The organism is Micromonospora sp. NPDC005291, from assembly GCF_040607415.1.
Taxonomy (GTDB): domain Bacteria; phylum Actinomycetota; class Actinomycetes; order Mycobacteriales; family Micromonosporaceae; genus Micromonospora.
In genome coordinates this window covers 1-227,891 of record NZ_JBEXGR010000003.1, presented here as the reverse complement: position 1 = coordinate 227,891, position 227,891 = coordinate 1, and the positions used below count along the sequence as shown (strand labels likewise).

207 protein-coding genes, 3 tRNA genes and 1 pseudogene (1 of these 211 running past the window's edge) are annotated in these 227,891 nt (G+C 71.5%); 133 read left to right on the top strand and 78 right to left on the bottom strand.

Annotated features, from left to right (window positions below):
- Positions 1-641, top strand: partial view of an ABC transporter substrate-binding protein gene (locus ABZT18_RS05475; RefSeq protein ID WP_355250534.1) — the end only. It extends 1,102 nt beyond the left edge of the window; the window shows 641 of its 1,743 coding nt (coding positions 1,103-1,743); its start codon lies beyond the left edge, outside the window; its stop codon occupies positions 639-641.
- A gap of 316 nt (positions 642-957) precedes the next feature.
- Here ABZT18_RS05475 and ABZT18_RS05470 read toward each other — a convergent pair whose 3' ends face one another.
- Positions 958-1,707 carry an alcohol dehydrogenase catalytic domain-containing protein gene (locus tag ABZT18_RS05470; protein ID WP_355250531.1) on the bottom strand — a complete coding sequence of 250 codons (750 nt, stop codon included), beginning with the start codon at positions 1,705-1,707 and terminating at the stop codon, positions 958-960.
- Positions 1,708-1,888: 181 nt separating this feature from the next.
- Positions 1,889-4,033 (bottom strand): prolyl oligopeptidase family serine peptidase, encoded by a 2,145-nt coding sequence (locus ABZT18_RS05465; RefSeq protein ID WP_354995188.1) that lies wholly within the window; start codon positions 4,031-4,033, stop codon positions 1,889-1,891.
- 86 nt (positions 4,034-4,119) lie between these two features.
- Here ABZT18_RS05465 and mshB point away from each other — a divergent pair, with 86 nt between their 5' ends.
- From mshB to ABZT18_RS05450, 3 genes are all read left to right on the top strand, one after another.
- On the top strand, positions 4,120-5,046 hold the full coding sequence (gene mshB, locus ABZT18_RS05460; protein ID WP_354995189.1) for an N-acetyl-1-D-myo-inositol-2-amino-2-deoxy-alpha-D-glucopyranoside deacetylase: 927 nt from the start codon (positions 4,120-4,122) through the stop codon (positions 5,044-5,046).
- Positions 5,047-5,063: 17 nt separating this feature from the next.
- Positions 5,064-5,498: a hypothetical protein gene (locus tag ABZT18_RS05455; RefSeq protein WP_354995190.1), complete on the top strand. Its 435-nt coding sequence runs from the start codon at positions 5,064-5,066 to the stop codon at positions 5,496-5,498.
- An 81-nt stretch (positions 5,499-5,579) separates the two neighbouring features.
- Positions 5,580-6,044, top strand: a complete 465-nt coding sequence (locus tag ABZT18_RS05450) for a hypothetical protein (RefSeq protein ID WP_354995191.1) — start codon at positions 5,580-5,582, stop codon at positions 6,042-6,044.
- 169 nt (positions 6,045-6,213) lie between these two features.
- On the opposite strand, the gene ABZT18_RS05445 is transcribed toward ABZT18_RS05450, so the two are convergent.
- Complete coding sequence (locus ABZT18_RS05445) at positions 6,214-7,329, bottom strand: GNAT family N-acetyltransferase (RefSeq protein ID WP_354995192.1); 1,116 nt, start codon at positions 7,327-7,329, stop codon at positions 6,214-6,216.
- Between the two features lie 79 nt (positions 7,330-7,408).
- Here ABZT18_RS05445 and fdxA point away from each other — a divergent pair, with 79 nt between their 5' ends.
- From fdxA to ABZT18_RS05410, 7 genes are all read left to right on the top strand, one after another.
- Positions 7,409-7,735: a ferredoxin gene (fdxA, locus tag ABZT18_RS05440; RefSeq protein ID WP_327034080.1), complete on the top strand. Its 327-nt coding sequence runs from the start codon at positions 7,409-7,411 to the stop codon at positions 7,733-7,735.
- The gene (gene dapC, locus ABZT18_RS05435; protein WP_354995214.1) at positions 7,732-8,838 is read left to right on the top strand and encodes a succinyldiaminopimelate transaminase; all 1,107 of its coding nucleotides are present in this window, start codon (positions 7,732-7,734) and stop codon (positions 8,836-8,838) included. The genes fdxA and dapC overlap by 4 nt, the downstream gene beginning before the upstream one ends.
- A gap of 160 nt (positions 8,839-8,998) precedes the next feature.
- Positions 8,999-9,979, top strand: coding sequence for a prephenate dehydratase domain-containing protein (locus tag ABZT18_RS05430; protein WP_354995193.1), 981 nt, complete (start codon positions 8,999-9,001; stop codon positions 9,977-9,979).
- A 1-nt stretch (position 9,980) separates the two neighbouring features.
- Positions 9,981-10,592 (top strand): hypothetical protein, encoded by a 612-nt coding sequence (locus ABZT18_RS05425; RefSeq protein ID WP_354995194.1) that lies wholly within the window; start codon positions 9,981-9,983, stop codon positions 10,590-10,592.
- Positions 10,592-11,653: a prephenate dehydrogenase/arogenate dehydrogenase family protein gene (locus ABZT18_RS05420; protein ID WP_355250528.1), complete on the top strand. Its 1,062-nt coding sequence runs from the start codon at positions 10,592-10,594 to the stop codon at positions 11,651-11,653. Before ABZT18_RS05425 ends, ABZT18_RS05420 begins: the two co-directional genes overlap by 1 nt.
- Positions 11,654-11,662: 9 nt before the next feature.
- Positions 11,663-12,313, top strand: coding sequence for an SIMPL domain-containing protein (locus ABZT18_RS05415; RefSeq protein ID WP_355250525.1), 651 nt, complete (start codon positions 11,663-11,665; stop codon positions 12,311-12,313).
- On the top strand, positions 12,313-12,960 hold the full coding sequence (locus tag ABZT18_RS05410; RefSeq protein ID WP_355250522.1) for a nucleoside/nucleotide kinase family protein: 648 nt from the start codon (positions 12,313-12,315) through the stop codon (positions 12,958-12,960). The genes ABZT18_RS05415 and ABZT18_RS05410 overlap by 1 nt, the downstream gene beginning before the upstream one ends.
- Before the next feature lie 23 nt (positions 12,961-12,983).
- Here the strand turns inward: ABZT18_RS05410 and ABZT18_RS05405 are convergent, their stop codons facing one another.
- Positions 12,984-13,541 carry a sugar O-acetyltransferase gene (locus ABZT18_RS05405; protein WP_355250519.1) on the bottom strand — a complete coding sequence of 186 codons (558 nt, stop codon included), beginning with the start codon at positions 13,539-13,541 and terminating at the stop codon, positions 12,984-12,986.
- Positions 13,542-13,680: 139 nt separating this feature from the next.
- Between ABZT18_RS05405 and ABZT18_RS05400 the strand changes: the two genes are divergently transcribed.
- The gene (locus ABZT18_RS05400; RefSeq protein WP_355250517.1) at positions 13,681-17,043 is read left to right on the top strand and encodes a S8 family serine peptidase; all 3,363 of its coding nucleotides are present in this window, start codon (positions 13,681-13,683) and stop codon (positions 17,041-17,043) included.
- 51 nt (positions 17,044-17,094) lie between these two features.
- Here ABZT18_RS05400 and dapD read toward each other — a convergent pair whose 3' ends face one another.
- Entirely contained in the window at positions 17,095-18,054 is a 960-nt protein-coding gene (gene dapD / locus ABZT18_RS05395) for a 2,3,4,5-tetrahydropyridine-2,6-dicarboxylate N-succinyltransferase (RefSeq protein WP_355250514.1), read from the bottom strand.
- Between the two features lie 123 nt (positions 18,055-18,177).
- Here dapD and dapE point away from each other — a divergent pair, with 123 nt between their 5' ends.
- The 8 genes from dapE (at position 18,178) to ABZT18_RS05355 (ending at position 30,643) form a co-directional block, all read left to right on the top strand.
- The gene (gene dapE / locus ABZT18_RS05390) at positions 18,178-19,251 is read left to right on the top strand and encodes a succinyl-diaminopimelate desuccinylase (protein ID WP_354995201.1); all 1,074 of its coding nucleotides are present in this window, start codon (positions 18,178-18,180) and stop codon (positions 19,249-19,251) included.
- Positions 19,252-19,618: 367 nt separating this feature from the next.
- Positions 19,619-20,482: a TIGR00730 family Rossman fold protein gene (locus ABZT18_RS05385; RefSeq protein WP_354995202.1), complete on the top strand. Its 864-nt coding sequence runs from the start codon at positions 19,619-19,621 to the stop codon at positions 20,480-20,482.
- Positions 20,482-21,027: a TIGR00730 family Rossman fold protein gene (locus ABZT18_RS05380; protein WP_354995203.1), complete on the top strand. Its 546-nt coding sequence runs from the start codon at positions 20,482-20,484 to the stop codon at positions 21,025-21,027. The genes ABZT18_RS05385 and ABZT18_RS05380 overlap by 1 nt, the downstream gene beginning before the upstream one ends.
- Before the next feature lie 150 nt (positions 21,028-21,177).
- Positions 21,178-24,690: an ATP-dependent DNA helicase gene (locus ABZT18_RS05375; protein WP_355250511.1), complete on the top strand. Its 3,513-nt coding sequence runs from the start codon at positions 21,178-21,180 to the stop codon at positions 24,688-24,690.
- A 150-nt stretch (positions 24,691-24,840) separates the two neighbouring features.
- Positions 24,841-28,209, top strand: a complete 3,369-nt coding sequence (locus ABZT18_RS05370; RefSeq protein ID WP_355250508.1) for an ATP-dependent DNA helicase — start codon at positions 24,841-24,843, stop codon at positions 28,207-28,209.
- Positions 28,210-28,435: 226 nt separating this feature from the next.
- On the top strand, positions 28,436-28,639 hold the full coding sequence (locus tag ABZT18_RS05365) for a cold-shock protein (RefSeq protein WP_101369720.1): 204 nt from the start codon (positions 28,436-28,438) through the stop codon (positions 28,637-28,639).
- A 223-nt stretch (positions 28,640-28,862) separates the two neighbouring features.
- Positions 28,863-30,185 carry a DEAD/DEAH box helicase gene (locus ABZT18_RS05360; protein ID WP_355250505.1) on the top strand — a complete coding sequence of 441 codons (1,323 nt, stop codon included), beginning with the start codon at positions 28,863-28,865 and terminating at the stop codon, positions 30,183-30,185.
- Positions 30,186-30,442: 257 nt separating this feature from the next.
- Positions 30,443-30,643, top strand: coding sequence for a hypothetical protein (locus ABZT18_RS05355; RefSeq protein ID WP_355250502.1), 201 nt, complete (start codon positions 30,443-30,445; stop codon positions 30,641-30,643).
- A gap of 107 nt (positions 30,644-30,750) precedes the next feature.
- Here the strand turns inward: ABZT18_RS05355 and ABZT18_RS05350 are convergent, their stop codons facing one another.
- Genes ABZT18_RS05350 through ABZT18_RS05335 form a run of 4 tightly spaced genes read right to left on the bottom strand, consistent with a single transcriptional unit; the run spans position 30,751 to position 33,925 of the window.
- Positions 30,751-31,209, bottom strand: coding sequence for an Rrf2 family transcriptional regulator (locus ABZT18_RS05350; protein ID WP_355250499.1), 459 nt, complete (start codon positions 31,207-31,209; stop codon positions 30,751-30,753).
- A 1-nt stretch (position 31,210) separates the two neighbouring features.
- The gene (locus ABZT18_RS05345) at positions 31,211-32,095 is read right to left on the bottom strand and encodes an ABC transporter permease (protein ID WP_355250496.1); all 885 of its coding nucleotides are present in this window, start codon (positions 32,093-32,095) and stop codon (positions 31,211-31,213) included.
- Positions 32,085-32,864, bottom strand: coding sequence for an ABC transporter ATP-binding protein (locus tag ABZT18_RS05340; protein WP_355165465.1), 780 nt, complete (start codon positions 32,862-32,864; stop codon positions 32,085-32,087). Before ABZT18_RS05340 ends, ABZT18_RS05345 begins: the two co-directional genes overlap by 11 nt.
- On the bottom strand, positions 32,861-33,925 hold the full coding sequence (locus tag ABZT18_RS05335; protein WP_355250493.1) for an ABC transporter substrate-binding protein: 1,065 nt from the start codon (positions 33,923-33,925) through the stop codon (positions 32,861-32,863). The genes ABZT18_RS05340 and ABZT18_RS05335 overlap by 4 nt, the downstream gene beginning before the upstream one ends.
- A 173-nt stretch (positions 33,926-34,098) precedes the next feature.
- Between ABZT18_RS05335 and ABZT18_RS05330 the strand changes: the two genes are divergently transcribed.
- Genes ABZT18_RS05330 through nudC form a run of 4 tightly spaced genes read left to right on the top strand, consistent with a single transcriptional unit; the run spans position 34,099 to position 38,887 of the window.
- Positions 34,099-35,214: an LLM class flavin-dependent oxidoreductase gene (locus tag ABZT18_RS05330; RefSeq protein ID WP_354995384.1), complete on the top strand. Its 1,116-nt coding sequence runs from the start codon at positions 34,099-34,101 to the stop codon at positions 35,212-35,214.
- Between the two features lie 10 nt (positions 35,215-35,224).
- A complete protein-coding gene (locus ABZT18_RS05325) occupies positions 35,225-36,535 on the top strand; it encodes a pitrilysin family protein (RefSeq protein WP_355250490.1) in 1,311 nt (436 codons plus the stop codon).
- Complete coding sequence (locus ABZT18_RS05320) at positions 36,532-37,881, top strand: pitrilysin family protein (RefSeq protein WP_355250487.1); 1,350 nt, start codon at positions 36,532-36,534, stop codon at positions 37,879-37,881. The genes ABZT18_RS05325 and ABZT18_RS05320 overlap by 4 nt, the downstream gene beginning before the upstream one ends.
- A 46-nt stretch (positions 37,882-37,927) precedes the next feature.
- A complete protein-coding gene (gene nudC, locus ABZT18_RS05315) occupies positions 37,928-38,887 on the top strand; it encodes an NAD(+) diphosphatase (protein WP_354995381.1) in 960 nt (319 codons plus the stop codon).
- A gap of 126 nt (positions 38,888-39,013) precedes the next feature.
- Here the strand turns inward: nudC and ABZT18_RS05310 are convergent, their stop codons facing one another.
- The 3 genes from ABZT18_RS05310 to ABZT18_RS05300 all read right to left on the bottom strand — a co-directional run bounded on the left by ABZT18_RS05310 (position 39,014) and on the right by ABZT18_RS05300 (position 40,795).
- On the bottom strand, positions 39,014-39,289 hold the full coding sequence (locus ABZT18_RS05310; protein ID WP_354995380.1) for a hypothetical protein: 276 nt from the start codon (positions 39,287-39,289) through the stop codon (positions 39,014-39,016).
- 213 nt (positions 39,290-39,502) lie between these two features.
- Positions 39,503-39,742, bottom strand: coding sequence for a DUF397 domain-containing protein (locus tag ABZT18_RS05305; RefSeq protein WP_354995379.1), 240 nt, complete (start codon positions 39,740-39,742; stop codon positions 39,503-39,505).
- A 72-nt stretch (positions 39,743-39,814) separates the two neighbouring features.
- Positions 39,815-40,795, bottom strand: a complete 981-nt coding sequence (locus ABZT18_RS05300; RefSeq protein WP_354995378.1) for a helix-turn-helix transcriptional regulator — start codon at positions 40,793-40,795, stop codon at positions 39,815-39,817.
- A 146-nt stretch (positions 40,796-40,941) separates the two neighbouring features.
- Between ABZT18_RS05300 and ABZT18_RS05295 the strand changes: the two genes are divergently transcribed.
- Positions 40,942-42,276 (top strand): MFS transporter, encoded by a 1,335-nt coding sequence (locus tag ABZT18_RS05295; RefSeq protein WP_354995377.1) that lies wholly within the window; start codon positions 40,942-40,944, stop codon positions 42,274-42,276.
- Between the two features lie 67 nt (positions 42,277-42,343).
- Here ABZT18_RS05295 and ABZT18_RS05290 read toward each other — a convergent pair whose 3' ends face one another.
- Complete coding sequence (locus ABZT18_RS05290; RefSeq protein WP_354995376.1) at positions 42,344-42,586, bottom strand: mycoredoxin; 243 nt, start codon at positions 42,584-42,586, stop codon at positions 42,344-42,346.
- Positions 42,587-42,678: 92 nt separating this feature from the next.
- Here ABZT18_RS05290 and ABZT18_RS05285 point away from each other — a divergent pair, with 92 nt between their 5' ends.
- From ABZT18_RS05285 to ABZT18_RS05275, 3 genes are all read left to right on the top strand, one after another.
- Positions 42,679-44,844: an ATP-dependent DNA helicase UvrD2 gene (locus tag ABZT18_RS05285; RefSeq protein ID WP_354995375.1), complete on the top strand. Its 2,166-nt coding sequence runs from the start codon at positions 42,679-42,681 to the stop codon at positions 44,842-44,844.
- A 120-nt stretch (positions 44,845-44,964) separates the two neighbouring features.
- Positions 44,965-45,213, top strand: coding sequence for a hypothetical protein (locus tag ABZT18_RS05280; RefSeq protein WP_354995374.1), 249 nt, complete (start codon positions 44,965-44,967; stop codon positions 45,211-45,213).
- 129 nt (positions 45,214-45,342) lie between these two features.
- Positions 45,343-45,708, top strand: a complete 366-nt coding sequence (locus ABZT18_RS05275; RefSeq protein ID WP_121674877.1) for a WhiB family transcriptional regulator — start codon at positions 45,343-45,345, stop codon at positions 45,706-45,708.
- A 292-nt stretch (positions 45,709-46,000) separates the two neighbouring features.
- On the opposite strand, the gene ABZT18_RS05270 is transcribed toward ABZT18_RS05275, so the two are convergent.
- The 3 genes from ABZT18_RS05270 to ABZT18_RS05260 all read right to left on the bottom strand — a co-directional run bounded on the left by ABZT18_RS05270 (position 46,001) and on the right by ABZT18_RS05260 (position 48,842).
- Positions 46,001-47,347, bottom strand: coding sequence for an AarF/ABC1/UbiB kinase family protein (locus ABZT18_RS05270; RefSeq protein ID WP_354995373.1), 1,347 nt, complete (start codon positions 47,345-47,347; stop codon positions 46,001-46,003).
- Positions 47,344-48,456: a TOMM precursor leader peptide-binding protein gene (locus ABZT18_RS05265; protein WP_354995372.1), complete on the bottom strand. Its 1,113-nt coding sequence runs from the start codon at positions 48,454-48,456 to the stop codon at positions 47,344-47,346. The genes ABZT18_RS05270 and ABZT18_RS05265 overlap by 4 nt, the downstream gene beginning before the upstream one ends.
- 215 nt (positions 48,457-48,671) lie before the next feature.
- On the bottom strand, positions 48,672-48,842 hold the full coding sequence (locus ABZT18_RS05260; protein ID WP_167457767.1) for a DUF5679 domain-containing protein: 171 nt from the start codon (positions 48,840-48,842) through the stop codon (positions 48,672-48,674).
- A gap of 513 nt (positions 48,843-49,355) precedes the next feature.
- Between ABZT18_RS05260 and ABZT18_RS05255 the strand changes: the two genes are divergently transcribed.
- Positions 49,356-49,886, top strand: coding sequence for a M48 family metallopeptidase (locus ABZT18_RS05255; protein ID WP_354995371.1), 531 nt, complete (start codon positions 49,356-49,358; stop codon positions 49,884-49,886).
- Between the two features lie 515 nt (positions 49,887-50,401).
- Positions 50,402-51,010, top strand: a complete 609-nt coding sequence (locus tag ABZT18_RS05250) for a hypothetical protein (protein WP_354995370.1) — start codon at positions 50,402-50,404, stop codon at positions 51,008-51,010.
- A 426-nt stretch (positions 51,011-51,436) separates the two neighbouring features.
- Here the strand turns inward: ABZT18_RS05250 and ABZT18_RS05245 are convergent, their stop codons facing one another.
- Positions 51,437-52,657 carry a zinc-dependent metalloprotease gene (locus ABZT18_RS05245; protein WP_354995415.1) on the bottom strand — a complete coding sequence of 407 codons (1,221 nt, stop codon included), beginning with the start codon at positions 52,655-52,657 and terminating at the stop codon, positions 51,437-51,439.
- Between the two features lie 184 nt (positions 52,658-52,841).
- Between ABZT18_RS05245 and ABZT18_RS05240 the strand changes: the two genes are divergently transcribed.
- The 5 genes from ABZT18_RS05240 to ABZT18_RS05220 all read left to right on the top strand — a co-directional run bounded on the left by ABZT18_RS05240 (position 52,842) and on the right by ABZT18_RS05220 (position 58,249).
- Positions 52,842-53,855, top strand: coding sequence for a PDZ domain-containing protein (locus ABZT18_RS05240; protein ID WP_354995369.1), 1,014 nt, complete (start codon positions 52,842-52,844; stop codon positions 53,853-53,855).
- A gap of 96 nt (positions 53,856-53,951) precedes the next feature.
- Positions 53,952-56,966, top strand: coding sequence for a UPF0182 family protein (locus ABZT18_RS05235; protein WP_355250484.1), 3,015 nt, complete (start codon positions 53,952-53,954; stop codon positions 56,964-56,966).
- Between the two features lie 367 nt (positions 56,967-57,333).
- Positions 57,334-57,407, top strand: a tRNA-Met gene (locus ABZT18_RS05230).
- Positions 57,408-57,680: 273 nt separating this feature from the next.
- Positions 57,681-57,754 (top strand) — tRNA-Met (locus ABZT18_RS05225).
- A gap of 246 nt (positions 57,755-58,000) precedes the next feature.
- Positions 58,001-58,249 (top strand): hypothetical protein, encoded by a 249-nt coding sequence (locus ABZT18_RS05220; RefSeq protein ID WP_354995367.1) that lies wholly within the window; start codon positions 58,001-58,003, stop codon positions 58,247-58,249.
- A 61-nt stretch (positions 58,250-58,310) separates the two neighbouring features.
- Here ABZT18_RS05220 and ABZT18_RS05215 read toward each other — a convergent pair whose 3' ends face one another.
- The gene (locus ABZT18_RS05215) at positions 58,311-59,642 is read right to left on the bottom strand and encodes an extracellular solute-binding protein (protein ID WP_354995366.1); all 1,332 of its coding nucleotides are present in this window, start codon (positions 59,640-59,642) and stop codon (positions 58,311-58,313) included.
- Between the two features lie 137 nt (positions 59,643-59,779).
- Between ABZT18_RS05215 and ABZT18_RS05210 the strand changes: the two genes are divergently transcribed.
- A complete protein-coding gene (locus tag ABZT18_RS05210; RefSeq protein ID WP_354995365.1) occupies positions 59,780-60,613 on the top strand; it encodes a phosphoribosylaminoimidazolesuccinocarboxamide synthase in 834 nt (277 codons plus the stop codon).
- Between the two features lie 15 nt (positions 60,614-60,628).
- Here ABZT18_RS05210 and glpK read toward each other — a convergent pair whose 3' ends face one another.
- Positions 60,629-62,113, bottom strand: a complete 1,485-nt coding sequence (gene glpK, locus ABZT18_RS05205; protein WP_354995364.1) for a glycerol kinase GlpK — start codon at positions 62,111-62,113, stop codon at positions 60,629-60,631.
- A gap of 77 nt (positions 62,114-62,190) precedes the next feature.
- On the opposite strand from glpK, the gene ABZT18_RS05200 reads away from it, so the two are divergent.
- On the top strand, positions 62,191-63,129 hold the full coding sequence (locus ABZT18_RS05200) for a ribose-phosphate pyrophosphokinase (protein WP_354995363.1): 939 nt from the start codon (positions 62,191-62,193) through the stop codon (positions 63,127-63,129).
- Positions 63,130-63,238: 109 nt separating this feature from the next.
- Here the strand turns inward: ABZT18_RS05200 and ABZT18_RS05195 are convergent, their stop codons facing one another.
- Complete coding sequence (locus tag ABZT18_RS05195; protein WP_355250481.1) at positions 63,239-63,694, bottom strand: ATP-binding protein; 456 nt, start codon at positions 63,692-63,694, stop codon at positions 63,239-63,241.
- Positions 63,695-63,814: 120 nt separating this feature from the next.
- On the opposite strand from ABZT18_RS05195, the gene ABZT18_RS05190 reads away from it, so the two are divergent.
- Complete coding sequence (locus ABZT18_RS05190; protein WP_355250478.1) at positions 63,815-64,954, top strand: DUF5931 domain-containing protein; 1,140 nt, start codon at positions 63,815-63,817, stop codon at positions 64,952-64,954.
- A gap of 14 nt (positions 64,955-64,968) precedes the next feature.
- Positions 64,969-65,622: a response regulator transcription factor gene (locus ABZT18_RS05185; RefSeq protein WP_354995414.1), complete on the top strand. Its 654-nt coding sequence runs from the start codon at positions 64,969-64,971 to the stop codon at positions 65,620-65,622.
- A 6-nt stretch (positions 65,623-65,628) separates the two neighbouring features.
- On the opposite strand, the gene ABZT18_RS05180 is transcribed toward ABZT18_RS05185, so the two are convergent.
- The 3 genes from ABZT18_RS05180 to ABZT18_RS05170 form a co-directional block, all read right to left on the bottom strand.
- On the bottom strand, positions 65,629-66,201 hold the full coding sequence (locus ABZT18_RS05180; protein ID WP_088987777.1) for a DUF5709 domain-containing protein: 573 nt from the start codon (positions 66,199-66,201) through the stop codon (positions 65,629-65,631).
- 90 nt (positions 66,202-66,291) lie between these two features.
- Positions 66,292-67,032 carry an ATP-binding protein gene (locus tag ABZT18_RS05175; RefSeq protein WP_355250475.1) on the bottom strand — a complete coding sequence of 247 codons (741 nt, stop codon included), beginning with the start codon at positions 67,030-67,032 and terminating at the stop codon, positions 66,292-66,294.
- Positions 67,033-67,091: 59 nt separating this feature from the next.
- On the bottom strand, positions 67,092-68,123 hold the full coding sequence (locus ABZT18_RS05170; protein WP_355250472.1) for an SDR family oxidoreductase: 1,032 nt from the start codon (positions 68,121-68,123) through the stop codon (positions 67,092-67,094).
- A 204-nt stretch (positions 68,124-68,327) separates the two neighbouring features.
- On the opposite strand from ABZT18_RS05170, the gene ABZT18_RS05165 reads away from it, so the two are divergent.
- Positions 68,328-69,527 (top strand): glycosyltransferase, encoded by a 1,200-nt coding sequence (locus tag ABZT18_RS05165; protein ID WP_354995358.1) that lies wholly within the window; start codon positions 68,328-68,330, stop codon positions 69,525-69,527.
- 25 nt (positions 69,528-69,552) lie between these two features.
- Here ABZT18_RS05165 and ABZT18_RS05160 read toward each other — a convergent pair whose 3' ends face one another.
- The 4 genes from ABZT18_RS05160 to aroA all read right to left on the bottom strand — a co-directional run bounded on the left by ABZT18_RS05160 (position 69,553) and on the right by aroA (position 73,747).
- Entirely contained in the window at positions 69,553-70,407 is an 855-nt protein-coding gene (locus ABZT18_RS05160) for a hypothetical protein (RefSeq protein WP_354995413.1), read from the bottom strand.
- A gap of 59 nt (positions 70,408-70,466) precedes the next feature.
- Positions 70,467-71,285 (bottom strand): histidinol-phosphatase, encoded by an 819-nt coding sequence (gene hisN / locus ABZT18_RS05155; protein ID WP_354995357.1) that lies wholly within the window; start codon positions 71,283-71,285, stop codon positions 70,467-70,469.
- Positions 71,286-71,313: 28 nt separating this feature from the next.
- Positions 71,314-72,309: a ribosome small subunit-dependent GTPase A gene (rsgA, locus tag ABZT18_RS05150; RefSeq protein ID WP_354995412.1), complete on the bottom strand. Its 996-nt coding sequence runs from the start codon at positions 72,307-72,309 to the stop codon at positions 71,314-71,316.
- Positions 72,310-72,445: 136 nt separating this feature from the next.
- On the bottom strand, positions 72,446-73,747 hold the full coding sequence (gene aroA / locus ABZT18_RS05145; protein WP_354995356.1) for a 3-phosphoshikimate 1-carboxyvinyltransferase: 1,302 nt from the start codon (positions 73,745-73,747) through the stop codon (positions 72,446-72,448).
- 101 nt (positions 73,748-73,848) lie between these two features.
- On the opposite strand from aroA, the gene ABZT18_RS05140 reads away from it, so the two are divergent.
- From ABZT18_RS05140 to ABZT18_RS05105, 8 genes are all read left to right on the top strand, one after another.
- Positions 73,849-74,559 (top strand): SOS response-associated peptidase, encoded by a 711-nt coding sequence (locus ABZT18_RS05140; RefSeq protein WP_354995355.1) that lies wholly within the window; start codon positions 73,849-73,851, stop codon positions 74,557-74,559.
- 196 nt (positions 74,560-74,755) lie between these two features.
- A complete protein-coding gene (locus tag ABZT18_RS05135; RefSeq protein ID WP_354995354.1) occupies positions 74,756-75,148 on the top strand; it encodes a WhiB family transcriptional regulator in 393 nt (130 codons plus the stop codon).
- A 51-nt stretch (positions 75,149-75,199) separates the two neighbouring features.
- Positions 75,200-75,862 carry an alpha/beta family hydrolase gene (locus ABZT18_RS05130; RefSeq protein ID WP_354995353.1) on the top strand — a complete coding sequence of 221 codons (663 nt, stop codon included), beginning with the start codon at positions 75,200-75,202 and terminating at the stop codon, positions 75,860-75,862.
- 227 nt (positions 75,863-76,089) lie between these two features.
- On the top strand, positions 76,090-76,914 hold the full coding sequence (locus ABZT18_RS05125; protein ID WP_354995352.1) for a sigma-70 family RNA polymerase sigma factor: 825 nt from the start codon (positions 76,090-76,092) through the stop codon (positions 76,912-76,914).
- A gap of 1 nt (position 76,915) precedes the next feature.
- Positions 76,916-77,203: a mycothiol system anti-sigma-R factor gene (rsrA, locus tag ABZT18_RS05120; protein WP_354995351.1), complete on the top strand. Its 288-nt coding sequence runs from the start codon at positions 76,916-76,918 to the stop codon at positions 77,201-77,203.
- A 42-nt stretch (positions 77,204-77,245) separates the two neighbouring features.
- Positions 77,246-77,416 carry a hypothetical protein gene (locus tag ABZT18_RS05115; protein WP_272613379.1) on the top strand — a complete coding sequence of 57 codons (171 nt, stop codon included), beginning with the start codon at positions 77,246-77,248 and terminating at the stop codon, positions 77,414-77,416.
- Positions 77,417-77,621: 205 nt separating this feature from the next.
- The gene (locus ABZT18_RS05110) at positions 77,622-77,843 is read left to right on the top strand and encodes a biotin/lipoyl-binding carrier protein (RefSeq protein ID WP_354995411.1); all 222 of its coding nucleotides are present in this window, start codon (positions 77,622-77,624) and stop codon (positions 77,841-77,843) included.
- Positions 77,840-78,349, top strand: a complete 510-nt coding sequence (locus tag ABZT18_RS05105; RefSeq protein WP_354995350.1) for a GNAT family N-acetyltransferase — start codon at positions 77,840-77,842, stop codon at positions 78,347-78,349. The genes ABZT18_RS05110 and ABZT18_RS05105 overlap by 4 nt, the downstream gene beginning before the upstream one ends.
- Positions 78,350-78,381: 32 nt before the next feature.
- On the opposite strand, the gene ABZT18_RS05100 is transcribed toward ABZT18_RS05105, so the two are convergent.
- Complete coding sequence (locus ABZT18_RS05100; RefSeq protein WP_354995349.1) at positions 78,382-78,999, bottom strand: TetR/AcrR family transcriptional regulator; 618 nt, start codon at positions 78,997-78,999, stop codon at positions 78,382-78,384.
- Between the two features lie 111 nt (positions 79,000-79,110).
- Here ABZT18_RS05100 and ABZT18_RS05095 point away from each other — a divergent pair, with 111 nt between their 5' ends.
- Positions 79,111-80,694: an MDR family MFS transporter gene (locus tag ABZT18_RS05095; protein WP_354995348.1), complete on the top strand. Its 1,584-nt coding sequence runs from the start codon at positions 79,111-79,113 to the stop codon at positions 80,692-80,694.
- Positions 80,695-80,780: 86 nt separating this feature from the next.
- Here ABZT18_RS05095 and ABZT18_RS05090 read toward each other — a convergent pair whose 3' ends face one another.
- Positions 80,781-82,616 carry a tetratricopeptide repeat protein gene (locus tag ABZT18_RS05090; RefSeq protein WP_354995347.1) on the bottom strand — a complete coding sequence of 612 codons (1,836 nt, stop codon included), beginning with the start codon at positions 82,614-82,616 and terminating at the stop codon, positions 80,781-80,783.
- A gap of 190 nt (positions 82,617-82,806) precedes the next feature.
- On the opposite strand from ABZT18_RS05090, the gene ABZT18_RS05085 reads away from it, so the two are divergent.
- Both ABZT18_RS05085 and ABZT18_RS05080 read left to right on the top strand, forming a co-directional pair.
- Entirely contained in the window at positions 82,807-83,838 is a 1,032-nt protein-coding gene (locus ABZT18_RS05085; protein WP_354995410.1) for an SIS domain-containing protein, read from the top strand.
- A 25-nt stretch (positions 83,839-83,863) separates the two neighbouring features.
- Positions 83,864-85,438 (top strand): histidine kinase N-terminal domain-containing protein, encoded by a 1,575-nt coding sequence (locus ABZT18_RS05080; RefSeq protein ID WP_354995346.1) that lies wholly within the window; start codon positions 83,864-83,866, stop codon positions 85,436-85,438.
- A 184-nt stretch (positions 85,439-85,622) separates the two neighbouring features.
- Here the strand turns inward: ABZT18_RS05080 and ABZT18_RS05075 are convergent, their stop codons facing one another.
- A complete protein-coding gene (locus ABZT18_RS05075; RefSeq protein WP_354995409.1) occupies positions 85,623-87,122 on the bottom strand; it encodes a glycosyltransferase family 39 protein in 1,500 nt (499 codons plus the stop codon).
- Positions 87,123-87,454: 332 nt separating this feature from the next.
- Between ABZT18_RS05075 and ABZT18_RS05070 the strand changes: the two genes are divergently transcribed.
- The 4 genes from ABZT18_RS05070 to ABZT18_RS05055 are packed head-to-tail and all read left to right on the top strand — an operon-like array spanning position 87,455 to position 90,877.
- Positions 87,455-89,167, top strand: coding sequence for a nitrite/sulfite reductase (locus tag ABZT18_RS05070; RefSeq protein ID WP_354995345.1), 1,713 nt, complete (start codon positions 87,455-87,457; stop codon positions 89,165-89,167).
- A complete protein-coding gene (locus tag ABZT18_RS05065; RefSeq protein WP_354995344.1) occupies positions 89,164-89,325 on the top strand; it encodes a hypothetical protein in 162 nt (53 codons plus the stop codon). Before ABZT18_RS05070 ends, ABZT18_RS05065 begins: the two co-directional genes overlap by 4 nt.
- Positions 89,322-90,083 (top strand): phosphoadenylyl-sulfate reductase, encoded by a 762-nt coding sequence (locus ABZT18_RS05060; RefSeq protein WP_354995343.1) that lies wholly within the window; start codon positions 89,322-89,324, stop codon positions 90,081-90,083. The genes ABZT18_RS05065 and ABZT18_RS05060 overlap by 4 nt, the downstream gene beginning before the upstream one ends.
- Before the next feature lie 8 nt (positions 90,084-90,091).
- Positions 90,092-90,877: a CbiX/SirB N-terminal domain-containing protein gene (locus tag ABZT18_RS05055; protein ID WP_354995408.1), complete on the top strand. Its 786-nt coding sequence runs from the start codon at positions 90,092-90,094 to the stop codon at positions 90,875-90,877.
- A 68-nt stretch (positions 90,878-90,945) separates the two neighbouring features.
- Here ABZT18_RS05055 and ABZT18_RS05050 read toward each other — a convergent pair whose 3' ends face one another.
- Together ABZT18_RS05050 and ABZT18_RS05045 are read right to left on the bottom strand one after the other, a co-directional pair.
- Positions 90,946-91,203 carry a WhiB family transcriptional regulator gene (locus ABZT18_RS05050; protein ID WP_088950012.1) on the bottom strand — a complete coding sequence of 86 codons (258 nt, stop codon included), beginning with the start codon at positions 91,201-91,203 and terminating at the stop codon, positions 90,946-90,948.
- 449 nt (positions 91,204-91,652) lie between these two features.
- On the bottom strand, positions 91,653-92,603 hold the full coding sequence (locus tag ABZT18_RS05045; protein ID WP_354995342.1) for a diacylglycerol kinase family protein: 951 nt from the start codon (positions 92,601-92,603) through the stop codon (positions 91,653-91,655).
- Here ABZT18_RS05045 and ABZT18_RS05040 point away from each other — a divergent pair.
- On the top strand, positions 92,602-93,036 hold the full coding sequence (locus ABZT18_RS05040) for a hypothetical protein (protein WP_354995341.1): 435 nt from the start codon (positions 92,602-92,604) through the stop codon (positions 93,034-93,036). The two genes, ABZT18_RS05045 and ABZT18_RS05040, sit on opposite strands and share 2 nt — an antisense overlap.
- A 24-nt stretch (positions 93,037-93,060) precedes the next feature.
- Here the strand turns inward: ABZT18_RS05040 and ABZT18_RS05035 are convergent, their stop codons facing one another.
- From ABZT18_RS05035 to sodN, 3 genes are read right to left on the bottom strand one after another with little or no spacing between them, the layout of a single operon-like run.
- A complete protein-coding gene (locus tag ABZT18_RS05035) occupies positions 93,061-93,468 on the bottom strand; it encodes an ATP-binding protein (protein ID WP_354995340.1) in 408 nt (135 codons plus the stop codon).
- Entirely contained in the window at positions 93,465-94,022 is a 558-nt protein-coding gene (locus ABZT18_RS05030) for a GNAT family N-acetyltransferase (protein ID WP_354995339.1), read from the bottom strand. Before ABZT18_RS05030 ends, ABZT18_RS05035 begins: the two co-directional genes overlap by 4 nt.
- A complete protein-coding gene (gene sodN / locus ABZT18_RS05025; protein WP_112583661.1) occupies positions 94,019-94,423 on the bottom strand; it encodes a superoxide dismutase, Ni in 405 nt (134 codons plus the stop codon). Before sodN ends, ABZT18_RS05030 begins: the two co-directional genes overlap by 4 nt.
- An 84-nt stretch (positions 94,424-94,507) precedes the next feature.
- Between sodN and ABZT18_RS05020 the strand changes: the two genes are divergently transcribed.
- The 3 genes from ABZT18_RS05020 to ABZT18_RS05010 all read left to right on the top strand — a co-directional run bounded on the left by ABZT18_RS05020 (position 94,508) and on the right by ABZT18_RS05010 (position 97,232).
- The gene (locus ABZT18_RS05020) at positions 94,508-94,858 is read left to right on the top strand and encodes a S24/S26 family peptidase (protein WP_354995338.1); all 351 of its coding nucleotides are present in this window, start codon (positions 94,508-94,510) and stop codon (positions 94,856-94,858) included.
- 143 nt (positions 94,859-95,001) lie between these two features.
- Positions 95,002-96,180, top strand: coding sequence for an NADP-dependent malic enzyme (locus ABZT18_RS05015; RefSeq protein WP_355250469.1), 1,179 nt, complete (start codon positions 95,002-95,004; stop codon positions 96,178-96,180).
- A gap of 89 nt (positions 96,181-96,269) precedes the next feature.
- Positions 96,270-97,232, top strand: a complete 963-nt coding sequence (locus ABZT18_RS05010) for a zinc-binding dehydrogenase (RefSeq protein WP_354995336.1) — start codon at positions 96,270-96,272, stop codon at positions 97,230-97,232.
- Positions 97,233-97,338: 106 nt separating this feature from the next.
- Here ABZT18_RS05010 and ABZT18_RS05005 read toward each other — a convergent pair whose 3' ends face one another.
- Together ABZT18_RS05005 and ABZT18_RS05000 are read right to left on the bottom strand one after the other, a co-directional pair.
- Entirely contained in the window at positions 97,339-98,307 is a 969-nt protein-coding gene (locus ABZT18_RS05005) for a chlorophyllase (protein WP_354995335.1), read from the bottom strand.
- Between the two features lie 88 nt (positions 98,308-98,395).
- Entirely contained in the window at positions 98,396-99,445 is a 1,050-nt protein-coding gene (locus tag ABZT18_RS05000; protein WP_354995334.1) for an aldo/keto reductase, read from the bottom strand.
- Positions 99,446-99,535: 90 nt separating this feature from the next.
- On the opposite strand from ABZT18_RS05000, the gene ABZT18_RS04995 reads away from it, so the two are divergent.
- Positions 99,536-99,997, top strand: a complete 462-nt coding sequence (locus ABZT18_RS04995) for a MerR family transcriptional regulator (protein ID WP_354995333.1) — start codon at positions 99,536-99,538, stop codon at positions 99,995-99,997.
- On the opposite strand, the gene ABZT18_RS04990 is transcribed toward ABZT18_RS04995, so the two are convergent.
- Together ABZT18_RS04990 and ABZT18_RS04985 are read right to left on the bottom strand one after the other, a co-directional pair.
- Positions 99,879-100,424, bottom strand: coding sequence for an aminoglycoside adenylyltransferase (locus ABZT18_RS04990; protein ID WP_354995332.1), 546 nt, complete (start codon positions 100,422-100,424; stop codon positions 99,879-99,881). The two genes, ABZT18_RS04995 and ABZT18_RS04990, sit on opposite strands and share 119 nt — an antisense overlap.
- A gap of 26 nt (positions 100,425-100,450) precedes the next feature.
- Positions 100,451-101,347: an alpha/beta hydrolase gene (locus tag ABZT18_RS04985; RefSeq protein WP_354995331.1), complete on the bottom strand. Its 897-nt coding sequence runs from the start codon at positions 101,345-101,347 to the stop codon at positions 100,451-100,453.
- 158 nt (positions 101,348-101,505) lie between these two features.
- On the opposite strand from ABZT18_RS04985, the gene ABZT18_RS04980 reads away from it, so the two are divergent.
- Positions 101,506-101,673 carry a hypothetical protein gene (locus tag ABZT18_RS04980; protein ID WP_354995330.1) on the top strand — a complete coding sequence of 56 codons (168 nt, stop codon included), beginning with the start codon at positions 101,506-101,508 and terminating at the stop codon, positions 101,671-101,673.
- Between the two features lie 43 nt (positions 101,674-101,716).
- On the opposite strand, the gene ABZT18_RS04975 is transcribed toward ABZT18_RS04980, so the two are convergent.
- Both ABZT18_RS04975 and pta read right to left on the bottom strand, forming a co-directional pair.
- A complete protein-coding gene (locus ABZT18_RS04975; protein ID WP_354995329.1) occupies positions 101,717-102,832 on the bottom strand; it encodes an acetate kinase in 1,116 nt (371 codons plus the stop codon).
- Positions 102,829-104,898 carry a phosphate acetyltransferase gene (gene pta / locus ABZT18_RS04970; RefSeq protein ID WP_354995328.1) on the bottom strand — a complete coding sequence of 690 codons (2,070 nt, stop codon included), beginning with the start codon at positions 104,896-104,898 and terminating at the stop codon, positions 102,829-102,831. The genes ABZT18_RS04975 and pta overlap by 4 nt, the downstream gene beginning before the upstream one ends.
- Before the next feature lie 329 nt (positions 104,899-105,227).
- Here pta and ABZT18_RS04965 point away from each other — a divergent pair, with 329 nt between their 5' ends.
- Both ABZT18_RS04965 and ABZT18_RS04960 read left to right on the top strand, forming a co-directional pair.
- The gene (locus tag ABZT18_RS04965; RefSeq protein ID WP_355250466.1) at positions 105,228-105,776 is read left to right on the top strand and encodes a hypothetical protein; all 549 of its coding nucleotides are present in this window, start codon (positions 105,228-105,230) and stop codon (positions 105,774-105,776) included.
- Positions 105,769-107,934 carry a glycosyltransferase gene (locus tag ABZT18_RS04960; RefSeq protein WP_354995326.1) on the top strand — a complete coding sequence of 722 codons (2,166 nt, stop codon included), beginning with the start codon at positions 105,769-105,771 and terminating at the stop codon, positions 107,932-107,934. Before ABZT18_RS04965 ends, ABZT18_RS04960 begins: the two co-directional genes overlap by 8 nt.
- A gap of 90 nt (positions 107,935-108,024) precedes the next feature.
- On the opposite strand, the gene ABZT18_RS04955 is transcribed toward ABZT18_RS04960, so the two are convergent.
- The 5 genes from ABZT18_RS04955 to ABZT18_RS04935 all read right to left on the bottom strand — a co-directional run bounded on the left by ABZT18_RS04955 (position 108,025) and on the right by ABZT18_RS04935 (position 114,978).
- Entirely contained in the window at positions 108,025-108,204 is a 180-nt protein-coding gene (locus tag ABZT18_RS04955; protein ID WP_354995325.1) for a DUF6104 family protein, read from the bottom strand.
- Between the two features lie 191 nt (positions 108,205-108,395).
- Entirely contained in the window at positions 108,396-112,157 is a 3,762-nt protein-coding gene (locus ABZT18_RS04950; protein WP_354995324.1) for a multifunctional oxoglutarate decarboxylase/oxoglutarate dehydrogenase thiamine pyrophosphate-binding subunit/dihydrolipoyllysine-residue succinyltransferase subunit, read from the bottom strand.
- A gap of 287 nt (positions 112,158-112,444) precedes the next feature.
- Positions 112,445-113,257, bottom strand: a complete 813-nt coding sequence (locus ABZT18_RS04945) for an ABC transporter permease (RefSeq protein WP_354995323.1) — start codon at positions 113,255-113,257, stop codon at positions 112,445-112,447.
- Positions 113,254-114,189, bottom strand: a complete 936-nt coding sequence (locus ABZT18_RS04940) for an ABC transporter ATP-binding protein (RefSeq protein ID WP_354995322.1) — start codon at positions 114,187-114,189, stop codon at positions 113,254-113,256. Before ABZT18_RS04940 ends, ABZT18_RS04945 begins: the two co-directional genes overlap by 4 nt.
- 141 nt (positions 114,190-114,330) lie before the next feature.
- Positions 114,331-114,978 (bottom strand): hypothetical protein, encoded by a 648-nt coding sequence (locus ABZT18_RS04935; protein ID WP_354995321.1) that lies wholly within the window; start codon positions 114,976-114,978, stop codon positions 114,331-114,333.
- Positions 114,979-115,136: 158 nt separating this feature from the next.
- Between ABZT18_RS04935 and ABZT18_RS04930 the strand changes: the two genes are divergently transcribed.
- From ABZT18_RS04930 to ABZT18_RS04890, 9 genes are all read left to right on the top strand, one after another.
- The gene (locus ABZT18_RS04930) at positions 115,137-115,946 is read left to right on the top strand and encodes a GNAT family N-acyltransferase (protein ID WP_354995320.1); all 810 of its coding nucleotides are present in this window, start codon (positions 115,137-115,139) and stop codon (positions 115,944-115,946) included.
- Entirely contained in the window at positions 115,943-116,881 is a 939-nt protein-coding gene (locus tag ABZT18_RS04925; protein WP_354995319.1) for a lysophospholipid acyltransferase family protein, read from the top strand. Before ABZT18_RS04930 ends, ABZT18_RS04925 begins: the two co-directional genes overlap by 4 nt.
- Positions 116,882-116,986: 105 nt before the next feature.
- Positions 116,987-117,811, top strand: a complete 825-nt coding sequence (locus tag ABZT18_RS04920) for a DUF4097 family beta strand repeat-containing protein (protein ID WP_354995318.1) — start codon at positions 116,987-116,989, stop codon at positions 117,809-117,811.
- The gene (locus ABZT18_RS04915; RefSeq protein WP_354995317.1) at positions 117,808-118,425 is read left to right on the top strand and encodes a PadR family transcriptional regulator; all 618 of its coding nucleotides are present in this window, start codon (positions 117,808-117,810) and stop codon (positions 118,423-118,425) included. Before ABZT18_RS04920 ends, ABZT18_RS04915 begins: the two co-directional genes overlap by 4 nt.
- Before the next feature lie 91 nt (positions 118,426-118,516).
- On the top strand, positions 118,517-119,218 hold the full coding sequence (locus tag ABZT18_RS04910; RefSeq protein WP_354995316.1) for a response regulator transcription factor: 702 nt from the start codon (positions 118,517-118,519) through the stop codon (positions 119,216-119,218).
- Entirely contained in the window at positions 119,215-120,759 is a 1,545-nt protein-coding gene (locus ABZT18_RS04905) for a HAMP domain-containing sensor histidine kinase (RefSeq protein ID WP_354995315.1), read from the top strand. The genes ABZT18_RS04910 and ABZT18_RS04905 overlap by 4 nt, the downstream gene beginning before the upstream one ends.
- 62 nt (positions 120,760-120,821) lie before the next feature.
- Positions 120,822-122,432: a trypsin-like peptidase domain-containing protein gene (locus tag ABZT18_RS04900; protein ID WP_354995314.1), complete on the top strand. Its 1,611-nt coding sequence runs from the start codon at positions 120,822-120,824 to the stop codon at positions 122,430-122,432.
- Between the two features lie 184 nt (positions 122,433-122,616).
- Positions 122,617-123,288, top strand: a complete 672-nt coding sequence (locus ABZT18_RS04895; protein WP_354995313.1) for a BON domain-containing protein — start codon at positions 122,617-122,619, stop codon at positions 123,286-123,288.
- A 157-nt stretch (positions 123,289-123,445) separates the two neighbouring features.
- Positions 123,446-124,501 carry a glycosyltransferase family 4 protein gene (locus ABZT18_RS04890; RefSeq protein ID WP_355250732.1) on the top strand — a complete coding sequence of 352 codons (1,056 nt, stop codon included), beginning with the start codon at positions 123,446-123,448 and terminating at the stop codon, positions 124,499-124,501.
- An 18-nt stretch (positions 124,502-124,519) separates the two neighbouring features.
- Here ABZT18_RS04890 and ABZT18_RS04885 read toward each other — a convergent pair whose 3' ends face one another.
- Positions 124,520-125,974 carry a protein kinase gene (locus ABZT18_RS04885; RefSeq protein ID WP_355250462.1) on the bottom strand — a complete coding sequence of 485 codons (1,455 nt, stop codon included), beginning with the start codon at positions 125,972-125,974 and terminating at the stop codon, positions 124,520-124,522.
- A gap of 163 nt (positions 125,975-126,137) precedes the next feature.
- Here ABZT18_RS04885 and ABZT18_RS04880 point away from each other — a divergent pair, with 163 nt between their 5' ends.
- The 6 genes from ABZT18_RS04880 (at position 126,138) to ABZT18_RS04855 (ending at position 134,658) form a co-directional block, all read left to right on the top strand.
- A complete protein-coding gene (locus ABZT18_RS04880) occupies positions 126,138-126,971 on the top strand; it encodes a patatin-like phospholipase family protein (protein ID WP_354995311.1) in 834 nt (277 codons plus the stop codon).
- A complete protein-coding gene (locus tag ABZT18_RS04875) occupies positions 126,971-127,975 on the top strand; it encodes a 1-acyl-sn-glycerol-3-phosphate acyltransferase (protein WP_354995310.1) in 1,005 nt (334 codons plus the stop codon). The genes ABZT18_RS04880 and ABZT18_RS04875 overlap by 1 nt, the downstream gene beginning before the upstream one ends.
- Before the next feature lie 83 nt (positions 127,976-128,058).
- Positions 128,059-128,379, top strand: a complete 321-nt coding sequence (gene cutA, locus ABZT18_RS04870; RefSeq protein WP_354995309.1) for a divalent-cation tolerance protein CutA — start codon at positions 128,059-128,061, stop codon at positions 128,377-128,379.
- Positions 128,380-128,427: 48 nt separating this feature from the next.
- Positions 128,428-132,045, top strand: coding sequence for a hypothetical protein (locus ABZT18_RS04865; protein ID WP_355250459.1), 3,618 nt, complete (start codon positions 128,428-128,430; stop codon positions 132,043-132,045).
- 136 nt (positions 132,046-132,181) lie between these two features.
- Positions 132,182-133,234: an acyl-CoA desaturase gene (locus tag ABZT18_RS04860; RefSeq protein ID WP_355250456.1), complete on the top strand. Its 1,053-nt coding sequence runs from the start codon at positions 132,182-132,184 to the stop codon at positions 133,232-133,234.
- A 269-nt stretch (positions 133,235-133,503) separates the two neighbouring features.
- Positions 133,504-134,658, top strand: coding sequence for an FHA domain-containing protein (locus ABZT18_RS04855; protein WP_354995306.1), 1,155 nt, complete (start codon positions 133,504-133,506; stop codon positions 134,656-134,658).
- A gap of 184 nt (positions 134,659-134,842) precedes the next feature.
- Here ABZT18_RS04855 and rocD read toward each other — a convergent pair whose 3' ends face one another.
- The 4 genes from rocD to ABZT18_RS04835 form a co-directional block, all read right to left on the bottom strand.
- A complete protein-coding gene (gene rocD, locus ABZT18_RS04850) occupies positions 134,843-136,057 on the bottom strand; it encodes an ornithine--oxo-acid transaminase (RefSeq protein ID WP_355250729.1) in 1,215 nt (404 codons plus the stop codon).
- Positions 136,057-136,872: a dimethylargininase gene (gene ddaH, locus ABZT18_RS04845; RefSeq protein WP_354995405.1), complete on the bottom strand. Its 816-nt coding sequence runs from the start codon at positions 136,870-136,872 to the stop codon at positions 136,057-136,059. The genes rocD and ddaH overlap by 1 nt, the downstream gene beginning before the upstream one ends.
- Positions 136,873-137,291: 419 nt before the next feature.
- Positions 137,292-138,185 (bottom strand): thrombospondin, encoded by an 894-nt coding sequence (locus ABZT18_RS04840; protein ID WP_354995305.1) that lies wholly within the window; start codon positions 138,183-138,185, stop codon positions 137,292-137,294.
- Between the two features lie 182 nt (positions 138,186-138,367).
- Positions 138,368-138,703, bottom strand: a complete 336-nt coding sequence (locus ABZT18_RS04835; protein WP_354995304.1) for a hypothetical protein — start codon at positions 138,701-138,703, stop codon at positions 138,368-138,370.
- A gap of 323 nt (positions 138,704-139,026) precedes the next feature.
- Between ABZT18_RS04835 and ABZT18_RS04830 the strand changes: the two genes are divergently transcribed.
- Genes ABZT18_RS04830 through ABZT18_RS04820 form a run of 3 tightly spaced genes read left to right on the top strand, consistent with a single transcriptional unit; the run spans position 139,027 to position 140,973 of the window.
- Positions 139,027-139,914 (top strand): helix-turn-helix transcriptional regulator, encoded by an 888-nt coding sequence (locus tag ABZT18_RS04830; RefSeq protein WP_354995303.1) that lies wholly within the window; start codon positions 139,027-139,029, stop codon positions 139,912-139,914.
- Positions 139,907-140,107, top strand: coding sequence for a DUF397 domain-containing protein (locus ABZT18_RS04825; RefSeq protein ID WP_354995302.1), 201 nt, complete (start codon positions 139,907-139,909; stop codon positions 140,105-140,107). The genes ABZT18_RS04830 and ABZT18_RS04825 overlap by 8 nt, the downstream gene beginning before the upstream one ends.
- Positions 140,108-140,163: 56 nt before the next feature.
- On the top strand, positions 140,164-140,973 hold the full coding sequence (locus ABZT18_RS04820) for a DNA-formamidopyrimidine glycosylase family protein (RefSeq protein ID WP_354995301.1): 810 nt from the start codon (positions 140,164-140,166) through the stop codon (positions 140,971-140,973).
- 15 nt (positions 140,974-140,988) lie between these two features.
- Here the strand turns inward: ABZT18_RS04820 and ABZT18_RS04815 are convergent, their stop codons facing one another.
- Positions 140,989-141,855, bottom strand: coding sequence for an aminoglycoside phosphotransferase family protein (locus tag ABZT18_RS04815; RefSeq protein ID WP_354995300.1), 867 nt, complete (start codon positions 141,853-141,855; stop codon positions 140,989-140,991).
- Between the two features lie 42 nt (positions 141,856-141,897).
- Complete coding sequence (locus tag ABZT18_RS04810) at positions 141,898-142,356, bottom strand: Lrp/AsnC family transcriptional regulator (protein WP_354995299.1); 459 nt, start codon at positions 142,354-142,356, stop codon at positions 141,898-141,900.
- A 93-nt stretch (positions 142,357-142,449) separates the two neighbouring features.
- Here ABZT18_RS04810 and ABZT18_RS04805 point away from each other — a divergent pair, with 93 nt between their 5' ends.
- The 4 genes from ABZT18_RS04805 (at position 142,450) to ABZT18_RS04790 (ending at position 146,171) form a co-directional block, all read left to right on the top strand.
- Complete coding sequence (locus tag ABZT18_RS04805; RefSeq protein WP_354995298.1) at positions 142,450-143,301, top strand: LLM class flavin-dependent oxidoreductase; 852 nt, start codon at positions 142,450-142,452, stop codon at positions 143,299-143,301.
- The gene (locus ABZT18_RS04800; RefSeq protein WP_354995297.1) at positions 143,298-143,723 is read left to right on the top strand and encodes a nucleoside deaminase; all 426 of its coding nucleotides are present in this window, start codon (positions 143,298-143,300) and stop codon (positions 143,721-143,723) included. The genes ABZT18_RS04805 and ABZT18_RS04800 overlap by 4 nt, the downstream gene beginning before the upstream one ends.
- A gap of 244 nt (positions 143,724-143,967) precedes the next feature.
- Positions 143,968-145,233 (top strand): AGE family epimerase/isomerase, encoded by a 1,266-nt coding sequence (locus tag ABZT18_RS04795; protein WP_354995296.1) that lies wholly within the window; start codon positions 143,968-143,970, stop codon positions 145,231-145,233.
- Positions 145,230-146,171 (top strand): carbohydrate kinase, encoded by a 942-nt coding sequence (locus ABZT18_RS04790; RefSeq protein WP_354995295.1) that lies wholly within the window; start codon positions 145,230-145,232, stop codon positions 146,169-146,171. The genes ABZT18_RS04795 and ABZT18_RS04790 overlap by 4 nt, the downstream gene beginning before the upstream one ends.
- A gap of 181 nt (positions 146,172-146,352) precedes the next feature.
- On the opposite strand, the gene ABZT18_RS04785 is transcribed toward ABZT18_RS04790, so the two are convergent.
- The 3 genes from ABZT18_RS04785 to ABZT18_RS04775 all read right to left on the bottom strand — a co-directional run bounded on the left by ABZT18_RS04785 (position 146,353) and on the right by ABZT18_RS04775 (position 149,940).
- Positions 146,353-147,330: a LacI family DNA-binding transcriptional regulator gene (locus tag ABZT18_RS04785; RefSeq protein ID WP_354995404.1), complete on the bottom strand. Its 978-nt coding sequence runs from the start codon at positions 147,328-147,330 to the stop codon at positions 146,353-146,355.
- A 72-nt stretch (positions 147,331-147,402) separates the two neighbouring features.
- Complete coding sequence (locus ABZT18_RS04780) at positions 147,403-148,782, bottom strand: FAD-dependent oxidoreductase (RefSeq protein ID WP_354995294.1); 1,380 nt, start codon at positions 148,780-148,782, stop codon at positions 147,403-147,405.
- A gap of 21 nt (positions 148,783-148,803) precedes the next feature.
- Entirely contained in the window at positions 148,804-149,940 is a 1,137-nt protein-coding gene (locus ABZT18_RS04775) for a glutamate--cysteine ligase (protein WP_354995293.1), read from the bottom strand.
- Positions 149,941-150,175: 235 nt separating this feature from the next.
- Between ABZT18_RS04775 and ABZT18_RS04770 the strand changes: the two genes are divergently transcribed.
- From ABZT18_RS04770 to ABZT18_RS04755, 4 genes are all read left to right on the top strand, one after another.
- The gene (locus tag ABZT18_RS04770; RefSeq protein ID WP_354995292.1) at positions 150,176-150,469 is read left to right on the top strand and encodes a DUF6412 domain-containing protein; all 294 of its coding nucleotides are present in this window, start codon (positions 150,176-150,178) and stop codon (positions 150,467-150,469) included.
- A 99-nt stretch (positions 150,470-150,568) separates the two neighbouring features.
- Positions 150,569-151,324, top strand: coding sequence for a membrane protein insertase YidC (gene yidC / locus ABZT18_RS04765; RefSeq protein WP_354995291.1), 756 nt, complete (start codon positions 150,569-150,571; stop codon positions 151,322-151,324).
- A 71-nt stretch (positions 151,325-151,395) separates the two neighbouring features.
- Positions 151,396-152,814 carry a carbohydrate-binding protein gene (locus tag ABZT18_RS04760; protein ID WP_354995290.1) on the top strand — a complete coding sequence of 473 codons (1,419 nt, stop codon included), beginning with the start codon at positions 151,396-151,398 and terminating at the stop codon, positions 152,812-152,814.
- 148 nt (positions 152,815-152,962) lie between these two features.
- Entirely contained in the window at positions 152,963-154,366 is a 1,404-nt protein-coding gene (locus ABZT18_RS04755; RefSeq protein WP_354995289.1) for a cellulose binding domain-containing protein, read from the top strand.
- 50 nt (positions 154,367-154,416) lie between these two features.
- Here the strand turns inward: ABZT18_RS04755 and ABZT18_RS04750 are convergent, their stop codons facing one another.
- Together ABZT18_RS04750 and ABZT18_RS04745 are read right to left on the bottom strand one after the other, a co-directional pair.
- Entirely contained in the window at positions 154,417-155,088 is a 672-nt protein-coding gene (locus ABZT18_RS04750) for a DedA family protein (RefSeq protein WP_354995288.1), read from the bottom strand.
- Positions 155,089-155,147: 59 nt separating this feature from the next.
- Positions 155,148-155,762, bottom strand: a complete 615-nt coding sequence (locus ABZT18_RS04745; protein WP_354995287.1) for a DUF1349 domain-containing protein — start codon at positions 155,760-155,762, stop codon at positions 155,148-155,150.
- Positions 155,763-155,841: 79 nt separating this feature from the next.
- Between ABZT18_RS04745 and ABZT18_RS04740 the strand changes: the two genes are divergently transcribed.
- Entirely contained in the window at positions 155,842-157,494 is a 1,653-nt protein-coding gene (locus ABZT18_RS04740) for an alpha-amylase family protein (RefSeq protein ID WP_354995403.1), read from the top strand.
- A gap of 63 nt (positions 157,495-157,557) precedes the next feature.
- Positions 157,558-158,316, top strand: a complete 759-nt coding sequence (gene fabG / locus ABZT18_RS04735) for a 3-oxoacyl-ACP reductase FabG (protein WP_354995286.1) — start codon at positions 157,558-157,560, stop codon at positions 158,314-158,316.
- A gap of 55 nt (positions 158,317-158,371) precedes the next feature.
- Here fabG and ABZT18_RS04730 read toward each other — a convergent pair whose 3' ends face one another.
- Both ABZT18_RS04730 and ABZT18_RS04725 read right to left on the bottom strand, forming a co-directional pair.
- The gene (locus tag ABZT18_RS04730) at positions 158,372-158,788 is read right to left on the bottom strand and encodes a hypothetical protein (protein ID WP_354995285.1); all 417 of its coding nucleotides are present in this window, start codon (positions 158,786-158,788) and stop codon (positions 158,372-158,374) included.
- Positions 158,781-159,176 (bottom strand): hypothetical protein, encoded by a 396-nt coding sequence (locus ABZT18_RS04725; protein ID WP_354995284.1) that lies wholly within the window; start codon positions 159,174-159,176, stop codon positions 158,781-158,783. Before ABZT18_RS04725 ends, ABZT18_RS04730 begins: the two co-directional genes overlap by 8 nt.
- A 384-nt stretch (positions 159,177-159,560) precedes the next feature.
- Here ABZT18_RS04725 and ABZT18_RS04720 point away from each other — a divergent pair, with 384 nt between their 5' ends.
- Complete coding sequence (locus ABZT18_RS04720; RefSeq protein WP_354995283.1) at positions 159,561-160,466, top strand: Gfo/Idh/MocA family oxidoreductase; 906 nt, start codon at positions 159,561-159,563, stop codon at positions 160,464-160,466.
- Between the two features lie 50 nt (positions 160,467-160,516).
- Here ABZT18_RS04720 and ABZT18_RS04715 read toward each other — a convergent pair whose 3' ends face one another.
- Positions 160,517-160,708, bottom strand: a complete 192-nt coding sequence (locus ABZT18_RS04715; RefSeq protein ID WP_354995282.1) for a DUF2795 domain-containing protein — start codon at positions 160,706-160,708, stop codon at positions 160,517-160,519.
- 128 nt (positions 160,709-160,836) lie between these two features.
- Here ABZT18_RS04715 and ABZT18_RS04710 point away from each other — a divergent pair, with 128 nt between their 5' ends.
- The gene (locus ABZT18_RS04710) at positions 160,837-162,093 is read left to right on the top strand and encodes an erythromycin esterase family protein (protein ID WP_354995281.1); all 1,257 of its coding nucleotides are present in this window, start codon (positions 160,837-160,839) and stop codon (positions 162,091-162,093) included.
- Positions 162,094-162,194: 101 nt separating this feature from the next.
- On the opposite strand, the gene ABZT18_RS04705 is transcribed toward ABZT18_RS04710, so the two are convergent.
- From ABZT18_RS04705 to ABZT18_RS04695, 3 genes are all read right to left on the bottom strand, one after another.
- Entirely contained in the window at positions 162,195-164,432 is a 2,238-nt protein-coding gene (locus ABZT18_RS04705; RefSeq protein WP_354995280.1) for an MMPL family transporter, read from the bottom strand.
- Positions 164,432-165,019 (bottom strand): helix-turn-helix domain-containing protein, encoded by a 588-nt coding sequence (locus ABZT18_RS04700; protein ID WP_354995279.1) that lies wholly within the window; start codon positions 165,017-165,019, stop codon positions 164,432-164,434. The genes ABZT18_RS04705 and ABZT18_RS04700 overlap by 1 nt, the downstream gene beginning before the upstream one ends.
- Before the next feature lie 101 nt (positions 165,020-165,120).
- Positions 165,121-165,555, bottom strand: a complete 435-nt coding sequence (locus ABZT18_RS04695) for a helix-turn-helix domain-containing protein (RefSeq protein WP_354995278.1) — start codon at positions 165,553-165,555, stop codon at positions 165,121-165,123.
- A 74-nt stretch (positions 165,556-165,629) separates the two neighbouring features.
- On the opposite strand from ABZT18_RS04695, the gene ABZT18_RS04690 reads away from it, so the two are divergent.
- From ABZT18_RS04690 to ABZT18_RS04670, 5 genes are read left to right on the top strand one after another with little or no spacing between them, the layout of a single operon-like run.
- Positions 165,630-167,105 carry an MFS transporter gene (locus ABZT18_RS04690; protein WP_354995277.1) on the top strand — a complete coding sequence of 492 codons (1,476 nt, stop codon included), beginning with the start codon at positions 165,630-165,632 and terminating at the stop codon, positions 167,103-167,105.
- Positions 167,102-168,061 (top strand): ATP-dependent DNA ligase, encoded by a 960-nt coding sequence (locus ABZT18_RS04685; RefSeq protein ID WP_355250452.1) that lies wholly within the window; start codon positions 167,102-167,104, stop codon positions 168,059-168,061. The genes ABZT18_RS04690 and ABZT18_RS04685 overlap by 4 nt, the downstream gene beginning before the upstream one ends.
- A gap of 26 nt (positions 168,062-168,087) precedes the next feature.
- Positions 168,088-168,537, top strand: coding sequence for a helix-turn-helix transcriptional regulator (locus tag ABZT18_RS04680; RefSeq protein ID WP_354995275.1), 450 nt, complete (start codon positions 168,088-168,090; stop codon positions 168,535-168,537).
- A 5-nt stretch (positions 168,538-168,542) separates the two neighbouring features.
- Positions 168,543-168,953, top strand: a complete 411-nt coding sequence (locus ABZT18_RS04675; protein ID WP_354995274.1) for a VOC family protein — start codon at positions 168,543-168,545, stop codon at positions 168,951-168,953.
- 28 nt (positions 168,954-168,981) lie between these two features.
- A complete protein-coding gene (locus ABZT18_RS04670) occupies positions 168,982-171,363 on the top strand; it encodes an excinuclease ABC subunit UvrA (RefSeq protein WP_354995273.1) in 2,382 nt (793 codons plus the stop codon).
- A gap of 16 nt (positions 171,364-171,379) precedes the next feature.
- Here ABZT18_RS04670 and ABZT18_RS04665 read toward each other — a convergent pair whose 3' ends face one another.
- Positions 171,380-172,006: a helix-turn-helix domain-containing protein gene (locus ABZT18_RS04665; protein WP_354995272.1), complete on the bottom strand. Its 627-nt coding sequence runs from the start codon at positions 172,004-172,006 to the stop codon at positions 171,380-171,382.
- A 123-nt stretch (positions 172,007-172,129) separates the two neighbouring features.
- On the opposite strand from ABZT18_RS04665, the gene ABZT18_RS04660 reads away from it, so the two are divergent.
- Entirely contained in the window at positions 172,130-174,271 is a 2,142-nt protein-coding gene (locus tag ABZT18_RS04660) for an ABC transporter permease (RefSeq protein WP_354995271.1), read from the top strand.
- A gap of 106 nt (positions 174,272-174,377) precedes the next feature.
- Here the strand turns inward: ABZT18_RS04660 and ABZT18_RS04655 are convergent, their stop codons facing one another.
- Both ABZT18_RS04655 and ABZT18_RS04650 read right to left on the bottom strand, forming a co-directional pair.
- Positions 174,378-174,842, bottom strand: coding sequence for a hypothetical protein (locus ABZT18_RS04655; RefSeq protein WP_354995270.1), 465 nt, complete (start codon positions 174,840-174,842; stop codon positions 174,378-174,380).
- 62 nt (positions 174,843-174,904) lie between these two features.
- On the bottom strand, positions 174,905-175,330 hold the full coding sequence (locus tag ABZT18_RS04650) for a VOC family protein (protein WP_354995269.1): 426 nt from the start codon (positions 175,328-175,330) through the stop codon (positions 174,905-174,907).
- Positions 175,331-175,438: 108 nt separating this feature from the next.
- Here ABZT18_RS04650 and ABZT18_RS04645 point away from each other — a divergent pair, with 108 nt between their 5' ends.
- The gene (locus tag ABZT18_RS04645; RefSeq protein ID WP_354995268.1) at positions 175,439-176,407 is read left to right on the top strand and encodes a WYL domain-containing protein; all 969 of its coding nucleotides are present in this window, start codon (positions 175,439-175,441) and stop codon (positions 176,405-176,407) included.
- A gap of 110 nt (positions 176,408-176,517) precedes the next feature.
- Here ABZT18_RS04645 and ABZT18_RS04640 read toward each other — a convergent pair.
- The 4 genes from ABZT18_RS04640 to ABZT18_RS04625 form a co-directional block, all read right to left on the bottom strand.
- Positions 176,518-176,592: transfer RNA gene (locus ABZT18_RS04640), tRNA-Arg, on the bottom strand.
- A gap of 92 nt (positions 176,593-176,684) precedes the next feature.
- Positions 176,685-177,377, bottom strand: a complete 693-nt coding sequence (locus ABZT18_RS04635) for a winged helix-turn-helix domain-containing protein (RefSeq protein WP_354995402.1) — start codon at positions 177,375-177,377, stop codon at positions 176,685-176,687.
- Positions 177,378-177,774: 397 nt separating this feature from the next.
- Entirely contained in the window at positions 177,775-178,443 is a 669-nt protein-coding gene (locus ABZT18_RS04630; protein ID WP_354995267.1) for a DUF305 domain-containing protein, read from the bottom strand.
- Positions 178,444-178,451: 8 nt separating this feature from the next.
- Entirely contained in the window at positions 178,452-179,252 is an 801-nt protein-coding gene (locus tag ABZT18_RS04625) for a DUF3105 domain-containing protein (protein ID WP_354995266.1), read from the bottom strand.
- A gap of 97 nt (positions 179,253-179,349) precedes the next feature.
- On the opposite strand from ABZT18_RS04625, the gene argS reads away from it, so the two are divergent.
- The 10 genes from argS (at position 179,350) to ABZT18_RS04575 (ending at position 197,636) form a co-directional block, all read left to right on the top strand.
- On the top strand, positions 179,350-181,017 hold the full coding sequence (gene argS, locus ABZT18_RS04620) for an arginine--tRNA ligase (RefSeq protein ID WP_354995265.1): 1,668 nt from the start codon (positions 179,350-179,352) through the stop codon (positions 181,015-181,017).
- A 1-nt stretch (position 181,018) separates the two neighbouring features.
- Positions 181,019-182,404, top strand: a complete 1,386-nt coding sequence (gene lysA / locus ABZT18_RS04615; RefSeq protein ID WP_354995264.1) for a diaminopimelate decarboxylase — start codon at positions 181,019-181,021, stop codon at positions 182,402-182,404.
- Between the two features lie 8 nt (positions 182,405-182,412).
- Complete coding sequence (locus ABZT18_RS04610) at positions 182,413-183,723, top strand: homoserine dehydrogenase (RefSeq protein WP_354995401.1); 1,311 nt, start codon at positions 182,413-182,415, stop codon at positions 183,721-183,723.
- A gap of 135 nt (positions 183,724-183,858) precedes the next feature.
- Positions 183,859-184,908, top strand: coding sequence for a threonine synthase (thrC, locus tag ABZT18_RS04605; RefSeq protein ID WP_354995263.1), 1,050 nt, complete (start codon positions 183,859-183,861; stop codon positions 184,906-184,908).
- A gap of 143 nt (positions 184,909-185,051) precedes the next feature.
- Entirely contained in the window at positions 185,052-188,315 is a 3,264-nt protein-coding gene (locus ABZT18_RS04600) for an efflux RND transporter permease subunit (RefSeq protein ID WP_354995262.1), read from the top strand.
- 134 nt (positions 188,316-188,449) lie between these two features.
- On the top strand, positions 188,450-189,292 hold the full coding sequence (locus tag ABZT18_RS04595; protein ID WP_354995261.1) for a polysaccharide deacetylase family protein: 843 nt from the start codon (positions 188,450-188,452) through the stop codon (positions 189,290-189,292).
- An 11-nt stretch (positions 189,293-189,303) separates the two neighbouring features.
- Positions 189,304-190,548 carry an MFS transporter gene (locus ABZT18_RS04590; RefSeq protein WP_354995260.1) on the top strand — a complete coding sequence of 415 codons (1,245 nt, stop codon included), beginning with the start codon at positions 189,304-189,306 and terminating at the stop codon, positions 190,546-190,548.
- A gap of 64 nt (positions 190,549-190,612) precedes the next feature.
- Positions 190,613-191,557, top strand: a complete 945-nt coding sequence (thrB, locus tag ABZT18_RS04585; protein WP_354995259.1) for a homoserine kinase — start codon at positions 190,613-190,615, stop codon at positions 191,555-191,557.
- Between the two features lie 298 nt (positions 191,558-191,855).
- Positions 191,856-194,006: a transcription termination factor Rho gene (rho, locus tag ABZT18_RS04580; RefSeq protein WP_354995258.1), complete on the top strand. Its 2,151-nt coding sequence runs from the start codon at positions 191,856-191,858 to the stop codon at positions 194,004-194,006.
- A gap of 153 nt (positions 194,007-194,159) precedes the next feature.
- On the top strand, positions 194,160-197,636 hold the full coding sequence (locus ABZT18_RS04575; RefSeq protein ID WP_354995257.1) for a phosphodiester glycosidase family protein: 3,477 nt from the start codon (positions 194,160-194,162) through the stop codon (positions 197,634-197,636).
- A 43-nt stretch (positions 197,637-197,679) separates the two neighbouring features.
- On the opposite strand, the gene ABZT18_RS04570 is transcribed toward ABZT18_RS04575, so the two are convergent.
- Positions 197,680-198,576 carry an AAA family ATPase gene (locus ABZT18_RS04570; RefSeq protein WP_354995256.1) on the bottom strand — a complete coding sequence of 299 codons (897 nt, stop codon included), beginning with the start codon at positions 198,574-198,576 and terminating at the stop codon, positions 197,680-197,682.
- Between the two features lie 275 nt (positions 198,577-198,851).
- Between ABZT18_RS04570 and rpmE the strand changes: the two genes are divergently transcribed.
- Together rpmE and prfA are read left to right on the top strand one after the other, a co-directional pair.
- Complete coding sequence (gene rpmE / locus ABZT18_RS04565; RefSeq protein ID WP_030333150.1) at positions 198,852-199,076, top strand: 50S ribosomal protein L31; 225 nt, start codon at positions 198,852-198,854, stop codon at positions 199,074-199,076.
- 133 nt (positions 199,077-199,209) lie between these two features.
- Positions 199,210-200,298, top strand: a complete 1,089-nt coding sequence (prfA, locus tag ABZT18_RS04560; RefSeq protein ID WP_354995255.1) for a peptide chain release factor 1 — start codon at positions 199,210-199,212, stop codon at positions 200,296-200,298.
- Positions 200,299-200,421: 123 nt separating this feature from the next.
- Here the strand turns inward: prfA and ABZT18_RS04555 are convergent, their stop codons facing one another.
- Positions 200,422-201,969, bottom strand: coding sequence for a GGDEF domain-containing protein (locus ABZT18_RS04555; RefSeq protein ID WP_354995254.1), 1,548 nt, complete (start codon positions 201,967-201,969; stop codon positions 200,422-200,424).
- 72 nt (positions 201,970-202,041) lie between these two features.
- Between ABZT18_RS04555 and prmC the strand changes: the two genes are divergently transcribed.
- The 4 genes from prmC (at position 202,042) to ABZT18_RS04535 (ending at position 206,470) form a co-directional block, all read left to right on the top strand.
- Positions 202,042-202,989, top strand: a complete 948-nt coding sequence (prmC, locus tag ABZT18_RS04550) for a peptide chain release factor N(5)-glutamine methyltransferase (protein WP_354995253.1) — start codon at positions 202,042-202,044, stop codon at positions 202,987-202,989.
- A complete protein-coding gene (locus tag ABZT18_RS04545; protein WP_354995400.1) occupies positions 202,989-203,636 on the top strand; it encodes an L-threonylcarbamoyladenylate synthase in 648 nt (215 codons plus the stop codon). The genes prmC and ABZT18_RS04545 overlap by 1 nt, the downstream gene beginning before the upstream one ends.
- Positions 203,637-204,248: a phosphotyrosine protein phosphatase gene (locus ABZT18_RS04540; RefSeq protein ID WP_354995252.1), complete on the top strand. Its 612-nt coding sequence runs from the start codon at positions 203,637-203,639 to the stop codon at positions 204,246-204,248. It abuts the gene before it with no gap.
- 107 nt (positions 204,249-204,355) lie between these two features.
- A complete protein-coding gene (locus ABZT18_RS04535; RefSeq protein ID WP_354995251.1) occupies positions 204,356-206,470 on the top strand; it encodes a transglycosylase domain-containing protein in 2,115 nt (704 codons plus the stop codon).
- Between the two features lie 205 nt (positions 206,471-206,675).
- Here the strand turns inward: ABZT18_RS04535 and ABZT18_RS04530 are convergent, their stop codons facing one another.
- Complete coding sequence (locus ABZT18_RS04530; RefSeq protein WP_354995250.1) at positions 206,676-208,139, bottom strand: SDR family oxidoreductase; 1,464 nt, start codon at positions 208,137-208,139, stop codon at positions 206,676-206,678.
- Between the two features lie 35 nt (positions 208,140-208,174).
- Between ABZT18_RS04530 and glyA the strand changes: the two genes are divergently transcribed.
- The 13 genes from glyA (at position 208,175) to ABZT18_RS04465 (ending at position 219,153) form a co-directional block, all read left to right on the top strand.
- A complete protein-coding gene (gene glyA, locus ABZT18_RS04525; RefSeq protein ID WP_354995249.1) occupies positions 208,175-209,464 on the top strand; it encodes a serine hydroxymethyltransferase in 1,290 nt (429 codons plus the stop codon).
- 7 nt (positions 209,465-209,471) lie between these two features.
- Positions 209,472-209,882 carry a hypothetical protein gene (locus tag ABZT18_RS04520; protein ID WP_354995399.1) on the top strand — a complete coding sequence of 137 codons (411 nt, stop codon included), beginning with the start codon at positions 209,472-209,474 and terminating at the stop codon, positions 209,880-209,882.
- Between the two features lie 189 nt (positions 209,883-210,071).
- Entirely contained in the window at positions 210,072-210,308 is a 237-nt protein-coding gene (locus ABZT18_RS04515; RefSeq protein WP_354995248.1) for a hypothetical protein, read from the top strand.
- Positions 210,309-210,319: 11 nt separating this feature from the next.
- On the top strand, positions 210,320-211,117 hold the full coding sequence (gene atpB / locus ABZT18_RS04510) for a F0F1 ATP synthase subunit A (protein WP_354995247.1): 798 nt from the start codon (positions 210,320-210,322) through the stop codon (positions 211,115-211,117).
- Positions 211,118-211,183: 66 nt separating this feature from the next.
- Entirely contained in the window at positions 211,184-211,426 is a 243-nt protein-coding gene (locus ABZT18_RS04505; protein ID WP_328419844.1) for a F0F1 ATP synthase subunit C, read from the top strand.
- Between the two features lie 26 nt (positions 211,427-211,452).
- Positions 211,453-211,992, top strand: a complete 540-nt coding sequence (locus tag ABZT18_RS04500) for a F0F1 ATP synthase subunit B (RefSeq protein WP_354995246.1) — start codon at positions 211,453-211,455, stop codon at positions 211,990-211,992.
- A complete protein-coding gene (locus ABZT18_RS04495) occupies positions 211,992-212,813 on the top strand; it encodes a F0F1 ATP synthase subunit delta (RefSeq protein WP_354995245.1) in 822 nt (273 codons plus the stop codon). The genes ABZT18_RS04500 and ABZT18_RS04495 overlap by 1 nt, the downstream gene beginning before the upstream one ends.
- A gap of 117 nt (positions 212,814-212,930) precedes the next feature.
- The gene (gene atpA, locus ABZT18_RS04490) at positions 212,931-214,583 is read left to right on the top strand and encodes a F0F1 ATP synthase subunit alpha (protein ID WP_354995244.1); all 1,653 of its coding nucleotides are present in this window, start codon (positions 212,931-212,933) and stop codon (positions 214,581-214,583) included.
- Positions 214,584-214,587: 4 nt separating this feature from the next.
- Positions 214,588-215,517 carry a F0F1 ATP synthase subunit gamma gene (locus ABZT18_RS04485; protein WP_354995243.1) on the top strand — a complete coding sequence of 310 codons (930 nt, stop codon included), beginning with the start codon at positions 214,588-214,590 and terminating at the stop codon, positions 215,515-215,517.
- Positions 215,517-216,953 (top strand): F0F1 ATP synthase subunit beta, encoded by a 1,437-nt coding sequence (gene atpD, locus ABZT18_RS04480; protein WP_354995242.1) that lies wholly within the window; start codon positions 215,517-215,519, stop codon positions 216,951-216,953. The genes ABZT18_RS04485 and atpD overlap by 1 nt, the downstream gene beginning before the upstream one ends.
- A 219-nt stretch (positions 216,954-217,172) precedes the next feature.
- Positions 217,173-218,315, top strand: coding sequence for an LCP family protein (locus ABZT18_RS04475; protein WP_354995241.1), 1,143 nt, complete (start codon positions 217,173-217,175; stop codon positions 218,313-218,315).
- 88 nt (positions 218,316-218,403) lie between these two features.
- Positions 218,404-218,685 carry a F0F1 ATP synthase subunit epsilon gene (locus tag ABZT18_RS04470; protein ID WP_354995240.1) on the top strand — a complete coding sequence of 94 codons (282 nt, stop codon included), beginning with the start codon at positions 218,404-218,406 and terminating at the stop codon, positions 218,683-218,685.
- A gap of 12 nt (positions 218,686-218,697) precedes the next feature.
- Positions 218,698-219,153, top strand: a complete 456-nt coding sequence (locus ABZT18_RS04465) for a DUF2550 domain-containing protein (RefSeq protein ID WP_354995239.1) — start codon at positions 218,698-218,700, stop codon at positions 219,151-219,153.
- A gap of 222 nt (positions 219,154-219,375) precedes the next feature.
- Here the strand turns inward: ABZT18_RS04465 and ABZT18_RS04460 are convergent, their stop codons facing one another.
- A complete protein-coding gene (locus ABZT18_RS04460) occupies positions 219,376-219,948 on the bottom strand; it encodes a cob(I)yrinic acid a,c-diamide adenosyltransferase (RefSeq protein WP_354995238.1) in 573 nt (190 codons plus the stop codon).
- On the opposite strand from ABZT18_RS04460, the gene murA reads away from it, so the two are divergent.
- Positions 219,947-221,389: a UDP-N-acetylglucosamine 1-carboxyvinyltransferase gene (gene murA / locus ABZT18_RS04455; protein ID WP_354995237.1), complete on the top strand. Its 1,443-nt coding sequence runs from the start codon at positions 219,947-219,949 to the stop codon at positions 221,387-221,389. The genes ABZT18_RS04460 and murA overlap by 2 nt on opposite strands.
- 80 nt (positions 221,390-221,469) lie before the next feature.
- Positions 221,470-222,318, top strand: coding sequence for a 3-hydroxyacyl-CoA dehydrogenase family protein (locus ABZT18_RS04450; RefSeq protein WP_354995236.1), 849 nt, complete (start codon positions 221,470-221,472; stop codon positions 222,316-222,318).
- A gap of 232 nt (positions 222,319-222,550) precedes the next feature.
- Here the strand turns inward: ABZT18_RS04450 and ABZT18_RS04445 are convergent, their stop codons facing one another.
- Complete coding sequence (locus tag ABZT18_RS04445; protein ID WP_354995235.1) at positions 222,551-223,396, bottom strand: ABC transporter permease; 846 nt, start codon at positions 223,394-223,396, stop codon at positions 222,551-222,553.
- The gene (locus ABZT18_RS04440) at positions 223,393-224,244 is read right to left on the bottom strand and encodes an ABC transporter ATP-binding protein (protein WP_354995234.1); all 852 of its coding nucleotides are present in this window, start codon (positions 224,242-224,244) and stop codon (positions 223,393-223,395) included. The genes ABZT18_RS04445 and ABZT18_RS04440 overlap by 4 nt, the downstream gene beginning before the upstream one ends.
- Before the next feature lie 151 nt (positions 224,245-224,395).
- Between ABZT18_RS04440 and ABZT18_RS04435 the strand changes: the two genes are divergently transcribed.
- Positions 224,396-226,402 (top strand): protein meaA, encoded by a 2,007-nt coding sequence (locus ABZT18_RS04435; RefSeq protein ID WP_354995233.1) that lies wholly within the window; start codon positions 224,396-224,398, stop codon positions 226,400-226,402.
- 19 nt (positions 226,403-226,421) lie between these two features.
- On the opposite strand, the gene ABZT18_RS04430 is transcribed toward ABZT18_RS04435, so the two are convergent.
- Positions 226,422-226,718 (bottom strand): DUF1540 domain-containing protein, encoded by a 297-nt coding sequence (locus ABZT18_RS04430; protein ID WP_354995232.1) that lies wholly within the window; start codon positions 226,716-226,718, stop codon positions 226,422-226,424.
- 871 nt (positions 226,719-227,589) lie between these two features.
- Here ABZT18_RS04430 and ABZT18_RS04425 point away from each other — a divergent pair.
- Positions 227,590-227,891, top strand: a pseudogene (locus ABZT18_RS04425) (hypothetical protein); the annotation flags it as partial.

The following is a 227,891-nucleotide window of genomic DNA, read 5'->3' as shown; positions in this document are numbered from 1 at the left end:
AGGCACTCGGCGGGCAGACCGTCGCCGCGCCGCTGACCACGCTCATGCCGCCGGCCACCATCGGCTACAAGGCGTACGAGGCCTACCCCGCGGGTCCCAACGGCGACGTCGCGAAGGTCAAGGAACTGCTCGGTGGGCAGACGCCGGAGCTGGTCCTCGGCGTCGCCGACAACACGACCGAGCAGCAGATGGGTGCCCAGCTCAAGGCCAACCTGGAGCGGGCCGGCTTCAAGATCACGCTGCGGAACATCTCGGACGATGCGAAGCTCGACGAGGTCAAGAAGAAGGACAACCCCTGGGACCTGTACATCGGTAACTGGGCGGCGGACTGGCCGAGCGGCGCATCGATCCTGCCGGTGCTCTACGACGGCCGCACCATCAAGGCCGAGGGCAACAGCAACAGCGCGTTCTTCAACGACCCGACGATCAACGCCGAGATGGACCGCATCCTGGCACTGGCCCCGGCCGACCAGGGCCCGGAGTGGGCCAAGCTCGACGAGCGAATCATGAAGGAGCACGCCCCGGTGGTGCCGCTCTTCGTCGACGTGGCCTACAACGTGCACGGGTCCAAGGCCGGCGGCGTCTTCATCTCCAGCGTCTTCGGTTACCCGTCGTTCGTGAACGCGCACGTCAAGCCGTAGTCCCATTGCAAGCAGGCAGGGCCCCCTCCCGACAGCGGTCGGCGGTGACCGTCGGTCACCGCCGTCGGGGCGGATGGGGTATTGAGCGGTATTCCTCAGAGTCATATTCATACCTCTGAGGAATACCGCTCAACAGTGCATCGGCATGCCGGGCCAGCCGAAGCGCACGCTGGATGCGTAGCCGCCTCCGCCGGGGTAGGTCCACTCGCCGGTGACCGTGGTGTCCGGCGGCCGGCCCGGTGGTGGCTTGGCCGTGACGCTCGGCCGAGGCTGGGTCGACCGGGCCCTCCAGACAGGCCGCTGGCGGAGCTGCGGATCAGGGGACGATCACCACGCCGCCGCGCACGCCGCCTTGGGCCAGCCGCTCGTGGGCGGCCGCCGCGTCGGCGAAGGGGTACACGTCGGCGACCCGGAGCGGGGGTGACGCGGCCACGTAGCCGCCGCCGTCCCGGACCAGGTCCAGCAGCGAGGAGCCGATCACCGCCAGGTCGATGACCGCGTCGAACGTCCCGGTCGGATCGTCGGCGCGCGACAGGAACGTCGCGCCCAGCGACTCGACGAACTCGTGGTCGTCGGCTCCGGCGAGCCCCATGGCGTGCAGACCGGTCGCCCGGGCCAGCGCCAGAACGAACCCACCGACCTGCCCGGCGGCACCGGTGACGAGCACTGTCGAACCCGCCGGGAGCGCGAGCAGGTCGAGTGCCTGGGCGGCGGCGAGGCCATTGGTCGGCAGGGTCGCCGCCTCGGTGGCGGGGACGCCGGCGGGCGCGGAGGTCAGCCAGGCGGCGTCGAGGACCACGTACTCGGCGTGGGCACCGACAGTGGTTTGCAGCCACGGCGAGAAGCCGATGACCTCGTCGCCGATCGTGAACTCGCCGACCGACGGGCCGACCGCGTCGACGCTGCCGGCAACGTCCCATCCGGGGGTGTACGGCAGGCCGGTCGGCAACGGTGCCGGGAACCGACCGGAGCGGACCATCAGATCGACCGGATGGACGACCGACGCCGCGACCCGCACCCGCACCTGCCCCGGTCCGGGGCTCGGCCATGAGCTGTTCCCGGTCATGATCGCGATCAAGAATTGGGCGGAGGCGCACATGGACCACGTTTTCGAAGCCCGAACCCAATTCGACGTACGCCCCTGACACCTACGACGCCGATCACCTCAGAGACCGCCGCGACGTACCCGCCGGAAGCGCTGGAACGGGCTGCCAAGATTCACAGCAGGTGGGTGCGGTGGAGCGCAGTCACAGCAGGTGGGTGCGGAGGAAATCCAGCTCCAGGGGGAGCAGGCGCTCCGCGGTGCCGTTCGCGGCCATGTGCGTGGCGCCGGTCAGCGGCAGCACGGCGTGCGGGCGGCCGGAGCTCAGCAGAGCCGCCGAGAGCCGCAGCGTGTGCGCGGCCACCACGTTGTCGTCGGCCAGCCCGTGCACCAGCAGCAACGGCCGGGCCTGGTCCGGGCCGGTGACCGGCTCGGCGGCCATCTCGACCAGCGAGTGGTGCGCGTAGACGTCCATGCCGTCCTCCGGCAACCCCAGATAACGCTCGGTGTACGCGGTGTCGTACAACGCCCAGTCGGTCACCGGGGCACCCGCGATCCCGCACCGGAACAGCTCCGGGTGGCGCAGCACCGCCAACCCGGCCAGCCACCCCCCGAACGACCAGCCGCGCACCCCCACCCGACCCAGATCCAGGTCGGGGTGCTTGCCGGCGAGCGCGGTCAGCGCGTCGATCTGGTCGGTCAGGATCACGTCGGCCATCCGCCGGTGGATCGCCTTCTCGAACGACGGGGCCACTCCCGGCGTACCCCGGTTGTCGATCGTGACCACCGCGAACCCGGCGTCGGCCCACCACTGCCGTTCCAACCAGGCGGCCCGTGCCGCCACCACCTCCTGGTGCCCCGGCCCGCCGTAGATGTCCAGCAGCACCGGCAGTCGTCGGCCCGTCACGTGGTTGTCCGGGTAGAGCACCGCCGCCGGCAGCCGCCGGTCGGTCACCCGTTCCAGCAGCGGCAACGGAGAATACGGAGGGGTGGCCGCGAACGACCGCAGCTCGGCCAGATCCTGATCGCCGCGACGCACCGTCCAGCGCACCCCGGCGTGGTCCAGCGACGCGACACCGACCACCAGCACGTCCCCGCCCACGGCGGCCGTGTACCAGCCAGAGTCGTTGGTGAGTCGGCGCGCGTCCACCCCACCGCCGATGGTGGTGCGGACCCGGAACAGGTGCCGCTCGCTCGGCTCCCCGTCGCTCGCCTCCACCAGCAGGTCGGCCGGGCCGGCGGCGGCCGCCAGTCGACCCACCACCCGCCGTACGTACAGCGACGGCGGGGTGAGCAGGGTGCCATCGGCGAACAGGCACCGCGCGTCGTACCCGTCGTGTGCCAACTCCCCGCCAACCAGCACGCGGCCGTCCGGCAGGTGCGCAGGGGTGCCGGCGATCGGCTCGACCCAGCGCGGATCGGCCAGCTCGGCGTGCACCTGCGTCTCACCCGTTCGTGGGTCCACCGCGAGCACCAGCCCGTGCTGCTGCGAACGGCGCAGCACGGTGATCAACGGACTGCCCTCACCCCAGCTGACCCCGGTCAGGTACGGATAGGTCTCGCGGTCCCAGTGCACGTCGACCCAGCCGTCGTCCAGGTCCAGCAGGTGCAGGCTGACCTCCGCGTTCGGCCCACCAGCCCGGGGGTACGCCACGGCGGTCGGCGGGCTGGCCGGCTCGGCCGGGTCGTGCAGGTGCCAGCGGTCCAGGCGGGACTCGTCGACCCGGGCGGCGAGCACCGAGCGGCCGTCCGGCGCCCACCAGTAACCCCGGTACCGGCCGAACTCCTCCGCCGCGATGTGCTCGGCCAACCCCCAGCTCACCCCGGCGTCCTCGCCGGCCAGCAGGGTGTCGGTCCCGTCGGCGTCGATCACCCGCAGCTCGCCCCGACGCACACCCTCGGCCGCGTCGGTCACGTACGCCAACCGCTGCCCGGCCGGGTCCGGACGTGGGTCCAGCACCGGACCGAGGGCGGCCACCTCCACCACGTCGCCGTGCACCAGGTCGGCCCGGAACAACCGCCCGGCCAGCGCGAACACCGCGACCCGGCCGGCGGCGTCCAGCGCGTACGAGCCGATGCCGGCGGCGCTGAGCCGCAGCCGCTCGCGTAGCGCCCGCTCGCCGGGGGACAGGGACCTGGGGTCACCGCCCTCACCCAGCAGGGTTGCCGGATCGGCGACCAGCCGCTCCTCGGCGGCGGCCACGTCGAACAGCCAGAGCGCATCCGCCGGGTCCTCCGGGCCGGCAGAGCGCAGGAAGATCACCCGGGAGCCGTCCTCAGCCACGGAGACAGCGCGTGGCGCGCCGTGGCTGAACCGGCGGGTGCGGGCGGCCAGCTCCGGAAAGTCCACACGCCAAATCGTAGAGCGGTACCGGGGGTGATGTGGCCGACCTGGGCGGACGCGTCAGCGTCGGTCGGGGCGAACCGCCAGTTAGAGTGACCGTCGTGACGATGCTGCCCGACCGCCGCCTGCTGCTGGTCCACGCGCACCCCGACGACGAGTCGATCGGCACCGGCTCGACGATGGCCCATTACGCGGCCAATGGCGCGCACGTCACGCTGGTGACCTGCACCCTCGGCGAGGAGGGCGAGATCCACGTGCCCGCGCTGGCCCAGCTCGCCGTCGCCGAGGCCGACCAGCTCGGTGGGTACCGGATCGCCGAGTTGGCCGCCGCGTGCGCCGCGCTCGGCGTCAGCGACCACCGCTTCCTCGGCGGCGCGGGCCGATACCGCGACTCGGGGATGATGGGGCTCGCGACCAACGAGCACCCCCGCGCCTTCTGGCAGGCCGACCTCGACGAGGCCGCCGGGCACCTGGTGGAGATCATGCGGGAGATACGCCCGCAGGTGCTGATCACGTACGACCCGAACGGCTTCTACGGCCACCCTGACCACATTCAGGCGCACCGGGTGGCGATGCGCGCCGTCGAGTTGGCCGCTGCCGAGGGCTGCGCCCCGCTCAAGGTCTACTGGACGGCCATGCCGCTCGGTGTGCTGGAGGCCGGCATGGCGCACTTCGCCGACTCCTCGGACAACCCGTTCGCCGGCATCGAGGACATCGCCGACCTGCCCTTCGGCACCCCGGACGCCGAGATCGCCGCCCGGATCGACGGCACCGACCAGCACACGGCCAAGGAGGCCGCGATGCGGGCGCACGCCACCCAGATCCCGGCCACCTCCTGGCTCTACTCGATCGCCGGCAACTTCGGCGGCGAGTTCATGGGCGTGGAGTTCTTCACCCTCGCGGTCGGCGAGAAGGGCCCGGGCACCGGGCCGAACGGCTGGGAGGACGACCTCTTCGCCGGGCTGCCCGAGGAGATCGCCCCGGACCGGTCCCCGGTCGCGGCGGCCGGTCTCCGGTGACCCTGCCCGCCGTACCGATGACGGTTGTGGACGACCAGGCCGCCCCGCCCCCGGCGGGGCCACCGCCGCGACTGCTGGACCTGGGCCTGCGGCTGGCCGGCGCGATCGTCGTGGTGGTCGCCGGGGTGCTGACCGGGGTGCTGGAGCTGCTACTCGCCACGGTCCGCGTCGGCGGGCAGTTGATCGGCGTGTCGGCACTGCTCGCCATCGGCGCCAACATCGCGCTGAGCTGGTTTGCCCACGAGGTGGTCGGCCGCAGGTGGGCGGTGGCGCTGCCGGCGGTGCCGTGGTTCGCGCTGATGGCGGTGGCCGCTATTCGGACCACCGAGGGCGACCTGTTGCTGGCCGGCGACAACTGGGTCGGCCTGGCGATGATCGTGGCCGGCGCGATGACCTTCGCGGTGATGGGCTTCCGGCAGATCCTCGCCCCGCCGCCCACACTCGGCGGCTGATGACTTACCCAGGTAAGAGTGGTAAATATTCCTGCCTGGGATGCGGGCCCCGCGACGGGGCGTATGGCAGGAGGTCCTGCGATGGACAGACGGTGGCGTGACATCGGCGTGCTCGCGGCAGCACTGTTCGCGGTCAACGTGGTCGCCCGACTGATCATCCGGTTCGGCTTCGACGGTGACGACACCGCCGCCGACCGGGTGTCGCTGGTGATGTTCGTGGTGATCGGGCTGATCCTGGCCGTGGTCGCCTTCCGCTGGGGTCGTCGCCGGCCGCTGGCCGACTGGGCGGCCGACATGGCCCTCGCGGTGCCGGTGGCGATGGTGCTGACCGTGTTGGTCGGGCCTCTGCTGATCGGTGACAACCCGTTCGCTGGCGGTGCGGCGACGTTCTTCGCGCAGATCTGGCTCTACCTGCTCGCCGCGGGCGCCGGGGTGCTGGTCGGTTACCTGGTGCTCACCGCGCTGGGGCGCGACTACCGCTCTCAGCAGCTCAAGCGGTACGCCGAGGTCAAGGCCGCCAAGCCCCGCCGCGTCGTCCGCCGCTGACGGGCCGCTGACGGGCCGTCGTCCGCCGTCGGCCGGTGTCTGTGGGACGTGAGGGCGCTTGATCGACTCGTTATCGCCGATGTGGGGGTGTCCCGGGTGTCTGATACCCCCGAGTCGGGGATGTGGAGTCGATCAACGCTCGATATTCGACCGGGGGTTGGTCGCTGGGTCAGTGCGGGGCGACCCTGGTCAGGTAGGTGTGGTGGGTGGTGAAGCCGAGCCGCTGGTAGAGCGCGACGGCCGCCGTGTTGCGCTGCTCGACCTGGAGGAACGCGTGCGTCGCGCCGCAAGACACGCCCCAGACGACCAACTCGTGGATCACCCGGCGGCCCAGCCCCTGCCGGCGGGCCACCGGCAGCACCTCGATCAGGCTGAGGCCCAACCAGCGCCCCTGGCCGGTCACCGTGCCTCGGCCGACCGCCACCAGCGTGCCGTCGGCGTACACGTGGGCGAAGCGGACCTGGTCCACGGCGGTGAGCACGTGCCGGGCGGCGTCCGGCAGGCCGCCCTTGCGGCCTGCGGCGACGGCCAGCCACCCCTCGCTCGGCGCGGTCGCCAGCTCAACGACCGCACTGTTCCACCCGCCAACGTCACCGGGTCGGTCAGCGGCGGCGCCGGACTGCTCGCCAGCGGCGCCGGACTGCTCGGCGGTGGCACCGCCCCGTCTGCTGGCGACGCCGCCCTGTCCGCTGGCGGCTGTGCCGGGGAGTCGGACGGTCGATGCGTCGGCGGGCAGGGCTCCGGCGGACGCCGACGTTGGTAGGGGGAGCGGCGCGGTCTGCACCAGTGTCGGTGGGCGGGTGCCCCAGCCCCGCGCGTCCAGCTCGGCGCCGACCGGCGCGGCGAGCGGCAGCGGCGTATTGATCATTGCTGGCTGGCCCTGCTCGGCGTACCAGCGCTCGACCGCGTCCACCGCGGCGGGCAGGGGTCGGTCCGGGTCGCCGATCGGCAGCGCCGAGTTTGCCCGCCCGGTCCAGCCGTCAGCCGACCGGAGCAGCCAGTCGCCGAGTCGGCCCCGCGTCGGTGCCGGCCAGGCCTCGTCGGCGGCCCGTTCCAGCGCCACCACCGCCGCGGCGGTCGGCCGACGGGTCGGCGGCACCCGCTTGGCACGGTGGACCTGTGCCACCGGGACCCGCAGCTGCCCCTGCGCGGTGGCCAACGTGAGATGAGTCTCGCTGAGTTCGACAAGCTCGCCGAGGGCATCGGAGAAGAGCGGGCGGCCTTCGCGAATCCCCACAATTCGGCGGACCACGATCCGGTGTCCCACATCCTGCTGTCGGAGCACGATCGACCCCCTCCCCGGCGAGATACTAGGCTCTTACCGTCGCGGGAGATCGCGGCGTGTCTTGCGGAGGAGAAGACCGGTGACCTACATCATCGCCGAGCCGTGCGTGGATGTGCTCGACAAGGCATGCATCGAGGAGTGCCCGGTCGACTGCATTTACGAGGGCAATCGGATGCTCTACATCCACCCCGACGAGTGCGTCGACTGTGGTGCCTGTGAGCCCGTCTGCCCCGTGGAGGCGATCTTCTACGAGGACGACGTCCCGGAGCAGTGGAAGGACTACACCGGCGCCAACTACGAGTTCTTCGAGGAGCTGGGCTCGCCCGGTGGTGCCTCGAAGATCGGCAAGGTGGAGAAGGACGCCACCTTCGTCGCCGCGCAGCCGCCGCGCGGCGAGGGCAACTGAACCGGCCCGCGCCGGTCTCGTCGCGGCTGCCCGAGTTCACCTGGGACACCCTGGACGCCGCGGCCACGCTGGCCGCGGCGCATCCGGAGGGCCTGATCAATCTCTCCATGGGCACGCCGGTCGACCCGGTGCCCGAGGTGATCCGGCAGGCGCTCGCTGACGCGTCCGACGCCCCTGGCTACCCGCTGACCGCCGGAACCCCGGCGTTGCGGGCCGCGATCGCGGCATGGGTGTCCCGGGCGTGTGGCGCCGGGGTCGACGGTCTCGGCGTGTTGCCGACCATCGGTTCGAAGGAGCTGGTGGCCTGGCTGCCCACTCTGCTCGGCATCGGCCCGGGTGACGTGGTGGTGGTGCCGTCGATCGCGTACCCCACCTACGAGGACGGCGCCCGGCTGGCCGGCGCCACGGTCGTGCGGAGCGACTCGCTCACCTCGGTCGGGCCGACCTCGCGGGTCCGGCTGGTCTGGGTCAACTCGCCCGGCAACCCGACCGGCCGGGTGCTGCCCGCGGCGCACCTCCGGAAGGTGGTCGACTGGGCCCGGGAACGCGGCGCGGTGGTCGCCAGCGACGAGTGCTACCTGACTCTCGGCTGGTCGGCCGAGCCGGTCTCGGTGCTGTCTCCACAGGTCAGCGGCAGCAGCTATGCCGGGGTGCTCGCCGTGCACTCGCTGTCCAAGCGTTCCAACCTCGCCGGCTACCGGGCCGGCTTCGTCGCCGGTGACCCGGCGCTCGTCGCCGAGCTGCTGAAGGTCCGCAAGCACGCGGGCATGATCGTGCCCGCACCGGTGCAGGCGGCCATGGTGGCCGCACTGGAGGACGAGCGACACGCCGACGAGCAGCGAGAGCGCTACCGCGCCCGGCGCGAGGTGCTGGCGGCCGCGTTCACCGGCGCGGGGTTCACCGTCGAACACTCGGAGGCCGGCCTCTACCTCTGGCTGACCCGAGGCGAGGACTGCTGGGATTCGGTCGACTGGCTCGCCCGACGGGGCATCCTGGTCGCCGCTGGCGTCTTCTACGGCCCCGGCGGCCAGCAGCACGTGCGGGCGGCGCTGACCGAGTCCGACGAGCACGTCGCAGCGGTCGCCGGCAGGCTGGGCGAATAGCCGCCTGTTGGTGGCCGGCGTCGCCTGCCTGTCTCGATTTTCATCGATGCGACGGGCCGACGGCGGGGCACTGAGGCGGTAATCTGCTCCCCTGGTGCGCGTGCGGCCTTGTCGGCCGTCGATCTCGTGCGGGCCGACAGGTGCGTGGGGAGTGGCGGCAATGGGTGGCGGTATCCATACGGCGAACGGGCGGCCAGTCGTCGCTTTCCTCGGTCCGGAGGGCACCTTCACCCATCGCGCGGCCCGAGCTCTGCACTCTCCTGAAGCTGACCTCCGACCTGAGTCGACGATCGCCGCAGTGATCGCCGGGGTTGCCGACAGTCGTTACGAATACGGCGTCGTGCCCATCGAGAACACCGTCGAGGGCATCGTGACGGCAAGTCTGGATCAGATCATCTTCCGCACGGACGCGCTGCTGATCCGCCGAGAGGTGTCCGTCCGTGTCACGTTCGACGCGTACCGTTCGCGGGAGGCGGCCGGCGCGCCCACCGTCATCGGTAGCCATCCACACGGGTTGGCCCAGTGCGCGCGGTACACAGCCGGTTCGGGCCTACCGGTGGAGCAGTTCGCGTCCACCGCTGCCGCGGTGCAGGCGGCCGCCGCGCGGCCCGAGCTGCTCGCCATCGGTGCGTCCGGGCTCGACGAGGTCTATCCGGTGCGGGTGAGTGACCGTGCGGTCGAGGACCATCGGGGAGCCCAGACCCGATTCGTGTCTCTCGGTCGGGCAGATGGCACGGAGCTGCCGGTGCCCGCCGGCCCGACTGAGCTGACCTGGAAGACGACCATCGCGCTCACCCCGCGCCGGTCCGACCCGGGCGTGCTCGCGCAGCTCTGCACACAGTTCTCCGACCGGAGGATCGACATCATCTCGCTGGCTTCGCGTCCGCTGCCGGGCTTTCCCGGCCGGTACGTCTTCGTCGCCACCGTGGACCACGACCGGGAGTCCGTGAGCCTGGCGCGGGCGGTCACCCATCTGTTGCACGAGGGTGTCCGGGTCAAGTACCTCGGCAGCTACCTCTCCGACCACGTCGCCGCCAACGCGGAGGAGCACCTGGCTCTGGTACCCCCGCCGGGAAGCCTCGGGCTGGCGGACTTCGAGGAACTGGTCCAGATCTTCAGCGGTGGCACGAGGGTGCAGTGACGTGCGCTACCTGCATCCGTTGTTACGCGATCGGAACATCGACGGCGTGCGGCAGGCCTCGTTGGCCACTGCTGCGGTGATCTTCAGCGTGCTCAACGTGGTGGTCCTCCAGAACACGGATCTCCGGGACGTTCGCACGAAGGCCGCCGCAGTACTGCTGTCCGCACTCAGCCTCGCCATCATCGGCAGCATCGTGCAACGGCTGTTCCTGCTCATCTGGGCCCAGCCGGTGCTCGGCCAGTGGATCTACGAGTCTTCGTCGGGCAACTGGGGGCTGGCCCACATCGGCCTGCGCGGCGGGGAGTTGACCTATTCGGTCCAGCTCTACCGGACCGAGCGGGATGCGCTGGCGGCGGTGCGGGGGGAGCCCGGATTCGTCTCCCGGTGTTTTGCCACGGTCTCGTCGGTGGGCGTGACGTACGAGAAGGGTGACGTCGAGTTGATCTACAAGATCAACCAGTCCCACGAGGACTACGCTGCGCGCAACGGAATGCTCACGCTCTCGCCGCTCAGCGAATGGGCGATGAAGGGTTACTGGAAGAGCGATATTCTCGGCACTGAAGCAAGTCGGGGCATTCTCGACATGTACCGACCGAAACGGCGAGGTGCGTGATGGGGGACAGGCCCGGCCCGAAGCTGCGGGCAGCGGTCGTCGGCACCGGCCTCATCGGCGGCTCCATCCTGCTTCGCCTGCACGAGTCGGGAGTCGACGTCATTGGCTGGGACCCGGATGCCGCGACTCGCTCGGAGGGGCGGGCGCGAGGCGTGCACTTCGCCGAGGAACTGACCGACGCCGTCCGCGACCGCGACGTGGTGTTCCTCTGCGGCCCGTTGCCGACCCTGCCCGAGACCCTGCACACCGCAGCGAAGTATGCCGGGGACCGCTGCGTCTTCACCGACGTCGGGAGCACCAAGTCCGCGGTGGCCTCGTTCTCGGTGGAGCACGGGTTGACCGACCTGTTCGTCCCGGGTCACCCGATGGCCGGCACCGAACGGGCCGGGCTGACCGCCGCGATGCCCGCGCTCTTCGAGGGCGCGGCCTGGGTGCTGTGCCCGACGCTGGATGGGATCGAGGCGTTCCGGATGTTGGTCGGCCTGATCCTCGACGTCTTCCAGGCGCGCGTGGTACCGATGTCGCCGGCGGTGCACGACTCGGTGGTCGCGCTCTCCTCCCACGTACCGCACCTGCTGGCCGGCAGTCTCGCCGGCGCGGTGGCCGAGTCTGACGTCCGTGATGCCGTCCTCGGGCTCGCCGCAGGCAGCTTCCGGGACGGCACCCGCGTCGCAGGTACCCCGGCCAGACGCACCGCTGACATGCTGATGGACAACCGTGAACAGGTGCTGCGGCAGTTGCGTGAGGTGAGCGCGTTCCTCCACGAACTGTCCACCGCGTTGCAGCGGTACGACGTGGACGCGCTGGTGGAGCAGTACCGGTACGCGCGGGGGACAAGGGTCGCCCTGCTCGACCGCGACCTGCACTCGTTCCGCCGGCAGTTCTCATTGACGGGCGACCGGATCGAGGAGGTGGAGTACCTGCTGGAGTTGGGCGCGGCTGGCGGCTATCTCACCGGTTGCCGGGTCAGTGACAGCGCGGTGGAGTACGCCGGGCACCGGCCCAGACCGGACGCCCAGAGCCCGTCGCCGAGCCCTGCGCGTCGCCCGGCGGCTGACTAGGCTGAGGGCATGGCGGTGAACAGTCCGGTGGTGCAGGTGCGTGGCGAGGCGTACCGGGAGGTGCCGCCCGAGCTGGCCCGGTTCGCGGTCACCGCGACGGCGCGTGATCGGGACCGGGAGGCCACCCTGACCCGGCTGGCCGAGCGTGCCGCCGCTGTCCGGGTGCTGCTGGACGGCTCCGAGCCGGCGGTGGCGCGGCGGGAGACCGGCGACCTGCGGGTCCGACCGGAGACGCGGCGCTCGGGCGAGCGGGTGGTCGCCTGGCACGGCAGCGTGACCACCACGGTCACGGTCACCGACTTCACCGCCCTCGGCGAGCTGATGCTCCGGCTGGCGGACCAGGACCAGGTCGAGGTGGCGGGGCCCTGGTGGGAGCTTCGTCCGGACAGCCCCGCGCACCGCGAGGCGCGACACGCCGCGATCAGCGACGCGCTGCTGCGGGCCCGGGAGTACGCGGAGGCGCTCGGTGCCCAGGTCACCTCGCTGATCGAGTTGGCCGACGCCGGCTCCGCCGACCGGCCGATGTTCGCCCGTGCGGCGTTCGCCGGGGGCGGCGGTGCGGGTGGTGGCCCTCCGGAGCTGGAGCTGGACCCGCAGCCGCAGACCGTCCAGGCAGCCGTCCAGGCGAGGTTCACCATCAGCGACCCGGTCCTGGGCTGATGCCGCCGGCCCGGGTGTTGTCGGTCGACGAGTTGGTGGCCCGGGCGCGGGCACTGGCCGAGGCCGGTCCGCGACAACTGCTCGGCCTCACCGGCGCGCCGGGCGTCGGGAAGTCCACGCTGGCCGAGCAGATCGTGGCCGAGATCGGTCCGACCGCCCGGCTGGTACCGATGGACGGCTTTCACCTGGCGCAGGCGCAGCTGGTCCGGCTGGGCCGCGCCGATCGCAAGGGTGCCGTGGACACCTTCGACGCCAACGGGTACGTCTCGTTGCTGCGCCGACTGCACCGGCTGGAGCCGACCTCGGTCTACGTTCCCGAGTTCCGTCGGGACCTGGAGGAGCCGGTCGCCGGGGCGATCGAGGTGCCGCCCTCGGTCCGCCTGGTGGTGACCGAGGGCAACTATCTGCTTCTGCCGGACTTCCCGTGGCAGGAGATCCGGTCGCTGCTGCACGAGGCGTGGTTCCTCGACCTGGACGCGGAGGTACGCCAGCGTCGGCTGACCGCCCGGCACGAGGCCTTCGGGCGGTCGCCGGAGCAGGCACGCGAATGGGCGCTGGGCAGTGACGAGGCCAACGCGGCCCTGGTCACCCCCACCGCCGATCGGGCCGATCTGGTGGTCCGCCTACCCGAGCCGCCGGCGGCCTGACCGGCCCGTCGAGGTCGGCACAGTCAGTCCAGTTCGCGGACCGTCCGGGCGGGGTTGCCGACCGCGACCACGTTGGCGGGCAGATCCCGGGTCACCACCGCGCCCGCGCCGACGACGGTGTTCGCGCCGATCGTCACTCCGGCCAGCACGATGGCGCCGCCGCCGAGCCAGACGTTGTCGCCGAGGGTGATCGGCTTGGCGGCCTCCCACTTGTCGCGGCGCGGACCGGGCTCCACCGGATGGGTCGGTGTGAGTAGTTGCACGTTGGGTCCGATCTGGACGTCGGCACCGAGGGTGATCGGTGCGCCGTCGAGGAAGACCGCGTTGTAGTTGACGAAGCTGCGTGGCCCGATGCGAATCTGCGTGCCGTAGTCGCAGTAGAACGGTGGGCGGATCCAGGTGCCCTCGCCCACGTTGCCGAGGAGCTCACGCAGCACCGCGAGGCGGGCTTGCGGGTCGGCCGCGGCACTGGTGTTGAAGCGTTCCATCAGCCGGGCGGCCCGGTCCAGGTCAGCGATGAGCTCGGGATCGTCCGCCAGGTACGGCTCGCCGGTGAGCATGCGGTCCTTCATGGAGGTCACCGCTCGATCATGCCGGCCCAGGTCCGCGACGGTTGTTCAGATCGTCATATTCGGGACTTCCGTCTGCATACCGAGTATGCAATTCTGATGACTGTCAATGCGTCTCCCGTGGTAATGACGCTCCACCGAGGAGGATCCGTTGCACCACACAAGAAGATTGGCCGCTCTCGGCCTCGTGTCCGTACTGGCGCTCTCCGCGCCGGTCCCCGCCTCCGCCTCCGCGGCTGTGCCCGGTACGCCGGGCAAGGCCGACCTGGCGACCCGCCCGGCCCCGGGTGGGCCCGCCGTCGACCGATCGACCACGGTCACCCTGATCACCGGTGACCGGGTGACGGTCACCGCGTCCGGCGCCGCCGTCCGACCCGGCGCCGGCCGGGAGGACGTACGGTTCCTCGTTCGACGCGAGCGGGGCCACCTGTCGGTGACGCCGCAGGACGCGTTGCCACTGCTCCGCTCCGGCCGGGTCGACCGGCGGCTCTTCGACGTCACCGAGCTGGTCGAGGCGGGCTACGACGACGCCCATCGGAACACCCTGCCGCTGCTCGTCTCGTACGGCTCGGCGGGCACCGCCCGAAGTGCCGCTGGCGCGCTGCCCGGTGCGCGGGTGACCCGCGACCTGCCGGCGATCCGCGGCGCGGCCCTGAGCACCGGCAAGTCCTCTCTCGGCGCGGTCTGGGCGGCGGTCACCACCGGCCCCAGCGCGGCCCGGCTCGGCGCGGCGGGGGGCGTCGAGCGGATCTGGTTGGATGGTCGCCGCCGGGTGACCCTTGACCACAGCGTGCCGCAGATTGGCGCGCCCGCCGCGTGGGCGGCCGGGTTCACCGGCAAGGGAGTGTCCGTGGCCGTGCTGGACACCGGCGTCGACGCGACCCATCCGGACCTGGCCGGCAAGGTGGCCGAGGCGCGCAACTTCACCGAGGTCACCGACGGTCGGGACACGATCGGCCACGGCACCCATGTGGCCTCGACCATCGCCGGCACCGGCGCGGCCTCCGACGGCCGGTACAGGGGCGTGGCTCCGGATGCGACGCTGCTGGACGGCAAGGTCTGCGAGGACTTCGGGTGCACCGACTCGGCGATCCTCGCCGGCATGCAGTGGGCCGCGGTGGAGAAGAAAGCCTCCGTGGTCAACATGAGCCTCAGCGGCTGGGACACCCCGGAGGTCGACCCGCTGGAGGAGGCGGTGCAGACCCTGACCGCGCAGACCGGCACGCTCTTCGTCACCGCCGCCGGCAACGACGGCTCGGACGGTTCGGTCGGTTCCCCGGCCAGCGCGGACGCCGCGCTCGCCGTGGGCGCGGTGGACCGCGACGACGAGCTGGCCGACTTCTCCAGTCGGGGCCCTCGCGTCGGGGACGACGCGCTCAAGCCGGACATCACCGCGCCGGGCGTCGACATCGTCGCCGCGCGGGCCGCCAACGGCGTGATCGGTGACCCGGTGGGGGAGCGCTACGTCGCGATCTCCGGTACCTCCATGGCCACCCCGCACGTGGCCGGGTCGGCGGCGCTGCTGGCCCAGCAGCATCCGGGCTGGCGGGCCGACCGGCTCAAGGCGACCCTGATGGCCGCCGCCAAGCCGCATCCGACGCAGACCGCCTACCAGCAGGGCGCCGGCCGGGTCGACGTCGCGCACGCGATCACCCAGCCGGTCAGCACCGACCCGGTGAGTGTCTCGTTCGGGCGTGCCCTCTGGCCGCACGGCGACGACGCCCCGATCACCCGCACGGTGACCTGGCGCAACGATGGCCCCGACCAGGTCACGCTGGACCTGAGCGTCGAGGGCGCCGGCCCCGACGGGCGGGCGGTTCCGGCCGGCATGTTCCAGCTCGGCGCGAGCCAGCTCACCGTGCCGGCGGGCGGCACGGCCGCGACCACTGTCACCGCGGACACGCGGCTCGGCGACGTCGACGGCTACTGGACCGGACGGGTCGTGGCCCGCTCCGGGTCGACGGTCGCGGTCACGCCGCTGGCCGTGCACCGGGAGGTGGAGAGCTACACACTGACGGTGGAGCACCTGAACCGCGCCGGTGTGCGCACGGCGGACCACTCCACGACCCTGGTCGGCCTGGCTGACTTCGGCTCCTGGGACCTCTACGGCGCCGACGGAGTGGCCACGGTACGCCTGCCCAAGGGGCACTACGGCCTGAGCAGTCTGATCTTCGAGACCGGCCCGGACGGTGAGCCCGGTGGGCTGTCCATGCTGGCGCAGCCCGAGCTGACCGTGGAGCGCGACACGCGGATCACCGTCGACGCCCGCCGGGCGAAGCCGGTCCGGACGACCGTCCCGGAACGGGGTGCCACCCCGGAGTTGATCGATGTCAGCACGGTCTTCAACGCCGACGACGGCAGCGTGTACGGCATCGGGCTCTGGACGGACAGCTTCACCGGCCTGACCACCGGCCAGCTCGGCAAGCCGGTCTCCGAGGACCGGTTCGTGTCCACCGTCAGCAGCCAGTGGATCAAGCCGGGTCCAGCGCCCAGTCCCTACCTGTACGCGTTGGCCGAAGCGATCCCGGGCCGGATGCCCACCGGCTTCGTCCGGAACTACGCGCGGCGGGACCTGGCCACCGTCGTGCACCGGTTCCGGGGCGGCTACCCGGGGCTGGAGGCCGAACGGTTGGTGCTGGCCGAGCTGGAGTACAACACCGGCGGTTCCGCGCTGGTCCTACCCACCGCCGTACCCGGCCAGCGCGTCGAGCACTACAACACCAGGGGCGTGAAGTGGGAGTCCGAGATCGACTTCGGGACGCGGGACGAGGACGGCTGGCTGAACGCGAAGGCGGTGCTCTCTTCCACACCCACCGCGTACCGGGCCGGACGGACCGTCCGCGAGGACTGGAACCAGGCGCCGTACGCGCCGTCGTTCCCGGCCCCGCGCTGGCCCGAGCAGAGCGTCACGCGGATCGGTGACACCATCCTGGTCGGGCTGCCGATGTTCAGCGACGCCGCCGGGCACCCGGGCGGGTCGCTCACCGACACCGAGCGAACCGCCCTGTGGCGCAACGGGAAGCTGGTCGGCGAGAGCGAGTACGCCGGCTACGGCGAATTCGCCGTGCCACCGGGCGTGGCGGACTACCGGCTCAGCACGTCGGCGACGCGCAGCTTCACCGATCTGAGCACCGAGGTGGAGTCCAACTGGACCTTCCGGTCACGGCACGCCGCTGGCGACGTGCCGGCCCGGTTGCCCCTGATGGCGGTGCGCTTCGCGCCGCCGCTGCGGGTCGACAACAGCGCTCCAGCCGGGCAGAGCTTCGTCATCCCGGTGCGGGTGGAGCCGCAGCCCGGCGCGCCGGCCGCCCGGGTGAAGAAGCTGACCGTCGACGTCTCCTACGACGGCGGCAAGACCTGGCGGGCCGCCCAGGTCCGCAACGGTGGGCACGGTTGGACCGCCACTGTCCGGCATCCTGCCGGGCCCGGTTACGCGTCCCTGCGGGCCACCGCTCGGGACGCCGCCGGCAACACGGTGACCCAACGGATCATCCAGGCGTACCGGCTGCGCTGAGGCGTACCCCGTCCGGGTCCGCGGCAGAGTGCCGCGGACCCGGCGGGTCCGTCAGTCGTTGGCGTGCAGGGCGGCGTTCAGCTCGATGCCCCGGCCGGTGCGCGGCCGAGCCTCCAGCGCGCCGGTGACCGAGTTGCGCCAGAACAGCAGACCGTCGACGCCGGAGAGCTCCCGGGCCTTGACCACCCGGCCGTCCGGCAGAGTGATCTTGGACGCGGCGGTGATGTAGCAGCCCGCCTCGACCACGCAGTCGTCGCCGAGCGAGATGCCGACGCCCGCGTTCGCGCCGATCAAGCTCCGCTCGCCGATGCTCACCTTCTCGGTGCCGCCACCGGAGAGCGTGCCCATGATGGAGGCGCCCCCACCGACGTCGGAGCCGTCGCCGACCAGCACGCCCTGCACGATCCGGCCCTCCACCATCGAGGTGCCCACGGTGCCGGCGTTGAAGTTGACGAAGCCCTCGTGCATCACTGTCGTACCGGCGGCCAGGTGTGCGCCGAGGCGCACCCGGTCCGCGTCGGCGATCCGCACACCGGCGGGGACCACGTAGTCGGTCATGCGGGGGAACTTGTCCACCCCGTACACCGCCAGGTGCCGGCCGGCGGCCCGCTCGATCACCCGCAGCTCGTCCACCCGCTCCGGGGGGCACGGCCCGGCGGACGTCCAGGCCACGTTCGCCAGCTTGCCGAAGATGCCGTCGAGGTTGAGCTGGTTGGGTCGGACCAGGCGGTGCGAGAGCAGGTGCAACCGGAGGTACGCGTCCGGGGCGTCCTTGATCGGGTCGTCCAGCGAGCCGATCACGGTGACCACCTGCACGTTACGCAGACCGGGCAGCGATCGGTCACCGAGCGCGGTCGGCGGCAGGTCGAGCACGTCCGCCTTGTCCTCACCGGCGACCAGCGGCAGCTCACCGAGGCCCAACTTGCCGGTCGGATACCAGGTGTCGAGCACCTGCTCGTCTGCGGTGACCGTGGCCAGGCCGATGCCCCAGGCGGAATCTGCGGACGTCACTGTTACACCTTTCGGTCGCGGCCGGGCTGGCCTCTGCTCACGACTGCGGGGCTCCTCGCGCTCGCCCCAGGGGCCCGCAAGCTCGCTCCTCGCGCCGACAGACCTGAAGGTACCGTGCGAACCATGGAGAACCCGCTGACCCCCGAGGTCCTCGCCGATCCGGTGGCGCTGACCCGTGCTCTGGTCGACATAGAGTCCGTGTCCCTCAACGAGAAGGCGATCGCCGACTGCGTCGAAGAGGTGCTGCGGGGCGTACCGCACCTGACCACCCACCGGCACGGCAACACCGTGATGGCGCGCACCGACCTCGGTCGGTCGCAGCGCGTCGTGCTGGCCGGGCACCTCGACACGGTGCCGCTGAACAACAACTTCCCGTCGACCATGCGCGGCGACCTGATGTACGGCTGCGGCACCTCCGACATGAAGTCCGGTGTCGCGTACGCGCTGCACCTCGCGGTGAGCCTGCCCGAGCCGCGCTACGACGTGACGTACTTCTTCTACGAGGCCGAGGAGATCGAGTCGCGGTACAACGGGCTGACCCTGGTCGCCCAGGCGTACCCGGAGTGGCTGGAGGCGGACTTCGCGGTGCTGCTGGAGCCGACGTACGGCATCGTCGAGGCGGGCTGCCAGGGCACCATGCGGGCCATCGTGACGACCTCGGGTGAGCGGGCGCACGCGGCGCGCTCCTGGCACGGGGTGAACGCGATCCACGCCGCCGGTGAGGTGCTGCGGCGCCTCCAGACGTACGAGGCCCGCCGGGTCACCATCGAGGGGTGCGACTACCGCGAGGGCATGAACGCGGTGCGGATCAACGGAGGCGTCGCCGGCAACGTCATCCCCGATCGCTGCGAGATCGAGGTCAACTACCGGTACGCGCCGGATCGTGACCCGGCGGCGGCGGAGGTGCACCTGCGGGAGGTCTTCGCTGGCTTCGAGGTGGCGGTGACCGACGCGGCAGCCGGTGCACCCCCCGGGCTGGAGGCGGCTCCGGCGAAGGAGTTCGTGGCGGCGGTGGGCGCGGCGCCGATCGGCAAACTCGGCTGGACGGACGTGGCCCGGTTCGCGGCCATGGGCATCCCCGCGCTGAACTTCGGGCCGGGTGACCCCAACCTCGCTCACCACAAGGACGAGCACGTCGAGATCAGCAAGATCCGCGATGGTGCGGCAACCCTGCACCGCTGGCTAACCCCGGCCTGACCCGCTTCCCGGCCGTGCCCGCTCCCGGTGATCAAGAGGTTTGCGTCAGCCGGGCCCGTTGTCGGCGACGCAAACCTCTTGATCAGCTCCGGGTGGAGCGGGGGAGAGAGGGGTTGGGTCCTGTTGGCGGGTGCGGCGGCGTTCGGCCACCACGTCTTGGATCCGTCGCTGCATCTGGCGACGGATCCGGATCATCTCGCTGTTGCTGATCACGCTGTCTCCTCCCCCGAAGGCGCGCGCCGGGGCATACCCGGTATGTGAATAGTAAGACGTACGGGCGAGCCGAATAGTTGCCCATGATCCCGAACTATTTCTCGGCGTCCGCGCCCCGCGCACCCGAGAGGTGTGGCTCCACTACGGTTGCCCCATGAGCCAGAGCAACGGGCGGGAGGCCGGTCGCGGTCCGGGACAGGAGCGACACCGGGGTGCGGTCACGCTGCGCAGAGGGGCGATCCCGAGCAGTACCGCCGACCAGCGGTTGCTGGATTCGCGTGGGCGGGGCGACTGGAAGACCAAGGACGCCTGGCGCGCGCTACGCATCCTCTCCGAGTTCGTCGAAGGCTTCGACACCCTCGCCGACCTGCCGCCGGCGGTCAGCGTCTTCGGCTCCGCACGCAGCGGGCCGGACAGCGCCGAGTGCCAGCTGGCCGAGCAGGTGGGCGGCGCGCTGGCCCGGGCCGGCTACGCGGTGATCACCGGGGGTGGGCCGGGAGTGATGGAGGCCGCCAACCGCGGCGCCAGCGAGGCCGGTGGGCTCTCCGTCGGGCTCGGCATCGAGCTTCCGTTCGAGCAGGGCATCAACGAGTGGGTCGACCTGGCCATCGACTTCCGCTACTTCTTCGCCCGCAAGACCATGTTCGTCAAGTACGCCCAGGCGTTCGTCGTGCTGCCCGGTGGGTTCGGCACCATGGACGAGCTGTTCGAGGCGCTCACCCTGGTGCAGACCGGCAAGGTCACCCGGTTCCCGGTGGTGCTCATGGGGGTCGCCTACTGGCAGGGACTCCTCGACTGGTTGCGCGACACGATGGCCACCACCGGCAAGATCGGTCCGGTCGACCTGGAGCTGATCTGTCTCACCGACGACGTCAACGCCGCGGTCCGGCACATCGTCGAGGCGGAGGCGGCGCTCTCCGCAGAGCAGGAAGCGGTCCGCGACGAGGCCGTCGCCCGTACCGGTGCCGACCAGCAGGCCGCCGCAGAACAGGCCGCCGACCAGCCACGGGACAAGTGATGGCGGCGATCTGCGTCTTCTGCGCCTCCTCCCGTACCCTCGATCAGCGCTGGTTGGATCTGGCCGCCGAGACCGGTGCGGAGCTGGCCCGGCGCGGGCACACGCTGGTCAGCGGTGGTGGTTGCGTCGGCATGATGGGCGCGCTGGCGGACGGCGCCCGGTCCGGCGGTGGGCGCACCCTGGGGGTGATTCCGCAGGCGCTGGTCGATCTGGAGGTCGCCGACCTGGCCGCGGACGAGCTGCTGGTGACCGACTCGATGGCCAGCCGCAAGACCCTGATGATCGAGAAGTCGGACGCGTTCCTCACCCTGCCGGGCGGGCTGGGCACCCTGGACGAGCTGTTCGAGGTCTGGACCACGGCCACCCTCGCGCTGCACTCCAAGCCGATGGTGTTGATCGACACCGACGGGTTCTACCGTCCGCTGCTGGGCTGGCTCGACGCGCTGGCCGACCAGAACTTCCTCAAGGGCGCCGGCCGCGACCTCCTGACGGTGGCCACCTCCGTCCCCGCAGCCCTGGACGCCCTGGAGTCCCACCTAACCTGACCCTCACTCCCCGCCTCTCACGCCGTCGATCATGAAGTTAGCGGCGCCGCTGTCGGCGTGTCGCGCCGCTAACTTCATGATCGACGGAGGTGGATGGGGTGGGGTTGGGGGGTGGGGATGGGTGTCGGATGGGCGTGATGGGATGAGCTGATGCAGGCGTACCGGTTGGTGCGGCGGTCCGGAGGGCCGACGCCGGAGGGCGGAGGCGCGCCGGCCAGCGGCATCGTGCCCGCCGGCAATGGCGCGTCCGCGAGCGCTGCCCTGCCCGGCGAGGGGACGGGCCTGCGTGTCGATCCGGCGCAGGCGGAGGTGGTCGGGCACACCGACGGGCCGATGCTCGTGCTCGGCGGCCCGGGCACCGGCAAGACCAGCACCCTGGTCGAGGCGGTCGCCGCCCGCGTGGCCGAGGGGGTCGACCCCGAACAGATCCTGGTGCTGACCTTCGGCCGTCGAGGCGCCACCGCGCTGCGCCAGCGCATCGAGGCGCGGGTTGCGCAGGACGGCCACCGGGTGCTGCGCGAGCCGCTGGTGCGGACCTTCGCGGCGTACGCTTTCGGGCTGCTCCGCCGGGCCGCCGCCGAACGGGGCGAGCCGTCGCCCCGGCTGCTCACCGGCCCCGAGCAGGATCTGATCATCCGCGAGCTGCTGGACGTGGTGGGCGAGGAGCCCGAGGACGACCCGGTCGGCTGGCCAACCGACCTGCGCCCCGCCCTGCGGACCCGGGCCTTCGCCGGCCAGCTGCGTGACCTGCTCATGCGCGCCGCCGAGCGCGGCGTGGGCCCGGCCGACCTGGCCCGCCTGGGCGACAAGCTCGGCCGCGCCGACTGGCCGGCCGCTGCCCGCTTCCTGCGGGAGTACGTCGCCGTGCTCGCGCTGCGCGACGTCAGCAACCGGGGCTCCATCGCGTACGACCCGGCCGAGCTGGTCCGGGCGGCCACCGGGCTGCTGCGCGACGACGAGGAGTTGCTCGCCGCCGAGCGCCGCCGGCTCGCCCACGTGTACGTCGACGAGTTGGCCGACACCGACCCCGCGCAGCTGGAGCTGCTCTCGGTGATCGCCGGCGGAGGCAAGTCGCTGGTCGCGTTCGCCGACCCGGATTCCTCCACGTACGCCTTCCGGGGCGCCGACCCGGCCGGGGTGACCACTTTCCCGCACCGTTTCCGGACCGCCTCCGGAGCGCCGGCCGCGCAGGTGCTGCTGACCACGTCGTACCGGGCCGGGCCGGTTGTGCTCGGCGCGATCGCCCGGCTGGGCCGTCGACTGCGCGGCCCGGCGGCGCACCGCCGGCTGCACCCGCTGCCGGACGCGCCGCCCGGGGTGGTCGAGGTGCACACGTTCCGCTCGGCGACCAGCGAGGCGGCCTGGCTGGCCCACGCGCTGCGCTCCGCCCACCTGCTCGACGGCGTGCCCTGGTCGCGGATGGCGGTGCTGGTGCGGTCCACCGCGTTGCAGCTGCCCACCCTGCGACGGGCGCTGCACGCGGCCGGCGTGCCCACCGTGGTGCACGGCGAGGACCTGCCCCTGCACCTGCAACCAGCGGTCGCCCCGCTCCTGCTCCTGCTGCGCTGCGCGCTCGAACCGGACCGACTGGACGAGGAGGCGGCGGTCGCGCTGCTGCACTCGTCGTTGGGTGGAGCCGACCCGCTGGCCGAACGGCGGCTGCGGCAGGGCCTGCGTGCGCTCGCGCTGGCTGGCGGTGACCGACGCCCTTCCGGGGAGCTGATCGTCGAGGCGCTGGGCGACCCGGCGGAGCTGGCCGGCATCGACCGGCGGTGGGCGGAGCCGGCACAGGCGGTGGCCGGGCTGCTGGCCACCGCACGGGACGCCGCCGCCCGGCCCGGTTCGACGGCCGAGGACGTGCTCTGGGCCGTCTGGCACGCCAGTGGTCTGGCCGAGCGCTGGGCGGGCGCGATCAACCAGGGGCGGCCGGAGGCCGGTGAGGGGGACCTGGCCCGGCGTCGGCGAGCCGAGGCGGCCGACCGCGACCTGGACGCTGTGCTGGTGCTCTTCGACGCGGCGGCCCGGTTCACCGACCGGCTACCCGGTGCCCGCACCGAGGTCTTCCTCGACCACGTGCTCGCCCAGGACCTGCCGGCCGACACCATCGCCCCGACCGCCGACCGGGGCGCGGCGGTCCGGTTGCTCACCGCGCACGCCGCGAAAGGCCTGGAGTGGGACCTGGTCGCGGTGGCCGGCGTGCAGGAGGGCATTTGGCCCGACCTGCGACTGCGCGGCAGTCTGCTCGGCTCGGAAAGGCTGGTCGACGTGCTGGCCGGTCGTTCCGTGGGGGGTGCCCGCGCGGCCAACGTGGTGGGTCAGACCTCGGCGTTGTTGGACGAGGAACGCCGGCTCTTCCATGTCGCCATCAGCCGCGCCCGGCACCGACTGCTGGTCAGCGCCGTTGCGTCTGCGGCGGTCGGCGGTGACGACCACGAGGAGCAGCCGAGCCGGTTCCTGCACGAGTTGGGCCCGACCCCGCCGCCCGCCCCGCCGAACGGTGCCGGGCCGGCCGACACGCCCGCGCCGCCCGGTCCGCGTACCGGCCCGCCGACCGCTGGTGCCCCCGACGACAGCAGCCCGCACACCGCGCCCGGCGACGGCGACACGGACGAGGACGGCGAGCCGGACCGGCCCGGTGCGCTGCCGGTGACCCGCCCACCCCGGGCGCTCACACTGCCGGCGCTGGTCGCCGAACTACGTACCGCCATCACCGACCCGGCCGCCCCGGCGGGCCGGCGGCGCGCGGCGGCGGCTGAGCTGGCCCGGCTCGCCGCCGCTGGGGTTCCCGGCGCGCACCCCGACGACTGGTGGGGTTTGCGCGTGCTCTCCGACGACCGGCCGTTGGTCGACGAGGGGAAACCGGTACGGGTCACCCCGTCGGCGATGGAGAGCGCACTGCGGTGCAGCCTGCGGTGGCTGCTGGAACGGCACGGCGGCAGCGGCCCGACCAGCACGGCGCAGGGGGTGGGCAACCTCGTGCACGCCGCCGCGATGCTCGCCGAGGATGCCAGTGCCGACCGGGGGGCTCTGCTCGACTACGTGGCCGCCCGGTTCGACGCGATCGAGTTGGCGGCCCGGTGGATGGCCGGGCCGGAGCGAGAGCGCGCCGAGGCGATGGTCGACAAGCTGCTGCGCTGGCTGGCCACGAACCCGCGTCGACTGCTCGCCATCGAGCACGAGTTCGCGGTCCGCCTGGACGACCCGAATCGGCCCGTCGACCTGACCGGTCGGGTCGACCGGCTGGAGATCGATGAGGCCGGGCGGCTCGTGGTGATCGACCTGAAGACCGGCAAGTCCACCGCTGTCACCGGCACCGAGCTGGCCGAGCACCCGCAGCTCGGCGCCTACCAGGCGGCGGTGGAGGCCGGGGCGTTCGCCGAGTTCGGTGACGAGTCCGGGGGCGCCGCGCTGGTGCAGCTCGGCACCTCCGCCAAGGACGCCAGGGAGCAGAATCAGCCGTCGGCCGGCGAGGGGCCAGCGGCCGGTTGGGCGACCGCGCTGGTCCGGCGGACCGCCGATACGATGGCAGCCGCCACGTTCGCCGCGGTGGCCAACTCGAAGTGCCGGGTCTGTCCGGTGCGCACCAGCTGCCCGGTCTCCGGGCAGGGGCGCCAGGTCGTCGAGCCGCCGACCACCCGCCGCACCCGTGAGGGCGAGGAGTGAGTTTGCGAGCCCCGCAGTCGCGAACAGAGATGGCACCGTGAGGGCGAGGAGTGAGCTTGCGAGCCCCGCAGTCGCGAACAGAGATGGCACCGTGAGGGCGAGGAGTGAGCCGGTGTTGCGAGCCCCGCAGTCGCGAACAGAGATGGCACCGTGAGTCAGCCCACCCTGTTCGGCGCGGGCCCCGCGCCGACGCCCCGGCTGGCGGACTCCGGCCCCCGGTACACGCCGGTGGAGCTGGCCAAGCTGCTGCGGTTGCCGGCGCCCACCCGGGAGCAGGCCGCGATCATCGCCGCCCCGGTGGAGCCGCTGCTGGTGGTCGCGGGAGCCGGGTCGGGCAAGACCGAGACGATGGCCGCGCGGGTGGTCTGGCTGGTGGCCAACTCGTACGTGCGCCCGGAGCAGATCCTCGGGCTGACCTTCACCCGTAAGGCGGCCGGGGAACTGGCCCACCGCGTACGGGCCCGGCTCGACCAGCTGATCCGCCGCGTCGGCCGGCAGGGACGGGACCCGCTGGACGATCCGCTCGCCGGTGAGCCCACCGTTTCCACGTACCACTCGTACGCGGGGCGGATCGTCACCGAGCACGGGCTGCGGGCCGGTTACGAGCCGTCCACCCGGCTGCTCACCGAGGCGTCCCGCTGGCAGTTGGTCGATCTGCTGGTGCGCAACTACGACGGCGACATGTCCGAGGTGGACCGGATGCCGAGCACCATCACCGATGCGGTGCTGGCGCTCGCCGGGGAGCTGGACGAGCACCTGGTCGCACCGGACCAGCTGGCGGCCTGGACGGGGCGGTTCTTCGCCGAGGTGCAGTCCCGGCCGGGTCGGGTGTACGCCGACGTGCGCAAGGCGCTCACCCTGCAGCAGACCCGGCTGCGTCTGCTGCCGCTGGTGCGGGCGTACGCCCGGCGCAAGGGGGACTTCGAGGCGATGGACTTCGCCGATCAGCTCGCGCGGGCGGCGCGGGTGGCCCGGGATCACCCGGGGGTCGGCGAGATCGAGCGGGACCGCTTCCGGGTGGTGCTGCTCGACGAGTACCAGGACACCAGCCACGCCCAGGTGGTGCTGCTCAACGCGCTGTTCGGTGGCGGGCACCCGGTGACCGCGGTGGGCGACCCGTGCCAGTCGATCTATGGCTGGCGGGGGGCCAGCGCCGGCACTCTGGACCGGTTCCCCAGCGAGTTTGCCCGCACCGACGGTCAGCCTGCCGAAGCGCTGGGACTCACCACGAGCTGGCGTAACCGCCCGGAGATCCTCCGGGTGGCGAACGCGCTGTCGACTCCGCTGCGCGCGGCGGGTGCTCAGGTGCCGGAGCTGCGTTCCGCGTTGACCGTCCGGGATCCAATCCCGCACCGCAGCCCCGGTGGGGCGGCCGGTGGCACGGTGCACTGCGCGTTGCTGCCCACGTACGCCGACGAGGCGGACTGGATCGCCGGCAGTGTGCTCGCCGCCTGGCGCGGGGCGGCCCGGATGCCCGGCGCGGCTCCCGAGCACATCCCGGTGGCGCAGCGCCCGACCACGGCCGTGCTGGTCCGGGTCCGCAGCCAGATTCCGGCGATCGAGTCGGCGCTGCGCGAGCGCGGCCTCCCGGTGGAGGTCGTCGGGCTGGGCGGCCTGCTGGACACCCCCGAGGTACGCGACGTGGTCTGCACGCTGCGGGTGCTGGCCGACCCGACCGACGGTGCGGCGCTGCTGCGGCTGCTCACCGGCGCGCGTTGGCGGATCGGGCCGCGTGACCTGGTGGCGTTGCACCGGCGGGCTCGGGCCATCGCCAACGCCCGGCGACAGGTGGCCGCCGACGAGACCTCGGAGATCACCCCCGACCTGCTGGACGAGGCGACCCTGGTGGAGGCGCTGGCCGATCTCGGGCCGGCGCAGACGTTCTCGGCGGAGGGCTTCGCGCGGCTGCGCGCGTACGGCCGGGAGTTGGCGCTGCTGCGTTACCGCCTGGACCAGGCCCTGCCGGACCTGATCGCGGACATCGAGCGGACCATCGGCCTGGACGTGGAGGTCGCGGTGCGGGCCGGCCGGGACGGCGCCGGTGACGCCGGCCTGGCCCGGGGCCACCTGGACGCCCTGGGTGACGTGGCGGCCCGGTTCAGCGGCGAGACTCCGGGCGCGACGCTCTCCGGTTTCCTGTCCTACCTGGCCGCCGCCGAAGACGAGGAGCGCGGTCTGGCTCCTGGTGAGGTCGAGGTGGTGGAGGGCGCGGTGCAGGTGGTCACCGCGCACGCCGCCAAGGGCCTGGAGTGGGACGTGGTGGCGGTGGCCGGGCTGAGCCGTGGGCTGTGGCCGGGTCCGGTACGCAATTCCGACCACTGGTTGGGCGGGCTGGGCGTGTTGCCGTTTCCACTGCGCGGCGACGCCGACGGGTTGCCCGAGTTGGCGCTCGACGAGGCGGTGGACCAGCGGGCGGTGGCTCGGGCGGTGACCGACTTCACCGACGCGTGGCGGGCCCACGACGAGCGGGAGGAACGCCGGCTGACGTACGTGGCGGTCACCCGGCCGCGGCGGTTGCTGCTCTGCTCCGGCTACTGGTGGGGGGAGGGCACGAAGCGACCGCGAGGTCCGTCGCTCTTCCTGCGCGAGATGTACGACGCCTGCCTCGACGGCGGGCCGGGGCACCTGATCGACGCGTGGGCGCCGGAGCCGACCCCGGATGCGACGAATCCCACGGCCGAGGTGGTGCTCCGCGCGGAGTGGCCGGCCGACCCGCTGGGCGGCCGCCGGCCGGCGCTGGCTGAGGCGGCCGGGCTGGTGCGTCGCCTGATGACCGACGGCCCGGTCGAGGTGGTCATCGCCGGTGGGCCGGAGGTCGACCCGGAGGTGGCGCGTTGGCAGCGCGAGGCGGACCTGCTGCTGGCCGAGCGGGCCGAGCTGACCCGGCTCTCCGGTGCGGTCGAGGTGGCCCTGCCGGGGCAGATGAGCGTCACCCAGCTGGTCGCGTTGCGACGCGACCCGGCGGCGCTGGCCCGTGCGCTGCGCCGTCCGGTGCCGGCCGAGCCCAACCCGTACGCCCGCCGAGGCACGGCCTTCCACGCCTGGTTGGAGCAGCGCTTCGGAGCTGACCGTCTGCTGGATCTGGACGAGCTGCCCGGTGCGGCCGACGCGGATGCCGCGCCGGACGAGGCGCTGGTCGAGCTCCAGGAGCGTTTCCTGGCCAGCGAGTGGGCCGACCGGTCCCCGGTGGAGGTGGAGGTGCCGTTCGCCACGGTGATCGCCGGGGTCGTGGTGCGGGGGCGGATGGACGCGGTCTTCGCCCGGCCGGGCGGGCGGTTCGACGTGGTCGACTGGAAGACCGGCGCGCAGCCCACCGGGCCGGCGGCGGACGTGGCTGCCGTGCAGTTGGCGGTGTACCGGCTGGCGTGGGCTGAGCTGGCCGGCGTGCCGGTCGACCAGGTGGGCGCGGCGTTCCACTACGTCCGGCACGGGGTGACGGTCCGGCCCGCCGATCTGCTGGACGTGACGGGGCTCACGGCCATGATCGCCCAGTTGCCCGAAGATTCCGCCCAAGCTTGACCCCGGCGGGTAAATCCGTGGTAGGTTGACCGGGTTGCAGTTTTGGTTACCAGAGACTCTGTGTGCGCCTGGCGGGATTGTGGCCCCAGGCGCGCTTTGTTGTGTCCGGAGTTCTCCGGGCGGGGCGACCAGAAGCGACAGGCGATTCGCGCATCCCCGCGCGGAGCGCTCCTCTTCGGGCTCGCAAGAAGTGCGAGTCCGACGTTCCGTCAAGGAGACGAAACACATGGCTATTGGCACCGTGAAGTGGTTCAACGCTGACAAGGGCTTCGGCTTCATCACCCCGGACGGCGGCGGCGCTGACGTCTTCGCCCACTTCTCGGCGATCCAGTCCTCCGGCTACCGGAGCCTGGACGAGAACCAGCGGGTCGAGTTCGAGGTGACCCAGGGCCAGAAGGGCCCGCAGGCGGAGAACATCCGCCCGATCTGATCTTCGGATCGGTCAGCATTACCTGTCGCGCCCTCCGGGTGTGACGGTGACGGGACCGGCCCGCCCCGCCGCCGCCTGCGCACGCAGGCGGCGGCCCGGCGGCGGGCCGGCCTGTACTCCCTTCGGTTCGTGCTTGTGAGTCCTGGCTGCCTTGCGCCGCCGGTTGACAGCGCCGATTTCGGCGCCCTCCCTCGACACGTTCCGCGTCGAGGAAGGCTTCCGCATGACCACAGTTATTCCTTCTTTCGCTCATACCGATCTGGCACCGGCGCTGCTCACCGCGCTGACCGCGCAGGGCATCACCGAGCCGTTCCCGATCCAGACGGCGACGCTGCCCGACTCGCTCGCCGGCCGGGACGTGCTGGGCCGGGGTCGTACCGGCTCCGGCAAGACCCTCGCCTTCGGGCTTGCTCTGCTGTCCCGCACCGCCGGCCGTAAGGCCCGGCCGGGTCGCCCGCTGGCCCTGGTGCTGGTGCCGACCCGCGAGCTGGCCCAGCAGGTCACCACCGCGCTGGCCCCGTACGCCCGCGCCGTCGGGCTGCGCTGCGCCACCGTCGTCGGCGGGCTGTCGTTGCAGCGGCAGGCGGACGCGCTGCGCGCTGGCGCCGAGGTTGTCGTCGCCACCCCTGGCCGGCTGCACGACCTGATCAACCGCGGTGACGCCCGGCTCGACCAGGTCGAGATCACCGTGCTGGACGAGGCCGACCAGATGGCCGACATGGGCTTCCTGCCGCAGGTCACCAAGCTGCTGGAGCAGGTCGCGCCGCAGGGGCAGCGGATGCTGTTCTCCGCCACCCTGGACGGCGGTGTGGACCGGCTGGTCCGCCGCTTCCTCAGCAACCCGGTCACCCACTCGGTGGACCCGGGCACGGCCACCGTCACCGCGATGACCCACCACGTGCTGCACGTCGACGCATTGGACAAGCCCGACGCGCTGACCCGGATCGCCGCCCGTGAGGGCCGCACCATCCTGTTCATGGGCACCAAGCACCGCGCCGACCGGCTCGCGCGCCAGCTGCTCTCCAAGGGGGTACGCGCGGCCGCGCTGCACGGCGGCAAGTCCCAGCCGCAGCGCACCCGCATCCTGGAGCAGTTCCGCAACGGTCAGGTGACCGCTCTGGTCGCCACCGACGTGGCAGCCCGTGGCATCCACGTGGACGGCCTGGACATGGTGGTCAACGTGGACCCGCCGACCGAGGCGAAGGACTACCTGCACCGGGGCGGCCGTACTGCCCGTGCTGGTGAGTCCGGCTCCGTGGTCACCCTGGTCCTGCCCGAGCAGCGCCGGGACGTGTCCCGGTTGATGGCAACGGCCGGCATCCGGCCGGAGTCGGTCCAGGTCCGCTCGGACGAGGCAGGGCTGGTCCGGGTGACAGGTGCCCGCCAGCCGTCGGGTGTGCCGGTGACCATCGTCGCCCCGCCGGCCCCCGCCGCTCGGGGACGTGCGACCGGTGGCTCCGGTGGCCCGGCCACTGACGGTGCCGCCCGGTCGGCGCACCGCGCGTCGGGTCGGTCCCGCCGACCGCGTCGCCCCCACACCGTCTGATCTTCTAGACCCGACCGACCCGTCCCGCTTCGGCTGGGCGGGTCGGTCTTGTCTGCGAGGTGATCCGGGCCGGAGGGTTGTCCGTGCGGCTCGGCCGCCAGACCGACCGGCCACTCGGCCGCGCCGCACGGCCCACTCGTCTGAGTCGGTAATCAGCCTCGGCTGGGTCGGCTGGCCGACTGCGCCCCGGCTGGCCGTGGTCGAAGCTGACCAGCGGGGGGAAACCGGGCGGGGGGCCCGGCACGGGAGGGGTGACCATGGCGGGCGAAGCCGGCTCGGGTGCACTGCGCGAACTGATTCTGGTGGTCGCGGTCGCGCTCGCCGGGTTGTTGCTCGCCATGGTTGCGGCCTTCGCACCCTGGCACGCCACCCCGGTGGGTAACACTCCCGCCGGTCTGGTGGAGCTGCACAGCCCTGGCGACCCGGGCTCCGGCCCGGTGGTCGCACACGTGGGCTGAGCAGCGACCGGCCGACCGGTGCCGGCGGAGGGGCAGGCCCGGTCAGGATCGGTACGAGATGTGGTCGGGTCGGCGGGGCACCGACCCGACCACATCGCCTCCGCCGCTCATGAGGTGGTGGGGGCGTGGTCGGTCGGGTCGCGGGTGAGCAGATTGGCCAGGGTGGTGCTGTCGACCACCGTGGCGATCGCCCCGTGCACCGCCAGCCAGACGTCGGTCAGCCCCGCGGCCACTCCGTGATAGCCGGCGCGCTCGGCCGGCAGGCCGCGCACCGTGGTGAGCGAGCCGCCGACCGCGCGCAGCACGTCCCCGACGGTGATCTCGTCGGGTGGGCGCGTCAACGCGTACCCGCCCTCAGCGCCCCGATGGCTGTGCAGCAGACCGGCTCGGCGCAGGTCCAGCAGGATGCCCTGAAGGAAGCTGAGCGGGATGTCCTGCACCTCGGCCAGGCTGGCCGCCTTCACCAGTTCGCCGCCACCATCCCCGCCGCCGTCGCCGCCACCGGCCTCGGCGGCGACGGCGAGCATGGCCCGGAGCGCATAGTCGCTGCGCGCGGAGACGTACACGTCACTGTCCAGCCTGGTCCAGCACACCCCAGCGGCGTCGGATCGCCTTGTCCGCCGCGCCGAAGGCGGCGTCCACGCCGAGGCCGAGCACCAGGATGACGATCATGGTGGAGAGCAGCCAGGGCGCGTCGGACAACTCGCGGGAGTAGGTCAGTTGGGCACCGAGCGATGTCTGCGAGATGCCGACCACGATCAGCTCACCGGCCATCAGGCTGCGCCAGGCGAACGCCCAACCCTGCTTGAGGCCGGCGACGATCGCCGGCAGGGCGGCCGGTGCGATGACGTACCGGTAGAGGTTGAGCCCCCGGGCACCCAGGTTGCGGCCGGCGCGCAGCAGCAGCGGCGGCACGTAGTCCACACCGGAGATCACCCCGTTGGCGATGGACGGCGCCGCGCCGAGCACCACCACGAAGAAGATCGCCTTCTCGCTCAGCTCGAACAGCAGGATGGCCAGCGGGAACCAGGCGATCGACGGCATGGTCTGCAACGCCGTGATCATCGAGCCGATGGCGGCCCGGAGCACCTTGGACCGGGCCACCGCCAGGCCCAGCAGCAGACCGACGGCGACTGAGAAGACGTACCCGACGGCGGCCCGTCGCAACGTGGTGACCAGGCCCTCCCAGAGCTGCGGGCCCTGGGCCTGGGCCGCCAGCTCGCGGCCGACCTCCAGCGGCCCGGGCAGCGAGTACGGCGGCTTCCAACCCGACCAGACCACCAACTGCCAGGCCGCGATGGCGATGGCCAGCGCCGCCAGCTTCGGCCAGGTGGCCGCCCAGAGCCGGGCGCTTCGGGAAAGCTCCTTGTCCCGCCCGGCGATTTCCAGCGCGTCCAGGCCGGAGATCTGCGCATCAGTACGCGCAGCGCTGGTCAGGGTGTCACTGGCCATGACGGCCCACCTCCGTACGGAGCCGCTCGGTGACGTCGGCGGCGATGGCGGCGACCTCGGGGGAGTCGATCCGACGAGGGCGCGGGATGTTCACCTCGGTGGAGTAGATGATGCGACCGGGTCGGCTGGAGAGGAGGATGATCCGGTCGGCCAGCCGGGCGGCCTCGCGGACGTTGTGCGTCACGAAGAGCACCGAGAGCTTGCGCTCGGACCAGATCCGTTCCAGCTCGTCGTGCAGGATGTCGCGGGTCATCGCGTCCAATGCGCCGAACGGCTCGTCCATCAGCAGCACCGGGGTGTCCAGGGCCAGCGTGCGGGCCAGCGCGACCCGTTGCCGCATTCCGCCGGACAGCTCGTGCGGGCGTTTGCGGCCGAAGTCGGCCAGGTGCACCGTGCGCAGCAGCTCGGCCACCCGCTCGCGTCGTTCGGCCCGGGGCAGCCGGCGCAGCTTCAGCGGCACCTCCACGTTGCCCTCGACGGTCAGCCAGGGAAACAGCGCCGGCTCCTGGAACATCAGACCCGGGCTGGCGTCGTCGGCCAACCCGATCTGCCCTCCGCTGGGCCGGTCCAGCCCGGCGACCAGGTTGAGCAGGGTGCTCTTGCCGCAGCCGGACGCGCCGACCAGGCAGACGAACTCGCCGGGCGCGACGTCCAGCGACACACCGTCCAGGGCCAGTACGGCGTTCGCCCCGCGTCCGTACACCTTGGTCACGCCGGAGAGCGCGACCGCGGTGGTCGCGCTCTGCGGCGCCGTCGTGGTCGACGTCATGGCTGGACGACCTCGGGCTTGCCCTGCGCCTTGAGCGCGTTGTTGAGGTACGTCAGGTCGTACAGGCCCTTGAGGTCGACCGGTTCGGTCAGCTCGACCTCGACGGCGTGGTCGAGCCCGGTCTTCAGGGAGGAGGAGATCGGGTCGTTGGTGAACTCCAACGTCGGCCACGCCTGCTTGATCAGCTTCGGGTCGAGCGGCTTGCCGGTGATCTTGCCAATCGCCTCGGAGATGGCCTGCTGGGCCTCTTCGGGCTTGCTGTTGACGAACTCGTTGGCGGCCACCTGGCCGTCGACCAGCTTCTGCACCACGTCCGGGTGCGCCTTGAGGAACTTGGTGCTGACCAGCAGGTTGGTGATGACGAACTTCCTGTCCGGCCACAGGTCGCGCTCGTCGACCAGCACCTTGCCGCCGGCGTTGATCAGGCGGGAGACGAACGGCTCGGGCACCCAGGCGCCGTCGATCGCGCCGCTGTTGAACGTCTCGACCGTCTGGGCGTTCTCCTGCGGCACGATCTTGACGTCGCCACCACCCTCCTTGGTGGTGGTCAGGCCCTGTTCCTTGAGCCAGTAACGGATCGCCACGTCCTGGGTGTTGCCCAGCTGCGGGGTGGCGATCTTCTTGCCCTTCAGGTCCTGTGCGCCCGTGATGCCGGGCTTGACCACCAGCGCCACGCCGCCCGAGGCCGCGCCGGAGATGACCCGGACAGCTTCCCCCTTGGACTTTGAGAAGGCGTTCACGGTCGGGTTCGGACCGATGTAGGTGGCGTCCAGCGCGCCGGAGAAGACGGCCTCGATGGCGGCCGGGCCGGCGTTGAAGGTCTTCGGGTCCAGCTTGACGTTGGCACCGAGCTTCTCGGCGAAGATGCCCTTTTCCACGCCGACGACCGCCGACGCGTGGGTGATGTTGGGAAAGTAGCCGAGGCGCAGCGTCACCGGGCCGGAGCTGCCGCCCGTGCCTTCGCTGTCGTCGCCGCACGCTGCGGTGCTGCCCAGGGTCGCCGCGCCGAGGGCGGCGAGGGTGGCCAGGGTGACCAACCGGCGCAGGGGAAGCCGTCTCATCGTCCATCCAATCCGCAGTATTCCTACTTAGTTGGTAGGAAGAGTGGGCCAGGCTGCGGTCAGCGTCAAGGCCCATCCACATAGCGGGATGTGCCGTCTCAGTTATGTCGGTATTTCCTACCGGCTTGCTAGGGTAATCGGCACTCGGTGACCGGCAGAGAGGCGACTCCGCAATGACCTTCCACTGGTTCCTGCCCACCTCCGGCGACGGCGACCAGGTCGGTGCCGCCACCGTCACCGCGGGTGCCGCGAGACACGACCGGGCCGCCACCGTGGCGTACCTCGCCGAGGTCGGCCGGGCTGCCGAGGCGCACGGCTTCACCGCCGTTCTCACGCCCGTGGGCGCCGGCTGCCCCGACCCGTGGATCGTCTGCGCGGCGGTCGCCCAGCACACCGAGCGACTCGGCATGCTGGTCGCGGTCCGGGCCGGCTTCGCGCTGCCCACCCTGATCGCCCAGCAGGCCGAGGCGTTCCAGGCCGTCTCCGGTGGCCGGCTGTCGCTCAACATCGTGACCGGCGGCGACCCGGCCGAGCAGCGGGCGTACGGCGACTTCCTCGGGCACGACGACCGCTACGCGCGCACCGGCGAGTTCATCGAGGTGCTCCGCCGCGCCTGGGCCGGTCGGCCCTTCGACTACGCCGGAAGGCACTATCGGGTCGACGGCGGCGGCCTGGCCACCCCGCTCGCCGAGCCGCCACCGGTCTATTTCGGCGGCGCGTCCCCGGCCGCCGAGACGGTGGCCGCCCGCCAGGCCGACGTGTACCTGATGTGGGGCGAGCCGCCAGCGGCCATCGCGGCCCGGATCACCCGGGTCCGGGCGCTCGCCGCCGAGCACGACCGCACCCCGCGCACGGGTCTGCGGCTGCACGTCATCGCCCGACCCACCAGCGCCGAAGCCTGGGCGGAGGCCGACCGGCTGCTGGCCGGGATGAGCCCGGAACGGATCGCCGCCGCGCAGGCCAGGTTCCGCCGGATGGACTCGGTGGGTCAGGCCCGGATGGCCGCGCTGAACGCCGGCCGCACCGACGGGCTCACCGTCGCACCGAACCTCTGGGCCGGGGTCGGCCTGGTCCGCGAGGGCGCCGGCACCGCGCTGGTCGGCAGCTACGCCGAGGTCGCGGCACGGATCGACGAGTACGCGGCGCTCGGCGTCGACGAGTTCGTCCTCTCCGGCTGGCCGCACCGGGAGGAGGCCGAGCGGGTGGGCGCCGAGGTGCTGCCCCTGGTCACCGCCCCGGTCGCGGCGGCTCCGGGGAGGTCGTGGGTGCCGGGGGTGCCAACGCGCTAGGGTCGATCCCGTGGCGGCGCGGAGATCCAGAATTCCAGCGACGAAGTATCCGGTCGAGCGGTTCACCCTCGACAACGGCCTGCGGGTGGTGCTCACCCCCGATCGCAGTGCGCCGGTGATCGGCGTGGCGGTGGTCTACGACGTGGGCATCCGATCCGAACCGGAGGGGCGCAGCGGCTTCGCCCATCTCTTCGAGCACCTGATGTTCCAGGGCTCGGAAAACCTGGAGAAGCTGGCCCACTTCCGGCACGTGCAGGGCGCCGGTGGCACCTTCAACGGCTCCACCCACCTGGACTACACCGACTACTTCGAGACGCTGCCGAGCAACGCGCTGGAACGCGCGTTGTTCCTTGAGGCGGACCGGATGCGCGGCCCCCGGCTGACCGAGGAGAACCTGCGCAACCAGGTCGACGTGGTCAAGGAGGAGATCCGGGTCAACGTTCTCAACCGGCCGTACGGCGGCTTTCCCTGGCTGACCCTGCCGCCGGTCATGTTCGACACCTTCCCGAACGCCCACGACGGCTACGGCTCCTTCGACGATCTGGAGTCGGCCACCGTCGCCGACGCCGCGGACTTCTTCCGCCGCTACTACGCGAGCGGCAACGCGGTGCTGGCGGTCAGCGGTGACATCGACGTGGCCGAGGCGACCGAGCTGGTCACCCGGCACTTCGGCGACGTGCCGGCCCGACCGGCACCGAAACGGCCCGACTTCACCGAGCCCGACCTGACCGCCGAGCGGCGCACCTCGTACACCGATGCCCTGGCACCGCTGCCAGCGGTGGCCGGCGCCTGGCGCGTGCCCGACCCGGTCAACGACTTCGCCGGCTACCTGCCGTACGTGGTGCTGGCCGAGGTGCTGACCGACGGCGACGCGTCGCGGCTGGTCGAGCGGCTGGTGCAGCGTGACCGCACGGTAACCAGCCTCGGCGGATACCTCGGCTTCATGGGCGACCCGTTCGACGTGCGCGATCCCACCGCGATGCTGTTGCAGGCGCACCTGCCTCCCGGGGGCGACGTGGACAAGGTGCTGCGCACGATCGACGAGGAACTGGACCGACTGGCCACCGACGGGCTGACCGACGGTGAGCTGGCCCGCACCCAGGCCCGGATGGCGACCCACCTGCTGCGGGACACCGACGCGGTGCTCGGCCGGGCGCTGCGAATGGCCGTGTTGGAGCAGCAACGCGGCGAACCAGGCCTGCTCAACGACCTGCCCCGGCTGGTCGGCGAGGTCACCGAGGAGCAGGTCCAGGCCGCCGCGGCCACCCTGCGCCCGGAGCGGCGTGCAGCGATCGAGGTCATTGCCGGAGGATCCCGATGACAACTACTACCACCACCGCTCCTGCTGGGCCTCGGACGCTGCCGCCGCTCGGCCCCACCCGCAAGCTCAAGGTGCCCAAGCAGGCCGAGCGCACGCTGCGCAACGGCCTCACCGTGATCGCCGTACGCCGGCCCGCCGTACCCCTGGTCGAGCTGCGGCTCTGGGTCCCGTTCGGCCGGGTCCACCTGGCCCGCGGCGCGATGCTCTCGCAGACCATGCTCTCCGGCACCGAGTCGATGACCAGCGTCCAGATCGCCGCCGAGTTGCAGAAGGTGGGCGGCGGGCTCTCCGCGGGCGTCGACCCGGACCGGCTGATGCTCGCCGGCGCCGGCCTGGTCACGGGTCTGGACCGGATGCTGGAACTGCTGGCCGAGGTGCTGACCAGCGCCAGCTATCCCAGCGACGAGGTGGCCACCGAACGGGACCGACTGGTCGACCGGATCCAGGTGGCGCAGAGCCAGCCGGCGCACCTGGCCCGGGAGGCGCTGCTGAAGCGGGTCTACGGCCGGCACCCGTACGCCACGCAGACCCCGGAGCCCGGCCAGATCCGTGCCGTCCGACCGGCGGCGCTGCGCACCCTGCACTCGGAGCGGGTTCATCCGGCCGGCGCGCAGTTGGTCGTGGTCGGCGACGTGCAGCCGGAGAAGGCCCTGGACGCGGCCGAGCGGGCGCTCGGCGGCTGGGCCGGCGCGGGTCGCACCGCCGATCTGCCGGCCACCCCGCCGTTGGAGCCGGGGCCGCTGCTGCTCGTCGACCGGCCCGGCTCGGTGCAGTCCTCGCTGCGGATCGCGCTGCCGGCCGTGTCGCGCACCGATCCCGACCACGCCCCGCTGCAACTGGCCAACCTGATCTTCGGGGGCTACTTCTCCTCCCGGTGGGTGGAGAACATCCGCGAGGACAAGGGCTACACGTACGGCCCGCACTCGGGGATCGAGCACTCCGTCGCCGGGTCGGTGCTGGTCGCCGCCGCCGAGGTGGCCACCGAGGTCACCGGTCCGGCGTTGCTGGAGACGACGTACGAGCTGGGTCGGCTGGCGTCGCTGCCACCGAAGCCCGAGGAGCTGGAGCAGGCCCGTCAGTACGCCCTGGGCACCCTTCAGCTCGGTATGTCCACCCAGGCCGGGTTGGCTGCGCTGACCAGCGCGTACGCGGGCAACGGGCTGCGCCTGGACTTCCTCGCCGAGTACGCGGCGAGGTTGGCGAAGGCGAGCATCGACGACGTCGCGCAGGCGGCGGCCCGGTACCTGGCGCCGGCCCGTGCGGCGGTCGTGGTGCTCGGCGACGCGGAGCGGGTCACCCCGGGGCTGGCCGCGCTGACCACGGTCCGCACCGAGTCTGTGCAGTGAGCGAGCGCAGCGAGCGAGCCGTCCGGCACGGCAGCGGAGCGCGGGTGTGAGCGGGGAGACGGCGCCGCCGTTGGCCCGGTCCACGCTGGATCGGGCGGCACACCGGCGGGGTGACTCGCAGTGGCTCACCGAGGCGTGGCTGCGTGCCCGGGTGTTGCTGCTCGACTCGACCGACGAGGGGCGGACACTGGCCCGTACGGACACGTCGCCTCCGGCGTTGGTGCTGTTCGGCGCGGCCGACGTGCCTGTCGGGTCCGAGTCGATGGCGATGTTCCTCGGTGTCGAGCCGGACGGGGTGCCGGTCTTCGCGGTCGATGCGCCGTTACCGGCGCTGCCGGGGACCCGGGCGGTCAATCTGCGCGAGGTGGGCCACCTGCTCGCCGACCGGGAGGCCGGTATCTTCACCACCGCGCTGGCGCTGGTCAACTGGCATACCCGGCACGGCTACTCGACGAGCACCGGCGCACCGACCGCGATGGACGAGGCCGGTTGGTCCCGGGTGGACCGTAACGGTGGGCGGATCTGGCCGCGTACCGATCCGGCGATGATCGTGCTGGTGCAGGACGGCGTGGACGGCCTGGACGGGCGCTGTCTGCTCGGCAACAACGTCGGCTGGCCGGGGACGCCGGGCGGTCGGCGCTACTCCTGCCTGGCCGGCTACGTCGAGCCGGGCGAGTCGGCGGAGGCCGCCGTGCTGCGCGAGGTTCGCGAGGAGGTGGGCATCGAGGTCGAGCGCATCGGGTACGTGGGCAGCCAGGCGTGGCCGTTCCCCGGCTCGCTGATGCTGGGCTTCCTGGCCCTCGCGAACCCGAGCGACCCGGTGCGGGTCGACCCGTCGGAGATCGCGTACGCCCGGTGGTTCTCACGCCGGGAGATCGGGGCGGCGCTGGCCGGGCAGACGGTGGACGTGGGCGATGGAGCCCGGCTGATCCTGCCGCCACCGTCGTCGATCGCGCTGTTCCTCATTCACCGTTGGCTGGACGGTTGGGTGCACGCCGACCGCTGAGCACGGTCCCGGCCCGTGGCCGCCGTTGCCGCGGCGGCCACAGGCCGGGAACACGGGCCGTCGTGGTCGGCGGGTGCGAGTAACGCGGCGGGGGAGCCGGTCCGACCACGACGGACGTCTGGTGGATCAGGTGCCGGTGCGGCTCGGTCTGTGTGGGAAGACGGGTCGGGGCTCGTTCAGCGGCAGGACCTTGACCCGTTGCTTGCCGGCGCGGACGGCGCCGACCGTGGCCAGGGCCCGGGCCAGCAGCAGCGCGGCGTCCCGGTCCTCGGCGTGCACGGTCTGCCGTCGCGGCTCGGGCGTGGTCGTCTCGTCACGAAGTCGGTGGCCGTCCGCCCATGCGGCGACGATGTCTCCGTCGGCGACGGCGCGGATGTCGGTGCGAACGATCAGGAACCGCATGAGGGTCTCCGGATGAACCGCGACAGATGAGCCAGTGTGGAAGTTCCACGTGTCCGACGGCCATGTTACGCCCCGTGTTCGTCCCAGCAACTGAAACGCGCCTATCGGTTCCGAGCCTCGTCCGATCGGGGGATGGCTGCTCAGCGGGGTCGGCGGCGCGCAACGCGACGGGGCCGCCGGCAGTGCGCCGACGGCCCCGTACCGGTCACCGGATCAGTTCAGATCGAACTGACCCTTCTTTGCTCCGGTGATGAAACCGAGCCACCCCGCGCGGTTGAACAGCAGCACCGGACCGCCTCGGTCCTTGCTGTCGCGCAGTGCGACCGCCGACGGGCCGGTGCCGAGTGGGGCGACCTCCACGCAGTTGGAGGTCTGGCTGCGCGTGCTGGTACGCCACGGGGCATCCGCCAACGAGTGGGCGGTGACGGACGGCGTGTTGCGGATGTCGTTCATGGTTCTGCTCCTGGTGTGAACCGATCCGATGGGACGAGTGGTGCCGCACGCCGACGGAGGGTCCCCCGTGGATCACCGTTCCGTCAGCCGCCCCGAGGCCCGGCGGCGTTGGGTCGGCGCCGTTGCCGGTCCGAACGCCACTGTGGAAGGGGGCGCTGCCTCGGTCAGCCGTACCGTCGCCTCGATCAGCCAGGTGAGGGTGTCCGAGGCGTCAAGTGCCGCCGTGCATAGCCACTCGAACACCACTTTATAGCGATTTAGCGCGATTGCCTCGGTCGACATGACGTCGGTGAAGCCACCTTCGATGGCCAGCGTCTCCGGATCGAGTGGATCCGCGAACCGATAGACGGAGAACGCGGTCGGCGGAAGGTACCAATTGCCGATCTGGGTGTCCCGGAGCAGCACGTGCAGCGTCACGTTGGGCAGCAGGGCCAGCTCACAGAGCTGGAGCAACTGCTCGTGCAGCACTTCGGGTGGCCCGGCCCGGCGGCCGAGGGCCGCCTCCTCCAGTACGGCGGTGTAGCGGGGCGCGTACGGCTCCCGGGTCAGCAGCGACTGGCGTGCCAGCCGCGCCTGCACCTCGGTCTCCGGCTCGTCGTCGGGCTCCGGCTCGCCCGCGCCCTCGCCCACCTGGCGGGCCGAGACAATCCGCACCTGGGCGTACCCCGGGGTCTGCAACAGGCCGGGCACCAGCACCGGGTTGTACTCGGAGATCTCCGCGCAGCCCGCCTCCAACTCGGCCCAGCTGCGCTGCTGCTGCGTCATCACCGGGAAGTTCTTCAACCAGCCGCGCATGTCGCCGGCCTCGCTGGTGATGCCGAGCAACTCATCGTGCAGCGCCTTGTCGGCGCCGTAGAGGTCGAGCAGGTCGCCGACGTCCTGCGGGTCCGGTCGGCTGCGGCCATTCTCCAAGCGGGACAGTTTGGACGCGGAGGCCCAACCGATACGCTCGATGACCTGGTCGCCGGTGAGGCCCGCGGCCTCACGCAGGCGGCGCAGCTCGACGCCCAACCGGCGACGACGCAGGATCGGGCTGGGTGCGGCAGGAGGCACAGTGTCCTCTTTCCCGTCGACCGTCGCCGACGCGACGGTAACTGTATGAAATTCGCCCCCCACGGTCAGTATGGACGGCGCGACCAGTGTCGGAGGTTCCGGCGGGGGCGTGTCTTACGAAAAATGGACCACGGGTACGCCGGACGATGACGGACCCACGGTCGCGATCCCGCCGGAGGGACCCCATGCGCACCGTCCTGCGCCGACCCGACTTCCGCCTGCTCTTCGGCGGCCTGCTGGCCAGCATGACCGCCGAGTCGATCCTGCTGCTCGCGCTCGCCATCTGGGTCAAGGATCTGACCGGCTCGAATGGGTTGGCCGGCGCCACGATCTTCGCCGTCATCGCGCCGATGACGCTGGCACCGCTGGTCGGCTGGTTCGTCGACCGGTACCCACGCCGGCCGTTCTTCGTGGCCGCGAACGTGGTCACCGCGGCCATGCTCGTCCCGTTGTTCACCGTCCGGGACGCGGGCGACGTCTGGATCGTCTACCTGGTGGCCGCCCTGTACGGACTGTCGTCCATCACGCTCGGCGCGGCGCTCAGCGGGCTCATCCGGGAGTTGGTGCCGGTCGAGCTGCTGGCCGACGCGAACGGCGTGCTGCAGACCGTACGCCAGGGGATGCGGCTGATCGGCCCGCTGGCCGGCGCGGCGCTCTACGCGGCGCTCGGCGGGTGGGCGCTGGCCGGGATCGGCATGGTCGGATTTCTGACCGCGGCGGCGGTGGTGACCGCGCTGCCCACCCCGCAACAGGTGCCGCCGACCGTGCGCCTGCGCTGGCCGGCCGAGCTGGGCGCCGGTCTGCGGCATCTGGCCGGTGAGCCGGCCCTGCGTCGGGCACTGCTCGGCTACGGGCTCGGGTCGCTGGTGATGGGCTTCAGCGAGTCGCTCATCTTCGCGTACGTCGACCAGGGGCTGAACCGGGACGCGGCGTTCGTGGGCGTGCTGGTCACCGTGCAGGGCGTGGGCGGGCTGCTCGGCGGGCTCTGCTCACCGGCGCTGGTCCGCAAGCTGGGGGAGGTGGGCACACTGGCCGCCGGGGTCGCCTTCTTCTCCCCGGCCGCGCTCGCGCTCGCGTACCCCGATCTCCGGCTCGGGTTCGCGGCGGTGCTGCTCGCGGGCGTCTCGCTCCCGCTGACGATGGTGGGGCTGCACACCCTGATCCAGCGTCGGACCCCGCCCGCGCTGGTCGGCCGGGTGGCCGCGGCCACCCAGGCGGTGGTCAGCGGGCCACAGGCGCTCTCCATCGGGGCGGGCGCCCTGCTGGTCGGGTTCCTGGACTACCGGGTGCTGTTCGCGCTCGTCGGGGTGGCCACCCTGGCTGCCGGCAGCTACCTGTGGCGGGGCCGGCACCTGAGCGCGCCGTCCGGCACCCGCCCGCCCATGCCGCCGACCCGCCCGAGGCTCCCGGCACCTCGACGACCGGCCGAGGACGCCGACCGACCCGCGGCGCCCAGCATCCACCGGCCGCCGTCACGGTGACCGATACCTGACACGACGAGCGGCCGCCCCGGGTGGGGCGGCCGCTCGTCGAGAGTGCTTCGGCCGGTCAGGCGGTGAGGGTCTCCAGGTGCTTCTTGACCTGGGTGATCGAGGGATTCGTCAGGGCGCTGCCGTCAGCGAAGCGCAGCGTCGGCACCGTCTGGTTGCCGCCGTTCACGCTCATCACGAAGTCGGCGGCCTTCGGGTCCTGCTCGATGTCGACCACCTCGTACCCGATGCCCTCCCGGTCGAGCTGCGACTTTAGCCGGTGGCAGTAGCCGCACCAGGGGGTGGAATACATCGTCAGCATGGTCGGATCCTCCAACTCCTCCGGCCGCGGCTTGCGGATCAAGCCGAGGCTGTTCGCTGCAACGCTGGGACGAGCTGAGATGATTCCTCGTTGTGGTGGTTCACTCAGCGTCGGAACAGGTGCTCGCCGGGCTGGACCCGGAGCAACGGTCGGCGGTGACCGCACCCGCGGGCCCGGTCTGCATCCTGGCCGGCGCCGGCACCGGCAAGACCCGGGCGATCACCTCCCGGATCGCCCACCGGGCGCTCTCCGGTGAGATCTCCCCCCGGCACGTGCTCGCGGTCACCTTCACCGCCCGTGCCGCCGCCGAGATGCGGAGTCGTCTCACGGTGCTCGGGGTGGGCGGTGTCCAGGCGCGCACGTTCCACGCCGCCGCGTTGCGCCAGGTGCGGTACTTCGCGCCCCGGCTGCTGGCCGGGCGGGCCATGCCCGAGCTGCTGGACAGCAAGGTGCGGGTGGTCACCCTCGCCGCCGCCCGGGTCGGCCTGCGCACCGACCGGGCTGCCGCCCGCGACCTGGCCGGCGAGATCGAGTGGGCCAAGTCGTCGCTGGTCGAGCCGACGGACTACGTGGTGTCCGCGGCGCGGGCGCTGCGCGACACACCGCACGAGCCGGCGAAGGTGGCCGAGGTGTTCACCGCGTACGAGCAGCTCAAGCGCTCGAACGGCGTCATCGACTTCGAGGACATGCTGCGTGCCGCGGTGTGGGGCATCGAGGAGCACCCGGACGTCGGCGAGCAGGTGCGTGGCCAGTACCGGCACTTCGTGGTCGACGAGTACCAGGACGTCAACCCACTCCAGCAGCGGTTGCTGGACGCCTGGCTGGGCGGCCGCAACGACCTGACCGTGGTCGGCGACGCCAGCCAGACGATCTACTCGTTCACCGGGGCGACCTCGGCGTACCTGGTCGACTTCCCACGCCGGCACCGGGGCGCCACCGTGGTGCGGTTGGTCCGCGACTACCGCTCCACGCCGCAGGTGGTCGGGCTGGCCAACGCGGTGATCTCCCAGGCCCGGGGCACCGAGGCGCGGCTGCGGCTGGAGTTGAGCGGGCAGCGCCCGCCCGGCCCCGAACCGGACCTGCGGATCTTCACCGACGAGCCGGCCGAGGCGAACGCGGTGGCCGCGCGCTGCCGGTCGCTGATCGACGCGGGCACGCCGGCGAAGGAGATCGCCGTGCTGTTCCGGATCAACGCGCAGTCCGAGGCGTACGAGAAGGCGCTCACCGAGGCCGCGGTGCCGTACGTCGTGCAGGGCGCGGAGCGGTTCTTCGAGCGGACCGAGGTGCGCCAGGCGATGGTCGCGTTGCGTGCCGCCACCCGATCCATCCCCGGGGAGACGCCGCTGCCGGCCGCCGTCGTCGAGGCGCTCACCGCGGTCGGTTGGGCCCCGGGCGCGCCCCCGGCCGGTGGCGCCGCCCGCGAGCGCTGGGAGGCGCTGTCCGCGCTGGTCCAACTCTCCGAGGAGTACGCGGCCACCCCCGAGGTGGTGCCGATCGGCGAGGCCGCGTCGGTGGAGCGCCCGGTCACGCTCTCCGACTTCACCGAGGAACTGGCCCGCCGGGCCGCCCAGCAGCACGTCCCGACGGTGGACGGGGTGACCCTCGCTTCGCTGCACTCGGCCAAGGGGTTGGAGTGGGACGCGGTCTTCCTGGTCGGCCTCGCCGAGGGCACCCTGCCCACCATGTACGCCAAGACGGTCGAGCAGGTCGAGGAGGAGCGCCGGCTGCTCTACGTCGGGATCACCCGGGCACGGGAGTGGCTCTGGCTGTCGTACGCCGCCGCGCGCTCGCCGGGCGGGCGGGCCCGGCGGCCGTCGCGGTTCCTGCCCCAGCTGAATGGCTCCGGCGGAACCGAGCGGGCAGCCGCCGGCACCGGTCCAGCGCGTAGCCCGGAGCGGCGCCGGACGCAGATCATGTCCTGCCGGATCTGTGGCGCCACCCTGCTCGCCGGCCCGGACCGCAAGCTGGGTCGTTGCCCCACCTGCCCGTCCGATATCGACGATGAGCTGCACGAACGGCTGCGCGAATGGCGGCAGCGGGTGGCCGGGGCGCAGAAGGTCCCGGCGTACGTGGTCTTCACCGACGCGACGCTGACCGCGCTGGCCGAGCGGCGACCCGGTCGGCCGGAGGAGTTGATCGCCATCGCTGGCATCGGCCCCCGCAAATTGGGCCTCTACGGGGAGTCGGTGCTGGCGCTGGTGGGGGGCGCGGGGGTGGACGACGTCTGCCCAGAGAAAACTTTCGAAATCTCGTCGTAAATTCGTTTGCCCTCGCCCCGGCGCGAGGAATAGCCTCAGAACACACCACGCGAGCGGCGCCATTCCGGCTGCTCACGGGGTTGGTCCAGTCGATCCGAGGAACGTGAGGGAGGTGGCACCGTGAAGATCTTCACCTATGAGCGTCTGGCGGCGATGCCGTCTGTCCACGCTCCGCTGTCGACTGTCCGGGTGGCCCTTGCGGCCGCACGACCGTCGGTTCCGCAGGTGCACCAGGTTCAGGCCGAGCTGATCCTGACCGTCGCGCCCGCCGGAGTCGAGGGGACCAGTGGCTTCACGGGCAATGGCATCCGGGTCGCCAAGAAGCGCACGGATGTCCGCGGCGTTCCACCTCGAGGTAGACCGGTCTGATCATCAGACACCGGCTCACCTCGAGGCCGCGGAACCCGTTACCGGGATCCGCGGCCTCAGTTTTTTGCCCGCCGTAAGTACGTCGGAATGCGATCCACGAGATCGAAGTGAGAGAGAGGTGACCGGGCGATGAGTCTGGCGTTGGCCCCCCTCGACGTGAGCGTCGAAATGGAGGCGAACCTGCCCTGCCGGAAGTTCGACCCCGACCTGTGGTTCTCCGACTCGCCTGCACAGCTTGAGCTGGCCAAGTCGCTCTGCGGGGACTGCCCGCTGCGCGTCGAGTGCCTGGCCGGTGCGGTGGAGCGAGCGGAGCCGTGGGGCGTCTGGGGCGGCGAGATCTTCGAGCGTGGCGCGGTTGTTCCGCGCAAGCGGCCCCGTGGCCGTCCGCGTAAGGAGGACGTCGCTCGTGACGCCGAGCTTCGGGTCGAGGCCGAGGCGCGTCTGGCGGCCAGTGGGCTGTCCGAGGTGCGTGGCGCGGTCCGGCTGGCAGCCTGACATGTTCCCGATCCGTACCAACTACGCCGGTGCCACATCGGCAGTTAGTGAGAAGACGATGTTGAACGTTCCGACTGGAGCCTTCGAGATGCAACTACTCCACGAAGCGTTGTCCCGGGTTCGAATGCGCCGGCCTCAGGCCGGTCGTACCACCACGAGCACTGAGGCAACCCGATCCGCCCGTACCGTCGCCATGAACAGCCGCAACCAGGCGGCCCGCGACCTGGGCATTCTCTAGTACCACCCACACAGAAGGGCGGGTGCCGGTCGGCACCCGCCCTTCGTGACGTCCTCAGGCGATCGGGGCGAAGCCGGGCAGCCAGCGCTCCAGGATGCTGCGGTACGGGGCCTTCGCCTCCAACTGGCAGAGCACCCCGATCGACCCGAGCGTCACCCGGTGGATCAGCAGGTACGACGGCGGCAGGTTGAGCTGCCTGCTCAGCTGGTACGTGGGGGAGCGAGGGCTGGCCAGTCGGCCCGCCTCGGCCCGCAGCCAGGCCCGGGTGAACCGGAACCCGTCGGCCGCGATGGGCTCCAGCATCGGACGGATGAAGTCGAGCACCCCCTCGGCGTCGATCTCCTCGGCCGAGCCGATGAAGCCCTCTGACCGCAGCCCGGCCACCACCTCGTCGGCGTCGCCCCGCAGGGCCATCGCGGCGATGCGACCGATCGGCGCCGGCGTGCCCTCCGGCATCCGGGCCACCGCGCCGAAGTCGATCACCCCGAGCCGGCCGTCGGGCAGCAGCCGGAAGTTTCCCGGGTGCGGGTCGGCGTGCAGCAGCCCAGCCCGCTGCGGCGCGGAGAGGTGCAGGGTGGCCATCAACCGGCCTGCCTCGTCCCGCTCCTCCTCGGTGCCCTCGCGGATGATGTCGGCCAGTGGCGTGCCCGTCACCCATTCGGTGACCAGCACCCGGGGCGCCGCGTTGACCACCTTCGGGATGTAGATCTCCGGGTCGTCGGCGTACGCGGCGGCGAAGGTGCGCTGCGACTCGGCCTCCAGCTCGTAGTCCAGCTCCTCGGTGATCCGTTCACGCAGCTCGACCAGCAGAGGCTTGACGTCCAGGCCGGGCTGAATGGCCCGGAACATCCCGCCCAGGCGGGAGAGCTGCTTGAGATCGGTGAGCAGCGCTTCGCCAGCGCCCGGATACTGGATCTTGACAGCCACGTCGCGGCTGTTCGGCGCGCCCGATTCGTCGACCCCCGGCTCCCGCCACCGCGCCCGGTGCACCTGACCGATGCTGGCGGCGGCGGCCGGAGTGTCGTTGAACTCGACGAACCGGTCCCGCCAGTCAGGGCCGAGCTGCTCGGCCAGCACCTTGTGCACGCTGGCGACCGGTAGCGGTGGCGCCGCCTCCTGGAGCTTCGTGAGCGCCTGGCGGTAGGGCGCGGCGATCTCCTCCGGCAACGCCGCCTCGAAGACCGACAGCGCCTGGCCGAACTTCATCGCCCCGCCCTTGAGCTGGCCCAGCACGCTGAACAGTTGCTCGGCGGTGCGCTGCTGGATCTCCGCGGAGATCACGTCGGAGGCGAGCCCGGTGACGCGCTTTCCCATGCCGAGAACGGTCCGACCGGCGAAGCCGAGCGGCAGGGCGGCGAGCTTGGCGGTGCGGGACACGGCGCGGCGCGGGATGTCGGTCACTCGGTCATTGTTACCGACCGGAGGGCCCCGCTGCTGCTCTGCGGCCGGGCTGGTGCGGACACTCGGCCCCGCGAGCACCCACACGCCGGGTGTGGCGGCCAACCTCGACGACGGAAACGGCCAGCACCGGTGATCTCCATGGCCCCACCCAGCGTCTCCGGCTGACCGCCGTCCAGCTGCGTCAGCGCCTCGGCCAGCGCGTACGCGACGGCTGCGAGCAACGTGCCGGTCGCGCCGACGGCCACCGTTTCGGCGGCGGCGAGTTGGGCGGCGAGACGCGGCCAGTCCGGGTCGCGGTCGGCCCGGTGCAGCTCGACGCAGTGCAGGCAGGGCCCCGCCGGTGGGCGGACCAACGGCCCGACGACCGGTATGCCCTCGCGCAGGGTGGCCAGCAGGTGCGGCTGCCGGCGCTGGGCGAAACCGGCGGCGAGCAGCGCGGGCGGCCGGTCCGTGCCGAGCTGGATCACCAGGTCCACCCGGCCGGCCCGGCCCGGATGGGTGCCGGTACCCGGCGCGACGCGGCCGACCGCAGCCCGCACCGCCGGCGCCAGCGGGTGGCCCAGCTCGGTGGCGGGGATGCCCGAGCCCACCAGGTCGACGGGGCGTACCGATCCGGTGAGCTGTGGGATCACCTGCCCGACGCCGGACTGGGCCAACGCCACCGTCAGCGGCCCGCCGAGCGCCCCGGCGCCGGTGAGCAGGACTCGGGCGGCCCGCCGCCGACGCAGGACCTGCGCGGGGGTGCCCGGCAGTCGAGCGGCGGCCAGGGCCAGCGCACCGGCCTCCGCTGTGAGCCGGGCACGGACCGGGCCGGTCAGGTCGCGGGGGAGCAGGCTGTGCGCCGGCACCAGCAGGCCGGCGGCACGCAGGGCGTCGAGCAACGTACGCGCATCGTCGGCGGTGACCCGGGCGGTGGCCGCCTGGGTCAGTAGGGCGCGCTCGCTGCGGGTGCCGTCGAGCAGGTCGAGCAGGTGGGCGGTGCGAGGGTTGGCCAGCTCCAGCAGCACGGCGGGCCCGGGGCCAACGCCGAGCTGAAGGGTGTGCCGGTCCCGCCAGAGCCGGTTGAGGCCGGGCAGCAGCGTGGGGCGTGGCTGTACGGTACGGCTCATGGTCACGAATCGTGACCGAATCCTTGCTTTCGGTCGATCGTTATCCACAGGTGGCCAGGCCCCTGTCCAGCGCTGTCCACAGGATTCGGCGGGTTTTCCACAGCCTGCCGGGAAGGGTGTCGGGCACCCGACAGGCCGCCGATGGCGCCGACCTACCGAAACGGCAACGGGGGCGGGATGGCCACCGGCCACCCCACCCCCGCCATCCGCCTGGGTCAGACCTTGGCCTTACCCAGGATGCGGTTCACTGTTGTTCCGCATACCGGACACTTGCCCTTGGCCATGTTCATTCCGGTCTTCGAGACCTCGACGTGCCCCTCGAAGTCCCGCTTCTCCTTGCACTTCACGCAGTAACCGTTGTAGGTCGTCTGGGCCTGGTCGGCCACGGTGCCCTCCTCGTCTCGTCCGCCGGTCAATGCCGTCCCGGCGGGGTGCCCGGCGGCGGGCCACATGGGGCGCCGGCGCTGGGTCTCACTCCACGGCCACCTTCGTGACCGCTGGTTCGCGGACCCTACCCAGGTCTGGGCAGTTCCATGTCAGCTGTGCATCGACACTGTGAGCAAGTCGACGTCGAGAGTGTGCACGGCGAAATAGGTCGGATAAGTCAGTTTGGCGGGGACACGCCGACCAAACCCTCACAGCCACCCGTGCGAGTGCCCCCACGGCAGCATTCGGAACAGTGATCACCTACGGTGGAGAGGTGCCGCGTACCGGCGCCATCAGTGTTCACGAAGGGTGACGAGATGGCGCGACGGCGTTGAGGCCAAGAAATTTTCGGGACGCCGGGCGACCAATCACCATCTTCCGGGCGCGTGTCGTGCGGTTGACTCTTGCGGACCCCTGGTCAGTACGCATTAGCTTTCCCTCGTGACACGTAGCCGAGGCTGCGCGGGCCAGTGATGGCGGGGACGCGTAAGCCGGTCGTCGAGGTACGGCGCAGCCAGCGCCGACGACGCACGGTGTCTGCGTACCGTGACGGTGAGCGAGTCGTCGTCCTCATCCCGGACCAGTTCTCCCGTGCCGAGGAGAGCGAGTGGGTCGACCGGATGCTCGCCCGGCTCGCCGCCCGGGAGGGGCGCCTGGCCCGCTCCGACGCCGAACTGCTGGCCCGAGCCACCCGGCTGATCGACCTCTACCTCGCCGGGCACGCCACGAAGGCGGTGCCGGCCAGCGTCCGGTGGGTCACCAACCAGAACGGCCGTTGGGGCTCCTGCACGCCTGCCGACCGCAGCATCCGGATCTCCCACCGCGTTCAGGACATGCCCGAGTGGGTGATCGACTACGTGCTGCTGCACGAGCTGGCCCACCTCATCGTGCCCAGTCACAATGCCCGGTTCTGGGCGTTGGTCGGCCGCTACCCCAAGGCGGAACGCGCCCGCGGTTACCTCGAAGGTGTTGCCGCCGCCTCCGGCGCCCCCGTTCCCACCTGACCGTCCGGGTCGGTCCGCGCCGGAGCCTCCTTTGCGCCGCGCCGCGCCCCGCCCTCGCCCCGCCCGGCACTCCCCGTCTGGCTCGTACCGTCCGGCTCGTTCCGTCCGGCTCGTTCCGTCCGGCTCGTTCCGTCCGGCTCGTTCCGTCCGGCCCGGTCCGCGTAGCCCGGTCCGCACCGAAACTTCCTTGATCGACTCCGTTTCCCCGATATTGGGGTGTCCGCGACGCGGGATACCGCGATATCGCCGAAACGGAGTCGATCACGCCTCGGCCGTTGGAGGGGCAGGCCAAGACTGGCTAGGTGAGGTCAGGCGAGCACGGTCAAGATGGGGCAAACAGGTCAGGCCAGGTGGGATCGAGGAGAGTTACGCGGCCGGTGGCGAGTCGCGCTGGACCGTGACGGGCCAGGCGGGGCGGGGTCACGGTCATCCGGCCACGTCGGGACGCGGGATGCCGGGTCAAGGCGGGTCGGGCGGGGTGCAGAGTGCGGCCGGGCGGGCGCTAGGGTCGGGATATGGCACGACGGGTGGTGGTGGCGTTGCTCGGGCCGGTCCGCTGGTCGCCGCCCGGCGTCGACCGGGCCGAGTGGCGAGCGGCGCTCGCAGAAGACGTCATCGACCTGCTCGCCACGCTCAACGAGGTGGAGGTCGCGGTCGCGGTGACCCCGGACGATCGTGCTCTGGCCGAGGCACTGGTGTGGCCCGGCACGGCCGTGTACGAGGTGGACCGGCCGACGCCGAACGCCGTGTTCGCCGCGCTGGAGGGCTACGACCAGGCGGCCGTGCTCGCCGGCGACGTGCCCGACCTGCCCGCACTGACCGTCGGCAAGCTGCTGCGCCCGCTCACCACCCGACCGGTCGCGGTGGCTCCGGTCGAGGGCGGCGGCCCGGGCCTGCTCGGGGTGGCTGTGCGGCTGCCCGTACCAGGCTGGTTGGCCCCACTGGACCTGGACACGGCGACGCCGGTTGACGCGCGTGCCGGTGCCCCTCGACCGGGGGACGTAGCGGTCACCGCCGGCTGGCGACGGCTGCGCGGCCCGGCCGACCTGGCCACACTGGACCCGGCCTTCGAAGGCTGGGAAGCAACGCGGGCCCTTCTCTCGGGCTCAGGCCGACCTGCCTGACCAGCCAACCGACAGCCAGCTGACCAGCCCGCCTGACCAGCCCGCCTGACCAGAGCAGCCATCCTGGCGCGCGCCCGCCAGCCCAGCTGACGAACCCGCCTGACCAGCCCGCCTGACCAGGCAGTCATCCTGATGTGCCCGCCAGCCCAGCTGACCAGCCAGCCCACCAGCCGCCAGCCCACCAGCCGCCTGACCAGCCCGCTAGCCGCCAGCCCGCCTGACCAGCCCGCCGCCTGACCAGCCCGCCGCCTGACCAGCCCGCCGCCTGACCAGCCAGCCGCCTGACCAGCCCGCTAACCCAGCTGATCGGCCAGCCGCCAGCCCAGCTGACAAGCCCGCAATTGCGTGACCAGCGAGCCCGCCTGATGCGCGCAGCAGCACGCCGGGTGCCCGCTGTCGAACAGTGCGGGCGCCCGGGCGCTGGCGTCAGGACTTGGCGTCGCCCTCGTCGTTGGTCTCGTCGGGCTGGCCCGGGGCCTTCTCCTCCGCCCCGCCGGGAGCGGTGAAGTCGAAGGTGTCCAGCTCGCTGAGGTCCATGTCGTTCATCGCGAAGGCGACCGGGTCGGCGAAGTCGTCGTCCGACGGGAGCAGGTCCGGGTGGCCCCAGACGGCGTCGCGGCCTTCGATCCCCCGGTGCTCGGTGAGCGCCGCCCAGAGCGCAGCGGCCTCACGCAGTCGGCGCGGGCGCAGCTCCAGGCCGACCAGCGCGGCGAAGGTCTGCTCGGCGGGACCGCCGGCGGCCCGGCGACGACGGAACGCCTCGCCCAGCCGGACGACGTTGGGCAGCCGCTCGCTGGCGGCGCTGTCCACGACGTGGCATACCCAGCCCTCGACCAGGGCGAGTGCGGTCTCCAGTCGGGCCAGTGAGGCCTTCTGTGCCGGGCTGTCCTCCGGGGTGAAGATGCCCTCCAGCGCGATCGCCTGCATCGACTCCGGGTCGGTCGGGTCGACCCGGCCCATCGCCTCCTCGATCGCCTCCCGGTTGACCCGGATGCCCGAGGCGTAGATCTCGACCGCGCTGAGCACATGCCCGCGCAGCCACGGAACGTGCTGGAACAGCCGCTGATGGGCTGCCTCGCGCAGCGCCACGTAGAGGCGGACCTCGTCCTCCGGCAGCTCCAGGCCTTCGCCGTACGCCCGGATGTTGGCCGGGATCAGCGCGGCCGTGCCGGCCGGACCGAGCGGCAGCCCGATGTCGCCGGCGGAGAGCACCTCCGCGGCGAGCGAGCCGAGGGCCTGGCCCAGTTGGCCGCCGAAGAGCGCGCCACCGAGGGTGGCCACCATCGACTGCATCGGGCCGAGCTGGGCGCGCGCCTCCGGCGGCACCAGGTCGCCCATGGCGCCGACCATCCGGCTGGCGACGGGGTCGCAGAGCTTGCCCCACACGTCCAGCGTCTTGAAGATCCACTCATTGCGGTTCCAGGCAACCGGGGACTGGATGCCGGATGGCCACGCCGAGGCAGGCTCCAACCACAGGTCTGCCAGGCGCAGCGCCTCCTCGACCGCGTTGCGCTCGAACGGTGACACCGCCGGGTCGCCGACGGCCGCGAGCTGGCTGGCCGCTACCTGCCGGGCCAGGTCCCAGTTGACCGGCCCGCTGCCCGGCGCGGAGAGCAGGTGCTGCAACTGCGACATGAACTGCTGCATCTGCGCGGGATCATTGGGGTCTGGTGGTTGCCCACCCGGGAGCGCGAAACCGAACGGAATATCAGGCACGACGTCTACGGTACGCGGGCCGCGCCCCAGGTAGCCGCCGCTGGGGTTGCGCTGAGGGCGAAGTCGCGCGGCGCATCCGGCCGAAGGCCCCCGGCCGGTCGGTACGCTCTGCGGCATGAGACGTCGTGGCCTGACGGTCCTGCTCGGTGCCCTGTTCACCGCCCTGCTGAGCATCGGGGTGCTCCGGGTGCCGATCCCGTACGTGGTGCTCGGTCCGGGCCCGACGGTCAACACCCTCGGTACGGCCGACGGTAAGGAGGTCATCCAGGTCTCCGGGCGGGAGACCTCAACCTCCGCCGGCCAACTGCGGTTGACCACGGTGGGGGTGCAGCCCACGGTGCGGCTGCGGGGGGCGATCGCGGGCTGGTTCTCCGACGACGAGGCCGTCGTACCGCGCGAGTTGGTCTACCCGCCGGGGGAGTCGACGGAGCAGGTCGAGCAGCGCAACGCCGAGGACTTCAAGGCGTCGCAGACCAGCGCGGAGACCGCCGCGCTGCGGGAGTTGGGCTTTCCGGTGCAGGTGGTGATCAAGACGGTGGCCGCGGACGGCCCGGCCGCCGGGGCGCTGAAGGCCGGTGACGTGATCACCTCGGTCGACGGTCAGCCGGTGCCGGTGGCCGCGAAGGTCACCGAGCTGGTCCGGGCCAAGCCGGTCGGCACGGCGTTGACCATCGGCTACACCCGTGACGGCGCGCCGGCGACCGCGACGGTCAAGAGTCGGGAGCAGGACGGCCGGCCGCGGATCGGCGTCGAGATCGACCAGCAGCAGCCGCACCCGTTCACGCTCGGCATCGACCTGGGAGACATCGGCGGGCCGAGCGCCGGTCTGATGTTCGCCCTGGGGATCGTGGACAAGCTGACTCCGGCCGATCTCACCGGAGGCAAGGTCATCGCTGGCACGGGCACCATCGACGACGAGGGCACCGTCGGCCCGATCGGCGGGATCGCGCAGAAGTTGGTCGGCGCGAAGCGCGCCGGGGCCAAGGTCTTCCTGGTGCCGGCGGACAACTGCGCCGAGGCGGTCCGCAATCCGCAGCCCGATCTGCCGCTGTTGCGGGTGGGTTCGTTGGACGAGGCGATGACCGCTCTCGAGGCGTTGCGCACGGGCGGTCAGCCGACCCGCTGCTGACCGTTGTGACCGTGCCCCGACACGTTCAGGAACACCCCGTACTCTGGGTGCCTGGTCGGAGCCGATCATATCGAGCGTGCGGAGCCAACAGTGGTCATGCGTAGCAGCAGCCCCCTTCCGAGGATGAGCCGGCGCGGACGCGTCACCATCGCCGTGCTGGTCGGGGTGTTCGTGCTCTTCACCCTGCTCGGGTGGGGTGTCCAGGCGTGGACGGACTGGCTCTGGTTCGACGAGGTCCGCTACACCGAGGTCTTCACCGGTGTGCTGCTCACCCGAGTGTTGCTCTTCCTCGCCGTCGGTCTCGGCATGGCGGTGATCGTCGGCGGCAACCTGTGGCTGGCCCATCGGCTGCGCCCGCGTCTGCGTCCGCACTCGGTGGAGCAGGCGACCCTGGAGCGCTACCGGATGGTGCTCAGCCCGCGCCTCGGCACCTGGATCGCGCTGACCGCCGCCGTGATCGGGCTCTTCGCCGGTCTCTCCGCGCAGAGCCGGTGGAATCAGTGGCTGCTCTTCCGCAACGGCGGCGACTTCGGGATCAAGGACCCGGAGTTCGGGGTGGACATCGGCTTCTACGTTTTCCAACTGCCGTTCTGGCGGTACCTGCTCGGGGTCGCCTTCACCGCCGTGGTGCTGGCCGTGATCGGTGCGCTGGCGGTGCACTACCTGTTCGGCGGCGTTCGCCTCCAGGGCGTCGGGGACCGGATGAGCAACGCCGCCCGTGCCCACCTGAGCAGCCTGATCGCCGTCTTCGTGCTGCTCAAGGCAGTCGCGTACGTGCTGGACCGCCGGGCGATGCTGCTGGAGTACAACGAGGGCGCCAAGTTGTACGGCGCCGGCTACGCCGACGTCAACGCGCTGCTGCCGGCGAAGGAGATCCTGGCCTACATCTCGATCGTGGTGGCGATCGCGATCATCGTGTTCTCCAACGCCTGGATGCGGAACCTGGTCTGGCCGGGCATCTCGCTGGCCCTGCTCGGCGTTTCCGCGGTGGCCATCGGCGGCATCTACCCCTGGGCGGTGCAGACCTTCGAGGTCAAGCCGAGCGCCAAGGACAAGGAGGCGCCGTACATCCAGCGCAGCATCGACGCGACCCGGGCGGCGTTCGGGCTGGCGGCCACCGAGACCACCCCGTACGCGGCGAGCAACCTCACTCCGCCGGCGAACCTGGCCACCGACACCTCCGTGGTGTCGAACGTGCGGCTGCTCGACCCGCAGTTGGTCAGCGAGACGTACACCCAGCTCCAACAGGTGCGCGGCTTCTACGACTTCGGCCCGAAGCTGGACATCGACCGGTACGGGGTGAACGGGAATGTCTCCGACTACGTGGTCGGCGTCCGGGAGATCAACTACGGCGAGCTGACCGACCAGCAGAACACCTGGATCAACCGGCACACCGTCTACACCCACGGCTTCGGGCTGGTCGCCGCCCCGGCCAACCAGGTGGTCTGCGGCGGGCAGCCCTTCTTCGTCTCCGGCTTCCTCGGCGAGAAGGCCCAGGAGGCGTGCTCCTCGCAGACCGAGCAGATCCCGGCCAAGCAGCCGCGCATCTACTACGGCGAGCGGATGGCGGCCGACGACTACGCGATCGTCGGTCAGGCCGACCCGAACAGGAAGGCCGAGTTCGACCGGCCGGTCGGTGAGGGTGGCGGCGAGTCCTACACCTACACCGGTGAGGGCGGCGTGGAGATCGGCTCCTTCGCCCGGCGGCTGCTGTACGCCATCAAGGAGCAGGAGTCGAACTTCCTGCTCTCCGAGGCGGTCAACAAGGACTCCAAGCTGCTCTACGTGCGTAACCCGCGGGACCGCGTGGAGAAGGTCGCGCCGTTCCTCACCCTGGACGGCGACCCGTATCCGGCAGTGGTCGATGGTCGGGTGCAGTGGATCGTCGACGGCTACACCACGGCGGCCACCTACCCGTACGCGGAGCGGGTCAACCTGCAGACCGAGACCACCGACGAGCTGACCAACCGGGGCACCTTCCAGCTGGCCCGGGAGAACGTCAACTACATGCGTAACTCGGTGAAGGCCACCGTCGACGCGTACGACGGCACGGTGAAGCTCTACGAGTACGACGACACCGACCCGGTGCTCAAGGCGTGGAACAAGGCGTTCGGCGGTGACCTGGTGCTGCCGAAGGCGGACATCCCGGTCGAGCTGAGCGAGCACCTCCGCTACCCGGCGGACATGTTCAAGGTGCAGCGCAACCTGCTCACCAAGTTCCACGTCACCAACCCGGGCGACTTCTACTCCGCACAGGACTTCTGGCAGGTGCCCAACGTGCCGGACGCCCCGGACAGCGGCCAGAAGCAGCCTCCGTACTACCTGTTCACCCAGTTCCCCGGGCAGGAGAGCCCTCGGTTCCAGCTCACCTCGGCGGTCACGCCGAACGGCCGGCAGAACCTCGCCGCGCTGATCTCCGGGTCGTACGTCGATGGGCAGCCCCGGCTGGAGGTGCTGGAGTTGCCGGATCAGACCCGGATCTCCGGCCCGGTGCAGGTGCACCAGCAGATGACCAACAACGCCAACATCCGCCAGCAGCTGAACCTGCTCTCCAGTAATCAGGCGCAGGTGCAGTACGGCAACCTGCTCTCGCTGCCCTTCGCCGACGGCATGCTCTACGTCGAGCCGGTCTACGTGAAGAGCAACCAGCAGGACGCGTACCCGCTGCTGCAGAAGGTGCTGCTCTCCTACGGTGACGGTGGCTCCTTCGTGGCGCTCGCCGACAACATCAACGACGGCATCAAGCAGCTGGTCGAGCAGGGTAAGCGGGCCGGGCAGGGCACGTCGCCGCCCCCGACCACCGGGGGCAACCCGACGAACCCGACGACCCCGACCCCGACCCCGACCCCGACCCCGGCGACGCCGACGCCGAGCGCCGGCACCGGGAACCCGCCGCCGACCGGTGAACTGGCCACCGCCGCGGACCGGGTGCAGACCGCGATCACCGAGGTCCGGGCCGCGCAGGCGTCCGGCGACTTCGAGCGGTACGGTCGGGCGCTCAAGGCGCTGGATGAGGCGCTCACCGCGTTCCAGCAGGCGCAGCAGGCCAACCCGGGCGGTACGCCCAGCGGTGGCCCGACGCCGAGCGGCAGCCCGAGCGCTGGCGGCTGACCCGCCACCGCCGGGAGTTCAGCTCGGAGCCCTCGTCGTCGGACCGCACCTGGTCCGGACGCCGAGGGCTCCGCTGTCTGCCGGACGAGGCGTACGCCCGCGCCTGGCGGCAGTGGGGGCGACTGTCGGCGCATCCGGCGCCGGCTGATCCGGGCGATTCGGGTCGGCGATGTGGTGACCGTCCTCTGGGAGACAGGCTGGGTAGAACACCTCCAGCGAGCGGACACAGGTCGACGCGGACAGCCGCCGCGCGGTCGCCGCCATCAAGGCCTGGCTCGGCTGACCTCAGGAGGCAGGGCCGCGATCCGGCGGATTCGACTGTCGTTTTGCGGGGGGCGGGGGTGGTGCGCTACGGTTATCGAGCCGACGCGGGGTGGAGCAGCTCGGTAGCTCGCTGGGCTCATAACCCAGAGGTCGCAGGTTCAAATCCTGTCCCCGCTACAACAGAAACACCAGCTTAGAGCCCGTCTCCTGCAGGAGACGGGCTCTTGCGTGTTGCGGTGGTAGTGATGCCTCGACCAGGCCCGGCTGCCGCCAGCTCGTTGCGGGCAAGAGCGTGCTCCAGGGGGAAGGCTGGTCGGCGTGGATCGTGCAGGTCCCGGACTCTGCTCGGCTGGTTAAACGGGGCGGCCCGTGCCTGGGTACGGGCGTTCGCAGCGGTCGGCGACCCCGCTGATCATCGCCGGACGGGATGGGTTAGTCTTAACCAGTCGACGCGGGGTGGAGCAGCTCGGTAGCTCGCTGGGCTCATAACCCAGAGGTCGCAGGTTCAAATCCTGTCCCCGCTACAACTGGAAGTGCAAACAAGTCCGGCCCCCACACTGTGGGGGCCGGACTTGTTTGATGCCGCTGCCACGCGCGGTACACATAGGTGTCCCCGCCCTCGGTGGCGATGCGCACGGAGCCCGTGGCGCCCTGCGCGCTTGACGTCCACTGAGGGCATCGCGCCATTGATGTGCGCCTGGAAGATCTCGATTCCATGATTCGGCGTGGACCGACGTGCCCAGGTTGCGCCCTTCGGCGAGGATGGGCACATGTCTTCATTCGGTAAGTGGTGGGGCCGCCTCAGCGCGGTCTTTGGTGCGGTCGTACTGGCGGTCTTCGTGCCCGTCGCGGCGTGGGCGTCCACGGGTACCGGCGAGCTCGTGGTGGAGGCCGCCCGGCGGCGATCCCGTGGCGGCTTCGGGGTCTTCGGCCTGCTCTGCTGCCTGGTGGTGGTCGCGGTAATCGTGTACCTGGTGCTGCGCCTGACTCGCAGCCGCCGGGGCGGCCCGCCCCGCTGACCCGGCAACCCGGCTCGGTGGGCCGGCCGGCGGCGGCATGCCGTGGGCGGGCCCCCGGTCGTCACTCCGCCAAAGCGGCGTTGGCCTGGGCGAGGAAACGCGAGGTGGCCGCTCGGGTGCCGGCTCGCTTGACGCGGATGCTCTCCGCGGCGGCGACCAGCAGGGTGCGCACCTTGGCGTGCCCCTTCGGCGGGGGTGCCGGGGCCGGCCCGAGCTGGTCGACCATGGAGGCACCGAACGCGGCGGCGCGTCGCTGAGCCGGGTCGGTGATGCTGCCCTCGGTGTAACGGCGGACGGCGAGACTGGCGTTCAGGCCACGTTCGTGGCCGAGGACGGTGCCGGCCTCGCCGTTCGTGGTCAGAAAGTTGATCACGTCGATGACGGTCTCGGGGTGGCGGGTGCCACGGAATGCTGCCCAGTACATCGACGCCCGCGCCCACTGCGCGCCGGACGGCCCCGGAAAGCCGACCACGCCCAACTCGGCCTTGGTGAGACGCTGCAGCTCCGGTAGCTGGTGTGACCAGGCGAAGGACGCGGCGGTCAACCCGGTGACCACCAGTTGCCGGGCCGGCTCCCCGCTGTCGGCCTGCTCGACCAGCGCCGCACCCGGTGTGGCCCGCCCGCTGCGCGCCCGCTGCCACAGCTCGAACCACGCGATCAGCTCGTCCGCGCCGAAACCGATCTGGTTGCCCCGGTAGAACTCGCCGCCCTGCGACCGCAGCCACAGCCAGAGCGCCCGGTAGTCGCTGGACGCGTCCATGGTGCCGGCCACCTGACCGTCGCTGGCCTCGGTGACCTGTTCCGCCCAGGAGATGTACTCGGTCCAGGTCATCCCACCGCGTGGCTCGGGCACCCGCAGCTCCTGCAGCAGGTCCCGGTTGAAGACCACGCACGCGTGGGTCTGCCCGCCGGCCACCGCCATCGTCCGCCCCTCCACCGTGCCGTAGCGGATCAGGCCCTCGGGCAGGCCCCGCAGATCCAGGCGATGGTCGGCGACATGGTCGGTGAGATCGAGGATGATCTGGCGCTGGGTGTACTCGGTCAGCATGGCGTCGTCGATCTGGATCAGGTCCGCTACGTTCCCACCGGCCGCCTGGGTGGCCAGCCGGTCGTAGTAGCCGTCGGCTCCCTGCCAGGTGACCCGGAAGGTGACCCGGGGGTTGCGCTCCGAGTAGAGCCGCAGCACCTTCTCGGTGAGCTCGGCCCGCTTGGTGCCGCCCCACCAGAAGACCGACAGCTCCACCGGCCCGTCCTGGGTCGAGGTGGCGGCGCCGTCGCTGCATCCGGCCAACCCACCGGACGCGAGCAGGGGTGCACCGAGCAGCGCGGTGAGCAGTCGGCGCCGGCCCGGGTCGGCGCCGAGGCGGTCGATCGGGGGTCGAACAACGGGCACGGGGGTCTCCTGGACCTGCGGGGGTGGCGGTCGGACCATTCACGCAGCCAGCGCACGAAGGTGTCAACGTCCGTCTGGTCACCCCGGCGTGGGTGGTCGAATCGGGCCTTCCGATGCCGCGTGGTGTACTAGGGCGCGTGGAACTTCTGCATTCGGGCAAGGTTCGGGACGTCTACGCCGACGGTGATGACCTGATTCTGGTCGCCTCGGACCGCATCTCGATCTATGACGTGGCGCTGCCGACGCCGATCCCGGACAAGGGTCGTCTGCTCACCGCGCTCTCGCTCTGGTGGTTCGAGCAGCTCGCCGACCTGGTGCCGAACCACGTCATCTCGGCCACCGATGTGCCCGCTGAGTTCGCCGGACGGGCGATCCGCTGCCAGCGGCTGGACATGGTCCCGGTGGAGTGCGTCGCTCGCGGTTACCTCACCGGTGGCGGCCTGCGGGAGTACGAGCAGACCGGCGCTGTGTCCGGCGTAGCACTGCCCCGAGGGCTCGGTGAGGCGTCGATCCTGCCCGAGCCGATCTTCACGCCGTCGAGCAAGGCGCCGATGGGCGAGCACGACGAGCCGATCACGTTCGACGACGTGGTCGACAAGGTGGGTCAGGCCACCGCCGAGCGACTGCGGCAGATCACCATCGACATCTACCGCCGCGGTGCCGAGTTGGCCGCCGACCGGGGCATCCTGGTCGCCGACACCAAGATCGAGCTGGGCTGGGCACCGGACGGGACCCTGGTCCTCGCCGACGAGCTGCTCACCTCCGACTCGTCGCGGTTCTGGCCGGCCGAGTCGTACCAGCCGGGCCGTGTGCAGTTCTCCTACGACAAGCAGTACGTGCGGGACTGGGCCACCGGCAGCGGTTGGGACAAGCAGGGCCCGGCCCCGGACATGCCGGCCGAGGTGGTCGAGGCGACCCGGGCCCGCTACATCGACGTCTACGAGAAGCTCACCGGCAACCGCTGGGAGTGACCGCCCGGCCGGCGATCACTCCACCCAGTCGAGGGTGCGCTGCACGGCCTTGCGCCACTGGCCCAGCTCCCGATCGCGCAGCCCCGGATCCATGGCTGGCTCCCACTGCGCGTCGGAACGCCACTGCGCCCGCAGGGTGGCCAGGTCCGGCCAGAAGCCGACCGCCAGACCGGCCGCGTACGCGGCGCCCAGGCAGGTGGTCTCGGTGATCCGGGAGCGGACCACGGGCACGTCGAGCACGTCGGCGAGGAACTGCATGAGCAGCCCGTTGGCGGTCATCCCGCCGTCCACCCGCAGCCGGCGCAGCGCCACGTCGGAGTCGGCGTTCATCGCGTCGACCACCTCGCGTGTCTGCCACGCCGACGCCTCCAGCACCGCCCGCGCCAGGTGCCCCTTGGTGATGTATCCGGTCAGGCCGGCGATCACGCCGCGCGCGTCGCTGCGCCAGTGCGGGGCGAAGAGCCCGGAGAACGCTGGCACCACGTAACAGCCACCGTTGTCGTCCACGGTGCGGGCCAACTCCTCCACCTCGGCGGCGGTGGAGATGAGCCCGAGGTTGTCCCGCAGCCACTGCACCAGCGAGCCGGTGACCGCGATCGCGCCCTCCAGGGCGTACGCCGGGGGTTGGCCCTTGATCTGGTAGGCGACCGTGGTGAGCAGGCCGTGCGTCGACGGGACCGGGCTGGCTCCGGTGTTGAGCAGCAGGAAGCTGCCGGTGCCGTAGGTGCACTTCGCCTCGCCCGGCTGGAAGCAGGTCTGCCCGAACAGGGCGGCCTGCTGGTCGCCGAGCGCGCTGGCCACCGGCACCCCGGCGAGGACGCCGGTGCCGTGGCCGTACACCTCTGCGGAGCAGCGGATCTCCGGCAGCATCGCCGGCGGGACGCCCATCGCGTCCAGCAGATCCGGGGCCCAGTCGAGGGTCGTGAGGTCCATGAGCATGGTCCGGCTGGCGTTGGTCACGTCGGTGACGTGCTCGCCCGTCAGCTTCCAGATCAGCCAGCTGTCCATGGTGCCGAAGAGCACCTCGCCGCGCTCGGCGCGTTCGCGCAGGCCGTCGACCTCGTCCAGCAGCCAACGCAGCTTCGGCCCGGCGAAGTAGGTGGCCAGCGGCAGGCCGGTGCGGGCCCGGAACAGCTCCTCGCCGTACGCCGAAGCCAGCTCGCGCAGCAGCGGCCCGGTCCGGGTGTCCTGCCAGACGATGGCGTTGGCCACCGGGCGGCCGGTGGCCCGGTCCCAGACGAGGGTGGTCTCCCGCTGGTTGGTGATGCCGACGGCGGCCAGCCCGGCGGCGTCGGTGCCGGCGGCCCGCAGCGCCTCGGAGACCACCTGCTGGACGTTGTCCCAGATCTCCTCGGCGTCGTGCTCCACCCAGCCGGGCCGGGGAAAGATCTGCCGGTGCTCGCGCTGGGCCACGGCGACGATCTCCCCGGCCCGGTCGAAGACGATGCACCGCGAGGAGGTGGTGCCCTGGTCGATGGCGGCGACGTACTGGGGGGTCACCGCAGCACCGTACCCAACGTGGCGACCCGGTGCGACCGCCGTCACGCCGGCCTGGGCGTCGCCTACGATGTGCGAACGTGCGCGACATCGCCGTTTTCAGTGGAACTGCCCATCCCGATCTGGCTGCCGAGATCTGTGCCCACCTGGGGGTGCCGCTGCATCCGGTGCGGGTGTCCCGGTTCGCCAACGACTGCCTGGAAGTGCAGTTGCAGGCCAACTGCCGCGAGCGGGACGTCTTCCTGATTCAGCCGTTGGTGCCGCCGGTGCAGGAGCACCTGGTCGAGCTGCTGCTGATGATCGACGCCGCCCGGGGTGCGTCCGCCGGCCGGATCACTGTGGTGCTGCCGCACTACGCGTACGCCCGGTCGGACAAGAAGGACGCGCCGCGGATCTCGATCGGCGCCCGGCTCGTCGCCGATCTGCTCACGTCGGCCGGGGCGGACCGGGTGCTCGCGATGACCCTGCACTCGCCGCAGGTGCACGGTTTCTTCAGCGTCCCGGTGGATCACCTGCACGCGCTGCGTGAGCTGGCCACCCACTTCCGGCGTTACGACCTCAGCAACACCGTGGTGGTCTCGCCCGACCTGGGCAACGCCAAGGAGGCGGCGGCTTTCGCCCGGCTGCTCGGCACGCCGGTCGCAGCCGGGGCGAAGCAGCGGTTCAGCGACGACCTGGTCAAGATCAGCGCGGTGATCGGCGACGTGGCCGACAAGGACGTCATCGTGCTGGACGACGAGATCGCCAAGGGCAGCACGGTCGTCGAGCTGATGGAGCATCTGCGCGGTCTGAAGGTCCGCTCGATCCGGCTCGCCTGCACGCACGGCCTCTTCTCCGGCGACGCGTTGCAGCGGCTCAGCGACCAGAACGGCGTCCTGGAGATCGTCTGCACCAACACGGTGCCCATCCCGGCCGCCAAGCGGGTTCCGAAATTGCAGGTCCTGTCGGTGGCCCCCGCCCTGGCCGAAGCCATGCGCCGGATTCACAACGGAGAATCCGTCTCCGCGCTCTTCGCGTAACCCCGCCCCCGCGCCCCGCACCCCCGCGATCTTGCAGTTTCGGTCGCCGGAATGCGCTGTTCTGGTCGTTTTGCCGGGGCAGCAAGTGCAAGATCGCGGGGGCCGGGGGTCAGCGCGGGGTGTGTTTGCGGCTGACGGGGCCGGTGGTGATGCGGACGGTGGTGCCGGCGGTGCCGGTGACGACCTCCATGGCGTCGGTCAGCTCGCGGGCCAGCCAGAGGCCCCAGCCGCCGGCGGTGTCCGCCGCCGGCCGGCTGCGATCGCCCAGTCGTTGCGGGCTGATCCCGTGCCCGTGGTCGGCGACCTCACAGACCAGCAGACCGGACTCGTGCCAGAGCCGCAGCCATCCGCGCCCGCCGCCGTGCCGCACGGCGTTTGTGATCAACTCGTTGATCGCGAGCACGAAGTCGTCCAGCCGTTGGCCGGCCAGCCCGAAGGCATGCGCACAGGAGGTGACCGAGTGTCGAATTTCGGTCACCTGGGCCTGGTCGAAGGCTTTGGCGATCAGGAGGGCAGGTTCGATGGGCACAACCGTACGCGGTGCGTGCGGATCTGCGTTCGTCATGGGCCCGTCCCGGCGGCGGATCACGGAGTATTTCGCGGCTTTTCCACCGTACGTCAGGGTTTCCTGAACCGCACTCGCTGCCCACCGCGCGGCTGGCCCGGCTGTGGCATCCTGACCGCCATGTCGTCGCCGCCGGGTGGTTTCGAGGTGCCGCTGTGGCGTGCGCTCGCGGTCTTCCGGCTGGCGTCCCTGGCGTACGTCTGCGTGCTCGCGGTGCGCGACGCCGACCGGTACGCCCACCCGTACGCGGTCGGTGCCCTGATCCTGGTGATGATGGCCTGGACCGGGGCGACCGCGATCGGATACGCCCGGCCAGCCTGGCGGCGCTGGCCGCTGCTGCTGGCCGACCTCGGGGTGGTGCTGGTCGTCGTGTCGGCCACCCCGTGGGTCGTCGGTCGGGCACCGCTGGCCAGCGGCGTACCCACCATGGGGGTGGCCTGGATGGCCGGCCCGGTGCTGGCCTGGGCCGTCTCCGGGGGCCGTCGGCGTGGCACGGTCGCCGCGCTGCTGGTCGCTGGCGCGGACCTGGCCACCCGGGAGCGGGTCGGCCAGTCCTCGTTCACCGGCGTGATCCTGATGCTGCTCGCCGGTCTGGTGGTCGGGCACGTGGCTCGGCTCGCGGCGACCGCCGAGGAACGGCTGCAACGCGCGGTGGAGTTGGAGGCCGCCACCCGGGAGCGGGAGCGGCTGGCCCGGGGCATTCACGACTCGGTGCTCCAGGTGCTGGCGCTGGTGCAGCGGCGTGGCGCGGACCTGCCCGGCGAGGCCGGCGAGCTGGCCCGGCTGGCCGGCGAGCAGGAGACCGCGTTGCGGGCACTGATCGCCGGCGCCGGCCCGGCCGCCGCCGTGATCCCGGATGGCCCCGACGCCGCCGCGGTGGACCTGCGGACCCTGCTCGGCCGGTACGCCTCGCCGGCGGTGTCGCTCTCCGCCCCGGCCACCGCGGTGCCGCTGCCTCGACGGGTGGCCGGGGAGTTGGCCGCCGCGACCGGCGCGGCCCTGGACAACGTGGGGCGGCACGCCGGCGGACGGGCCTGGGTGCTGATCGAGGACGAGGGGGCGACGGTGACCGTGTCGATCCGCGACGAGGGACCGGGTATCCCGGACGGCCGGCTGGCCGAGGCGGCCGCTCAGGGCCGGTTCGGCGTCACCCAGTCGATCCGGGGCCGGGTGATCGACCTGGGCGGGACGGTTCGGATCGTGTCGGCCCCCGATGCTGGCACCGAGATCGAGCTGACCGTGCCGAGGGCGGAGCGGTGAACCCGACACGGGTGATGGTGGTCGACGACCATCCGATGTGGCGGGAGGGCGTGGCCCGCGACCTGACCGAGGCCGGATTCCTGGTGGTGGCGACCAGCGGCGAGGGACGACAGGCCATCCGGGTGGCAGCCGCCGCCCGGCCCGACGTGGTCGTCCTCGACCTGCAACTACCGGACATCTCCGGCGTCGAGGTGATTCTGGGGCTGCGCGCGACACTGCCCGACGTGCGGGTGCTGATGCTCAGCGCCAGCGGCGAACAGCAGAGCGTGCTGGACGCCGTCAAGGCGGGGGCCACCGGTTACCTGGTGAAGTCGACCGCGCCCGCCGAGTTTCTCGACGCGGTCCGCCGCACCTCGGCCGGCGAAGCGGTCTTCACCCCCGGCCTGGCCGGGCTCGTCCTCGGCGAGTACCGCCGGCTGGCCGCCGGGCCGGGGCAGGACACCGACCCGGGCGGCGGCGCGGAGCCCGCAACGCCCCGGCTCACCGAACGGGAGACGGAGGTGCTGCGACTGGTGGCCAAGGGGCTGTCGTACAAGCAGATCGCGCAGCGGCTCGGGCTGTCGCACCGCACCGTGCAGAACCACGTGCAGAACACCCTGGGCAAGCTGCAACTGCACAACCGGGTCGAGCTGACCCGGTACGCCATTGAACGCGGCCTGGACGACTGACCCGGGTCAGACCGAGCGCGGCGGCTCCGTCTCGTGGATGGCCAGCTCCTCGGCGGTCGCCCCACCCCCGGCCGATCCGGCGTCGTACGCCACCGAGTCGGTCTCCTGGTCGGTGTGCGACCCCTCGTCCGGTTCCACCAGCCGGCCCACCGTGGCGTCGGCCACCGTGCCGAGCTGACCGTGGTCGTAGAGGGAGACCGGCGAGTTCGGGTCCGAGGTGGGGCCCGGGTCCATCACGTCGGCGTCCAGCTGGGCCTCCGCCGCGGCTTCCAGGTTGTCCGCCTCGAAGGCGATCTTCGGGTCGATCGTTCCGGCCAGCGGGTCGTCCGCCGGGCGCTCGTAGACCTCTCGGCCGAGTTTGTAGTCCAACGACTCGCCGTCGAGTTGCTCCTCGGCGGTCGTCCCGAACCGGTCCACCGCGACCGGCGTACGGTCGCCGGGCAGCTGGGCCGGATCCGGGCCGTCCGCCTCGCGCCCGGTGAGCACGTCGTCGTTGGCGGTCGAGTCGTCATCGGCGGTGTCGGGAAGCCCTTGTGCCTCGGTGTCGGACACGGGGGTCGGGTACTCGTTGTCGCGCATGTCTGATCACTACCCGTTGCCCTCCCGCCGTAACCGGAGCACCGCCGCCCGTGCCGTGGCGAAACCGGCACCGGGGGCGAAAAGCCCGTCTCAGCCGAACAAGGCGGCCTCGTCGTCCGGGTGCAGCACGCACCAGACGACCTTGCCGTCCGGTACGGCGCTGCTGCCCCAGCGACGGGCCACCGTGTCGATCAGCAGCAGGCCCCGACCGCCGGCCCGGGTGGGCGGGGACACCCCGGCGAACGCCGGCCGACGCGGGGAGTGGTCGCGGACCGCCAGGTGCAGGGTGCTGTCCTGGGGAGCCAACCGCACCGTCATCGGGGTCCGGGCGTGCGCCACCACGTTGTTGACCATCTCGGTGATCGCGATGCACGCGGGGTCGGTGAGCGTCGGCATGCCCCAGCGCTGGCACCCGGTGGTGACCAGCTCACGGGCCTGCCGGGCGGCCCCCACCGTCGGGGCCAGATCGATGGTGAGCACCGCCGCCAGCGGCGCCGCCGCGACTGCGGCCAGCGCGCCGTCCAGGGTGGGCCAGACCGGCACGCCGGCCAACGCGCCGTCCGCGTGGTCGGGCCTGCCGGCCACCGGGTCACACAGCAGCAGATCCGCGGCGGGCCAGTCGGCGACCTCCCGGCGAACCTCGGCGAAGACGCCCCACCCAGCCGGCTCAGCGACCCGCAGCCCGCTCACGTCGGCCACCACCGGGCCGGGTCGGTCGCAGAGTCGGGCGAGCAGCGCTCCCCGTACCGCCTCAGCTCCGGCGGCATCGAGCACACCGGTCAGCCGGACCACCACCGACGACTCGTCGATCTCCACAAGACAGCTCGACATGATCGCCCCATTGTGCGCTCCGGTCACCGTTCGCGCATTCGGACGCTCGACGCCGGTCATCAGCGCTCCAACCGGGATCGGCGGTTGATCGCCGCCATCGTGCCGACCGCGGTGCCGGCGGCGGCGAGACCGAACGCGGCGGTCATCCGTACCAACTGGCGCCGTCGACCGTGCCAGCCGCCGTCCCGGCGCGCCTCGGCGTCGGCGTGGAACACGTTGCCGCTGCTGTCCACCCGAGCGCCCGGACCGAACTGGGTGCGGTGGGCGTACCAGCCGAGGGTGCGTTCCACCAGCGCGGGCGCCAGCCGCCACTGCAGGCCGAACAGCCGGGCGGCACCGCCGGCGTACGCCTCGCGGCGCGGCCGGCGCAGCAGCCGGACGATGGTCTCGGCGACCACCTCCGGCGGGTAGATCGGCGGCGGTGGCACCAACTCCCGGCCGCTGTGGTTGGCCGCGTGCCGGAAGAACGGGGTGTCGATGGTGGCCGGCAGCACGGTGCAGACGGAGATCTGACCGCGGCCGGTGACCCGCAGCTCCTGCCGGACCGTGTCGGCCAGCCCTCGGATGCCGTGCTTGGCGGCGTTGTACGCGGACTGGTAAGGCATTGCCACCTCGGCCAGCACCGAGGCGTTGTTGATCAGCACGCCGCCGCCGGCCGCGCTCAGGTACGGCAGTGCCGCCTTGATGCCGTGCACCGTCCCGAGCAGGTTGACCTCCAACACCCGGCGGAACTCGGCGACCGGGATCTCGTCGAACAGACCCACGGCGCTCACCGCGGCGTTGTTCACCCAGGCGTCGATCCGGTCGAACTCGGCCGCCGCCCGGTCGGCCAGCCGCTGCACCGACTCCAGGTCTGTCACATCGGTCGGAACGACCAGCGCCCGGCCGCCCAACTCCCGGCAGCGCTGTGCGACCTGTCCCAGGGCTGGCTCGCTGCGGGCGGCCAGCACGACGGCGGCGCCCCGGCGGGCCAGTGCGTACGCGGTCGCCGTGCCGATCCCGCTGGAGGCGCCGGTGATCACCACGGTCGAATCGTCGAGGGTGCGGGTCAGCGGCATTCCTGAGCGGTACCCCCGCCCAGGCCTGGTCATACCAGCGAATGGTTGTCGATCATCACCGGAATTGTCGTGTGGTGTGGCCGCGCCCGTGCTCTGTGGTTGCCGTGGCGCAAGTGTCGGCGGCACCTGCGGGGACTCTTCCCGATCTGCCAGGTTTCGACTCCGGCTCCCGAGGTTAATGGGACGCTCTGACCGGGAGGACCACTGCCGAGGAATGAGATCGCAGGGAGGTGACCCATGCGCGTCGGCCTCGTCTGCGCGCACGCCAGTTCGTACCGCCACGCCGACGGCCCACCGGTCGGCACCCGACAGCACATCGCGCGGGTCGCCGCCGAGCTGGCCGATCGAGGCCATGACGTCCGGCTCTACGACCGCCGGGACGACCCCGGGCTGCCGGCGACGGTCGACATCGACGGCTACCAGGTGTACCAGGTGCCCGCTGGCCCGCCCACCCCACTGTCCACCGCCGAGCTGATCCCGTACGTGACGGAGTTTGGCCGCTGGTTGGCCGACGAGTGGGCCGGCGCCTGGCGCCCCGAGGTGGTGCACGGGCACTACTGGGTCGGTGGCCTGGCCGCCGCGCACGCCGTTCGGGAGACCGACATCCCGGTGGTGCAGACGTTCCACTCGCTCGGCGTCGAGCAGTTGCGTCACCTGGGTGGCCGCTACGACGGGCCGGGGGAGCGGATCACGCTGGAACGTGCGTTGACCCGGGCGGTGGACATCGCCGTGGCCCAGTCGAACGACGAGGTCGACGAGTTGACCCGGATGGGTCTGCAACGCAGCTCGGTCGCGTTGGTGCCGGCCGGGGTGGACATCGAGCAGTTCCACCCCGACGGCGAGGCGGCACCACGCGAGCAGCGTGCCCGCATCCTCTCGGTGGGCTCGCTCGCCGCGGGGCACGGCCAGGAGGACCTGATCCGGGCGATGCGGCTGGTCGGTGACGCCGAGCTGGTGATCGCCGGGGGGCCGCCGGCCGACCAGCTCGCCAACCACGCGGAGGCGCGACGGTTGCGCGAGCTGGCCGAACAGGCCGGTGTCGTCGACCAGGTGCGGCTCGTCGGGGCGGTGCCGCACGATCAGATGGCCACCTGGTACCGGTCGGCGGACGTGGTCGCCTGCACGCCGCACTACTCCTCTGCCGGGCGGGTCTCCCTGGAGGCGATGGCCTGCGGAGTGCCAGTGATCGGCTACGCGATGGGCGGCCTGGCGGACGCCGTCGTCGACGAGGTCACCGGCCGGCTGGTGCCCCCCGGTGACGTGCGGGCGCTCGGCGTCTCGCTGCGCCGGATGCTCGCCGACAACGCCGGCCGGTTCGCGTACGGGCACGCCGCGGTGGACCGGGTCCGCAGCAGCTACACGTGGGAGCGCACCGCCGGCGCACTGGAGCGCCTCTACGAGCGGGTGGTGAGCCGCCGCAAGCCCGTCGAGGCCTGAGCGGGCTGCGGCGCGGCCCCGGTCGTCAGCCGGGCCGCGCCGCGCCAACCATGGCCCGGTCGCGGCGGCGCGCCACCGAGCGGTGCTGCTGCGGTTCGGCGTACCGGGTCAGCCCGATCACCGCGGCCAGGGTGACCAGGAAGCCGACCGCGGCCAGCCACTCCCGCCCCGGCCAGATCTTGTCGTTGAGCAGCAGCAGGCCGACGATCGCGGCCGGTACCGCACCGGCAGCGTCCATCGCGGCGACGGCGGCGGTCGTCGAGCCGCGCTGCATGGCCAGGCCGAGCAGCAGCTGACCGACGATCGAATGGGCGATCAGCAGGTAGAACAGCGGGTCGGCGAGGAACGCCTCGGCGGACGGCGCGGACGCCAGCGGCCGAGCGGCGACCGCCGCTGAGCTGAACGCCAACCCGGCCAGTGAGCCGAGGGCCACCGAACCAGGTGCCCCTTGCAGCCGGACGGTGAAGAAGCCGAGCACCCCGATGACGCCGAGCGCCACCAGCAGAGCGATCGAGCCAGCGGTGCCGAGCTGCCGCGACGGCGCCGGCCGGGCGGACAGCACCAGCGCGGTGATCCCGGCGAAGAGCAGGGCCAGCAGCACCACCTCCGCCGCCGGTAGCCGCCACTTCAGCACCAGCACACCGAGGACGGCGGTCACCCCGAGCCCGGCGGCCACGCTGGCCTGCACGAGGAACAGCGGCAGGTCCCGCCGGGCCAGGAAGGCGAGCACGAAGCCGCCGATCTGGCAGCCCAGGCCGACCAGGTACGTCCGGTGCCCGGCGAGGCGCAGCAGCAGGCCCGGATCGAAGGTGTGGTGGACCGTGATGCGGGCCGCGGCCACCGACTGGAGAAGGTTGGCGAAGCCGTACGCGACGATCATCGCCGCGAGAAAGCACCAGCCGGAGGAGACCACCTCGCGAGGATAGAGGTTGCCGGGGGTCAGCGCTCGGCTGGTCGATCGAGCCGGGCGAGGATGTCGGCGTGCAACACACCGTTGGTGGCGACCACGCTGCTGTCGGTGCCCGGAGCACCGGCCGGGGCCGGTCGACCGAACAGATCCGTGACCGTGCCACCCGCCTCGGTGATGATCGGCACGAGCGCCGCCACGTCCCACAGCGACAACTCCGGCTCGGCCATCACGTCCAGTGCTCCCTCGGCCATCAGCACGTAGCCATAGAAGTCGCCGTACGCGCGGCTGCGCCAACTGTCGCGCATGAGATCGAGCATCGCGTCGAGTCTCCCGGCGCGCTCCCACCCGTTCAACGACGAATAGCAGAAGCTGGCGTCCTCGATCCGGCGCACCGCGGACACCCCGATCCGCTCGCCGGCGGCGGGGCCCGGCCCGGCGTACGCGCCCGCGCCCGCGCTCGCCCACCAGCGCCGCCCCAACGCCGGTGCGGACACCACGCCGACCGCCGGCCGGTCGCCGTCGTAGAGCGCGATCAGAGTGGCCCAGACCGGCACGCCGCGAACGAAGTTCTTCGTGCCGTCGATCGGGTCGATGATCCACCGGCGGCCGTTCGGGTCGGTGGACGGCTCCGCGCCGTACTCCTCACCGAGCAGCCCGTCGGCCGGACGGTGCTCCGCCAGCAGGGCGCGGATCTCCCGCTCCACGGCGGTGTCCGCGTCGGAGACCGGGGTCAGGTCGGGCTTCGCCTCGACCCGCAGGTCGAGGGCGCGGAACCGGGCTGTGGCGATGGCGTCGGCCCGGTCGGCGAGCAGGTGGGCAAGGGCGAGGTCGTCGGCGTACCCGGTCATGCCGGCAACCTAGCCGACGCCCGTCGGCTCACTCGTCGGGCCCGCGCCGGTCACCCTCGCCGGGCCCGCGCTGGTCGCTCTCGCCGCGCGAGTCACCCTCGCCGGCGCGGGAGGCGAGCAACCGGCGGTACGAGGCCAGTCGGCGCGGGTCGGCCTTGCCGGCCGCCACCCAGGCGTCCAGCCCGCAGTCGGCCTCGTCGGCTGTGTGCTGGCAGTTGGGCGGGCAGTCGACGGTGCCCTCGACCAGGTCCGGGAAGCCGTGCAGCAGGCTGTTGGCCGAGACGTGCGCCAGCCCGAAGCTGCGGATCCCGGGGGTGTCGATGATCCAGCCCGGGTCGGTGTCGACGCCCGGCACCGGTGGCAACCGCAGCGCCACCGCGCTGGTGGAGGTGTGCCGGCCACGGCCGATCGCGCTGACCACACCGACCGCGCGGAGGGCGTCCGGGACGAGGCGGTTGACCAGCGTCGACTTGCCCACCCCGGAATGCCCGACCAGCACTGAGACCCGGCCACTGAGCAGTGCCCGCAGCGCGCCCAGGTCGGAGTCGGGGCGGTTGAGCACGTACGGCAGCTCCAGCTCGGTGTAGTAGCCCAGCACCTCCTCCGGCCCGGCCAGGTCGGCCTTGGTGAGGCAGAGCAGCGGCTCGACGTCCGCGTCGTACGCGGCCACGAGGCAGCGGTCGATGAACCCGGTACGCGGCGGCGGGTCGGCCAGCGCGCTGACGATCACCAACTGGTCGGCATTGGCCACCACCACCCGCTCCAGCCGGCCTTCGGCGGTGGTCTCGTCGTCGTCGGCGGTGCGGCGCAGCACCGAGCGACGCTCGGCGATCCGGACGATGCGGGCGAGGGCGCCCTCCGCGCCGGACGTGTCCCCGACCAGGCTGACCCGGTCACCGACCACCACCGACTTGCGACCCAGCTCACGAGCCCGCATGGCGGTGACCGTAGGCAGCTCGGCGCCGACCACGCCGCGCTCAGCGCCGGCCAGCACGCACGTGTAGCGGCCCCGGTCGACGGCGATGACGAAGCCGTCGACGGCGTCGGCGTGCTGGGGTCGGGTGCGCGTACGCGGGCGCGACGACTTTCCGGGCCGGACCCGTACGTCGTCCTCGTCGTACTCCCGCCGTTTGGTCGCCAGGACCTGTCCTCTTCTCGCGTCAGCTCTTGCCGGTCACCATCGCTGACCATAGTGCCGGGAACTCGGGCATGGTCTTGGAGGTACACCCCACGTCGTCCACCTCGATGCCGGGAACGGCGAGCCCGGCCACTGCGGCGGCGTGCGCCATCCGGTGGTCCTGGTAGGTGCGGAAGACGCCGCCGCGCAGCGGGCGGGGTCGGATCTCCAGCCCGTCCGGCGCCTCGGTGATGTCCGCGCCGAGTGCGGTGAACTCCCGCGCGAGCGCGGTCAGCCGGTCGGTCTCGTGGCCACGGATGTGCCCGATGCCGGTGAAGACCGACGGCGAGTCGGCCAGCATGGCCAGCGCGGTCAGCGCCGGGGTCAGCTCGCTGACGTCGGAGAGGTCGGCGGTCAGGCCGTGCACCACGCCGGTGCCCCGGACGGTCAGCCCGCTGGTGGAGAGGGTGACCTCGCCGCCCATCCGGTGCAGCAGCGAGCGGAGCTGCTCGACCGGCTGCGCGCTGCTGCGCGGCCAGCCCTGCAGCGTGACCTCGCCGCCGGTGACCAGGGCGGCGGCGAAGAACGGCACCGCGCCGGAGAGGTCCGGCTCGATCTCCCAGCCGCGGCCGGTCAGCGGGCCGGGCTCGACGGTCCAGACGTCGGGGGTGGTGTCGTCGACGGCCGCGCCGGCGGCACGCAGCATCTGCACCGTCATCCGAAGATGCGGCGCCGAGGGCACGGGCGGGCCGACGTGCCGCACCACGACGCCCCGGTCGAAGCGCGGGGCGGCCAGCAGCAACCCGGAGACGAGCTGGCTGGAGGCGGACGCGTCGATCACCACCTCGCCGCCGGTGATCCCACCGGTGCCGAGCACGGTCAGCGGCAGGCTGCCCGTGCCGGTGACGTCGATCCGGACGCCCAACGAGCGCAGCGCGCCGATCAGCGGGCCGAGCGGCCGGGTGCGGGCGTGCGGGTCGCCGTCGAACGTGACCTGCCCGTCGGCCAGCCCGGCCACCGGCGGCACGAACCGCATCACGGTGCCGGCCAACCCGACGTCCACGTGCGCGGGGCCGACCAGCGGGTGCGGCCGGACCAACCAGCGCTCGTCGTCGCTGATCGACACGTGCGCGCCCATCGCTCGCAGGCCGGCAGCCATCAACTCGGTGTCGCGGGCGCGGAGCGGCCCGGCCAGCGTCGACGGGCCGGCGGCCAGCGCGCTGAGCACCAGGGCGCGCGCGGTCATCGATTTGGAACCGGGCAGGCGCAGCGTCGCCGCCACCGGGTCGGACGCGGTCGGTGCGGTCCACGGCTGCGGCGGCCGGGTCGCGGTCAGATTCCCCACGGTTACATTCTGCCGTCTCGGCCGGTGGGTGGCGGCGACCGGCGGTCGTACTCCCGGTTGGCGGGACAGCCGACGGGCCTTCGACGCGTTAGCGTGTTCCCATGTGCGGCAGGTACGCGACGACCCGGAGCTCCGGCGAGCTGAGCGCGCTGTTCGAGTCGTCCGACGACACCGACGGCCTGGTCCGACCGGATCACAACGTCGCGCCGACCGATCCGGTGCCACTTGTCCGGGTCAGCCCGGAGGGGCACCGCAGCCTCTGTGTCGGTCGTTGGGGTCTGCTGCCGCACTGGTCCCGGTCCGCTGCCGGGGCGGCCCGCATGATCAACGCGCGGGCGGAGACGGTGGCCACCAGCCGGGCGTACGCCGGGTCGTTCGCCCGTCGCCGCTGCCTGGTTCCGGCCGACGGCTGGTACGAGTGGGTCCGCCAGCCCGACGGCGGGCGGCAGGCGTATTACATGACCCCCGCCGACGGCTCGGTGCTCGCCCTGGCCGGCATCTGGTCGGTCTGGGAGTCCGGCGCCGACACCCGGCTCACCTTCAGCGTGCTGACCACCGCGGCGCTCGGCGACCTGGCCGAGGTGCACGACCGGATGCCGGTGCTGCTGCCGCCAGAGCGTTGGTCGTCGTGGCTGGCGTCTGACGACGAGCCGGAGCGGCTGCTCACCCCGGCGTCGGCAGCGCGGCTGGCCGGGTTGGAGATCCGCCCGGTGGGGGCGGCGGTGGGCGACGTTCGCAACGACGGGCCCCAACTGACCGCCCGGGTGTCGGTGGCGCAGGCGGTGGCGCCGCAGGAGCTGACCCTGTTCTGAGGTTGACGCGCATCGTCGAGCACCGATTTGCCAGGGTTGCGCGCGATTCGTCTCCTGACTATTCAGTCATGTTCCCGGCAGACCCTTGTCCCGGTGTCGTGAAGTGCGATACAACACAGCGCCGGTAGTGGCTGTCGATTCGCACGGGGCGGACGACGTCCACCGATCTTGCCGGTCCCACGGGGGAGGTGGGTGGATGACACGGGCGCGTATGCCCCGCCAGCACGAGGTGGCCGCGGCGCGGCGAGATCCGCGACTGCTGCGGGCAGTGCGAGAACGGCAACAGGACGACGCGTGGCGCACCAGAGGTGCATGCCAGAGCGTCGATCCGGAGACATTCTTTCCGGCACCGAACGAGCCGGCGGACGCCGCCGTCGCGCTCTGCCGCAGTTGCGACGTGCAGGGGTCCTGCCTGGCCTGGGCCCTCGACGTCGGTGACTGTCATGGCGTGTGGGGCGCGACCACGCCCCGCGAGCGGCGGGCGATGCTGGTCGCCTGGCGCGGCCAGGTCGAACCAGACCTGGCCGCCCTTGACGACGCCGGTCCGCCGGTGCGGGACCGCCTGCTCACCCTGGTCCCGCTGAGCTGATCAGCGGCCCGGTCCGCACCCGTCGCCTGCCAGGCAGCGCAGAATGGGTCGGTGCTGCCCAGCGACGAGATCCCCACCCCGCGCGGTCCGGCGCGGATCGACACCGACCTGCCGGCCCGCCCGGCCACCGCTCTGCTCGTGCTCGGGCACGGTGCGGGCGGCAGCGTCGACGCGCCCGACCTGCTCGCGGTACGGGACGCGTCGGTCGCGGCCGGTCTGGCGGTGGTCCGGGTGACCCAGCCCTACCGGGTCGCCGGTCGGCGTGCGCCGGCACCGGCCGGGCACCTCGACGAGGCCTGGACGGCGGTGCTCGCCGTGCTGCGTGACCGGCACGCCGACGTGCCGACGGTGCTGGTCGGTGGTCGTTCCAGCGGCGCGCGGGTGGCGTGCCGGACGGCCCGCGCGGTGGGTGCCGTCGGCGTGGTCGCGTTGGCCTTTCCCCTGCACCCACCTGGGCGGCCGGAACGTTCCCGGGCCGCCGAACTGGACACCGGCCTACCGACGTTGGTCGTCAACGGTGACCGGGACCCGTTCGGGACGCCGGAGCCGGGCCCGGCCGTACAGGTGGTGACCCGTCCAGGGGAGACGCACGACCTGCGGCGGGATCCGACCGGCACCGCGGCCGTCGTGCGGGACTGGCTGCGCGCCCAGGGCTGGGCGGCCAACCGATCCGGCGCGGCGGCTGATCCGGCCCGGCGCGGCGCTGCCGGTTGACCCGGCTCGCACGGGTCGACCGTTTCCGGTGCCGGGCGCGGGTCGTTGCATCCGATAGTGCCGCCGGCCCCATTTCGGACAGGCGGCACAGTCCTCCCAGGCCCTTCCTGGTCCCAGCGCCGGCCGCCGTCGGGGCCGGGACCAGGAACGGGAGGGTCGGCCGGAATGCCCCAGTGGTCATCTCGCGTTACTACCCTCGGACGACTTTTCTGCGAGGGGGGTGACCGGTGCCGACCGAGACACGGAGCCTGGAACGGGACGAGCGGGACGCCCGGCAGCTGAAGCGGCTGCTGGATGGCCCGGAGTGGCCGGCGGCGGCGGGACCGGGCGGGGTGAGTGCGGTGAGCACGGGCACACCAGCCGGAAGTGAATCTGCGGGCAGGTCCGTGCGCGTATCCTCGGCGGGAAAGCATCCGACGCGAGGGGATGTGCGGTTGACCACCGAGAAGACGGACGAGCGCAGGGCCCGATTCGAGCGGGACGCGATGCCATTCGTCGATCAGCTCTACGCTGCTGGGTTGCGAATGACGCGCAACCCGGCGGATGCCGAGGACCTGGTCCAGGAGACCTACCTGAAGGCGTACGCGGCCTTCCACCAGTTTGAGCAGGGCACGAACCTGAAGGCCTGGCTCTACCGGATCCTGACCAACACCTACATCAACTCCTACCGCAAGCGGCAGCGCCAACCGATCCAGGCGCCCACCGAGGAGATCACCGACTGGCAGCTCGCCGAGGCTGAGTCGCACACCTCCAGTGGGCTGCGCTCAGCCGAGACCGAGGCACTGGACCGGCTGCCGGACAGCGACGTCAAGGAGGCCCTCCAGCAGTTGCCGGAGGAGTTCCGCCTGGCCGTTTACCTCACCGATGTCGAGGGCTTCTCCTACAAGGAGGTCGCGGACATCATGGGCACGCCGATCGGCACCGTGATGTCGCGTCTGCACCGGGGCCGTCGTAATCTGCGCAAGCTGCTCGAGCGCTACGCCGGGGAGCGGGGCTTCAGTGCGGCCCGCTCATCGAAGGGCTCGACTGCCGCTGCCGGCCGGGAGGTGTGACGTGAGCTGTGGGGAGCCGCACGAGACGGATTGCCGCGAAGTGCTCGCGGAGGTCTACCTCTACCTGGATCTGGAGTGCGTCGACGAGCGGCGCACGCTGATCCGGCACCACCTGGACGAGTGCGGGCCCTGCCTACGCGAGTACGGGCTCGAGCAGGAGGTGCGGGCGCTGGTGGCTCGTTGCTGCGGCAACGAGACCGCGCCGGACGAGCTGCGCGAACGACTGCGGGTCAAGCTCACCGAGCTGGTGGTCTTCGAGACCAGCGATTCCCGCGAGCTGGCCGACTGAGCGTCGGCGCATCTGACGGACCAAGACCGGTGGCCCGGGTCGATGTCGACCCGGGCCACCGGTGTACCCGGCGTCGGCCGGGTCGGGCTGATCGGTGACGGGCCGCCGGCCCGTCGACCCGTTCAGGAGTTGGGACGCTTGCCGTGGTTCGCGGCGTTCTTCTTGCGGGCCTTCTTCTTCCGGGACTTCTTCGCCATGCTGACCTCCTCGTGATGGGTCGGATCCGTGCTGCCCACGACCTCGGCGCCGGTGTACCCACCGGCGGCCCGGCATCGGGTCCGACCCGCTGATGGTAGTGCGGTCGACACGCGCCGCCTTCCCCAGGGCGGGCGCGCCATCCCCGCCAGGCCGCTGCGCGCCCATGGCCGGCCGTCGCATGATTGGATACGTCGGCAGGCACATCGCGAAAAGGGAGGGCCTGGACATGGCCGAGGAGATCCGCGCCGAGATGGTGGCGAACGTCTGGAAGGTTGTCGCCACGGCCGGTGACACCGTGGCCGAGGGCGACACCCTGGTGATCCTTGAGTCGATGAAGATGGAGATCCCGGTCATCGCCGAGTCCGATGGTGTGATCAAGCAGCTCGCCGTCAACGAGGGCGACGTCGTGCAGGACGGCGACCTCATCGCGGTGATCGATTGAGCGCGCTGCTGGTCCGTCGTGCGGAGTCGGTGGACTTTCCGGCGGTGGCCCGGCTGACCGTGGCCGCGTACGAGGCGGACGGCCAGCTCAAGGGCGAACACGGGTACGGCGCGGTGCTGGCCGACGTGTCGACCCGGGCGGCCAGCGGCGAGGTGCTGGTCGCGGTGGACGAGGAGACCGAGGCCGTGCTCGGCTCGGTGACCTTCGTGCTGCCGGGCACCCCGTTCGCCGAGCTGTCCGGGCCGGGCGAGGCGGAGTTCCGGATGCTCGCTGTCGACCCGGGTGCTCAGGGTCGGGGTGTCGGTGCGGCGCTGGCCGAGGCGTGCGTCGGCCGCGCAGCCGGGTTGGGCTGCGCGGCGGTGGTGATCTGCGTCCGGGCCGGGATGGCCGATTCGGCGCACCGGCTCTATCAGCGGCTCGGGTTCGTCCGAGCGCCAGAGAAGGATTGGTCGCCGCTGGCCGGGGTGGACCTGCTCGGCCTGCGACTGGACCTGACGCGCGGCTGAGCCGCAGACCGCGCGGCTGAGCCGGCGACCGATCAGCCCAGGTTGGCCGCGGTCGCGCCGTTGTCGGGCTCGGCACTCTGGTCAGGGTCCGTGCCGATGGCGGCCAGCAGCTCGTCGGCCACATCCAAGGCGATCTTGCGGCGCTCGTCGTCGGTGATGCCCGGGGCGCGGACCGCGAACCAGCTGCTGTGCACCGCGAACAGGGACAGCACGGCCCGCAGCTGGGCGGGAGGGGAGTCGTCGCCCCGGCAGAGCGCGCTGGCCAGCTGCATCATCCGGCCGCGCATCTGCTGACCGGACGCGAGGCTCTTGAGCACGGTCTGGTTCTGCTCGAAGAAGCGCATCACCGACGGCTGTTCGCCGGTGAACATCGTGTCGGCGTACTGGGAGATCAGCTCGCGCCGGGTGGCCAGGGTTGCCGGCTGTGACTCCGCCCAGGTGGTCAGCGCGTCCATCCGCTCCAAGCGCTCCTCGACGAAGCTGGCGACGATGTCGTCCTTGCTCTTGAAGTGGTAGTAGAGCGCGGCCTTGGTGACGTTGAGGCGCTCGGCGATCTCCCGCAGCGAGGTCTTCTCGTACCCCTGCTCGGTGAAAAGCTCGAGCGCGACGACCTTGATCCGCTCTCGAGTGCCGCCTGTGCTCTCCCTCACCCATGCCCCCAAATCGGTTGACCGCCAGTTGACACCCAACTTACCGTGCGGCTAGTAAGGTGACTAGCCGGGCGGCAAGTAAGTGTGGCAATCCTCGGGGGGAGCTTACCCATGACTCAGGCAACCCAGACCGGCGTGCGACCCAACAACATACGGGTCGTGCTGTTCGGGCTGATGATCGCGATGATGCTCGCGATGCTCGACAACATGATCGTCAGCACCGCGCTACCGCGGATCGTTGGCGAGTTCGGCGGCCTCAACCACTTCACCTGGGTGGTCACCGCGTACGTCCTGGGCACCACCGTCTCCACCCCGATCTGGGGCAAGCTCGGTGACCTCTACGGCCGCAAGTCGGTCTTCCTGACCGCGGTCGTCATCTTCCTCGTCGGCTCCGCCCTCTGTGGCATGGCCGGCTCCGCGATGCTCGGCGGCCCGCAGGACGGCATGGTCCAGCTCATCGCCTTCCGTGCCGTGCAGGGCCTCGGCGCCGGCGGTCTCATGGTCGGCGTGATGGCGATCATCGGTGACCTGGTTCCGCCCCGCGAGCGCGGCCGCTACCAGGGCATGATCGCCGGCATCATGGCCATCGCCATGGTCGCCGGCCCGCTGGCCGGTGGTTTCATCACCGATCACCTCTCCTGGCGCTGGGCGTTCTACGTGAACCTGCCGCTGGGTGGAGTCGCGCTACTCGTGCTGATCAGCACCATGCACCTGCCGAAGTACCGCACCGAGCACCGGATCGACTGGCTCGGCGCCGGGCTGCTCTCGGTCGGCATCACCGCGATCGTGCTCATCACCACCTGGGGTGGCAACGAGTACGACTGGACGTCGCCGCAGATCCTCGGCCTGGCCGTGCTCGCGTTGGTGGCGCTGGTGGCGTTCGGCCTGGTGGAGCGTCGGGTCCAGGAGCCGATCCTTCCGTTGGCGCTCTTCGCCAACCGCAACTTCGCGCTGATCTCGGTGATCGGCTTCCTGCTCGGCTTCGCGATGTTCGGCGCGATGAACTTCCTGCCGCTCTACCAGCAGACCGTGCAGGGTGCGTCGGCGACCAACAGTGGTCTGCTGCTGCTGCCCCTGATGTTCGGCATGCTGGTCGTCTCGCTGGTCATCGGCCGGGCGATCACCAAGAACGGCAGGTACCGGGCGTACCCGATCATCGGTGGCGTCGTGATGACCACGGGCATGGCGCTTCTGTCCATGCTGGACACCGACACCAGCAAGCTGATGTCCTCGCTCTACATGGTCGTGCTCGGCGTCGGCATGGGCTTCCTCATGCAGACGTCGATGCTGATCGCGCAGAACAGCGTGGAGCAGAAGGACCTCGGCGCGGCCAGCGGCGCGGCGACCTTCTTCCGGTCGATCGGCGGCTCGTTCGGCATCTCGCTGTTCGGCGCGATCTTCGCCAGCCGGTTGGCCAGCTCCGCTGGCGGCGGGGCGTTCGGTGGCGAGTCCGGCGCCGAGATGGACCTGGAGAAGCTCAAGGAACTGCCCGCCCAGGCGCGCGAGGTGGTGCTCGGTGGTCTCGCCGACGCGATCTCGCACGTCTTCCTCTGGGCGGTGCTGTTCACCATCGTGATCCCGGTGCTCGCCTGGTTCATCAAGGAGATCCCGCTGCGCACCGCGAACGAGGCGCCGCCGCAGGCCACCCCGGAGGACGAGGCCGAGATCGCCCTCGGCAAGGCCCCCGTCGCCTGACCCACAACCCTTCCCTCGCGCCGCGTCGTCCCGTCCGGGCCGGCGCGGCGCGCCCCTTTCCCCGCGATATCGCGGGGTGGGGTGGGTTAGGAGTTACGGGGGGTTTTTAGGCGTTGCCAGAGGCGGCGTAGCGGATTGCGGGGGCGGGGGAGTTGGGGGGATCGCGCGCTGAGCAGTTCGGTGGCCAGTGCGGCGGTGGCCGGGTCCAGCTCCGGGGCTGCCAGCGCCAGGTGGGCCAGCGAGACGGCGATCGGGACCGGTCGCGCCTGCGCCACAGCGGCCGCGTCGGCGAGCCGTTCCGCCACCACCCGCGCCACGTCCGGCCGTACCGAGGGGTCCACCCAGGCGGCGGTGACCAGGGCGAACAGCGCAGCCTCGGTGACCCAGTCCTCGACGCCCCAGATCAGGTCGAGCAGCACGCGGCGTCGGGTCGAACCCTCCCACGGCTCGTCGGTGCGGTGGTGCAGCAGCCCCAGACAGGCCCACACCTGCACGCCACGGACCCAGACCGACGGGTCGTGGGCGGCCAGCAGTCGACCCACCGCGTTGGCCGGCGCCGCCGGCGGATGCACCAGCAGGCCGAGCAGGTCGGCCACGTCGAGGCCCGCCAGGCCCACCGCCGCGTCGTACGCCGCCGGAGGGTGCGGCCACGCCGGATGTGCGACCTGCCCGATCCGTTCGACCGCCGTCGCCGAGGGCGCCGGAAGTGCGGGCGTGGGGACGGCGTCCGCGTAGTGCCACAACCGCTGGGCGGACGCCCGTCGGGGCTCGCGCGGGTCCGGCTCCGGCGCGCCCGCGACCTCGATCCGGAGCCCGGGGGCGGTGGATGTCGCCGTGCGGACGGCGCTCGGCGGGGCGGCGGCAGTGAGGCGTACGGCGCTGCCGAGACCGTTGTCGTCATCGGCCACCGCCTGGCGCATCGCGTCGACCAGTGGACCGCCGGCCGGGGTCAGTTGGCCGAGCCAGGGCCGGCCTCGGCAGCACTGGGCCAGGTCACCGTGCTCGTGGCTGTCATCGGGGTGGTCGCGGACGAAGTCGGCGAGCGCGACCAGGTGGGCCAGGTCGCCGTCGCGCAGGTGCCGCAGGCGGTGTGCGGTGTGCACCGCACAGTCGAACGACGGGTCGCGGGCCAGCGCCCGTTCGGTCCACTCCAGGGCCTCGTCGAGTCGGCCGGTCTCGGCCAGGGTGCCGGCGATGTCCGCGTAGATCGCCAGGTCGTCGGGATCCAGTTTGACGGCCCGACCGAGGGCCGCGAGGCCCTCGCGGGTCCGGCCCGCGCTGCGGTACGCGTACCCGAGCCAGACCTCGCCCATCTTCGACGGTTGTGCGCGGACCCCTCGGGTGGCCCAGCGGATCGCCAGCGCGACCTCGCCGAGGCGCCGGGCCAGCGCGGACGAGGCGCCGAGCAGCAGACCGTGCTCGGGGTGGACGGTGACCGCGTTGCGGGCCAGGGCGAGGTACGGCGTCAGTGCGCTCCGGCCGACCCGTGGAACCGGGTCGGGCAGCGCGGCGCAGACCTGCATGAGGACGCGGGCGATGTGTTCCGGGTCCAGCCGTTCGGCCAACTCGGGCGCGGTGACCCACGGAACGCCGGCCCACTGGGTGCCGGGCGCGTACGCGGTCGCCGCGGCCAGCAGCTCCAGCCCTTCGGCGGGGCGGCCGGCGGTGGCGAGCAGATGGGCACGGGCGGCGACCGCGCCCACGAAGGTGTGGTGGTTGATCGGGAAGAGGTCGAGGCCACCGCCGCTCGTCGCGGCCAGCCGGGCCAGCGTCTCGTGCACCTCCGGGAGGGTGGGGGCCCGCGCCAACGCCCCGGCGAGGTGGCCGGCGGCATGGTGCAGGTCACCCTCGTCCAGTGCCAGCCGGGCCAGCGCCAGCTCCTCCGTCGCGGAGAGCGCGGAGTCGTCCGTTCCCTCGGGCACGTCGTCCTCTCGTCGCAGGCTAGACCGGATGCAGCCGACCAAGCGTAGTTGATATTGAGATCATCTGGTGATCATCTGCGCACTCCTGCTCGTTCGATTGCTCAGATACGCTAAAAAGTGCAAGACTGAGCAGGAATCGCGCGGTAACCGCGCAAGGGGAGGAGTGTCCGTGACACGTGCAGGGGCCGGAATGGCCGCCGATATCGACGAGCAGCCGGCGGGCTACGCACGCCTGCTCTCCGCCGCCAACGCGGCCGAGATCGCCCGGGTGGCGGCGGTCATCGCCGAACGCCGCCCGCGGCACGTGGTCTTCACCGCCCGGGGCACCTCAGACCACGCGGCCCTCTACGGGGCGTACCTGACCGAGATCCGGCTCGGCCTGCCCGCCGGGCTCGCCTCACCCAGCGCGGTCACCCTGTTCGGCGCCCGCCCCGACCTGTCCGACGCGCTCGTCGTCGGTGTCAGCCAGAGCGGCGGCTCGCCCGACCTCGCCGAGGTGCTGCGCGCCGCCCGAGCCTCCGGGGCGCTGACCCTCGCCGTGACCAACGCGCCAGAGTCGCCGCTGGTCGAGGTGGCCGAGCTGAGCGTCGACATCGCCGCCGGACACGAGCGGGCGGTGGCCGCCACCAAGACGTACACCGCCGAGCTGCTCGCCCTGCTGATGCTGGTGGAGGGGATCCGGGCCGGCGACGGCGTGCTCCCGGCGGCCGAACGGGAGGCGCTCGACGCGCTGCCCGAGCTGGCCGCCCGCACCCTGGCCGACGGCGCCCCGGCCCAGCTCGCGTCGCGCTACCGGTTCGCCCGCCAGCTGGTCACCACCGGTCGGGGGTACGCCTACCCGACCGCCCGGGAGGCCGCGCTGAAGCTGATGGAGACCTCGTACCTGCCGGCCCTCGCCTTCTCCGGCGCCGACCTGCTGCACGGCCCGCTCGCGATGACCGACCCGGAGGTCCCGGTGCTCGCCGTGGTCGGCTCCGGTCCAGGTGGACGGTCGATGGGTGAGGTGCTGCCCCGCCTCGGCGAACGCCGCGCCGACGTCGTGGTGGTCGGTTCCGCCGACGTGCCGGGCGCTACCCGGCTCGCCGTTCCCGAGGTCGACGAGCGGTACGCCCCGTTGCTGGACATCCTGCCGTTGCAGCGGTTGGCGCTGGCCCTGGCACTCACCCGAGGCGAGGACCCGGACGCGCCGCGCGGGTTGAAGAAGGTCACCGCCACGATGTGAGGCGTGGCGTGGCACCCTGGTCACCGTGTCCACGCTGCGCGACCTCGCCGAGGAGCACACCCGTCTCCGTCCGGCCGACATCGACCACCTACACCGGATCGCCGGCGACTGGCAGCTGCTCTCCGATCTGTCCTTCGCCGACCTGCTGCTCTGGGTGCCGGTCGACGCCGACGGCACCTTCCTCTGCGTCGCCCAGGTCCGCCCGACGACCGCGCCCACCGCGTACCAGGACGACCAGGTGGGGCGGATCGTCGGCGGGCCGGAGGTGGCCCACCTGGGAGTGGCGTACTCCCAGGGCCGGATCTGGCGGGAGGGCGACCCGGTCTGGTACGGCGACGTGCCTGCCCGGCACGAGGCGATCCCGGTCCGTCTGCGTACCGCAGAGGGGGAGGCCGGTGAGGTGATCGGCGTGGTCGGTCGGGACACCAACCTCTCCACCGCGCGTACGCCCAGCCAGCTGGAACTCAACTACCTGACCACGGCGGACGACCTGGCCCAGATGATCGCGGACGGCACCTTTCCGCCAGCGCGGCACCCGGGCGAGACCACCTCCGCGCCCCGGGTCGGCGACGGCCTGGTTCGGCTCGACGCCGGAGGCAAGGTCACCTACGCCAGCCCGAACGCGCAGTCCGCGTACCGCCGACTGGGTTACGCCTCCCACCTCGTGGGCGAGGATCTGGCCGAGCTGCACCGCCGGCTGGCCGGCGACCCGCTGGACGGCACCGAGGCGGCGAACGGGATCCTGGCCGCGCTGCGCGGTGAGGCGCCACCCCGGCGGGAGATCGACGCGCGCGGCGCCACGATGCTCACCCGGGCACTGCCGCTGATGCCCGCCGGGGTGCCGATCGGCGCGCTGGTGTTGGTCCGGGACATCACCGAGGTACGTCGCCGGGACCGGGCACTGATCACGAAGGACGCCACCATCCGGGAGATCCACCACCGGGTGAAGAACAACCTCCAGACGGTTGCCGCGCTGCTGCGGTTGCAGGCCCGACGGGTGTCCATGCCGGAGGCGCGGGTCGCCCTGGAGGAATCGGTCCGCCGGGTCGCCTCGATCGCTCTGGTGCACGAGACGCTCTCCATGTCCAGCGACGAGGCGGTCGAGTTCGACGGCATCGTCGACCGGGTGGCCAGCGCGGCGACCGAGGTCGCGGCGACCGAGGTGAGCGTCGGCATGCGCCGGAGGGGCAGCTTCGGTGTGCTGCCGGCGGAGATCGCCACCTCGCTGGTGATGGTCCTCAACGAGTTGCTGCTCAACGCCGTCGAGCACGGCTTCCCGCCAGCAGATGAGGACGATGCCGCTCCCGCCCTGCCTGCCATCGTTCCTGAGATCGACCCGTCGGGACGGCCGGAGGTGGTGGTTTCGGCGCACCGGTTCCGCAAGATGCTGCACGTTTCGGTGACGGACAACGGGCGCGGTCTGCCGCCGGACTTCGACGCCGAACGCGGCAGCCGGCTCGGCCTCCAGATCGTCCGCGCCCTGGTTACCGGGGAACTGCGCGGCACCATCGAGCTGCGCGCCGGCGCCAACGGCGGCACCGAGGCGATGCTCGTCGTCCCGCTGGCCCGCAACGCCCCCGACGGCCGATCGCAAGCCTGAGCCTTGTCGACTGCTGATGTGAGTCCTGACGTATCTCATCCCGTCGGGCCTACGGTTTCGAGCGATATACCGGTGAGTCATAGATATGACTCACCGGTATATCGCTCACCGAGGTGGGCGCGGTCAGACGGCTGATGCCGGTCCGTCGCGTGTTCGCCGGTCGTCTGCGCGGCAACCGGTCAGGTCAGCGGCCGGGGCGACTGGTCAGCAGGGCGACGGTCAGGCCGGGGCGCTGCGAGACCTGGGCGACGGTGAAGTCCGCGCGGAGCGCGTCGCCCTTGGCGCCCGGCACGGCGGCCAACGGCTCGGCGTGCCGGCCGGCGACGATCAGCCATACCCGTGACGTGCCGACCAGGCACTGCGCCGGTTGGGGGCACTCGGCGGCCCACAGGTCGCCCCGGCGGACCTCGTCCTCGGTGAGCAACACGTCCCGTGGCGGGTCGCCGAGGTGGTACTCGATGCCGAGGTCGAGGAAGAGCCAGCTGTGCCGGGGCGAGTAGACCACCGCGTCGCCCGGCCGCTGACCGTCGGCGATCACCCGCGCCGCGCCCGCGTAGTCCACCGGCGCGCTGCGCGGCCACTCGTGCGTCCGTCGCAGCGCGGCCTGGTCGGGCAGGCCGAGCAACCCGGCCAGGACCACCACGACGAGTGCGGCCGGCGCGGCCACCGCGGCCAGCGCCGCGCCCGCCAGCAGGCACGCGAAGGGCACCACGAAGACCAGATACCGGGGCACCCACAGCGGTGTGACCGTGCCGGCGGCGAAGAGCAGCAGCACGGGCAGCAGCACCGCGCTCAGCGGCAGCAGGGCGCGCCGCCCGAGCCGGGCCGCGCCCAGCGCGGCGACCCCGACCAGTAGGCCGCCCACCACGCTGCTCTGGGCCACGCCGCCGGGCAGCGCGGTCAGGTCGTCCAGCCGAGCCAGGTTGACCCAGTTCAACTGCCGGGACCGCTGTGTGCGGGCCTTGAGCAGCAGCGGGCCGGCCAGCAACGCGACCGGCACCACGGCGACCACCCACCGCCACACCCGCCGGTCCCGCTCAGCGGTGCCATGGGTCGGTGCGGCGATGCCGGCCGCGGCCGGACCGCGCCACCAGGCGAGCAGGACGACCAGCGCGTGCGCGGCGAGCAGGGTGAGCGCGATCAGGTGGATGAGTCCGAGAGCGGCGACGGCGGCGGCGTAACCGGCCCAACGGGCCCAGCTCGGTCGGCGCAGCGCGGTCACCAGCAGCAGGGTGGCGAGCACCGCGAGCATGGTGGCCAACGCGTACGGGCGGGCCTCCTGCCCGTAGCGGGAGGTGCCGGGGAGCACCGCGAACAGCAGCCCGGCGAAGAGGCCGGTGCGCCGGTCGACGAGGCGCGCGCCGAGCACGGCGAGCAACCCGGCGGCCACGGTCATCGCCAGCACGGCCGGTGCGCGCAGGGCGATCGTGGAGTCGCCGACGACCGCGAGCCAGCCGTGCATCAGCAGGTAGTACGGGCCGGTGGCGGCGTCGATGGTGCCGGCCAACCGAGCCAGGTCACCGGGCGACCGGGTGGCCGCGCTCCAGGTCGCCAGCTCGTCGCGCCACAGTTGGGCGGAGCCCAGCCCGGTCAGGGTCACCGCCAGGGTCAGCAGCGCCGGGGGGAGCCAGACCGGCAGGCGGAATCGACCCGTCGGCGCCCAGCGTCGCCATTTTCCGGACAATGTGCCCACGCGCCGAGCCTGCCACAGCGATCCCGAGAACTTGGCCCGTGATGTGGGATCCGGCACGCGGACATTGGCCGGCCACCATGCGGTGTGGCAGCATGGGCCCCATGACCGCCGCTGTCGTCCGCCGCTTCGTGGCTCGTCGCCACGTCGATTACGGCCGCGTGCGCAGCGCGATCTGTCCGGCCTACTGACGACGCCCGACCAATCTGTCTCGGGCGCGCTCTGCGCCGGCTGTCTCAGACACCGTTGTCCCGCCCGCTCTCGCCGGGCCGGCCGCCGCGCCCCGCGCGTGCCCCGAGGCACAGCAGACAACGGAGGACGCCGCGATGGCGGTCAGCAGCATCCCGGCCCGTTCCGAGGACCCGACGGCCCGCCCGGCCCGGGCTCCGCGCCGGCCACGGGGTGAGGGTCAGTGGGCGCTCGGCCACCGCGAGCCGCTCAACCCCAACGAGCGGATCAAGAAGGACGACGACCCGCTCAACGTCCGGGCTCGAATCGAGAACATCTACGCGCACGGCGGCTTCGCCTCCATCGACCCGCAGGACCTGCGCGGCCGATTCCGCTGGTGGGGCCTCTACACGCAGCGCAAGGCGGGCATCGACGGCGGGCGCACCGCCGTGCTGGAGCCGCACGAGCTGGAGGACGAGTTCTTCATGCTGCGGGTCCGCATCGACGGCGGCCAACTCAGCCTGGCCCAGCTGCGGGTGATCGCGGACATCTCGCGGGAGTTCGCCAGGGACACCGCGGACATCACCGACCGGCAGAACATCCAGTTCCACTGGATCCGGGTCGAGGACATGCCCGAGATCTGGCGACGGCTGGAGTCGGTCGGTCTCCAGACCACCGAGGCGTGCGGCGACTGCCCCCGGATCGTGCTGGGCAGCCCGGTCGCCGGGGTGGCCCGCGACGAGTTGCTCGACCCGACGCCGGCGATCGACGAGATCGTCGCCCGGTACGTCGGGGACAAGCAGTTCTCCAACCTGCCCCGCAAGTTCAAGACGTCGATCTCCTGGCTGGTGGACACTCCGTACGAGTCGAACGACATCGCCTTCCTCGGTGTCGATCACCCCGAGCACGGCCCCGGTTTCGACGTCTGGGTCGGCGGCGGCCTCGCCACCAACCCGATGCTGGCCCAGCGGCTCGGCGTCTGGGTGCCGCTGACCGAGGTGCCGGACGTGTGGGCCGGGGTGGTCGGGATCTTCCGCGACTACGGTTACCGCCGACTGCGTAACCGCGCTCGGTTGAAGTTCCTGGTGGCCGACTGGGGTGTGGAGCGTTTCCGCGAGGTCCTGGAGAAGGACTACCTCGGCCGGACGCTGCTCGATGGCCCAGCGCCGGTCCTGCCGTCGAAGCCGGTGGACCACGTGGGCGTGCACGAGCAGGCCGACGGGCGGCACTACGTGGGCGCCGCCCCGGTGGTCGGGCGGGTCTCCGGCGCGCAGCTCACCCAACTGGCCGACGTGGTCGAGGCGCACGGCAGTGACCGGGTGCGGCTCACCCCGTACCAGAAGCTGCTGGTGCTCGACGTGCCGTCGGAGCGGACGGAGTCGCTGGTCGACGCGCTGCGCGGAATTGGCCTGGAGGCCCGGCCGTCGGCCTGGCGGCGCGGCACCATGGCGTGCACGGGCATCGAGTACTGCAAGTTGGCCATCGTCGAGACGAAGGCCCGCGGCGAGGAATTGGTGGCCCGGATGGAGCAGCGGCTGCGCGACTTCGACGCGGACATCTCGATCCACATCAACGGCTGCCCGAACGCGTGCGCGCGCACCCAGGTGGCCGACATCGGGCTCAAGGGCCAGCTGGTGGTCGGCCCGGACGGCCGGCAGGTGGAGGGCTTCCAGGTGCACCTCGGCGGCGGGTTGGGCATGGCGCAGGGGCAGACCGCCGGTTTCGGGCGCAAGCTGCGCGGCCTGAAGACCACCGCCGAGGAGCTTCCGGAGTACGTGGAACGGCTGGCCCTCCGCTACCTGGCGGGTCGGAGCGAGGGCGAGACGTTCGCCAACTGGGTGATCAGAGTCGACGAGGAGGAACTGCGGTGAGCAGCGAGAACCGAGCGGCACCTCTGTACTGCCCGTACTGCGGCGAGGAGGACCTGCGGCCACACGAGGCGGGGCACGGCGCCTGGGAGTGCCGCGCCTGCACCCGGGTCTTCTCGGTGAAGTTCACCGGGCTGCTCCCGCGGCAGGTGACCCGATGAGCCTCGTCTCCGCCGCAGGCCTCGGCCTGGTCGGCCCTGGTGGTCCCACGCCGGCCGACCCTGCCCGACGTCCGCCGGACGAGCTGCGGGCCCTGGCCGAGCAGGCGGCTCGGGACCTGGAGGGCGCCCCGGCACTGGAGATCGCCCGCTGGGCGGCGCAGACCTTCGGCGACCGGTTCTGCGTCACCAGCTCGATGGCCGACGCCGTGCTGGCCCACCTGGTGTCCCGGGTGGCCCCGGGGGTGGACGTGGTCTTCCTCGACACCGGCCTGCACTTCCCCGAGACGCTACGGGTGCGCGACGAGGTCGCCCGGACGCTGCCGGTGAACGTCCGGTCGATCCGGCCCCGGCTCACCGTCGGTCAGCAGGACGGCCAGTACGGCCCCCGGCTGTTCAACAAGGCACCGGACGACTGCTGCCAGCTGCGCAAGGTCGAGCCGCTGGAGCGGGCGCTGACCGGGTACGACGCCTGGGCCGCGGGCCTGCGCCGGGACGAGTCGCCGACCCGGGCGAACACGCCGGTGGTGACCTTCGACCCGCGGCGCGGCAAGGTCAAGGTCAACCCGATCGCGGCGTGGTCGCAGGGGGACGTGGACGCCTACATCGCGCGCTTCAACGTGCCGGTCAACGAGCTGTTCAAGCAGGGTTACGGCTCGATCGGCTGCTGGCCGTGCACCCGCCGGACGAAGGCTGGCGAGGACGCGCGGGCCGGCCGGTGGGCCATGTTCGAGAAGACCGAGTGCGGGCTGCACGTCTGACCTCCCCGGTGACGACCCCGACCGGCCCCGGTGCGGCCGGCGGGGCGGATCCGGTGGTGCTGGTCGCGCACGGCAGTCGAGATCCACGCGCGGCCGATGCCACCAGAGCGCTGGCCCGGGCCGTGTCGGCGGCCCGACCGGGCACGCCGGTATGGGCAAGCTGGCTGGACCACACTGAGCCGGGGCCGACCCAGGTGCTACGCGACCTGGCCGTGGCCGGCCACCGTCGGGCGGTGCTGGTGCCGGTGTTGTTGACCGCCGCGTACCACCATCGGGTGGACATTCCGGCGGCGGTCGCCGCGGCGGCGCAGGCCGGGCCACCGCTGGCGGTACGGGTGACCGATGTGCTCGGCCCGGCGGACGGAACGGTCGACCCGGGGCTGCTGGCCGGGCTGTGCCGTCGACTCGGTGAGGCGCATCCGGGCCGCTTCGACGCGCTGGTGCTGGCCGCGGCGGGCACCAGGGACGCACGGGCGCGTCGCTCCGTGGGCCGGGTTGCGGACGCGCTCGGCGTGGAGTTCGGGGTGCCCTGCCGGGTGGCGTACGCCTCGGCGGCTCCACCGGCGGCCGGCGTGGCGGTGTCCCGGCTGCGGGCGGGTGGTGCACGCCGGGTCGCGGTGTCCGCGTACTTCCTGGCACCGGGGCTGTTTCACGACGCGGTGGCCGAGGCGGCCGGTGCGGCCGGTGCGACGGCGGTCGCCGCCCCGTTGACCGACGCGCCGGAGTTGGCCGAGTTGGTGCTGCGCCGGGTCGACGACCGGTCCGGCCGGCGCGTGGTGGCACGGGCGGGGTGATCCTGTGGCAGACAGCGGAACGCCCCGGCGGGCGAACCCACCGGGGCGTACAGCTGTGTCGTTGGGGATCAGGCGGAGTGAGCGCGCAGCACCCGGAGGCCGCCGCGCCGCTTGACAGCGCGCCGCTCCTCCTCGCTCATTCCGCCCCAGACGCCGGCGTCCTGACCAGACTCAAGTGCCCACTGGAGGCACTGGTCGGTCACGGAGCAGCGCCTGCAGACGGCCTTGGCCTGCTCGACCTGCAGGAGAGCCGGCCCGGACGTCCCGATTGGGAAGAACAGCTCCGGGTCCTCGTCGCGGCAGACACTATGGTGACGCCAGTCCATGGCGGCAACACTCCTCATTCTGGATGGGTGGCAAATATTGCTTGTCGTGCTTTTCCTATATGCATCCGCAGTGCCGGTGGTGACAGTTAGCGTCTGTCCATTCGGCAGTGCGTGAGCAGGCAGTTAGTGCCCGGGGACCTGCTGGAACAGCTCAGCCTGACGAGCATATCCACGCAATGTCCCGGTAACTCAAGTTCGCTTGTGAATACTTTCACGAACACTCGCGATGTCAAGGGTGACGCTCGGAAAAACTCCGAGCGGTGAGCAAGCCCACAACCCATTTGCCCGAGTTCCAGCGCTTTCCTGGTTACCCGCCGTGCCACAGTCGAGGATCAATATAGTACAGTCCGCGTGACATTGCTGACATTTCCGGCACCTGCCCCTCGGTGTGGCGGCGACGGGCCGATGCGGCTGTGGCGACCGTGTCGACCTAGGGCAGTACCCGAGACCTAGCAGATTACTCTCAGTGCGGCGGGAACGGAGGTGAATCTGACTTTCTCCCGCTCCCCAAGATAGTCGCCGTCCAGCTGAAACGCCTGCGGGCGGCTGGAGAGCAGCGTGAACTCCGCCGTGTCATGGAGTCGTAACACCTGCCGACCACGCGGATCCGCCTGCCGAGACAGGAACTGCGTCACCGTCCGTGTTGTGCTAGCCACCCGGAGCTGACGCAACGCCAGCACATCCAGCCCGAGGTCGAACGACGCCGCCGGGTTCGGGTTGACCTCCCGGTCGCCCAGATACGTCCATGGCGCCGTGTTCTGGATGATGACGGTCGCCAGCTCGGCCTCCGCCGGCTCACCCGGACGCTCCAGGGTGATCGCCGGATGCCGCCGGTCCGAGCCGAGGAAGTACTGGTTCATGATCGAGCGCAGATAGAGCGCCGGCGTGGAGACCCGACCCTTCCGTCGGGCCTGCTCCACCCTGTGGATCACTGCGGCGTCCAGGCCGAACCCGGCGCAGAAGGTGAAGTAGCGGTCGTCCGCGCGGCCCAGCCCGACCGTCCGGCTGCGGCCCAACCGCAGCCCTTCGAGGATCATGCTGGTCGCCTCCGGCCACTCCCGGGGCAGGCCCAGCGCGCGGGCGAACACGTTGGTCGATCCGCCCGGGACGGTCGCCAGCGCGGGCAGGCGCTCGGCCAGCGGGGTGTCATCGGCGCGGGCTGGTGGTTCGGCCGTCATCAGGCCGTTCACCACCTCGTTCACGGTGCCGTCGCCACCCAGGGTGACGACCACGTCGACCCCCTCCGCGGCGGCCTCCCGGGCCAGCGCAACGGCGTGCCCGCGCCGCCGGGTGTAGCGCACACTGAGGTCGACTTCGCTGCGCAGCGCCCGGACAAGCACGTCCCGGCTGCGTTCGCTGGTGGTGGTGGCCTTTGGATTGACCACCAGGACGGCCCGCATGGGCGGCACTTTACCTGTCGGTAGCCCGGGTATCGTGGCGCGCGTGACCATCGACTCGGCCCCTTTTCCCGTCACGCTCCGCTGGGCGGTCCGGCTGCTGTGGGCGGAGGCGGCTGTCGTCGGGCTGATCGCCATCTGGCTGGTCTGGGCCGACCTCACGGCCACCACCACCGATCTTCTGTCGGCGTTGCTGATCACCGTGTTCGCCATCGGGGCGGCGGTCGTGCTCTGGGCGCTGGGCCGTGCGCTGCTGCGCCGTCAGGCGGGCGCACGCGCCCCCGCGATCGTGCTCCAGCTGATGCTGCTGCCGATCGGGTGGTTCATGATCCAGGCCGGGCTTGTCTGGTTGGGCGTGCCGTTGATGGCGCTCGGCCTGGGCGTGGGCTGGCTGCTGGTCAGCCCTCCGACGACCCGGGCCCTCGGCTTCGAGTGACCGTGCCGGGCGCGCGTTGGCCGGTCAGTAGCCGCCAGCGCGGCGGGTGAGCAACGCGATCGTGGCCCGACCGTCGGCGGCCGTGGCGGACGCCGAGGTGGTCAGCGCGGTGAGCACCTTCCAGGCGAAGGACGACTCGGCGGGCAGCGTGGCACCACGCACGGTCGGCACGGTCACCTCGACGGTCAACGCGTCCTCGGTGACCGCGAAGCGGCACTCCAGCTCGGCGTCGCGGGTGGCGATGGCGAGCAGCATGGCGCACGCCTCGTCGACCGCGATCCGCAGATCCTCGATCTCGTCGAGGGCGAACTGCAACCGGGCCGCGAGGCCGGCGGTGGCGGTACGGAGCACGCCGAGGTAACCGCCGTCGGCAGGCACCGTGAGGTGCACCACGTCGTCGTCGGTTGCTGGCTGGCCAGTCAGTTGAGTCACGCCTCATCCCCCCGGTCGGGGACTCTACCCGGTCGGTCGCCCGTACGCGTGCCGGCGGCGGTGGCATGGTTCGCCAGCTCGCGCAACGCGTCGCCGCTGAGCCGGTAGGGGACCCACTCGTTCATCTGCTCCGCGCCGATCGAGGCGTAGAACCCGGCGGCGGGGTTCCAGTTGATCATCCACCACTCCAGTCGCCGGTAGTCGCGTCGTACGCAGATGTCGGCCAAAGTGGCGAGCAGCAGCCGGCCGGCCCCGGTGCCCCGGGCGGCCGGCCGGACGTAGAGGTCCTCCAGGTAGATGCCGTGCACGCCGGCCCAGGTGGAGAAGTTGAGGAACCACAGCGCGAAGCCGATCGGCTTGTCGTGCTCGTCGACCGCGACGTGCCCGAACAGCGCCGGTGCGGTCGTGAAAAGAGCCGAGGTCAGCTGCTCGGTGGTGAGGTGGCACTCGTCGGAGGCGCGTTCGTACTCCGCCAACTCGTGCACCATGGCGACGACGGCCGGCACGTCCTCGGGACGTGCCGGCCGGATCGTCGAAATGACCGGTGAGGTCACGCCTTCTTGGTCTCCCAGAAGATCTTCGAGATCTCGTCGATCTTCGCGAGCAACTTGTCGGCGGTGGCCGGGTCGAGGCTGCCCTTGACGCCACCGGCGCCGGCGAGCTTGGTGGCCTCGTTGAACAGGCTGTGCAGGTTCGGGTACTTCTCGAAGTGCGGCGGCTTGAAGTAGTCGGTCCAGAGCACCCAGAGGTGGTGCTTGACCAACTCGGCGCGCTGCTCCTTGATGATGATGGCGCGGGTGCGGAACTCCGGGTCGGTGTTCGCCTGGTACTTCTCGCAGATCATTTTGACCGACTCGGCCTCGATCCGGGCCTGAGCCGGGTCGTAGACGCCGCACGGCAGGTCGCAGTGAGCGCTCGCGGTGACGCGGGGCGCAAGGATGCGCGGAAGTCGCATCGGGATCCTCCATGGGAAGTTTGCGATGATCAAAGGCGACATTACTCCTGGGAGTGCTCCCCGAACCGGGCGGAGGTGAAACCAGTGCGGGCCGATCACCCTGCGGAGGCGCCCCGGTTGCGGTGGCCGCTGACCGCTGTCCTGGTGACCGGTCCGTCCATGGCGCCGACGCTGCGGCACGGCGACGCGGTGTTGGTCCGTCCCCGTGGCCGCCCGATTCGTCCCGGTGACGTGGTGGTCGCGGTCTTCCGGACCCGTCCGGAGCTGCTGGTGGTGAAGCGGGCGGTTCGGCCGCAGGACGGCGGTTGGTGGCTGCGTGGTGACAACGACCTGATCACCGATGACTCCCGGGCGTACGGGGTGGCCGACGTGCGGGGGAGGGTGGTGGCCCGCTACTGGCCGCGCCCCGGCCGGGTTCCTCGCCACCGGTTATGACCCTGCTCACATCCGGGCGGCAGTGCCGACACTATGCTCGGAAGTGCCCGGGTGACCCCCCGCACCGCGCGCCACCGCTCGCCGCCCACCTCGCGGCCGGGCCCGGCCGCCCCATCTGCTCGACAGATCCTGGAGTCACCACCATGTCTTCGTCCACCGTGGACCCTGCTGATCCCGTCTTCCTGCTGCACCGGGGCGGCAAGATGGCCGTCACCTCGACCGTGCCGCTCACCAGCCGGGAAGATCTCTCCCTGGCGTACACCCCGGGGGTGGCCCGGGTGTGTGAGGCGATCGCCGCCGATCCCACCCTGGTGGACGACTACACCTGGGTGTCGCACACGGTCGCGGTGGTCACCGACGGCTCGGCGGTGCTCGGGCTCGGCAACATCGGGCCCCGCGCCGCGCTGCCGGTGATGGAGGGCAAGGCGGTGCTGTTCAAGCAGTTCGCCGGGGTGGACGCGGTGCCAGTCTGCCTGGACACCCAGGACGTGGACGAGATCGTCGCCGTGGTGCGGGCGCTGGCCCCCTCGTTCGGCGGGATCAACCTGGAGGACATCAGCGCGCCGCGCTGCTTCGAGGTGGAGCGGCGGCTCGACGAGGCGCTGGACATCCCGGTCTTCCACGACGACCAGCACGGCACCGCGATCGTGGTGCTCGCCGCGCTACGCAACGCCGCCACCCTGCTCAACCGCAAGCTCGGTGATCTGCGGGTGGCGGTGAGCGGTGCGGGCGCGGCTGGGGTGGCCGTGACGAAGATGCTGATCGCCGGGGGCGTCAACCCCGACCAGGTGGTGGTCTGCGACTCCAAGGGGATCATCGGCCGGCACCGCACCGAGCTGACCGGCACCAAGGCCGAGCTGGCGGCGAGCACCAACGCGGACGGCCGCCGCGGTGACATCACGGAGGCGCTGCGCGGCGCGGACGTGTTGATCGGCGTCTCCGGTGGGCAGATCCCCGAGGCCGCCGTCGCCGGGATGGCCCCGGGAGGGATCGTGTTCGCGCTGGCCAACCCGACCCCTGAGGTGCACCCCGAGGTGGCCGCCCGGCACGTCGCGGTGGTCGCCACCGGGCGCAGTGACTACCCCAACCAGATCAACAACGTGCTGGCGTTCCCGGGGGTGTTCCGTGGTGCGTTGGATGCCGGCGCCACCCGCATCACCGAGGCGATGAAGGTCGCCGCCGCCGACGCCATCGCCGGTGTGGTGGCCGAGTCGCTGACCATCGACGCGATCGTCCCGTCTCCGCTCGACCCGCGCGTCGCGCCGGCCGTCGCCGAGGCCGTCGCTGAAGCCGCCCGCCGCGACGGCGTCGCCCGTCGGTAAGGACGCGTGGGCCGGGGGCGCTCCGGCGCAGCATGCGCCGCCGGCCTACGCGACAGGGCGCCTTCTTAACGGGCGCTCAGCTTGTTACCGTGCCGATCATGCGTGCAGCCTTCGCCTCCAGCTTCGACGACGCCGACCCGCTCGCCGCGCTCACTGTCGGTGAGCGGCCCGAGCCGACCCACCCGGCCGACGACTGGGTGACCGTGCAGTTGCGGGCCACCTCGCTCAACCACCACGACCTCTGGTCATTGCGCGGGGTGGGGCTCACCAAGGCCCAGCTGCCGATGATCCTCGGCTGCGACGCGGTCGGGCTGGACCCGGAGGGACGCCCGGTGGTCGTGTACCCGGTGGTGGTCACTCCAGGTGACCCACGCGGGGTTTCCATCCTCTCCGAGTACTTCCCCGGGACGCTCGCCGAGCGGGTCGCCGTACCCCGGTCGAACCTGATCCCGCTGCCCGACGGCATGGCGGCGACCGACGCGGCGTGCCTGCCCACGGCCTGGCTGACCGCGTGGCGGATGCTGACCACCAAGGGCCGCGTCGCGGACGCGGACTGTGTGCTGGTGCAGGGCGCGGGCGGTGGCGTCGCCACAGCGGCCGTCGCGCTCGCCGTCGCGATGGGCAAGCGGGTGTACGCGACCAGCCGCGACGCCGTCAAGCGGGACCGGATCTCCGCCCTGGGCGCCACCGCCGTTGAGCCCGGTGCCCGGCTGCCGGAACGGGTCGACGTGGTGATCGAGACGGTCGGTGCGGCCACCTTCGACCACTCGCTGAAGTCGGCCGCGCCGATGGCCCGGATCGTGGTCTCCGGCGCGACCGCCGGGCACGAGCCGTCGGTCAACCTGCGCCGGGTCTTCGCGATGCAGTTGGAGATCCTGGGCACCTCGATGGGCACCCCCGGCGAGCTGTACGAGCTGCTGGCGTTCTGTTCCGACAACGAGGTGCGCCCGGTGGTGGACAGCGTCATTCCGTTCAGCCGGGTCGAGGACGCCTTCGCCCGACTGCACTCCGGCAACGCCTTCGGCAAGATCGTCATCGATCACACCGCCTGACGCGGCGCAGGATCCGCACAACATCACGGAAACAGTGGCCTCCGAGGATGCTGAGGCCACTGTTTCCCGGAGGTTGTGCGGATCTTCGCGCGATCGTGCCGCCGCTTTACAGGTGATCGTCGAAGGTGGCGATGTCGCCGCGCGTCGCGTCGGTGTGGATGCGGCCCTTGGCCCCCGCGTCGCCGTAGAGCGTCCAGCGGAGGAACTCGACGGACGTGTCCGAGACCACCCGTAGCGTTGCGCCGTCGCCGAGCAGCGCCCGCCCGTGGTCGCCCTTCGGCAGGCTCAGCATCGCCTTCGGCCAGGGCACCTTGTCGTACGCGGCCTTACCCGCCGCGTACTCGACCACCTCGTCCAACTCCCCGTGCACGAACAGCTGCGGCGCGGCAGCACCAGCGAACGCGGTGCCCACACCGATCGCCGTGCCGGCGAACACCACGCCCGCGTCCAGCCGTTCGTCCCGGCTGGCGGTGAAGAGACCGATGGTGGTCACCCCGCCCGCCGAGTGCCCGGCCGCGGCCACCCGGTCGGCGTCCAGCCGGCCGCGCAACGAGTCGCCGGCCTTGCCGTCCAACGCCAGCACCTGTGTCAGCGCGTACGACACGTCGGCCGGCTGGTTGAGCACGTCGAGGACATTGCCGTCGCCACCCTTGGAGGTGTGCGGGAAGGTCGGCGCGGCCACCACGAAACCCGCCGCCGCCCACCGGGTCAGCAGCGTGGCGTAGTCGTCCGGCCGCCCGCCCAGGCCGTGGCTGAACATCACCACCGGAAATCGGCCGCTCGCCGCCGCCGCCGTCCGTTTGGGCGCGCCGCCTGCCTCCCCGGCCGCCGGGTACCAGAGCGTCACCGGCAGCGCGCGCCCGTCCCGGTCCAGCTTCAGTTGACGTACGCCGACAGCGAAGGCGCGCTGTGGCGCGGTCCCGGAAGGGACCTGCGGCGTTGGCGTGGCGGCAGGCTTCGGCTCGGCCGGCGGCGCCTGCCAGCTCTCGCTCGGCCGAGTGTCCGCCGAGCAGCCGACCAGACCGGCCATGAGCACGGTGCTGACCATCAGTGCGAGGGTGGTGCGACGCGACATGAATCCGATTGTGCCTCGTTCGGCCGGCCCGATCGACAGGGTCGGACGCACTGTGCCCACCCCATCACCCGGCGCTGGACCGTCGGCGTCAGGCGGCAGCACGCTCGGCGAGTGGGCGCCGCCGTCGTGCGGTGTCCGTCAGTGAACGTGGCGGGAAGGCGGCGTTGGGGTTGTACCGGTTCGTCCCGGGCGGCACGATCTCGTCGATCCGGTCGAGGGTCGCATCGTCCAGGGTGAGCGTGGCGCCCTTGATCAGATTTTCCAGTTGCTGCATGGTCCGCGGTCCGATGATCGCCGAGGTGACGGCCGGATGGGCCACGGTGAAGGCGATGGCGAGCTGCGGAAGCGTGCAGCCGATGCTCGCCGCGAGGTCGACGAGCTGTTCGACGATGTCGAGCTTGGCGGCGTTCTCGGCGATCGTGGGATCGAATTGTGCCGGCCGTAGTCCGGCACGCCCGGTCGACAGGTCGATGGGCTGGTCCCTGCGGTATTTGCCGCTGAGGAACCCGAAGGCGAGAGGGCTCCAGACCAGCACTCCCATGCCGTAGCGCTGGCAGACCGGGAGGGTCGAGGTCTCGACTCCGCGGGCCAGGATCGAGTACGGCGGCTGCTCGGTGCGCAGGCGTCCGAGGCCGCGCCGCTCGGAAACCTGGTGCGCCTCGACGATCTCCTCCGCGGGGAACGTCGAGCAGCCGAAGGCGCGGATCTTCCCCTCACGGACCAGGTCGGTGAGCACCGAGAGTGTCTCGTCGATGTCGGTCGAGGGGTCGGGACGGTGGATCTGGTAGAGGTCGATCCAGTCGGTGTTCAAACGCCGGAGGCTCCCCTCGACCGCCTTGAGGATCCACCGCCGTGAGTTGCCACCCTGGTTGGGGCCCTCGCCCATCGGAAAGTGCACCTTGGTGGCGAGCACCACGTCGTCCCGGCGCCCCCGCAGCGCCTTCCCCACGATCTGTTCGGACTCACCCCGGCCGTACATGTCGGCGGTGTCGACGATGTTGATGCCCTGGTCGAGAGCGGTGTGGATGATGCGGACACAGTCGTCGTGGTCGGGGTTGCCGACGGCACCGAACATCATGGTCCCGAGGCACTGGGTGCTCACCTCGATGCCGGTGCCGCCGAGGGTGCGATAGCGCATGCCGATGCTCCTTTGGCGCTTCAGTAACGATCACGAGGCACCCTAGGAGCTGGAGTCGGCTCTAGGTCAACCCCGGCTACCCTGCTCGGCATGGCCGAGGTCACCGCGTCTCTGAGCATCGGGCAGGTCGCCGAACGCACCGGCCTGAGCGTGCACACGCTCCGTTTCTACGAGCAGGAGGGCGTCTTCGTCAGCCCCATACGCCGTGGGCCTGCCGGGCGTCGCATCTACAGCCAGGACGACGTGGACTGGCTGACCGTCTGCATCATTCTCCGCGCCTCGGGAATGCCCCTCCCCGCGCTGCGCCGGTATGCCGCCCTCGTCCGGGAAGGCGACGGTAACGAGGAGGAACGACTCGCGCTGCTCCGCGAGCACCACGGGCAGGTCACTGACCAGATCGGCAGGCTCACCCAGTGCCTGGACCTGATCACATTCAAGGTCGGGGTGTACGAGGACCTGCTCGACCAGGACCGGCGCGCAGCCGAGCCAGGTCGTCGGCGTCCTTCGGTCGACGCGGGCGCTCCGGCATCCAGACCGGGTACATCTGCTTGAACTCGATCTGGGCCGCCACCGAGATCGTCGGCACGACGAGCGGGCCGATCCGGCCCGGCGACGCGTCCAACATTCCGGCCGGCAACGGGGTGCCCTCCCAGGGCCCGGCGCCCACCGTGGGTCTACCGGTCCGATCCCGACCGAGGTACGCGAAGCTGACCTCCACGTCGCCGACGAACAAATCCAGCTGCCGGTCCACCGGCATTCGGGGGTCGAAACGCCAGCCCCGGCTGAGCAGCAGGGTGGCCAGCCGGTCCGCGTCCTCGCGCCAGCAGTACCAGTCGACGTCGACGTGCGGGCGGGTCGCCGCGCCGAGCTGGAAGTCCATTGCCCAACCGCCGCGCAGCCATACCGGCACGCCGGCCGCCCCGGTCACCGCGACCACCTCGGCGATGCTCGCCAACTGGCGGCGCGCGAGCTCGTCCACCGGGCCACCGTACCGGCGCGGCAGCATCAGCGGGCTGGGCGGAACTCGTAGGTGGTCAGCGTGGGGGTGCGGGCGTCGGCGGGGAGGCGGGCACCCGCCGCCGGGTCGCCGTAGAGGGTCCAGCGCAGGAAGTCGGTGGTGGTGGCGAGAACCGGGACGAACCCCGGGTTGCCCGGCGTTAGGTACGCACCATGGTCCTGCCCGAGCAGGCTGAGGAACGCGGCCGGGCCGGGGGTACGTCCGTACGCCGCCCGCCCGACCGCCACCGGCACCACCGCGTCGGCCGTGCCGTGCACGAAGAGCACCGGCGCGGCCGGCCCGGCGAAGCTGCCGGGCAACCCACCGCCGGCGATCACGATCCCGGAACGCAACCGGGCCGGGTGCCCCTCGCTGAACATGCCGGAGGTGGTGTAGCCGCCGGCCGAGTGCCCCGCGGCGGCGATCGACGTCAGGTCCAGGTGGCCGGCGAGCGGATCCTCGCGGTCCCGGTCGAGGCGGCCCAGGTGTCGGATCAGCCGCCAACCGTCAGCGGGCTGGTTACGCACATCGGCCCGGCTGAAGTGGGCGGCACCCTGTCGGGTGTGCGGGAACGCGGGAGCGGCCACCACGAAACCGGCAGCCGCCCAGCGGGTCGTCAGGCCCGCGTGCAGGTCGGGTCGGCTGTGCAGCCCGTGGCTGTAGATCACCACCGGGAAGCGCCCGACCGCCACCCCGTCCGCCGACGCCGGATACCAGATCGTCACCGGCAGGGGGCGCGCCGAGCGCGGATCGAGGGTGAGCGTACGCACGCCGACGGCGTACGACCCCTCGGGCGCCCGACGCGCCGACGGTGGCCCGCCGGACCCGCCCGCCACGGCGGTGGCCGGCGCGCAACCAGCCAGCAGAGCTGTCACCAGTACGGCGATCAGCCGTCCCGCCCCCATCGTTCCACGGTAGGTGCCCGAGAGTGCGCAGCGAGCCCGCCGTCCGGCCCGCCTGCACCCGCCACCCGGTCGGGTCCGCTCCGCCAGCCGGGTCGACCCGACCGGTCGGCGTGGGCCGGGGGCGGTGCGCCGCGACCAGCTTCGCTAGGGTCACCGACATGCCTGAGAACTACACCGACCCCAGCGGCAACACCGAGGCGTTCCGCGCGTTCAACCAGACGCCGGAGGCCACCCCGCAGGCGGAGTCGCCGTCGCGCCTGCCGCTGATCATCGGCGCGGCGGTGGTCGTCGTGCTGCTGGTGGCCCTCGTCGCCTGGCTCGCCTAGACCTCCGTCGAGGTCCGCTGACCCGGTCGCTCTCTGCTGGTCGTCAGCGGCCTTCGACCACGTCCCGGGTCTGCCGGGCGATCTCGCGTTCCTCGTCCGTGCGGATGACGCAGACGCTCACCTCGGCGCCGTCGGGCGAGATCACCCGGTCACCGTCGCCGTCGTTGCGGGCATCGTCCACGGCGATGCCGAGCCGGTCCAGGCCGGCCAGCGCGGCGGCCCGAACGGGCGCGGCGTGCTCGCCGACCCCGGCGGTGAAGGCGATCGCGTCGACCCGGCCGAGCAGCGCGTAGTACGCCCCGACGTACCCGGTGATCCGCCGGCAGTACACGTCGAAGGCCAGCTCCGCCGCCCGGTCCCCGGTCGCCCGGCGCTTGAGCACTTCGCGCATGTCGTTGACGCCGGTCAACCCGAGCAGGCCGCTGCGGTGGTTGAGCAGGTCGTCGATGTCGTCGACCGACATCCCGCCCTCCCGGCGCAGGTGGAAGATCACGGTCGGGTCCAGGTCGCCGCTGCGGGTGCCCATCACCAGTCCCTCCAGCGGGGACATGCCCATCGAGGTGGCCACGCTGCGACCGTTCGCCACCGCGCAGGCGCTCGCCCCGTTGCCCAGGTGCAGGGTGATCGTGTGGAGCTGCTCGTACGGGCGGCCCAACAGCTCGGCGGTGCGCCGGGACACGTACGCGTGCGAGGTGCCGTGGAAGCCGTACCGGCGGATGCCGTACCGCTGCGCGGTGTCCCGGTCGATCGCGTACGTCGCGGCGGCCTCCGGCAGGGTGTGGTGGAACGCGGTGTCGAAGACGGCGACCTGCGGGATGCCCGGCAGCGCCTCCCGGGCCACCTCGATGCCGGCCAGGTTGGCCGGGTTGTGCAGCGGGGCGAGCGGCACCAGGTCCTTGATCGCGGCCAACACCGCGTCGTCGATCAGGACGGGCGTGGTGAACTTGCGGCCACCGTGCACCACCCGGTGCCCGACCGCGGTCAGCCCGGTCAGGTCCAGCCCGTCGAGGATCTGCCGGACCGCAGTGGTGTGGTCGGCCGGGCCGCCGCCGGGCTCACCGACCCGCTCGACGGTGCCGTGGTCGAGCACCCGGTCGCCGTCGTAGTGGCGCCACTTCACCGACGACGACCCGCAGTTGAGCACCAGCACCCCACTCATGAGGCCTCCTCGGTGGCCGCCTGGATGGCGGTGATCGCCACCGTGTTGACGATGTCCGGCACGGTGGCACCGCGGGACAGGTCGTTGACCGGCCGCCGCAGGCCCTGCATCACCGGGCCGACGGCGACCGCCCCGGCGGAGCGCTGCACCGCCTTGTACGTGTTGTTGCCCGTGTTCAGGTCCGGAAAGATGAAGACCGTGGCACGGCCGGCGACCGGGCTGCCGGGCAGCTTCGTCGCCGCGACCGCCGGGTCGATCGCCGCGTCGTACTGAATCGGCCCCTCGACCAGCAGGTCGGGCCGGCGCTCCCGGACCAGCGCGGTGGCCTTGGCGACCTTCTCCACGTCCTCGCCCGCGCCGGAGCTGCCGGTGGAGTACGACAGCATGGCCACCCGGGGTTCGATGCCGAACCGGGCGGCGGTGTCGGCGGACGAGATCGCGATGTCGGCGAGCTGCGCGGCGTCCGGGTCGCGGTTGACCGCGCAGTCGCCGTAGACCAGCACCCGGTCGGCGAGCAGCATGAAGAAGACGCTGGAGGCCACCGAGACCTCCGGCACGGTACGGATGATCTCGAACGCCGGCCGGATGGTGGCGGCGGTGGTGTACGTGGCACCGGAGACCATGCCGTCGGCGTGCCCGGTGGCCACCATCAGGGTGCCGAAGTAGTTGGGCTGCGTCACGATGTCGTACGCCAGCTCGGCGGTGACGCCCCGGTGGGCGCGCAGCCGGGCGTACTCGACCGCGAAGTCGTCCCGCCACGGGCTGCCGGCCGGGTCGACGACGTCCGCGCCGGTCAGGTCGATGCTCAGCTCCCGGGTGCGGCGGGCGACGTCGTCGGGGCGCCCGAGCAGGGTGAGGTCGGCCACGCCCCGGCGGAGCAGGATCTCGGCGGCGCGCAGGATCCGCTCCTCGGTGCCCTCCGGCAGCACCAGCCGGCGGCGGTTGGCCCGGGCCCGGTCGATCAGGTCGTACTCGAACATCAGCGGGGTGACCCGTTCGGAGCGGCTGACCCGCAGCCGGCGGGCCAGGTCGACGGTGTCCACGTTGCCCTCGAACGCGCCCAGCGCGGCCTCCACCTTGCGCGGGTTGGTCGGGCTGGGCCGTCCCTCGATCCGGCTGGACGCCTCGACCGTGTCGTAGCTGTCGCTGGCCACCGAGAGCACGGCGAAACCGGTGTTGAGTCGCTCCACCAGGCGCATCGCCCGTGGGTCCGGCTGTTCGCCGAGGGTGAGCACCACGCCGGCCAACGAGACCTGCCCGGCGACGTGCGCGGCGCTCGCCGCGACCAGCAGGTCGGCGCGATCGCCAGGGGTGATGACCAGTGCTCCCTCGGTCAGGTGGTCGAGCAGGGTCGGTACGTGCGCCGCACCGACCACGTAGTCGAGCACGTCCCGGCCGAGGGTGGCGTCGTCGCCGGCCAGCAGGGTGGCGTCGAGCGCCGCCGCCACCTCGGCCACCGTCGGCGCCGACACCGTCGGCACCTCCGGGATGGCGTACGTGGGGACCGGCAGCTCCGGCATTGTCATCGGCCCGGCCACCCGGTTGGCGATGACCGCCAGCACCGTCGCGCCCAGGTCCTCCAGATCGTGGTACGCCCCACGCGCCGCCGCCGCGATCGTCTCCGGTTGCTGCCCGAAGCCGTCGATCACCGGCACCACCACGCTGCCGAACTCGGTGGCGAGCCGGGCGTTGAAGGCCAGCTCGCGGGGGCCGGCGCCGTCCCCGCCGTCGGCGAAGTCGCTGCCCACCACGACCACCGCCGGGCAGCGCCGTTCGACCGCCCGGTACCGCTCGACGATCCGGGAGATCAGCTCCTCCCGGCGCCCGTCGGCCACCAGGGCCGCCGCCTCGGCGTACGTCATGCCGGTCAGGTCGGCCTCGGGCAGGTCGACCCGGTAGCGGTCGTGCAGCAGGGCGAGGATCGGGTCGGGGCCGGTGCCGGAGACCAGCGGCCGGAACGCGCCGATCCGTTCGACCTGCCGGGAGAGGAGTTCCGCGAGGCCGAGGGCGATGGTCGACTTACCTCCGCCGGACCCCACGCTGGTCAGATAGACGCTGCGGGCCACGCCCCCACCTTAGAAGATCACCGCCTGACCCGTCCGGGGTCCAATGGCCCTGAACCGCCGTCTCTACAGCGCGGAGTACGGGTGGAGACCCTCCGTGACGACGGGAAAGTGATGCAACCGACTCTGCGCGCTCGGCGCGGGCCCAGACGGTGCGGTCGGCGTCTCATCTGCCAGACGTGAGCAGATTCGAGAAATTCTCACGCTTAGACTCGCGTTCCATGACTGCCCGGCGCCTGAGCAGCGACGATACGTCGACCGGGAGGTCGACGCCCGTAGGTATGGCCGGCGGTGCCCCGGCCGGACCGGCAGCGCCGGTCGATGAGCCGACCATGGTGATCGGCCGGTCCGACGGCCCCACCGCGCTGATCGCCGCCGTACCCCAGCCACCGCCTGTCTTCGTCGACCCCAGCGGCCGACGACGCTCCCGCCTGCGCTGGATCGCATACGCCGCCGGTTCGCTGGGCCTGATCTACACCGGGCTGGTGGCTGTCAGCTTCGCGGGCAGCATCGTGGAGCCGCACACGGTGCTCCCCTTCGTGGACGAGGTCGAGCAGCCCGAACGGCCCCGGTCGCCACAGGCCGAGACGATCACCACCGTCCCCGAGCCCTCGACGGCCGTCCCCCGTACGCCGGCGGCCCCGGTGGCGCCCACCGCCGGCCCCGCGGCCCCCCGCTCGGTCGCTCCGACCCGGTTGCCGAGCGCCACCCCTTCGCCGAGCGCCACCCGGTCGCCGAACGGTAGCCCCGCCAGCACGCCGACCTCGCCCAGGCCGACGACGCCGACGGCCTCGGTCGCCCCGACACCCGCCATCTCACCCTCGACCGAGGACCCGCCACCCCTGATCGACGAGGCCGAGGGCCTCCCCGCCGATGGCTGAGCCGACGATCCCGCCGGGCCGTCGCCGCCGGGCCGTACCGCCACCGCGCTGGATCCTGCTGGGCATGCTGCTGGCAGTTATGGCCAGCGTGCTCGTCGTCAACGCGTACGCCAACGCCTCCTTCACCCCGGACCACCAGCACAGCAACCGCGGGCAACGCGAGGTCCCCACCTCGGTGGTGACCGGGGGACCGATCATCAGCGCCAACAGCGAGCAGGTTCGCTCCTACCGGCTGCCGGAACGGACGATCGCGCTCACCTTCGACGACGGTCCCGACCCGGTCTGGACTCCCGAGGTCCTGCGCGTCCTGGATGCCCACCAGGTCAAGGGCACGTTCTTCGTGCTGGGTTCGCAGGTGTCCCGGCACCCCGACGTGGCCCGGGACCTGGTCGGCCGCGGCCACGAACTCGGCGTGCACACCTTCACCCACCCCGACCTCGCCGAGCTGCCCGGATGGCGGCGGGACCTGGAGTACGCCCAGACGCAGCTCGCCCTGGCCGCCGTCACCGGCGTGCGAACCTCACTGGTCCGGTATCCGTACTCCTCGCATGCCGACGCTATCGACAACGAGGACTGGCCGGTCCTGATCGCCGCCGGCGACCTGGGCTATCTGACGGTGCTCAACGACACCGACAGTCAGGACTGGGCGCAGCCCGGCGTAGACAAGATCGTCGAGAACGCGACCCCGGGCGGCGCGTCGGGCGCCATCACCCTCTGGCACGACGCAGGCGGTGACCGCGCACAGACCGTCGCCGCCCTCGACCGGTTCATCCCGATGATGAAGGAACGGGGATACCGCTTCGTCACCGCGACCGAGGGACTGAACCTCGCCTTCGCCGCCGCCGGCGTCAACCACCGGGTGGACGCCGGCGCGGCCGCCGCTTCCGGGGACCGTTGGCGCGGCCGGATGCTGGTCTGGGCGGTACGGGGCGCCGACCACGTGCTGAGCGTGTTCGGGATCCTCTTCGTGGTCGTCGGCGTGCTCACGCTGGGACGTACCGTCGTGCTGTTCCTGCTCGCCGGGCGGCACGCCCGTCGCCGCCGAGCCAAGGACTGGACGTGGGGGCCGCCGGTCACCGCCCCGGTGTCGGTCATCGTCCCGGCGTACAACGAAAAGGAGGGGATCGCCGCGGCGGTCCGTTCACTGGCCGGTGGCGACCATCCCGGGGGGATCGAGGTGGTCGTCGTCGACGACGGCTCCACCGACGGGACCGCGGACATCGTCGACGCACTCCGCCTGCCCAACGTCCGGGTGGTCCGCAAGCCCAACGGCGGCAAGCCCAGCGCGTTGAACACCGGCGTGGCGCTGGCCCGGCACGACCTGATCGTGATGGTCGACGGGGATACCGTCTTCGAGCCCGACGCCGTCCGCCGGCTGGTGCAGCCCTTCGCCGACCCGCAGGTGGGCGCGGTGGCCGGCAACGTGAAGGTCGGCAACCGGCGCAGCCTGATCGCCAAGTGGCAGCACATCGAGTACGTCATCGGGTTCAACCTGGACCGGCGCCTCTACGAGACGCTGCGCTGCATGCCGACGGTGCCCGGGGCGATCGGTGGCTTCCGGCGGCAGGCGCTGCGCTACGCCGGTGGGATGACCGATGACACCCTGGCCGAGGACACCGACGTCACCATCGCCCTCGGTCGGGCCGGCTGGAAGGTCGTCTACGAGGAGACGGCCCGCGCCTGGACCGAGGCGCCGACGAGCATCGGCCAGCTCTGGAAACAGCGCTACCGGTGGAGCTACGGCACCATGCAGGCGATGTGGAAGCACCGCCGCTCCATATTCGACCGGGGCGCGTCGGGCCGTTTCACCCGGCGTTGCCTGTTCTTCCTCAGCCTCTTCGGGGTGCTGCTGCCGCTGCTCGCGCCGGTGATCGACCTACTCGCCCTGTACGGACTGTTCTTCCTCGACCGGACCGCCACTGCGGTGGCCTGGCTGGTCATGCTCGGCGTCCAGTTCGTCACCGCGGTGGTGGCGTTCCGGCTGGACCGGGAGAAGCTGGGGGTGCTGTGGGTGTTACCGCTCCAGCAGTTCGTCTACCGACAGTTGATGTACCTGGTGATGATCCAGGCGGTGGTCACCGCACTGACCGGCGGTCGGTTGGGCTGGCAGAAACTGCGACGAACCGGCCTGGAACCGGCCCCCTCCCGCACCGGCTGACCGGCCAGCCGCCCAGGCATGGTTCAACTCCCGGGCCGCGCCGCCCGTGGCCCGCACGGTGGTGCCGGCCCGGGGCGCTCGCCGGGTGGTTCACTCCTCGTCGATGTCGTCGAGGCGAGCCAGCCAGGTGGCGAACCGCTCGATCGGCGTCTCGAACTCGGGATTGAGGTCGACGAAGTCGCGCAGCCGCTCGCCGAGCCACTCCAGGGTGACCTGCTCGTCGCCCCGGCGCTCGACCAGTTCCTCAATGCCCCGGTCGGTGAAGTACATGGTGCACGTCCTCGCTCGTCGTATCTGATGCGTCGATCTAGGGCTGATCGTTGTTAGTCGATCTCGGATCGCGACGATAAGCCCTAGATCGCGGCGGAAAAGGCCGCCGGTCCCGCCCGCGGGTAGCGGGGCGGGACCGGGGGAGGGGGTCGGGGGTAGGAGGGGGTGGGGTGGGGAGTGGGGAGTGGGGGTTAGGGGCGGGGGAGTGCTGCCTCGATGAGGGCGTTCTGCTCGACCTCGTGGGTCTTGGCCGAGCCGACCGCCGGGGCGGCCGCGGCCGGGCGGGAGATCCGCCGCAGCCGGACGTCCGTGAGGTGCTCCAGCAGGTTGAGCGCGACGAACGACCAGGCACCCTGGTTGGCCGGCTCCTCCTGCACCCAGGCGAAGTCCTCCGCGTTCGGGTACTGCGCGAGGGCGGCCCGGATCTCCTCCACCGGCAGCGGGTACAGCTGCTCGATCCGAAGGATCGCGGTGTCGGTGACCTCGCGCTGCTGCCGGGCCTGGAACAGGTCGTAGTAGATCTTGCCGGTGCAGAGCAGCACCCGCTTCACCGCCTCCGGTGCCGGGGCGGCCGTGTCGCGCAGCACCGGCTGGAAGGTGCCGGTGGTGAAGTCCTCCACCGACGAGATGCAGAGCTTGTGCCGCAGCAGCGACTTCGGCGTGAACACCACCAGCGGCTTGCGCTTGGGCGACAGGGCCTGGCGGCGCAGCAGGTGGAAGTAGTTCGCCGGGGTGGTCGGGATGGACACCCGCATGTTGTCCTCGGCGCACATCTGCAGGAACCGCTCCGGCCGGCCAGAGGTGTGGTCCGGGCCCTGGCCCTCGTGGCCGTGCGGCAGCAGCAGGGTGACGGCGGAGCGCTGGCCCCACTTCACCTCGCCGGACGAGATGAACTCGTCGATCACCGACTGGGCACCGTTGACGAAGTCGCCGAACTGGGCCTCCCAGGCGACCAGCGCGTTGATGTTCTCCACCGAGTAGCCGTACTCGAAGCCCATCGCCGCGTACTCGCTGAGCAGCGAGTCGTGCACGAAGAACCGGGAGCGCTCGCCATCGCCGGTGAGCGACTTCAGCGGCAGGTAGTCGTCGCCGGTGCGGGCGTCGACCACCGAGGCGTGCCGCTGGACGAACGTGCCGCGACGCGAGTCCTGACCGGCCAGCCGGACGGTGATCCCGTCGTGCAGCAGCGACCCGAGCGCGATGATCTCGCCGAAGCCCCAGTCGATGTTGCCCTCGACGGACATCTTGGCCCGCCGGTCGAGCAACTGCAGGATCCGCTTGTGCGGGGTGAAGCCCTCCGGCAGGTTGATGTGCGCCTCGCCGATCGCCTTCACCACGGACGCGTCGGTGGCGGTGTCGACCTGCGGCTCCGGCTCCTCCTCGCGGCGCGGCCGGTTGAGCTGGCGCGGTGCCGCGGCGGCGTCCCGGGTGGCCTTGAAGACCTTCTCCAGCTGCGCCTGGTAGTCGCGCAGCAGCTCCTCCGCGTCCTCCACGGTGATGTCGCCGCGACCGATCAGCTCCTCGGTGTAGAGCTTTCGGACCGAGCGCTTCGAGTCAATGATCTTGTACATCTGGGGGTTGGACATCGACGGGTCGTCGCCCTCGTTGTGCCCGCGCCGCCGGTAGCAGACCATGTCGATCACGACGTCCTTGTTGAACGTCTGCCGGTATTCGAAAGCCAGCCGGGCCACCCGGACCACGGCCTCCGGGTCGTCGCCGTTGACGTGGAAGATCGGCGCCTGGATCATCCGGGCCACGTCGGTGCTGTAGAGGCTGGACCGGCTGTACTCCGGGGCGGTGGTGAAGCCGACCTGGTTGTTGACCACCACGTGCACGGTGCCGCCGGTGCGGTAGCCGCGCAGCTGCGACAGGTTGAGCGTCTCGGCGACCACGCCCTGCCCGGCGAACGCGGCGTCACCGTGCACCGCCAGCGGCAGCACGGTGTAACCCTCGAGCTTGAGGTCGATCCGGTCCTGCTTGGCCCGGACGATGCCCTCCAGCACCGGGTCGACGGCCTCCAGGTGCGACGGGTTGGCCACCACCGACACCTTGACCGCGTGCTCGCCGCCCGGGGTGGTGAACTTGCCGTTCTGGCCCAGGTGGTATTTCACGTCGCCGGAGCCCTGCGTCGAGCGCGGGTCCAGGTGGCCCTCGAACTCCGAGAAGATCTTCTCGTACGGCTTGCCGACGATGTTGGCCAGCACGTTGAGCCGGCCCCGGTGGGCCATGCCGATGACGACCTCGTCCAGCCCGCTCTCGGCGGAGGACTCCAGCACCTCACCGAGGAGCGGGATCAGCGACTCGCCGCCCTCCAGCGAGAAGCGCTTCTGGCCGACGTACTTGGTCTGCAGGAAGGTCTCGAACGCCTCGGCGGCGTTGAGCCGGTTGAGGACGTGCTTCTGCTCGTCGGCGGACGGCTTCTCGTACTTGCGCTCGATCCGTTCCTGGATCCAGCGCCGCTCCTCCGGGTCCTGGATGTGCATGTACTCGATGCCGACCCGGCGGCAGTACGAGTCGCGCAGCACGCCGAGGATCTCGCGCAGCTTCATCCGCTGTCGGCCGGCGAAGCCGTTGACCGGGAACTCACGGTCCAGGTCCCACAGGGTCAGCCCGTGCTGGAGGACGTCCAGGTCGGGGTGCTTGCGGATCTTGAATTCCAGTGGGTCGGTGTCGGCCATCAGGTGACCGCGCACCCGGTACGCGTGGATCAGCTCGTGCACCCGGGCGGTCTTGTTGATCTGACCCTCGGAGTTGACCGCCACGTCGCGCATCCAACGCACCGGCTCGTACGGGATGCGCAGCGCGGTGAAGATCTGGTCGTAGAAGCCGTGCTCGCCCAGGATCAGCTCGTGCATCACCTTGAGGAATTCGCCGGACTGCGCGCCCTGGATGATCCGGTGGTCGTAGGTGCTGGTCAGCGTGATGATCTTGCTGACGGCCAGCTCGGCCAGGGTGGTCTCGGACATGCCCTGGTAGGGGGCCGGGTATTCCATCGCGCCGACGCCGATGATCGCGCTCTGCCCCTGCATCAGCCGCGGCATCGAGTGCACGGTGCCGATGCCGCCCGGGTTGGTCAGCGAGATCGTGGTGCCGGAGTAGTCGTCCATGGTCAGCTCATTGCGCCGCGCACGCCGGACCACGTCCTCGTACGCCTGCCAGAACTGCCGGAAGTCCATCTGCTCGCAGCCCTTGATGGAGGGGACCACCAGGTTGCGGCTGCCGTCCGGCTTGGCCAGGTCGATCGCGATGCCGAGGTTGACGTGCGGCGGGCGGACCACCGCAGGCTTGCCGTTGGCCTCGGCGAAGGAGTTGTTCATCTCGGGGTGCCGGACCAGCGCCCGGACCATCGCGTAACCGACCAGGTGGGTGAAGCTGACCTTGCCGCCCCGCCCGCGGGCGAGGTGGTTGTTGATCACGATGCGGTTGTCGACCAGCAGCTTGGCCGGGATCGCGCGCACGCTGGTCGCGGTGGGCACGCTCAGCGAGGCGTCCATGTTCTGGACGATCTTCGCCGCGACACCGCGCAGCGGCGTGGTCTGCGGGCCGTCGGCGCTCGGCGCGGCGGGCTTCGCAGCCGGCTTGGCCGGGCCGGCCTTCTCCGGGGCGGCCTTGGTCGGTGCCGGCGCAGCGGCGGCGGGCTTGGCCGGTGCCGGCTTGGCGGCGGACGGCTTGCTCGCGGTCGCCGGCTGCGCCGTGGCGCTCGGCTGACTGACCGTGGCGGCTGCCTCCGGCTGGCCGTCCGGCTCGGGGTCGGCGGCCGGCTTCTCCAACGGCTCAGCGCCGCGCGGTGTGGCGGCGCCGGGTGCCGGCCGGTAGTCGGCGAAGAAGTCGTGCCAGGCCGAATCGACACTCGTTGGGTCGGCGAGGTAGCGCTGGTACATCTCCTCGACGATCCACTCATTCGGGCCAAAACCCGCCAGTGGGTTCTCCTGCGAAGTCTGCTGGGTCGACACGGCCGGTAATCGCCTCTTTCACGCGGGTTTGTGTGGCACGCGGTGTGTCCCTCGCGCCCGATTAGGAGCACGGACTGGACAACTCCCAGGCTACGCCGTACCGATCCCGCAGGCATTTCCGCCTCGGTCCCGTGGCCGGTTTCACAGAAGATGCCAGAAGTTCAGCAACCGCTGCGCGTCCGGTGAAGGGCTGGTAAGCGGCCTGGGTCCACGACGTCCGGGCCCGCCGTCAACGGGTGACGACCCCGGAGCGGCCAGTCGCGGCCACTCCGGGGTCGGGAACGCCGTCAGGCGATGTCGCGCCGTCGAGTGAGCAGGACTCCGACGATCCCGCTGAGCAGCGCGTAACCGGCCAGCACCAGGGCGCCGACCCACCAGGCCGGAACGAGCTCCGACTGACCTTCGGTGATCATGACCTGGGATGCCACCGCGGGCCAGATCACCTGCCACTTGAGCACCGCCTCGCTGTCGAGCAGGTTCGACAGAAGCAGGAACAGCAGACCCACCACCTGGGTGCCGACCAGGTAGAGCACCGCGGCCGTGATCACCGCTCCGAGCTGGTTGGTGATCAGCGTGCCGATACCCACGCCGAGGATCGTCCAGATGGCGTAGGCGAGCAGGTTGAACAGCAGCGCCCGCTGCACCGGCCACTCACCGAGCTGGGTGCCGTAGTCGTTCAGGGACAGGAAGATCGTGCCGGCGGCCAGGTCGATCAGCGTGGTCACCAGCCAGAAGACGAAGCCGAGCAGGCTGGCCGCGATGAGCTTGCCGACGATGACCGAGGTCCGCCGGGGGGTCGTCAGGAACGTCGTGGTCGCCGTCTGGTGGAAGAACTCGTTGGTGACCATCAGGATGCCGATGAGCATCACGAACATCAGCCCGAGGTACTGGCCTGAGGTGTAGATGTTCGCCGCCTGCGCTGCTGGTGTCGACTGCTCGGGGCTGGCGCCGAACTCCCCGCCGTCGCCGCCGAGAACGGTGACGGCGTACCAGGCGTTGAACGCGAAAGCCAGGGCGATCGACAGGAACGCGCCGAGAGCCAGCCACCACCAGGTGCTGGTAGTGCGGATCTTGAGCAGTTCGGCTCGGACCAGGTTCATCGGATGCCCGCCTTTCCGGCCGTCAGCTCCAGGAAGACCCGTTCCAGATCGGGTCGTTCGGTGGACAGTTCGTGCAGCTCCACCCCGGCGGCCAGGGCGGACCGGCCGATCGTCGGGGCGTCCACCCCGGCAACCAGCAGGGTGCCGTGCTCATCGGTGTCGACGGTCGCCGACTGTGCCTTGAGCGCGGCGATCAGCGCCTCGGCCTGTGGAGTGCGGACCCGGACCCGGGCGCTCTGCGCCATCGATCCGAGGACCTGGTCGACCGGCCCCTGCCGGATCAACTGCCCGGCCGCGATGATCACCACGTCGTCGGCGAGCAGCTGCATCTCCGACAGCAGGTGGCTGGAGACCAGCACGGTGCGGCCCTCGTGGGCGAGGTTCTTGAGGAACCCACGCATCCACCGGATGCCCTCCGGGTCGAGCCCGTTGGCCGGCTCGTCGAGGATCAGCACCCGCGGGTCGCCGAGCATCGCGGCAGCGATGCCGAGCCGCTGCTTCATGCCCAGCGAGTAGCCCTTGAACTTGCGCTTCGCCGCCGGAGTCAGCCCGACCAGGGCCAGCGCCTCGTCGGCCCGCTGACTGGGCAGCCCGGCCGCCGCGCAGATGACCCGCAGGTGGTTGATGCCGGTGCGGCCCTTGTGCGCGCTGGAGGCCTCCAGCACCGCGCCGACGTGCCGCAGTGGATCACTGAGGTCGACGTACCGGTGACCGCTGATGGTGGCCGTGCCGGCGGTGGGCGTGACCAGGTTCAGCAGCATGCGCAGGGTGGTGGTCTTGCCGGCGCCGTTCGGGCCGAGGAAGCCGGTCACCCGCCCGGGCGCCACGGTGAAGGACAGGTTGTTCACCGCCCGCACGTTCTTGTACTGCTTCGTCAGACCGGACACCACGATCTGACCGTCGCTGGTGGGGCTTCGCTGCCCGTCAGTCATCGTTCTCCTCCCGTGTATGGCGTCGATATGCGCCGTGGCACAGCGTGACGGCCTGCGGCAACAAGGTCAATCAGGCGCGGTCCGGAGGTTCTGGTCCGTCGCAGGGTGGAGGCGGGTCCTCCCTGCGGACGACGGCCGGGGTCAGCGCGCGATCCAGGTTGCCCGGGCCGTGCCCAGCAGCGCGCCGTCCGGGCCGTACAGGCTGGTCTGTACGAGGGCCTTGCGCCCATCGACGCGGAGCAACGCGCCGGTCACCACGCACTCGTCGCCCGGCCTCGGCAGCGCCGCGACCACGGCGGCGATCCGGCCCAGCAGGTAGGGGCGGCCCGGCGCGAGCACCGTCCAACCGCCGGGGCAGTCCAGCGCCGCCCAGATCGTGGGCTCGCTGATCTGCTCGGGCGCCCGGAACGGCGCGGCGGTCCGCCCGTCCGGCAGTCGGCCGGGAAAGATCCGCAGCCCGTCCGCCCGCTGCGGTCCGCAGACGTAACAGCCGGGGAACGGATGCTCGACCAGGCCGGGGTAGCGGGCCGCCGCAGCCACCGCGGTCTCCAGGTCGACAGGGGGTACGACGGCATCGACGACCCCGGTCGGGCGTACCTCTGCCACCAGTTCGCCGGCCGGGTCACGGACCTCGCCGTCGACCAGACTCAGCTCGGTCTCCAGGGGCGGTGGCCGACGCAGCGTCACCTCCACCGGTCCGGTGCCGCCCGCCTCGGCGGCGAACACTCCCGCGCTCCAGCCGCCGTTGCCGGAGCCGGCAGGCCCGTTGTAGCGGGACTCGATGCGCATCGTCGACCTCCGGTGGGGCGTGCCGGCGCCTCGCCGGCCCGCCCGGCAGCCTCGCACGGTCACCGCCGGGTGTCGCTGGCGGTCTCGCCTGCCGGCGTTCATCCGATCGACACCAGTGGTCCCCGTGGTTGGCAACCCCGGGCACCTACACAGAACCCATGGCCGTTCTGCATGCCGCTGGCGCACCCCTGACGACCAGCGGATACACCCTGGAGATCGCCGACGACCCCACCCAGGTCGCGGCCGCGCAACGCCTGCGCCACGAGGTGTTCGCCACCGAGCTCGGCGCCACCCTCCTTCCCGGCGGGGCCGGGTTGGACGTGGACCCCTTCGACGCGTACTGCGACCACCTGATCGTCCGCGAGGACAGCACCGGCGAGGTGGTCGGCACGTACCGGCTGCTGCCGCCCGGCCGTGCCAACCGGCGGTACGCTGAGGGCGAGTTCGACCTCGGCGCGCTCGACCCGCTCCGCGACGACCTGGTCGAGGCGGGCCGGTCCTGTGTGCACCCGGACCACCGCACGGGCGCGGTGATCAACCTGATGTGGGCCGGCATCATCCGCTACCTGCACCTGCGCGGCTCCCGCTGGCTCGGCGGCTGCGCCTCGGTGCCGGTGGCCGACGGTGGGCGGACGGTCGCCGAGGTGTGGACCCAGGCCCAGACCCGGAACCTGTCGCCGCCGCCGCTGCGGGTCCGCCCGCTGCGGCCCTGGTTCGCCGAGCCGGCCGCCGCTCTCGACCGGGCTGCTCTCGACCCGGTCGGCGGTGGTTCGGTAGCCGCTGCCGAACCGGCCGGGCGCGTCGCCGCACCGCCGCTGCTGCGTGGCTACCTCCGGCTCGGCGCGTGGATCTGCGGCGAGCCGTCGTACGACCCCGACTTCGGGTGCGCGGACTTCTACGTGCTCTTCTCGCTGGACCGGATGAACCCGCGTTACCTGCGGCACTTCCTGGGCGGGGCGCAGCGGTGACCGCCGTACCGGACGACCTGTGGCGGCCCTCTTCGGGCTGCGACGAGGAGTGCCTGCCGGCGGCCGGAGAGGTGCCCACGGTGCCGGTGGCTCGCCGGGTGCTCCGGGTGGTCGCCGCGACCGGCATGTTGCTGGCCGGGGTCGGCCTGGTGGTGCTGCTGCCCGTGCTTCCGACCCGGGAACGACAGGCGGCGGTGCGGGGCTGGGCACGGGCCACCGTGCGCGCCTTCGGCGTCCGACTGGTGATCCGGGGTCGGCTGCCCCGGCGGCGTGCGCTGCTGGTCGCCAACCACGTCTCGTGGCTGGACATCATCGCGGTGCTGGCCGTCGCGCCGACCCGGATGGTGGCGAAGCGGGAGATCCGCTCCTGGCCGGTGGTCGGTTCGCTGGCTGCGGCGGCGGGCACGGTCTTCGTGGACCGCTCCCGGCCGCGGGCGCTGCCGACGATCGTCGGCCGGGTCGCCGACGCGCTGCACGCCGGCCGGTCGGTGGCGGTCTTTCCGGAGGGTACGACCTGGTGCGCTGGTGATGGCGCTGCCGGCTGCCGCCCCGACGGCGGTTTCCGGCCAGCGATGTTCCAGGCGGCCATCGACACGGGGAGCCCGGTGGTGCCGCTGCGGCTCGCCTACCGTTGCGGGGCCACCGGGTCGACCACCACGGCGGCCGCCTTCCTCGGTGCGGACACCCTGCTGCGGTCGGTGGCCCGGGTGGTTGCGGCGCGGGAGTTGGTGGTCTCGGTGACGATCGCCGCCGCGCTGCACCCGGCCCGTGATGCCGACCGGCGGTTGCTGGCCCGGGCCGCTGAGTCGGCCGTACACCTGCTGCCCAGGGCGGGTGTCGTGGCGCGGGCCCGGCTGCGTTCGGTGACCACGGTGACCCCGGCCGTTCCGCCGCTGACGCCGGCCGCCGGTCGCGAGCTGGACCTGGCGGCCTGAGGCTATCGGCGACCAACTCGCGACCTGTCTTGTGCTGTCGCGATGTATCGCGTTAGTGTGCTCCCTGCGAGGTGCGTGTCCGCGTGCCGTCGAGAGGGGGACGCCATGGCCGGATGGACGGTGGAGAGCCCACAACGGCTCACCGTGGACGGGCCGGTCACCCGGCTGGACGTCCGCCTGGTGAGCGGACGGCTCAACGTCTTCGCCACCGACGGCCCGACCCGGATCGACGTCACGCAGGTTGGCCGTCGGCCGATCCTGATCGATCACTCCGACGGCCGGCTCAGCATCCGCCAGGAGCACGGCCGGGGCTGGGCGGGTGTCCTGCGATGGTTCCGGTCGATCCACCGCTATCCGCGGGTGGACGTCTCCGTCGCCGTGTCCGCCGATGTCCTCGCCGATCTGGGCCTGGTCGCGGGCTCGCTGGTCGCCTCCGGCCTGCGCCGGCAGACCACGGTCCACGTCACCGCCGGCCAGATCACCCTGATGGGGCTGCGCGGCAGCACCTCCGCGAAGATCACCTCTGGGCCGGTGGAGGCGCTCGGCGTACGCGGCGACCTCACCCTGGAGACGGTCTCCGGGGAGGTGATCCTCGCCGACAGTGCCGCCGACCGCGTGCGGGCGCAGACCGTCTCAGGTGCCATCACCTGCGATCTGGACAACCCTCGGCGCAGCGAGATCCGACTGACCACCATCTCGGGCAGCATCACCGTCCGGGTCCGCGAGGACAGCGACCTCGCCGTCCGGCTGAACACCGCCTCCGGCCGGATCACCAGCGGCTTCCCGCAGGTGCGCACCTCGACGTTCCCGCTGCCCAGCAGCGAGGGAGTGCTCGGCGACGGCGAAGGTAAGCTCTGGGCTTCCGCGACCTCGGGGAGCATCTCCCTGCTCGCCCGAGCGGTCGACCACGACGGGGAGGAGCTGCCGTGACCGCCGTGTTCAGCCACGGGCGGCTCCGGCTCTACCTGCTCAAGCTCCTCGACGACGGCCCGAAGCACGGCTACGAGCTGATCCGCCTGCTGGAGGACCGGTTCCTCGGGCTCTACGCGCCCAGCGCCGGCACCATCTACCCCCGCCTCCAGCGCCTGGAGGCCGAGGGCCTGGTTAGTCACACCGCCGCCGGTGGCCGCAAGACGTACGAGATCACCGACGCCGGCCGTGCCGAGCTGCGCCAACGGTCCGGCGAGCTGACCGCGTTGGAGGCCGACATCGCCGCCTCGGTGGCGGACCTCTCCACCCTGGCCGGCGAGATCCGCAGCGAGGTACGCGGCTCGGTGCGCGACCTCAAGCGGGAGCTGAGCGAGGCCACCCGGCAGACCCGGCGTACCCGTACCCGGTGGGAGGAGCCCGCGCCGCCGCCCCGGCCGGCATCGGCCGCCGGGCCGCAAGCCGCGCTGCTGGACGAGTTCGACCAGCGGCTGACCGTGTTCACCGCCGAGGTGGGCCGGCTGGTGCGCGCCCGGCAGTTCAGCGACACTCAACTGCGCACCGCGATCCGGCTGCTCGACGGCGCGCTGGACGGGCTGCGCCGCCTGCTGCGCTGACCGACGCCGCCCGAGGGGGCGGCCGATGACTCACAGGATTTTTGCAGGAAGAGTCCAGCCTCGGCGCAGTGACGTCACCGATGATGGGCGCATGCCGGCTACCCAAACCGAGGCGCGACTGCTCGTCGTCGAGGACGACCCCAACATCCTCGAACTGCTCTCCGCGAGCCTGCGGTTCGCGGGCTTCGACGTGGCCACCGCGACCAGTGGGAGCGCGGCGCTGCACGCCGCCAAGGACCACCGGCCCGACCTGGTGGTGCTCGACGTGATGCTTCCCGACCTGGACGGCTTCGAGGTCATCCGGATGCTCCGCGAGGGCGGCACGCGTACCCCGGTGGTCTTCCTGACCGCTCGGGACGCCACCGACGACAAGATCCGTGGGCTGACCCTGGGCGGCGACGACTACGTCACCAAGCCGTTCAGCCTGGAGGAGTTGACCGCCCGGATCCGCGCCGTGCTGCGCCGCACCACGACCGGCGAGCAGACCCCGTCCCGGCTCACCTTCGCCGACCTGGAGTTGGACGAGGAGACCCACGAGGTGCACCGGGCCGGCCAGCGCGTGCAGCTCTCGCCGACCGAGTTCAAGCTGCTGCGCTACCTGATGCTCAACGCCAACCGGGTGCTGTCCAAGGCGCAGATCCTCGACCACGTGTGGAACTACGACTTCCGCGGTGACGACAACATCGTCGAGTCGTACATCTCGTACCTGCGGCGCAAGGTCGACACCACCCAACCCAGGCTGATCCACACCCTCCGCGGCGTGGGGTACGTGCTGCGCAAGCCGGCGGCGTGAACGCGGTCCAGCAGGCAAAGGGAGGGCTGCGGGGCGTACCACTGCGGATCAAGCTGGTCGCCTCGGTGCTGGCGCTGGTCTCCGGCGCTCTGGTGGTGATCAGTGTCTCGACCGCGTACTTCCTGCACAGCTACCTGGTCGACCAGATCGACCTTGAGCTGCATGAGTCGGCTGACCGGATTCAGTCCATCATGCCGTCGTCGAACGGCGTCTCGCTGCCCAGCGACTACGTGGTTGTGCTGACCAGCCCGACCACCGGCCAGGTGAAGGACTTCGCGTACGACACGTCCCGCTTCAACGAGAGCGATCTGCCGCCGTGGCCGAGCGATACGGCCGGGTTCGAGGCGGAGGAGAAAGCCCAGAACGGCCACCCGCGAACCGTCCGGGCGCGGGACAGTTCGGTGCGCTGGAGGATGCTCTACACCGAGTTGCCCAGCGGCCAGATGGCGGCGATCGGCGAGCACCTGACCGATGTCGACCGCGCCGTCAAGCGGCTGGCCTGGATCGACCTGCTGGTCGGGGGCGCAGTCCTGATCATGCTGGCGTCGGTCGGCGCGGCGATCGTCCGGACCAGCCTCAAGCCGCTGGTGGAGATCGAACAGACGGCTGCCGCGATCGCCGGCGGTGACCTGTCCCGCCGGGTGCCCGACCCGGAGCAGGGGCAGGAGTATCCGTCCTCTGAACTGGGCCGGCTCTCCCGGGCGTTGAACGCGATGCTCACCCAGATCGAGGCGGCGTTCACCGCCCGAGCCGCCTCGGAGAGCGCTGCCCGGGATGCCGCCTTCGCCGCTCAGGCGTCCGAGGCGCGGGCCATTCGCTCCGAGGAGCGGATGCGGCAGTTCGTGGCGGACGCCTCACACGAGCTGCGGACCCCACTGACCACCATCCGCGGCTTCGCCGAGCTGTACCGGCAGGGTGCGGCCCGTGCACCGGAACAGACCGCCGGCCTGCTGCGCCGGATCGAGGACGAGGCGGCCCGGATGGGGTTGCTCGTGGAGGACCTGCTGCTGCTCGCCCGGCTGGACCGGGAACGGCCGCTCTCGCTGACGCCGGTGGAGTTGCCGGTGCTCGCCTCCGACGCGGTGCACGCAGCGCGGGCGATGGCCCCGGACCGGCGGATCGAGCTGGACATCGAGCCCGGATCGGGCCCACTCGTCGTGTCCGCCGACGACGCGCGGCTGCGTCAGGTGATCGGCAACCTGGTCACCAACGCGCTGACCCACACCCCGCCGGACGCCGAGATCCGGGTACGGCTGCTGCGTGCCGAACCGGGGAACTTCGCCGTCGTGGAGGTGGCCGACACCGGCCCCGGCCTCTCGTCTGCCCAGGCGGAACGGGTCTTCGAGCGGTTCTACCGGGCCGACGCGGCCCGCACCCGGCGGGCCGACGGCAACACCGGCACCGGCCTCGGCCTGGCCATCGTGGCGGCGCTGGTCGCCGCCCACCACGGCTCGGTCGAGGTGGCCGAGACACCCGGCGGTGGGGCCACCTTCCGGGTCCGGCTTCCGCTGCTTCCACAGATCGACGGAGCGGGCGAGTGACTTTCAGCCAACTTCCAGGACGGTTCCAGCTTGATCGCAGTGCTGGGGGAGAAGGTAGTGCCATGACCGAGTTCGAGTCCGACCCGCAGCGCCGGCCGGCCCCCACCGACGCCGAGCCGTCGCACCCCACCGCCGAGCTGCCGCGCGACGAGCGCGCGCAGTCCGACTCCCCGACCACTCCCGTTCCGGTCGTTTCGACCACCGATGACACACAGACCACCCCGGTCACGGCTGCACCGACCGCGCCCGCCGCGTACGCCGGCCAGCCGGCCAGCGCGCCGCCGGCCACCGCCCAGCCGACCGGGTACGAGCCGCCGACCGGGTACGAGCCGCCCACCGCCACGCCTTCCGCGCCGCCGTACCCGGTCTCCGGCTACCCGGCGTCCGGCCAGCCCGGCTACCCGCAGCCGACCGCTGGCCAGTACCCCGGTGCCCCCTGGTACGCGGGCCAGCAGTCCGGCTGGGCCGGCGGGGGCCAGCCGGGCATGGCGTACCCGCCGCACCAGCAGCACGCCCAGCAGCACGCCCAGCACCCCGGGCAGCAGCACCCTCAGCACCCGGGGCAGCCGGCCCCGCCGTGGGGCCCGCAGGTCGCGCCACCCGGCAGCGGCCCTCGGCCGGGTCGGATCGCCAAGTTCGCCGGCGCCGGCGTCGCGGTGTTCGCCCTGATGCTCGGATCCGGCGTGGCCGGCGGAGCACTCGCGCTCGCCGTCGACGGTGACAGCGGCGGCGTCACCCGCACCTACTCGGCGGCCCCGGTGATCAACGGCGCCGACCTGCCGAAGATCGCCGCATCCGTGCAGGACAGCGTCGTCTCGATCACCACCGACAGTGGTGAGGGCTCCGGGGTCGTGCTCAGCGAGGACGGGTACGTGCTGACCAACAACCACGTGGTCGCCTCCGCCGCTGGCGGGACCGTGCGGGTGGTCTTCGCTGACGGCAAGACCGCCGACGCGAAGATCACCGGCACCGACCCGAAGACCGACCTGGCCGTGGTCAAGGCCAACGGGGTGAGCGACCTCAAGCCGGCCACCCTCGGCGACAGCGACGCCATGCAGGTCGGCGACCAGGTGCTCGCCCTGGGCAGCCCGCTCGGCCTGCAGGGTTCGGTGACCTCGGGCATCCTCAGCGCCCGGGACCGCACCATCCGGGCCGGCGAGAGCCAGCAGCAGGACCCGACCCAGCAGAGCCAGCCCGTCAGCTCGATCTCCGGACTGCTCCAGACCGACGCCCCGATCAACCCGGGTAACTCCGGCGGAGCGCTGGTCAACACCCGGGGCGAGGTGATCGGTATCAACACCGCCATCGCGACCTCCGGGCAGAGCACCGGCAACATCGGCGTCGGTTTCGCCATCCCCAGCAACAAGGCCAAGGACGTCGCGGGCAAGCTCCAGCGCGGCGAGAAGGTCAGCCACCCGTCGCTCGGGGTGGGCGTCAACCAGGCCGAGGGCGGCGGCGCGCTCGTCGCGTCGATCACCGCGGGCAGCCCGGCCGAGAAGGCCGGCCTGCAACGTGGCGACGTCGTCACCCGGTTCGGCGACAAGCCGGTCAACGATTCGGACGACCTGGTCGGTGCGGTGCAGGCCGGCAAGGTCGGCGACCGGGTCGAGGTGCAGTTCAAGCGCAACGGTGTCGAGAAGTCGGCAACCGTGACGCTCGCCGAGACGTCCTAACCGACATCTGAACCTGCCTCCTCCCTCCGGCGGCGGGTGGCGGGGCCAAGGGGGTTGGCTCCGTCACCCGCCGCTCTTTTCCGCCCGACGGCGGTTCACCCGGATCGGGTGAACCGCCGTCACCCGTTTTGCCGGCAGGTTCACTGGACGAGTTCTCGGCAACCGGAACCGGGGGGTGGGCGCCATGACCGAGGTGGTGGATGTCCGCGACGACCAGCGGATCCAACGGGACGTCCTGGCAGAGCTGGCCTGGGACGCCCGGCTGCAACCGAACGAGATCGGCGTGACCGTCGACGAGGGCGTGGTCACCCTCACCGGATTCGTGGACGGTGCCGCCCGCAGTTGGGCCGCGACCCGGTGCGCCCAGCGGGTCCGCGGCGTACGGGCGGTGACCGACGAGATCGAGGTGCGGCTGCCGGGTACGCCGGGGCGTACCGACGGCGAGGTGGCCATCGCCGTCTCCCGCGCGCTGGAGTGGGACAGCTTCGTGCCCGCCGAGCGGTTGGACGTGACCGTGGCCAACGGCTGGGTGATGTTGCGTGGGGAGGTCGAATTCGGGTGGCAGCGGCGCGCCGCGGAGGGGGAAGTGCGCCGGCTCGACGGCGTACGGGGGATCGCCAACCTGATCGAGGTACGACCTCCGGTGCCACTGGCCGCTGATCGGCTACGTCGGGACGTCCAGCGGGCGCTGCTGCGCACGATCGGTGCCGAGCGGGTGACCGTCGAGGTGGACGGCGACACGCTGGTCCTCGCCGGGGTGGTCCGTTCGTGGTGGGAACGCGACCAGGTCGAGCGGGTGGCCTGGTCCGCGCCCGGGGTGCGGGTGGTCCACGACCAACTCCTGGTGGGCGGGTGACCGTCCGCTCTGTCCGGTTTACCGGAGACGTCACAGGGAAACCGCCGCCGACCATGCCGACCGGCGTTGACGCCGCACCGGGGATCAACGGGGAGGACTCGTGGCCGTGACCCACCCGCCTGCGGGCCGCCCTGGTGAGCGGTCGTTGCGCATCGCGATGGTGGTTCCTCCCTGGTTGTCCGTTCCGCCGCCCGGCTACGGCGGTCTTGAGCAGGTCGTCGCCGTCCTGGTGGACGCGCTGACGAGGCAGGGGCACGCGGTGACCCTGTTCGGTGCCGGTGATCACCACGGCACCGCCGCCGACGGCTTCGTCTCCACCGTTCCCGAGGTCCAGTACGAGCGGCTCGGCGAGTCACTGCCGGAGCTGGCCCACCTGGCCCGGGTGAATCGACTCATCACGCCGGCCGACTTCGACGTGATCCACGACCACACCACGATCGGCCCGCTGCTCGCCGGCCGCCGGGCCGTGCCGACGGTCGCGACCGTGCACGGCAACCCGGTGGGGGAGTACGGGGACGTGCTCGGCGACATCGATGCGGGTGTCGCCCTGGTGGCGATCTCGCACGCCCAGCGCCGGCTGAACCCCGGCCTGCCCTGGGCGGGCACGGTGCACAACGCGCTGGACATCCGTGGTTTTCCGCGCAAGACCGAGCCCGGCCCGGGGCCGGTGCTGTGGCTGGCCCGGTTCAGCCCGGACAAGGGCCCGGACATCGCCATCCGGGCATGCCGGGCGGCCGGGTTGCCGCTGCTGCTGGCCGGCAAGTGCAACGAGCCGGCCGAGCGCCGCTACTACGAGCAGGTCGTCGCGCCACTGGTCGACGAGGACGTGACCGTCGTGCTCAACGCCAACCGCGCCGAGACGCTCCGGATGCTGGTCGACGCCCGCTGCCTGATCATGCCGATCCAGTGGGATGAGCCGTTCGGCATGGTGATGCTGGAGGCGATGGCGACCGGCACACCGGTGGTCGCGCTCAACCGGGGTGCGGTGCCGGAGCTGGTCCGACCCGGGCTGACCGGGCTGGTCTGTGAGCGGCCGGAGGAGCTACCCGGAGCGTTGCTGGCAGCAGAGCGACTCGACCCGGAGGACTGCGTGGCGCACGTCGCGGAGAACTTCTCAGTCGAGCGGATGGCGTACGGCTACGCGGAGGTCTACCGGCGTTTCGCCGCAGGCCGGCACGACATCCGCGGATCGGCCCCGGTGTCGGCCCGCTGATCCGGCGTCCACGGGTGGTCAGACCCGGGCCGCACCCAGCTCGGCGATGGCGGCGTCGAGCTGCTGCGCGTACGCCGGACTGATGCCGCCCTCGCCGAGGCGGACCGTGACCTTCTCGCGCAGCCGGGCCACCGGCGGTGCCAGCTCGTCGCGGCCGGAGCTGACCGCGGCGGTCAGGTTTCGCAGCTCGTTGCGGAGGTCGAGGCCGACGTCGGCACGGATCTCCCCGGCGCTCAACCCGGTGCCGATCAGCTCGTCGACCCGGTTGGCGGCCTCGACCAGGGTGCCCGGATCCCCGGTGGGCGAGCCGGTGCTCGGCTTCGCCGACGGTGAGGCGGTCGGCTCGGACGGCACGGAGGCCGGCGGGTCTGCGGGGCTGGTCGTCAACGGGCCGACCGTGGGCTGCGTCCGGTGCGCCGGCTCCTGATCGGGCAGGAGAGCCACGCCGGCCAGCGTCACTCCGACCGCCAGGACCACGGGGACCAGGAACAACGCCAGCCGCCGTCGCGACCAGCCCGCCCCGGCCGGCACGGCCGCCGTCTCTCCGGCCGCCGTCTCTCCGGCCGTCGTCGGGACGCCGACCGGCTGCGGCGGCAGGGGCCGGGTGGGCACCCGGACGGTCACCTCCGGGGGATCGGCCGGCAGCAGTTGGTCGCGTAGCACGGTGGCGACCTGCCGGGCGGTCGGTCGGTCAGCCGGGTTCCGGGCGAGGCTGCGCAGGCAGATCTGGACCACCGGTGGGGGCAGCTCCGGCAGCTCGGCGAGCGTCGGCGGCGGGCCGCTGGCCAACGCGGCGCTGAGCTGCTCCCAGGTGTCCGCCGGGTACGGAACCCGGCCGGTCAGCGCCTCGTGCAGCAGGACGCCGAGCGAGTACACGTCGGTGGACGGCTGGGCCGGCGCGCCGTCGAGCCGTTCCGGGGCGACGTACGCCGGGGTGCCGAAGGTCTCGCCGTCCTCGTCCTCGTCAGGAGCGCCGATCCGGGTGGCGATGCCGAAGTCGAGCACCTTGACACCCGTCCCGGTCATCATCACGTTGGCCGGGGTGATGTCCCGGTGCACGATGCCGAGCCGGTGCGCGGCGGCCAGCGCGTCCGCGACCTGCGCACCCACCTCGACCGCCTCGGTCCACGGCAACGGACCCTCGGTGAGTCTCAGCTCCAACTCCTCGCCGCTGAGCAGCTCCATGACCACGAACGACGTGATCGAGCCGTCCGGGGCGACCGTCTCGCCGTAGTCGTGCACCGACGTCACGTGCGGGTGCACCAACTGGGCGGCGGCCCGGGCCTCCTCGCGCACCATGCCTCGGAACCGCGCGTCAGCGGCCAGCGACGGGGCGAGCACCTTGAGCGCGACGACCCGGTCCAGCACCTCGTCCCGGGCACGCCAGATCACCGACATGCCGCCGGCGCCGATCTGGTCGAGAAGCCGGTATCTGCGGGCCAGCAGTCGGCCTGGATGCAGTGCTGCCTTCACGGATCGCACCTGCCTCGGGGGTGGGAGCGGTATCAGGTTGCGCGAATGTGTCCTGCCTGTCAACGCCGTTGCCGCCCGGCCGATGGTCGGAGCCTGGCGTGCGCCGACCATCCGGCGACGGTGGCCGAGCGGTCTGCTGCGGGCCCGTGCCAGGATGAGGGGCATGGCGGGGGGACCGGTGGCGTTCGTACTCGGCGGCGGGGGAGTGCTCGGCGCGGTCGAGGTGGGCATGTTGCGAGCGCTGTTCCGCGCCGGCATCCAACCCGACATGGTGCTCGGCACCTCGATCGGCGCGGTGAACGGCGCGCTGGTCGCCGCCGACCCGTCGGAGGCGGTGACCGACCGTCTCGTCCGGCTCTGGGCCTCGCCGGAGGCGAGCGAGGTGTACGGCGACTCGGTCGCCCGGCAGCTGCGCCGCTTCGCCGCCCGCACCCACCTGCACTCACCCCGGCCGCTGCGCCGCCTGCTGGAGAGCGAGCTGGGGGTGGACACCACGTTCGCCGATCTGCGGGTGCCGTTCCGCTGCTGCGCCGCGAACATCGAGCGGGCCGCCGAGCACTGGTTCGACAGTGGCCCGGTGGTGCCGGCGGTGCTGGCGTCGGCCTCGGTGCCGGGCCTGCTCCCGCCCATGGAGATCAACGGCGCGCACTACGTGGACGGCGGCATCGTCAACTCCATTCCGATCGGCGAGGCGGTGGCCGTCGGCGCTCGCCAGATCTTCGTCCTCCAGGTGGGTCGGATCGAACGGGAGCTGACGCCGCCCCGACGGCCGTGGGAGATCGCACAGGTTGCGTTCGAGATATCCCGCCGGCACCGCTTCTTCCGGGAGATGGCGGCGCTGCCCGAGGGGGTGGAGGTGCACGTCCTGCCAACCGGAGGGCTGAACCCACGCGACGACACCCCATGGGCGTACCGGGACATGGCGGCGGTGGGTCGGCGGATCAGCCGGGCGTACACCGCCTCCCGGCGCTACCTCGCCACCAACGTGGAGCGGTGATGCCGCTGCCCCCCAGGTGGCTGCGTCGGTTGTTGATCGCCCCCGCCGTGGTGGTGCTCGCGTTCGTCGTGGTCACCACGTTGCCGGTCTGGGCGCTGCTCGCCGCAGCCGCCTCCCCGCTGGTCCCGGGCCGGTTGCGCCCGCTGCGACTGCTCTGGATCGGCTGCGTCTACCTCGTCTGGGATGCCGCCGCGCTACTCGCGCTCTTCGTGCTCTGGGTCGCCTCCGGCTTCGGCTGGCGGGCCCGGTCCCCGGCCTTCCAGCGCGCACACTACGTGCTCGCCGGCTGGTTCCTGCGGGTGCTGTTCTGGCAGGCCCGCTGGACACTGCGGTTGAGCATCGACGTGGTGGGCACCGACCCGGACACTGCGCTGCCCGGCCGACCCGAGTTGGTGCTCTGCCGGCACGCCGGGCCGGGTGACTCGTTCATCCTGATCCACGGGCTGGTCAACTGGTTCAACCGGGAGCCACGGATCGTCCTCAAGGACAGCCTCCAGTGGGACCCGGCGATCGACGTGCTGCTCAACCGGCTGCCCAACCGGTTCATCGCACCGACACCGGAGCGCGGCGAGGAGACGGTACGCCAGGTCGGGCACCTGGCCTCCGGCCTGGACGACAACGACGCGTTCGTGATCTTTCCGGAGGGCGGCAACTTCACCCCCAAACGGCGACTGCGCGCCATCGCCCGGCTGCGTTCCCTCGGCCTGGAACGGATGGCCCTGCGCGCCGAGCGGATGCGCCACGTGCTCGCCCCGCAGCCCGGCGGGATGCTCGCCGCGCTGGACGCCGCCCCGGACGCCGGGGTCATCTTCGTCGCCCACACCGGGCTGGACCGGATGCTCACCGTCGCCGACGTGTGGCGGGAACTGCCGATGGACAAGCGGATCGTGATGCGGTTCTGGTCGGTGCCACCGGAGGACGTACCGGTCGGACGGCAGGAACGCATCGACTGGCTCTTCGATTGGTGGGCGCAGATCGATACCTGGATCGCGGCCAATCGGTGAGCGCGAGGAGTGCAGCGAAGCGGAGCCCCGCAGTCGCGAACGAAAGGCGGGCTCGGTCGGACAATGCCGCGTAGGGTGCGGTCGTGGACCAGATCTGCGTGGTGACGACGGTGGTGGATGCGCGTTCGGTCGCCGACGTGCTGGCGGCCGCGACCGTCGCTGGCCGGCTCGCCGCCTGCGCCCAGGTGGGTGGTCAGGTGGACAGCACCTACTGGTGGCGGTCCGGAATGGAGACCAGCACCGAGTGGTCCGTGCAGTTCAAGACCTCACCGGACCGGCTATCCGCGCTGGTGGATCAGATCCGGGTCAGTCACCCGTACGAGGTGCCGGAGATCCTGGTGTCCAGGGTGGAGAGTGGCGATCCGGCGTATGCCACCTGGGTGTACGAGCACACCCGACCCTGAGTACGCGCACTCTTTGCCGCGCCCGGGTCGGTTCCGGATGATGACCGGGTGGATCACACCCGCTATCCCTGCCCCGCCTGCGGTGCCCCGGCCGACCTGAGCACCGGTTGCACCGGCTGCCGCCGTGCGCCCGACCCGATCGCCGCTGAGGTGGTCCGGTTGGGTCGGGAGGTCGCCCAGCTTGAGCCGGAGGTGGAGCGGGCCCGCCGTACGTACACCGAGTTGGCCGGCCGCCTGTCGGCCACGTCGCGGCGGCGGGCGGAGCTGGCGGCGGTCGTCCGCGCCGGGTTGGCTGCTTCCGTCGTGGCGCGCCCGGCGCCTCTCGTCGGCCCGGTGCCGCCGCCGCCGATCGCTCCGGTGCCGCCGGTTGGTCCGGGACCGGGCGCTACGGCGGTTTCGGCACCGGGTGCGGCGGAGACGTCGACCCGGACTGTCCAGGGTCTGCTCTTCGTCCTCGGTGGACTCCTGCTGGGCACTGCGGCGGTGGTGTTCACGGCGGTGGCCTGGGCGGCGGTGGGGGTCGGCGGGCGGGCGTTGATCCTGGCGGCGTTCACGGCGCTCGCTCTGGCCGTACCGCTGCTGGCGGTCCGTCGCGGGCTGCGCGGCACGGCGGAGACGTTCGCCGCGGTGGGGTTGCTGCTGGTGGTGCTGGACGGTTACGCGGCCTGGTCGGTGGATTTGGCTGGCGTGGCCGGCTGGCCGGGCAGCCGGTACGCCGCGCTGGTCGGGGGGGTCAGCGCGGCGGTCGCCGTGGCGTACGGCCGGTGGAGCAGGTTGACCGGGCCATGGTTCGCCGCCCTGCTGGTCGTCCAGCCGGTGTTGCCGTTGCTCGCTGCCGAGGCGGAACCGGGCGCGGCCGGTTGGGCGTTGGTCCTGCTCGGGGTGGCGTTGCTGAACCTGGCTGTGCTGGTCACGCTGCGCGGCCGGGAAGGGGCGGCGCAACTCGTCGGCCGGGTGCTGGCCGGGATCGGGCACGGCGGCGCGCTCGTTGCTGCCGCTGGCTGCGCCCTGGTGCCGCTGATCCTCGGGCGGGCGGCGGGTTCGCCACTGCTGGCCGGGCTGCCGCTGCTGCTGGTCGCGCTGACCGGGCTCGGTGCGGCCTGGCTGGTCGGGGGGCGGGCGCCGCGGGCGGTGGCCGCCGGTCTGCTGGTGCCGGTGCTCGCCGCCGCCCTGCTGCGCCCGGTGGCCGAACTGCGGCCGTCACTGCTGCTGCTCGCGGCGGCGATGGTGGCCGTCGGGCTGGCCGCCGCGGTGCGGCTGCTGCCGGACGCGACCCGAGCGGAGGCGGCTGGTGCCGGTGGTGGGTGGACCGGTCCGCGCGTCGGGGCGCTGCTGGTCGCGGCGGGCACTGCGCAGGTGGCCGTGCTGATCCTCGCCGCGCTCGCCGTCGCGACCTTCGTCCGGTCGATGCCGCCGTGGGGCGGGGCCGCGACGGGGCCGGATCTGGACTGGGGCTGGCAGCTGGCACCCGCCGTGGCGTTGGCGATCGGCGCGACGGTGCTGCTGATGCCCCGGGGTGCGCGGGCGGTGCTCGCCACGACCGGCGCGGTGGCGGTGCTGCTCGCCCTGCCCGCCGGCTGGCCGGCCGCCTGGCCGGCGGTGCTGGCCATCGACCTGGTCGGCGGGGTCGCGCTGCTGCTCGCCGTGCTGGCCCGCCCGGCGACGCGCCCGGTCTCCCTGCTCGCCCGCGCGCTCGGCGGTGCCGTCCTGCTCGGGCACGGGCTGCTGGTCGCCCTGGCCGCCCCGGCCGGTGTCCTGGTGGCGCTCGGCATCATCGCCGTGGTCGGGTTGGCACTGGCCGTACGACGGGGCATCGGACCGTACCGGCACGTCGCCGGAATGGGTCTGCTGGTCGCGCAGCTCGCGCTGCCCGGGATCGCGGTGGTGGCGCTGTTCGCCGCGGGCGCGCCGCCGTGGTGGCAGGCCCGGCTCGCGCTGGTCGCCGCCGGGCTGCCGCTGGTCGCGGTGCTCGCGGCGCGTCGCCACCGGGTGGAGCTGACCGGGTACGCGGTGACCGGCGCCGTGATCGCCGTGACCGTGCCCGGACTCGCGCCGCTGGTCGTGGCGGGGGACGAGCCGTTCGCGCTGTACGCCGCGCTGGCGGCGCTGGGCGTCGCGCTCATCGCCCTGTGGGACCGACCGGTGGCCGTGGCCCACGAGCCGGCCCGGTCGGGCGAGCCGGGGGACGCTGGGTCGCCGGCTGGGGTGCCGGCGGTCGGGGGGTCGCCGGTCGGGGAGGCGGCGGTGATCGGCCGGTCGGGCCTCGTGGTGGCGGGCGGCGTGCTGGCGGTGGTCGCTGCCCTGGCGGCCCTGCCGACGGTGCTGACCGTGCTCGTGTCGCCGTACGGCGGCGGGGGGTCGGTCTGGTCGGGGGTGCCCACGGTCGTCGCCGACCCGGCGGCGCTCCCCGTCGGGCTGGCGCTGGTCGTGCTGGCGGTGACCGCTGTGCTGGCCGGTCGGCGGGTTCTCCCACCGGCGCTGCCGGCGTTGCCGTTCGTCGGGGCCGCGCTGCCGGTGCTGCTCGTCGCGGTCGGCGCGCCGTGGCCGGTGCTGCCGGCTGCTGTCCTGCTCGCCGGGGTGGCCGCGCTGCTGTTCGCCGCCCTGGCGGCGCCCCGCCCGGCGCTCGCGCCGATCGCCGTACCGATGGGGACGGTGCTGGTCGCCTCCGGTGTGGTGGGTCTGTTGGCCACCCGGGCCGGCACGCTCGCTGCCGAGGGGGTGCTGTTGGTGGCGGCGGTGGTCGTCGCCGTCGGGGCACGCGCGGTCGAGGTGCGTGTCGCCGGTTGCCTCGCCGCGGTGGGTACGGCGTCCGCGCTGGCGGTGACCGCCCCGCTCGCCGGAGGGCTGCCGTTGCGGGCTGCGGCGTACCCGTTGCTCGCGGTGGCCGCGCTGGTCCTGGCCGTCGCCGCCGCGACCACCCCGTCGCGGGCGGCCGCCACCACCCCGTCGCCGGCCGATGTGACGACTCCGTCGCGGGCGGTCGTGACCATCCCGCCGGGGGCCGGGGTCGGGCGGGTGCTGGACGCTGCCGCGCAGGCGGTGGCGCTGGTGGCGGCGGTGCTCGCCGTCGAGGTGGCGCGACATCTCGCGACCGTCTGCGTGCTCTGGGGTGCTGCCGTCGCGCTGCGGCTGTTGCGCCGGGGTGAGCCGGCCAGCCGGCGGTGGGTGTTCGCCGGCATCGCCGCCGGCAGCGAGTTGCTCGGGGCGTGGGTGCTGCTGGCCGCTGGCGGGGTGACCGTGCTGGAGGCGTACACCCTGCCGGCCGCCGGGCTCGCCCTCGGCGCGGGTCTGCTGGCGCTGCGGACCCGGCCCGGGCTGACGAGCTGGCCCGCCCTCGGCCCGGGGCTGGTCGCGGCGCTGCTGCCGAGCCTCATGTCGGTGCTGGCCGGGCCGGACCCGCAGCCGTGGCGACGACTGCTGCTCGGTGCGGCGGCGCTGGGCGCGGTGCTGGCCGGCGCGACCCGCCGTTGGCAGGCGCCGGTGCTGCTCGGTGGCGGGGTGCTGGCGCTGTTGGCGCTACACGAGCTGGCGCGCGGCTGGGACCTGCTGCCCCGATGGATCTACCTGGGTGCCGGCGGGCTGGCGCTGGTCGGGCTCGCCGCCACCTACGAGCGGCGGCGGCGTGACCTGGCACGGTTGCGCGCCGTGGTGGGCCGGCTGGGCTGAGCCGCACGACCGGGGGTAGGGCGAGCCCTACCCCCGGTCCGGGGGTTGCCAGGGTTACTCACCGCTACTGCTGGCGGGAGACTTGACAATAAGCCCGAACCACCCCGGTACGGGCGCAAGCGGATCGGGAGCAGCGATGGCGCTCGGAGCGGTGGCGGAACCGCCGGTACAACGGCGAGGTAGTGACTACGCACAGTTGTCCCGACGCATCAGCCAGGCTGGCCTGCTGGAGCGACGCCCCGGCTGGTACGTCACCCGCATCGTGCTCACCCTCGGGGCCTTCGTGGCCGGCTGGGTGGCCGTGTTCCTGCTCGGTGACTCCTGGTGGCAGCTGCCGCTCGCGGCCCTGATGGCGGTGGCCACCACCCAGGTCGCGTTCCTCGGCCACGACGCGGGGCACCGCCAGATGTTCCGTCGGCGCGGTCCCAGCGAGCTGGTGGGGCTGTTCGCCGGCAACGTGGCGGTGGGCATCAGCTACGGCTGGTGGGTCGACAAGCACAATCGGCACCACGCCAACCCGAACCACGAGGACGAGGACCCGGACGTCGGCGCAGGCGCCCTGGTGTGGACGCCCGAGCAGGCGCTGGAGACCCGCGGCGTCAACCGTTGGCTGGCCAAGCGGCAGGCGTACCTCTTCTTCCCGATGCTCCTGCTGGAGGGTCTGAGCCTGCACGTGCACAGCATCCGGGCGATCATCGGCCGTGAACCGGACGGCCGGTACACCACCCCGATGCGGCGCCGAGCGGTCGAGGCGGTGCTGCTCGTCGCACACACCGCCGGCTATGTGGCGCTGCTGCTCGCGGTCATGTCGCCGGTCAAGGCGCTGCTCTTCGCCGCCGTACACCAGGCGCTGTGGGGTCTCTACATGGGCTGCGCGTTCGCGCCAAACCACAAGGGCATGCCGATGCCGACCGCCGAGGACGAGCTGGACTTCCTGCGTAAGCAGGTGCTGACCTCCCGGAACGTGCGCGGCGGCCGGATGGTGGACACCGCGTTGGGCGGGCTCAACTACCAGATCGAGCACCACCTGTTCCCGAACATGCCGCGCGCCAACCTGGGCCGGGCCCAGCCGATCGTGCGCGCCTACTGCGCCGAGCAGGGCATCCCGTACGCCGAGACGGGGCTGGTCGAGTCGTACCGGCAGGCACTCGGCCACCTGCACGACGTGGGCCGGCCGCTGCGCGGCTGAGCACGCAGGCCGCTGCGCGGCTGAGCACGCAGGCCGCTGGGCGGCTGAGGACATACGTGGGCGGGGGCGGTGCCGGAATGGCACCGCCCCCGCTTCGGCCTGTGGGCCTCACCGACACCCCGCTACCGCTGGCTCGATGCCGACGGCCGCCCCCGGTAGGGTCGGCGCATGGCAGACCTGCTCACCGCGGAAGCGGTGCGAGACGAGTTGGGCGGGCTGATGGGCTGGTCCCCGGCCCGGCGGATCGACGAAGTCATCTGGAGTGTCCGATGAGATTCGAGATCAGCAAGGTACTGGACGCCATTGAGGGCCGGGTCTGCACGGACCCGTTACTGGCTCGGGCCGTGCTCGACCTGGCCGAGGTGATCCGCTACCAGGACCTCGACGGCGGCCGGCCAGCCAGCCTGCTGCGCCTGGGCATGGTCATCGACGCGCTCTCCCGCGAGCTGGAGGAGGACAGCGTCCAGGTCTACGCGGTGGTGCACCGGGCGCTGCTCTCCGATGCCGACCTCACCTCCAACGAGCGGATGGTGGTCCGGCGTTGGGCCGACGACGGGCTCGTCGAGGTGCTCGACAATCCGGGCGACCGGATGTTGGAGGTCGCCGACCTGCTCGGGTTGCCGGTGCTCAGCCGGGTCCGCTTCGACGGGCTGCGCGGCCGGTTCCCGTGGCTGGTCGAGCAGGCCGGTCGGGTGCTCGCGCCGGTGCCGGGCGCCGGTGGGCCGGTGTTCATCGCGCACGTCGGTGGCGGGCACTCGCCGGTGGCCGGCAAGCGCTCGCAGACCGGGGCAAAGCTGCTGGCCCGCCAGTGGCACTGCCCGGAGTCGGGTTGCGCGCTGTTCGGCAGCGGTGGTGGGGGCGGAGCGTTCGCCGACCTGGCCCCGGCGGCGGAACGCAGCCCGGCCGGGCAGCCGCCACCCGCGCTGCGCAATGGCGTACCGACCTGCCCCCGGCACGGCGTACGCCTCGGTGACGCCGGCCCTCGGCCGCGTACGGAGGTGCTCGCGGTGCGCGTCGGCGGCCTGGTCCGGCGGCGGTTCGTGGTGAGCGAGGAGCGGCCCGTCGTAGCTGGCCGGGCCCCGGAGCAGGACGGCGGGATCATGCTCGGGCAGTGGCTCAACGATGAGGCCCGGCGGTGGATCAGCCGTGGCCACGTCCGCTTCGAGCTGCGCGTCGGCGAGGTCATCGTGACCGACGTCAGCACCAACGGCTCCGGCATCCGCCCGGCCGGCTCGATGGCTGAATCGGACCGGGTTCCCCTGGCCCCCCAGCAGTCCCGGGTGTTGGGCGAGAACGACATGGTGGAGCTCTACCCCGGGGTGCAGATCGGTCGCGCCGAGGAGTTGCCCGCCGGCGCCCCGTTCACCCCCACCTCAGTAATGGCCGAAGCCCCAACGATGGCCATGCGCCTACCCCGCCCCTAACGCGTCGCCCCGTCCCCCGCGCCGCACCCCGCCCGCTCCGCGCACCCCTGCTCCGTCCACCCCTGCTCCGTCGATCTAGGGCATATCGTCGTGATTCGAGATCATTAAGCGACGATATGCCCTAGATCAACGGGAGCGAGGGGGCGCGGGGCGAGGGCGCGGCGGGCAGCGGAGGGGCGGCGGGTTAGGCGGCCAGGACCTCGGCTAGCCGGGCTACTGCTTGGTCGATCTCGTCTTCGGTGATGACCAGGGGTGGGGCTAGGCGGATGGTGGAGCCGTGGGTGTCCTTGGCGAGGACGCCGCGCTCCATCAGGCGCTCACACGCTTCGCGCCCGCTCATCAGCGCCGGGTCGATGTCCAGACCGGCCCACAGACCGCGGACACGTACCCCGACGAGGCCCTTGCCGACCAGCCCTTCCAGGCCGGTCCGCAGCCGCTCACCCAGCTCGGCCGAGCGGCGCTGGAACTCGCCGGTGGCCAGCAGCCGGACCACCTCGATCGCCACCGCGCAGGCGAGCGGGTTGCCGCCGAAGGTGGAGCCGTGCTGGCCGGGCTTGAGCACGCCGAGCACGTCGGCGTTCGCGGCTACCGCGGAGACGGGCACGATGCCGCCGCCGAGCGCTTTGCCCAGCAGGTACATGTCCGGCACGACGCCCTCGTGGTCACAGGCGAAGGTCTTGCCGGTACGGCCCAGACCGGACTGGATCTCGTCGGCGATGAAGAGCACGTTGCGCTCGGTGCAGACCTGGCGGACGCCCGGCAGGTAGCCCTCCGGCGGCACCACCACGCCCTGCTCACCCTGGATCGGCTCCAGCAGCACGGCCACGGTGTTCTCGTCGATCGCGGCGGTCAGCGCCTCCAGGTCGCCGTACGGCACGACCGTGAACCCCGGGGTGTACGGCCCGAAGTCGGCGCGGGCGTCCTCGTCGGTGGAGAAGCTCACGATGGTGGTGGTGCGGCCGTGGAAGTTGCCCTCGGCGACCACGATGTTGGCCTGCCCGGCGGCCACGCCCTTGACCTGGTAGCCCCACTTGCGGGCCACCTTGATCCCGGTCTCCACCGCCTCGGCCCCGGTGTTCATCGGCAGCACCAGGTCCTTGCCGCACAGCTCGGCCAGCTCCCGGCAGAAGTCGGCGAACTGGTCGTGGATGAACGCCCGGCTGGTCAGCGTCAGCCGGTCCAGCTGTGCGTGCGCGGCGGCGATGAGCTGCGGGTGCCGGTGGCCGAAGTTGAGCGCGGAGTAGCCGGCCAGGCAGTCCAGGTAGCGGCGACCGTCCACGTCGGTGAGCCAGGCACCTTCCGCGGACGAGATCACCACCGGCAGCGGGTGGTAGTTGTGCGCTGTCCAGCGCTCGGCGTCCCGGACTGCTCCCGGCGTCCGCAGGATGTCATCCACGATCACTTGCTTGCCTTTCCCTGACGGAGTCGTAGCGTGCAGCACTTCGGTCCGCCGCCGGCCTTACGCAGCTCGGACAGGTCGACACCGATGGTCTCGTAGCCCCGGTCGCGCAGTTTGGCGGCCAGGTCAGTGGCCTGCGCGGGCAGCACCACGTGCCGCCCGTCGCTGACCGCGTTCAGCCCCAGCACCTCGGCGTCGGCCATGGTGGCGTGCACCGCGTCGGGGAAGAGTCGGCGCAGCACGGCCTGGCTGCCGGGGGAGAACGCCTCGGGCAGGTACGCCACGGTCCGCTCGTCGAGCACGGTGAGCGCGGTGTCCAGGTGGTAGAAGCGCGGGTCGACCAGTTGCATGGTGATCACCGGGTAGCCGAAGACCTCCTGCAACTGGGCGTGCGAGGCGTGTGCGGTGCGGAAGCCGGTGCCGGCCAGCAGGTGGTCACCGGCCAGCAGGACGTCGCCCTCGCCCTCGTTGACGTGCTTCGGGTCGTACATCTCGAAGCCGGCGGCCTCGAACCAGGCTCGGTAGGCCGGCGCCTCGTCGGCGCGCTGCGGGTCGCGGAACTGCACGGCCATCGCCTTGCCGTCGATCACGGTGCCACCGTTGGCGGCGAAGACCATGTCGGGCAGGCCGGGCACCGGGGTGATCTCCTCGACGGTGTGGCCCAGGTCGCGGTACGTCTGGCGCAGCTGCTCCCACTGCCGGATGGCCAGCGCGGCGTCGACTGGCGCGCTCGGGTCCATCCAGGGGTTGATCGCGTAGTCGACGGCGAAGTACGTCGGCCGGCACATCAACAGGCGCTGGCTGGTGGCGTCCATCGTCATTGTCCTGCTCCCAGGGTCGGGCGCGCCCGGCCACCGTGGCCCACGGGCTGGCGCCGTTGCTCAACGTTATGCGGCGTCAGCGGCAGAATCCACCACCGAGAGTTGCGCAGACCGGATATTCGTTGCGTGTGACGGGTGTGCGGCCGCGATTCGTTGCGTTGGCGGTCGGCGGCCCCGGAAGTGCGTCGAGGCCCGGCAGTCAGCAACCTTGGAAACCCGTCGGGGCCTTCGCAGTCAGCAACCCTGGAAATGCGTCGGGGCCCGGCACTCGCCGGCCCCGGAAACACTTCAGGGGCGGCGAACCGCCGCCCCTGAAAGGGTGTCGCCCGGCCGGTGAACCACCGGATTGTTCGGGCTGCCGGCGAACCGCCGGCTTTTCGCCGGTGCATCACCGGCGAGCGGAACAGTGCCCGCTAGAAACGATCGACAAACTGTGAGTCGAGCCACTCGCGGAAGCGCTGCACCCAGTCGCCGTCGGTGGTCGGCCAGTCGAACTGGCCGGTCATCGCGAGCACCCCGATCACCACTGCGGCCAGCCCGATCAGCACGCCGAACAGCGCGTCGGTCTTGCCGGCGACGTGCCGGCGACGGGTGGCCATCAGGCCGAGCACCGAGAGCACCGCGCCGAACGCGCCGAGCCCGATGCCGTACCCGGCCAGGGTGCCGGTCAGCACGAAGAGCGCACCGGCGACGGAGACGATCAGGCCGAGGGTGGCGAGCAGGCTGGCCCGGGGCTTCGGGCCGCGCGTCACCGGCGGCTCGGGCGCGGTCGGGCCCGGGGTCGGGTCGACCGGGCGGTCGGTCGTGACCCGGTCCGTCGTGTCGGGTCGCCGGGTCGTGCCGGCGAGGTCCGTGTCCGGCTCGGCGGTGCGTCCCGTGGCCGGCTCGCTGCCGGGCCGCGGCTCAGTCTCCACGGGCCGCGCGGTGGTGGTCTCCACGGGCGGGGCGGTGGTGGTCTCCGCGGGCCGGGCGGTTTGCACGGGCCGGGCGGTGGCGGGCCGGGACTCGTTCTCCACCGGTCGGCCGGTGGCGGCTCGGGCTACGGCGGCCCGCTCGGCGGCCCGCCGCTCGGCCTCGCCGGCCTGCTCGGTGGGCGCGGCAGCGCTGCGGTACGTCGTCTGGTCGGCGTCCCGGTCGGTGACCACCGGGCGGCCAGCGGTCTCGTCGTCCGCTCGACTCACGCGGGCCGCCGAGTCGTCGCGGCCGTCGACGGCCGGGGTGTCGCGGCCGTCGATGCGGCCGTCGAGGTTCTCGTCTCGCGTCGGTGCCGGCTCGGACCGGCGGGACAGCGAAGGAATCTTGACCACTACACACCTCCTGATAAATGCGTGGTGGCCGACGGATCGGTATGGCGCCCACGCGGTACCGCCCTGAACTACCCACGTGGGCGTTTCCTGACACCAATTCCGGGTACGGCCGTGGACGGTCGCCGTTTCGATCACACGATCGTGGCCGACCAGCATCATCCGACGTCCCCGCCAAGAGGCGATCAGCGGCCGACCGGGGCAACAGCCCGGCGCACTCGCACCCCGGCCTGCCGCACGTACACCTCTCGCTTGTCGACGGCCACGCCCTTCTTGTTGAGGACGTAGCCCGTCAGCCAGACCCAACCGTGGTACGTCGGGCGGGGGTCCACACTCACCAGCCGTAGGCATAGCGCCCGATCGCCGGCGAACTGCACCGAGCACGCCTCGCCGATCAGCAGCAGGTCACCGGGCCTCAGGTCGATCACGTCGGCCAGTGCCCACGGCTGATCGGGATGCGGTGGCGGGCTCGGCAGGGCAACTCCGCGCCGCAGCGGCACACCGTGCGCCAGCGCGTCCAACTCCAGACGGGTCGATGCCGGCGGGCGAGGGTCAGCGCGGTGACCAAGAGGTATTCGTTGTACGACACGCGCACGGCGGCGTCCTTCCCGAGGAATAGCGCCGCCTCGGCTAATACGCATGAGTGAGGCGGCGCGCTTTTGTCGACGCCATTCCCGACGCTTTTCCAGAGGCCTCCGACGCGTGCCAGCATGTTCCATGCTGGCCCCCTTGTGCAATGCGCACCACCGTCCTACTCTCAGGCCGTATTGACGCACGAGGAATGGAAGACAAATGCGTGCGGGGCGAAACATTCGGTGTTGCAGGAGGGGCGCGGTGATGTTGCATGACGGATGAAACAAGCGGGTCCACGGTCCCTCGGCGGCAGCTCGGACGGCTGCTCACGCAGCTCCGCGAGGACGCCTCGGTGACGCTGGACGCCGCCGCCGGCGCACTGGACTGCTCGCGGCAGAAGGTGTGGCGCATCGAGAAGGGGTTGGTCCCGGTGCGTGTGGTGGACGCCCGTGCGATGTGCGCTCTCTACCGGGTGCCCGAGCCCATGAAGGAGATCGTCGCCGGGCTTGCGAAGGAGACTCGCGCCAGGGGTTGGTGGCACTCGTACGGCGATATCGTTCCGTCGTGGTTCTCGCTCTACGTCGGCCTGGAATCGTCCGCCGCCGCGCTGCGCCAATACGACGCCGAGCTGATCCCTGGACTTCTGCAAACCCGCGAGTACGCCAGCGAACTGTTTCGCCGGAAGAATCCGACGATGAGCGGGGAGGATCGGGAGAAGCTGGTGGAGGTCCGGTTGCAACGGCAGGGCATCCTCGTTCGTCGGCTGCCCACCGCGCCGGCCTTGAGAGTCGTTCTGAGCGAAGCCGTGCTGCACCGCACCATTCCCGACCGGCGTGCGATGGCCCAGCAGTTGCGGCACCTGCTCGACGTGGCGGCGCTGCCGAACGTGAGTCTGCGGGTGCTCCCGCTTGCCGCTGGCCCGCCCCTGGCCAGCGAGACGGGGACCTTCGTCCTGCTGGATTTCCCGCAGGCGTTCGGGAGGGCATCGACCGAGCCAACTACCGTCTACCTCGAAAACATCACCGGAGCGCTGTATCTGGACAAGCCAGCCGAGGTGGCAGCCTACGAACACGTCTGGTCGGACCTGGAAGCCCTCGCGTCGGGTGAGGCAGAATCAGAAAAATTGATCACTTCGATCATCGAGGAGCATCATGACTGACCTTGCCGGTGCCATCTGGCGCAAGAGCACCCGCAGTGGCGGGAGCGGGGGCAACTGCGTCGAGGTGGCCGACAGCCTTCCCGGTGTCGTGGGTGTGCGGGACAGCAAGGACCCGATCGGCCCGGCACTGGCCTTCGCACCGGCCGCCTGGACCGCGTTCGTTGCCGACATCAAGGGGCAGCGCCAGGGCTGACGGCACCGCCCAGCTCAGTCGGCCCTGCTGAGCGAGACTGGCTATCCTTGGCACCCGTGCCAGAGGGACACACGATCCATCGCCTGGCGGCCCGGCACGCCGAGTTGTTCGCCGGGGACAAGCTGCACGCCGCCAGCCCGCAGGGCCGCTTCGCCGAGGGCGCCGCCCGGCTCTCCGGGACCGTGCTGGAGAGCACCGAGGCGTACGGCAAGCACCTCCTGCACCACTACGCCGGTGAGCTGACGCTGCACGTACACCTCGGGCTGTACGGGAAGTTCACCGACGGGTCGGGGGAGCCGCCGGACCCGGTCGGTCAGGTGCGGCTGCGGCTGGCCAGCGACCGGCACTGGCTGGATCTGCGCGGGCCCACCGCCTGTGAGCTGCTCACCCCACCCGAGGTGGCCGCACTGCGAGGCCGCCTCGGGCCGGATCCGCTGCGCGTCGACGCCGACCCGGAGCGGGCGTACCGCAGGATTTCGCGCAGCCCCACGACGCTGGCCGCGCTGCTGCTCGACCAGTCGGTGGTGGCCGGCACCGGGTTGATCTTCGTGACCGAGGCGCTGTTCCGGGCCGGGCTGTCGCCGACGATGCCCGGCCGGCTGCTGAGCAGGGCGGGCTGGGACGCACTCTGGGCCGACCTCGTCGGGTTGATGCGGCTCGCGGTCGAGCACGGCCGGATCGACACGGTGCGCGACGCGCACCTGCCGGAGGCGATGGGTCGGCCGGCCCGGGTGGACCGGCACGGTGGCGAGGTGTACGTCTACCGCCGCCCCGGCGCGCCCTGCCACGTCTGCGGCACCGAGGTCAGCCGCGGTGAGCTGGCCGGCCGCAACCTCTACTGGTGCCGTACCTGCCAGCCCGGCTGAGCCCAGTGCCGGGCGTCAGCCCTCGTCGAGCAGCCAGCGGACCACCTCGATCTGGTGCGGAAAGACCACCTCGTCGGCGATGCTCCAGGCCAGCGTGTGCCCGATCGTCCAACCCCGGGCCCGCTCCCGGTCCAGCCCCAGCTCGGTGCTGAGCCGGTCCAGCCGGTGCCGGACGGCGGCCGGCGAGTGGCCGAGCTCCCGGCCGCGCACCATCGGCACGATCGAGAACTCCCGCTCGCCGGTCAGTGGCTTCGGATCGATGGCCAACCACGGGTCCCGGTCGGCGGCGAGCACGTTGCCGGCGTGCAGGTCCTGGTTGACCAGCACCTGCTCGCCCTGGCTCGACGCCAGATCGGTGAGCAGGGTGAGCGCCGTGTCGAGCAGCCGTCGCTCGTACGGCCGGCCGGCTCGTTCCCATGCGCGGGGCATCCGGTCGATCCAGCCGGCGGCCTCCTCGGCCAGCGGAGTGAACGGCGCGCCTGCCGGCCGCCAGAGTCGGGGCAGCAGCACGGCCACCGCGTCCAGCGCGCGGTCCATGGGCAGCTCGTGCAGCGGAGTGCCGGGTTGGCAGCGTTCCACCAGCAGGGCGCGGCGTTCCGGGTCGTGTGCGAGCAGCCGGATCGCCCCGTCGCCGTCCCAGTGGGCCAGCGCGTCGGCCTCGTGCCGACTCTCCTCGTCGGGGTACTGGAGCTTGAGCACCGAGGCCGTGCCGTCGGGCAGATCTGCCGGGAGCGCCAGGGAGGCGTAGGCGTACCGGAAGGGCGGGCCGAGTCGTAGCGACCACCGCTCGGTGCACTCCGCCAGCCACGTCGGGAGTGTGGCGAGCCAGGCCCGGCCCGCCGGTGACGCACGTACCCAGTCAAGTCCCTCGGGTAGATCCATCCGGCCATCCTGGAGCATCCACCGCGCTCTGGTGGGTCTGGGTCAGGAGCGGGGCGGCGTCAGGCGCGGGCCGCGATAGGGCAGGGTGGCGCTGTAGACCACATTGGTGGTCGTGCTGCCGAACCCGGCGAGATCGTTGACGACCTGTTCGAGGTGCGCCATCGACGTCGCGGCCACCTTCAGCACGTAACAGTCGTCCCCGGTGGTGCGCAGGCACTCCAGAATCTCCGACCGTTGATCCAGTAGCCGGTGCAGCGGTTCGTGCCGACTGCCGGGGTATTTCAGTCGGATCACCGCGAGCACGGCGAAGCCCGCCTTGGACAGGTCGACCTCGGCGCGGTAGCCGCTGATCACACCGGTCGCCTCCAGCCGCCTCACCCGCTCGGTGGTGGCCGACGCGCTCAGCTTGACCCGGCGGCTGAGCTCGGTGATCGGCAGGCGGCCGTCGCCCTGCAACTCGATCAGGATCGACCAATCGAGATCATCAAGATTCTCGGCCATCCGGCCAATCTACCGGCGGATTCACGGCAAAGGCCAGCGAAGGCAGGGATCACGGTGTTCCCGCGCCGCTCCACGCTGACTAGCGTATAACCCGTGCAAATTGGCGTGAACGTACCGAACTTCGCCCCGGGTACCGACCCCGACGTGCTGCGACAGTGGGCGCAGACGGTCGAGGGTCTCGGCTTCGACCTGCTGATGGTCTCCGACCACATAGCGGTGACACCGGACGTGGCCGAGCAGTATCCGGCGCCGTTCTACGAGCCGTTCACCACGCTGTCCTGGCTGGCCGGGGTGACCTCCCGGGTCCGGCTGGGCACCACGGTGCTCATCGTCCCGTACCGGCACCCGCTGCTCACCGCCCGGATGGCGGCGAACCTCAACCGGCTCAGCGGCGGCCGGCTCGTCCTCGGCGTCGGCGTCGGCTGGGCCCAGCAGGAGTTCGAGGCGCTCGGCGTGCCGTTCCGGCGGCGCGGCGCGCTGACCGATGATTACCTGCGCACCATGCGTGACGCCTGGCAGAACACCGACGACTACGACACGGATGCGATCCCGATCTGGGTCGGCGGCAACAGCGAAGCCGGCATGCGGCGCGCGGTGCTGCTCGGTGACGCCTGGCACCCGCTGCGGGTCACGCCCGGATGGCTGGCCGAGGCAACCGTGCGGCTGAAGGCCATCGCCGACGAACTGGGTCGCCCGGTGCCCGCGTTGATGCCGCGCATCGCACTGCGGGAGGTTCCTGAACCGATCACCGCCCCGGACCGGCTCGCCGGTGTCGGCACCATCGACCAGATCATCGCCGACCTCGACCAGATCCGTCTGCTCGGCGCGGAGACGGTCGTGCTCGACCCGTTCAACGGCGACCTGACCGAGATCCGCCAGCCCGAACGCGCCTGGCGGACACTTGCGGCCGTGGCCGCTCACCACAAATCCCAGGAGGACCGATGACCCCCGACGACGAGAAGTTTCTCCGCCGCGCCGTGGAACTCGCCAGCGAGGCAGGGGCCTCTGGCGAACGGCCCTTCGGCTCGTTGCTGGTCGGTGCGGACGGCACCGTCCTGATCGAGGACCACAACACCGTGGTCTCTGACTCGGACATCACCGCTCACCCGGAACTGAAGCTGGCCCGCTGGGCCGCTCGGGAACTCGCCGCCGACGTGGCCGCCGGCACCACCATGTTCACCAGTTGCCAGCCCTGCCCGATGTGCGCGACCGCGATCGACCGGTCCGGCCTCGGACGGGTGGTGTACGCCCTGTCCAGCGAGCAGTTCGAGGAGGTCAAGCCGGCCACCCCGCCGCTGCCCCCGGTCCGCTACGAGGGGCCGGCGCTGTTCCATGAGGCGCGCCAGCCGATCGACAACTATTACTAACCACAGCGCAGGGGCGGTGTGACGCAGCCGGAATTGACAGTCGACCGGCTACCGGAGCAGGGTTGAGCGGTGACAACGATGTCAACGGGCAAAGGGGAGGAATCGTACACATGATCCTTCCCGCAGCGCATCCGGCGCGGCCAGCCGGTTCGCGGCGTCCCGTTGGCGGTTTCCCGGCGCGGACCCGGTCCGCCCACCGATCCTGGCCGTATGTCCCTTCCCTACCCGGCGGTGACCAGCTGAGATGACCGACGTGCCCCGATCCGACGCCGCAACGACCCCCGCTCCTGCCGGGTCACCCGATCTGCCCGACCTGGACGAGTTCCTCGCCGACCAGACCCGCACGCTGCTCGACACGGCCCGCCGCGCGGTCCGGCCCGAGGGCGGCTTCTGGTGGCTGACCGACGACCGCACCCCGGACCGGAGCGAACCGGTATTCACCTGGATCACCTGCCGGATGACCCACGTGGCCGCCCTCGCCCACCGCAACGGCGACCCGGATGCCGCCGCCCTGGTCGACCACGGGATCGCCGCGCTCAACACACTGCTGCGTGACGACCGGTACGGCGGCTGGTTCAGCGCGGTGGACCAGCAGGGAGCACCCGTCAACGATCGTAAGGCCGGCTACGACCACGCGTTCGTGCTGCTCGCCGCGTCCAGCGCCGCGCGCGCCGGACGGCCCGGCGCGGACCGGCTGCTCGCCGACGCGCTGACCGTCGTGCGGGACCGGTTCTGGGACGCCGACGCCGGAGCGGTCCGCGAATCGTGGAACCGGGACTGGACGGTCACCGAGGACTACCGCGGCGCCAACAGCAGCATGCACATGGTCGAGGCGTTCCTCGCCGCTACCGCCGCCACCGGCGACGCGAGCTGGGCCGACCGCGCCCTGCAGATCGGCACCCACCTGGTGCACGGGGAGGCCGCCCGGCACGACTGGCGGCTGCCCGAGCACTTCACCGCCGGCTGGACGCCGCTGCCCGACTACAACCGGGATCGGCCAGCCGACCCCTTCCGGCCGTACGGCTCCACGATCGGCCACTGGCTGGAGTGGGCCCGGCTGCTGCTGGAGTTGGAGGCGGTCCTGCCGCAGCCACCCCGCTGGCTGCTCACCGACGTCCGTGCCCTGTTCGCCGCCTCCGTGCGCCGCGGCTGGGCGGTCGACGGCGCCGACGGCTTCGTCTACACGATCGACTGGGACGACCGGCCGGTGGTGCGCTCCCGGATGCACTGGGTGCTCGCCGAGGCCATCGGGGCGGCGGTCACCCTGCACCGCCGGACCGGGGACGCGGTCTACGCCGACTGGTACCGGGTCTTCTGGGCGTACGCCCGGCGCTACCTGATCGACGACACCGGGTGGCGGCACGAGCTGGACACACAGAACCAGCCCGCCGACACGGTCTGGCACGGCCGGCCGGACGTCTACCACGCGTACCAGGCGGTGCTGCTGTCCCGCTCGGCCGACGGGCTCGGCGGCCCCGGCCCGCTCGCACCGGGCGAGGTGACCGCGTGATCGTGGTCGCGGGTGAGGCACTGATCGACCTGGTCGTCACCGCCGAAGGGCAGCGCGCCGTGCCGGGTGGCTCCCCGGCGAACGTGGCGGTCACGCTGGCCCGGCTCGACCAGCCGGTACGACTCCTGGCCCGGCTCGGCACCGACGACTACGGTCGGCAACTCGCCGAGCACCTGAGCGTGAACAGGGTGGACCTGGCGTGGGCGGTCCGCGCCGAGGAACCGACCTCGGTGGCGGTGGCCACGCTGAACGCCACCGGGCAGGCCAGCTACGAGTTCCGGCTGGCCGGCACGGCGGACTGGCAGTGGACGCCGCAGGAGTTGCCCGAGCTGGCCGGGTCACCGGCGACCGCGCTGCACACCGGGTCGCTCGCGCTCGCGCTGGCACCCGGCGCGCAGGTGCTGGAGGACCTGCTGGCCCGGGAACGCCGCCGGGACGGGCTCACCATCTCGATCGACCTCAACCTGCGGTCGAGCATCGTCACGGACCGGGCGGCGGAGCAGGAGCGGATACGCCGGCAGGTGCGCCTTGCACACCTGGTGAAGGCCAGCGACGAGGATCTGGCCTGGCTCTACCCGGACCGGTCGGTGGCCGACGTGATGGCCGAATGGCGTGAGGCCGGAGTGTCCTGTGCGGTGGTGACCCGGGGCGGCGACGGCGCCTGGCTGCTCGCCCCGGACGGATCGCTGCACGAGGAACCGGCGGTACGCACCGTCGTGGTCGACACCGTCGGTGCCGGCGACTCCTTCACCGGTGGCCTGCTGGCAGCGTTGGCCGATCTCGACGCGCTCGGCGACCGACCCGCCGATCGGCTCGCCGCGGTAACCGAGCCGCAGTGGAATGCGGTGCTCCGACAGGCCGCGACGGTGGCCGCCCTGACCTGTAACCGCCAAGGCGCCGACCCACCAACCCGCGCCGAGGTGGATGCCCTGCGCTAACCCCAACCCCCAACCCCCAACCCCCAACCCCCAACCCCTCGCCCCGTCGATCATGGACTTGTGGTGGGCGTTTGACTGCACTTCGCGGCATACGTGCGGCACCACAACTCCATGATCGACGCGAGGCCCGAGCCCGGGGCCCGGGGCCCGCGGGCCGCGGCCCGCGCGCGAGGGGTTGGGGTTAGCGTGGGGTTGGTAGGCCTCGGGGGAGCAACCTTGTGGGGAGCACCGTGGTTGCGGGTGGGGAGTCGTCACCGGCGATCCGGCCGAACAGCCGCTGGGTGGCGACCCGGGCCAACTCCCGGGTGTCGTACCCGACGACGGTCAGCGGCCGGGGCATCAGGTGGGCCAGTTCGAAATCGTCGAAGCCGACCAGCGCGGCGTCACTGCCCCGCCGGTGCAGCTCCTGGAGCGCGCCGACGGTGAGCCGGTTGTTGGCGCAGAAGAATGCGGTGGGCGGGTCCGGCAGGTCGAGCAGCCCCGCAACCGCCCGGCCTGCCTCCTCGGGAGCGATGAGCCTCTCGCGGACCAGCGACTCGTCCGGCTCGACCCCGGCGGCGGCCAGAGCCGCCCGCGCCCCGGCCAGCCGTTCGCGCATGGTCGGCACACTCGGCGCGCCGAGCAGGAGACCCACCCGTCGGTGCCCCTCATCGAGCAGTGCGCCGACCCCGGCGTGGCTGCCGCCCCGGTTGTCCAACAGCACCGCGTCGGCCTGCAGCCCCTGCGGCGGCCGGTCCAGGAACACCACCGGCATCCCCAGCTCGACCTCGCGACGCAGGAACGAGTGGTCGGGGCCCGCCGGCACCACCAGCAGCCCGTCGACCCGACGCTGGGTGAAATCCTGCAACAGGGCGCGTTCCCGCTCCGGGTCCTCCTCCGACGAGGCGGTGATCAGCATGGTGCCGTGGGCGGCGGCGATCTCGGCGGCGACGCTGGCAATGGTCGCGTAGAACGGGTTGGCGATCTCCTCGATGAGCAGCCCGACCGTGGCGTTGAGCTGCCGGGAGCGCAGGTTGCGGGCGATGTCGTTGCGTCGGAAGCCCAGCTCGGCGATGGCGGCCAGCACCCGGCTGACCAGCTCCTGCCCCACCGGCTCGTCGTTGACCACCCGGGAGACCGTCTTCAGGCTGACATCGGCACGCCGAGCCACGTCGACCATCGTCGGGCGCCGACGCACGGTCGGCCGGGTCGGGGTCTGCGTCACGGGGTGGTCCTCCACGGCGGGCGCGGGTCAGCGGTCGAGGGCGGCGAGCGCGTCGACCGCTTTTCGGGCGGCGATGAGCACCGGGTCCCACACCGGCGCGTACGGCGGAGCGTAGCCCAGGTCCAGTGCCGTCATATCGTCCACCGTCATACCGTTCCAGAGCGCCACGGCCAGGGTGTCGATCCGTTTGGCCGCCTCGGACCACCCGACGATCTGCGCGCCGAGCAACCGGCCGCTGGGTCGCTCGGCGATCAGCTTCACGGTCATCGGGCGGGCACCGGGATAGTAGCCGGCCCGGTTGGTCGACTCGGCGACCACCGAGACGAAGTCGAAGCCAGCCTCCGAGGCCTCCCGCTCGCGCAGGCCCGTCCGACCCACCTCCAGGTCACAGACCTTGGTCACCGCCGTGCCGATCACGCCGGTGAACGTGGCGTACCCGCCGCCGATGTTGATCCCCGCGACCCGGCCCTGCTTGTTGGCGTGCGTGCCCAGCGGCACGTGCACCGGCATTCCACTGACCCGGTGCAGCGTCTCCACACAGTCACCGGCCGCCCAGACGTCGGACAGGCCGGCCACCCGCATCCGACGGTCCACCCGGATCCCACCGGTCGGCCCGATCGGCAGCCCGGCAGCCTCGGCGAGCGCGGCGTTCGGGCGTACGCCGAGGCCCAGGACCACGACGTCGGTCGGAATCGGCCCCTCGGCCGTGACCACCGCGGACACCCGGCCGTCCCGCTGCTCCAGGCCGGTCACCTTCAGGCCGGTGCGGATCGTGACGCCCAGGCCGCGCATCGCGTCGACGACCAGCTCGGCCATGTCGCCGTCCACCGTCGACATGGCCTGGTCGGACCCCTCGACCAGGGTGACGGAGAGACCACGTTGGATCAGGGCCTCGGCCATCTCCACGCCGATGTACCCGCCGCCGACCACCACGGCCCGGCGCGGCTGCGTCTCATCGTCCAGCCAGTCGCGCAGGGCCGCACCGTCGTCGAGGGTCTGCATGCCGAACACGCCACCCACGTCGGTGTTCGCCCACGGCGGCTTCACCGGCACCGCGCCGGCGGCGTACATCAGGTCGTCGAAGCGTTCGCGGACCTCGCCGCCGCCCTCCAGGTCCCGGGCCACCACCTCGCGGCTTTCCAGGTCGATGGCCGTGACCTCGTGGCGCATCCGGACGTCCATGGCGTACGTCGTGCGGAACGTCTCCGGATCCCGGGCGATCAACGCCTCCGGGCCGGGCACCAGCCCGCTGATCCAGTACGGGATGCCGCACGCCGAGTAGGAGGTGAAGTGGCCTCGCTCGAAGACCACGATTTCCAGGTCATCACGGTCGCGGCGGCGTCGGGCCTGGGACGCCGCCGACATTCCGGCGGCGTCCCCGCCGATGACGATCAGGCGTCGCGCCACGGGCTCATCCTGTCACGCTGATCAGCCACGGGTCTGCCGCGCGACGTCCTGCACCACGTCGGTGAGATTCCCGGTGCGCGCGTACACCGCGCGCTGTCGTGCCGCGCCGCTGCCGTGCCGGCGCAACCCACCCAGCAGATCGGTCACCTCGGCCCAGTCGTCGTGCTGCTCCAGCGCCGGCCGCATCCGTTCCACGAACCGGTCCAACAGCTCCCACGCCGGGCGCAGCTCGCCCGTGGTGACGTCGACGGCGTCGCCTTCCAGGCCGTCGTGGGCGGCTCGCCAGTGCGCGCCGACCAGCAGGTGATGGTCGGTCTGCAACGCCGGCCGGTCGGCCTCGACGTCCGCCATGGCGGTGGCCACCAGGGCCCGGACCAGCGCGGCGACCAGCACCGCGTCGTCCACCGACGGGCAGACGTCGCCGATCCGCAGCTCCACGGTCGGGTACTTCGCCGACAGACGGGCGTACCAGTAGAGCATCCCCTCGTCGAGCATCACCCCGCTGGCGATCAACTGGCGGATCAGCCGCTGGTAGTGCTCGTGCGACTCCAGCCACGGCGTCGGCGCCACCGACGGCCAGCGCTCCCACTCGACCGAGCGCCAGCTGGCATAGCCGGTGTCCTTGCCCCGGGCGAACGGGGAGTTGGTGGTCACGGCGTGCAGCATCGGCAGCCACGGCCGCACGTGGTTGAGCACCTGCACGCCGGTCTCCGGATCGGGCACACCCACGTGCACGTGCATGCCGTTGTTGCCGGGGCCGGGGACGAGCAGTTGGAACCGCTCGATCATCCGGTCGAAGCGGGGCTTGTCCACCACCGGCGGCACCGGGCCGTCCACCGGGCCGGTGCCGATGGCGAGCAGACGGACGCCGGCCCGCTCGGCGGCGTCGGCGAGCGCCCGACGCAGCACGCCCAGGGAGTGCCGGATCGACGAGAGTTCCAGGCCGGGCGGGCTGCCGATCTCGATCTGACTGGTCTGGAACTCCCGCTCCACCTGCCCGCGCAGCTCCGCCGGCACCTGCTCCATGACCAGGTCGACGGCGGGGACCGCGGCCCCGGTGTGTGGGTCGACGAGCAGGAACTCCTCCTCGACACCCACGGTGAGCAATCCGGTCGCCGCAGCGATCTCGCTGGGCGCCTCAGCCACCTGGCCCGTCATCGACACCACCGTCCGTTCCTACCGGTCGCGGTCCGTCCGCGTCGGTCCTCCGTTTGGTTACCCAACGTGGTGATGCCGGGAAACGTGGCGGCGGCGCGTCGGCCCGGTGTGTCCGCCGCCACCGCGCGTCGCTTCCCGCGTGTCGGCCGGCCCGGTGGGCCGTGCGCGTCTCGGCCCCCACCGGGGAGGCCGCGATCCGGCCCGTCGATGTGACACCGGGTCCTAGGCTGATCCTGTGCCGGTGTCGCTGGGGTTCTTCGGGGTCGCGTGGTTGTCCGCGTTCGCCCAGGTCACCCTGCTTGCGGACCGGCCGGCCGACCTGCTCGCCAGCGCCGCGTTGACCACCCTGGCGCTGCTCGCCGTGCTGCTCGCGGCGCGGGTGCTCGGCCGCATGAGTGCGCCGGGCACCGGGCGGCGCTGGGTCGCACTGCGCGCCCGATCCCGTGGCCGCCCGGTCCCCCGGCAGATCGACCCCGACGCCGCCGGTCGCCCCCGCCCCCGCGCACCCGGTCACCCCTCGGCCGCGTAGCGCCACGCCGCCGCGCGGCCGATCCCGCCGTCACCGGTCCTCCCGCCGTGCAACGCCGTCGGGGGAGGACCCCACCGGAATCGGACCGAGGGGTTTCCCATGCTCGCCTTCGCACCACTGCACGGCGCGGTCGCTGCCGCAGGCACCGCACTGTCCTGGCTCACCGACCTGCTCGAACCGTTGGCCGGCGGTATGGCCACCGCTGCCGCCATCGTGCTGTTCACCATCGCCGTCCGGTTGCTCATCTCGCCGCTCACCGTCGCGCAGGTCCGCGGGGAGCGGCGCCGCGCGGCGCTCGCCCCGCAGGTCCGCGATCTACAGCGGCGGTACGCGGACGACCCGGCGAAGCTCCAGGGCGAGGTGTTCGCCCTGTACCGCTCGGCCGGCGCCAACCCGATCGCCGGCTGCCTGCCGTTGCTGCTCCAGGCGCCGTTCCTGCTGGTCCTCTACCGGCTGTTCAGCAGCTCCGAGGGCGGCACCGGGCTGCTCGATGAGCGGTTGGCCGGGGTGCCGCTGGGCCACCATCTCGGCGACGGGTTGGCCGGCGCGGCCGGTCCGCTCTTCGCCATCCTGCTGGTCGTACTGCTGCTGTTGGCCTGGTGGTCGTCGCGGCGGGCCCGCCGGGCGTCGGCGGCGGTCGGCACGGTGGCCGGTACGCCCACCGAGGGCCCGGGTGCCGCCACGCTCGCCCGGCTGCTGCCCCTGCTGCCGTTCACGACGGTGCTGGTGGCGCTGGTGCTGCCGCTCGCGGCGGTGATCTACCTGGTGACCACGACCGCCTGGTCGGCTCTGGAGCAGGCGGTGCTCCGGCGCCCGCAGGCGTCTCCGGCGAGCACCGACGCAGATCGACGTTGACAACTGTCCCGGTGGGACGTACAACTCTGAGAGAGCGCTCTCTCGACCCGTCCCCGCAGAGAGGCATGTCCATGCCACCTCCTTTGGCGGCCACCGCCGCCCCACCCGCCCGACGCCGGCTGCTGGCGTCCGTCCTGCTCGTCGCCACCACCACCGCCCTGGCCGGCATCACCGTGACCGCGCAGGCCGCCGTTCCGCCCCCCGCCGCCGGCTGGAGCACCGTCTGGAGTGACGACTTCACCGGCGCGGCCGGCACCCTGCCGTCGGCCGCCAACTGGATCATCGACACCGGGCACAACTACCCGGGTGGCCCGGCCAACTGGGGCACCGGCGAGATCCAGAACTACACCGCCAGCACCGCCAACGTCAGCCACGACGGCGGCGGCAACCTGCGGATCACGCCACTGCGCGACGGCGGGGGTGGCTGGACCTCCGCCAGGATCGAGACCGTGCGCAGCGACTTCAAGGCCCCGGCCGGCGGCGTGCTGGCCATCGAGGGTCGGATCCAGATGCCGAACGTCACCGGTGCGGCGGCGGCCGGCTACTGGCCGGCGTTCTGGGCGCTCGGCGCGCCCTACCGCGGCAACTACCAGAACTGGCCGGGCATCGGCGAGTTCGACGTGATGGAGAACGTCAACGGCATCAACTCGGTCTGGGGTGTGCTGCACTGCGGCGTCGCCCCCGGCGGGCCGTGCGACGAGTTCAACGGCATCGGCGCGTCCCGAGCCTGCCCGGGTGCCAGCTGCCAGTCGGCGTTCCACACCTACCGGTTCGAGTGGGACGCCTCGATCAGCCCCCAGCAACTGCGCTGGTACGTCGACGGGCAGCTCTTCCACACCGTCACCCAGAGTCGGGTCGGTGATTCGGCCTGGTCGCAGATGACCTCGCACGCGGGCTACTTCCTGCTGCTCAACGTGGCGATGGGCGGGGCGTTCCCGAACGGGGTCGCCGGCAGCGGCACGCCGACCGCGGCGACCGTCCCGGGTCGGCCGATGCTGGTCGACTACGTGGCGGTGTACCGCCGTGGCGGCGGGACCACCCCGCCCACCACTCCGCCTCCCACCACGCCGCCGCCCGGCGGCACGAGGGACGCGTACGGGCAGATCCAGGCCGAGGCGTTCAGCGCGCAGAACGGCGTGATCGTCGAGGCGTGCGCCGAGGGCGGTCAGAACATCGGCGCGCTGCGTAACGGGGACTGGGTGCGCTACGACAACGTCGAGTTCGGCTCCACGCCGGCGCGGGACTTCGTGGCCCGGGTGGCCTCCGGCGCGGGTAGCGGGGTGAGTGGCCTGGTCGAGGTGCGGCTGGACAGCCCGACAGCGGCTCCCATCGGCAGCTTCGCGATCGGCAACACCGGCGGCTGGCAGAGCTGGCGCTCGGTGCCCGGCAATGTCGGCGCGGTGACCGGCCGCCACGCCGTCTACCTCACCTTCACCAGCGGCCAACCGAACGACTTCGTCAACGTCAACTGGTTCACCTTCCGCCGCTGAGGCGGGCACGTCCGGGCCTCCCGCCGCGTAGTCGCGCGGCGGGAGGCCCAATCATCTGCGTCGACCTCTGGACAGAAACAGTTAACTGTCTTAATAATTAGCGCCAACGTTGACGTCCATGGATGCCCGCCCGGGCGTGGAGGGTCGCATGAAACCTGCCAGATCCCTTGTCCTTTCCCTGGTCACCGCACTCGCGGCGACGATCGGCGCGGCCTGGGTGGCGCTGCCCGCGTTCGCCGCCGGACCGACCGCCAGCTTCGTCAAGACCGCCGAGTGGGGTGCCGGCTGGGAGGGGAAGTACACCATCACCAACGGCGGCAGCTCGACCATCAACGGCTGGAGCCTCGCCTTCGACCTGCCGTCCGGCACCACCCTCGGCAGCTACTGGGACGCGTTGCTCAGCTCCGCGGGTCAGCGGCACACCTTCACCAACCGGTCCTGGAACGGCAGCATCGCTCCGGGCGCCTCGGTCTCCTTCGGCTTCCTGGCCAGCGGTCCCGGATCGCCGGGCGGCTGCCAGCTCAACGGCGCGCCCTGCGGCGGCGGCACCCCACCCACCACCCCGCCGCCCACGACCCCGCCCCCGACGACGCCACCGCCCACGACGCCACCCCCCACGACCCCGCCCCCGACGACCCCGCCGCCCACCGGTGGGCTCCCGAAGCACCTGCTCACCGGCTACTGGCACAACTTCGACAACCCCGCCGTCGAGCTGCGGCTACGCGACGTCCCCGCCGACTACGACCTGGTGGCGGTCGCCTTCGCCGAGGCCACCGCGACGCCCGGTGCGCTCACCTTCGGCATCGACCCCGGGCTCGCCGCGTCGCTCGGCGGCTACACCGACGCGGACTTCACCGCAGACGTACGCACCCTGCACGCACGGGGCAAGCGGGTGATCCTCTCGGTCGGCGGTGAGGCCGGCCGGGTCACCGTGAACGACGTCGCCTCGGCCACCGTCTTCGCCGACACGGCCGCCGCGCTGATCGCCCGTTACGGCTTCGACGGGATCGACATCGACCTGGAGAACGGGCTCAACCCGACGTACATGGCGCAGGCGCTGCGCTCACTCCGGGCCAAGGTCGGTGCCGGTCTGATCATCGCGATGGCGCCGCAGACCATCGACATGCAGTCCCCGGCCGGTGGCTACTTCAAGCTGGCGTTGGACATCAAGGACATCCTCACCGTCGTCAACACCCAGTTCTACAACTCCGGGGCGATGCTCGGCTGCGACCAGAACGCCGCGTACGGCCAGGGCACGGTGAACTTCATCGTCGCGCTGGCCTGCATCCAGTTGGAGGCAGGGCTCCGCCCCGATCAGGTCGGCCTCGGTCTGCCCGCCGGACCGGGGGCGGCCGGTGGCGGCATCGTCGCGCCCAGCGTGGTCAACGCCGCGCTGGACTGCCTGGCCCGGGGCACCAACTGCGGCAGCTTCCGCCCGCCGCGCACCTACCCCGGCATTCGTGGAGCGATGACCTGGTCGGTGAACTGGGACGTCAGCAACGGCAACGGCTTCGCCCGCACGGTGGCCCCGCACCTGGACACCCTGCCCTGACAGCCCGGTTGGCGTCGTTGAGGGCGCCAGCGTCAACCCGGTAACGCGGATCAGCGGCCGGCGGTCACCGACCGCCGGTCGTCGCGTTCCCGACGTCGACGGATCTTGCGGATCACCCAGCTGACCACCATGACGACGAAGACCGCGACGATCGCGTAGTTGAACCAGTCGCTGTAGCGCTCGACGTTCTGCCAACGGCTGCCGAGCGCGTAGCCGGCCCCGACGATGAGACCGTTCCACACCCCGCTGCCGATGGTGGTGAGCAGGATGAACTCGCCCAGCGGCATCCGGTTGGCCCCGGCCGGAATGGAGACCAGGCTGCGGACCACCGGCACCACACGGCCGATCAGCACCGCCCACCGGCCGTGCCGCTCGAACCAGCGGTCGGCCTTCTCCAGGTCGTCGCGGTCCACCAGTGGGATGCGGTCCAACCAGCTCTTGAGCCGCTCCTCGCCGAGTGCCGCGCCGAGCCAGTAGAGCACCAACGCGCCGACCAGCGAGCCGACCGTCGCGGCCAGCACCACGAGTACGACGTTGAACTGGCCCTCATGGGCCAGATAGCCAGCGAGCGCCAGCACGATTTCACTGGGGATCGGCGGGACGATGCTCTCCAGCGCCACCAGCAGCGCCACGCCCACCGGGCCCATCGCCTCGATCACGGAGGCCACCCAACCGGTCAACCCGGTGAACTCGGACGGGTCGCCAGTCTGGGCGTACGCCATGGTCGTCCTTCCGTGGTCGGCTGTCGGGGATCAGGTGGTGATACCCGACAGCCGACGACCTACACCTGCGGGTGCAGCGCGGTGTCCGCCGGCCCCTGCCGCCAGCCGGTGAACACCACGGTCAGGCCGGCGCGGGACGGCGCGCAGCAGAACGGGCCGGCCATGGCCTCGGCCGCCGGGTCCAGTGGGGCGAGCCGAACCAGTCGCCACGGCTCGCCGTCGGCCCGGGCCCGGACGGTCAGCGCGTCGCCGGCCCGGCTGACCCGGACGGTCACCTCCCGGCCCGTCCACTCCGGCACCGGGGCAACCGACCAGTCGGAGAACTCCCGGGTCACCACCGCGCCGAGCTGTGACTCGCCGTCGCTCATCTCGACGCCGGCCTTGGTCCAGACCCGTTCGTCGACGCGGACGAGCGCGCCGGCCTGGTCGAACTGCGCCGAGAAATCGAGCCGGAAGCTCACCTCCATGGCGCTGCCGACCGGCAGCGGGGCCAGCAGGGCCGGACCGTTGTCGTGTACGAAGCCGTAGCTCGTCCGCCGCCACAGGTCACTCTCCGCCGCCGGCTCGACGACCAACTCACCAGCGGGGCCCTCCTCGACGCGGACCGGCGGGTGCAGCCAGCTGCCCCGGGCCCAGTCCAGCGGTTCGCCCGGCGGTACGAGGTCGATCTCCATGACCGGCACGGTAACCAACCGCCTACGACGGCCGCCGGACGGGTTTGCCGCGGTGATCAACAGGAGATGTTCCTCCGGCATGGGTGACCGTTGGTATTCCGAAGCCGTCGTCTACTGCCTCGACATCGACACGTACGCCGACTCCGACGGCGACGGGGTCGGTGACATTCGTGGCTTGATCGGGAGACTGGACTACCTGGCCCGGCTCGGGGTGACCTGCCTGTGGCTGCACCCGATCCACCCGTCGCCCAACCGCGACGACGGCTACGACGTCACCGACTTCTACAACGTGGACCCGCGTTTCGGCACCCTCGGCGACTTCGCCGAGCTGCTGCACCAGGCGCAGAACCGGGGCATCCGCGTGATCATCGACCTGGTGGTCAACCACACCTCCGACGAGCACCCGTGGTTCCAGTCCGCCCGCTCCTCGCCGGACTCGCCGTACCGTGACTGGTTCCTCTGGTCCGACACCGAGCCGGACGACCGGCACCAGGGCATGGTCTTCCCCGGGGAGCAGAAGGAGACCTGGAGCTACGACCGGACCGCCAAGGCGTGGTTCTACCACCGGTTCTACAAGTTCCAACCGGACCTCAACTTCGCCAATCCGGAGGTCCGGGCCGAGGTCAAGAAGATCATGTCGTTCTGGCTCCAGCTCGGCGTCTCCGGCTTCCGGATGGATGCGGTGCCGTTCATCATCGAGCTGACCGAGCCGGGCAACCCGAACTCCCCGAAGGACTTCGAGTTCCTCACCGAGATGCGCCAGCACGTGCAGTGGCGTCGCGCCGACGCCGTCCTGCTGGCCGAGGCGAACGTCGAGCCGGACCAGCTACCGACGTTCTTCGGCGACGCCGGCGGCTCCGGCAACCGGATCCACATGCTCTTCGACTTCATGCTCAACGGCCGCCTCGTGCTGGCCCTGGCCCGGCAGGACCCGGAGGCGCTGATCGAGGCGCTGAGGGACACCCCGAAGTTGCCCGTCGGCGGCCAGTGGGCCACCTTCCTGCGTAACCACGACGAGATCGATCTGTCCCGGCTCACCACCGAACAGCGCAACCAGGTGTACGCGGAGTTCGGCCCGGACGAGAACATGCGCATCTACGACCGGGGCATTCGTCGCCGGCTCGCCCCGATGCTCGGCAACGACCGGCGGCGTCTCGAGTTGGCGTACGCCCTGCAGTTCTCGATGCGCGGCACGCCGGTGCTGCGCTACGGCGAGGAGATCGGGATGGGCGAGGACCTGTCGCTGCCCGGTCGGGAGGCGATCCGTACCCCCATGCAGTGGTCGTACCAGCCGAACGCCGGCTTCTCCACGGCGGACCCGGAGAAGCTGGTCCGCCCGGTGATCGACAAGGGTGAGTTCGGCTATCAGACGGTCAACGTCACCGCCCAGCGTGGCGACTCGAAGTCGCTGCTCGCCTGGTTCGAGCGCATGATTCGCACGCTGCGCGAGGCCCCCGAGATCGGCTCCGGCTCCACCACCCACATCGACGTGGCGATGCCGGCCGGAGTGCTCGCGCACCGGGCGGACGGGCCGACCGGGACCATGGTCTTCGTGCACAACCTGGGCACCGACGACGTCGAGGTGGACCTGAGCAGCCTCGAACCGGAGGCCGACCTGCCGATCGACGTGCTCACCGACCGGGGCTACGGCGAGCTGGGGAAGCTCGGCGCGGTGAAGGTTTCCGGCCACGGCTACCGCTGGATCCGGCTCTGCCGGGGCGCCGCCTGCTGACCTCGACGGAAGGGCTGCGGGGTTAAGCTCCTTCGATCGACCCCAAGTTACCGGGAGGTAATCATGTCGGAGGAGCCCCGCGTCGCCATCGTCACCGGAGCCGCACGCGGTATCGGTGCGGCCACCGCCCGACGGCTGGCCGCCGACGGAATGGTCGTCGCCGTGGTCGACATCGAGGAGGCGGCCACCAAGGAGACGGTCGACGCCATCGCCGGCCTCGGCGGCCGGGCGCTCGGTGTGGGTGCCGACGTGTCCGACCGGGCCCAGGTCGAGGCGGCGGTGGACCGCATCGCCGCCGAGTTGGGCGCGCCCACCGTGCTGGTCAACAACGCCGGCGTGCTCCGCGACAACCTGCTGTTCAAGATGACCAACACCGACTGGGACACGGTCATGGGCGTGCACCTGCGCGGCGCGTTCCTGTTCAGCCAGGCCGCCCAGAAGCACATGGTGGACCGTAAGTGGGGGCGGATCGTCAACCTCTCCAGCACCTCCGCCCTGGGCAACCGGGGCCAGGCGAACTACGCCGCCGCGAAGGCTGGCCTGCAGGGCTTCACCAAGACGCTCGCCATCGAGCTGGGGCCGTTCGGGGTGACCGTCAACGCGGTCGCGCCGGGCTTCATCGTCACCGACATGACCGCGGCCACCGCCGCCCGCATGAAGGTCGACTTCGACGACTTCCAGAAGCACGCCGCAGCCGAGATCCCGGTGCGTCGCCCGGGGCGGCCGGAGGACGTCGCGCACACCATCTCGTTCCTGACGAGCGAGGGTGCCGGCTTCGTCTCCGGCCAGGTCATCTACGTCGCCGGCGGCCCACGGGACTGATCCGTACTCCCGACGAGGGCGCTTCCTGCGCGGAGGGAACGCCCTCGTCGCTGGGTCAGGCGGGATCGCGGCGGGTGCGCCAGAGCCAGATCAGGCCGAGCACCGGCAGCACCAGCGGGATGTAGCCGTATCCGCTGCCGAACTGCGACCAGACCGTCTCGTCCGGGAAGAGCTCCTTGTCGACCAGGCTCAGGACGCCTACCGCGAGCACCCCGACCAACTCCACGGAGCAGCAGGCCAGCGCGACCCGTCGGCCGGTGTGCCCGGCGCGGGCCAACCCCACCGCCGCCACGATGTAGATGAGCGCGGCCACCGCGGACAGCAGGTACGCCACCGGTGCCTCGTCGAACCTGGTGGCGATCTGCAGGCCGGCCCGGCTGGTCGCCGCGATGGCGAAGAGCAGGTAGACCGCGATCAGCAGCCGGCCCGGGCCGGCGTTCGTGGCGCGTCCGGCCGGTCGTGTCTCAACCACCAAGCACCTCCCAGGTCTGCTGCAACCGGATCACCACCACCGGGGCCACCAGGCAGACCGCGCAGATGATCGCCGAACCCCACCGGGTCGGCTCCATCCGGGCCAGCACCCAGGCCAGCGGCGGCAGGCACACCAACGTGACCAGGTAGCCGAAGAAGGCGCCCGGCTCACCAGGCCGGTCCCCGCCGCCGACCGCGACCAGGGCCAGCACGCTCAACGCGATCAGCGCCAGTTCGAGGACGGCCAGGCCGATGAACTGCACCCGGTCTGGTGGTCGGTGGCGCAGCGTCACCACCAGCGCCCACGCCGCGACGAGCAGCGACAGCACGATCGATGCCGTCGCCAGGATCCCGTCCACCGGCGAGTTGGCCGCCGCCACACTGGTCATCGGCTCCACCCGGTCGTTGCCTCGGTCACCGGCACAGCCTACTAACCGTCGTAGTAATCGGGTGAACCTGCCTCGGCGCGCGTCCGTCGAGGTGTCCACAGTCCCTGTAGAGCTGCCCCACGAATGGGGCAGTGCGCTGGGCCGGCCCCACGACTGATGCGGAGCGATGCCCCATTTCTGGGGCAGCTCTACAGGCTCTGCTCGGGCCACCTCGGCCACCGCCACCCTGCCCTTATTCAGGGCGGGCGGCCCGACCGCGTGGCCCCGAAAACGAAGACTGGGCGGCTCCGGTTGGTCGACCCGCCGCCGGTACGGCCGGCGGGGCGACTAGCGTGGATCACGTCCGTGGCGTTGCCGCGGCGGGGGGAAAAAGCGGAGGTACACGTGCTGCGGTTCGGCTTGTTCGGCACCGGTCACTGGGCGATTGAGACGCACGGGAAGGCGCTGCACGCACATCCGGACGCGGAGCTGGTCGGGGTGTGGGGCCGCAACCCGGAGCGGGCCTCCAATCTGGCCGAGCTGTACGGGGTGCCCGCCTTCGCCGACATCGACGCGCTGATCGAGCAGTGCGACGCGATCGCCGTCGCGCTGCCGCCGAACATCCAGGCCGACATCGCGGTCCGGGCGGCGGCTGCCGGCCGGCACCTGCTCCTGGACAAGCCGCTGGCACTCAGTGTGGCCGACGCGGACCGGGTGGTGGCCGCCACCGAGGAGTCCGGGGTGGCCTCGGTCGTCTTCTTCACCCAGCGGTTCCAGCCGAACGTGACTGCTTTCCTCGCCGCGACCGCTGCCGCCGGGGGTTGGCAGCACGGGCGGACCACCGCGTTCGCCTCGATCTTCCAGGAGGGCAGCCCGTACGGCGGCTCGTTGTGGCGCCGGGAGCACGGCGCGCTCTGGGACATCGCCCCGCACGCGCTCTCCATCCTCCTGCCGGTGCTGGGCCGGGTGACCCAGGTGGCGGCGATGGACGGACCGAGCGGGATGGTGCACCTGCTGCTCACCCACGAGGCCGGTGCCACCAGCAGCGCCTCACTCTCCCTGGATGCCCCGACCGAGTCGATGACCCGGGAGTTCGTGTTCTACGGCGAAAACGGGATCGAAACCGTCCCGGTCGGCGAGAACGACGCCGCCACGGCGTTCGGCGTCGCGATCGACCAACTCGTCGAGCAGGTGCGGGCCGGTACCCGGGACCACCGCTGCGACGTCCGCTTCGGCCGCGAGGTCGTCAGCATCATCGCCGCCGCCGAAACCGCCCGCACCGAATCCCGCACCATCCCCCTCCTCCCGTAACCCCCACCCCCGCCCTCGCCCGCAGGAGGGGGACACGCTGGACGGGCGGGTTAGGAGAGGGTGGTCAGCGCGGCGTTCAACTCGTCTGGTGAGTCGAACTGCTCTGCCGGCAACGCCTGCAACATCTGCAACATCGCCGTGCTGGCCCCGTTCTCCTGTCCCCAGCGGATCAGATCCTCCCGGGAGACCGGGTAGTCGAGCCCGGCCAGGTACTCCTGCAACTGAACCCCGGTGACGGTCATGCCGGCCGGCTACCCGCTCGCTGTGCCCGTACACCGTTTCGGTTGGCACGCACGATGGCCCGGCGACCGGCGTGTCGGCCCACGACGCGCCGACGGTTTGCCGCCGCGGCGGCCGGGTAGCCGCTGCCATGCTGGTTCAGCGGCTCGGCGCGCCGAGCGATTTCGACCCGTTGCTGGAGCGCGTTCGGGACGCCCGGGTGGTGATGATCGGCGAGTCCACCCACGGCAGTTACGACTATTACCGGCTGCGTGAGCAGCTCACCCGCCGGTTGATCGCGGAGTGCGGCTTCTCCTTCGTGGCCGTGGAGGGCGACTGGCCGGACTGCGACCGGGTGCACCGCTCGGTGACTGGCGCGCCGGGTGGGGCACTCGAGCCGCAGCTCGCGCTCGAACGGTTCGAGCGGTGGCCGACCTGGATGTGGGCCAACGCCGAGGTGGCCCGGTTCGCCAGCTGGCTGCGGGCCTGGAACCTGGAGCGGCCGGAGGGGCAGCGCGCCGGGTTCCACGGGCTCGACGTGTACAGCCTCTGGGAGTCGATGCAGGCGATCTTCGACTACCTGGGGGAGGAGGACCCGACGTCGCTGGAGGCGGCGCAGGACGCGTACCGGTGCTTCGAGCCGTACGGCAAGAGGGTCGAGGAGTACGGCGCGGCCAGCCGGTTCGTCTCCGCCCGTTGCGAGGAGGAGGTTGTCCGGCTGCTGGCCCGGACCCGCGAGCATGCGCTCTCCGACGGCCCGGACCGCTTCTCGGCCTGGCAGAACGCGGAGGTGGTGGCCGGCGCGGAACGCTACTACCGGGCGATGGTGGCCGGCGGGCCGGACTCGTGGAACATCCGCGACACCCACATGCAGGACACACTGGATCGGCTGCTGGAACGGTACGGCCCGGACGCCCGGGGCATCGTCTGGGCGCACAACACGCACGTCGGGGATGCGCGGGCCACCGACATGGCCGCGGACGGGATGATCAACATTGGTCAGTTGGCTCGCGAGCGGCACGGCGACGACGCGGTGGCGCTGATCGGCTTCGGCAGCTACCGGGGCACCGTGATCGCCGCTCCCCGGTGGGGTTCGCCTCCGGAGCCGATGGTGGTGCCTCCGGCTCGGGAGGGGTCGGTCGAGTGGCGGATGCACGAGCTGATGCCGGAGCGGGCGGTGCTGATCTTCGGCGGTGACGACCAGCCGGGTTGGGTGACCGGCACCGCGGACCACCGGGCGATCGGGGTGGTCTACGACCCGTCCTTCGAGTCCTGGGGCAACTACGTGCCGACGCGGCTCGGCGACCGGTACGACGCCTTCATCTGGTGCGATGAGACCACGGCCCTGCACCCGCTGTCGGTCCCGGCGGTCCCCGGCGAGATGGAGACCTATCCGGCCGGCGTCTAACCAGGCCCCTCGCCGATCATGGAGTTGTGGTGCCCGACGAAGGCCCCGGATCGGGGCGCAACAGGCACCACAACTCCATGATCGACTGTGGAGAGAGGTGGTTAGACCCGGGTTGGCGTGTGGTCCGTTAGGTGGGCGCGCAGGCCTTCGCCTTCGATGTCCACGTTCGGCAGGGCGCGGTTGAGCCAGCGGGGGAGCCACCAGGCGCGGTCGCCGAGTAGGGACATGACCGCTGGGACGATGGTCATCCGGACCACGAAGGCGTCGATGGCCACGCCGATGGCGAGCGCGAAGCCCATCGACTTGATCACCGGGTCCTCCAGGAAGACGAAGCCCCCGAAGACCGAGATCATGATCAGCGCGGCGGCGGTGACCACCCGCGCGCCGTGCCCCATGCCGCTGATGGTGGCCTGCCGGGCGGACTCACCGTGGACGAAGTCCTCCCGCATCCGGGACACCAGGAACACCTCGTAGTCCATCGCGAGCCCGAACAGGATGCCGATGAGCAGGATCGGCAGGAAGCTGATCAGCGGGGCCGGACTGTCCAGGCCGACCAAATTGGCGAGGTGCCCCTGCTGGAAGACCGCCACCGTGATGCCGAACGTGGCGGCGACGGTGAGCAGGAAGCCCAGCGCGGCCTTGAGCGGCACCAGCAGCGAGCGGAAGACCAGCATCAGCAGCAGAACCGAGAGCCCGACCACCAGCAGCAGGTAGGTCGGCAGCGCATCGGAGAGCTTCTCGGAGACGTCGATACCGACGGCGGTGGCACCGGTGAGCAGCACGTCCACGTCGCGGATCCCGCCCACCGAGTCACGGACCTCGTGCACCAGGGTCTCGGTGGCCTCGTCGGTCGGGCCGGTCTTCGGCACCACACCGAGCAGCGCGGTACGGCCGTCCGGGCTGACCTGCGCTGGCGCCACCGCGAGCACGTTCTCCGTGCGCTGGAGCAGCGCCGTGACCTGCGGCACGGCGGCCGAGGTGGCCTGGGGCGTGTCACCCGCGACCACTACCGCGAGCCGGCCGGTGAAGCCCGGGCCGAAGCCCTCGGTGGTCAGGTCGCTCGACACTCGGGCAGGCGAGCCGACGGCCGCCGTCGAGGGGTCCGGCAGAGCCAGCCGCATGTCCGACGTGGGCAGCGCGAGCAGCCCCAGGCCGAGCAGGCTGAGCAGGATGACCGGTACCCGGAAACGGGTGACCAGCCGCGCCCAGCGGAAGCCGAACCCGGACTGGTTCTCGCTCGGTGCCGTCTCGGCGGCCGGCCGGTCGGCGACGTCCGTGTCGTCCTCCGGCGCGCTGGTGTCGGCAGGCGTGCCGTCGGTGGCGACCCCCCGCAGTCGGCGGGGGAGCACCCGGCGGCCGGCGAAGCCGAGCAGCGCGGGCTGGAGGGTGATCGCGACGAGCACCGCGACGGTGACCGTGCCGGCGGCGGCGAGACCCATCACGGTGAGGAACGGAATGTTCACCACGGCCAGCCCTGCCAGGGCGATGACCACGGTGGCGCCCGCGAAGACCACTGCGGAGCCGGCGGTACCCACGGCACGGCCGACCGCCTCCTCCGGGGACAGGCCGTCGAGCAGGTTCTGTCGGTGCCGCGAGGTGATGAACAGCGAGTAGTCGATGCCGACCGCAAGGCCGAGCATCAGCGCCAGGATCGGCGCGGTGCTGGTCAACTCGATGACGCCGCTCAGTGCGAACAGGCCGGCCATGCCGACGCCGACGCCGATCAGGGCGTTGAGCATGGTCATCCCGGCGGCCACCAGTGAGCCGAAGGTGATGATCAGAACGATCGCGGCGACGAGTACGCCGAGCGCCTCGGTGGAGCCGATCTCCGGCTCACCACCCAGCACCTCACCACCCGGGGCGACCTGCCAACCCTGCGCCTCGGCGGCAGCGCCGACCTCCTCGTACGCGGTGCGCTGCTCGTCGGTCACCCCGTCGCTGCCGGTGGCGAACTGGACCTGGACCAGTGCGTACTGCCCGTCGGGCGAGACCGCGCCGACCTGGAACGGGTCGACCGCGCCGACCACGCCGGGCAGCGTGGAGGCCTGCTGGACGAGTTCCTGCACCACGGCCTGGCCCTGCGGGGTGGCCAGTTGGCCGTCCCCCGGTGCCTTGACCGCGATGGTGCCGGTGGCACCGCTGGCCGCGGGGAACTGCTCGGCGAGCAGGTCGAGCGCCTGCTGGCTCTCGGTGCCGGGCATGGTGAAGTTGCTCGCGGTCGGGCCGCGCAGGGTCGCCGCCGCCAGTCCGGCGGCGACGAGTACGACGAGCCAGAGCGCGACGACGAGCCGTCGCCGGCGCAACGCGCCCCGGCCGAGCCGGTAGAGCAGGGTGGCCATCAGGAGTCCTTGTCCTTGGTCGTGGGTTGTTGGGGCAGAGGCGCGTCGACGGGTTCGATGGCCCGCCGGACGAGAGTGAGCAGGGCGGGGCGCAACTCGTCGTCCGGGATGTCGATGAACTCGCCGCACGCCTCGGAGATGCCGGCGAGCAGCACCAGCGCGGCAATTCGCGCACCCGGCCGGTCGGAATGCCCGGCCAACGCGTCCCGCAGCCGCTCGGAGATCTGCTGGATGTGCGCGAAGGCCGGCTGGCACAGCAGCTCCGGGAACTCGCCGCGCAGTACGGCGATCTCCCGCCGGAACCGGACGGCGAGGTCGACGAAGCCGGTCGCGGCGACCTCCTGGGCGGCCGCTCCGGTCAGGCCGGTGAGCTGGTCGTCGAGGTCCCGCAGCACCGCGATCGCCGGGGCCATCAGCTCGGCGAGCAGGGCTTCCTTGTTGGCGAAGTGGTAGAGCACGGTGGCCTTGGAGCAGCCGACCTCGCGGGCGATGTCCTGCAGGGAGGTGCCCCGGTAACCGGTCCCCGCGAACTGCCGCGCCGCCGCGGCGAGGATCTCGCCGTGCGTCTCGGACACTGCTCTGGCCATCACTGGTCCACCTCCCGCAGACCAGCATGCCTGACCGATCGGTCAGACCCTGACCGATCGGTCAGATTGGCTCGGTGGCGTTCCCCACACCCCGGTCTGGTTTAACCGGCGTGCTCCTGGTCGTACCTGGTCCGCGCCTCGGCGATGGCCTGGCGATGCCGTTCGGCCCAGCTGGTCAGCGCCACCAGCGACTCGTAGAGCTCCAGTGCCATCGGGGTGGCGGTGTATTCGACCTTGGGCGGAACGGTCGGATAGACCCTGCGGTGCAGCAGGCCGTCGCGTTCCAGATTGCGCAGGGTCAGCGTGAGCATCCGCCGGCTGACCCCCTCGATGGTCCGCTCCAGTTCGGTGAAGCGCACCGGACCGTTCGAGGCGGCCACCAGGATGCCGATGCTCCACTTTCCGCCGACCCGGTCGAGCACCTCACGGACGGTGCACGCCCGAGCCTGCCCCGGGGTGAACAGCCCCTTCTCGGCCGTGCAGGTCACCTCGGCCTCGACCAGCGCGGACACATCGCTGTTCCTCTGGGACATCACAGTGCCTCCTTCCGCTCTCGCTCATGGTCACAGACGATGACGTCGGTAACAAACCGTGCACCAAGGAGGCTTCCATGGATCCCGTCGTCCCGTCCCGCTGGCCGGCGCTGCTCGTGCTCTGTGCCGGCAGCCTGATGATCATTCTGGACGGCAGCGTGGTCGCGGTGGCGCTGCCCGCCGTGCAGCGGGACCTGGGCTTCACCGCCGTAGGCCTGGCCTGGGTGGTCAACGCCTACCTGGTCGCGTTCGGCGGGCTGCTGCTGCTTGCCGGTCGCCTCGGCGACCTGCTCGGCCGGCGGCGGGTCTTCCTGGCCGGCATCGCTCTGTTCACCCTGGCCTCGCTGGCCTGCGCGGTGGCGACCGGACCGGGCCTGCTGGTCGCCGCGCGCTTCGGTCAGGGCATCGGCGGCGCGCTCGCCATGGCGGTCAGCCTCGGCATGATCGTCCGGCTCTATCCCGAGCCGGCCGAGCGGGCCCGCGCGATCGCCGTGTTCAGCTTCACCGGGGCGGCCGGCGCGTCGGTCGGCACGGTGGCCGGTGGGGTGCTCACCGACCTCGCCGGCTGGCGGTCGATCTTCCTGGTCAACCTGCCGATCGGGGCGGTCATCCTGCTCGCCGCCGTCCGCCGACTACCCGCCGAACGGGGGATCGGCCTGCGGGCCGGCCTCGACCTGCCCGGCGCTCTGCTCGCCACAGCCGGCCTGATGGCCGCCGTGCTGGGCATCGTGGGGACCGGCGAGCACGGCTGGACCAGCCCGCGAACCCTCGGCGCGGCGGCTCTCGCGGCGCTGCTGCTCGGCGGGTTCGCCGTCCGCCAACGGGTGGCCGCCACCCCGCTGTTGCCGGGACGGGTGCTGCGTGTCCCGGGCCTGGTCGCGGCGAACACCGTGCAGTTCCTCATGGTCGCCGCGTTCTTCGGCTTCCAGTTCCTGCTCGCCGTGGAACTGCAACTGGTGCTTGGGCTGGACGCGGCGGCGACCGGCTGGGCCTTCCTGCCCACCCCCGTGGTGATCGCGGTGGTCTCACTCGGCCTGGCCGGGCGGGTGATCGCCCGCTGGGGGGCCCGGACCGTGCTGCTGGTCGGGCTCGGCCTGGCAACCGTCGGTTTCCTGCTGCTCGCCCGCCTGCCCGCCGACGGTGGTTACGTCGCCGACGTGCTTCCCGCGATGCTCATCTTCGGGATGGCCGGCGGCCTGACCCTGCCGGCGGTCACCACTCTGGCCATGGCCGGCGCGACCGACGTGGACGCGGGGCTCGCGTCCGGCCTGGCCAACACCACCCAGCAGGTCGGCGGTGCGGTCGGTCTGGCCGCGCTGAGCACGCTGGCCGCCACACGCGCCGACGGCCTGCGGGCCGACGGCTGGGCCGAGACGGCCGCTCTGGCCGGCGGCTACCGGATCGCGTTCGCCGTGGCCGCCGCCCTGGTGGTCGCCGCGCTGCTGGTCGCGTTGACGACACTGTCCCGGAACGCGGATCGTCAGAACCGACCCGCACCGAAGCGCCGCGTCCGGTTGACCGACGACACCAGGGCCGGGAGGGTGGTCGGGTGACCGAGGCTGACGAGACCCGCGACGGCGTGGCCCTGACCAACCTGGACCAGCCGCTGTCCGACCGCGACGACGCGACCAAGCGTGACCTGGTCGACTACCTCGACGCGGTCCGGGACCAGATCCTCCGGCAACTGCGGGGCCGGCCGCTGTCGGTGATCCGGGTCCGCCCCGGCCAGCCGCCGTTCATGCAGAAGAACCTGCCCCGCTACACCCCGGACTGGGTCCGCCGGGTCCCGGTCTGGGCGGAGGCGTCGCACCGGGAAATCTCGTACGCCCTCTGCGACGACCGCCGCACCCTGCTCTGGTTCGCCAACCAGCGGGCGGTGGAGTACCACCCGACGCTGGCCACCGCCGCGGATCTGCACCGCCCGACCCACCTGGTGCTCGACCTGGACCCGCCGGAGGGCGACGGGTTCCGCGCGGCGGTGGCCGCGGCCCTGCTGGTCCGCCAGGCGCTCGCCGACGCCGGCCTGGCCGGTGCGGTCAAGACCAGCGGCGCCAAGGGCGTGCACGTGTTCGTCCCGGTGGCCGACGAACCCACGGCGGAGGAGTTGGCCGCCGCCACCAGGGCACTCGCCGTCCGCACCGAGCGGCTCGACCCGGCGCTGGCCACCACGGCGTACATCAAGGAAGACCGCGGTGGCCGGGTCTTCGTGGACGCCACCCGGGCCGGCGGGGCGACCGTGGCGGCGGCGTACAGCCCTCGGCTGCGCCCCGGGATGCCGGTCTCCTTCCCGGTCGACTGGGCCGACCTGACCGAGGTGACCCCCGCCGACTTCACCATCCGGACCGCGCCGTCGCTGATCGCGGACGGTGACCCGTGGGCGGCGCTGATGCCGGCCCCGCAATCGCTCCCCGCCGACCTGGTGGCCGAGGGCCGGACCATCCCGGTAGCCCGGGTGCAGGCCATGCACGAGGGAAAGCGCCGGGCCCGTGCTCGGCGGCAGGCCGATTGACGGGGGGTTGTGGCACGATTTCCCAGGTGACCAGCAAACCCGACGCGAGCCAGCGACTGAGCGACCTGGCGCGGCTGCGCCGGGTCCGCGACCGGATCGACCGGGAGTACGCGTCTCCGCTGGATGTCGAGGCGCTCGCCCGTGGCGCGCACATGTCGGCCGGGCACCTCAGCCGCGAGTTCCGGCTCGCCTATGGCGAGTCGCCGTACAGCTACCTCATGACGCGCCGCATCGAGCGCGCGATGGCACTGCTGCGTCGTGGCGACCTGAGTGTCACCGACGTCTGTTTCGCGGTCGGCTGCTCGTCGCTGGGCACCTTCAGCACCCGCTTCACCGAGCTGGTCGGCGTGCCGCCCAGCGTCTACCGGCGTCAGGCGGCGCAGGCGACGGCGGGGATGCCGTCGTGCGTGGCGAAGCAGGTGACCAGACCGGTCAGGAATCGAGAAGCGCGGGTGACCGAGCCGCAACTAGCGTGACCAGCATGGACATCACCATTCACTCCAGTTTCCTTCCGCACACCGACCCGGAGGCCTCGCTGGTCTTCTACCGCGACATCCTCGGCTTCGAGGTCCGCCTCGACGTCGGGTATGAGGGGATGCGATGGATCACGGTCGGGCCGGTCGGTCAGCCCAGCACCGCCATCGTCCTGCACCCACCGGCCGCCAACCCGGGCATCACCGACGACGAGCGGCAGACCATCCTTGAGCTGATGGCCAAGGGCAGCTACTTCGGCGTCAACCTGGCCACCACCGACCTCGACGCCACCTTCGCCAAGCTGGAGGCCAGCGACGCCGAGGTGGTCCAGGAGCCGACCGAGCAGCCGTACGGCGTACGTGACTGCGCGTTCCGGGACCCCGCGGGCAACATGATCCGCATCCAGGAAGTGCGCTGACCCGTCCGGCCCGACAGATGGAGAGACGATGAGCACGGCCATCCAGCCGTCCGCGCCGCACCTTGCTGACAGCCACGATCTGATCCGCGTGCAGGGCGCGCGCGTGAACAACCTCAAGGACGTCAGCGTCGAGATCCCGAAGCGCCGGCTCACGGTGTTCACGGGCGTCTCCGGCTCCGGCAAGAGCTCGCTGGTGTTCGGCACCATCGCCGCCGAGTCGCAGCGGATGATCAACGAGACCTACAGCGCCTTCGTGCAGGGCTTCATGCCGACGTTGGCGCGGCCCGAGGTCGACCTGCTGGATGGCCTGACGACGGCGATCATCGTGGACCAGGAGCGGATGGGGGCCAACTCCCGATCCACCGTCGGCACCGCCACCGACGCCAACGCGATGCTGCGCATCCTGTTCAGTCGGCTCGGGCAGCCGCACATCGGCTCGCCCAACGCGTACTCGTTCAATGTCCCCTCGGTGAAGGCCACCGGTGCGATCACCGTCGAGCGCGGCGCTGGCAAGACGAAGACCGAGAAGGCGACCTTCACGCGTCTCGGCGGCATGTGCCCGCGCTGCGAGGGCATGGGCGCGGTCACCGACATCGACCTGTCGGCGCTCTACGACGACAGCAAGTCGCTCAACGAGGGCGCGATCACGATCCCCGGCTACAGCATGGAGGGCTGGTACGGCCGGATCTTCCGCGGCTGCGGATACTTCGATCCGGACAAGCCGATCAGCAAGTACACCAAGCGGGAGCTCCAGGACCTGCTCCACAGGGAGCCGACCAAGATCAAGGTCGAGGGCATCAACCTGACGTACGTCGGCCTGATCCCGCATATCCAGAAGTCCTTCCTCTCCAAGGACGTCGACGCGCTCCAGCCGCACATCCGCGCCTTCGTGGATCGGGCGGTGACCTTCACGACCTGCCCCGAGTGCGACGGCACCCGGCTCAGCAAGGAGGCTCGGTCCTCGAAGATCAACGGCAGGAACATCGCCGACGTCTGCGCGATGCAGATCAGTGACCTGGCCGCCTGGGTGCGGGAAATCGAGGAGCCGTCGGTGACCCCGCTGCTGGCGGGGCTGCAACACCTCCTCGACTCGTTCGAGGAGATCGGGTTGGGCTACCTGTCGCTCGACCGGCCGTCGGGCACCCTCTCGGGCGGCGAGGCGCAGCGCACCAAGATGATCCGCCACCTCGGGTCGTCGCTGACCGACGTCACCTACGTCTTCGACGAGCCGACGATCGGGCTGCACCCGCACGACATCGCGCGGATGAACGAGCTGCTGCTGCAGTTGCGCGACAAGGGCAACACCGTGCTGGTCGTGGAGCACAAGCCAGAGGCCATCGCCATCGCCGACCATGTCGTCGATCTCGGGCCCGGCGCCGGCACCGATGGCGGCACCGTCTGCTACGAGGGCAGCCTTGAGGGCCTGCGCGCCAGCGGCACCATCACCGGCCGCCACCTCGACGACCGGGCGGCCCTCAAGGAGAAGGTACGCACGCCCACCGGCAAGCTGGAGATCCGTGGCGCGACGGCCAACAACCTGCACGACGTCGACGTCGACGTACCGCTCGGGGTGCTCGTCGTCGTGACCGGTGTCGCCGGCTCCGGCAAGAGCTCCCTGGTGCACGGGTCGATCCCCGCCGGCGCGGGTGTGGTGTCGATCGACCAGGGCGGCATCCGCGGCTCGCGACGGAGTAACCCGGCCACGTACACCGGGCTGCTCGATCCGATCCGCAAGGCGTTCGCGAAGGCCAACGGTGTGAAGCCGGCGCTGTTCAGCGCCAACTCCGAGGGCGCCTGCCCGAGCTGCAACGGCGCTGGCGTCATCTACACCGACCTGGGGATGATGGCCGGTGTCGCCGCCGGATGTGAGGATTGCGAGGGAAAGCGGTTCCAGGCGTCGGTGCTGGAATACCGCCTCGGCGGTCGGGACATCAGCGAGGTGCTCGCGATGTCGGTGACGGAGGCCGAGAAGTTCTTCGGCTCCGGCGAGGCACGTACGCCGGCCGCGCACGCCATCCTCGACCGGCTCGCCGACGTCGGGCTCGGCTACCTCAGCCTGGGTCAACCGCTCACGACCCTGTCCGGCGGCGAGCGGCAGCGACTCAAGCTGGCCACCCACATGGCCGAGAAGGGCGGCGTCTACGTCCTGGACGAGCCGACCACCGGCCTGCACCTCGCCGACGTCGAACAGTTGCTCGGCCTGCTCGACCGTCTCGTCGACGCCGGCAAGTCGGTGATCGTCATCGAGCACCACCAGGCGGTCATGGCGCACGCCGACTGGATCATCGACCTCGGCCCCGGGGCAGGGCACGACGGTGGCCGGATCGTCTTCGAGGGCACCCCGGCCGACCTCGTCGCCGGCCGCTCGACGCTCACCGGCGAGCACCTCGCGGCGTACGTCGGCGGCTGAGCCGCAGCGCGGTGAATCAGCGCCCAGCTCGGCCTGGCCGGCTGATGGGGGCGGTGAGCATGCCGGTGATGCTGTCGACGAGGAAGTCGCCGACCTCGGTCCAGCGGGGGTCTTCGCCGGTGCGTTCGGCGCGTGCCTCGACCTCGGCCGTCGCGGTGCTGACGATGCGGGTGATCAGGCGCGCCCGGCCGGCGACCACGTCCGGGTCGAGGTGCCGTAGCCGCGCGGCCAGGGATGCGCGCAGCTGAAGTGCCTGCGGCGTGGTGTCCTGGACTTCCCGCATGATCGGCTGAGTGGCGGGGTTGTGGAGCACGTGGTCGAGGAACCGGGCCCGCCAACTCGGGCGCGGTAGTTGATCGAGGACCTGCATGCTCGGCTCCACGAGACCGCGGATGTCGCCGAGGACGGAGTCGTCGGAGGCGGGCAACACGCCGCGCTGTTGCGCCACCTCGTGCACGTGGCGCGCCATGAGTGCCTTCAGTAGGCCCTCGCGCCCGCCGAAGTAGTAGCGCACGGCCGAGTGGTTGGTGTTCCCGGCCGCCTCGGCCACCCTGCGGTCGGAGACCTCCGCGACTCCCGATTCGGCGAACAGCCGCTCCGCCGCGTCCAGGAGCGCGGTGCGCGCCGCCTCGGACCGCCTCATGACCGGCCCCCTCGTTTCCTCACCCGGATGTGACTCAGGTCAACCTAGCCGGATTCCCGGTCCCGACATCCGCCGCCTACAGTTTGTAAGTCAACTGGCGTACAAACATGAGCTGGAGCGTGCATGGATACCGAAGCCGTGATCGAGGCTGCCGACGTGGTGGACGGCCGCCCGCCCGGCGCGGACCGCAAGGAACAGATCATCCGAATGGTTGCCCTGTTCGTGATGCCGTTCCTCATGGTCACGATGATGTTCGCGACCTACATGTCGACCATGCACTCACCGCACCCCCGGGACATGCCGGTAGCGGTCGTCGGCAGCGGCGCCACCGCGCAGGCGATCGTGGACGGGCTCAACGCCGCGCCGGGTGACACCACCGACGCCACCCTGGTGGCCACCCGTGACGACGCCGTCGACCTGCTGCACGACCAGGAAGCCGCCGCCGCGCTGATCCTGCCCTCCGAGGGCAGCACCAGTGCGACCATCCTCACCGCCTCGGCGGCCGGAGCCTCGCAGGGCGCCACTGTCCAGCAGTTGCTCGCGCCGGTGGCTGTCGGAAACAACTGGCAGACCACCACCGAGGACGTGGCGCCGCTACCCGACGGTGACCTGGCCGGCATCGCGGTCCTGTTCGCCGGGATGGGCATGATGCTGGCGGGCTACGTGCCGCTGAGCATCATGGTGATGGGCGTCCCCCACCTGCTGCGGCTGCGGCGGTTCCTGCCCGTGCTGGCCGGCTGGTCCGCGGCCACCAGTTCGATCATCTGGCTCATCCTCGGGCCCATCGTGGGTGCCGTCGAGGGCCATTACCTCACCTTCCTCGGCGTCGGCATGCTCGCCACCGGAGCGGTCGGCATGACCCAGCTGCTGCTCTCCAAGCTGATCGGGCCGCTCGCGGTGCTGCCCGGCATGCTGCTCTGGGTCGTATTCGGCATGCCCGCGTCGAACCTGGCGCTGTCGGTCCACAACATGCCCGGGTTCTTCCAGTTCCTGCACGGCGTGCTCCCGCTCCCAGCGGCGGGCGAGTCGCTGCGCTCGGTCCTCTACTTCAACGGCAACGGCCTGGGCATTCATCTGATCGTCCTGGCCGTGTGGATCGTCGCCGCCCTCGCGCTCTGCCTGCTCAAGGAGCGCAGCGCGAGCGGAAAGGTCATTCCCGGCGTCCCGCCGATCGCCGACCCCGACGCGAAGGCCCCCGCGCTCGCCGGCGGGCCGCCGCGCTCCAAGCGATTCCGGTACGTGGCCGCAGCCGCCTTCCCGCTGTCCATCCTCGTGGTCGTCGTGGGCGCCATGGGCTTCTCCATGCACAAACCGCAACCGCACGACATCCCGGTCGTCGTGGTCGCAGCCGCCCCCGGGCAGGCCCAGCAGACCGCCGCCGGCCTCAACACACAGCTCGACGGCATCCTCGACGTCACCGTCGCCGACACCGCCGATGAGGCCACCGAGCAGATCCGTGCCCGCGACGTGGTCGCCGCCTTCGTCCTGCCGTCGGCACCGGACACCCCGGCCACGCTGTACTCGGCCTCCGCCGCCAACGCCAGCCAGCAGTCCACGATCCGCGCGATCTTCCAGCCGATCGCTGCGAGCCAGGGCATCCCGCTCACGCTGACCGACGTGCAACCCCTGAGTGAGACCGACACCGGCGGTAGCAACAGCATGTACGTCGGCATGTCCTGGATCATGGCCGGCTTCCTGTTCCTGGCCGTGCTGCGCGGCGGTGCCCCGCACGTACGCCGCCTGCCCCAGTTCCTGCCGCTCCTGGGTGGCTGGGCGATCGGCATGTCCGTCTGGCTGTGGTTCCTCTTCGACGTCCTGATCGGCGCGATCAGCGGCAACGCCCTCGAGACGATCGCCTACGGCGCCCTGACCATCTTCTCGGTCTCCCTGGCCACCGGAGTCCTCACCCGCACCGTCGGCCTGGCCGGGATCATCCCGATGATGGTGGTGCTGATGATGGCCGGCGTACCCGCCTCCGGCGGCGGCATGTCGGTGTACCTGGTTCCCGAAGTGTTCCGCCCGCTCCAGGACGTGCTGCCGCTGCCCGCAGCGGTCGACATCGCCCGATCACTGCGGTACTTCGACGGCGTCGGCATCGGCCAGAACCTGCTGGTCATCGCCATCTGGGGCGCTGCCGGACTCGTCGGAAACCTCGTGATCGACCAGTGGCTCAAACGCCGCGAGCGCCGCTTGGGCGCCGACGGCCCGGACGCTGGTTCGGCACCGGAGGTGCCCTTGAAGCTGGTACCGGCCGACGCGCACTGAGCAGCATCGAGGAGGTCCACCGCCGATCGCCCGGGATCGGCGGTGGACCTCTCAACCTGATCCCGCACGAGGTCCGTCACGGCACCGCCGAGAAGGCCATCGAGTTCTACGCGACCGGCCGTCGGGCGCGCTGTGCCGTCGTGGCGGCGAGGATTCCGCACGTGGCCGTGATCAGCCCGAGGACCGTGGTGGTCGGGTTGACGTACCCGGGCACGGATGAGGTGACGTAGCTGCCGCCGCTGCTGAGGTGGCACTCGAAGCGGAGCGGTAGGTAGCTGACTCCGTACCCGTCGACCTGGCTTGCCCGCTGCGACCCGGCCTCCCGGCAGGGTTCGATCGGGAAGGACCCGGCGCCGCCGTCCTCCGCCCGCATCACCGCGTAACCGAGGTGGAGCAGGCCCCACGCGTACATGGCGACGGTGCCCGCACCGGCGAGGAGCGCCGCCGCCCGCAGCCAACCCGTCCGGGAGCGTTCGCTTCTCCGGAACACCGCGCGGAGCCCACGAACGGTGAGGACCGCCGCGGCGGCCGCCCCGCCCAGCGCGGCGAGGAGCAACACGAGAAACAGCATGACCACATTCTTGATCTCGTACGATCGCGGGCCTTCGCGGGATGGGGCTGTTGCTCCCCGGGTCAGGCGGGGTTGTACTCGGCAGCGACGTCGAGCACCCAGGTGATGCCGAACGGGTCGGTGAGCATGCCGTAGAGGGGGGCCCAGCCGGCGGGTGCGAGGTCGACCACGACGGTCGATCCCTCGCTGAGCTTCTTCCAGTAGCCGGTGACCTCGTCGGCGTCCCTGCCACGGACCGAGACGAAGAACGGGCTCTCACCCTGGCTCCACGGTCGCACCGACGGCACGTCGTACGCCATGATCTGGAAGCCCTCGGTGGACGTGACCTGACCCCACATGATCTGGTCGGCCTCGTCCGGGTTCTGCACGTTGTGTGCGTCGGCGTAGGTCACCGCGACGAGGTCCCCGCCGAACACGGACCGGTAGAACTCGAGAGCGGCCCGCGCGTTGCCCCGAAGGTTGATGTGCGCGACGGTGTTGATGCTCATTGCTGCTCCTCGTGTCACGGGTGGCCCGTGGCTGTTGCCCCGGTACGGGGTAGACGATGGCAGGGGTAGCGGTCAGGGTGTGGCCGCTACCTGGGGAAGACTGGATGCATGCCAAAGACGTCGGCGAGACTGCTGTCGCTGCTCTCGCTCCTTCAGGCCCGACGTGACTGGCCGGGCGGCCTCCTGGCCGAAAGGCTGGACGTCAGCCCGCGTACGGTGCGGCGCGATGTCGACAGGCTGCGCGAGCTCGGCTACCCGATCAGGGCCTTCAAGGGACCGGACGGTGGGTACCGGCTCGATGCCGGAGCTCAGATGCCACCGCTGCTGTTCGACGACGAGCAGGCGGTTGCCATCGCCGTCGCACTCCAGGTGGCCCCGGCCTCCGGCGCGGACATCCAGGAGGGCGCGGTGCGAGCGCTGAACACCATGCGGCAGGTCATGCCCAGCCGGCTGCGGCACCGCATCGACACCCTGCAGGTCACCGCCGTCGAGCCACCCACCACCCGCGTGGATTCCCGGGTCGACGGCACCGTGCTGACGGTCATCGGCGCGGCCGTCCACGCCCACGACGTTCTCCGCTTCGACTACGCCTCGGCGACAGCCGGCACGGACGCGCCGCCACGCCGCGTGGAACCCCACCACCTCGTCACCTGGAAAGGACGCTGGTATCTCGTCGGCTGGGACCTCGACCGCGACGACTGGCGAACCTTCCGCGTCGACCGCATCAGCCCGCGTACGCCCACCGGACCGCGCTTCACCCCACGGCAACTACCCACGGCGGACGTGGCCACGTTCGTCACCGGCCGCTTCCGAGGTTCCACAGACGCCTCGGCGTGGCCGTGTGTCGGCGAGATCATCCTCGACCTTCCCGCCACCGCCGTCGCCGCGTACACCCGCGACGGTCTCGTCGAGGAACTCGGCCCCGACCGTTGCAAACTCGTTCAGGGTTCCTGGTCCTGGACCGGTCTGGCAGCCGGCCTCGGCAGGTTCGACGCCGACATCGAGGTGATCGGGCCCGCAGAGCTCAAGGCGGCCTTCGCCGGACTCGCCCGCCGCTACGCCAGCGCGGCAGAATGACGTCACCACGAGGTCGATGCTCCCGCGCAGGCGCCTGCGCGCAGAAACGCAAAACCGGGCGCGGGGAGCCAACATGCTCCTGCGCCCGGCAAGGTCTGGTGAAATTTTCTTGGTGCCCCCGGCAGGATTCGAACCTGCGCCACCGCCTCCGGAGGGCGGTGCTCTATCCCCTGAGCTACGGGGGCTCAGCGACTGGAGAAGACTAGCAAACCTCCTCCGTGCACGCCGAATCGGTATCGGGTGAGCCGATCGTGTCGGCAACCGGCCCACCCGGTGCTCAGGCCGCGATCGCGCGCCCGCAACTGGGCAGCGGGTGCAGGACGATTCGCCGAGGGAGTCGGCGTGGCCACTCGTTGCGTGGCCAGGAGCCGTCCACGATCAGGTGCACGGTGCGCTGCTCCTCGCCGCTGAGCCGCAGCACGAAGTCGCGGGGGAGCGGCGGGTCGACCGTCGGCGTGGTGATCATGAAGCGCACCCTGCCGCGGGACGAGACCGCGGAGATCACGTCGGCTGTCGGCATGGTGCCCCGCAGCCGGACCCGGCCGATCCAGTAGACCTCCGCGAGGTGCTCCTGGGCGGCCCGGGTGATCGCCGGGTATTCGCTACGGACCCAGCGTTCGACCGCGCTGACGCAGAGCCCACAGGCCCGCTCCCGCGGCTCCCGCGGACCCAACCCCCAGGCCCGCAGGTACGCCCCGACCGCGCCAGCGTCCAGCGGCAGGTCGAACCGTCGCTGGATGAGCGTGGTGAGGCTCTGCCGCGTCCACAACTCCTCGTCCAAGCCGAACTCGTCGGGGTGGACGCCCCGCAGTGTGTCGATCAGTTCGAGTTCCTGTTCGCGGCTGAGCATTCCCGGCTCGCCCTGCCGCTGTCCGCGACGGACGGCTGCCACCGCCCCGTCACCACCGATGGTGTGGCGTCGGCACCAACTGGTGACCGAGCGCCGTGCGTCTCTGAGTGCAACCCCCACGTCTTGGGCAACGAGCCCGAATCGCAACTGGTCACGATATGTGCGGAGAAAACTCTCTAAGCAACGTAATCGGTTGGACCGCTCCAATCGCCCAAACCAGACCTTAAAGGGGCAAGTCTCCATAATGCCGGCCTGCGGAGACCGAGTCGCCCAAGCGCGAGGCGCAGTGTTCAGCCCTTGATCCACTCCATGTCGCCGATGTGGGGCCATCCACTCGCGGGGACACCACCACGTCGCCGACATGGAGTGGATCAAGCCACAGCCGCCGCCCCGCCGTGCGCGGACATCACGCGGCGGGCGCCGGCCGCGGGCCGTGTTCCGCTGTGGGCGGGCATGACGCGGGCCGCGTCCCGTCGTGTGCGGCGGTGACGCGGGCCGGATGCGCCCGTCCGGTCGATCAGCCCTTGGCCTGCGCCTGGAGCTGCCGGAGGTTGTTCAGCTCGGTCTGCTGGGTGGACTTCATGGTCCGTGCCACCCGCAGCACCTCGGCGTTGTCGGTCTTGCCCAGCGCCGCGTCGATCATGTGGATGCCGCCCAGGTGGTGGTTGTACATCAGGGCCAGGAACTGCCGGTCGACCTCGATGCCCTGAGCGTCGCGCAGGGCGGTCATCTGCTGCGGCGTGGCCATCCCGGGCATCAGCCCGTCCTTGACGGTGGCCCCGTCGGACATCCACGACATCGGCGGCTGCGACCCGGTCGGGCTCAGGTCCCACTCACGCAGCCAGGTCTGCATGGCACCGATCTCGCCCTGCTGCCCGGTGGCGATGTCGACGGCCATCTGTCGTACCGCGGGCAGTGTCGCCGAACGGTACGCGGTCAGGCTCATCTCCACCGCCTGCGCGTGGTGGGTGGTCATGTCCCGCGCGAAGCCCGCCTCGACCGAGGTGTCACCGGGTTGGGTGAGCCGTGGGGTGAGCAGACCGCCGGCGTACCCGAGAAGCAGCCCCACCACCAGCAGGGCAGCCAGCGCGAGCACCCCGTAGCGCCGCGCCGGGGCCCGGCCGTCCTCGTCGGGGGCGGCCGGGACCTCGTCGTGCTCGCTGTCGGTGGTGGCGGGGGCAGTCATCGCCGTCCTTACTGGGTGGGCATCTGGGCGTCGAGTTCACGCGGCGTGGTGCCGGTGGCGGTCACGCCCTGGTTGCAGAGCGCGGTCGGCCCCTCGACGGAGGCGTTCACCCGCAGGTCCTTGATGAACTCGTCGATCCGCGTGTCGTCGGCGTTGTCGACCTTGAGCTGGTAGCCCCACGCCTGGAGCGAGATCGGCTTGTCGAGGCCCTCGAACGGGCTCATCATCGTCTTCTCGACGCCGCGCACCTTGCCGGCGAGCTTGTCGATCTGGTCCTGCGGCAGGCCGGGGCGGTAGGTGATCCAGACAGCGCCGTGCTCCAGGCTGTGCACCGCGTGCTCGCTGGCGATCGGGGCGTCGTACACCTCACCCATGCAGTTCTGCCAGGCGGCGTTGTGCACGCCGCCCACCGGCGGCGAGTACTTGAAGGTCAGCGGGCCGGACTTGTGCGCCTCGTACTTCAGGCTCTCGGGGTCCGTCTTGCGGAAGTTGACGATGCCGTCGATGGCGTTGGCCCGCTTGTCCCATGGCTTGGCGCCCTGGAACGACGCCCAGGCGCCGTACCCGATGATGCTGGCCGCGAGCACGCCGACCGCGACGAAGAGTGCGATCGGGCCCCAGGCCCGCCCCTGGCTCACCTTGATCGGGGTGATCGGCTTGCGGGGGCCCTTGCCACCTGTCCGCGGGGAGCCCGCCGGCTTGCCGGAACCGGCCTTGGCGCCGGACGCCGGCCGGCCTGCGGCCGGCTTCTTGCCGGTGCTGACCACGGTCGGGCGGCGCTCAGGGCCACCGGGGGTGCTGATGCTCATCGTGCCTCGTCAAGTCGGTCGGTCAGGGGAGTGGCGGGCCGGATGACGCGCAGGGTAGCCACCGAGTGCCCGAGTCTACCCCCGATAACATGGTTGGGTGACTCCTGCAGAACTCGCCTCGGTCGTCCTTGCCGCCGCCCACGCCGTCTTCGAGCAGCGTGGGCTCGACCGCGGCGCGTTGCCGGGGAGCACGGTGGTGGAGCGACCGCGCAACCCCGAGCACGGCGACTACGCGTCGACGCTCGCTCTGCAGTTGAGCAAGAAGGTGGGCGTCCCGCCCCGGGAACTGGCGGCGGCCCTGGCCGACGAACTGGGCCGGGCATCGGGTGTCAAATCGGTAGAAATCGCCGGGCCGGGCTTCCTGAACATCCGGCTCGACGCGGCCGCGGCCGGTCAGCTCGCCCGGGTGATCGTCGAGGCCGGCGCGGAGTACGGCCGCAGCGACCGGCTCGCCGGCGAGAAGATCAACCTGGAGTTCGTCTCGGCCAACCCGACCGGCCCGGTGCACATCGGCGGGGTCCGCTGGGCGGCCGTCGGCGACGCGCTGAGCCGGCTGCTGCGGGCCACCGGCGCCGAGGTGGGCACGGAGTACTACTTCAACGACGCCGGCTCCCAGATCGACCGGTTCGCCCGGTCGCTGCTCGCCGCCGCCAAGGGTGAGCCGGCGCCGGAGGACGGCTACGGCGGCGCGTACATCGCCGAGATCGCCACCGAGGTGCAGGCCCGCCGGCCGGAGGTGCTGACCCTCGACGACGCCGGCGCCCAGGAGATCTTCCGGGTCGAGGGCGTCGCGCTGATGTTCGACGAGATCCGCTCGTCGCTGCGGGACTTCGGGGTGGAGTTCGACACCTACTTCAACGAGAAGGACCTGCACGACCGGGGTGAGTTGGACCTGGCGTTGAACCGGCTGCGTCAGCAGGGGCACCTCTACGAGTCCGAGGGCGCCACCTGGTTGCGCACCACCGACTTCGGCGACGACAAGGACCGGGTGCTGCGCAAGTCCAACGGCGAGTGGACGTACTTCGCCGCGGACTGCGCCTACTACCTGGACAAGCGGGAGCGCGGCTTCGAGCGGGTCGTGATCATGCTGGGCGCCGACCACCACGGCTACATCGGCCGGATGAAGGCGATGGCCGCCTGCTTCGGCGACGACCCGGAGCGCAACCTGGAGATCCTCATCGGGCAGCTCGTCAGCCTGGTGCGCGACGGCGCCCCGATGCGGATGAGCAAGCGGGCGGGCACCGTGATCACCCTGGAGGACCTGGTCGACGCGATCGGCGTGGACGCCTCCCGGTACGCCCTGGCCCGCTACTCCAGCGACTCCCCGATCGACATCGACATCGAGCTGTGGACCCGGGCGACCCGCGACAACCCGGTCTACTACGTCCAGTACGTCGCCGCCCGGACGGCGGGCGTGGCCCGCAACGCCGCCGAGGTGGGGCTGGTCCAGGGCGACGCCGACGCGTTCCGCCCCGAGCTGCTCGATCACGAGAAGGAGAACGAGCTGCTCAAGGCGCTCGCCGAGTTCCCGGCGGTGGTGGCGACCGCCGCCGAGCTGCGGGAGCCGCACCGGGTGGCCCGCTATCTGGAGGAGAGCGTCGCGGCGTCCTTCCACCGGTTCTACGACAACTGCCGGGTGCTGCCGTTGGGCGACGAGGAGGTCACCGACCTGCACCGCGCCCGGCTCTGGCTCAACAACGCCACCCGCACGGTGATCGCCAACGGCCTGCACCTGCTCGGCGTCTCCGCCCCCGAGAGGATGTGACATGCGCGCTCATGAGGCCGGTGCGCTGCACGCGGACATCAGCAACCGCGGGCCGGCCTGGCTGCGTACCCCGGAGGACGTCAACGCCCTGCTGCCGGGCCTGTGGCCGCGCAGCGTGACGCGCGGGGCCGACGGCGCGCTCGCCGTCGCGGGCCTCAGCGTCCGCGACATCGCGGCCGAGTTCGGCACCCCGGTGTACGTCCTCGACGAGGCCGACCTGCGCTCGCGCTGCCGCGACTTCCGGGCGGCCTTCCCGACCGAGGACGTCTTCTACGCGGGCAAGGCGTTCCTCTGCCGGGCGGTGGTCCGGATGATCGCCGAGGAGGGGCTGCACCTGGACGTCTGTACCGGAGGCGAGCTGGCCACCGCGCTCTCGGCCGGCATGCCGCCGGAGCGGATCGGCTTCCACGGCAACAACAAGTCGGTCGCAGAGCTGACCCGGGCGGTGGACGCCGGGGTCGGACGGATCATCGTCGACTCGTTCACCGAGATCGACCGGCTCACCGCGCTGGCCCGTGAACGCGGGGTCCGGCCCCGGGTGCTGGTCCGGGTCACCGTCGGTGTCGAGGCGCACACCCACGAGTTCATCGCCACCGCTCACGAGGACCAGAAGTTCGGCTTCTCGCTGGCCGGCGGGGCCGCCGCGGCTGCCGCGTTCAAGATCCTCGACGAGGGTGTGCTGGAGCTGCGTGGCCTGCACTCGCACATCGGCTCGCAGATCTTCGACGCCAGCGGCTTCGAGGTCTCGGCCCGTCGGGTGCTCGCCCTGCAGTCGCAGATCCGCGACGCGCGCGGGGTGGAGCTGCCCGAGCTGGACCTGGGCGGCGGCTTCGGTATCGCGTACACCACCCAGGACGACCCGGCCACGCCACAGGACCTGGCCAAGCGACTGCGCAAGATCGTCGATTCGGAGTGCGCGGCGGAGAACCTGGCCGTGCCGCACCTGTCGATCGAGCCGGGGCGGGCCATCGTCGGGCCCTCCGTGTTCACCCTCTACGAGGTCGGCACGGTCAAGGACCTCGACGGCATCCGGACGTACGTCAGCGTCGACGGCGGGATGAGCGACAACATCCGCACGGCCCTGTACGACGCGTCCTACTCGGCGACGCTGGCCTCCCGGGCCTCGGGCGCGCAGCCGTTGCTCGCCCGCGTGGTGGGAAAGCACTGTGAGTCCGGGGACATCGTGGTGAAGGATGAATTCCTGCCCGCCGACGTGCAGCCCGGAGATCTTGTCGCGGTGCCCGGCACCGGTGCGTACTGCCGGAGCATGGCCAGCAACTACAACCATGTGCCCCGGCCACCGGTGGTCGCGGTGCGCGACGGCCAGGCGCGCTTGATCGTCCGGCGGGAAACCGAAGAGGACCTGCTCGCTTTGGATGTGGGATGACGTCACCTGTGCGCTTGGCGCTGCTCGGCTGCGGCACGGTCGGCCAGGAGGTGGTCCGGCTGCTGCACGAGCAGTCGGCCGACCTGGCCGCGCGGATCGGCGCTCCGCTGGAGATCGCCGGCATCGCCGTCCGTCGGCTCGGCCGCGACCGGGGGGACCTGCCGGTCGACCCGGCCCTGTTCACCACCGACGCGCTCGGCCTGATCAAGCGTGACGACGTGGACGTCGTGATCGAGGTGGTCGGTGGCATCGAGCCGGCCCGAGGCTGGCTGGTCGAGGCGCTGCGGGTTGGCAAGAGCGTGGTCACCGCCAACAAGGCGCTGCTCGCCGAGGACGGCGTGGCCCTGCACGAGGCGGCGGCCGAGGGCGGTGGCGACCTCTACTACGAGGCGTCCGTGGCCGGGGCCATCCCGCTGCTGCGCCCGCTGCGCGAGTCGCTGCACGGCGACCGGATCAACCGGGTCACCGGCATCGTCAACGGCACCACCAACTTCATCCTCTCCGCGATGGACGCGACCGGCGCCGGCTTCGCCGAGGCTCTCGAAGAAGCCACCGCACTGGGGTACGCGGAGGCCGACCCGACCGCCGACGTGGAGGGCTTCGACGCGGCAGCGAAGGCGGCGATCCTCGCCTCGCTGGCGTTCCACACCCGGGTCGGCGCCGCCGACGTGCACCGTGAGGGCATCACCGAGGTGACCGCCGCGGACATGGCCAGCGCCCAGGCGATGGGCTGCACGATCAAGCTGCTCTGCATCGCGGCCCGGGGCGTCGACCCCGCCGGCCGGGAGACGGTCAGCGTCCGGGTGCACCCGGCGATGATCCCGCGCAGTCACCCGCTGGCCAGCGTCGGCGACGCGTTCAACGCGGTCTTCGTGGAGGCGGACGCGGCCGGGCAGCTGATGTTCTACGGCCGGGGCGCGGGGGGCGCGCCGACGGCCAGCGCCGTGCTCGGTGACGTGGTCGCGGTGTCCCGCAACCGGCTCGCCGGGGTGCGCGCCCCCAGCGAGAGCGCGTACGCGGACCTCGCGGTCCGGCCGATGGGCGAGGCGTTGACCCGCTACCACGTCAGCCTCGACGTGGCCGACCGTCCGGGTGTGCTGGCCTCGGTGGCGAGCGTGTTCGCCCGGCACGACGTGTCGATCGCGACCGTACGACAGGGCTCGGCGAGCGGTCCGCCCGATCGTGACGGCGACGCCGAGCTGGTCATCGTCACCCACGTGGCACCGGACGCCGCGCTCGCCGCGACGGTTGGCGAGCTGCGCGGTCTGGACATTGTCCGGTCAGTGACCAGCGTGCTGCGGGTCGAGGGCGGGGCGTGATTCGTTGTACCGGTGGGACGGCTCGCTCGTCCCGCCAGATGGGTATCCCGGGGCCTGCCACGGGGCACTCCGGCAGGCTGGTCCAGGGTGTCCTGGTGCCCGGGTCGGCACGGCGGTAGAGGCGAGGAGAACGACATGTGGCGGGGTCTGATCGAGGCGTACCGGGATCGGCTGCCGGTCACCGCTGCCACGCCGGTCGTCACGCTGCACGAGGGGAACACCCCGCTGTTGCCCGCGCCGGTGCTGTCCGCCCGGATCGGTTGCGACGTCTACCTCAAGGTGGAGGGCGCCAACCCGACCGGCTCATTCAAGGACCGGGGGATGACCCTCGCGGTGTCCAAGGCGGTCGAGGCCGGTAACAAGGCCATCATCTGCGCCTCCACCGGCAACACCAGCGCCTCCGCCGCGGCGTACGCGGCTCGGGCCGGGCTGACCTGCGCGGTGCTGGTGCCGCAGGGCAAGATCGCGTTGGGCAAGCTGGCCCAGGCGCTGGTGCACGGCGCGAAGCTGCTCCAGGTGAGCGGCAACTTCGACGACTGCCTGTCGCTCGCCGCGAAGCTGGCTCAGGACCACCCGGTCGCGTTGGTCAACTCGGTCAACATCGACCGGTTGCACGGCCAGAAGACCGCCGCCTTCGAGATCGTCGAGGCGCTCGGTGACGCGCCCGACATCCACTGCCTGCCGGTCGGCAACGCCGGCAACATCTCCGCCTACTGGATGGGTTATTCAGAGGAGCACGCCGCGGGCGCCACCACCCGGGCGCCGAAGATGTACGGCTTCCAGGCCGCCGGGGCGGCCCCGATCGTGACCGGCCAGGTGGTGCCGGAGCCGTCGACCATCGCCACCGCGATCCGGATCGGCAACCCGGCGAGCTGGACCAAGGCATTGGACGCCCGGGATGCCTCCGGTGGCCTGATCGCCGCGGTGACCGACCGGGAGATCCTCTCCGCGTACCGGCTGCTCGCCCGCGAGGTGGGGGTCTTCGTCGAGTTGGGCAGTGCGGCCAGCGTGGCCGGTCTGCTCCAGCAGGCCGCGGCGGGCATGGTGCCGGCCGGTTCGACGGTGGTCTGCACGGTGACCGGCCACGGGCTGAAGGACCCGGAATGGGCGATCTCCACCGCGCCGGCGCCGTTGACCATCGCGAACGACCCGATGGCCGCGGCCCGCGCCCTCGACCTGGCCTGAGAGGGGCCACCACCCGCCGGTACGGGCATGCGGTCGGCGGACGGTGGTGGGCCGCCGTGGGGGCGGCGGGGGTCGGGGTGATCGGGTCCGGCACACTTTCGGGTATCCCCGCCCGCATTCTCGTTCAGGAGTGAACCAGGCCGATGTCGCTGCTCGCCAGATTCAGCCTCGCCAACCGAGGGCTTGTCGCCCTCATCGCGGTGGTGATCACGGCGTTCGGATTGTTCGCCGTGCCATCGCTGAAGCAGCAACTGCTGCCGTCGCTCGAATTCCCGGCCGCGTTCATCGTGGCCCCCTATCCCGGCGCCGGGCCCGAGATCGTCGAGTCGCAGGTGACCGAGCCGATCGAGAATGCCCTCCAGGGCATCCCGGGGTTGGACAAGATCACCTCCACGTCCCGTGAGGGATCGGCGACCGTCCAGGTCATGTACGAGTTCGGCACCGACCTGGACGACGTGGTCAACAAGATGCAGACCGCGCTGAGCCGGATCGACTCTCAGTTGCCGGAGAGCGTCGACCCGCAGGTCATCGCGGGTAGCACCGACGACCTGCCGGCGGTGGTGTTGGCCGCGGCTGGTGCGGCGGACGAGCGGGCGCTCGCCGAGAAGCTGCGCGCGACGGTGGTGCCGGAGCTGGAGGGCATCGAGGGGGTTCGCACGGTCGAGGTGACCGGAACCCGCGACAACGTCGTGGTGGTCACCCCGGACCCGGCGAAGCTGGCCGCGGCGCAGATCCAGCCCACGGCGATCGGCGCGGCGCTGAAGACCAACGGTGTGGCGGTTCCGGCTGGCACGGTGACCGACGGCGCACTGGCCCTTCCGGTGCAGGTCGGCACGCCGATCGCCACCGTGGAGGACCTGCGCGGCATCGTGATCGCCCCGGGCGCGGCACCCGTCCGTCTCGCTGACGTGGCGACCGTCGAGCAGCAGCTCGCTCCGGCCACCTCGATCTCCCGGACCAACGGCAAGGACAGCCTCGGCATCGCGGTCACCGCCGCGCCGGACGGCAACGCCGTGCAGATCTCGCACGATATCCGCGACCGGCTCGCCGACCTGAAGGACGCTTCCGGCGCGGAGTTGACCGTGGTCTTCGACCAGGCGCCGTTCGTCGAGAAGTCGATCGAGTCGCTGACCACCGAGGGCCTGCTGGGCCTGGTGATGGCGGTCATCGTCATTCTGGTCTTCCTGCTGTCGGTGCGCTCGACGGTGGTCACCGCCGTCTCCATCCCGCTCTCCGTGCTGGTGGCGTTGATCGCCCTGTGGATCGGTGACTACTCGCTCAACCTGCTCACCCTCGGCGCGCTGACGATCGCGGTCGGCCGGGTGGTGGACGACTCGATCGTGGTGTTGGAGAACATCAAACGACATCTCGAGTACGGCGAGGAGAAGCGGCACGCCATCATCACCGGCGTCCGTGAGGTTGCCGGTGCGGTGACCGCGTCGACCCTGACCACGGTGGCGGTGTTCGCGCCGATCGCGTTGGTCGGCGGGTTCGTGGGCCAGCTCTTCGCGCCGTTCGCGATCACCGTGACGGTGGCCCTGCTCGCCTCGCTGCTGGTGTCGCTGACCGTGATCCCGGTCCTCGCGTACTGGTTCCTGAAGCCGCGCGGCGGCACCGCCGACGACGAGGCGGTGCGGCGCGGCGCGGAGGAGAAGGAGCTGCGTAACCCGTTGCAGCGGGCGTACCTGCCGGTGATCGGGTTCGCCACCCGTAAGCGGTCGACTCGCTGGATCACCGTCGGGCTCGGCCTGCTGGTGCTCTTCGGCACCTTCGGCCTCGCGCAGAAGCTGGAGACCAACTTCCTGGACGACTCCGGCCAGGACACCCTCAACATGAGCCAGGAGCTGCCGGCCGGCAGTGGCCTGGCGGCCACCGACGCGGCGGCCAAGCAGGTCGAGTCGGTGCTGACCCGCACCGAGGGCGTGGAGACCTACCAGGTGACCGCGGGCGGTGGGGACAACCCGTTTGCCGGCGGCGGCAACAACGCGGCCAGTTGGTCGCTGGCGCTCGACGGTGACACCGACGCGAAGCAGATGCGTGAGGTGCTCCGCAAGGAGTTCGACAAGCTCGGCACCGGCGTGGGTGAGATCAGCTTCGGTGGCGGGCAGGCGGCGTCCACCAGCCAGCTGGAGGTGATCGTCCAGGCCAGCGACCCGGAGGTGCTGACCCGGGCCGCCGAGCAGGTCCGGGCGGCGATGGCCGGTGTTCCGGACGTCGAGGACGTCTCCACCAGCCTGGCCGAGCGGGTGCCGCGAGTCGACGTGACGGTCGACCGGGTCGCCGCCGGTCGGGCCGGGCTCACCGAGGCCGCCGTGGGGCAGCTCGTGTCGCAGGCGTTCCGGGGAGCGCCGCTGGGTCAGGTCGCGCTCGATGGCCAGCAGCAGAACGTGGTGCTGCGGCTGGGCGCGCAGCCGCCGATGTCGGTGGAGCAGCTGCGAGCGCTGCCGGTGGGTCCGGTCAAGCTGGGCGACATCGCGGAGGTCACTCAGGGCGAGGGACCGCAGCTGGTCACCCGGATCGACGGTGAGCGCAGCGTGTCGGTGACCGGTACGGCGACCGGCTCGAACCTGGGCGCGACCAGCCAGGAGCTGCAGAAGCGGCTGGACGGCATCGACGTGCCGGGTGCGAGCTTCGCCATCGGTGGCGTCAGCGCCGATCAGGCGGACGCCTTCGGTGACCTGGGCCTGGCGGTGCTGGCCGCGATCGCGATCGTCTTCCTGATCATGGTGGCCACGTTCCGCAGCCTCACCCAGGCGCTGATCCTGTTGATCTCCATCCCGTTCGCGTCGACCGGTGCGATCGGCCTGCTGCTGATCACCGGGACGCCGCTCGGCGTGCCGGCGTTGATCGGTGTGCTGATGCTGGTCGGCATCGTGGTGACCAACGCGATCGTGTTGCTCGACCTGATCAACCAGTACCGGGCTCGGGGCATGGGAGTCCGGGAGGCGGTGGTCGAGGGTGGTCGGCGTCGGCTCCGCCCGATCCTGATGACCGCGGTGGCGACCATCTTCGCGCTGCTGCCGATGGCGCTCGGGTTGACCGGAGAGGGCGGCTTCATCTCTCAGCCGCTGGCGGTCGTGGTGATCGGTGGTCTGCTCAGCTCGACGCTGCTCACGCTGATCCTGGTACCGACGCTGTACACGATGGTGGAGCACACCAAGGAGTCGCTGCGGGACCGGCGCAGTCGGCGTCGCTCCGGCGACCCGGCGGAGACCGACGAGGTGGCGGGCCCGAACCAGGTCGCGGTGCCGAGCGGTGCGCCTACCTCGGCGCAGGCTGAGGGTTCACAGCCGGCCGGGCGACCCGCCCCGTCGGGCGCGCTCGTGGAGGGCACGGACCAGTTCGAGGTGCTGCGGCTGCCCCGTAGCCGCACGTCGCCACTGCCTCCGTCGGAGGCGACCGAGTAAGTCGGACCGCATCTCTGAAACGCCCTCGGCAGGGTTCTGCCGGGGGCGTTTCAGGTTTACCGGCCGAGACACTCCGACCCGACCCAACCTGCACTTTGCGTCATGTCTTGCATACTCCTGGTAGGTGTATGGGGGTGCGGGTGGAACAGGGCGGGCGGATGACCGAGGGCGCGCGCGGGTGGGGGCGTCGCGACCTGCTGCGCCGCAGCCTGCTGGTCGCCGGTGGTGTGGCCATCGGCGCGGGAACGTCGGAGGCGTGGTGGAGGACCAATCGTCGGATTCCGCTCGCCGGCGGCCCGGCCAGTGCCACCCTCGGTAACGGGCACCAGGGCGTCGGCTCCGGCGCAGTGGAGGTCGTCTGGTCGGGACCGACCAGACAGCGACTGGTGGCGCTCACCTTCGACGACGGCCCGGCACCACAGTGGACTTCGATGGTGCTGGACACCCTCGCCGAACACCGGGTCCCGGCCACCTTCTTCATGGTCGGGGCGCAGGTCCGGCGGCACGCCGACGTCGTCCGCGATCGGCTCGTGGGGCACGAGGTGGGCAACCACAGTTGGGAACACCGGGACCTGGCCGCAATGGACGCCACCGAGGCGTACGACGACCTGCGCCGCAGCCACGACGCGATCGCCGAGGTGACCGGGAGCCCGCCCCAACTGCTTCGCCCGCCGTACGGCCACCTGGGTGGGGCGGTGCTGCACGCGGCGGCCCTGCTGGACTACCGGCTGGTGCTCTGGACGCTGCAGATGGTGGAGCGCGAGTTTCCCGGCGATCCGGCCGGCCACGCCCAGCGGATCGTGGCCGGTGTCCTACCGGGAACCATCGTGCTCGGGCACGATGTGGGGGCGCGGCGGCGGCTGGTCGGGCTGCGCGGCCTGCCCGACATGATCAACGGGCTGCGGGCGCGTGGCTACACCTTCGTCACCGTCTCGGCGCTGCTGCGAGCAGGCGTAGGCCCGACTCCAAGCGGGTAGGGTGCCGCTCCGTGGCGTCCACCCTCTCGGTCCTTACCGGCAATCGGAGCTTTCGCAACCTCTTCCTCGCCGAGCTGGTGGTCTTCGGGGCCGACTGGTTCGTCATGGTGCCGCTGCTGGTGCTGCTGCCGCACCTGACCGGCAGCGGAGTCTGGGGTGCGCTGGTGTTGGCGGTGGACACCGGCATCGTGGCGCTGCTGCTGCCGTACACCGGCACGATCGCCGACCGCTTCGACCGGCGGAAGATCATGATCGCCGCGAACGTGGCCGCGCTGGCGGGCGTGTTGCTGCTGCTCGGCGTGCGGGGCGCCGGAACGGCGTGGCTGGCGCTGGTCGCGATCGGCGTGGTGGCGGTCGCCAAGGCGTTCTACTCGCCGGCCGCCCAGGCCGCGCTGCCCAACGTGCTGGAGCCGCATGAGCTCGCCGCCGGTAACGCCGTGGCCGGCTCGGCCTGGGGCACCATGACGGTGGTCGGCGCCTCGCTCGGCGGCGTCCTCAGCACCGTTGTCGGCCCGTACGCCTGCTTCTGGGTGGCGGCGGTGGGCCTGGCACTGGCCGCGGGCATCGCCACGCGGATCCGTCGGCCGTTGCAGGCGCCCCGGGACGCCGCCCGACCGGCCCAGCGGACCTGGGCGGCGGTCCGCGAGGCGCTCGGCTACATCGGGCACCGGCCCCGGGTGCTCGCGCTGGTCACGGTGAAGTCGGCGGTCGGCCTGGGCAACGGCGTGCTGACCGTGTTCCCGTTGCTGGCCGGCGTGTACGGCGTCGGCCCGCTCGGCGCTGGGCTGCTCTTCGCGGTGCGCGGGGCCGGGGCGTTGGTGGGGCCGATCCTGATGCGCCGGGTGCTGACCAACCGGGCCTGGCTGCTGCCCGGGCTCGCGCTGTCCATGTCGCTCTACGGCCTGTCCTACCTGGGCGCATCGGTGGTCCGTTGGTTTCCGCTGGTGCTGCTGCTGGTCTTCCTGGCGCACTTCGCGGGCGGCAGCAACTGGGTGATGTCGAACTTCGCCCTGCAGGGCGAGGTTCCGGACCGGTTGCGTGGGCGCGTCTTCGCCACCGACATGATGCTCGCGACGCTGGCGATCTCGGTGAGCCAGCTGGCGGTGGCCCTGGTGGTGGACGTGGTCGACGAACGGGTGGTGCTCGCCGGCTGCGGGCTGGTCACCCTCGTGTACGCGGTCGGCTGGCGGATCGCCACCCGCCGGCTCTCGCTCACCGACCCGGCCGCGGAGCCGGTTCCGGAGCCGGCCGGCTGACTTCGACGATCCCAGGCTGCGGACGCGGGAGCGGATCGTCGGTGCCGAGCCCTAGCATGGGCGCGTGCCGACGAACTTCACCGCCGGACCGGTTCGTGTCCGGGTTCCCGCGACCAGCGCCAACCTTGGCCCGGGCTTCGACGCGCTGGGCCTCGCCCTCGGGCTCTACGACGACCTGGCCGCCGAGGTCGCGCCGGGTGGGGTCCGGGTGACGGTGACCGGGCAGGGAGCCGGCGAGCTGCCCGACGATGACCGGCACCTGGTGGTGCGGGCCATGCGGGCCGCCTTCGACCTGCTCGGCGCCCACCCCGAGGGGTTGCGCCTGGAGTGCGTCAACCGCATCCCCCAGGCGCGAGGGCTCGGCTCCTCGTCCGCCGCGATCGTCGCCGGGGTGCTGCTGGCCCGCGCCCTGGTCACCGACGGCGAGCATCGGCTGGACGAGGCAGGCGTGCTCCGGCTGGCCGCCGAGATCGAGGGCCATCCCGACAACGTCGCGCCGTGCCTGCTCGGCGGCTTCACGGTGGCCTGGTCAGACTCGACGGGCGCCCGGGCGGTGTCCCTGCCGGTCGCCGACGGGGTGCGGCCCACCGTTTTCGTGCCGGCGGAGCGCGGGTTGACCGCGACCGCGCGGGCCGTGTTGCCGGCCACCGTGCCGCACAGCGACGCCGCGCTGACCGCCGGGCGGGCCGCATTACTGGTGCACGCTCTCACCGCCGACCCGACCCTGCTGCTGCCGGCCACCGTCGACCGGCTCCACCAGGAATACCGCGCAGCCGGGATGCCAGGCACATCATCCCTGGTCAGCGCGTTGCGAGCGGCGGGTGTGGCGGCTGTGGTCAGTGGGGCGGGTCCGACTGTGCTGGCGCTCAGCGAGCCCCCGGCGAGCTTCCCGACGGGAACAGACTGGCAGATCTGGCAGTTACCGATAGACGTCAGCGGTGCGCGGGTCGCCCGGGGTAGACTTGGACACGCCGAGCGGGACCCTGTTGCCGCAGGTCGGAAGAGTTGATTACGCTCTAGACCTAGCACAGCCGCGAAGCACGCGATCTCCCTGCGGGTCGGCGCACCCCCGAAGCTGTCGGCGGTCAGCCCGTCACCCCTGCCAAAGGCCCACGCCGCACCGCAGTTTCCACAGGTCGCCGCAGACGGCGAGACCTGCTCACCGATTTTGGTGAGTCGGGATACCGACCGGCTGCTGTGTCACAGACTCCCGCGACGCGTCCTTGCGAGGCGGGTGCACCGAGGCCGCCCGGCCACCTAAGTTCCGACTCCGGGCAGTCCCGGCCTTTATCGAGGGAAGGAATCCATTGAGCGACACCACCGACGTGACGTCGGATGTTTCCAACGTCGCCGGCGATGCCACCGCCGCCGCTCCCGCGCGTCGTCGGCGTAGCGGCACCGGTCTGTCGGCGATGCTGCTGCCAGAGCTGCAGAGCCTGGCTGCGTCGCTCGGCATCTCCGGCACGGCTCGCATGCGCAAGGGCGAGCTGATCGCCGCGATCTCCGAGCGGCAGGGCGGCAACGCCGCCGGCACCCCTCGACCGCGGGCCGAGGTCGCGGCCGCGGCTGCATCCACCCGTGAGGGGGTACGCGCCGACGTGCGGGAGACCGCCGACCGGCCGGCAGCCGAGGGGCGCAGCGCCGAGCAGGCGCCAGCCGCCGAGCCGACAGAGGGCCGCAGTCGCACCCGGCGGAGCCGGACCACAGCGGCCGAGGCGCGTCCGACTGAGGAGCGTCCCGCGGAGGCGCGTCCGACTGAGGAGCGTCCTGCTGAGGCGCGTCCCACAGAGGCGCGTACCGAAGAGGCGGAAGCCGGCGAGCGGGCCGACCGTGGCGAGAACCGCCGGGAGCGCGCCGAGCGTCCGGAGCGTGCCGAGCGTGCCGACCGGGGCGAGCGTCCGGAGCGCGCCGAGCGTGCGGACCGGGGCGAGCGCACCGAGCGTCCGGAGCGGGGCGAGCGTGCCGACCGGGGCGAGCGTGCCGACCGGGGCGAGCGTCCGGAGCGCACCGAGCGTGCGGACCGGGGCGAGCGTGCCGATCGGGGCGAGCGTCCGGAGCGCACCGAGCGTGCGGACCGGGGCGAGCGTGCCGATCGGGGCGAGCGTGCCGAGCGCAACGACCGTCCTGAGCGCAACGACCGTAACGACCGCAATGACCGTGGTCAGCGCGTGGAGCGGGACAGCGACGAGGACGACGGCGAGGGTGGCGGCCGGCGCGGCCGGCGCAGCCGTTTCCGCGACCGTCGCCGTGGGCGCGGCGAGCGCACCGAGACCGGTGCCGACACCGGTGGACGTGAGCCGCAGGTCAACGAGGACGACGTTCTCGTTCCGGTGGCCGGCATCATCGACGTGCTCGACAACTACGCCTTCGTACGGACGACCGGTTACCTGGCCGGCCCGAACGACGTGTACGTCTCGATGTCCCAGATCAAGAAGTACGGCCTCCGCCGCGGTGACGCGATCACCGGTGCGGTGCGGTCGGCCCGTGAGGGTGGCAACACCGGCGATCAGCGACGGGACAAGTACAACCCGCTGATGCGGCTGGACACCATCAACGGCATGGAGCCGGAGGAGGCGCGGCGCCGGCCGGAGTTCTACAAGCTCACCCCGCTCTACCCGCAGGAGCGTCTGCGGCTGGAGACCGAGCCGCACATCCTCACCACCCGGGTGATCGACCTGGTCATGCCGATCGGCAAGGGCCAGCGGGCGCTCATCCAGTCTCCGCCCAAGGCGGGTAAGACGATGGTGCTCCAGGCGATCGCGAACGCGATCACCCGGAACAACCCGGAGTGCCACCTCATGGTGGTGCTGGTGGACGAGCGGCCCGAAGAGGTCACCGACATGCAGCGGTCGATCAAGGGCGAGGTCATCGCGGCCACGTTCGACCGGCCGCCGCAGGACCACACGACGGTGGCGGAGCTCGCGATCGAGCGGGCGAAGCGCCTGGTCGAGCTGGGCCACGACGTCGTCGTGCTGCTCGACTCGGTGACCCGGCTCGGTCGGTCGTACAACCTGGCGGCGCCGGCCAGCGGCCGGATCATGTCGGGTGGTATCGACTCCACCGCGCTCTACCCGCCGAAGCGCTTCCTCGGTGCGGCCCGCAACATCGAGAACGGCGGCTCGCTGACCATCATCGCCACCGCGCTGGTGGAGACCGGGTCCATGGCGGACACGGTCATCTTCGAGGAGTTCAAGGGCACCGGTAACGCGGAGCTGAAGCTGGACCGGAAGATCGCTGACAAGCGCACCTTCCCGGCCATCGACGTCAACCCGTCCGGTACCCGTAAGGAAGAGGTCCTGCTCGCCCCTGAAGAGCTGGCCATCATCCACAAGCTCCGCAAGGTGCTGCACTCGCTGGACTCGCAGGCCGCCATGGACCTGCTGCTGGACCGGCTCAAGAAGTCCCGCACCAACATCGAGTTCCTGATGCAGATCGCGAAGTCGACGCCGGGGGAGTAACCCTCCCCGGGTGACTGACGACGAAGGGGTGCGGCCGTCATGGCCGTGCCCCTTCGTCGTGCCGGAGGCCGGAGCCCGCCATCGGTGGAATTTTCCTTCAGTTCAGTCCTGGAGTCTTGAAACTTCTATTCACTGCCGGGTTGACTGTGGTCCATGCGTACCCGCAGACAATCCGCCCGTCGCACCGGCGTCCTGCTGCTGTCGCCGCTGCTCGCCCTGGCCGCGCCGTTACCGGCCGCCGCCGCGCCTCCGGCCCCGCCCGTCGTGGCCTCGTCCACCATCCCTGAGGATCTGCCACCCGCATCGTCCCGGCCGGCCGGCTCGGTCAGCCTGGCCGCCGACCCCGCAGCCGCGACCTCTCCGACCGCCGCCGCGGGTGGTCTGGAGCCGTCCGGCGGTCTGGAAACCACGAAGTCCACCCGGCCGGTCGCGCCGGGCGTTCAGCTCACGTCCTTCGACCGGTACGACGCCGACGGCTGGCTGCGCGCCGACGCGCTCACCACCGACCTCGCCGGCGACTCGACCGTCGACTACGTCAACTCTGGGGCGGTCAGCCGGGCCGAGCCACTGCGGAAAGCGGTGGACGACTCGCGCGCGGTTGCTGCCGTCAACGGTGATTTCTTCGACATCAACAACTCCGGGGCCGCCCAGGGCGTCGGCGTCCGCGACGGCGAGCTGGTCCAGTCGGCGGTCAGCGGTCACCGCAACGCGGTGGCGATCACCGCGAACGGGCTCGGCCGGGTGATCGAGGTGAACTTTGACGGAAGCGCCACCCTTCCCACCGGGCCGGTCCCGCTGACGCAGTTCAACAACATGGTGCAGGCCGACGGCATCGGCGCGTTCACCGAGCTGTGGGGCACGTACTCCCGGCAGCGTGCCGTGGAGGGCGCGGCTCGCGTGGTCGAGGTCACCGTGACCGGCGGTCGGGTGGCCACGGTGACCGGTGTGGCCGGCAGCGGCCCGATCGTCGCCGGCAGCACCGTGCTGCTCGGCCGCGACGCCGGCGCGGACGCGCTGGCCGGGCTGCGCCCCGGTGACCCGGTGACGGTGGCCTGGCGGCCGAAGCCGTCCGACGGCAGCACCCTGCACGTTGCGGTCGGGGGCGGCAACGTCCTGGTCCGCGACGGAGTCGTGCAGAGCATCGCCGACCCGACGCTCGCCCCGCGCACGGCGGTCGGGTTCAGCGCCGACGGTCGGAAAATGATCATGCTGACGGTGGACGGGCGTCAGGTCGACAGCCGCGGCGTGACGCAGACCGAGATGGGCCGGATGATGGCCGAGATGGGCGCCCACCACGCGCTCAACCTGGACGGCGGCGGCTCGTCCACGCTGCTGGCCCGGGAGCCGGGCGCGCCGGCCGTGCAGGTGGAGAACGGCCCCTCCGACGGCAGCGAACGGGCCGTGCCCAACGGCCTGGCCATCTACGCGCCGAAGGGCAGCGGCCGACTCAAGGGCTACTGGATCGAAACGGCGAGCGACCCCACCGCCGCCCCGGGAGTCTCACCTGTGCGCGGTGGCCGGCCGGATCGGGTGTTCCCCGGGCTGACCCGCACCCTCACCGCTGCCGGCTACGACGAGACGTACGGTCCGGCGGCCGGTGAACCCGCCTGGCGGGCCACCCCGGCGGTACGCGGCCGGGTCGATCGCGACGGGGTGTTCCACGCTGGCACACCGGGGCCCAGCACGGTCACCGCCTCGCGCGGCCGGGTTACGGGCTCGCTGGGCCTCACCGTGCTCGGCCCGCTGGCCCGGATCGGCACCACCGCACAGCGGGTCGGTCTGACCGGCCCGGACGGCAACGCCCTGGTCGGCGTGGTGGGGTATGACGCCGAAGGCAACACCGCGCCGATCGAGCCGGCCGACATGACCCTCGACTACGACCGGGACCTGCTGCGCGTCACCCCGACCGGAGACGGCAACCTGACCGTCACCGCGTTGCGGGACACCGGCTCCGCCCTGGTAACCGTTCACGTCGGACGCCGGAGCACCGTCCTGCCGGTAACCGTCGGGCTGACCGACGTTCCGGTGGCCGGCTTCGACGACGCCGCGTCCTGGCGGTTCAGTCAGGCCCGGGCCAGCGGATCGGTCGCGCCGGCGCCGGGGCACACCGGCACCGGCCTGCGGATGTCGTACGACTTCAGCCAGTCCACCGGCACCCGGGCCGCGTACGCCGACCCGCCCGCCTGGATCGAGGTGCCCGGCCAGCCGCAGGCCTTCGGGATGTGGATCCACGGCAACGGCACCGGGGAGTGGCCCAGCCTGCACCTGCACGACGCCCAGGACACCCAGCACGTCCTGCGCGGTCCGCTGATCACCTGGACCGGTTGGCGGTACGTGGAGTTCGCGGTGCCGGCCGGAGTGCAGTACCCGCTGCGGGTGCGCCGCATCTATGTGGCCGAGACGAACGCCGCCGCGCAGTACACCAGCGAGGTGATCATCGACGACCTGGTGGCGAAGGTGCCGCCCACGGTCGACGTGCCGGCGGTGGCCCCGCGTACCGATCAGGTGGTGGTCCGCGACGGCACGGTGGACGGCGCGCCCTGGCGGTTCGCGGTGCTCTCCGACGCCCAGTTCGTCGCGGCCGACCCGGACAGCGACCTGGTCGCCCAGGCTCGGCGGACACTGCGCGAGGTGCGGGCGGCCCGGCCGGACTTCCTCCTGATCAACGGCGACTTCGTGGACACCGCCTACCCGGCGGACTTCGCGCTGGCCCGGCGGATCCTCGACGAGGAGTTGGGCGATGCGCTGCCCTGGTACTACGTGCCCGGCAACCACGAGATCATGGGGGCTCCGATCAGCAACTTCGAGGCCGCGTTCGGTGCCACCTCACGGGTGTTCGACCACAACGGCACCCGGTTCGTCACGCTGAACTCGTCCACCGGGACGCTCCGCGGCGGCGGCTTCGACCAGGTACGGATGCTGCGCGAGACGCTGGACGCGGCGGCCACCGACCGGCGCGTCGGCTCGGTCGTCGTCCTGCACCACCACCCGGCCCGCGACCCCAGCCCGGCGCAGGCCAGCCAGCTCGGCGACCGCAAGGAAGCGGCGCTGCTGGAGCAGTGGCTGGCCGACTTCCAGCACCGCACCGGCAAGGGTGCGCTGTTCGTGGGCGGGCACGTGGGCACCTTCCACGCCGACCGGGTGGACGGGGTGCCGTACGTGATCAACGGCAACTCGGGCAAGGCGCCGTCCACCCCTGCCGACCAGGGTGGTTTCACAGGATGGACGGAGTTCGGCGTGGACCCGGTGACCCCGGCCGAGGCCGACCGGGCCCGCCGTGACCCGCTCGCCGAGGGGGCACGCTGGGTGGACGCGGAGTTCCACGCGCACGTCGACCGGCTCACGGTGACCGCCCCGGCCAGCGTCGCGGTCGGCGCCCCTGCCGAGGTCACCGCCACGCTGACCCAGCCCGGCGGGCGTCCGGTCCCGGTGGCCGCACCGGTCAGCGCGGACTGGTCGGCCCCCACGGCGGTCCACATCGGCGCGGCGGCGGGAGTGCGGCCGTGGCACACCGCCCGCTTCGACCCGGCCACCGGCACGCTGACCGCTCTGCGGCCCGGCGCACCGATACGCCTGACGGTCACCGTCAACAACGTCCGCGCCGAGGCCACCGTCGCTATCACCCGCTGAGGTGTGGGCCCTCGCTATCGCTGAGAGCGAGGGCCCACACACCTCAGAAGTCGCCGTCGGCCACCTGGAAGACGGTGAGGCCGAGGGCTCGCCACATCTGGACCACCTGGACGCGGTCGTCGAAGACGCCGGCCACCCGGTAACGGTCCCGAATCTCCCGGTCGTAGATCTCCCGCTTGACGATCGAGTCCTTGCGGGAGTCGCCCACCGCGCGCAGGTGCAGGCCGAGGTAGGGAACGCGTACGTGCCGGGCCAGCCACGCCTCGGTGGCCGCGCGGGCGGAGGCGTCCCGCCCGGAGCAGAAGACCACCCCGTACCCGGCGGCGTGCATCGCCCGGACCGCCGCGATCACCGCTGTGTTCGGTTGGTCCTCGCCCACCCGGGTCATGTCGTAGGGGCTGCGTGAGACGGCCAGCGCGACGGTGCCGTCGATGTCCACCAGGACGATCTCCGGTGGCTCGGTCGACGGTGGGTGCACGATGGCGGGGGGTCCGCTGCGGGCCTGCGGCACCGGCAACGGCAGTGTCCGCCCCTCCAGGTACCGCTCGTGCAGGCGTCGAATCGCGTCCGCGCCGACCTGGTCGGCCGCCGGGCGAGCGGCGTCGCGCCGCAGGCACTCGGCCAGCGGCACGTCGGTGAAGTCGTGCACCTCGAAATCCGCGCCGTGGCGGGCGGCCAGGTCGGCCCATCCCCGCAGGGTCCGCGCGCGCAGGTTGGTGTCGTCCACGCACACGTCCGCCCGGGCCTGTAGCAGCGCCTCGACCTGGGCCCGCTGTACGACGGTCACCTGCGCCTCGGCCCACTGGGTGAAGAGGCGCTCGCCGTGCAGCATGCGGCGCAGATCGTCCCGGTTGACCCGCAGCACGGACGGCTGGAGCGTACGGGCGAATGTTGTCTTGCCCGAGGCGGGCAGCCCTCGGGTGGCGATCAGGCGGGTCATCGGCGCACCTCCGGCTCGACGGGCGTACCCCCTGGGGGGTACCCGGCGGTGGCCCGCCGGGTGGGCGAATGCCCGGCCGGGCGGCGGGAATGCGGATGGGGAGGCATGTGTTGACGATGCCGGACGAGGTGTGCGGCCCGATTACCGGGTCGGCTCAGGCCCATGGCACACTGGTCAATCGGCCACCGGTTCCGGTTCACGCCCGAGCCCGTCGCGTACGGCGCGACGGGCGGTGACGGCGACCCGGCGACCACCAACGAGAGGACCGAAGCGAGATGAAGGCAAACATCCACCCGGAGTACGTGACCACCGAGGTCAGCTGCTCCTGTGGCAACACGTTCACGACCCGCAGCACCGCCAAGGGCGGGGCGATCCACGCCGAGACCTGCAGCGCCTGCCACCCGTTCTACACCGGTAAGCAGCGCGTTCTCGACACCGCCGGCCGGGTCGCGAAGTTCCAGCAGAAGTACGCCAAGGTTCAGGCCAAGAAGGCGAAGTAACTCGTCGTTCGGCGCCCGCGTCCGGTTTTCCGCCGGACGCGGGCGCCGTCCGCGTTTCACCCAGTTTCCGCACGGCCGCCGGCCTTCCGGGCCGGCCTGACCGGCGCCGTACCGTCGAAGGAGCATCCGCAGCATGAGCAGCGAGCGTCTGGCTGGCCTCCTCGACGAGTACGCGGAGCTGGAAAAGCGGCTGGCCGATCCGGCCATCCACGCTGACCAGGCCACCGCGCGCAGGGTCGGCCGGCGGTACGCCGCGCTGGTGCCGCTGCACAAGGCCGCCGATGAGCTGGAGCAGGCGCGTGCCGATCTGGCCGCGGCTCGCGAGTTGGCCGCCGAGGACCCATCCTTCGCGGGCGAGGCGGATTCCATCGCGGCGTCCCTGCCGATGCTGGAGGAGCGTCTGGCCGAGCTGCTCATTCCGCGCGACCCGCACGACGCCAAGGACGTGATCGTCGAGATCAAGGCCGGTGAGGGTGGCGAGGAGTCGGCGCTGTTCGCCGGTGATCTGCTGCGGATGTACACGCGGTACGCCGAGCGGCACGGCTGGGTCACCGAGGTGATCGACGCACAGGATTCCGATCTCGGCGGGGTCAAGGACGTCTCGCTGGCGATCAAGACCAAGGGTGTGCCGGCGGGTGGCAACGGCGTCTGGTCCCGACTGAAGTGGGAGGGCGGCGTGCACCGGGTGCAGCGCGTCCCGGTCACCGAGTCGCAGGGCCGGATCCACACCAGCGCCGCCGGAGTGCTGGTGCTGCCGGAGGCCGAGGACGTCGATGTCACCATCGACCAGAACGACCTGCGCATCGACGTGTTCCGCTCGTCCGGCCCGGGCGGCCAGTCGGTGAACACCACCGACTCGGCGGTGCGGATCACCCACCTGCCGACCGGCATCGTCGTCTCCTGCCAGAACGAGAAGTCCCAGTTGCAGAACCGTGAGCAGGCGATGCGGATCATGCGGGCCCGGCTGCTCGCCGCCGCCCAGGAGCAGGCCGACGCCGCCGCCTCGGACGCCCGCAAGGCGCAGGTGCGCACGATGGACCGTTCGGAGCGGATCCGCACCTACAACTTCCCGCAGAACCGGATCACCGACCACCGGATCGGCTACACCGCGTACAACCTCGACCTGGCGCTCGGCGGCGAGCTGGACGGGGTCCTGGACGCCCTCACCGAGGCCGACCGCGCCGCCCGCCTGGCCGGCGACACCGAGCTAACCCGCCGCTAACCGCAGCGCCCCCGTCGCCCCCGTCGCCCCCGTCGATCATGGAGTTGTGGTGGGCGGATTGTTGCGTCATGAGACTTTTGTGCGGCACCACAACTCCTTGATCGACGCCAGCCGCGTGGGCGATCAGCTCGCGCGGGGGCGGGACTTGGCGCGGAGCATTTCCCGGTCGGCCTGCTCGAAGGCGACGCTGAGCGCGTCGCGCAGCCCGCTGCCGCCGGAGACCTCGGCGAAGCCGATGCTCACCCCGACCGGGGTCCCGGGCACCAGCGACTCCCAGTCCTCAAGTCGGACCGCCGCCTCGATCCGGCGGGCCACCTCGGCGGCCTCGGTCATGCCCGTGTCCGGCAGCACCACCACGAACTCGTCACCGCCGTAGCGGGCCACGAAGTCGCCCCGACGCATCACCCGGTTGATCACTCCGGCGATGCGTTGGAGCACCAGGTCGCCGGAGTGGTGCCCGTGCCGGGTGTTGACCGCCTTGAAGCCGTCCAGGTCGCAGACACCGATCACCACCCGCTTGCCTCGGTTGACCACGGCGGTGATGTACCGCTCCAGCCGGCGCCGGTTGGGCAGCCCGGTGAGTGGGTCGGTCAACGCCTCGCCCTCGAATCGCGCCGCCTCGCGCCGCATCTCCTCGTGGTCGATGCGGGCGGCGATGCCGTCGATGTAGACGTCACGCAGTCGGTCGTTGCGCTGGGCGGCGAGTCGGAACGCCAGCCGGTCGGCGCGGTGCGCCGCCAGGTGATCGCCGGCTCGGGCCAGCGCGATGCTGCGTAGTCGGGCCGGCTCGGCCGCCCCGAGCGTCTCGTTGGACACCTGGATCGTGTCCAACCGGGTGACCGCCTCGATCGGCCGCCCGTCGGCGACGGCGAGGCACACCTGCCCGAGCTGACGCATGTCGCGGGCGCGGGCGCTGTCCCCACCGTGGCTGATCAATCGGGCCGGCTCGGCATCCCCGTCGGTCTCCACCTGGTCACCGAGCGCGGCCTGCCGAGCCGCCGCGTAGCCGTACGCCGCGAGGCTGCTCGGGCGCAGCCGGCCGGCCCGCCCCGTGCGTACGAAGCGGGCCAGGTCGGCGGCCACGTCCCGGAGCACCCGTAGACAACCGTCGCTGTCGCCGTTGTGGTCCAGTGCCACGGCGTTGCGCAGCCGGATGCCCGGCGCGGCGAACGTCTCCTCCGGGATCCCGGCCGTCAGCCCGAGCTGCCGGGCCCGCTCGATGGCGCCCAGCGCGTACCCGTGGAAGCTGAGGTAGCTGTAGGCCATGGCCAGGTCGTGCCAGCCCCAGGCGGTGTCCCGGTCCGGATCTTCCACGGCGCCCAGCGCCCGGGCGGCTCTGACGAGGTGCGTGACGCAGCGGTCCAGTGCGCCCTGGTGGTGCGCGGCGAGCGCGGCCAGAGCGTTGAGGTGCCCGTGCAGGTACGGCTCGGCGAGGTCGCGGACCGCCGCGGACGCCTCCTCGATGGCCCGGGTGAACTCCGCGGTCCGGCCGAGATTGATCAGCGCGGAGAGGCGCTGCACCATCGCGTCCGCTCGCGCCGCCGGGTCGGTGGTGGTGCGGATCACATGCTCCAGCAGAACGTACGACTCTGCTGAACGGCTGGCCTCCTGCAGCGCCCGGGCGTGCGTGAGGGCATCAACCTGGTCATCGACCCGGTCGAGCCAGCCCACCCGCCAACCTCCCGTCGTGCGCGCCTGCGCGCACCGTTCGTCACGTCGCCCGCGACGCCTCATGATTATGTCGTGAGTACTCTGCCGCAACACCCCCCCGAAGGGACAGGCCCCATCCGCCCGTCCGCCGCGGTGGCCCGGGCAGCCCGCGCGCTCGCCGCCGCAGGGGTTGGCTCGGCCCGGGTGGAAGCCGAGCTGCTGGCGGCGTACGTGCTGGGGGTGCCCCGGGGTCGGCTGGCGCTCGCCGACGACCTCAGCGACGACCAGTTGGCGCGGCTCGACGGCCTGACGCGCCGTCGTGCCGGGCGCGAGCCGTTGCAGCACCTGACCGGTCGGGCCGGGTTCCGCCACCTCGAGCTGGCGGTCGGCCCGGGTGTCTTCGTGCCCCGGCCCGAGACCGAGCTGCTGGCCGGCTGGGGCGTCGAGCAGGCCCAGGGCCGGCCCGACCCGGTGGTGGTCGACCTGTGCAGCGGCTCGGGCGCGATCGCGCTGGCGGTGGCCCAGGAGCTGCCGCGGGCGCGGGTGATCGCGGTGGAGCGGTCTCCGGCGGCGCTGGCCTGGTTGCGGCGCAACGCGGCGGAGCGGGCTGCGGCAGGGGACCGCCCGATCGAGGTGGTCGAGGCCGACGTCACGGCGCCGAACCTGCTCGCCGACCTGGTGGGTCGGGTGGACGTGCTGCTCTGCAATCCGCCGTATGTGCCGGACGATGTGGTGGTCCCGCCGGAGGTGGCCGGGCACGACCCGGCGGAGGCGGTCTTCGGCGGCGCGGACGGCCTGGCGGTGATCCGGCCGGTCGTCATCCGGGCGGCGGCGCTGCTGCGCCCCGGCGGCGTGGTCGGCGTCGAGCACGACGACACGCACGGCGCGGCGGTGCCTGAGCTGCTCCGCGAGGGCGGCCAGTTCACCGCCGTCACTGAGCATCTGGACCTCACCGGCCGCCCCCGCTATGCCACCGCGTCCCGACGGGCGGACGGCCAGCACGCCCCGATCGGCGCGGCGTGGCAGACTGACTCCTCGTGATGCTCTACGACTGCCGGTCGCCCGCCGATCGGGACCGCGGCATTGCTGCGGCGATCGAGGCGGTCAAGAACGGCGAGCTGGTCGTCCTTCCGACGGACACCGTCTACGGGATAGGCGCGGACGCGTTCACCCCGTACGCGGTCAAGGCGCTGCTGGACGCCAAGGGCCGGGGCCGGCAGATGCCGCCGCCGGTGCTGATCGGCTCGCGACACACGCTGGACGGGTTGGTCTTCTCGCTGCCCACGGCCGCACGGGACCTCGTGGAGGCGTTCTGGCCGGGTGCGCTGACGATCGTGGTCGAGCACTCGCCGAGCCTGCAGTGGGACCTGGGCGACAAGTCGGGCACGGTCGCGGTGCGGATGCCGCTGCACCCGGTGGCGCTGGAGGTGCTGCGCGAGACCGGCCCGATGGCGGTCTCGTCGGCCAACAAGACCGGCCAGCCCGCCGCGGTGACCGCCGAGGAGGCGCGTGACCAGCTCAGCTATTCGGTGCGGGCATACCTGGAGGCCGGGCCCTGCCCGGACCCGGTGCCCAGCACGATCGTGGATCTGACCGGTGAGGTGCCGCGGCTGCTGCGGGCCGGTGCGATCCCACTGGAGAAGCTGCGCGACGTCGTGCCGGATCTCATCGACGAGCGGGGGGTCTGAGTGCCCCCGTTCACGGTTCTGCACGTCTGCATGGGCAACATCTGCCGCTCGCCGATGGCGGAGCGGCTGCTCGCCCTCGCGGTGCGGGAGCGGTTGACGCGGCGTGCGCAGGATCCGGGTGGGGCCGAGGAGTTGGTGCACAGCCACAGCGCTGGCACAGGTGGTTGGCACGCGGGCGAGGAGATGAACCCGCCGGCGGCGCGGCAGGTCACCGGCCGTGGTGGGGACGTGGAGGGCTTTGCCGCGCGCAAGCTGCGCTCGGATCACATCGACGCCGCCGACCTGGTCCTGACCGCCACGGCCGATCAGCAGGAGTACGTGGTGGCGCTGCGGCCGGACGCGGCGGCCCGCACGTTCGTGCTGGGTGAGTTCGGCAGGCTGCTGGCCGCGGTGGACGCCGCCGCGTTGCCGCCGGGCGAGGCGACCCCGGAGGCCGTGTACGCCCGGGGTGTGGCCCTGGTGGCGGCGGCTCACGACGCCCGGTTGGGCGCTTCGGCGCTGCCCACCGATGATCTGGACGACCCGTGGGGTCGCGGCGACCAGTGTTTCAGCCGGGTCGCTGACGAGATCGAGGAGACGGTCCACCCGCTCGCCGGCGCGCTGCTGCCCTGAACCTGGTGCGAGTTTCCCTCCGGGTTTGGGGAAAACCTGGGGCGAAAGGGGCGTTCCGGGTCATTCTGAACGGGTCCTAGCGTGACCGGCTCCTGCGGGGAGAGCTGATGATCCGGGCCCATCTCGACAAACTGCTGACCGTGGTGATCGCCGGCGTGCTGGCCGGATTGGTGCTGGCCGTGGCCGCCCTACCGGTGGCCCTGGTCTTCGGGATCGGCTTCAGTGCCCTGTCGACGCCCTACTCGGAGCTGCCGAACACGCTCCGCGCGCCGCCCACCGCCCAGCGCTCCAACCTCTACGCCAACGACGGCACCACCCTGATCACCTCCTTCTACCAGGAGGACCGAACGGACGTGCCGCTGCACGAGGTGGCCCCGGTGATGCGCCAGGCGATCGTGGCCGCCGAGGACGTCCGGTTCTACCAGCACAGCGGGGTGGACCTGCGGGGCGTGGTACGCGCGTTCACGGTCAACAGGCGCGACGGCCAGACCCGGCAGGGTGCCTCCACGCTGACCATGCAGTACGTCCGCAACGTGCTCAGCAGCGACGCTCGGTTGACCGAGCAACAGCGCCAGGCCGCCACCGAGCTCACCACCGTCCGCAAACTCCAGGAGATGCGGTACGCGCTCGCGCTGGAGAGGGAACTCGACAAGGAGGAGATCCTCACCCGCTACCTCAACATCGCCTACTTCGGCGCCGGGGCGTACGGCATCGCGGCGGCCAGCAAGCGCTACTTCTCCCGATCCCCGGCCGAGCTGACCCTGGCCCAGGCGGCGCTGCTGGCCGGCCTGGTCCGATCGCCGGACACCGACGACCCGATCAACGGCGACGCCGACAGCGCGCTGGCGCGGCGGTCGTACGTGTTGGAACGGCTGGTGGAGTCGGGGCAGGTCCCCGCGGACGCGGCGGCGGCGGCGCGGGCCGAACCATTGCAGCTACGGCCCAGCGAGACCCCGAACGACTGCACGGCGGTGCCCGAAGCGCACAACGACTGGGGCTTCTTCTGCGACTGGTTCACCCGCTGGTGGAGCAGCCAGTCCGCATTCGGGGCGACCGCTGACGAGCGGCAGCGCACGCTGCGCCGGGGCGGGCTCTCCATCGTGTCGTCGCTGGACCCGGGGGTGCAGCGGGCCACCACCGAGCAGGTGCTGAAGATCTATCAACCGACGAAAGCCCAGGCGGTGCCGACCGCGGTGGTCCAACCGGGCACCGGGCGGGTGCTGGCGATGTCGGTGAACCGCGCCTACAGCGTGAAGGGCAACCCCGTCGGGCAGAAGAACCATCCGAACACGGTCAACCAGTTGATCGCCGGAGGCGGCGCGATCGAGGGGTACCAGGGCGGCTCGACGTTCAAGCTCTTCACCATGCTGGCCGCGCTGGAGTCCGGCCTGCCGCTGTCGACCGACTTCGTGGCGCCGACCCAGCTGCTCACCCGCTTCCCGGCGACCGGTGAGGCGAGCTGCGACGGCCGCTGGTGCCCGGCGAACGCCAGCCCGTCGTCGATGGACGGCCCGCGCACCATGTGGAGCGCGTTCGGGCGCTCGGTGAACACCTACTTCGCCTGGCTCACCGAGCGGGTGGGCGCCGACCGGGTGGTGGAGATGGCCGAGCGGCTCGGCATCGTTCTGCGCGCCGACTCCGATGCCCGGCTGGCCCGGTACGAGGCGAAGGACTGGGGCGCGTTCACCCTGGGCGTGGCCGCCACCACCCCACTCGACCTGGCCACCGCGTACGCCACGGTGGCGGCCGAGGGAACCTGGTGCGCGCCGCTGCCGGTGGTCTCGATCACCGACGCGGGCGGACGGCCGGTCGCCGCCGCCAAGCCGAACTGCCGGCAGGTGCTCGACGCCGACGTGGCCCGCGCGGCCACCGACGCTGCCCGCTGCCCGGTCGGCGACCAGTCGATGTACGGGCGATGCGACGGTGCCACCGCACCCGATCTGCGCGCGAAGCTCGGCCGTCCGGTGGCGGGCAAGACCGGCAGCTCGGAGCGGTACGAGACGGAGACGGTGGTGGCGTTCACTCCGCAGCTCGTGGTCGCCTCGATGGCGGCGAACCCGGACGATCCCCGGGACGCGGTCGGTCAGGCGGTGCAGGCCCGAATGGTGAACGCGGTCGGCGAGGTGCTCTCCGCCGCCCTGCGCGACCAACCGGTACGCGACTTCGTCCCGCCGAGTGAACGCACCGCCCTCCAGGTCACCGGAGCCCGCACCGGCAACTAACCCACCCACCCACCCCACCCCCGCCCCCGCCCCCACCCCCGACTCAGTTGATCAAGGAGTTGTGGTGGGCGTTTGCTCCATACACGCCCCTTCTGCGCGGCACCACAACTCCATGATCGACGCGGGTGGGGTGGGGTGGGCGGGGTCGGGCGGGGTCGGGTGGGGTGGGCGGGCGCGGTGGGGCGGGGGGGTGGGGGGTGGGGGGTTAGGGGGTTTGTTCGGCGTTGCGGGCTATGTTGCGCGCCATTCCGCCGAAGACCACCGCGTGGAACGGGGCCACCGATCCCCAGTAGGCGTGCCCGGCCAGCCCGCGTGGCAGGAAGACCGCGCGTTGCTGGTAGCGGCTGCGGCCACCGTCGGTCGGCAGCACCCGCATCTCCAGCCAGGCCCGGCCGGGCAGCCGCATCTCGGCGCGCAGTCGCAGCAGCTCGCCCGGGACGATCTCCTCGACCCGCCAGAAGTCCAGCGCCTCACCGACCTGTAGGCGATGCGGGTCGCGCCGGCCCCGACGCAGCCCCACGCCGCCGACCAGCCGGTCCAGCCAGCCGCGGATCGACCAGGCGAGCGGGAACGAGTACCAGCCGTGTTCGCCGCCGACGCCCTCGATGACCCGCCAGAGCGCCGCCGGTGGAGCGTCCACCGCCTTCTCCCGGACATCGGTGTAGGCGGTGCCGCCGGACCAGTCCGGGTCGCTGGGCAGCGGCTCGGCGGGCGCGTCCGGGCCGCTGGCGGTCGACCAGCGGGTCTCCACCTGGGCGTCGCGCACCTTGGCGAGCGCCAGCGCCACCGCCTGGTCGAAGCCGGTCAGCCCGCCGGGTGGGTCGGGCACGTACCGGGCGATGTCGTGTTCGTGCGCGACCGCCTCGTGGATCAGGCTCTCCACCAGGGGGCGGGCGATCGCGTTCGGCACCGGGGTGATCAGGCCGACCCAGTGCGAGGAGAGCGACGGGGTGAGCGGGCGGACCGGCACGATCACGCGCCGGCGCAGCCCGGCCACCCGGGCGTAGCGCTGCATCATCTCGCTGAAGGTCAGCACGTCCGGCCCGCCGATGTCGAAGCCCCGGTTGACCTCTGGCGGCAGCTCACGGCATCCGGCCAGGTAGCGCAGCACGTCGCGGACCGCGATCGGCTGGATCCGGTTGCGGACCCAGCGTGGGGTGATCATGGCGGGAAGACGCTCGGTGAGGTAGCGCAGCATCTCGAACGACGCCGAGCCCGAGCCGATGATCACCGCGGCGCGGAGCACCGCCGTGGGCACACCGCTGGCCAGCAGGATCCGGCCCACCTCGGCCCGGGACCGCAGGTGCGGGGAGGGCACCTCCTCGTCGGACGCCGGCTCCGGGCCGCCCAGGTAGACGATTCGGCGTACGCCGGCCGCGCGGGCCGCCTCCGCGAAGTTGGTCGCCGCCGTCCGGTCAGCTGCCTCGAAGTCGGGCCGGCCCAGCGAGTGCACCAGGAAGTAGGCGACGTCCACGTCGGCGAACGCGGCGGGCAGTGTCTCCGGCCGGCTGAGGTCCCCCTCGACGATCTCGGCCGCCGAGGCCCAGGGCACGTCGCGCAGCCGGACCGCCTTGCGGGCCAGGCAGCGCACGGTGTGCCCGTCGGCGAGCAGCAGTGGCGTCAGCCGCCCGCCGATGTAACCCGTGGCTCCGGTGACGAGGCATCTCACGAGTCCCAGTGTGCGGCCCCCTAGACTCGTTCGCTGTGGAGACCGAGACGAGCACCTTCTGGGGGCCGGATTTTGCGCAGCTCAGGGCCACCGATCCGGAGATCGCCGGGGTGGTCCTCGGCGAGCTGGACCGGTTGCGGGGCGGCCTGCAGCTCATCGCCAGCGAGAATCTGACGTCGCCGGCGGTGCTGGCCGCGCTCGGTTCGACGCTGACCAACAAGTACGCCGAGGGCTACCCGGGCCGGCGTTACTACGGCGGCTGCGCCGAGGTGGACCGGGCCGAGGAGATCGGCATCGCGCGGGCGAAGGAGCTCTTCGGGGCCGAGCACGCCAACCTCCAGCCGCACTCCGGGGCGAGCGCCAACCTGGCCGCGTACGCCGCGCTTGTGCAGCCGGGGGACACGGTGCTGGCGATGGACCTGCCGCACGGTGGGCACCTCACCCACGGCAGCCGGGTGAACTTCTCCGGCAAGTGGTTCCACCCGGTCGGCTACCCGGTCCGGCCGGACACCGAGCTGATCGACTACGACGAGGTACGGGACCTGGCGCGCGCGCACCGACCCAAGCTGATCATTTGTGGCGCGACCGCGTACCCGCGCCTGATCGACTTCGCGCGGTTCCGGGAGATCGCCGATGAGGTCGGCGCGTACCTGATGGTGGATGCGGCGCACTTCATCGGCCTGGTCGCCGGTCGGGCGATCCCGTCCCCGGTGCCGTACGCCGACGTCGTCTGCGCCACCACCCACAAGGTGCTGCGCGGCCCGCGTGGCGGCATGATCCTGTGCCGCGAGTCGCTGGCCCAGAGGATCGACAAGGCCGTCTTCCCGTTCACCCAGGGCGGCCCCCTGATGCACGCGGTCGCCGCCAAGGCGGTCGCGCTGCGCGAGGCCGCCCAGCCGGAGTTCCAGACGTACGCCAGGCAGGTGGTCAGCAACGCCCAGGCGCTCGCCGCCGGGCTGGCCGACGAGGGGATGCGCCCGGTGTCCGGTGGCACCGACACTCACCTCGCCCTGATCGACCTGCGGGAGCTGGGGGTGACCGGCGCCGAGGCCGAGCGTCGCTGCGACACCGCGTCGATCACCCTGAACAAGAACGCCATCCCGTACGACCCGCAGCCGCCGATGGTGGCCTCCGGCATCCGGGTGGGCACGCCGAGTGTCACCACGCAGGGCATGCGGGAGGGGGAGCTACGGCAGGTCGCCTCCCTGATCGCCCGCGCGGTGCGCACCGATCCCGGTGCACCGGGCGGCGCTGACGAGCTGACCCGGGTCGGTGCCGAGGTGGCCGAGCTGGTCGCGGCGTTCCCGGCGTACCCCCGTGGCTGAGCCCGGGATGGTCGAGGCTGACAACGACCGGCGTTGGCGGCTGCGACACCTGCCGGTGCTCCTGACCGCGTCGGCCGCGCTGGCCGCGGTAGCCGCGGTGGTGGGTGCCGTGACCGGCGGGACGACGGCCGCGTTCGGCGCGGCCGTCGGGGTGGGCGTCACGGTGCTCAGCTACACCCTCACCACGGTGGTGCTGGCCCGGGCCGACCAGATCAACCCGCAGCTGCTGTTGCCGCTCGGGCTGGGCCTGTACGTGCTGAAGTTCACCCTGTTGGGTGTGGTGATGGTGGCGGTGGCATCCACCGGCTGGCCTGGGTTGATCCCGCTCTGCCTCGGCATCGTCGCCGGGGTGGCAGTGTGGACTGCGGTGCACATCTGGTGGCTGACCACGGTGCACGCCCGCCGGTCGCGCAGCTGACCTGCCGATCGGCCGGTCGTCCCACCCAGCGGACGCGCGGCAATGTGTCGGCCTCCGGTCATTTTCCGACGGGCGGAAGGGGAGTAGCGTGCCCACAGACGACGGCGCCCACGAGAAGCCCACACAACCACGGTTGTGCGGGGGGTGAGGCACAGCCTCGTCTTCCCGGCTGATATCGTTCGCCCCGTCATGGCTGGTGACCAAACCCCCCGTCCCGCCGGCGAACCAGACGAAATTCCGTCCGGTGCCGGTCAGGGTTGGACCGCGCTCAGCTACCTCATCGGAGGCATGCTCGTGTGGGGTTTCATCGGCTGGCTGGTTGACCAGTGGCTCGACACCGGCGGCGTCGCCACCGGGATCGGCGTCGTGCTCGGTATGGCCGGGGGAATCATCCTGGTCGTCCGCCGACTCGGCACGCCTACTTAGGAAGGGACGCGGTGTTCGGACAGGCGAACGTTCTGGCAGCGGGCCAGGCGGCATTCCCACCCAGTGTGGAGGACTTTTACCTGCCCAGCATCCTGCCCTGGGGTGCGCACGACTCATACTGGTTCACCAAGATCACGGCGATGGTCTGGATCGCGGTCGGCGTCCTGATCATCTTCTTCCTGGCGACCTACCGGAACCCGCAGCTGGTGCCGACCAAGAAGCAGTGGTTCGCTGAGTCGATCTACGGCTTCGTGCGGAACAACATCGCGGTCGACATGATCGGTCACGCGGGTGTGCGGTTCGCCCCTTACTTCACGACGCTGTTCTGCTTCGTGCTGTTGACGAACGCGTTCGCGATCATCCCGTTCTTCCAGATCTCGCCGAACTCGCACATCGCCTTCCCGGCGATCCTCGCGATCATCAGCTACGTGCTGTTCAACTACATCGGCATCCGGCACCACGGCTTCGTGAAGTACTTCAAGAACTCGCTGATTCCGCCGGCACCGTGGTACATCCTGCCGCTGCTGATCCCGATCGAGCTCTTCTCGACCTTCATCGTCCGGCCGTTCTCGCTCGCGGTTCGTCTCTTCGCGAACATGTTCGCCGGTCACATGCTCCTGCTGGTCTTCACGCTCGGCGGCTTCGCCATGCTGAGCGCAAACGCCTGGCTGGCCCCGGTTTCGGTGCTCTCCTGGGTGATGACCATCGCGCTCACCTTCCTGGAGTTCCTGGTGATCTGCCTGCAGGCATACGTCTTCACCGTCCTCACCGCCAGTTACGTGCAGGGCGCGCTCGCCGACGAGCACTGATCCACCGCACCAACCGTTGTCGTCCCGCGTGAGAGTCACGCGTGATAACCAGGAGGAACCACACCAATGGACGCTAGCGTTCTCGCCGAGGTCACCGGTAGCACCGCTGCCATCGGCTACGGCCTCGCCGCCATCGGCCCGGGCATCGGCGTTGGCCTGGTCTTCGCTGCCTACATTCAGTCGACCGCCCGTCAGCCGGAATCCTCGCGGATGACCCTGCCCTACGTCTGGATCGGCTTCGCCGTCATCGAGGCGCTGGCGCTGCTGGGCATCGCCTTCGGCTTCATCTGGGCCGGTACTGCTAGCTGATTCCGCCCTTAGACCGGGAGGTAACCATGTATTTCCTCGCCGCTGAGGGTGGTGAGTCGACCCACAACCCGATCATCCCGCTCTGGCAGGAGATCGTGGTTGGTTCGGTCGCCTTCGCCGTGCTCTGCTTCGTGTTGATGAAGTTCGTTTTCCCGCGCATGGAGCAGACGTTCCAGGCTCGGGTCGACGCGATCGAGGGCGGCATCAAGCGCGCCGAGGCCGCCCAGGCCGAGGCGAACCAGCTGCTCGAGCAGTACCGTGCCCAGCTCGCTGAGGCCCGGACCGACGCCGCCAAGATCCGTGACGATGCTCGGGCCGACGCCGAGGGCATCCGGCAGGACATCCTCGCCAAGGCGCGGGAAGAGTCCGACCGGGTCATCCAGTCCGGCAAGGACGCGCTCGCCGCCGAGCGGGCCACCATCGTGCGTGAGCTGCGTGCCGAGGTCGGCACGATCGCGGTGGACCTGGCCAGCAAGATCGTTGGGGAGTCGCTGGCCGACGAGGCGCGACGCAAGGGCACCGTCGACCGGTTCCTGAGCGGTCTCGAGAGCACGGGGGCCCGCTGATGCAGGCCGCCAGCCGGGAGTCGTACAAGGTCGCGGCCGAGCGCCTCGACGCGTACGTTCGCGGCACCGACGCGGTCGACGTGGCGCACACCGCGAACGACCTGCTCGCCGTCGCCGGGCTGCTGCGACGGGAGCCCCGGCTGCGCCGGGCGCTCTCGGACCCGGCCCGGTCCGGCGAGGACCGCGCCGAACTGCTCAGCGGGATGCTGCGCGGCAAGATCGGCGATGCAGCGCTCGAGCTGCTCGCCGCGCTGGTCGCCGGCCGCTGGTCGGCGCCGTCGGAGTTGCTCGACGGCACCGAGAGGCTCGGTGTGGAGGCGGTGCTGGCCAGCACCGAGGCCGCCGGTGACCTGGGCGAGGTCGAGGACGAGCTGTTCCGTTTCGGGCAGGTCGTCACCGGCCAGCCCGCGCTCTCGGCGGTGCTGTCCAACCCCGCGGCCCCAGTGGACCAGCGGGGGGTCCTGGTCGGCGAGTTGCTCGCCGGCAAGGCTCGCCTGGCCACCGTCCGCCTCATCGAGGTGGCGCTGTCCGGCTTCGGAGGGCGCTCCTTCAGTGGATCGCTCACCCGGCTGGTCGAGCTCGCCGCCGAACGGCGGGACCGTCAGGTGGCCTACGTCACCGTGGCGGCCCCGTTGAGTGACGAGGAGGAGCGCCGCCTGGGTGCGAGCCTCAGCGCGATATACGGTCGAGAGGTCTCCGTCAAGCAGACGGTCGACCCCCACGTCCTGGGTGGCGTGAGCGTGCGGGTCGATTCCGACCTGTACGACGGCACCATCCTCCGCCGCCTCAACGAGACTCGCAACGCGCTCGCGAAGCGCTGAGCGGCTCCGCCGCCCAGCGTTGGGGCGGCTTCGTCGCCCAGCGCCCGGATTGACAGACGCCATTCGGACCGGTCGGTACTAGGTATCCCGGGCCCCTGAATTTTAAGGAAGCAGAGGATGGCCGAGCTGACCATCTCGACGGAAGAGATCCGCGGCGCCCTGGAGCGCTACGTCTCCTCCTACTCGTCCGACGTCTCCCGCGAGGAGGTCGGCACCGTCGCCGACACCGGCGACGGCATCGCCCACGTCGAGGGCCTGCCCTCGACCATGACCAACGAGCTCCTGGAGTTCGAGGACGGCACGCTCGGCGTGGCGTTGAACCTCGACGTCCGGGAGATCGGTGTCGTCGTTCTCGGTGACTCCTCCAAGCTGGAGGAGGGGCAGCGCGTCAAGCGCACCGAGCGGGTGCTCTCCGTCCCGGTCGGCGACGCCTTCCTCGGTCGCGTGGTCGACGCACTCGGCCAGCCGATCGACGGGCTCGGTGACATCGCCAACGAGGGCTTCCGCGAGCTGGAGCTGCAGGCTCCGAACGTGATGTCCCGCCAGTCGGTGTCCGAGCCGCTGCAGACCGGCATCAAGGCGATCGACGCGATGACCCCGATCGGTCGGGGCCAGCGGCAGTTGATCATCGGTGACCGGAAGACCGGCAAGACCACGGTCGCGCTGGACGCCATCCTCAACCAGCGGGACAACTGGCGCACCGGCGACCCGAAGAAGCAGGTTCGCTGCATCTACGTCGGTATCGGCCAGAAGGCCTCCACGATCGCCTCGATCAAGGGGCAGCTGGAGGAGGCCGGGGCGATGGAATACACCACCATCGTCGCTTCCCCGGCATCCGACCCGGCCGGCTTCAAGTACCTCGCCCCGTACACCGGCTCATCCATCGGGCAGCACTGGATGTACGGCGGCAAGCACGTCCTCATCGTCTTCGACGACCTGAGCAAGCAGGCCGAGGCGTACCGGGCAGTGTCGCTGCTGCTGCGTCGCCCGCCGGGCCGCGAGGCGTACCCGGGTGACGTCTTCTACCTGCACTCCCGCCTGCTGGAGCGCTGCGCGAAGCTCTCCGACGAGCTGGGTGGCGGCTCGATGACCGGTCTGCCGATCATCGAGACGAAGGCCAACGACATCTCGGCCTTCATCCCGACCAACGTCATCTCGATCACCGACGGCCAGATCTTCCTCGAGACCGACCTGTTCAACCAGGGCGTCCGGCCGGCGATCAACGTCGGCACCTCGGTCTCCCGGGTCGGCGGCGCGGCGCAGGTGAAGCCGATGCGTAAGGTCGCCGGTTCACTGCGGCTCAACCTGGCCCAGTACCGCGAGCTGGAGGCGTTCGCCGCCTTCGCCTCCGACCTGGACCGGGCCTCCCGGGCCCAGCTGGACCGCGGCGTCCGCCTGGTCGAGCTGCTCAAGCAGCCGAACTACTCGCCGTACCCGGTGCAGGAAGAGGTCGTCTCGGTCTGGGCCGGCACCGAGGGCAAGCTGGACGACATCCCCGTGGGTGAGATCCGGCGCTTCGAGGCGGAGTTCCTCCAGTACCTGCGGCACAAGCACGCGGGTGTGCTGGCCGGGATCGCCGACAACCAGTGGAGCGATGACATCATCGCCTCCCTGGACTCCGCGATCAGCGAGTTCAAGCAGGTCTTCCTCGGCAAGGCCGACGAGCGTCAGGTCAACGACGCACCGGCCACGCCGCTGGAGGGCGAGGAGAACCGCGAGACGGTGACCCGCTTCCGCGACGGCACGACCGACCGCCCGGCCGAGAGCTGATCCCGTGGCGGCCCAGGTACGCGTTCTTCGTCAACGGATCCGCTCGGCGAAGTCGATGAAGAAGATCACCAAGGCGATGGAGCTCGTGGCGACGAGCCGGATCGCCAAGGCCCAGGCCCGGGTGCAGGCGTCCCTGCCGTACGCCCAGGCCATCACCGGCGTGCTCACGGCGCTGGCGTCCAACGCGCGGATCGACCACCCGTTGCTCACCCCGCGCGAGCGGGTGCGGCGGGCGGGTGTCCTGCTGGTCACCAGCGACCGCGGCCTGGCCGGCGGTTACAGCTCCAACGCGATCAGGATGGCGGAGTCGCTGATCGCGCGGCTCAAGGCGGACGGCAAGGAGCCGGTGCTCTACGTCATCGGGCGTAAGGGCGTCGGGTTCTACCGGTTCCGCGATCGGCCGATCGAGGCGAACTGGACCGGGTTCAGCGAGCAGCCGTCGTTCGAGGACGCCCGTGCGGTGGGTGAGACGCTGATCAAGGCGTTCACCGCCGGTGCGGACGACGTCGACGGCGGTGCCGGTGCGGACGGGGTGCTCGGCGTCGACGAGTTGCACATCGTCTACACCGAGTTCCACTCGCTGATGACGCAGAACCCGGTCACCAAGGTCATCGGTCCGATGCAGGTGGAGGACCGGCCGCGCTCCGAGGGGCTGCTGCCGGCGTACGAGTTCGAGCCGGAGGCGGAGGCGCTGCTCGACGCGCTCCTGCCGAGGTACATCAACACGCGGATCTACGCGGCGTTGATCGAGTCGGCGGCGAGCGAGTCGGCGGCACGGCGGCGGGCGATGAAGAGCGCCACCGACAATGCCGAAGACATGATCGACAAGTACACGCGTGAGATGAACTCGGCCCGGCAGGCCGGGATCACCCAGGAGATCAGCGAGATCGTCGGCGGCGCGAACGCGCTGGCCGCGTCGGGAAGTGAAGTGTGATGACTGCACCAGTAGAGACCAAGACGGCCACGGGTCGCGTGGTCCGGGTCATCGGCCCGGTCGTCGACGCCGAGTTCCCGCGCGACGCCATGCCGGCCCTGTTCAACGCCCTGAACGTTGACGTGAACCTGTCCGGCGGTGAGAAGACGCTGACCCTGGAGGTCGCCCAGCACCTGGGTGACAACCTGGTTCGCGCCATCTCGATGCAGCCGACGGACGGTCTGGTTCGCGGCGCGGAGGTGCGTGACCGCGGCGAGCCGATCAGCGTTCCGGTGGGCGACGCGGTCAAGGGCCACGTGTTCAACGCGATCGGCGAGTGCCTCAACCTCACCGAGGGTGAGACCATCCAGGCCGACGACCGGTGGGGCATCCACCGCAAGGCCCCGGCCTTCGCCGACCTGGAGCCGAAGACCGAGATGCTGGAGACCGGCATCAAGGTCATCGACCTGCTCGCCCCCTACGTCAAGGGCGGCAAGATTGGTCTGTTCGGCGGCGCGGGTGTGGGCAAGACGGTGCTCATCCAGGAGATGATCACCCGTGTGGCCCGCAACTTCGGTGGTACCTCGGTCTTCGCCGGCGTGGGTGAGCGCACCCGTGAGGGCAACGACCTCATCGCCGAGATGACCGAGTCCGGCGTCATCGACAAGACCGCGCTGGTCTTCGGTCAGATGGACGAGCCGCCGGGCACCCGGCTGCGGGTGGCGCTCTCCGCGCTGACCATGGCGGAGTACTTCCGCGACGTGAAGAAGCAGGAGGTGCTGCTCTTCATCGACAACATCTTCCGCTTCACCCAGGCCGGTTCTGAGGTCTCCACCCTGCTCGGCCGTATGCCGAGCGCGGTGGGCTACCAGCCGACCCTGGCCGACGAGATGGGCGAGCTCCAGGAGCGGATCACCTCCGTCCGGGGTCAGGCCATCACCTCCATGCAGGCGATCTACGTGCCGGCGGACGACTACACCGACCCCGCCCCGGCCACCACGTTCGCCCACCTGGACGCGACCACCAACCTGGAGCGGTCGATCTCTGACAAGGGCATCTACCCGGCCGTGGACCCGCTGGCGTCCTCGTCCCGGATCCTCGCCCCGGAGTTCGTCGGCGCCGAGCACTTCCAGGTCGCCACCGAGGTCAAGCGGATCCTGCAGCGCTACCGCGACCTGCAGGACATCATCGCCATCCTCGGCATCGAGGAGCTCTCCGAGGAAGACAAGATCACCGTGCAGCGCGCGCGGCGGATCGAGCGCTTCCTGTCGCAGAACACCTACGCGGCGGAGCAGTTCACCGGCGTGGCGGGCTCGACGGTCCCGATCAAGGAGACCATCGAGGCTTTCCGCAAGATCAGCGAGGGCGAGTACGACCACTTCCCCGAGCAGGCGTTCTTCATGTGCGGCGGTCTTGAGGACCTGGAGCGCAAGGCCGAGGAACTGATGAAGGACTGACAGCTCGACCAGAGCTGAAACAAAAGACTGCCCCGGCAATGCCGGGGCAGTCTTTTGTTCATGTTCGCGTCCTATCATCGTCGCGGTCCGTTACTCCTGGTCGTCGGTTCCGACTCGACCGAGATACGGTCGGTCCGCGCTCACCTGAACGAGCGTTGATCTTTGCAACCTTTCGACGACGTGCGCCCGTCTTCCTCTTCGTGGGCGTAACGAACGGAGATGCTCGTGGGTAAGGCCGGCAAGAGTGGCCGCAAGTCGTCCGTCTGGCGTGGTGTGCCGCGCTGGGCCAGGATCTGCACGGTGTTCGGCACTGTGCTGACCGTGCTCAGCGGGGCGGTGCTGGTCGGCACTGAGGTGCTCCTGGCCCGCTACGAGGGGGCGGTCGGTAAGGCCGACCTGTTCGGCGACCAGGCGGCAGGTGCCCAGGCGAAGAAGAGTGAGATCAAGGGCCCGCTCAACATTCTGCTCGTCGGGATCGACCCGCGTACGCCAACGGCCGCGCCCCTGGCCGATTCGATCATGGTGCTGCACGTGCCGGCGTCGATGGACCGGGCCTACCTGTTCTCGATGCCACGGGACCTCTACGTGCACATCCCGCCGTTCAAGAAGGCCGACTTCCCGGGCGAGACCACGAAGATCAACGCCGCCATGTCGTTCGGCAGCCGGGTCCCCGGGGCGAACCCGGACGCTGCTCGGGGCTTCGAGCTGCTGGCCACCACGGTGCAGAACGCGACCGGCATCAAGCGGTTCGACGCCGGCGCGATCATCAACTTCACCGGCTTCCAGAAGATCGTCGATGCCATCGGCGGTGTCGACATGTACATCGAGCGGGAAGTGAAGTCCGAGCACAAGCAGCCGGACGGCACGGCACGGCCGGGCAATACGCGCGGTGAGGGCTATGTCGGCCCGCAGGCGATCTACAAGAAGGGCAACCAGCACCTGAGCGGGTGGCAGGCATTGGACTACGTCCGGCAGCGTTATCCGAAGAATGGTGTCCTGGACTCCGACTACGGCCGGCAGCGCCACCAGCAGCAGTTCGTCAAGGCCATGGTCGGCCAGGCGTTCAGCGCGGACGTGGTGTCCAATCCCATCAAGCTCGACAAGGTGCTCCGCGCCGCCGGGCAGTCGCTGATCTTCAACGGTCGGGGCAACAGCGTCGTCGACTTCGGGATCGCCCTGAAGGACGTCCGCCCCAACACCATCCAGATGATCAAGCTCCCCGGTGGTGGGGTCTTCGAAGGCAAGAAGTACCTGGGTGAGCAGTTCCAGGCAGGCGTACCGGACTTCTTCACAGCCCTGCACAACGAGCAACTCGACCCGTTCCTACTGGAACACCCGGAATTCCTGAACAAGGCCAAGTAGACGTGGCGCGGTTCTCCCCACCCGTGTTGGGAGCGCGGCGGCGTCAGGCTAGACTTTCGGCAATCCGTCGCCGCAGCAAGGAGACAGCGTGGCACAGCAGCTTCACGTCGAGCTCGTCGCCGTCGAGGAGAAGGTCTGGTCGGGTGACGCCGAAATGGTCGTCGCCCGGACGACTGAAGGCGAGCTCGGTGTCCTGCCAGGGCACGCGCCGCTGCTCGGCCAGCTCGCCGAGCCCGGCCAGGTGCGCATCAAGCTTGCCGGCGGTGAGCAGGTCTCCTACGAGGTGGCCGGCGGCTTCCTCTCGGTGAGCGCCAACGGCGTCATCGTGTTGGCCGAGAGCGCAACCCCGGTTTCCGCGCAGAGCCGCTGAGCCGTACCGGGGATGGAGATCGTCGGAGGATTCGGAATCGGCGTTGCTGTCATCCTCGGCGCGCTTCTCATCCTCTTCGTCCGGCGAGCTCTGGTCACCCGCAGCGGTGGCATCATCCGGCTGAGCGTCCGGGTCACCACCATGCTCGACGGTCGCGGTTGGTCACCGGGCTTCGGCCGGTTCGCGAGTGACGAGCTGCGCTGGTATCGGATGTTCAGCTTCGCGCTGCGGCCCAAGCGTGTGCTCTCCCGCAAGGGCCTCGCGGTGGAGCGCCGTCGCTTGCCGGAAGGTCAGGAGCGGCTCTCCATGCCGGCCGACTGGGTGATCCTCCGCTGTACCAGTCACCACGCACCGGTGGAGATCGCCATGGCGCGGTCGACCGTGACCGGTTTCCTCTCTTGGCTCGAGGCCGCCCCTCCGGGGGCGGTCTCGCCGCGTCTGGCCTCCCAGGACTGGCCCGCCGCCTGACCCGTTGGTGGTCGCCGTCCGGGTTTCCGGCGGCTTGATCGACACGGTATCGGCGATGTCGGGGTGTCCGGCTGGCCTGGATACCCAGACATCGCCGACCTGGAGTTGATCAAGGCGTCGGGTCAGCCGGCCATCCCAGCTTGTCGAGGAGCCGCCCCCAGCTACGCGTGGGGGCGGCCAGATCGGGAACCCACACCTCGACGTGGTGCAGAGTGCCCACGTTCAGCGCTTGCCGCCCGGCACCCATAGCACATCGCCCGCCGGATTTGCCGTTCTTGACAGGATAAAGAGCAGATCGGAGAGCCGGTTGAGATACTTTGCCGGGAGCGGGCTGGTCCGTTCCGGATCGTGGCTGACCAGCGCCCACGCTGACCGTTCGGCACGCCGGGCGATGGTCCGCGCCACGTGCAGCAGCGCCGCACCCGCGGTGCCGCCGGGGAGGATGAAGGAGTCGAGGTTGCTCAGGCGTGCGTTGTACTCGTCGCACCAACCTTCCAAGCGCTCGACGTACTCCTCGGTCACCCGCAGCGGCGGGTACTTCGGATCCGGCTCGACCGGGGTGGCCAGGTCGGCGCCCACGTCGAACAGGTCGTTCTGCACCGACCCCAGCACGCCCCGCAGTTCCTCGTCGAGATCGCCCAGGGCGATAGCGACGCCGATCGCCGCGTTGCACTCGTCGACATCCGCGTACCCGGCGATCCGCGGATCGGTCTTCGGCACCTGCTCGTTGTTGCTCAGCCTGGTCATGCCGGCATCGCCGGCCTTGGTGTAGATGCGCGTGAGGTGGACGGCCATGACGCACAGCCTACGGATTCCCGACCTGACGATCCCGACGCGGCCGGACAACACCGCCGGCTGGCCGGTGGTGGTGGGTCCCGGCGACGCCGGCGATCCAGCGGTCAACGATGTCGACGTCATCCGGGTCCACGGTGACGCCCGGCTGGCCGGCACCGTGCACGTGGTCGGTGCCAAGAACTCGGCGTTGAAGTTGATGGCCGCCGCGCTGCTCGCACCGGGCCGCAGTGTGATCACGAATGTCCCGCGGATCACCGACATCGCGATCATGGGAGAGGTGCTGCGTCGGCTGGGCTGCGACGTCCGGTTCGAGGCGGACGACCCGGTGGACCCGATGGTCGCCCGCGGTGGAGTGGCCCGGTCCCGTTCAGTGACCATCGATGTGCCTGAGCAGCCGGGCGCGGACGCCGACTACGACCTGGTCCGACGGTTGCGCGCGTCGATCTGTGTGCTCGGCCCGCTGCTGGCCCGCCGGGGGTACGTGCGGGTGGCCCATCCCGGCGGCGACGCCATCGGGTCACGGGGGCTGGACATGCACATCTCCGGGCTGACCCGGATGGGCGCGGAGATCTCCGGTGAGCACGGATTCGTCATCGCCTCCGCCCCGCACGGGCTGCGCGGCGCGGACATCGTGCTGGACTTCCCGAGCGTCGGCGCGACCGAGAACCTGGTGATGGCGGCGGTGCTGGCCCAGGGCACCACGATGATCGACAACGCGGCCCGGGAGCCGGAGATCGTCGACATCTGCACCATGCTCAACCAGATGGGCGCGCGGATCTCCGGTGCCGGCACGTCCACGTTGCGGATCACCGGCGTGCCCGGCCTTCGACCGGTCCGACACGCCACGGTGGGGGACCGGATCGTCGCCGGCACCTGGGCATTCGGGGCGGCGATGACCCGGGGCGACGTGACGGTGACCGGGCTGGACCCGGCGTTCCTGGAGGTCGCGCTGGACAAGGTGGTGGCGGCCGGCGGCCTGGTGGAGACCCGGGGGGACGGCTTCCGCGTACGCATGGACGACCCGCCCCGGGCGGTGGACGTCGTGACGCTGCCGTACCCCGGCTTCGCCACCGACCTCCTGCCGATGGCGATCGGGCTGGCCGCGGTCAGCGACGGCGCCTCCCTGATCACCGAGAACATCTTCGACGGCCGGTTCATGTTCGCGAACGAGATGATGCGGCTGGGCGCGGACATCAAGACCGACGGGCACCACGCGGTGGTCCGCGGGCGCGACCGGCTCTCCGGTGCCCCGGTGCGGGCCACCGACATCCGCGCCGGCGCGGGGCTGATCATCGCCGGGCTCTGCGCGGAGGGGGCCACCGAGGTCTCCCACGTCCACCACGTCGACCGGGGTTACCCGGACTTCGTGGCCGACCTGCGGGCACTCGGGGTGGCCGTCGAGCGGGGCACCACGCCGGAGGAGCCGGCGCTGGAGATCTGACGCCCGACCGGGCTTAGCCATCGTTCAGGCTCGCCGACTAGGGTGCAGGGAGGCACTCAATCGCAGCGAGGGAGAAGTAGATGGCGGGTCGACTCGCAGTCGTCGGGGCCGGGCTGATGGGCTCCGGCATCGCCCAGGTGGCGGCGCAGGCCGGCTGGCAGGTGACGTTGCGCGATCTGGACGACGCGGCCACCACCCGGGGTCTCGGCGGCATCCGGAAGTCACTGGAGAAGTTCGCCGAGAAGGGCCGGATCGAGGCGTCCGAGGTCGAGGCGACGCTCGCCCGGATCACCCCGACCACCGACCTGGAGGCGGCGGCGGACGCGGACATCGTGGTCGAGGCGGTCTTCGAGCGGCTGGAGATCAAGCACGAGGTGTTCCGCGCCCTGGACAAGATCTGCAAGGCCGATGCGGTGCTCGCCACCAACACCTCGGCCATCCCGGTCACCCAGATCGCCGCGGTCACCGAGCGGCCCGAGGCCGTCGTCGGCACGCACTTCTTCTCCCCGGTGCCGATGATGCAGCTCTGCGAGCTGATCCGTGGCTACAAGACCAGCGACGCCACGCTGGCCACCGTGCGGGCCTTCGCCGAGGAGATCGGTAAGACGGTCGTGGTGGTCAACCGGGACATCGCCGGCTTCGTCACGACCCGGCTGATCTCCGCCCTGGTGGTGGAGGCGGTCAAGCTGGTCGAGTCCGGCGTGGTCTCCGCGGAGGACCTGGACACCGCCTGCCGCCTGGGCTTCGGGCACGCCATGGGCCCGCTGGCCACCACCGACCTGACCGGCGTCGACGTGCTGCTGCACGCCTCGAAGAACATCTACACCGACACCGCGGACGAGAAGTTCTTCCCGCCGGAGCTGCTCCAGCGCATGGTCACCGCCGGCGACCTGGGCCGCAAAACCGGCAAGGGCTTCTACACGTACTAACCCCCGCCCCGCCCCCCCGCCCCCCGCCCCCCGCGCCCCCGCCCCCCGCGCCCCCGCGTCCCCCGCCCCGTCGATCTAGGGCTAATCGCTGTCGTTTGAGATCAACAAGCGACAACGAGCCCTAGATCGGCGGGGTAGGGGTGCCGGGCGGGAGCCCGGCTCGGGCGGGCGGGAGGGAGGGAGGGCGGGAGGGCGGGAGGGCGGGAGGCCGGCGGGTGGGTAGGTGGGTGGGTTAGCCGTCGCGCTTTGTGGTCCAGCGGAAGGTGGTTAGGCAGAGCACCACGCCGATCACGCACCACAGGGCCAGCACCAGCGCGACCCGGCCCAGCTCGAACGAACCGCCCGGTTCCTGGGCTCCGAAGCCGGACGGCAGGAAGACCGACCGCAGCCCCTGGCACATCCACTTGAGCGGGAACAGCGCCGCCACCTGCTGCATCCAGGTGGGCAGGTCGGTGAAGACGAAGAAGACCCCGGAGATGAACTGGAGCACCAGGGCGACCGGGGTGACCACCGCCGAGCCACTGCGGGCGGTGCGGGCCAGCGAGGAGATCGCGATACCGCACAGGGTGCAGGCGGTCACGCCGAGCACGGAGACCCAACCGAAGGTGAGCCACTTCCCGGCCGTACCCGGCAGGTCCAGGTCGAACAGCGCCACCGCGACGGCCAGCAGCAGTGCGGTCTCGGCGATGCCGATCGCCACCACCATGATCACCTTGCCGGCGAACCAGACCCACTTCGGCATCGGCGTGCCCCGATAGCGCTTGAGCACGCCCCGGTCCCGCTCGATCGGGATCCAGATGCCGAGGTTCTGGAAGCTCACCGTCATGAGTCCGGTCGCGATCATGCCGGTGATGAAGTACTGGGTGTACTTGACCCCGCCGCCGATCTCTCCGCTGAAGATCGACGCGAAGATCAGGATCATGATGATCGGGAAACCCATGGTGAAGACCACGGACTCCCGGCTGCGCAGGAACTGGGTGATCTCCAGCCGGCCCTGCCGCAGGGCGAGCGCGCCGGCACCCGGCCGTCGGCTGCGGGTCGCGGCGACCGGCGTCGCCGGCTTCGTCGTGGTGGTCATCGCGCGTGTCCGATCATGGTGAGGTAGACGTCCTCCAGGGTCGGCCGCGTCACGGTGAGCCCCGGGACCTCGCCGCCGTAGCGCGCGGCCAGGTCGGCCACCAGGGCCGTCGGCGTCGCGCTCTGCGCGCTCTCCAACGTCCCGTCGGGGGTACGCCAGGAGACCGTCGCGAGGGCCTCCTGCCGGTTGCCCAGCCGGTTCGGGGCGGCCACCTCGACCAGCCGGCCCCCGGCGATCACACCGACCCGATCGGCCAGCGACTCCGCCTCGTCCAGGTAGTGGGTGGTCAGCACGATGGTGGTGCCGGCGGCAGCCAGATCGCGGATCAGCTCCCAGAACTCGCGGCGCGCCTCGGGGTCGAAGCCGGTGGTCGGCTCGTCGAGGAAGAGCAGCTCCGGCCGGCCGATGATGCCGAGCGCCACGTCGAGGCGGCGCTTCTGCCCACCGGAGAGGGTGTGGGTGCGTGCCTTCGCCTTGCTGGCCAGCCCGACCCGCTCGATCACCTTGTCCGGGTCGTCGGCGTCGGGATAGAAGCCGGAGAAGTGCCGGATCACCTCGGCGACGGTCAGCTCGTCGAACTCGCCGGTGCCCTGGAGCACGATGCCCACCCGGGACCGCCAGTCGGGGCCGGGATGCGCGGGGTCCACGCCGAGAACCGAGACCTCGCCGCCGTCCCTGCCCCGGTAACCCTCGAGGATCTCCACCGTGGTGGTCTTGCCGGCGCCGTTCGGGCCGAGCAGGGCGAACACCTCGCCACGGTGGACGTCGAGATCCACGCCCGCTACCGCGACGTTGTCGCCGTACGCCTTGCGCAGCCCTCGGACGGAGATGGCCAGCTCGTCATCCATGACGTCCAGTGTGCGTCCTGGCCTGGTCGGGGTCGTGCCCGGGGTGTGGCGGTCCGCGCCACTGCTGCCGCTTCGCACCCGGACGTCCCCGACATGGACCTGTGTGGTTTTCCACAGCCCGTTTTACTGAACGGTAACTTAAACTCCGGCCATGGATGAGACGGCATCTTCGGGGCGGCTGCCCGAGCGGGACCGCCCGTGGGTGATGCGCACCTACGCAGGCCATTCGTCGGCTGCCGCGACCAACGCCCTCTTCCGCCGCAACCTGGCGAAGGGGCAGACCGGCCTCTCGGTCGCCTTCGACCTGCCGACCCAGACCGGGTACGACCCGGACCACGAGCTGGCCGCCGGTGAGGTCGGCCGGGTCGGCGTGCCAGTGGCCCACCTCGGCGACATGCGGGCGCTCTTCGACGGTCTCCCGCTCGCCGAGATGAACACCTCGATGACCATCAACGCCCCGGCGATGTGGCTGCTCGCCCTCTACGGCACCGTGGGGCTGGAGCAGGGCGCCGAGCTGGCCCGCTGCGCCGGCACCACGCAGAACGACATCATCAAGGAGTACCTGTCCCGGGGCACCTACATCTTTCCGCCAGCGGCGTCGTTGCGGCTCACCGCCGACGTCGTGGCGTACACGCTGCGCGAGATGCCACGGTGGAACCCGGTCAACATCTGCTCGTACCACCTCCAGGAGGCCGGTGCCACGCCCGTGCAGGAGGTCGGCTTCGCGCTGGCCACCGCGGTCGCCGTGCTCGACGAGGTCCGCGACTCCGGCCAGGTGCCCGCCGAGCGGATGGGCGACGTGGTGCAGCGGATCTCGTTCTTCGTCAACGCCGGGGTGCGCTTCGTCGAGGAGATCGCCAAGATGCGCGCGTTCGGCGTGCTCTGGGACGAGATCACCCGGGACCGGTACGGGGTCACCGACGCCAAGCAACGCCGGTTCCGGTACGGCGTGCAGGTCAACTCGCTCGGCCTCACCGAGGCGCAGCCGGAGAACAACATCCAGCGCATCGTGCTGGAGATGCTCGGCGTGACGATGTCCCGTGATGCCCGGGCCCGCGCGGTGCAACTGCCCGCCTGGAACGAGGCGCTCGGCCTGCCCCGCCCCTGGGACCAGCAGTGGTCGCTGCGGATGCAGCAGGTCCTGGCGTACGAGTCGGACCTGCTCGAATATCCCGACCTCTTCGCCGGCTCGCACGTGATGACCGCGCTGGTCGACGAGATCGTCACCGGGGCACGGGCCGAACTGGACAAGGTGCTGGAGTTGGGCGGCGTGGTTGCCGCCGTGGAAACCGGATACCTCAAGAGCGCCCTGGTCGCCGCGCTGGCCGAGCGCCGCCGTCGGATGGAGTCCGGTGCCGACGTGGTGGTAGGCGTCAACCGGTACGCCGAGACCGAACCCTCCCCGCTGACCGCCGCCGGTGCGGAAGCCGTCGAGCAGGTCGACCCTTCGGTCGAGGCGGCCGCCGTCGACGGCGTACACCGGTGGCGGGCCGATCGGGACACGGCCGCGGTCGACGCGGCCCTTGCCCGGCTCCGCGCGGACGCCGCGACCACCACCAACCTCATGCCGGCCACCCTGGAGTGTGTGCGAGTCGGCGTGACCACCGGCGAGTGGGCCGGTGCGCTGCGCCAGGTCTTCGGCGAGTACCGGGCACCGACCGGCCTGGCCGGCGGCACCGGCAGCGGCGGCGACCCGGGTCTCGCGGCCGTCCGCGAGCGGGTCACCGCCACCGCTCGCGAGCTGGGCAGCGGCCGACTGCGGCTGCTGGTCGGCAAACCCGGCCTGGACGGGCACTCCAACGGCGCGGAGCAGATCGCGGTACGCGCCCGCGACGCCGGCTTCGAGGTCGTCTACCAGGGCATCCGGCTCACCGCAGGGCAGATCGTCGCCGCCGCCGTCGAGGAGGACGTCGACCTGGTCGGGCTTTCCGTGCTCTCCGGGTCGCACCTGGCCGCCGTGCCCGCGGTGCTCGACGGTCTGCGCGCCGCCGGTCGGGCGGACCTACCGGTGGTCGTTGGCGGCATCATCCCCGCCGGTGACGCGGACACGCTCCGGGCCGCCGGGGTTGCCCGCGTCTTCACCCCGAGGGACTTCGCCCTCACTGGCATCATCGACGACCTGGTGACGGTGATCCGCCGCGCCAACGACCTGCCCTGAACGGGCTGGGGGCGGAGGGTCAGCGGCCGTCGTAGGTCATGCAGTCGGCCAGATCGTTGTCCGGGCCGACCTTGATGGACGACGCGTGGCACTCGAGCTGCTCATTGTGCCGGCAGTCGGACCGCTGACACGCGCCCACCTGAGCGATCAGGCTCTCCATACCGCCCCGGACGGGCGACTCGACGAACGTGTGGCAGTGCGCGTGATCCATGCTGCCGATCGTGATCGCGAAGGCGTGGCAGTCGCCGGCGCTGTTGTACGCGCAGGCGGCGACCACACACTCCTGGACTCGGGGCATCTCCAACGCTGCGGTCATGACGGCCTCCTCTAGTCTTTTGCCCGATCGTAGGCTTTTGCCGGCTTCGTAACCCTCGCTATGCCAGCCCATCCCGCCGATGGGTGGCCGGCCGCGCTCGGTCGGCATGTGTGGCGTGGCCTTGTTCGGTGGGTGTGTTCGGCGTGGCCCCGTTCTGAGGGCCTGTTCGGCGTGGCCTTGTTCGGTCAGGCTGCGAGGCGTGGCCTCGCCTGGTCTGGTGGCTGGCGTTGCTCGTTGGCCGCGATACCTCACAGGCATATATATGCCTTAGAGGTATAACGCTGACTGCCGACCTCGCCCCGGGCGCGCCTCGTCGCGGCGGCCGACCTCCGTATCGGCGATGTCGCGGTGTCCCGACCCCGGGATGCCCCCACGTCCGCGACATGGAGTCGATCACCCCTCTGGGATCGGTCCACGCCCGGAACATTGGGTTATCTACCGTCCGGATGTCCGGTATGGGTACCTCCGTCCTGTGACCGGTCGCACCCGTGGCCTGGAATCATGGCGGGCCCGGGGTCGTTACATACCCTGACGATCGCAGTACCACCGGCCCGCCACCCCGCGCCTCAGGGTTGGAGCGCCGACCCGGGGTTGGAATGCTCGACCCCGCCCGGTCGTTACGGTTACCTACGAACGACCGCTCGGCCACCGCCTCCACGAGGGTGCCGATGGATGGGCCGCCCCCGGAATGACCCCGGCCCCCCGGTCGTTACACCTGGACCCGGCGCCACGAGCCCTGCGCCCGTAGGCCGCCGACCCCCAAGACTTTTCCCCTTGATTTCTGATGCGCCCGGACGAGGTGCTCACACCCCGCACGCCGTTTCCCCCTTGTGGCGGCTGGGTGTCCTTACCCCCGAAGGAGCTAACCCTCATGAACACGATCATTCGTAAGAGCGTGCTGTCCGTTGCTGGTTTCGCGTTCGCCGGTGGTGTCTTCGCCGGTCCGATCGCCGCCCACGCCAACCCGGTCGATACCAAGCCGGTCGCGGTCGCGGTGCAGAGCGCCAAGCCGCAGGGCGATCAGTCCCGGATCACCCTGAACGATGAGCAGAGCGCCAACGTGAAGGCCATCATCGCCGCCACGAAGAAGGCCGGACTGCCGGAGCGGGCCGCGGTCATCTCCATCGCCACGAGCCTGCAGGAGTCGAAGCTGGAGAACCTCGGCCACCTCGG

What these genes read in the sequence shown, in the direction of transcription:
- ABZT18_RS04965 (WP_355250466.1), top strand. Translation starts at nt 105,228, where the DNA reads ATGGTGATCGGCCGGTCCGACGGCCCCACCGCGCTGATCGCCGCCGTA.
- ABZT18_RS04650 (WP_354995269.1), bottom strand. Translation starts at nt 175,330, where the DNA reads ATGAGCATCAACACCGTCGCGCACATCAACCTTCGGGGCAACGCGCGG.
- ABZT18_RS04545 (WP_354995400.1), top strand. Translation starts at nt 202,989, where the DNA reads ATGCTCTACGACTGCCGGTCGCCCGCCGATCGGGACCGCGGCATTGCT.
- ABZT18_RS05175 (WP_355250475.1), bottom strand. Translation starts at nt 67,032, where the DNA reads ATGTCGAGCTGTCTTGTGGAGATCGACGAGTCGTCGGTGGTGGTCCGG.
- ABZT18_RS05040 (WP_354995341.1), top strand. Translation starts at nt 92,602, where the DNA reads ATGGGCGGCACTTTACCTGTCGGTAGCCCGGGTATCGTGGCGCGCGTG.
- ABZT18_RS04715 (WP_354995282.1), bottom strand. Translation starts at nt 160,708, where the DNA reads ATGACCGTCACCGGGGTTCAGTTGCAGGAGTACCTGGCCGGGCTCGAC.
- ABZT18_RS04910 (WP_354995316.1), top strand. Translation starts at nt 118,517, where the DNA reads ATGCCGGCTACCCAAACCGAGGCGCGACTGCTCGTCGTCGAGGACGAC.
- ABZT18_RS04465 (WP_354995239.1), top strand. Translation starts at nt 218,698, where the DNA reads ATGGAGATCGTCGGAGGATTCGGAATCGGCGTTGCTGTCATCCTCGGC.
- ABZT18_RS04625 (WP_354995266.1), bottom strand. Translation starts at nt 179,252, where the DNA reads ATGAGCATCAGCACCCCCGGTGGCCCTGAGCGCCGCCCGACCGTGGTC.
- ABZT18_RS05220 (WP_354995367.1), top strand. Translation starts at nt 58,001, where the DNA reads ATGTCTTCATTCGGTAAGTGGTGGGGCCGCCTCAGCGCGGTCTTTGGT.
- hisN (WP_354995357.1), bottom strand. Translation starts at nt 71,285, where the DNA reads ATGACCGGGTACGCCGACGACCTCGCCCTTGCCCACCTGCTCGCCGAC.
- ABZT18_RS04460 (WP_354995238.1), bottom strand. Translation starts at nt 219,948, where the DNA reads ATGGCCGTCCACCTCACGCGCATCTACACCAAGGCCGGCGATGCCGGC.
- ABZT18_RS04995 (WP_354995333.1), top strand. Translation starts at nt 99,536, where the DNA reads ATGGCCGAGGTCACCGCGTCTCTGAGCATCGGGCAGGTCGCCGAACGC.
- ABZT18_RS04535 (WP_354995251.1), top strand. Translation starts at nt 204,356, where the DNA reads ATGATCCGGGCCCATCTCGACAAACTGCTGACCGTGGTGATCGCCGGC.
- ABZT18_RS05470 (WP_355250531.1), bottom strand. Translation starts at nt 1,707, where the DNA reads ATGACCGGGAACAGCTCATGGCCGAGCCCCGGACCGGGGCAGGTGCGG.
- ABZT18_RS04890 (WP_355250732.1), top strand. Translation starts at nt 123,446, where the DNA reads ATGGTGGTTCCTCCCTGGTTGTCCGTTCCGCCGCCCGGCTACGGCGGT.
- ABZT18_RS04670 (WP_354995273.1), top strand. Translation starts at nt 168,982, where the DNA reads ATGAGCACGGCCATCCAGCCGTCCGCGCCGCACCTTGCTGACAGCCAC.
- ABZT18_RS05045 (WP_354995342.1), bottom strand. Translation starts at nt 92,603, where the DNA reads ATGCGGGCCGTCCTGGTGGTCAATCCAAAGGCCACCACCACCAGCGAA.
- ABZT18_RS04800 (WP_354995297.1), top strand. Translation starts at nt 143,298, where the DNA reads ATGACCCCCGACGACGAGAAGTTTCTCCGCCGCGCCGTGGAACTCGCC.
- ABZT18_RS05185 (WP_354995414.1), top strand. Translation starts at nt 64,969, where the DNA reads ATGGTGGTCGACGACCATCCGATGTGGCGGGAGGGCGTGGCCCGCGAC.
- ABZT18_RS05005 (WP_354995335.1), bottom strand. Translation starts at nt 98,307, where the DNA reads ATGTCGCGTCGCACCACCCTCGCACTGATGGTCAGCACCGTGCTCATG.
- ABZT18_RS04430 (WP_354995232.1), bottom strand. Translation starts at nt 226,718, where the DNA reads ATGACCGCAGCGTTGGAGATGCCCCGAGTCCAGGAGTGTGTGGTCGCC.
- ABZT18_RS05385 (WP_354995202.1), top strand. Translation starts at nt 19,619, where the DNA reads ATGAGCCAGAGCAACGGGCGGGAGGCCGGTCGCGGTCCGGGACAGGAG.
- ABZT18_RS04895 (WP_354995313.1), top strand. Translation starts at nt 122,617, where the DNA reads ATGACCGAGGTGGTGGATGTCCGCGACGACCAGCGGATCCAACGGGAC.
- ABZT18_RS04960 (WP_354995326.1), top strand. Translation starts at nt 105,769, where the DNA reads ATGGCTGAGCCGACGATCCCGCCGGGCCGTCGCCGCCGGGCCGTACCG.
- ABZT18_RS05380 (WP_354995203.1), top strand. Translation starts at nt 20,482, where the DNA reads ATGGCGGCGATCTGCGTCTTCTGCGCCTCCTCCCGTACCCTCGATCAG.
- ABZT18_RS04520 (WP_354995399.1), top strand. Translation starts at nt 209,472, where the DNA reads ATGGTCGAGGCTGACAACGACCGGCGTTGGCGGCTGCGACACCTGCCG.
- ABZT18_RS04830 (WP_354995303.1), top strand. Translation starts at nt 139,027, where the DNA reads ATGACGGATGAAACAAGCGGGTCCACGGTCCCTCGGCGGCAGCTCGGA.
- ABZT18_RS05180 (WP_088987777.1), bottom strand. Translation starts at nt 66,201, where the DNA reads ATGCGCGACAACGAGTACCCGACCCCCGTGTCCGACACCGAGGCACAA.
- ABZT18_RS04475 (WP_354995241.1), top strand. Translation starts at nt 217,173, where the DNA reads ATGCTCGTGGGTAAGGCCGGCAAGAGTGGCCGCAAGTCGTCCGTCTGG.
- ABZT18_RS05340 (WP_355165465.1), bottom strand. Translation starts at nt 32,864, where the DNA reads ATGACGTCGACCACGACGGCGCCGCAGAGCGCGACCACCGCGGTCGCG.
- ABZT18_RS04505 (WP_328419844.1), top strand. Translation starts at nt 211,184, where the DNA reads ATGGACGCTAGCGTTCTCGCCGAGGTCACCGGTAGCACCGCTGCCATC.
- ABZT18_RS04955 (WP_354995325.1), bottom strand. Translation starts at nt 108,204, where the DNA reads ATGTACTTCACCGACCGGGGCATTGAGGAACTGGTCGAGCGCCGGGGC.
- ABZT18_RS05330 (WP_354995384.1), top strand. Translation starts at nt 34,099, where the DNA reads ATGACCTTCCACTGGTTCCTGCCCACCTCCGGCGACGGCGACCAGGTC.
- ABZT18_RS05305 (WP_354995379.1), bottom strand. Translation starts at nt 39,742, where the DNA reads ATGAACGACATCCGCAACACGCCGTCCGTCACCGCCCACTCGTTGGCG.
- ABZT18_RS04855 (WP_354995306.1), top strand. Translation starts at nt 133,504, where the DNA reads ATGAGATTCGAGATCAGCAAGGTACTGGACGCCATTGAGGGCCGGGTC.
- ABZT18_RS05240 (WP_354995369.1), top strand. Translation starts at nt 52,842, where the DNA reads ATGAGACGTCGTGGCCTGACGGTCCTGCTCGGTGCCCTGTTCACCGCC.
- ABZT18_RS04935 (WP_354995321.1), bottom strand. Translation starts at nt 114,978, where the DNA reads ATGCGCATCGAGTCCCGCTACAACGGGCCTGCCGGCTCCGGCAACGGC.
- murA (WP_354995237.1), top strand. Translation starts at nt 219,947, where the DNA reads ATGACGCACAGCCTACGGATTCCCGACCTGACGATCCCGACGCGGCCG.
- ABZT18_RS05195 (WP_355250481.1), bottom strand. Translation starts at nt 63,694, where the DNA reads ATGACGAACGCAGATCCGCACGCACCGCGTACGGTTGTGCCCATCGAA.
- ABZT18_RS04495 (WP_354995245.1), top strand. Translation starts at nt 211,992, where the DNA reads ATGCAGGCCGCCAGCCGGGAGTCGTACAAGGTCGCGGCCGAGCGCCTC.
- ABZT18_RS04980 (WP_354995330.1), top strand. Translation starts at nt 101,506, where the DNA reads ATGCCTGAGAACTACACCGACCCCAGCGGCAACACCGAGGCGTTCCGC.
- ABZT18_RS04655 (WP_354995270.1), bottom strand. Translation starts at nt 174,842, where the DNA reads ATGCTGTTTCTCGTGTTGCTCCTCGCCGCGCTGGGCGGGGCGGCCGCC.
- ABZT18_RS05095 (WP_354995348.1), top strand. Translation starts at nt 79,111, where the DNA reads ATGACTCAGGCAACCCAGACCGGCGTGCGACCCAACAACATACGGGTC.
- ABZT18_RS04750 (WP_354995288.1), bottom strand. Translation starts at nt 155,088, where the DNA reads ATGGCGTACGCCCAGACTGGCGACCCGTCCGAGTTCACCGGGTTGACC.
- ABZT18_RS04930 (WP_354995320.1), top strand. Translation starts at nt 115,137, where the DNA reads ATGGCCGTTCTGCATGCCGCTGGCGCACCCCTGACGACCAGCGGATAC.
- ABZT18_RS04795 (WP_354995296.1), top strand. Translation starts at nt 143,968, where the DNA reads ATGACCGACGTGCCCCGATCCGACGCCGCAACGACCCCCGCTCCTGCC.
- ABZT18_RS04945 (WP_354995323.1), bottom strand. Translation starts at nt 113,257, where the DNA reads ATGAACCTGGTCCGAGCCGAACTGCTCAAGATCCGCACTACCAGCACC.
- ABZT18_RS04445 (WP_354995235.1), bottom strand. Translation starts at nt 223,396, where the DNA reads ATGACCACCACGACGAAGCCGGCGACGCCGGTCGCCGCGACCCGCAGC.
- ABZT18_RS04515 (WP_354995248.1), top strand. Translation starts at nt 210,072, where the DNA reads ATGGCTGGTGACCAAACCCCCCGTCCCGCCGGCGAACCAGACGAAATT.
- ABZT18_RS04710 (WP_354995281.1), top strand. Translation starts at nt 160,837, where the DNA reads ATGCTGGTTCAGCGGCTCGGCGCGCCGAGCGATTTCGACCCGTTGCTG.
- ABZT18_RS04690 (WP_354995277.1), top strand. Translation starts at nt 165,630, where the DNA reads ATGGATCCCGTCGTCCCGTCCCGCTGGCCGGCGCTGCTCGTGCTCTGT.
- ABZT18_RS05115 (WP_272613379.1), top strand. Translation starts at nt 77,246, where the DNA reads ATGTCGACCCGGGCCACCGGTGTACCCGGCGTCGGCCGGGTCGGGCTG.
- ABZT18_RS04745 (WP_354995287.1), bottom strand. Translation starts at nt 155,762, where the DNA reads ATGGAGATCGACCTCGTACCGCCGGGCGAACCGCTGGACTGGGCCCGG.
- ABZT18_RS04785 (WP_354995404.1), bottom strand. Translation starts at nt 147,330, where the DNA reads ATGGTCGACGTGGCTCGGCGTGCCGATGTCAGCCTGAAGACGGTCTCC.
- ABZT18_RS05410 (WP_355250522.1), top strand. Translation starts at nt 12,313, where the DNA reads ATGCCGCCGGCCCGGGTGTTGTCGGTCGACGAGTTGGTGGCCCGGGCG.
- ABZT18_RS04660 (WP_354995271.1), top strand. Translation starts at nt 172,130, where the DNA reads ATGGATACCGAAGCCGTGATCGAGGCTGCCGACGTGGTGGACGGCCGC.
- ABZT18_RS05420 (WP_355250528.1), top strand. Translation starts at nt 10,592, where the DNA reads ATGGGGGACAGGCCCGGCCCGAAGCTGCGGGCAGCGGTCGTCGGCACC.
- ABZT18_RS05310 (WP_354995380.1), bottom strand. Translation starts at nt 39,289, where the DNA reads ATGCGGTTCCTGATCGTTCGCACCGACATCCGCGCCGTCGCCGACGGA.
- ABZT18_RS05290 (WP_354995376.1), bottom strand. Translation starts at nt 42,586, where the DNA reads ATGCTGACGATGTATTCCACCCCCTGGTGCGGCTACTGCCACCGGCTA.
- ABZT18_RS04575 (WP_354995257.1), top strand. Translation starts at nt 194,160, where the DNA reads ATGCGTACCCGCAGACAATCCGCCCGTCGCACCGGCGTCCTGCTGCTG.
- ABZT18_RS04700 (WP_354995279.1), bottom strand. Translation starts at nt 165,019, where the DNA reads ATGGCCAGAGCAGTGTCCGAGACGCACGGCGAGATCCTCGCCGCGGCG.
- ABZT18_RS04760 (WP_354995290.1), top strand. Translation starts at nt 151,396, where the DNA reads ATGCCACCTCCTTTGGCGGCCACCGCCGCCCCACCCGCCCGACGCCGG.
- yidC (WP_354995291.1), top strand. Translation starts at nt 150,569, where the DNA reads ATGCTCGCCTTCGCACCACTGCACGGCGCGGTCGCTGCCGCAGGCACC.
- ABZT18_RS04740 (WP_354995403.1), top strand. Translation starts at nt 155,842, where the DNA reads ATGGGTGACCGTTGGTATTCCGAAGCCGTCGTCTACTGCCTCGACATC.
- ABZT18_RS04975 (WP_354995329.1), bottom strand. Translation starts at nt 102,832, where the DNA reads ATGAGTGGGGTGCTGGTGCTCAACTGCGGGTCGTCGTCGGTGAAGTGG.
- fabG (WP_354995286.1), top strand. Translation starts at nt 157,558, where the DNA reads ATGTCGGAGGAGCCCCGCGTCGCCATCGTCACCGGAGCCGCACGCGGT.
- ABZT18_RS05245 (WP_354995415.1), bottom strand. Translation starts at nt 52,657, where the DNA reads ATGCAGCAGTTCATGTCGCAGTTGCAGCACCTGCTCTCCGCGCCGGGC.
- ABZT18_RS04875 (WP_354995310.1), top strand. Translation starts at nt 126,971, where the DNA reads ATGCCGCTGCCCCCCAGGTGGCTGCGTCGGTTGTTGATCGCCCCCGCC.
- ABZT18_RS05050 (WP_088950012.1), bottom strand. Translation starts at nt 91,203, where the DNA reads ATGGACTGGCGTCACCATAGTGTCTGCCGCGACGAGGACCCGGAGCTG.
- ABZT18_RS05255 (WP_354995371.1), top strand. Translation starts at nt 49,356, where the DNA reads ATGGCGGGGACGCGTAAGCCGGTCGTCGAGGTACGGCGCAGCCAGCGC.
- ABZT18_RS05165 (WP_354995358.1), top strand. Translation starts at nt 68,328, where the DNA reads ATGCGCGTCGGCCTCGTCTGCGCGCACGCCAGTTCGTACCGCCACGCC.
- ABZT18_RS05015 (WP_355250469.1), top strand. Translation starts at nt 95,002, where the DNA reads ATGTCTTCGTCCACCGTGGACCCTGCTGATCCCGTCTTCCTGCTGCAC.
- ABZT18_RS05250 (WP_354995370.1), top strand. Translation starts at nt 50,402, where the DNA reads ATGGCACGACGGGTGGTGGTGGCGTTGCTCGGGCCGGTCCGCTGGTCG.
- ABZT18_RS05335 (WP_355250493.1), bottom strand. Translation starts at nt 33,925, where the DNA reads ATGAGACGGCTTCCCCTGCGCCGGTTGGTCACCCTGGCCACCCTCGCC.
- ABZT18_RS04630 (WP_354995267.1), bottom strand. Translation starts at nt 178,443, where the DNA reads ATGACTGCCCCCGCCACCACCGACAGCGAGCACGACGAGGTCCCGGCC.
- ABZT18_RS05070 (WP_354995345.1), top strand. Translation starts at nt 87,455, where the DNA reads ATGGCGGTCAGCAGCATCCCGGCCCGTTCCGAGGACCCGACGGCCCGC.
- ABZT18_RS04435 (WP_354995233.1), top strand. Translation starts at nt 224,396, where the DNA reads ATGGATGAGACGGCATCTTCGGGGCGGCTGCCCGAGCGGGACCGCCCG.
- ABZT18_RS05000 (WP_354995334.1), bottom strand. Translation starts at nt 99,445, where the DNA reads ATGCGCTATCGCACCCTCGGCGGCACCGGCATCGAGGTGAGCACCCAG.
- ABZT18_RS05160 (WP_354995413.1), bottom strand. Translation starts at nt 70,407, where the DNA reads ATGATCGTCGCGTACGGCTTCGCCAACCTTCTCCAGTCGGTGGCCGCG.
- ABZT18_RS04725 (WP_354995284.1), bottom strand. Translation starts at nt 159,176, where the DNA reads ATGACCAGTGTGGCGGCGGCCAACTCGCCGGTGGACGGGATCCTGGCG.
- ABZT18_RS04825 (WP_354995302.1), top strand. Translation starts at nt 139,907, where the DNA reads ATGACTGACCTTGCCGGTGCCATCTGGCGCAAGAGCACCCGCAGTGGC.
- ABZT18_RS04665 (WP_354995272.1), bottom strand. Translation starts at nt 172,006, where the DNA reads ATGAGGCGGTCCGAGGCGGCGCGCACCGCGCTCCTGGACGCGGCGGAG.
- atpA (WP_354995244.1), top strand. Translation starts at nt 212,931, where the DNA reads ATGGCCGAGCTGACCATCTCGACGGAAGAGATCCGCGGCGCCCTGGAG.
- ABZT18_RS05170 (WP_355250472.1), bottom strand. Translation starts at nt 68,123, where the DNA reads ATGACCAGGCCTGGGCGGGGGTACCGCTCAGGAATGCCGCTGACCCGC.
- ABZT18_RS05275 (WP_121674877.1), top strand. Translation starts at nt 45,343, where the DNA reads ATGAGTCTGGCGTTGGCCCCCCTCGACGTGAGCGTCGAAATGGAGGCG.
- ABZT18_RS05450 (WP_354995191.1), top strand. Translation starts at nt 5,580, where the DNA reads ATGGACAGACGGTGGCGTGACATCGGCGTGCTCGCGGCAGCACTGTTC.
- ABZT18_RS04900 (WP_354995314.1), top strand. Translation starts at nt 120,822, where the DNA reads ATGACCGAGTTCGAGTCCGACCCGCAGCGCCGGCCGGCCCCCACCGAC.
- ABZT18_RS05085 (WP_354995410.1), top strand. Translation starts at nt 82,807, where the DNA reads ATGGCCGCCGATATCGACGAGCAGCCGGCGGGCTACGCACGCCTGCTC.
- ABZT18_RS04705 (WP_354995280.1), bottom strand. Translation starts at nt 164,432, where the DNA reads ATGGCCACCCTGCTCTACCGGCTCGGCCGGGGCGCGTTGCGCCGGCGA.
- ABZT18_RS04450 (WP_354995236.1), top strand. Translation starts at nt 221,470, where the DNA reads ATGGCGGGTCGACTCGCAGTCGTCGGGGCCGGGCTGATGGGCTCCGGC.
- ABZT18_RS05060 (WP_354995343.1), top strand. Translation starts at nt 89,322, where the DNA reads ATGAGCCTCGTCTCCGCCGCAGGCCTCGGCCTGGTCGGCCCTGGTGGT.
- ABZT18_RS04880 (WP_354995311.1), top strand. Translation starts at nt 126,138, where the DNA reads ATGGCGGGGGGACCGGTGGCGTTCGTACTCGGCGGCGGGGGAGTGCTC.
- ABZT18_RS05190 (WP_355250478.1), top strand. Translation starts at nt 63,815, where the DNA reads ATGTCGTCGCCGCCGGGTGGTTTCGAGGTGCCGCTGTGGCGTGCGCTC.
- ddaH (WP_354995405.1), bottom strand. Translation starts at nt 136,872, where the DNA reads ATGGACGCCACCAGCCAGCGCCTGTTGATGTGCCGGCCGACGTACTTC.
- ABZT18_RS05455 (WP_354995190.1), top strand. Translation starts at nt 5,064, where the DNA reads ATGACGGTTGTGGACGACCAGGCCGCCCCGCCCCCGGCGGGGCCACCG.
- ABZT18_RS04860 (WP_355250456.1), top strand. Translation starts at nt 132,182, where the DNA reads ATGGCGCTCGGAGCGGTGGCGGAACCGCCGGTACAACGGCGAGGTAGT.
- ABZT18_RS04440 (WP_354995234.1), bottom strand. Translation starts at nt 224,244, where the DNA reads ATGGATGACGAGCTGGCCATCTCCGTCCGAGGGCTGCGCAAGGCGTAC.
- ABZT18_RS04645 (WP_354995268.1), top strand. Translation starts at nt 175,439, where the DNA reads ATGCCAAAGACGTCGGCGAGACTGCTGTCGCTGCTCTCGCTCCTTCAG.
- lysA (WP_354995264.1), top strand. Translation starts at nt 181,019, where the DNA reads ATGCGCGCTCATGAGGCCGGTGCGCTGCACGCGGACATCAGCAACCGC.
- rpmE (WP_030333150.1), top strand. Translation starts at nt 198,852, where the DNA reads ATGAAGGCAAACATCCACCCGGAGTACGTGACCACCGAGGTCAGCTGC.
- ABZT18_RS04810 (WP_354995299.1), bottom strand. Translation starts at nt 142,356, where the DNA reads ATGGCCGAGAATCTTGATGATCTCGATTGGTCGATCCTGATCGAGTTG.
- ABZT18_RS05415 (WP_355250525.1), top strand. Translation starts at nt 11,663, where the DNA reads ATGGCGGTGAACAGTCCGGTGGTGCAGGTGCGTGGCGAGGCGTACCGG.
- thrC (WP_354995263.1), top strand. Translation starts at nt 183,859, where the DNA reads ATGTGGCGGGGTCTGATCGAGGCGTACCGGGATCGGCTGCCGGTCACC.
- ABZT18_RS04775 (WP_354995293.1), bottom strand. Translation starts at nt 149,940, where the DNA reads ATGACGGGCCAGGTGGCTGAGGCGCCCAGCGAGATCGCTGCGGCGACC.
- ABZT18_RS04940 (WP_354995322.1), bottom strand. Translation starts at nt 114,189, where the DNA reads ATGACTGACGGGCAGCGAAGCCCCACCAGCGACGGTCAGATCGTGGTG.
- ABZT18_RS04985 (WP_354995331.1), bottom strand. Translation starts at nt 101,347, where the DNA reads ATGGGGGCGGGACGGCTGATCGCCGTACTGGTGACAGCTCTGCTGGCT.
- ABZT18_RS05320 (WP_355250487.1), top strand. Translation starts at nt 36,532, where the DNA reads ATGACAACTACTACCACCACCGCTCCTGCTGGGCCTCGGACGCTGCCG.
- ABZT18_RS05360 (WP_355250505.1), top strand. Translation starts at nt 28,863, where the DNA reads ATGACCACAGTTATTCCTTCTTTCGCTCATACCGATCTGGCACCGGCG.
- ABZT18_RS05235 (WP_355250484.1), top strand. Translation starts at nt 53,952, where the DNA reads ATGCGTAGCAGCAGCCCCCTTCCGAGGATGAGCCGGCGCGGACGCGTC.
- ABZT18_RS04755 (WP_354995289.1), top strand. Translation starts at nt 152,963, where the DNA reads ATGAAACCTGCCAGATCCCTTGTCCTTTCCCTGGTCACCGCACTCGCG.
- ABZT18_RS04815 (WP_354995300.1), bottom strand. Translation starts at nt 141,855, where the DNA reads ATGGATCTACCCGAGGGACTTGACTGGGTACGTGCGTCACCGGCGGGC.
- dapE (WP_354995201.1), top strand. Translation starts at nt 18,178, where the DNA reads ATGGAGAACCCGCTGACCCCCGAGGTCCTCGCCGATCCGGTGGCGCTG.
- ABZT18_RS05295 (WP_354995377.1), top strand. Translation starts at nt 40,942, where the DNA reads ATGACGGACCCACGGTCGCGATCCCGCCGGAGGGACCCCATGCGCACC.
- ABZT18_RS05135 (WP_354995354.1), top strand. Translation starts at nt 74,756, where the DNA reads ATGACACGGGCGCGTATGCCCCGCCAGCACGAGGTGGCCGCGGCGCGG.
- ABZT18_RS04600 (WP_354995262.1), top strand. Translation starts at nt 185,052, where the DNA reads ATGTCGCTGCTCGCCAGATTCAGCCTCGCCAACCGAGGGCTTGTCGCC.
- ABZT18_RS05265 (WP_354995372.1), bottom strand. Translation starts at nt 48,456, where the DNA reads ATGAGCCGTACCGTACAGCCACGCCCCACGCTGCTGCCCGGCCTCAAC.
- ABZT18_RS05355 (WP_355250502.1), top strand. Translation starts at nt 30,443, where the DNA reads ATGGCGGGCGAAGCCGGCTCGGGTGCACTGCGCGAACTGATTCTGGTG.
- ABZT18_RS05375 (WP_355250511.1), top strand. Translation starts at nt 21,178, where the DNA reads ATGCAGGCGTACCGGTTGGTGCGGCGGTCCGGAGGGCCGACGCCGGAG.
- ABZT18_RS05365 (WP_101369720.1), top strand. Translation starts at nt 28,436, where the DNA reads ATGGCTATTGGCACCGTGAAGTGGTTCAACGCTGACAAGGGCTTCGGC.
- ABZT18_RS05140 (WP_354995355.1), top strand. Translation starts at nt 73,849, where the DNA reads ATGTGCGGCAGGTACGCGACGACCCGGAGCTCCGGCGAGCTGAGCGCG.
- sodN (WP_112583661.1), bottom strand. Translation starts at nt 94,423, where the DNA reads ATGCGACTTCCGCGCATCCTTGCGCCCCGCGTCACCGCGAGCGCTCAC.
- ABZT18_RS04675 (WP_354995274.1), top strand. Translation starts at nt 168,543, where the DNA reads ATGGACATCACCATTCACTCCAGTTTCCTTCCGCACACCGACCCGGAG.
- prfA (WP_354995255.1), top strand. Translation starts at nt 199,210, where the DNA reads ATGAGCAGCGAGCGTCTGGCTGGCCTCCTCGACGAGTACGCGGAGCTG.
- ABZT18_RS04570 (WP_354995256.1), bottom strand. Translation starts at nt 198,576, where the DNA reads ATGACCCGCCTGATCGCCACCCGAGGGCTGCCCGCCTCGGGCAAGACA.
- atpD (WP_354995242.1), top strand. Translation starts at nt 215,517, where the DNA reads ATGACTGCACCAGTAGAGACCAAGACGGCCACGGGTCGCGTGGTCCGG.
- ABZT18_RS04500 (WP_354995246.1), top strand. Translation starts at nt 211,453, where the DNA reads ATGTATTTCCTCGCCGCTGAGGGTGGTGAGTCGACCCACAACCCGATC.
- ABZT18_RS04920 (WP_354995318.1), top strand. Translation starts at nt 116,987, where the DNA reads ATGGCCGGATGGACGGTGGAGAGCCCACAACGGCTCACCGTGGACGGG.
- ABZT18_RS05345 (WP_355250496.1), bottom strand. Translation starts at nt 32,095, where the DNA reads ATGGCCAGTGACACCCTGACCAGCGCTGCGCGTACTGATGCGCAGATC.
- ABZT18_RS05430 (WP_354995193.1), top strand. Translation starts at nt 8,999, where the DNA reads ATGGGTGGCGGTATCCATACGGCGAACGGGCGGCCAGTCGTCGCTTTC.